The organism is Kitasatospora cheerisanensis KCTC 2395, assembly GCF_000696185.1.
Taxonomy (GTDB): domain Bacteria; phylum Actinomycetota; class Actinomycetes; order Streptomycetales; family Streptomycetaceae; genus Kitasatospora; species Kitasatospora cheerisanensis.
In genome coordinates, this window is the sequence record NZ_KK853997.1 from 1971320 (window position 1) to 2202005 (window position 230686).

Here is a 230686-nt window from a genome sequence, read left to right on the forward strand (position 1 = left end):
GTTTCCTCCAGCTCGTCGGCCACGGCGTCACCCCCGCCGAGACGGCCGACCTCACCTCCGCGATGCGCGCCTTCTTCGCCCTCCCCGAGGCCGACCGACTGTCCGTCAGCAACCTCAACTCCCCGCACTTCCGCGGCTACACGCGCACCGGCGACGAGCGCACCGGCGGCAGCCGCGACTGGCGCGACCAGCTGGACATCGGGACCGAGCTCCCGCCGCACGTGCCCGCGCCCGGCGAGCCCGCCTACTGGTGGCTGGAGGGCCCGAACCAGTGGCCCGCCGCCCTGCCCGAGCTGCGCACCGCCGCCCTGCACTGGATAGCCCGGCTCGACGGGGTCGCCCACCGGCTGCTGCACGAACTGCTGGCCTCGATCGGCGCCCGCCCGGACTTCTACGACGACGTCTTCGCCCCGCACCCGCACCTGCGCCTCAAGCTGGTCCGCTACCCCGGCACCGCCCCGGACGGCGCGGCCCAGGGCGTCGGCACGCACAAGGACTACGGCTTCATCACCCTGCTCCTCCAGGACACCGTCGGCGGCCTCCAGGTCGAGCGCCCCGACGGCACCTTCCTGGACGTCCCCCCGATGGAGGGCGCCTTCGTGGTCAACCTCGGCGAACTCCTCGAAGTCGCCACCGACGGCTACCTGAAGGCCACCAGCCACCGCGTGGTCTCCCCCGCCGGCGCCCGCGAGCGCTTCTCCGTCCCGTTCTTCTACAACCCCCGCCTCGACGCCCACATCACCCCGCTCGACTTCCCGCACGCCCATCACGCCCCCGGCGCCACCCAGGACCCGGCCAATCCCCTGCACGCCGACTTCGGCTTCAACGAACTCAAGGGCTACACCCGCGCCCACCCCGAGGTCACCCAGCGCCACCACGCGGACCTGCTCCCGCTGGCCTGACCGGGCCGCCGCTCCCCGCCCGCCGCCCGCCGGCGGGCGGGCCCGTGGACCCTCGGGCGCGGCCGGTGTCACACTGCTGGTGTCACAGTGGTGCTGGTGCGGAGGCTGGGGTGCGATGGGTGGCGGGGAGCCGCGGTTCACGGTGGACGAGCTGGCCGCCCGGGCGGGGGTGACGGTCCGGACGCTGCGGTTCTACGGGGCGAAGGGGCTGTTGCCGCCGCCGGAGCTGGGGCCGCGGCGGGTCGGGCGGTACGGGGCCGAGCACCTGGGGCGGCTGGAGCTGATCGAGGAGTTGCAGCGGCAGGGGCTGACGCTGGCCGCGATCGAGCGCTACCTCGCACAACTTCCGTCGGACATCGGCGAGTTGGACCTGGCCATCCACCGGGCGCTGGTCGCCTCGTGGACGCCGGAGTCGGCCGAGGAGGCGTCCCGGGCGCAGCTGGAGCGGCGCACCGGCCGGGAGCTGTCGGACGCGGACGTGGACCGGCTGGCGGCGATGGGCGCGCTGCACCGCACCGCCGATCCGGACGTGTTCAAGGTGGAGCCGGGCCTGCTGCCGCTGGGGGTGCGGGTGCTGGACGTGCCGATCCCCCTGGAGACGCTGGTGGCGGCGCGGGCGGTGGTGCGCCTGCACAGCCAGGCGACGGCGCACGACCTGCACCGGCTGTTCCGGGACACCGTCTGGCGGCCGTACCGGGAGAGCGGCCCGGAGCCCGAGGAGCTGGAGCGGATGCGGGAGTTGACGGACCGGATCCAGCCGATGGTGGTGCAGGCGCTGGTGACGGCGTTCCAGCGTTCGCTGGCCGAGGAGCTGGCCCGCCCGGCGGAGCGGGCGGGCCAGGACGAGGCAGGTCAGTCGCGGTAGCGGCCGCCGCTCTCGGCGAGGGCGACCAGCGAGGCCGGCGGGGTGAAGCGCTCGCCGTACGCGGCGGCGAGTTCGCGGGCCCGGGCGGTGAAGCCGGCCGGGCCGCCGGGGTAGCCGTTGATGTACTGCAGGACGCCGCCGGTCCAGGCGGGGAAGCCGATGCCGAGGATGGAGCCGATGTTGGCGTCGGCGACCGAGGTGAGCACGTTCTCGTCCAGGCAGCGGACCGAGTCGATGGCCTCGGAGAACAGCATCCGCTCCTTCATGTCCTCGAACGGGATCTCCGCGCCCTCCCGCACGAAGTGCTCGCGCAGGCCGGGCCACAGCCGGGTGCGCTTCCCGTCGGCGTACTCGTAGAAGCCGGCGCCGCCGCTGCGGCCGGGGCGCTGGAACTCGTCGAGCATCCGGTCCATGACGATCTCGCCGGGGTGCTCGGTCCAGCTGCCGCCGGCCTCCTCGACGGCGCGGCGGGACTCGTTGCGGATCTTGCGCGGCAGGGTGAGGGTGAGCTCGTCCAGCAGCGACAGCACCTTCGCGGGGTAGCCGGCCTGGGCGGCGGCCTGCTCGACGGAGGACGGGTCGAGGCCCTCGCCGATCATCGCGACGCCCTCGTTGAGGAACTGGCCGATGACGCGGGAGGTGAAGAAGCCGCGGGAGTCGTTGACCACGATCGGGGTCTTGCGGATCTGCCGGACCAGGTCGAAGGCGCGGCCGAGCGCCTCGTCGCCGGTCTCCGGGCCGCGGATGATCTCCACCAGCGGCATCTTGTCGACGGGCGAGAAGAAGTGCAGGCCGATGAAGTCGGCGGGGCGGTCCACGCCCTCGGCGAGCAGGCCGATGGGGAGGGTGGAGGTGTTGGAGCAGAGCAGCGCGTCGGGGGCGACCACGTGCTGGATCTCCTGGAACACCTTGTGCTTGAGCTCGGGGTTCTCGAAGACCGCCTCGATGACGGTGTCGCAGCCCGCCAGGTCGGCCGGGTCGGCGGTGGGGGTGATCCGGGCGAGGAAGGCGTCCCGCTCCTCGGCGGTCTTCCGGCCGCGCGCCACCTGCTTGTCCAGCAGGCCCGCGCTGTACGCCTTTCCGCGCTCGGCGGCCTCCGGCGTGACGTCCTTGAGCAGCACCGTCAGGCCGGCCTGCGCGCACGCGTACGCGATGCCCGCGCCCATCATGCCGGCGCCCAGCACCGCGACCTTCGAGGCCTTCCACGCGGGCACCGAACTCGGGCGGGAGGCACCGGAGTTGACGGCCTGCATGTCGAAGAAGAAGGCCTGGATCATGTTCTTGGAGGTGGCGCCGCAGGCCAGCTCGGTGAAGTACCGGGCCTCGATGGCGAACGCGGTGTCCACGTCGACCTGGGTGCTCTCCACGGCCGCCGCCAGGATGTTGCGCGGCGCCGGGTAGGGCGCGCCGTTCAGCTGCTTGCGCAGGTTGGCGGGGAAGGCCGGCAGGTTGGCGGCGAGCGCGGGGGTGGCGGGGGTGCCGCCGGGGATCTTGTAGCCCTTGGCGTCCCAGGGCTGCGCGCTGACCGGGTGGGCGGCGATGAACGCGCGCGCCTTGTCGAGCATCTCCTCGGGGGTGGCGGCGAGTTCGTGCACCAGGCCGGTCTCCACGGCCTGCGCGGGACGGTACTGCCGGCCCTGCAGCAGGACCTTCAGCAGGGCGTCGGCGATGCCGAGCATCCGCACGGTGCGGACCACGCCGCCGCCGCCGGGCAGCAGGCCGAGGGTGACCTCGGGCAGGCCGATCTTGCTGCCGGGGGCGTCCAGCGCGATCCGGTGGTGGCAGGCGAGGGCGATCTCCAGGCCGCCGCCGAGCGCGGCGCCGTTGATCGCGGCGACCACCGGCTTGCCGAGGGTCTCCAGCTTGCGCAGCGCCCGCTTGATCCGCATCGAGTTGGCGAACACCTGCTCGGCGTCGTCCGGCCCGACCGAGGACAGCAGCTTGAGGTCGCCGCCCGCGAAGAAGGTCTTCTTCGCGGAGGTGATGACGACGCCGGTCAGCTCCGCGGTGCCGGCCAGCCGGTCGACGGTGGCTTCGAGCGCGTCGGTGAACGCGGCGTTCATGGTGTTGGCGGACTGGGCGGGGTCGTCGAGGACGAGGGTGACCACGCCGTCCTGGTCCTGCTCCCAGCGGATGGGGCTCACGTCAGTCATGGTGTCGGATTCCTCGGGTGCGTGGGTTGACGGGTGGTCAGATGCGCTCGATGACGGTGGCGATGCCCATGCCGCCGCCCACGCAGAGGGTGGCCAGGCCGTAGCGCTGGTCGCGGCGCTCCAGTTCGTCGATCAGGGTGCCGATCAGCATCGCGCCGGTCGCGCCGAGCGGGTGGCCGAGCGCGATCGCGCCGCCGTTGACGTTCACCTGGTCGTGGCGGAAGCCGAGTTCGCGCATGAAGCGGAGCGCGACGGCGGCGAACGCCTCGTTGATCTCGACCAGGTCGATGTCGGCGGCGGTCAGGCCGGCCTTGGCGAGCGCCTTGCGGGTGGCGGGGGCCGGGCCGGTGAGCATGATGGTGGGCTCGGAGCCGGAGACCGCGGCGGAGACGATCCGGGCCCGCGGGGTGAGGCCGTAGCGCTCGCCGACCTCCTTCGAGCCGATCGCGACCAGTGCCGCGCCGTCCACGATGCCGGAGGAGTTGCCGGCGTGGTGCACGTGGTCGATGGACTCCACCCAGTGGTACTTCTGCAGCGCGACGGCGTCGAAGCCGCCGAGGTCGCCGATGTCCGCGAAGGACGGCTTGAGGCCCGCCAGCGACTCGACGCTGGTGCCGGGGCGGATGAACTCGTCGCGGCCGAGCACCACCAGGCCGTTGCGGTCGAGCACCGGCACCACCGAGCGGTCGAACAGGCCGTCGGCCTGCGCCTTCGCGGCGCGGGCCTGCGACTCGGCGGCGAACGCGTCCACGTCGGTGCGGGACAGGCCCTCGATGGTGGCGATCAGGTCGGCGCCGATGCCCTGCGGGATGAAGCCGGTCTCGTACGCGGTCATCGGGTCGGCGAACCAGGCGCCGCCGTCGGAGCCCATCCGCACCCGGGACATCGACTCGACGCCGCCGGCCAGGATCAGGTCCTCCCAGCCCGAACGGACCTTCGCCGCGGCCAGGTTGACGGCCTCCAGGCCGGACGCGCAGAAGCGGTTCTCCTGCACGCCGGCGACGGTGTCGGGCAGACCGGCGGCGATCGCCGCGACCCGGGCGATGTCGGAGCCCTGGTCGCCGATCGGGCTGACCACGCCGAGCACGATGTCGTCGATCGCGGCCGGGTCCAGGGTCGGGAACCGGCGGCGCAGTTCGTGGATCAGGCCGACCACCAGGTCGATCGGCTTGGTGCCGTGCAGGGAGCCGGTCTGCTTGCCGCGTCCGCGCGGGGTGCGGATCGCGTCGTAGACGTACGCTTCGGTGGTCACGGTGTGAGTGCCTTTCAGACGTGTCGGTCGGCTCGGACGGATCGGTCAGCCGAGCAGGGAGCGGCCGATGATCTCTTTCATGATCTCGGTGGTGCCGCCGTAGATGGTCTGGACGCGCCCGTCGGTGAACGCCCGGGCGACCGCGCTGTCGCTCATGTAGCCGGAGCCGCCGTGCAGTTGCAGGCAGCGGTCGGCGGCGCGCTTCTGCAGTTCGGTGGCCCACCACTTGGCCATCGAGGCGTCCACCGGCGTCAGGTTGTAGCGGTTGTGCTCCAGCACGCAGCGGTCCACGAAGGTCCGGGTGACGGCGCACTCGGTGGCGAGTTCGGCGATCTCGAAGCGCACGTGCTGGAGCTTGGCCAGCGGGCGGCCGAACGCGGTCCGCTGCTTCACGTACGCGGTGGTCTCCTCCAGCAGGTACTCGGCGCCGGCGATCGCCGCGACCGCGATCGCCAGCCGCTCCTGCGCGAGGTTGCGCATCAGGTACAGGAAGCCCTGGTTCTCCTCGCCGAGCAGGTTCGCCTTCGGCACCCGGACGTCCTGGAAGAACAACTCGGCGGTGTCCTGGGCCTTCTGGCCGATCTTGTCGAGGTTGCGGCCGCGTTCGAAACCGGTCGTGCCGCGCTCCACCACCAGCAGGCTCAGCCCGTGCGCGCCGCCCTCCGCGGTGGTCTTCGCCACCACCACGACCAGGTCGGCCAGGATGCCGTTGGAGATGAAGGTCTTCGCGCCGTTCAGCACGTAGTGGTCGCCCGCGTCCACCGCGGTGGTGCGGATCGCCTGCAGGTCGGAGCCGGTGTCGGGCTCGGTCATCGCGATCGCGCCGATCAGCTCGCCGGAGCAGAACCCGGGCAGCCAGCGCTGCTTCTGCTCCTCGTTCGCCAGCCCCGTCAGGTACGGGCCGATGATGTCGTTGTGCAGGCCGATCGCCAGGCCGCTGGCGCCGACCCGGGTGAACTCCTCGGCCAGCACCGCGGCGAACCGGAAGTCGGTGCTGCCCCCGCCGCCGTACTGCTCGTCCACGGCGATGCCGAGCAGCCCCGCCTTTCCGGCGGCCAGCCAGGCGGAGCGGTCGACGATGCCCTGCTGCTCCCAGCGGGCGTGGTGCGGGATGACCTCCTTGGCGAGGAAGGCCCGGACGGTCTCCCGGAAGTCCTCGTGTTCCTCGGTGTAGAGCTCGCGCTGCACGGGCTGTCCCCTTCAGGAGGCTTGCGGGTCGAGTGTCGGAACGGCCCAGTCGCGGGCCACCTCGGCGGTGTGCTCGCCGGCCGGGCGGGCGCGGTGCGCAGCGCCGCCGGGGTCGCGGAGAACCGCGGCGCGACGCCGGGCTGCAGGGTGCCGTGCTGCTCGGTGTAGCTGCCGCGGGCCGCCAGGTGCGGGTGCGCGGCGGCCTGACGCATCGTCAGGACCGGTGCCACGCAGGCGTCGTGGCCCTCGAAGTGCGCGGTCCACTCGGCCTGGGTGCGGGTGGCGAAGCGCTCGGCGATCCGCTCGCGCAGCTCGGGCCAGCGGGCCAGGTCGTACTGGGCGGGGGCGTCCTCGCCCAGCTCCAGCAGGCGGGTGAACTCGGCGTAGAACTGCGGCTCCAGCGGGCCGACGGCCATCCACTTCCGGTCGGCGGTGGCGAAGGTGCCGTACCAGGGCGCGCCGCCGTCCAGCAGGTTGACGCCCCGTCGGTCCTGCCACAGGCCGGCGCCCAGCAGGCCCCACAGCATGGTCGACAGGTGCGCGGCGCCGTCCACGATGGCGGCGTCGACGACCTGGCCCCGGCCGGTGGCCCGGGCGTGGTGCAGGGCGGCCAGCAGGCCGACCGCCAGGTAGAGCGAGCCGCCGGCGTAGTCGCCGAGCAGGTTGGCGGGGATCCCCGGCGGGCCGTCCGGGTCGCCGGTCAGGCCGAGCACACCGGCGGTCGCCAGATAGGTGATGTCGTGGCCCGCGCGGTCGGCCAGCGGCCCGGACTGGCCCCAGCCGGTCATCCGGCCGTACACCAGCGCGGGGTTGCGGGCCAGGCACTGCTCCGGGCCGACGCCCAGCCGCTCGGCGACGCCCGGCCGGTAGCCCTCGATCAGCAGGTCGGCGCGGGCGGCCAGGTCGAGCACCAGCCCGGGGCCTTCCGGGGCCTTCAGGTCGACGACGACCGAGCGCTTGTTGCGGTTGGTGAGGTCCTGTTCCGGGGCCGGCCCGAGCGCCTGCCCGCCGGGGCGGTCCACCCGCACCACGTCCGCCCCCAGGTCGGCGAGCAGCATCGCGGCGAACGGGCCGGGCCCGATGCCCGCCAGTTCCAGGACTCGCACGCCCGCGAGTGGCCCGGCGGTCCGGTCGGGGGGTGTTGCGGGGGTCATCGGCGACCGCCTCCCAGGTTTGACAGTGAAGCTGTCACAGTGGCGATGATAGGGATGCGACTCGCCGGTAACAAGAGCCCGCCGCCCGGTCCGCGGCCCCGGTGCCCGATCATGGAACCGCGCCCGACCGACCGGAGGAGCCTCGCCGTGCCCGACCGCGACACCACCGTCCTCGCCGACCCCGTCGCCGCCTCCCTGAGCGGCCCGCACGCCCACCTCGCCCGCCGGCACGGCCGCGCCGCGAGCTACCTGGCGGAGGTCGCGAGCTTCTCCACCGTCACCGCCCACCCCGAACCCGGCGCCTGGGACGACCTGGTCGAACTCCTCGGCGTCGACGCCTTCGCCGACCTGTTCAGCTGCCCCGCCCTGCCGCCCGCCCACTGGGTGCCCGAATTCACCCTGGACGGCCACCAGTTCGTCCACACCGGCCGCACCCCCGCGCTCCCCCGCACCGCCGCCGAGGTCGTCGAACTCGGACCCGCGGACGTCCCCGAGATGCTCGACCTGGTCGAACGCACCCGCCCCGGGCCGTTCCGCCCCCGCACCCGCGAACTCGGCACCTACCTCGGCATCCGCGAGAACGGCGCGCTCGTCGCCATGGCCGGCGAACGCCTCCGGCCGCCCGGCTGGACCGAGATCAGCGCCGTCTGCACCGCCCCCGAGGCCCGCGGCCGCGGCCACGCCGCCACCCTGGTCACCACCCTCGTCCACCACATCACCGCCCGCCACGACCACCCTTCCTCCACACCGCCGCCGCCAACGCCCCGGCCATCGCCCTCTACGAACGCCTCGGCTTCACCCACCACGCCGACGTCACCTTCCGCGGCTACCGCACGCCCTGAACGCCGAGACCGCCGCGGAAGTGGCGCACGTCACACCCCGGTCGGCGGGATTCTCTGCCGGTCCGGGCCGCTCCGGAGCCCGGAGGACAGGACCTTCTTGTCGGACACGCGGACGTGAGGAATGAATCGTGAGTGCAGAGGGAGCGGTGCGGCGGTGTCCCGGGCTGCTGATCGGGCCGGCCGCGGTGCGGGCGTGGGACTCCCGGGCGCCTCGCTGCGGGAGCCGCAGCCCGGTCCGGCCGAGGCAGTTGGGCGTCCTGAACGTCATCGGCGCAGCCGAGCCCCTGGTGGTGAGCGATCTGGCTGCCCTCGCGAAGGTGTCCCTCAGGGGACTCCTGTTCCGCGCGAAGCACGACGTCCGGCTCGCCGCGGCGTACAGCATCATCGGGCAGATCTTCCTGGCCGTCGCCCAGTCCTTCGACCGGATCGACCGGCGCCCCGCGGTCGACCGCCGGGCTCTCGCGGCCGTGCTCGCCGCACGCAACGCGGCGATCGAGGGCGACGCCGCGGGTGTGGACGCGTTCAGCCGCGACTGGCTCGGCCTGTCCGATCCCGCGCGCTGGCGCGAGGCGGTGGAGAACGCGCTGCTCGGCGACTGGGTCCTCCAGCTCGGCCGGGCCGCCTGGACGACGCCGGCCTGTTGCAGCTGTTGCACCGTCACACCGCCGCCGAGCACCGACATCTCCGGCCGCTCTGGGAACGGCGGTGCCGGGGCGCCGGTCCGTGCTGCTGAGCCGGCCCGTCGGCCGGGACCTGCTCGTCGGGGACCTGCTGGCCGAGCGGCGCGGCCCGGAGGACGAGGTCCTCGCCCGCGAGTTGACGGACTCCCGACTGGCCGCGGTGCTCCGCGGGCTGACCCGGGACGAGGCCGAGCTCGCCCTGGCCTGGGCGGCCGACCCGACGGCGAGCTGGTCCCGGGCCGCCGCCCTGCTCGGGCATCCGGACCCGGCCGCCTTCGGCGAGCGGGTCCGCCGCAAGGCGAAGCGGCTCGGCGCCCGCCACACCGCCCGGGCCGCGGCGGCCCGGGCGTCCAGCTAGGGCCGGCTCAGTCCTGCCCCCGCCAGTGGCGGAGTTCGAGGGCGGCGGCCACTTCGAGCGGGTTCTCGGTGAGGGGGCGGGGCAGCACGGCGTCGGCCTGGGCGAGGCGGCGCAGCAGGGTGTTGCGGTGGGTGAAGAGGCGGGCCGCGGCGCGGGTGGCGTTGCACTGTTCGGCGAGGTAGGCGCGGACGGCCTCGGCGGGCGGGCCGTCGAGCGGGCCGAGGACGCGGCGGACGAAGCGGTCGGCGCCTTCGAGGTCCTGGGTGAGCAGGGCGACGAGTTCGACCTCGTCGTGGGAGGCGAGGCGCTGGACGGAGGCGAGGCGGGCGAGCATCCGCTGGGTGGTGAGGGCGTCGAGGTGGCTGCGGCGGAAGCCGTTGACGCCGGCGGCGGTGGGGCCGAGGGCGATGCGGACCGCGGGCAGGCGGTCGAGTCCGGCGCGCAGCGCGGCGGGGTCGGGGCGGGCGGCGGTCCAGAGCCATCGGGTCGCCGCGCTGGCGGTGACGTCGAGGATCGGCGGCCGGCCCGCGGCGGACGCCAGCAGGTCGGCGGCGCGGTCGAGTTGGGCGAAGTCGGAGTCGAGGTCGTCGACCCACAGGACGGCCGCGGTGTGGCTCCCGGCGAGGGGGTAGCCGAGCCGGGCCTCGGCCCGGGCCCGGGCGATCGGGGCGCCGTCGAGCAGCAGGGCGACGGCCTGCATCCGGTCGGCGTGGTTGGAGCCGGTGAGCGCGGCGCGTTCGGCCCGGAGGTCGGCGGACATCGCGGCGACGCAGCCGTCCACGAACGCGGAGATGGAGCGCAGCGAGACGTCGAGCAGGTCGCGGAGCTCCTCGGGGTCGGTGGTGAGGGAGCAGGCGATCCTGGTCCAGAGCCGGCCGGCCACGCTCTCGCCGGCCCGGTAGGAGTCGAGGGCGGGTTCGTCCAGGCCGCGGCGGACGATGTCGCGGGCCATCAGCCGCTGTTCGTCGCCTTCGGGGGCGGGGACGGGCACGCCGGGGGCGGTGGCGTTGGCGGCGGCCCAGCGCAGCAGGTTGGCGCGGTTGACGCGGCGCAGGCCGGCCGAGAGGACGGGGTCGTCGGCGATCGGCCGCCGGGTCTCGCCGGCGAGGGTGGCGGCGTCGAGTTCGGCGAGCCACTCGGGCTGCGGGTTGAGGGCGATCTCGGCGCCGCGGCGGATCAGTTCGAGGATCCTGGGCGGTGGCGGCGGCATGCCCGTCACCGTACTGGTGCGGGGTGCACCGTGGAAGGGCCAGGACAGTGCACTCTGCCCCTGGTCAACTGCCGTACGCTTTGCCGACGATGTGGGGGTCTCGTCCGCCCCCCGCCAGGGAGTCGCCATGTCCACCGCTGCCGCACTGCGCAAAGACCGGTCCGGGTCGCCCGTCGAGCACCTGGACGTGCTGATCGTCGGGGCCGGGATCTCCGGGATCGGCGCGGGCCGCTACCTGTCGGCCGAGCTGCCGGGCCGGAGTTTCGCGATCCTGGAGGCCCGGGGCGATCTCGGCGGCACCTGGGACCTGTTCCGCTATCCGGGCATCCGCTCGGACTCGGACCTGCACACCTTCGGCTACGCGTTCAAGCCGTGGCGGGAGAAGGAGTCGATCGCGGACGCCCCGCAGATCCTGTCGTACCTGCGGGAGACCGTCCGGGAGAACGGCCTCCAGGACCGGATCCGCTACCACCACCGGGTGCTGGACGCGTCCTGGTCGACGGCCGAGGCCCGCTGGACGGTCCGGGTCGAACGCGCCGACACCGGCGAGCAGGTGACGCTGACCTGCGACTGGCTGTTCTGCGCGATGGGCTACTACCGGTACGACCGGGGCTTCACCCCGGAGTTCGAGGGGCTGGAGCGCTACACCGGCACGGTCGTCCACCCGCAGCACTGGCCGGAGGACCTGGACCACGCGGGCAAGCGCGTCCTGGTGATCGGCAGCGGCGCGACCGCGGTCACCCTGGTGCCCGCACTGGCGGGCACGGCCCGGCAGGTGACGATGCTTCAGCGGACACCGACGTACATCATGCCGGTGCCGCGCCGCGACCCGGTCGCCAACCTGCTGCGCCGGCTGTTCGGCGACGAGCGCGGCTACGCGCTGGCCCGGCGAAAGAACATCGCCCAGCAGTACGCGGTGTGGTCGTTCTGCCAGCGGCACCCGAAGGCGGCCCGGCGGATCATCCGCTGGGTGAACGCCCGTCAGCTGCCCAAGGGCTACCCGGTGGACGAGCACTTCTGCCCGCCGTACGACCCGTGGGACCAGCGGCTGTGCGCCGTCCCCGACGGCGACCTGTTCAAGGCGATCCGCGGCGGCCGGGCGGCCGTGGTGACCGACCGGATCCGCACCTTCACCGAGCGCGGGGTGCTGCTGGAGTCCGGGCGGGAGCTGGAGGCGGACGTGGTGGTCACCGCGACCGGGCTGAACGTGCAGGCGTTCGGCGGAATCCCGATGAGCGTGGACGGCGAGCCGGTGCGGCTGTCCGACACCGTCGCGTTCAAGGGCATGATGCTCTCCGGCGTGCCCAACTTCGCGTACGCGATCGGCTACACCAACTCCTCGTGGACGCTGAAGGTCGGCCTGCTGTGCGAGCACTTCTGCCGCCTGCTGGCCCACATGGAGCGGCACGGGCACCGGGTCTGCCGCCCGGAGGTCGCCGACCCGGCGATGCCCACCCGGCCGTTCCTGGACTTCGCGGCCGGCTACATCCGGCGCGCCGTCGACGGGCTGCCCCGGCAGGGCGACCGGGCTCCGTGGCTGACCTCGACCAGCTACCGCGACGACAGCCGGATGCTCGGCGCCGGCCGGGTCACCGACCCGGAGCTGCACTTCTCCTGACCGCCCCGCCCCGGCCGGGGCCCCGGCCGCCGCCCCTTGCCCCCGGCCGGGGCGGGCGGACGCTGGGAGGACAGCGCACCGGCCGCCCGTCGCCGGTGCGACGGGAAGGTGACACGCCATGCAGAACCACTGGATCGTCGACCTGACCTTCGAAGAGGACGAGTCCCGCACCACCTGCACCGCCGCGCTGAGCGGCTTCAGCGCGCCCGGAGCCCAGGGCACCGGCATGGCCCGGCGCAATCCGTCGGACGAGGCCGACGCCGCCATCGGCGAGGAACTGGCCGCCGCCCGCGCCTGCCACGACCTCGCTCATCAGCTCGTCGGACGCGCCAATACGGGCATCGAGAGCCACACCCACAACCCGTCGCACATCCCGCTCTGAGGGCCGTCCGACGCCTTCCGCCCCGCGCCGAACTCCCGCGCGGGGCGCGCCCGTCCAGCGGCCGGTGATCTTTTCCGACGGTCGAACCGGCAGGTAGAGTGCGGCGACCAGTCGTGCCCACGGGGGGCACCAGCGAGACGAACACCGGTGACCGCATGACCGTCTGGACCCGGCCCGCCCTGTGGTGGCGCTGCGCCATCGCCCTCTCCGCGTTCCTGGGGATCTTCCTCAGCAACAGCTCGCTGGTGTACTTCACGCTCCAGAGCAACGTGCTGGTGCTCGGCTACTTCCTCGGCGCGGTCTACTGGATGGTCAAGCGGGGCACCGTGGACGGGCCCGCGCCGCGGCTGCGCGGGGCCGCCGTCCTGTACATCACCATCACCGGCATCGTCGCGCACGTGCTGCTCAACCACGGCGAGAACCCGCTGCCCGGCCTGTTCTCCGGCCCGGACCGGCTCCAGCACTGGTCGAGCTTCTTCCTGCACTACACCACCCCGCTGATGGTGCTCGCCGACTGGCTGCTGCTCTCCCCGCGCAACGCGTCCCGCTGGCGCGACCTGCCGCTCTGGCTCTCCTACCCGCTGGGCTACGCCTTCCTGACCGAGGCCCGCGCCATCGCCTTCCCGGGCTTCCCGCTGCGCTACCCGTACTTCTTCCTCGACCCCACCGAGAAGGGCTACGGCTGGGTCGGGCTGCAGATGGTGCAGCTCACCGTCGAGTTCGTGGTGCTGGCGGCGCTCGTCGTCGGCCTCGACCGCCTCGGCACCAGGCTCCGCCGCACCCCGGCGGTGGCGCAGCAGGTCTGACGGGCCGTCAGCGGGTGGAGCCCATGGTGCGGGAGACCCGGGCGGCGGTGGCGGCGACCACCGGGCCCAGTTCGCGGGCCCGGGCGGCGGTGATGCGCGAGGTGAGGGCGCTGGTGGAGATCGCGCCGATCACCGTGTTGTTGTGGTCGAAGACCGGTGCGGCGATGCAGCGGACCTCGGGTTCGTTCTCCCGGTCGTCGACGGCGTAGCCGCGGGTGCGGATCCGGGTGAGCTCGGTGCCCAGCGCCGCGGCCGAGGTGAGGGTGCGCGGGGTGATGGCGGGGAGGCCGTGGGCGACCACGGTGGCGAAGGCCTCCTCGGGCATCCAGGCGAGCATCGCCTTGCCGACGGCGGTGCAGTACATCGGGGCGCGGCTGCCGATCCGGGAGGCCATCCGGACGGCGGTCTCGTTCTCGACCTTGTCGACGTAGACCACGTACGGGGCGTCCGGCACGCACAGGTGCACGGTGCCGCCGACCTCGCGCATCAACTGGTGGGCCTCCTCGGAGGCGGCGGTGCGCAGGTCGAGGGTGGCCAGGTAGGCCTGGCCGAGCTGGAGCGCGCCGGGGCCGAGCCGGTAGTGGCCGGTGTCGCGGTCGCGGGCGAGCAGCTGGGCGTCGACCAGCGGCGCGGCGAGCCGCAGCACGGTGGACTTCGACATGCCGAGGCCCTCGGCCAGCGCGGTGAGGCTGAGGTCGGGGCCGGCCGCGGCGTGGTCGCGGACGTGTTCGAGCACGGCCAGGGCGCGGCGCAGCGACGCGGACTGGTTGCGTTCCGGCCGTTCGGCGGGCCGGCCGTCGGTGGACGCGGCGGTGCTGGTCATGGGGTGTGACGCTACGGCGAGTCCGGGCGTCGTGCCACTTCCGCAGCACATCGTTTTGCAGTGCACAACTTTCGCGTTCTGCTCTTGTCGGCGTGCCCGGCGGCTTTCTAACGTCCCGCTCACACCGATCCCCCACTGCATGTCCCGGTTTCCTCCGGTTCGTGCAGGCGTGTCCCGCTTTTCGGCGAGGAGATGAGTTGAGCATGAAGAAGCTGGCCCGTGGTGCCGCCCTTGCCGTGCTGGCCGGCACCGTGGCGACGGCCTGTGCGCCGGGTACCGCCAAGACCGCCTCGTCGGAGGACAAGCAGACCGGCACCGTGAAGGTGTGGCTGTACGACGAGGCGAACCGGGCGCCGAAGGAGCAGGTGGTGGCGCAGGCCGTCGCCGACTTCAAGGCCAAGCACGCGGGCGTGGACGTGCAGGTGTCGTACATCCCGACCGACGCCGGCCCGCGCGCGGAGAAGATGAAGGGCGCGTTCAACGACCCGTCCTCCGCGCCGGACGTGGTGGAGTTCGGCAACACCGACCTGTTCGGCTACACCGCCTCGGGCGGCCTCGCCGACATCACCTCCGACCTGGCGAACTGGGAGGAGGGCAAGGACCTGCCGCAGGACCTGAAGGACACCGCGGTGGTGGACGGCAAGACCTACGGCCTGCCCTGGTGGCTGGGCGTGCGCGCGCTGTACTACCGCACCGACGTGTTCGCCGAGCTGGGCCTGTCCGCCCCGACCAGCTACGCGGAGCTGAAGTCGGCGGCGGAGAAGGTCCGTTCGGCGCACGGCGACATGCTGGGCATCGCGGTGGGCGGCAAGTACACCTTCGGTGCGCTGCCGTTCGTCTGGGCCAACGGCGGCGACCTGGCCGCGCAGAACGGCTCGGCGTACACCGCGGCGATCGACTCGGAGCAGGCGCAGGCCGGTGTGAAGGCGTACACCGACCTGTTCTCGGACGGTATCTGCCCGGCCCAGCAGTGCGCGGACCTGACCGGCGGCAAGACCGTGGAGTCGTTCGCGGCGGGCAAGGCCGGCATGGCGATCCTGCCGAACTCCTCGCGCAGCGCGGTGGAGGCGGGCGCCGCGAAGGACAAGTACGCGATCGTGCCGCTGCCGGGCGCCTCGGCGGGCCGGATCGCGCCGGCCTTCTCCGGCGGCAACGACCTGGGCGTCATGAAGTCCACCCAGCACCGCAGCCTGGCGGTCGACTTCATCAAGGAACTCGCTTCCAAGAAGAACCAGTTGGCGCTGTTCGACGCGATGGGCAACCTGCCGACGCTGTCCTCGGCGCGGGCCGAGGTGGTGCAGAAGCAGCCGTGGCTGAAGCCGTTCACCGACACCATCGCGGCGGGCACCAAGTTCGTCCCGAAGGACGCCGCCTGGGCGAAGATCGACGCCCAGGCCGTGGTGCCGACGATGCTGCAGAAGGTCATCACCGGCAAGGCCGACGTGGCGGCCGCGACCAAGGAGGCGGCGGCCGCGATGAACTCCTCGTTCAGCGCCAAGTAGCCGTCGGCCCGTAGAGAAGAAGCGGAAGTTGTCGATGCCTGCCACGACCGTCACCGCCCGGGCGGACCGCGGGGACTCCTCCCCGGTCCGCCCGGCGGGCGGCGTGCCCGCGAAGGGCCGCCGCCGCTCCGGGCCGCTCGCCCGGATCCCCGTCCCGCTGTGGCTGCTGCTGCCGGCCGCGCTGGTGCTGATCCCGCTGTTCGGCTATCCGCTGTACCAGCTGGGCCTGCTGTCGGTGCTGAAGTTCGGCCAGCCGCAGGCCTCCGGCGGGGTGCCGACCGAGTTCGTCGGGCTGTCCAACTACACCGACGTGCTGGGGGATTCGCAGTTCTGGTCGGTGCTCGGCCAGACCCTGGCGTTCGCCGCGTTCTGCGTCGTGGCCACCCTGGTGGTGGGCGCGGTGTGCGCGGTGCTGCTGACCCGGGTCGGCAAGTGGCCGCGGCTGCTGCTGATGTTCGGCGCGCTGGGCGCCTGGGCGGCGCCGGCGATGACCGGCTCCACCGTGTGGATGTTCCTGCTGGACACCAACTCGGGCCTGGTCAACGAGATCCTCGGCACCCAGGGCCACAACTGGATGTACGACAAGTGGTCGGCGTTCGCGATGGTCGCCGTGGTCGTGGTCTGGCACAGCTTCCCGTTCGTGATGATCACCCTGTACGCGGGCATCCAGGCCATCCCGGACTCCGTCCTGGAGGCGGCCCGCCTGGACGGCGCCGGCACCGCGACGATCTTCCGCAAGGTCATGCTGCCGATGCTGCGGCCGCTGCTGGTGATCGTGGTGATCCAGTCGATCATCTGGGACTTCAAGGTCTTCACCCAGATCTACGTGATGACCGGGGGCGGCGGCATCGCCGGCCAGAACCTGGTCCTCAACGTGTACGCGTACCAGAAGGCCTTCGTCGCGGAGAACTACAGCCTCGGTGCGGCGATCGGCGTCCTGATGACGCTGATCCTGCTGGCCGTCACCGCCGTGTACATCCGCAGCCTGCGCCGCTCCGGGGAGGAACTGTGAAGCGCGACAACCGCGTCCTGAGGCAGGGCGCGAACGTGACGGCGATCGTGCTCGCCCTGCTGACGGTCTTCCCGCTGTACTGGATGGTGCTGTCCGCGCTGAAGCCGAAGGGCGAGATCACCGCCGCGCACCCGCGGCCGTGGACCTTCGCCCCGACGCTGGAGAACTTCCGCAACGCGCTGGGGGTTTCGGGCTTCGGCCGGTACTTCCTGAACAGCCTGCTGGTGGCCGGCGTCGTGGTGGTGGTCTCGGCCGCGATCGCCTTCCTGGCGGCGGTGGCGCTGTCCCGGTTCAGGTTCCGGTTCCGCACCACGATCCTGATCATGTTCCTGGTCGCCCAGATGGTCCCGGTCGAGGCGCTCACCATCCCGCTGTTCTTCCTGGTCCGCGACATCGGCACGGTCGCCCCCGGCTTCGGCCTCTCCTCGCTGGGCGCGCTGATGCTGGTCAACCTGGCGTTCTCGCTGCCCTTCGCGGTGTGGATGCTGCGCGGCTTCGTCGCCGCCGTGCCGGAGTCGCTGGAGGAGGCCGCCCGGATCGACGGCGCGAGCCGCTTCACCATCCTGTGGCGGATCCTGTTCCCGCTGGTCGCCCCCGGCCTCGCGGCGACCAGCGTGTTCTCCTTCATCACCGCCTGGAACGACTTCGTGTTCGCCAAGACGCTGATCCTGGACACCGACCACCAGACGCTCCCGGCCGCCCTGATGGTGTTCTTCAAGCCGGACGAGAACGACTGGGGCGGCATCATGGCCGCCTCCACCCTGATGACCGTCCCCGTCCTGATCTTCTTCGTCCTGGTCCAGCGGCACATGGTGTCCGGCCTCGGCGGCGCCGTGAAGGACTGACCGCTACTCTTCCCGGGCCCACGCGGCGAACGCCTCGTGGAAGCCCGGGAAGGTCTTGCGCACGCACCCCGGGTCGTCGAAGGTGATGCCCGGGGTCCGGAGCCCCGTGACGGCGAAGGACATGACGATCCGGTGGTCGCCGTGGGTGGCGATCTCCGCCGCCTTCGGCGCCCCCGGCCGGATCTCGATCCAGTCCCGCCCCGTCCGCACGTCGACACCGAGGCGCCGCAGGTTCTCCGCGCAGGCGTCCAGCCGGTCGCACTCCTTGACCCGGGTGTTGTACACGTCCTCGATCCGCACCGGGCCCGAGGCGAACGGCGCGATCGCGGCCAGGGTCGGCATGGTGTCGGAGATGTCCCGCATGTTGACGGTCCCTCCGGTCAGCGTCCCGCCGGTCACCGTGGTGGCGTCCGCCGTCACCTCCACCTCCGCGCCGAGCTCCGCCAGCACCTCGACGAACCGCAGGTCGCCCTGCAGCGCGTCGCCGCCCAGCCCGGGGACGGTCACCTGACGGCCCGTCACCGCCGCCGCCGCGAAGAAGTACGAGGCCGTCGACGCGTCCGGCTCGACCGGGTACCTGGTCGCCGTGTAGCCGCCGGCCGGCACCACGAACACGTCGCCCTGCCGCTCCACCTCGACGCCGAAGCTGCGCATCATCGCGAGCGTGATCTCCACGTACGGGGCGGAGACCAGGTCCGTCACCCTGATCCGCAGCCCGGTCCCGGTCAGCGGGCCGAGCAGCAGCAGCGCCGTCAGGTACTGCGAGGACAGCCCGGCGTCGAGCGTCACCTCACCGCCCTTCACGCCGTCGGTCCGCACGCTCAGCGGGTGGTGGCCCTCCTCCCCGTGGCACTCCACCTCGACGCCCAGCTCCCGCAGCGCCGCGGTCAGCGGCCCGAGCGGCCGCCGCCGCATCTGCGCCGAGGCGTCGAAGTGGAACGTCCCCCGGCCCGCCGCGACCAGCGCCGGCAGGAACCGCGCCGTGGTCGCCCCGTCCCGGCAGAACACCCGCGCCCCGTCCGTCGCCGGGCCCTGCGGCCGCCCGCCGATCCGCCACTGCCCGTCCCCGCGCGCCACCTCGTACCCCAGCGCGAGCAGCCCCTCGGCGAACCCCTCGGTGTCGTCCGACACCAGCGGCCGCACCAGCTCCGTCACCCCCTCCGCGGCCGCCGCCAGGAACAGCGCACGCGCAGTGACCGACTTCGAACCGGGAATCTCGACGACACTCACGGAGCCACTCCCACCGAAACGACAACGGAACCACCCCCGATCCTGCCCTGCCGAACTCGCCCGCGCGGAAGCCGTCTTACGCCTCGGACACCGAACCCACGACGGACCGCGGACCCGCGGTGTCGTCCTTCCACCGGCAGACCGGGCGGACGGCGTACGTGCGCGGCCACCCGGTCCTCGACGTCGAGGGCCGGATGGCCGCAGCAGGGGCAGGGCGGCGGGTGTCCGTCCGCGCGGTGGGCAGCTATGCCGTACGGGCGATCTCCTCGCGGGTGACCGGGTGGGCGAAGGGGAGGCCCTGGGTGTAGCGGGCGAGTTCGTCGGCGGCGGCGGCGGCCATCCGGTGGAGCTCGCCGCCGAGGGAGCCGGCGATGTGCGGGGTGAGCAGGACGTTGGGGAGGTCGTAGAGCGGCGAGTCGGCGGGGAGCGTCTCGGGGACGGTGACGTCGAGGACGGCATCGATGCGGCCGGAGACGAGTTCGGCGGTGAGGGCGTCCTGGTCGATCAGGGAGCCGCGGGAGGTGTTGATCAGGGTCGCGCCGTCCGGCATCAGGGCGAGCCGGCGGGCGTCCACCAGGTGCCTGGTCTCCGGGAGTTCGGGGGCGTGCACGCTCAACACGTCGGAGCGGGTGCAGAGTTCGTCCATGGAGACCAGCTCGGCGCCCAGCTCGGCGGCCTGGGCCTCCGTCACGTACGGGTCGTGCAGCAGGAGTTCGAACTCGTAGGGCGCGAGCAGTTCGAGGACGCGGCGGCCGATCCGGGAGGCGCCGACGATGCCGACGGTGCGCCGGTAGTTGCCGGTGGCGGCGTACGCGGCCTGCCAGTCGTGCTGGGCCCGCCGGGTGCGGTAGTCCGCGGCCAGCCGGAGCACCGGCTTGTTGCTGAACAGCACGGCGGCGACGGTGAATTCGGCGACCGGCAGGGCGTTGGCCCAGGCGGCGGAGGTGATGCCGAGGCCGCGGTCCCAGCAGGCCTCGGTGACGTGGTGCTTGACCGAGCCGGCCGCGTGCAGCACGGCGCGCAGGTGGGGCGCGGCGGCCAGCACGGAGTCGGTGAGCGGCGGGCAGCCCCAGCTGCTGATGATCACCTCGGCGGACGCGAGGGCGGCCGCGCCTTCCGGGGAGGAGAAGTCGTCGACGATCAACTCCGGGTCGAGGTCGGCGAGTTCGACCAGCCGGGCCATGGTGTCGGGAGAGATCAGCCGGGCGGCGAGGTCGCGGTGCATGGCGAGCAGGGCGCGCGGACGGATCCGGACAGCGGCGTCGGCGGGCGGTGCCTCGGCGGGCGCGGAGTTGGGCATGACGGGGCTCCCCAGAAGGCGCAGTGGAAAAGGAGGGGGTTACTTGACGCTGCCGGCGGTCAGTCCGGCCTTCCAGTGGCGCTGGAGCAGCACGAAGGCGATGACCAGCGGCAGGATGGCGAGCAGCGAGCCGGTGACCACCAGCGGGTAGTACTCGGGGAAGGCGTGGGTCTGGGCGTTCCAGGAGTACAGGCCGAGGCTGACCGGGAAGAGCCGGTTGTCGGAGAGCATGACCAGCGGCAGGAAGAAGTTGTTCCAGATCGCGGTGAACTGGAACAGGAAGATGGTGACGAAACCGGGCATGACCATCTTCAGGCCGATCGACCAGAAGGTCCGCAGCTCGCCCGCGCCGTCCATCCGGGCGGCCTCCAGGGTCTCGCCGGGCACGTAGCCGGCGCAGAACACCCGGGCCAGGTACACCCCGAACGGGTTGACCAGCGAGGGCAGCAGCACTGCCCAGTAGGTGTTGACGATGTGCAGCTGGGAGGCCAGCAGGTACATCGGCAGGGCAAGCGCGGTGGTGGGGACCAGCACGCCGAGCAGCACCACGCCGAACAGCTTCTCCTTGCCGGGGAAGCCGTAGACGTGGAACGCGTAGCCGGCGCAGACGCAGATCAGCGCGCACAGCAGGGCCCCGATCCCGGCGTACAGCAGGGAGTTGAGGTACCAGCGGAAGTAGATGCCGTCGCCGGTGGTGGCCAGGTCGTGCAGGTTCTGGCCGAGGTGGAAGTTGCCGGCGCCCAGCGAGCGGCCGCCGATCAGGTCGGCGGTGTTCTTCGCGGAGGCGGTGAGCAGCCAGCCGAGCGGCAGCAGGGTGTACAGCGTGGCGAGGACCAGCGCGCCGTTGACGGCGGTCTTGGACATCGTCCACGGGCGGCGGCGCGGCTTCCCGGCGGCGGCGACGTCGGCGTCGGGGCGCACGGGGGTGAGGGTGCTCATCGGGCGGTCTCCGTCCGCTTCTGGGTGCGCTTCTCGTCACGGTCGCGGGTGAAGCGGGTGACCACGAAGGACAGCGCGGCGGCGACCAGGGCGAGGAGCACCGAGGACGCGGCGGCCAGGCCGTAGTCGTTGCGTTCGAACGCGGCGGAGTAGGCGTACATGTTGGGGGTCCAGGTGGAGACCACGCCGGGGGCGACGTCGTGCAGGATCACCGGTTCGGTGAACAGCTGGAGGGAGCCGATGACGGTGAACAGGCCGACCATCACCACGGAGGCGCGGATCAGCGGGATCTTCACGCCGAACGCGGTGCGCAGCGGTCCGGCGCCGTCGACCACGGCGGCTTCCAGCACCTCGCGCGGGATGGCCTGCAGCGCGGCGTAGAAGATCACCATGTTGTAGCCGGTCCACTCCCAGACCGCGATGTTGACGATCGCGGGCAGCGGGTGGCCGAGCACGTCGACCTGGGTGCCGGCCGAGTTGAGCGCGTCGATCACCGGGCTGATGCCGGGGGTGTACAGGTAGGTCCACACCAGGGCGGCGATGATGCCGGGGACGGCGTGCGGCAGGAACAGCGCGAGCTGGAAGAACCGCTTGGCGCGGGCCAGCGCGGAGTCCAGCAGCAGCGCGACGGCCAGCGACAGGCCGAGCATCAGCGGGATGTACAGCAGGCAGTACTGGGCGGTGTTCCAGAAGCCGTCGCGGAAGGCCGCGTCGCCGAGGGCCCGGGTGTAGTTGCCGAGGCCGGTGAACACCTGGGTGGTGGTGCCGCCGAAGCCGAGGCCGGAGCGGCGCTCGCTGAACAGGCTGAGGTAGACGGCGTAGCCGATCGGGATCAGCGTGCAGGCGGTGAACAGCACCAGGAACGGGGCGAGCAGGACGGCCGGGGCGCCGAGCGGTCCCCGGCGCTTCCGGGTGCCCCGGGCGGCGGGGGTGCCGCCGCCCGGGACGGTGGTGCTGCCGGTCATCAGCCGGCCACCTTCAGACCGCGGTTCTTCAGCTCGGCGAGGGTGGCCTGCTGCGCGGCGTCGACGGCGGCCGGGACGGTGCCGCCCTGGCCGAGCTTGCCGAAGGCGTCCTTCATCGCACTGTTGGTGCTGCCCATGGTCGGGCCCCAGGACCAGTTCGGCTTGATGGCCTTGGCGGCGTCCTGGTAGATCGCGTAGATGTCCTGGCCGCCGTAGAAGTCGGTCTTGAACGCGGCCTTGGCGACCGGCACCAGCTCCGGGTCGGCGGGGTAGGCGGAGGAGCTGCCGGAGGCGATGCGGGCCTGGATGCCCTCGGGGGTGGTGGTCGCCCAGGTGGCGAACTCGACCGCGGCCTTGGCCTTCTTGCTGTCCTTGGAGACGGCGAAGGTGGTGCCGCCGAGCATGCCGGAGGCGGGCTGGCCGTCCCAGCTCGGCATCGGGGCGACGGCCCACTTGCCGTTGGCGGCCGGGTCGGTGCCGAGGGTGGACTTCAGCACGCCGCCGCCCCACGCGGCGCCGAGGTACGCGGCGGTCTCGCCCTTCTGCAGCGAGGCGGTCCACTGCTGGCTGAACGAGGGCTGGACGCGGATCAGGTCGTCGGCGATCAGGCCCTGCCAGTAGTCGGCGACCTTCTTGGTGTCGGCGCCGGCCATGTCGACCTTCCAGCTGTCGCCGCTGGTGCCGTACCACTTGGCGCCGGCCTGCCAGGCCATCGCCTCGAAGGTGCTCGGGTCGTCCGGGAAGAAGGTGGCGATGCGGGTGTTGGCGTCGGCGGCCTTCAGCTTGGCGGCGGCGTCCTTGAACTCGTCCCAGGTCTTGGGGACGGCCACGCCGGCTTTCTCGAACAGGTCCTTGCGGTAGTACAGGGCCTGCGGGGAGGCGTCCAGCGGGAGGGCCCAGGTGGCGCCGCCCAGCGTGGTCAGCTCCATCGACTGCGGCAGGTACTTGCCCTTGAGGTCGGCGGGGACCAGCTTGCTGATGTCCTGCACCGCGCCCTGGCTGACGAAGTCCGGCAGCTGCGGGTACTCGACGTTGAACACGTCGGGGGCGTTGCCGGCCTTCACCGCGTTGGAGATCTTGGCGTAGCCGCCGGCGTTGCCGGACGGGATCTCCTCGAAGGTGACCTGGATGTTCGGGTGGGAGGCGTTGAAGGCCTGCACCACGTCCTTGGTGCCCTTGGCCCAGCCCCAGAAGGTGATGGAGACCGGCTTGCCGTCGCTGCCCGCGTCGGCGCCCGAGGCCGACTTGTCGCCGTCGCTGCCGCACGCGGCGAGCAGGGTCACGCCCAGGACGGTGGCGGTGGCGGCGGCGGCGAGACGGAGGGCTCTGCGGCGGTGGAGAGCGGGAGAGGACATGGCACGGCTCCTGTGGGGGTCCTTGAAACGCCGGGTAGGTACCCGATCGCCCGATTTGAGCAGGTCGGGCCGGGTTGACCGCTATCTTGGGACGGCCCCCGATCAGACGTCAAGGGATCGGGATCAAATGATCCACAGTGATCAGTCACATGTGGCCCGATGAACGGCGTTCACCTTGTGTTTTCGGGGTTTTCGCAGAGGTCACAATCGGATCAAGGCGATCATTCGATCAGTGATCCTTGACGGGGCGATCACCTCTTCCTAGGGTCGGCCGGGTATCCCGCGCCCACCCCGCGCCCACAGGAACCGAGGCCCCCATGCCGCACCCGCTCCCCCTCCCGCCGGAGGACCGCGCGCTCAGCCCGCACACCGGTTGGACCAGGGCCCACTGGGAGGCCGCCGCCGACCGGCTGCTCGCGGCCGTCCGCCCGTACGCCGGACCGGCCGACGCCCTGATCAACCTGCCCGGCACCCGCCCCAGCTGGTCCGGCCGCCGCTCGGACGGCCTGGAGGGCTACGCCCGCACCTTCCTGCTCGCCGCGATCCGGGTGGCCGGCGCGGACGGCGACGACCCCACCGGCCTGCTGGAGCGCTACGCCGCGGGCCTCGACGCCGGCACCCGCACCCCCACCGCCGAGCGCGACCTCGCCGACGGCGACCTCACCTCCTGGGGCGCCGTCACCGACCGCGGCCAGCCCATGGTGGAGGCCGCCTCGGTCGCCATCGGCCTGCGCCTGACCCGCCGCTGGCTCTGGGACCGCCTCGACCCCGCCGTCCAGGAACGCGCCGGCGCCTGGCTCGCCCAGGCCCTGCACCGGCAGCCGGTCGACAACAACTGGTGGCTGTTCCCGTTCACCGTCGGCGGCTTCCTCGCCGAGGTCGGCATCGACACCGGGGCCGCGAACGCCGCGATCGACCGCGGCCTGGAGCGCATCGACCGCTGGTACCTGGGCGACGGCTGGTACACCGACGGCCGCCCGCGCGCCATCGACCACTACAACGGCTGGGCGCTGCACCTGTACCCCGCCCTGCACGCCCACCTGGCCGCCGACCCGGCGCTCACCGCCCGCTACGGCGGGCGCCTGCACGCCTACCTGGCCGACTACTCCCGGCTGTTCGACCGCACCGGCGCCCCCGTCCACCAGGGCCGCTCGCTCAGCTACCGGTTCGCCTCCGCCGCCCCGCTGTGGGCCGGCGCGCTGCTCGGCACCACCCCGCTCGCCCCGGGCACCACCCGCCGGCTGGCCTCCGGCGCGCTGCGCTACTTCCTCGACCGCGGCGCCGTCGACGAGCACGGCCTGCTCACCCTCGGCTGGCACGGCCCGTACCCGCCGATCGTCCAGCCGTACTCCGGCCCCGCCTCCCCGTACTGGGCGTCCGGCGGCTTCCTCGGCCTGCTGCTGCCGCCCGACCACCCGGTGTGGACCGACCCCGAGACGCCCTCCCCCGCCGAGACCGCCGACGCCGTCACCCCGCTGCCCGCCCCCGGCTGGCTGGTCCAGTCCACCGCCGCGGACGGCCTGGTCCGGCTGCACAACCACGGCAGCGACGACCAGCCCGCGGACGGGCCGGTCGCCGACAACCCGCTGTACTCCCGCCTCGCCCACTCCACCCGGACCGGCCCGAACACCGCCGCCGGCGACAACCACTTCGCCCTGCTGCTCGACGGCGAGCCCACCGAGCGCGGCCCCATCACCCCGCGCGGCGCGGGCCGGGCCGGCGCCGCCGCCTGGGCCGCGTCCTCGCACCGCCCGCGGCACGCCGGGGCCGAACTGCCGGGCGTCACCGTCACCTCGCTGACCGTCGTCCACGGCGCCGACGAGGTCCGGGTGCACCGGGTGCACGGCGCGGCGCCCGGCACCGCCGTCCGCGAGGGCGGCTGGGCCGTCACCGGCTCCGCGCCCGCCACCGCCGTGGCCGGTGCGCACGCCCGCGTCACCGGCGACGACGGCCTGCACACCGAACTCCGCGCCCTGCACGGCTGGTCCGCCGCCACCGCCGTGCCCGCGCCCGGCGGCACCGCGTTCGGCCCGCCGCCGCCGTCCCCCACCTGCACGGCGCCGTCGCCGGGCCCGTAGCCGTGCTGGCCACCGCTGCCCGCCTCACCGCGAGCCCCCACCCGCTCCCCCCGCTCGCCGACCTGGCCGTCGCCCTCACCGCGCACGAGGTCGCCATCACCTGGCCGGACGCCACCACCAGCCGGCTCGCCCTCCCGTCCGCCCCCTGACGACCACTCACCGCCCTTTCCCGGCACTCCCGTTGGGGCGCCGGGGACGCCCCACCCCGAGGACCGCCATGCCGTTCGCCTTCTCCACCCTCGGCCTGCCCGGGCAGCCCCTGGACGCCGTCCTCGCCCTCGCCGCCGAACACGGCTGGCAGGGCCTCGAACTCCGCGCCGCCCCCGGCGAACCCGTCCACACCGGCCTGAGCTCCGCCGAACGGCGCGCCGCCGCACGGCAGTTCGCGTCCGCCGCGGTCACCCCGCTGACCGTCGCCTCGTACGTCGGCATCGCCGAGCCCGGCCCGGACGCCCCCGTCCGCGCCGAGCTGCTCGCGCACCTGCACCTGGCCGCCGACCTCGGCGCCCCGTACGTCCGGGTCTTCCCGCGCGGCGGCGACGACCCGGCCGAGGGCGCCCAGACCGCCGCCCGGCGGCTGCGCGAACTCGCCGGCACCGCGGCCGACCTGGGCGTCACCGTGCTGGTCGAGACGCACGACTCGCACCGCTCCGGCGCCGCCCTCGCGGCACTGCTCGCCGAGGCCCCGCACCCGGCCGTCGGCGCGCTCTGGGACGTCCTGCACACCTGGCTGGCCGGCGAGACCCCGGCCGACTCCCACCGGCTGCTCGCCCGCGCCTCGGCTACGTCCAGGTCAAGGACGTCGCCTCCGCCGAGGACCTCACCCCGCTCCCGCTCGGCGCGGGCGTCCTGCCCCTCCCCGCCTGCCTCGGCCTGCTCCCCGCCGGCACCTGGATCTCCTGGGAGTACGAGGCGCCCTGGCACCCCGCCGCCGCCCCCCTCGCTCCCCGCCTCGCGGCCGGCCGGGCCTACCTGACTACAGTGACCGGATGTTCGAAGGAAAGCTGGTAAGGCTGCGTGCGCTGCGCTCCGAGGACGCGCAGCACCACCTGCGGTGGCGCAACGACCCGGAGGTGGTCCGCTGGGCCACGGCCGGGGACCCGGGCTTCGGCCCGGTCACGGCGGAGGCGGTCGCGCTCGGGTTCGACACCATGCTGCGGCTGAACCCGCGGGAGTCGGCCGTGCTCACGGTCGAGGACCTGGCGGGCGGCCAGGTGATCGGCATGGTCGACTACCGCGACCTCGACCCGTACGCGGGCGCGGCCACGCTCGGAGTGACCATCGGGGAGCGGGAGTTCTGGGGCCGCGGCCACGGCAGCGAGGCGGTCCGGCTGCTCGTCGACCACCTGTTCGGCGCGTACGGCCTGCTGCGGCTGGAGCTGGACACCTGGAGCGGGAACGAGCGCGCCGTGCGGGCGTTCACCCGGCTGGGCTTCCGCGAGGAGGGCCGCCGCCGCAAGGCCGTGCTGCTGGACGGGAAGCGCTACGACAGCGTGCTGTTCGGGATGCTCCGCGAGGAGTGGCCGAGCCGCGGATGACGGCGCGGCCCGGACGGCCGCCGCGGACCGTCCGGGCCCGCGGCTCAGCCCTGGTGCGGGACGGGCCGGCCGGTGACGGCGTCGACGAACACGGCCGTGCCCTTCGCCCCGCCCGGCGCGACCAGCCCGACCGACCAGCACGGCCGCCACTGGCCGTCGACCTTCTTCGCCAGGAGGAGCGCGGTGTCCGCGCGGGAGCCCGGCACGTTGGCGGCGGCCTGCTGCTTCGCCGCGTCCTCGGTGACGGTGGGGTGCGGCAGCCGGGGGTCGGCGTCCCGGCGGGCGACGGAGGCCGTGACCCGGCCGGCGGCGGAGACGGTGACGTCCAGGCCCATCGGCATCAGGACGTGGTCGGCGTTGTAGCGCCGGTAGCTGACCAGGTAGCCGCCGTCGGCGGGGGTCAGGGTGGGGCTGGCGGCGGTCGTGACCTCGGGGAACCAGGCGGCGGCGAAGTCGGCGCCGGCCTTCAGGAGCTGATCCTGCGTCAGGGACTCCGCGCCCGCCGGGGCGTCGGCCGCGGTGCTGCTGAGGAGGCGCCCGCCGGGCCACTCGAGCCGGAAGCTGCCGCGCCCGGTGGTGGCGTCGAGCACCGGCCGGGCCGGGTCCTCGGGGTCGGTGGTCTCCCGGAGGGTCTCCAGCAGGGTCCCGGGGCCGAAGAGCTGGGCGGCCACGCGCTGCGGCACCTGGGCGTCGCCGAACCCGGCGCCCGGGCCCGCGCCGAAGCCCGCCGGGTCGTGGTGCAGCGGCACGTACAGCAGGACCACCGCCGTGACGGCCGCGAAGCCGGTGCCGGCCGTGGTCAGGGAGTACAGGGCGTCCCGGCGGCCGGACAGCGGGCGGTGACGGCGGCTCAGCTGCCACAGCACGGCGGCGGCCGTGCCGAGGGCCGCGCCGAGGACGTTGTCGAGCAGGTCCGCGCCGTCGCAGGAGCGCCCGGTGCCCAGCAGGGTCTGGCAGATCTCGGTCGCCGCGGAGAGCACCACGCCGCCGGCCAGCACGGTCAGCGGGCGCCGCAGCGCCAGCACGCCGAAGAAGGCCACCGGCACGTACATGGCGAGGTTCAGCAGGCCCTGCTGGGTGGTGGCGGTGGCCCACACCCCGGAGCCGATCGAGCAGGTCGCCTTCCCCCACGAGCCGGTGCTGGTCGGCGTCAGGGTCGCCGCGGCCTCCCCCGCCACCGAGACGGCGAACAGCACCGTGGCGAGCACCGGCCGGCCCCTGCGGCGGGCCAGCCACAACGCCGCCCCGCCCAGGATCAGGCCGAGCACGGCGAAGGTCGGGAACAGGGCGGGAGCGGCGGAGAGCGAGGCTTCGATCACCGGTCTTCCGGTTGCGGTCGGGAACGGCCGGAGACGGCCACTGACCCCCGAGAGCCTTCCGCATACCGTCGATCCGAACAAACGCTCCAGGTGAACCGGCGTGCGGCGGGCGGGAATTGAGCGGCCATCAGGTCGGCGTGCGCCCTAGGATCCCCGGATGACCAACGCTCCGCTCCACCTCACCGTCCTGGGCAGCGCCACGCCCTACCCGAGCGTCGACAACCCCTGCTCCGGCTACCTGGTGGCGGGCGGCGGCGCCCGGATCTGGGTGGACGCCGGCAGCGGGACGCTCGGGCCCCTGCAACGGCACGTCCGGCTGGACGAGCTCGATGCGATCTGGATCTCGCACCTGCACGCCGACCACAGCGCGGACCTGCTCACCGCGTACTACGGCCTGCTGTACGCGGACCTCCGCCCGGCCGCCCCGATCCCGCTGTTCGGCCCGCCCGGCACCGCGGACCGGCTGGCCGGCTTCCTCACCAACTCCGGCACCCGCAGCCCGGTCGAATCCGCCTTCGCCGTCACCGAGCTGACGGACGGCCACCGGACGGCCGTCGGCGGACTCGAACTGACCGCCCGCGCGGTCGCGCACGACATCCCGGCCTTCGCGCTCCGGGTGGCGGCCGGCGGCGCCTCGCTGGTGTACTCGGGCGACACCGCCCCCTGTCCGGCCCTCACCGAACTCGCCGCGGACTGCACCGCGCTGCTCTGCGAGGCGGAGAGCTCCCGGCCGCCGGCCGACGGCCCCCAGGTCCACCACACCCCCGAGGACGCGGGCGCCACCGCGACGGCCGCCGGGGCCGGGCGCCTGATCCTCACCCACGTCGGCCGCTCCCTGACGCCCCGCCAGGCCCTCGCGCGCGCCGCGACCCGCTACCCCGGCCCGGTCGAGTACGCCGCCCCGGGGGCCGGCTTCCCGATCGGCTAGCCGATCTCCGCCAGGTCCTCCGCCAGGTCGGCCAGGGTGAGTTCGGGGTTGAGGGCGGCCACCAGCCTGTCCGTCAGCGGCTCGCCGGCGAAGACGGCGCGGACGGCGGCCAGGTCGACCTCGGCCTCCAGGTAGTCCTCGGCGTGCGCGTGGTACGCCTCCGGCCGGCGGTCCGTCAGCAGGGCGAACAGGCCGTCCGCGCCGTCCGGGTCGGGGCCGGCGGGGAAGTCGATGCCGCCGTGCCGCCAGACGGTGTCGGCGTGCTCGCGCCACAGGCAGGCCGTCACCGCGGGGACGTCGTCCTCGTCGCCGAACGCCGGCTCGGCGACCTGCGCGGCGAACGCCGCCGGCACCTCGTCGAGCACGCCGGGCCACACCCGGCGGTCCTCGTCGCCGTACGGGCTCAGCGGCGACTCGTGCGCGAAGCCTCGGACGTACGCCCCGGCGCGGGTGAACACGATCGCGTACTCGTCGCCCGAGCCGTCCCGCATCGAGGCCAGGTGCTCGCCCGCCTCGGTGTTCCACCGGGAGTCGTAGCAGAAGTACCGGTCCGACCGGTCGGGCAGCAGGATCGCCTCCAGGACGGCCAGCGTCCGGCAGTGGCGTTGGAGTTCGGCGATCCCGGGCAGCCCGGCGGCCACGTGCTCGACAGTCATGCGGGGCATTCAAGCAGCCCGCCCGGACAGCCGGGCCGGGGCGTCAGGCCGTGCCGTCGCCGCCGCAGGAGGTGCGGACCTTCAGGGTGGGGAGCAGCTCGACGTGGTGGGCGGGGAGCGCGGATCCGCCGTCGAGCCGGCGCAGCAGGATCTCCAGCGCGGTGGCGCCGACGGCCTTCTTGGGCGGGGCGACGGCGGTGAGCGGGGGCGCGGCGAGGGCGGCGAACACGTCGTCGTAGGAGATCAGGGCGACGTCCTCGGGGACGCGCAGGCCGCGGGTGCGCAGCAGCGGCGGGAGCTGGATGGCGTCCTGGTCGTTGTGGACCAGGACGGCGCGGACGCCCTGGGCGGTGGCTTCGGCGATCTGCTGGGCGACCCAGTCGGGATCGGAGCCGGTGAGCGGGGCGCCGGGGCGGTGCATGTCGATGGCGGGGCGGGCGTCCAGGCCGAGCAGCGGGGCGGCCTCGGCGTAGCCGGTGCGGACCTGGTGGGCCGTCCAGGTGTCGGCGCGGGCGGCGAGCAGGACGCTGCGGTGGCCGAGTTCGGCGAGGTGGCGCAGGGCGAGCAGGACGCCGTGGCGGTGGTCGGAGCCGACGGCGTCGAGTTCGGCGGCCCGGCTGCCGGGGTCGGCCTTGCGCTCCACCAGGACGGCGGGGACGGGGAGTTCGGCCAGCCAGTGGTGGTCGCCGGGGTGGTGCGGCGGGTCTCCGGGCTGCCAGTTGGGGGTGAGCAGCAGGCCGTCGACGCCGGACTCCAGCAGGCGGTCGACCTGGGCGCGGTCGTCGCGGGCCTCGTAGGCGGCGATGCCGAGGACCAGGCGGGCGCCGGCGGTGGCGGCGGCGGCGCGGGCGCCGGCGATCACCTCGTCGAAGTAGCCGCCGACGGTGGGCACCAGCATGCCGATGACCCGGTCGTGGCGGCCGGGCGGGCGTTCGGGCCGCTGTCGGGGAGGGCCACCGAGCCGTGCGAGCGGGCGAGTTCGCCGGCGTCGGCGAGGGCGGCGACGTCCCGGCGGACGGTGACCGCGGGGATGCCGAGGCGGGTGGCCAGGTCGACCACCCGGACGGTGCCGAGGTCGCGCACGACCTGCAGGATCCGCGCCCGGCGTTCGTCTGCCGTGACGGTCATGGCGTCCCCTCCTGGTTAGGGCCGCGGGCCCGGTCGGGCCGCGGTGGCAGCGGGGGTCGTGGAACGACTCCCCCACCGATCACTTTTTATCATTCGATCGCCATTCGATCGAAAGGTCTGAAGTTATTGACTCGATCACATGGTCAACCTACGGTGCCGAATCGGGCGCCCCATCCCACCCTCCATTCTCGGGAGTCCGCACGATGCTCCTGCACCGTCCCCTTCGGCGTGCCCTGCCGCTGGCACTGGCCGCCGCCACCCTCCTGACCCCCGCGCTCCCGGCGACCGCGGCGAGTGCCGCCCCCGCCGGCACCGCCTGGTACCTGGACTGCTCGGCCGCCGCCGACGGCTCGGGCAGCCAGGGCAGCCCCTGGAACAGCCTCGCCTCCGCCAATGCGCACCTCTTCCTGCCCGGTGACCAGTTGCTGCTCAAGCGCGGCGCGACCTGCACCGGAACCCTGCAGCCGCAGGGCTCCGGAACGGCCGGCGCGCCGATCGTCCTGGCGGGCTACGGTACCGGCACCGCCCGCCCGGTGGTCGCCGGCGACCCGGCGAGCAGCCAGAACGCGGCCGTCCACCTCTACAACGTGGAGCAGTGGGAGATCCGCGACCTGGAGATCACCTTCCGGGACACCGCCGCCGCCAAGCGGGAGCGCAGCGGCCTGCTGGTGGAGATCGCCGACCTGCCGAGCGGCGTCGGCACCCACTACCTGGTCGACGACGTGTACGTGCACGACGTGAACGGCGACGCCACCAAGTGGTCCAACGGCATCCAGTTCCGGGTCTCCGGCACCACCACCCCGACCAACTTCGACGACGTGGTGGTGCAGAACTCGCAGATCGCGCACGTCGACCGCGAGGGCCTGACGAACCGTTCGACCTGGATGTGCCGGCCGAGCTACGGCACCGGCGACGGCTGCGGGAGCACCAACAACTGGCGGGCCAACACCCGGCTGGTGTTCCGCGGCAACACGATCCAGGACACCGGCGGCGACGGCATCGTGGTGCGGGCCGCCGACCACGCGCTGGTCGAGCACAACACCGCCTTCGACCTGGCGATGCGCCCGATGGGCTCGAACGCCGGGATCTGGACCATCAATTCGGACTGGACGACGATCCAGTACAACGAGGTGCACCACGTGCGCCGGCTGTCCGACAACAACGACGGCATGGCCTTCGACTCGGACTACGGCAACACCGGGGCGCTGTTCCAGTACAACTACAGCCACGACAACCAGGGCGGCTTCATGCTGTTCTGCGGCGCCTGCGGGGCGGGTTCCTCGTCCACCGGGACGGTGGTGCGGAACAACCTGAGCCGGGCCGACCAGAGCCGCTGGCTGTTCGCGGTCGGCGAGAAGAACGCCCGGATGTACAACAACACCGTGTACCTGCCGGCCGGTTCGACCACCCCGATCGTCCAGCAGGGCTCCGGCACCTCGACCACCGCGATGAGCGGCAACCTGTTCTACAACCTGGGCAGCGGCGGCTACACCGGCTTCGGCAGCAGCGTCTACAAGCCCGGCGACTTCAGCTGGGACGCCAACGCCTTCTACGGCGCCCACCCGGCGAACGAGCCGGCCGACGCCCGGAAGGTGACCGCCGACCCGCAGCTCGCCAACCCGGGCGGCGCCGACCCTGCCGACTACCGGCTCGGCGCGGCCTCCCCGGCCCGGGCCGCGGGCGCCGTCGTCCCGGCCAACGGCGGACGGGACTACTTCGGCGCCGCGGTGCCGCAGGTGTGCCGCCCCGACATCGGCTTCCAGCAGGCGAGCGCCTTTGACGACGCGGCCTGCAGCGCGCCCGACCCCGTCCGCAACGGCGGCTTCGAGGCCGGGACGCTCGCCCCGTGGACGTACTACGGCGGCGTGCAGCTGGACACCGCGAACCCGCACGGCGGCACCGCCTCCGTCCGGGTCGGGCCGGCCCAGGCCGCTGCCGAGCAGGTGGTCTCCCTGCAGCCCAACACCGCGTACCGGCTGACCGGTTGGGGCCGGGTGTCGGCGGCCGGCACCGAACTGTCGCTGGGCGTCAAGGAGTACGACACGGCCGGCTCCAGCAACCGGGCGGCGTTCACCGCGACCGGCTGGAGCCAGGGCACCGCCGTCTTCACCACCGGGCCGACCGCCACCACCGCGCGCATCTACTGCTACGCGCGCAGCGGCAGCGGCTACGGCTGGTGCGACGACGTGACGGTGACCAAGGCCTGACCGGCCGTCGACGGCCGGGCGGGGGCGGGTTCAGCGCGGATCCACCGGGTGGAGCTCACCCCCGTCCCACTCCAGCCAGCGGGTGATGCCGATCTCCCGCAGGAACGGGTAGTCGTGGCTGGCGACGATCAGCGCGCCCCGGTAGCCCGCGAGGGCCTGGGTGAGCTGGCGGACGCTGGCCAGGTCCAGGTTGTTGGTCGGCTCGTCGAGCAGCAGCAGCTGCGGCGGCGGGTCGGCCAGCAGCAGGGCCGCCAGCGTGGCCCGGAAGCGCTCGCCGCCGGACAGCGTGCCGGCCGGCTGGTCGGCCTTGGCCCCGCGGAACAGGAACCGGGCGAGCCGGGCCCGCACCTCGTTGTCGGTGGCGGCCGGGGCGTACGCCCTGACGTTCCGGAAGACGGTGGCCCCGTCGTCCAGCAGGTCGAGGCGCTGCGGCAGGTGGCGCATCGGCACCGGCGTGGTGATCATGCCCTCGGCGGGGGCGAGTTCGCCCGCGACGGTGCGCAGCAGCGTGGTCTTGCCGGAGCCGTTGCGGCCGATCAGCGCGACCCGCTCGGGGCCGCGCAGCTCCAGGTCGACCGCGCCGCCGTGGGCCAGGCGGAGCTTTTCGAGCATCAGCACGGTGCGGCCGGCGGGGACGGCGGTGCGGGGCAGGTCGATGCGGATCTCCGCGTCGTCCCGCACCGCCTCCTCGGCGGCGGCGAGGCGCTCCTTGGCCTCGTTGAGGCGTTCGGTGTGCATGCCGCGCAGGCGGCCGGCGGTCTCCTCGCCCTTGGCCTGCAGCTTGTCGGCCAGCGCCTTGGGGTCGTTGCGCCGCACCGAGCGGGCCTTGCCGTACGCGGCGGACTTGGCGAGCCGCTGGGTGGCCTCCACCAGGTCGCGCTTCTGCCGCTTCACGTCGGCCTCGGCGTTGCGGACCGTCCGCTCGGCGCTCTCCTGCTCGGCCGCCAGCGTCTCCTGGTAGGCGCTGAAGTTGCCGCCGTACCAGGTGACTTCGCCGTCCCGCAGGTCGGCGATCTGGTCGACCCTGTCCAGCAGCTCGCGGTCGTGGCTGACCAGCAGCAGCACGCCGGGGAAGCCGGACACCGCGTCGTACAGCCGGGCCCGGGCCTGGGCGTCCAGGTTGTTGGTGGGCTCGTCGAGCAGCAGGACGTCGGGGCGGCGCAGCAGCAGGGCGGCGAGGTGCAGCAGGACGGCCTGGCCGCCGGAGAGTTCGCCGGTGGTGCGGTCGAGGTCCAGCCCGGTGAGGCCGAGGCGGTCGAGGGTGGCGCGGGCGCGCTCCTCGACGTCCCAGTCGTCGCCGACGGCGGTGAAGTGCCGCTCGTCGACGTCCCCCGACTCGATGGCGTGCAGGGCTTCGCGCCGGGCGCGGATGCCGAGCGTCTCGTCCACCCGCCGGCCTGCGACGACCGTCAGGTCCTGTGGCAGGTAGGCGAGTTCGCCGGAGATCCGGACGGTGCCGGAGGCCGGGGCGAGCTCGCCGGCGATCAGCCGCAGCAGGGTGGACTTGCCGGCGCCGTTCAGGCCGACCAGCCCGGTGCGGCCGGGGCCGACCGCGAGGTGGAAACCGCTCAGCACGGAACGGCCGTCGGGCCATTCGAAGCCGAGGTCGGTGCAGAGGATCGAGGTGGTGGGTTGCGCCATGGAGGGCCTCCGTCAGTTGCCGTGGGAAAGGGGACAACACGGGGAGACACCGGGGACGCGGGGACGAGAAGGGCCGTCACGGGACCGGAAAGGGAACCCGCACGGGAGCCGCTGGTCGCTGCCCTGCCGAGGTCGCACTCGCGCCCGCACGCCGAAGTACCCGGAATCGACACGGGTGTGTGGCGCAGCGCGGTGTCTCATGACCTCAGACAAACAACGGCGTTCTCCAGACGGGCGGGAATGTGACGCCTCCGAGCGTACGGACCCCCCGCACCCGGGTGCAACGGAATTAAGTCCCGTGTCCCAGTCCCCCGCCGTCCCGTCCCCCGCCGACCCCGCCCGTCGCCGTCCCCGCCCGCCACTGTCGGCGGCCCCCGCTGTCGGCGGCCTCCGGCATGCTGCGGCCCATGGACGAGGACGAGTTCTGGCACCTGCTGGAGGCCTGCCGCCCGCCGGGCGCGGACCCCGACGCCGAGGGGCTGGCGGCCGCCCTGGAGGAACGCCTCGCGGCCGGCCCGGTCGCCGCGGTGGCGGCGTTCGCCGAGCGGCTGTCGACCGCGCTGTTCCGGCTGGACCGCCGCGAGCTGGGCGGGGAACTGTCCGGCGACGCGTTCCTGTACACCCGGGCCGCCGTGGTCGCCGCCGGCCGGCCGGCGTACCTGGCGGTGCTGGCCGATCCGGCCCGGTTCGCGCCGTACGCCGAGGAGTTCGTGTGGGCGGAGCCGCTGCTGTACGTGCCGGACCGGGCGTACCGGCGGCTGACCGGCGAGGAGTGGGGCCGCGGCACCGTGCACGGCTACGAGTCGTTCTCCGATGCCGAGGGCTGGGGGCGGCAGGCCGGGGGCACTTCGGGCGCCGTCTAAAATCGACCCATCATGACTGCCACTCTCGTCGTCAAGGACCTCGCCGCCGGCCACGGTGAGCGCACGCTGTTCTCCGGGCTGGACCTGGTCGTCGCCCCGGGGACGTGATCGGGCTGGTCGGGGTGAACGGCGCGGGGAAGTCCACGCTGCTCCGGCTGCTGGCCGGGCTGGACGCGCCGGAGGGCGGCAGCCTCCGGCTGAGCCCGCCGACCGCGAACGTCGGCCACCTGCCGCAGGAGCCGGAGCGCCGGGAGGGCGAGTCGGTGCGCGACTTCCTGGCCCGCCGGACCGGGGTGGCGGCGGCGCAGGCCGCGCTGGACGAGGCGACCGAGGGCCTGGTGGAGGGCCGGCCGGGCGCGGACGACGCGTACGCGGCGAGCCTGGACCGCTGGCTGGACCTGGGCGGCGCGGACCTGGAGGAGCGGGCCGAGGAGGTCGCCGGCCAGCTGGGTCTGAAGGTGTCGCTGGACCTGCCGATGACGGCGCTGTCCGGCGGCCAGGCGGCCCGAGCGGGCCTGGCCTCGCTGCTGCTGTCGCGCTACGACGTGTTCCTGCTGGACGAGCCGACCAACGACCTGGACCTGGACGGCCTGGAGCGCCTGGAGTCCTTCGTCAAGGGTCTGCGCGCGGGCACCGTGCTGATCAGCCACGACCGCGAGTTCCTGGCCCGGACGGTGACCAGGGTGCTCGAACTGGACCTGCACCAGAACCAGGTGAACCTGTACGGCGGCGGCTACGACGCGTACCTGGAGGAGCGGGCGATCTCCCGCCGGCACGCCCGCGAGCAGTACGAGGAGTACGCGGACACCCGGGCGGGGCTGGAGGCGCGCGCCCAGATGCAGCGCAACTGGCTGGAGCACGGCGTCCGCAACGCCCGGCGCAAGGGCGGCGACAACGACAAGAAGGCCCGCGCGCAGCGCGCCGAGTCCACCGAGAAGCAGGCCGCGAAGGCCCGCCAGACGCAGCGGATGATCGAGCGGCTGGACGTGGTGGAGGAGCCCCGCAAGGAGTGGGAGCTGCGGATGGAGATCGCCGCCGCGCCGCGTTCCGGCTCGGTGGTGGCGACGCTCCGTCAGGCCGCCGTGCGGCGCGGGGAGTTCGCGTTCGGGCCGGTGGACCTGCAGATCGACTGGGCGGACCGGGTGGCGATCACCGGCGCGAACGGCGCGGGCAAGTCGACGCTGCTGGCGGCGCTGCTGGGCCGGCTGGAGCTGGACTCGGGCAGCGCGGTGCTCGGTTCGGGCGTGCAGATCGGCGAGGTGGAGCAGGCCCGCGGGCACCTGTTCTCCGGCGACGCGGAGCGTCCGCTGCTGGAGGCGTTCTCGGCCGCCGTGCCGGACCTGAACCCGGAGGACGTGCGCACCCTGCTGGCCAAGTTCGGCCTGAAGGCGGTGCACGTGCTGCGCCCGGCCGCGACGCTGTCGCCGGGCGAGCGGACCAGGGCGGCGCTGGCGCTGCTGCAGGCCCGCGGGGTGAACCTGCTGGTGCTGGACGAGCCGACCAACCACCTGGACCTGCCGGCGATCGAGCAGTTGGAGTCTGCGCTGGCCTCCTACACCGGCACCCTGCTGCTGGTCACGCACGACCGGCGGATGCTGGACACGGTGCAGGTGAACCGGCGGCTGGTGGTGGCGGACGGCAAGGTCCGCGAGGCCTGACGGCAAGTTTCGGCACAATCGGCGTCTTCCACCGGGACCTCGCCATGTGCTGTGCTGTCGCCCATGGTTGACAGTGCATCCACCACCGAGGCGCCGTCCTTCCCGACGGTGCCGCTGCGTCCGATGAGCGTGCCCGCCCGGCTGGCGGCGGAACGCTGCCGGGATTTCCACGAGGTGATGGCGCAGCGCCGCACCGTCCGGGACTACTCGACGCGTCCGCTGCCCGAGGGCGTGCTGGAGTGGGCGGTCCGCACGGCGGCGACCGCGCCGAGCGGGGCGCACGTGCAGCCGTGGCGGTTCGTGGTGGTGACCGATCCGGAGCGCAAGCGGGCGCTGCGGGAGGCCGCCGAGGCGGAGGAGCGGGAGTTCTACGCGCACCGGGCGTCCGAGGAGTGGCTGACGGCGCTGGCGCCGATCGGCACCGACTGGCGCAAGCCGTTCCTGGAGGACGCGCCCGCGGTGATCGTGGTGTTCGAGGTGCACAAGGGCCCGAACTCGCCGCGCCCGTACTACACGAAGGAGAGCGTCGGGATCGCCGTCGGCCTGCTGCTGGCCTCGCTGCACCAGGCGGGCCTGGCCACCCTGACGCACACCCCGAGCCCGATGCGCTTCCTGAACGAGGTCTGCGACCGCCCGCAGGAGGAGCGCGCCGCGTACGTGATCCCGGTGGGGTACCCGGCGGACGACGCCCGGGTGCCGGACCTGGAGCGCAAGGCGCTGGACGAGGTGATGGTGCGGCTCTGAGGGCCCGTGCCCGGGGCCGTGCACCGGCGTGCGCGACCCCGCCCCGGCCCGGGCGGTGAACGTGCCGTGAGGGTACGGAATATCCGCTGGTGGGAGCGGTCGCGGATGGCCCATACTCCCGATCATGAGTCACTCCACCGACGCTCCTGACAACACCGTGCGCCCGCTGACCACGGGCCGTCCGCCCGAGCTGCTGCCGCTCGGCGGCGGCGCCCACCTGCGCCGCCGCCGGGTCGCCGACGCGGCCGGGCTGAACGCCGCGGTGCTCGCCAACCTCGACCACCTGCGTCCGTGGATGCCGTGGGCCGCCAACGCGCCGACGCTGCCGGAGAGCGAGGAGCTCTCGGTGCGCGGCGAGCAGGTCTGGGACGAGGGCACCGACTTCATGTACCTGCTCGGGCTGGACGCCGAACCGGCGCTGGTGATCGGCGGGTTCGGCCTGCACGGCCGGCTCGGCCCGGGCGCCCTGGAGATCGGCTACTGGGTGCACCGCGAGCACACCGGCCGCGGCCTGGCCACCGCCGCCGCCCGCGCCCTCACCGGCGCGGCGCTCGCCCTGCCGGGCATCACGCGGGCGGAGATCCACTGCGACGAGTCGAACGGCGCGAGCGCCGCCGTGCCGCGCAAGCTCGGATACACGCTGGACCGGATCGACGCGGCGACGCCGACCGCCCCGGCGGAGACCGGCCGCAAGATGATCTGGGTGACCGGGGCCTGACGGAGGCCCGACTGCGCGAACGGGGACGGCCGGCGGCCGTCCCCGTTCGCGTCTCCCGGCCGGTTCAGCGTCCGGCGAGACGTTCGACCAGCGCCTGCCAGCTGTCCGCGAGCAGCGTGCCGAGGTCGCCGTTCCGGCACTGCCCGGCGGCCTGTTCCGCGGTGGGCGGGTCCATCGCCAGGAAGAGCAGCGGCGGGCCCTCCAGGGCGCTGGTGAGCTGGAAGGCCAGGGTGTCCAGGTCGTTCAGGCCGAGGTCGGCGCGGCCGAGCAGCATCCGCAGGTGGGGCTGGGTGAACACTGGCCCGCCGGACGGGACGGCGCCCTTGCGTTCGATGGCGGCGCGCGCGATGTCGTGCCGGGCCAGCAGGAAGCGGGTCCGTTCGCGGCCGTAGGCGATCAGCCGGTCGACCGGGTCGGCGCCGGGGCCGAGCGGCGGCGGGCCGGACATCACCCGGTCCTGGAAGCACTGCTCCTCGGCGTCGAGCAGGGCGCGGAAGATGCCGGCCCGGGTGCCGAAGCGCCGGAAGACGGTGCCCTTGCCCAGGCCGGCGCGCTCGGCGAGCCCGTCCATGGTGACTTTCTCGGTGCCGAGTTCGGCGATCATCGCGCGGGCCGTGCACAGCAGGGCCTCGCGGTTGCGGGCCGCGTCCGCGCGCTCGACCGGTGGCTTGCCGAAGGGGACGTCCATGGCTGCCAATTTACCTTCCGAGCAAAACGGGGTAAAGTCCGGTTCGTCGAAGCGGGGTAAAGTCCGCTTCGGTCGGGCGCGGTGCCCGCACCGGGCCGCACCCGGCCGCGCCGTACCCCGCCACGCCCGTCCCCCGACCGCCGGTCCCCGGCGGGCAAGGAATCCGAGGAGACCTGCCATGCACCTGTTCCGCCTGGACGCCAGCATCGTGCCCGCCGCTTCGACCAGCTCCGAACTGGCCGACACCGCCCACGCCGAGTGGACCGCCGCCCACCCCGAGGGCACCGTCACCCGCCGCCACCTGGGCACCGACCCGCTGCCGGGCGACGCCTGGGCGCCCGCCGTGCTGGCCGGCTTCACCCCCGAGGACCAGCGCACCGAGGAGCAGCGCACCGCCGTCGCGCTCGGCGCCGAACTCGCCGAGGAGCTGCGCGCCGCGGACGCCGCGATCATCGCCGTGCCGCTGTACAACTGGGGCGTCTCGCAGCACTTCAAGACCTGGGTCGACCTGGTGATCGCCGGCGCCGGCCCGACCGCCCAGCTGCTCGAGGGCAAGCCGACCGTGCTGGTCACCTCGACCGGCGGCGGCTTCGCCCCCGGCACCCCGCGCGAGGGCTGGGACCACTCCACCCCGTACCTGGAGCGCGTCCTGCGCGACGTCTGGGGCGCCGACCTCACCGTCGTCCGCCGCGAGCTGACCCTCGCCGCCGTCAACCCGGCGATGGAGGGCCTGCGCGGCCTGGCCGCCGAGTACCACACCCAGGCCCTGGACGCCGCCCGCGACGCCGGCAAGAACCTGGTCCGCGCCTGACGCTCCGACAGCGGCCGGCCGCTGGGCGGGGTTTCCCGTCCGGCGCCCGGCCGCTGTCGACTCCCCGCGCGGGCACGGCCCTCGGGCCGCCCCGCAGCCGCGGCCCGGCGGCGGCCGGTGAGAATGGTCCGCATGCACCCGCTCGACGCCGCCCCGCTGCTGGCCGCCATGGACCCGCTCCCCCACCGGGAGCGCACCGCGCTGTTCGTCCGCGCCGTGCGCGGCGCCGCGCCCGCCGACGCCGACCGGCTGATCGGCGAACTCGCCGCCGGCGACCGGTACTCCCGCCGGCTGGCCGCCCTCGCCGCCGAACTGGCCGGCCGCGCCGACCTGCTCGGCCGCTGGCTCACCGACCCGGACGCGGAGGTGCGCGGCCGGGCGATCCGCGCGGTGCGCACCCTGCCGGTGCCGGACGAGGCGGTGCTCGCCGCGTACGCGCACGGCTCGTCCGTGGTCCGGCACGGGCTGCGCCGCCGGCTGGCGCACGCCCGCCGCGAGGAGCTCGCCGCCCGGCTGCTGCCGCTGGCCCGGGACCGCTGGGGCGCCGCCGAGGCCGCGGCGCTGCTGCCGTTCTGCCCGCCTGCCACGGTGGCCGCCGAACTGCCCGGCCTGGCCGTCGCGGTGGGCTCCTGGTCCCGGCTGGCGAAGCGTCACCCCGACCTGGTCCTCGACCACCTGGAACGCGAACTCGACGGCGGACCGGACCGCTGGACGGAGCTGACCCGCCCGCTGCTGGCCGCCCTGCCGCTGCGCCCGGCCCGCGCCCTCGACCTGCTGGAACGCCACCGCCCGACCCGGCTCGACCCCGCCCTGGCCGCCGCGTTCGGCCCGCTCGTCCGGGTCGACGCCGAACGCGCCACCGCGCTGCTCGCCGACCCCGGACGCGAACCGGACTCCCGGGAGCGCCTGCCGAGCCGCACCGCGCTGCTCCGCATCGCCCGCGCCGACCCGCCGTCGCTGCCCGCGCTCGGCCGCCGCTGGCTCGACCGCCCCGACCGGTTCGCCGCCCTGCTGCGCACCCTCCCGCCGCGCCGCCGGCCCGCGTTCCTGGACGCCGCGACCGGCGGACTGCCGCTCCCCGCCGACCGGTTGACCGAACCCGTGCTGCGGCTGCTCCCCCGCGAGCGCCGTTGGTCCGAGACCCGCCGGCTGCGCGCCGCCGAACTCGCCCGCGGCCTGCCCGAGCACGCCGTCCAGTACCTGACCCCGCTGCTGCCGCCCGACGAGGCGTGGGACGCCCTGCTGCCCGCCACCCGGCGGCCGGACCCGGGCGAGCGCGCCACGGCCTGGCACCGCCTGTCCGCCGTTGCCGCCGCCGACCCCCGGCCCGAGGCGCCCGCCCGGCTGCTGGCCGAACTCCGGCGGACCCGCAACGAGCAGGACCCGGTCCGGCAGGGCGCCCTGCGGGCCCTCGCCGCCTTCCCCGCCCGCCGCTTCGCGGACGCCCACGCCGAGGCCCTCACCGACCTCGCCGCCGAGGCGCTCGCCGCCCGCGACTGCTCCCCCGGCACCCGGCACGCGCTGTCCCTGCTCGCCGTCGGCGTGCTCGCCGCCCACCCCGCCGGCGAACGCCCCGACCTGCTCGCCTTCTCGCTCGCCGTGCTGGAGGAACTCACCTCCCGCACCGGCGGCCTGACGCTCCCTCCGCTGGCCGGCCGGCTCCGCCGCGGCCAGGAGCGGCAGGTGCTCGACGCGCTGCGCCCCGCCCTCGACCGCGAGGAGCGGCACCTGCTGCTGTTCGCCCTGGTCCGGGCGCTCGGCCCGCGCGCCGAACTGCTCCCGGAGCTCGACGACCGGCTGCACCGCGCCCTCGGCACCGAACGCGACCGGGAGTTCACCGAGGCGCTGTGCCTGTGGCTCGCACCGCGCCGGGGCCGCGCCGCGAAGATCCTGACGGCCCTCCGGCTCGACCCGTCGGCGGCCTTCTTCGACCCGGTCCGGCACCACCTGGCCACCACCCGCACCGACCTGCTCGACTCCACGCTGCTCGCCGAACGCCCGCCGACCGGACGGTTCCTGCGCCCCGGCGAGCGCCGCCCGCTGCCGCCCGCCCGGCACGCCGGCCGCTGGGCGCCCCGCCAGGTGGCGCGCGCCGCCGAGCTGCTCGACGCGGTCGCCTCCGACCCCGGCCGCACCCGCGACGACCGGACCCTCGCCGTCCGGGAGGCCGCCCACCTGCCGGGGCACGGCACCCGGCTGGCGCACCGTCACCTCGCCGACCCGGACGTGCTGGTCGCCGAGTCCGCGCTCGCCGCGCTGCCCTGGACGGACGATCCGGCGGCCGCGCTGCCGCTGCTGCTGGAACACGTCGGCGACGACCGGGCCCGGGTCGCGCTGTACGCCGCCGGCCGCGCCGCCCGGCACGCCGACCCGGCCCGGCTGGCCGCGCTGCTCGCCGAACCCGCCACCCGGACGTCCGGCGCCAAGGTCACCGCCCGCAAGGAGGCCGTCCGGCTCGCCGCCCGCTTCCTGCCCGTCGACGAGGCCGCCGGCCTGGTCGCCGCCGCCTTCCACGCCCCCGGCCAGCACCCGGACGTCCGGGCCGCCGCGGCCGCCCGGTGCGCCGAACTGCTGGACGCCGCCCCGCCCGGACGCTGCTCGCCGAGGCCGCCGCCGATCCGCAGCCGCAGGTCCGGCAGGCCGTCGCCGCCGCGCCGCCGCACCTGCTGGCGGCCCGTCACCGTCCGTACTACGCGCGGCTGGTGGCCGGGATCGCGGTCCGCACCGGCTCGGCGGAGGACCTGGCGGCGGCCCGGACCGCGATCACCGCCCTGCCGCAGTGGGCCCGGTACGTGCCGGGCGCGGCCGAGGTGCTGCCCGGGCTGGTCACCGACCTCGACCGGCGCGGCACCTGGCTGACCGCCGCCATGGCGCTGCGCACGCTCGCCGTCTCCCGGGTGCCGCACCCGGCCGGCGGCACCGCCGAGGGCAGCCTCAACCACCGCGCCCTGGCCGGGCTGCTGGCCGCCGCGTCCGAGTCCCCGGCGGGCCGCGATCTGCCCGCCCGGCAGCGCATCGGCTCCCTCACCGACCACCCCCGGCAGCCGCTGGGCCGGCCCGCACTGCTCGCCCAGGCCGAGCAACTGCGCGGCCACGACGAGCTGTTGACGCTCCGTGCGACCCTGCTGGCGCGGGCCGCCGACCCGGCCAAGCCGGAGTTCGGCGACGACCTGGCCCGCCTCGCCGAGGCCCTCGCCGACCGCCCCCTGCTGGCCGCCCGGCTCGCCAGGCCGCTCGCCAGGACCGTCGCCGGCACCCGCCCCCTCCCGCCCGACGCCGAGGCCCCGGCCGCCGCCTGCCTCCGCACCCTCGCCGCCGAAGGCGGCCCCGTCACCGGTCTGCTGGCCGCCGCACTCACCGCCCGCCTGGGCGCCCGCAGCGCCTGGTCCGGCGACTGGCCCGCCGTCCTGGCCGCGCTCCGCGCCCACCCCGACCCCGAGGTCCGGGCGGCAGCCCACGAGACAGTGACGGTGCTGGAATGACGGGTGTGCGGGACAAACCGCGCACAGATCACCCTTCCCCCACGATTCCATCATCCCGGGTGATCACGGCACAGGCGGAACGCTCAGCATATTCCGGGCTTTTCCCGAAAGGCCGTCGGGAACCGGCCACGCATGGCCGGTTCCCGTTCGGTAGAAAATAATCCTTGACATGACTACGGCAGAAAATCATGCTTATGCCCGGGCCATGATCAGGTAATCGGTCCCGGGCCCCGGCGCCAGCCGGGCCGTTCGTTTCCCCCCGAAAGGACAAGCATGAAGAACTTCATCCGTCGCCGGGCCGGCGTGATCGGCGCCGCGCTGCTCGCTGCCACCGCGATGACGGCGATACCCGCCCACGCCGAGGGCAGCTGGAGCTCCTACATCTCGAACTGGAACTCCGGCAACGAGTCGCGCCGCTGGACCGACAACCACACCGACAGCACGAGCACCCAGGTCGACTTCTCCAGCTGCACCATCCACGCCGGCGACACCAAGATCCGCCTCGAACTGGACCGCGACATCTCCTACTGGCCGGACGCCACCTACGGGATGCGGGACAACTACTGCGGCAACAGCAACTGGGGCGAGATGTCCGACAAGGGCAGCTTCTACTTCATCGACTACCACGACGGCGGGATCGACGTCGGCAGCGTCTACACGTCATACTGACGTTCAATTGCCCGGTCGGCACCGGAATTCCCCCGGTGCCGACCGGGCGAACAATTCGCCCCGAAAACGGAATGCCATGCCGATCAATATTTCGAACTGCTCGTTCAGCTATCGCCGCGGGCTGCCGGTCCTCCAGCAGTTAAGCATTTCATTCGAACCCGGCGCCACCGTGCTGCTCGGGCCCAACGGCGCCGGAAAGTCGACGCTGATGGGAATCGCTGCCACGGCGCTGAAACCGAAGACCGGTGAAATTGGACTGGGCACCGTCACCGCCGTCGGCCGGTCGGCGGTCCGGGAGTACCGCCGCAGGGTCGGCTGGCTGCCGCAGCAGGTCCGGCCGGTGGCAGGGCTGCGGGTGCGCGAGCAGGTCGCGTACGGCGGCTGGTTGAAGGGCATGAGCCGCGGCGCCGCGTGGGACGCCTCGGCCGGCGCCCTCGCGAAGGTCCGGATGAGCCAGCTCGCCGACCGGCGCAGCGCCGAACTCTCCGGCGGCCAGCTCCGCCGTCTCGGCATCGCCCAGGCGCTGGTGCACGACGCCGAGGTGGTGCTCCTCGACGAGCCCACTGCCGGCCTCGACCCGTCCCAGCGCTCGGCCTTCCGCAAGCTGCTCGCCGAACTCCAGGACGCCGTGAGCTTCATCGTGTCAACCCATCAGACCGAGGACCTGGCCGCGAGCTACCGCAGCGTCGTCGTCCTCGACCAGGGGCGGGTCAGGTACCAGGGCTCCATCGGCGAGTTCCTCGGCCGGGTGCCCGCCGGGGTGTCCGAGGAACGCCGGGCCGAGGCCGCGTACTCCGAGCTCGTCGTCGAGGAGGCGTGATGCGCTGGTCCACCCTGCTCCGCACCTCGATCGCCCTCCGGGTCGCCCCGGCCCTGCTGATCTGGGTGCTGGCGTACGTCGGCAACGTCAACGCCTGGGTGGTGGAGGGCTACTGGGCGTCCGTCACCGGCCAGAGCTCGTTCCTCCTCGGGTTCACCGCCCCGGCCTGCGCCGCGTGCGCCGCCTGGGAGGGCGCCCGGGTGAAGGCTTCCCGGGTGCTGGACGGAGCCCCCGTCAGGTCGGCGGCGGCGGTGGCCGGTTGGCGGATGCTGCCGGTCCTGGTGATGGGTCTGCTCGCCGTGCTGCTGCCGCTCGCCGTGCTGGCGCCGGAGGCCGCCGGGTCGCCCGGTGGCCCGACGCTGTCGATCCTGGGTGTCGAACTGCTCGTCGTGGCGGCCCACACGGCGCTCGGCTACGCCGCCGGCCAGACGATGTCGGCGCTGCTGGCCGTGCCGCTGGTCACCGTGGGGAGCTTCGTGTGGATGGCCTACCCGGCCTCGCTGAACACCTTCTGGGTCCGGCAGTTGAACGGCCACAACCTCTCCGGGTGCTGTGCGCTCGACCAGCAGGTCTCCTACCGGGCGCTGGCCGCGGCCGGCCTGGTCGCCGTCGGCATGGTCGCCGGCGCCCTGCTGTGGCTCGCCGGGCGGACCCGGCTGCTGCGGGCGGGCGCCGCCCTGGTGGTCGCTTCCGCGCTGGCCGCCGGGTCGGCCGCCGCCGTGCCGCTCGGGTACCGGGCGTCGGTGGCCCGGGACCGGAGCCTGCTGCGGTGCGACTCCGGGCAGCCGCAGGTGTGCCTGTGGCCGGAGCAGCGCGGGGCCGCGGGCGACGTCCGGGCCTGGGCGGACCAGGCGCACAGCCGGCTCGCCGCGGCCGGCGTGCCGGACTCCGGCCCGCTGATGCTGCTCACCGCGCGCCCGACCCGGGGCGAGGTGGTCGACGCTGTCGCCCGTTCCGCCGTCACCCCCACCGCCCCGGAGTGCGCCCGCACCGGTGTGTGGCCGGGTGCCCGGGCCGTCGGACCGGTCAGGGCCTGGCTGACGATCAGCGCGGGCGGGGCTCTCCAGGACCTGAACGGGAAGCTCCGGCCGGACGACGCCCAGTTGGTCCGGCAGCTCGTCGCGGCCCCGGCCGACGCCCAACTGGCCTGGTACCGGGCCAACTCGGCCGCCATGGCGTCGTGCGACCGGGTGCCCGAACTGGACCCGGGCCGCTACCTGGCCGACGCCCCGGGGCGGGGGTAGCCGTGCTCTGGTGGATGCGCGTGCGGGTACTGCCCGCGGTGCTGGCCGGCACGGTGCTGTCCGTGCTGGCCGGCTCGCAGGCCCGATCGATCGTGGTGCCGGTCCCGATCGTGGTGGGCGGGATCTCCTTCCCGCTGCCGATGGCGTTCCTGCTGCCGCTGCTGCCGGTCTGCCTGTTCCTGTACGGCTGGGGGCGGGCCGACGCGGTCGGCGAGCGGACGGCGGTGCGCCGGGTCGCGCTGCTGGACGCGGCCGCGGTGCTGGGGGCGACGGGGCTGGCCGCGGCGGTCGGGTTCCACTCGGCGACCGGCGTGATGGTGGCGCGGGACTTCGCCGGGTACCTGGGCCTGGCGCTGGTCGTCCGCTGGTGCGCGGGGGTGCTCGCGGCGGGCCTGGCGGTGTCCGTCTTCCCATTCGTCTGCGCCTCGTTGGGGGTCCGGCACGGCGTCCCGCGGGTGTGGGCGTGGCCGTTCCTGCCGGCCGGATCGGTGCCGGCCGCGCTGGAGGTGCTGGTCCTGCTGACGGTGGGCGTCCTGCTGCTGTGGCGCGGCCCGCTGGAGCGGTCGCGGCAGGCGGATCTCGCGGCGGGGTGACCGGCTCCCGTCGGCGGGAGGCGGCCGGGAGGCGACCGGCGGGTGGCCCCCCGGTGGGGTGAATTGCCGTGCGGCCACCGGAGGGTGACGTTCCGTCCGATGTGTTGACCGTCCGGGTCCGGTTCCGCGCGGGGCGGACTACGATCGATCGATGACGGACACGACGCGCAGAGCAGACGACAGAGCCGCGGTCGCGGCCAGGTTCCCGGCCCTCCACGCGCCGCAGCGCTGGGAGTGGGGCGGCATAGACGCCCAGTTCACCACCGAGCTGCCGCCGGACGAACTGGTCACCAACATCCACCTGGTGGGGTTCACCGAGGGCCGGGTGGTCCTCTGCCGCGACGTGCGCGGCCACTGGTTCCTGCCCGGCGGCACCCGGGAGGCCGCCGAGAGCATCGAGTCCTGCCTGGCCCGCGAGTTGCGCGAGGAGGCCGGCGCCCGGCTGATCGGCCCGCCGACCTGGATCGGCCACCACCTCGCGGTCTCCGACGGCCCCGTCCCGTACCGGCCCTGGCAGCCGCACCCGGTCAAGGCGTGGCTGTGGGGCTGGGCCGAGGTGCTCGTCGACTCCCTGCCCACCAACCCGGCCGACGGCGAGCAGGTCCTCGAAGTCCGGCTCACCACCCCCGAGGAGGCGCGGTCGCTGCTGGCCCGCCACCGCGAGCCCTGGTGGCCCGAACTCGTCGCACTGGCCGCGGAGTCCCGCAGCGGCGGCTGACGGCGGACGGCCGGCCCGCGCAGGGACCGGCCGTCGGGAGCAGGAGTGCTACTTGCCGAGGCCGGCGCGGCGGAGGGCGTCGGCCATGGCGGAGTTGGCGGGGGCGGGCGGGGTGCGGTCGGCCTGGCGGCGGTCCTGCCGCGGGGGCGGCTGTCGCGGCGGCCGCCGCCCTCGCGGGGCCGGCGGCGGCGGGCCGGGTCTCGTCGTCGAGCCGCAGGGTGAGGCCGATGCGCTTGCGCTGGACGTCGACGGCGGTGACCTTGGCGCGGACGATGTCGCCGGGCTTGACCACCTCGCGCGGGTCCTTGACGAAGTTCTTGGACAGCGCGGAGACGTGCACCAGGCCGTCCTGGTGGACGCCGATGTCGACGAAGGCGCCGAACGCGGCGACGTTGGTGACCACGCCCTCCAGGACCATGCCGACCTCCAGGTCGGAGATCTTCTCGACGCCGTCCTTGAAGGTGGCGGTCTGGAAGGCGGGCCGCGGGTCGCGGCCGGGCTTGTCGAGCTCGCCGAGGATGTCGGTGACGGTCGGCACGCCGAAGGTGTCGTCGGCGAAGTCGCCGGGCCGCAGCGAGCGCAGCACCGCGCCGTTGCCGATCAGGGCGCGGAGCTCGCCGCCGGTGGAGGCGAGGATGCGGCGGACCACGGGGTACGCCTCGGGGTGGACGGCGGAGGCGTCCAGCGGGTCGTCGCCGTCCGGGATGCGCAGGAAGCCCGCGCACTGCTCGAAGGCCTTCGGGCCGAGCCGCGCGACGTCCTTCAGCGCGCGCCGGGTCCGGAACGGACCGTTCGCGTCGCGGTGCGCGACGATGTTGTCGGCGAGCGTGCCGGTGATGCCGGAGACCCGGGTGAGCAGCGGCGCGGAGGCGGTGTTGACGTCGACGCCGACGGCGTTGACGCAGTCCTCGACCACGGCGTCCAGCGAGCGGGAGAGCTTGAGTTCGCTCAGGTCGTGCTGGTACTGGCCGACGCCGATCGACTTGGGGTCGATCTTGACGAGTTCGGCCAGCGGGTCCTGGAGGCGGCGGGCGATGGAGACCGCGCCGCGGATGGAGACGTCCAGCCCGGGCAGTTCCTGGGCGGCGAACGCGGACGCGGAGTACACGGACGCGCCGGCCTCGCTGACCATCACCTTGGTGAGCCCGAGCTCGGGGTGACGCTTGATCAGGTCGGCGGCGAGCCGGTCGGTCTCCCGGGAGGCGGTGCCGTTGCCGATCGCGACCAGGTCGACCCGGTACTGGGCGGCGAGCCGGGCCAGGGTGGCGAGCGCGGCGTCCCACTTGTTGGCGGGCTGGTGCGGGTAGATCGTCTCGTGCGCGACGACCTTGCCGGTGGCGTCGACCACGGCGACCTTGACGCCGGTGCGGAAGCCCGGGTCGAGGCCCATGGTGGCGCGGGTGCCGGCGGGGGCGGCGAGCAGCAGGTCGCGCAGGTTGGCGGCGAAGACCCGCACCGCCTCGTCCTCGGCCTCGGCGCGCAGCCGGGTCCGCAGGTCGATGCCGAGCCGGACCAGGATGCGGGTGCGCCAGGCCCAGCGGACGGTGTCGGTGAGCCACTTGTCGGCGGGGCGGCCGCGGTCGGCGATGCCGAAGCGGGCGGAGATCCGCTGCTCGTAGTCGCTCGCGCCGGGCAGGTCGGCCTCCTCGGCGCCGTCGTACGGGGAGAGTTCGAGGTCGAGGACCTCTTCCTTCTCGCCGCGCAGCATCGCCAGGATCCGGTGCGAGGGCAGCTTGGTGTAGGGCTCGGCGAAGTCGAAGTAGTCGGCGAACTTGGCGCCGTCCTGCTCCTTGCCGTCGCGGACCTTGGCGACCAGCCGGCCGCGGGTCCACATCCGTTCGCGCAGCGAGCCGACCAGGTCGGCGTCCTCGCCGAAGCGCTCGACCAGGATGGCGCGGGCGCCGTCCAGTGCGGCGGGCGCGTCGGCGACCTGCTCGTTCAGGAAGGTCGCGGCGAGCGCGGCCGGGTCCTGGGACGGGTCGGCGAGCAGCGTGTCGGCCAGCGGTTCGAGGCCGGCCTCGCGGGCGATCTGCGCCTTGGTGCGCCGCTTGGGCTTGTACGGGAGGTAGATGTCCTCCAGCCGGGCCTTGGAGTCGGCGGCGAGGATCTGCGCGCGCAGCGCGTCGTCCAGCTTGCCCTGGGAGTCGATGGACTCCAGCACGGCGGTGCGGCGCTCCTCCAGCTCGCGCAGGTAGCGCAGCCGCTCCTCCAGGGTGCGCAGCTGGGTGTCGTCGAGGGCGCCGGTGGCTTCCTTGCGGTAGCGCGCGATGAAGGGGACGGTCGCTCCTCCGTCGAGCAGGCCGACGGCGGCCTGCACCTGGTTCTCGCGGACGCCCAGTTCCTCGGCGATCTTGCGTTCGACGGGCATGGTCACGATGCCGGTCACCCTTTCTGACGGTTGCGCGTGGTCGCCCGTGCATTCTGGCAGGTCCGACCGACGGAATCCGGCGGGCCGGGTGGCGGAGGGCCGCGTGGCGCGTTCCGGGGACGTGCGGGGACACGCACCGGCGCCGGACCAGGGACGCCCTATTTGTCTGATATGAGATGGATCCGATGATCGCCCGACCGTACTGGAGGACACGGTGGTGCAGGCCCCCGACCGGCCGATCCGCTGGACCCGCCCCGTGACCTGGCCCCGCGAGGTCCTCGCGCTGGCCGCGTACTGGCTCTCCAGCCGGATGCTGATGGTCGGACTGGTCCGCTCCGGCAAGACCGAGCCCGCCATCGAGGTGCACCGGCTGTACCACGGCTGGGCCGAGGTGCTCCGCACCGGCAGCTTCCCGGTGGACGACGTCAGCTGGCAGTACCCGCCGGGCGCGGCGCTGCCGATGCTCGCACCCACCGCGGTGCCGTTCCTGACGTACCTTCAGGCCTTCGTCGGACTGATGGTGCTCACCGACGCACTGGCCCAGTTCGGGCTGCTGCGGGCCTCGGCGGGCCGGCCCGGCCGGTCCACCTCGGGGGCGTGGCTGTGGGCGCTCGCCCTGCCGCTGCTGCTCGGACTGCCGTACGCCCGCTACGACGTGGCGGTCACCGCGCTGGCGATGGCCTCGCTGCTGCTGACGGCCGCCCGGCCCCGGACGGCCGGGGCGCTGGCGGGCATCGGCGCCCTGCTCAAGGTGTGGCCGGCGCTGACCGTGCTCGGCACGCCGCGCGGCCGCACCACCCGGCAGGTCTGGACGTCCGGCGCGGCCGCCGCGCTCGCCCTGCTGCTGGTGCTGGCCGCGGCCTTCGACCACGTCCTGGACTTCCTGCCGGCCCAGCGCGCCCGCGGCGTGGAGATCGAGTCGCTGGCCGGCTCGGGCTTCCAGCTGGCCCGGCTGTTCGGCTGGCCCGGCCGGGTCGAACAGCGCTACGGCTCGGTCGAGTTCCTCGGCCCGTACGTCCACCGGGCCTCGCAGCTGTCCCTGCTGCTGACCGCGGCCGCGTTCGCCTGGCTGCTGCTGTGGCGGCTGCGGGCCCGCCGCTGGAGCGCCGCCACCCCGTACGACGCGGCGCTCAGCGCGGTGCTGCTGTTCACGGTGACCAGCCGGGTGATCTCCCCGCAGTACCTGGTCTGGCTGATCGGCCTGGCCGCGGTGTCGCTCTCCGTCCGGGGCACCAGCCAGCGGCCGGTGGCGCTGCTGCTGATCCCGGTGGTGGGGCTGACCACCGTCGACTACCCGCTGTTCTTCGACGCGGCGCAGCTCGGCGGCTGGCGGCCGACCGCGGTGATCGTGGCCCGCAACGGGCTGCTGCTGGCGGCGGCGCTGTGGTCGGCGGGGCGGCTGTGGCGGGCCACCGTGCCGTCCGCCGCCGGCCGCCGGGCCGAGGCCGCGCCGGCCGGTCCGCGGCCGGGGCACCGGCCGGACGCCGACCCGGTCCGCTCGGCCTGAGCCGCCGCCGGCCGTACACTCGCCGCCATGGCCGACACCGTGCTGGACCGGCTCGCCGCCGGGAACTACCTGCTGATCACCAGTTACCGGAAGGACGGCAGCGCCGTGCCGACGCCGGTGTGGGTGGTCCGCGACGGCGACGCCCTCGGGGCGTGGACCGTCACCGACTCGTGGAAGGTGAAGCGGATCCGGCGGCGCGCCGACGTCCTGGTCGGGCCGTGCGACGTGCGCGGCAACCCGACCGGCGAGGCCGTCCCGGCGACCGCGTCGGTCGCCGACCCGGCCACCACCGAGCGCTACCGGCGGCTGATCGCCCGCAAGTACCGGCTGATCGGCCGGCTGACCCTGCTCGGCAGCCGGCTGCGCCGCGGCCGGGAGGGCACGGTCGGCCTCACCATCCGCCGGCCGAGCCCTCCTGACGCTCCGTCAGGCTTGGTACGGCAGCAGCTCGGGGCGCTTCGCGGGGCGCCCGTCGCCGGAGGAGCGGCCGCGCAGCCGCCGGCCGATCCACGGGCCGACGTGGGTGCCCAGCCAGCGGGCGTCCTCGCGGAGCTTGCGGCCGCGGGTGCGGGTGTCGGGTTCGGCGAGGGGCGCCCGCCAGTCCTCCTCGGACGGGCGGCCGAGCGCCTCCAGGACGGCCAGCGCGACCCGGCGGTGGCCCTCCGGCGACAGGTGGAGCCGGTCCTCGGCCCACAGCCGGCGGTCGTCGAAGGCGGGCGCCGAGAACAGGTCGACCAGCACCACCTGCCCGGGGTGCTCCCGCACCGTCCGCTCGACGAAGGCCTTCATCCGCAGGATCGCGGGGAGCAGCCGGGCGCTGCCGGCCATCCGCCGGGTCGGGTCGGTGGAGGTGAACAGCACCACGGTGCGGCCCTCGGCGACCAGCGCGGCCGCGCACTCGCCGAGCCGCCGCTCCACCTCGGCCACGTCGCAGCCGGGGCGGAGCACGTCGTTCAGGCCGCCGGCCAGCGTGACCAGGTCGGCGTCGGTCGCCGCGGCCAGGTCGACCTGCTCCGCGCGGATCTGGCCGATCAGCTTGCCCCGGACGGCGAGGTTCGCGTACCGGAATCCGTCCTGCTCCGCGGCGAGCACGTCCGCGACGCGGTCCGCCCAGCCGCGGTACTCGCCGCCGGGCAGCAGGTCGTCGCACATGCCCTCGGTGAACGAGTCGCCCACCGCCACCATCGCCCGGTACTTCCGCACGCCGCCTCCAGGGTTGTCCACCCGCCCAACCCTACCCAGGCGTAACCGGCGGGTTCAGCCGGTCCCGGTGCGTGGCCGGGGGACCACCTCCACGGCCTCCGGGCCGTTGACGACCAGCGACGGGAGGCGGGCTGGCCGCTGCCCCGGTGCGGCCAGCGAGAGCTCGGGGAGCCGCTCGAACAGGGTGCTGAGCGCGACCTCGGCCTCCAGCCGGGCCAGCGGTGCGCCGACACAGAAGTGCGGGCCGTGGCCGAACGCCAGGTGGCCCTTGTCCGCGCGGCCGGGGTCGAACTCGTCCGGGCGGTCCGGGTGTTCCCCGGGGTCGCGGCCGGCGGCGGCGAAGCCGACCACGATCGGGTCGCCCTTCGCGATCCGCACGCCCTCGCCGAGGTCGATGTCCTCCAGCGCGTACCGCAGCGGGACGTACATCACGGGGCCCTCCAGCCGGAGGGTCTCCTCGATCACGTCCGTCCAGTCGATCGCGCCGGCCCGCAGCCGGGCGAGCTGCTCGGGGTGGGTGAGCATCTCCAGCGCGGCACTGGCGATCAGGTTGACGGCGGTCTCGAAGCCGGCGGCGATCATGGTGAACAGCGTGCCGACCAACTCGTGCTCCGCCAGCGGCTGTTCGCCGGAGCGGTCGGAGAGCAGCAGGTCGGTGGTCAGGTCGGCACCCGGGTGGGCCCGCTTGTGGGCGGCCAACTCGCCGAGGCGCTCGTAGAGTTCGGTCTGCGCGGCGAGCGCGTCCGGCTCGGGCAGCGAGGAGTCCAGCACCCGGTCGATCAGCGCGCCGAGCGCCTCCCGCAGGTGGTCCGGCACGCCGAACAGGTCGCAGATCACCGTCATGGTCAGCGGCCTCGCCAGGGCCGAGCGCAGGTCCGCGCGTTCGCCCGGTGCGAGCGCGCCGAGCGCCGCCACCAGCCGGTCGGCGGTCGCCTGCACCTGGGGGCGCATCGGCTTCACCCGGCGCGGCAGGAAGCTCGGGGCGATCCGGCCGCGGGCGGCGCGGTGCTCCTCGCCGTACCGGTTGACCAGGCTGTCCTGGAACGCCACCGAGCCCAGCACCCAGCCGTCCGGCACCTCTCCGATGCCCGGCCAGTGCCGGCGGAAGTCCCGGGACACCCGCGGGTCGGTGGTCAGCGCCTGGATCACGCTGTGCCTGGTCACCGCCCAGGCCCGGATCCGCCCGGGCAGCTCGACCAGCACCGCCGGCCCCGCTCCCGCAGCGCGGCGGCCTCCGCGTGCACCGCGGCCGCGGTGGGGTCGAGGAACGGGCAGGCGGGCGCGGCAGGGTCGGACACGGCGTGCTCCCCTCACGAAGGTCCTGGCTGCCCCATATGCTGCGCCCCCCGCGCGGCGTCCGGTAGCCTCCCCGCGCCTTTGGCCTGATTCCACTCCTCGGTCCGTCAACTCCCGTTCCAACAGGGCGCGTTGGCCCCACCAGTCGCCCGGGTCAGTGCGAGGTGAGGGCGACCGCGGCCTCGGCGGTGTGCAGTTGGAAGGTGAGCGACTCCTGCAGGTACAGGTGCACGGTGGCGTCGTCGTGCGAGAGGTAGCCGATGGACAGGTCCTCGCCGAGGTGCAGCTCGAAGTCGCCGCCGCGCGCGGAGAGCAGCACCGCGCCCTCGACGGCGGGCGCCCAGATGATCTCGCCGTCGAGCAGCCGGGCCAGGTGGTTGTGGACCGGGTAGCCGTGGTCGGAGGTCTCGTTGACGGCGGTGTGGGTGTCGGCGCCGAGCAGCAGCGAGTAGGGGCCGCCGACGCCGGCCAGGCGCAGCGCGGTGAGGGCCCGGCTGACGGCGTTGGGGTAGTCGCGGACGTCCTCGGGGAGGGCGACCGGGTGGTTGCTGGAGCCGTCCCGGATGCCGGTGATGCCGGCGGCGGCGTAGCCGTCGAAGATGGCCCGGTCCTCGGCGAGGGCGATGGTGCGGGCGGCGTCCTTGACCGGGTCCCAGTCGGAGTCCTTGGAGCCGCGTTCGACGTCGTCCACGGCGGCCCGGGTGACGGTGAACGGGACGCGGAGCTCGACCAGCGGCTGGCACTCCCGGGCCCGGGCCCGGATGCCGTTGCCGGGGGCGGCGATGTCGGCGAGGTGGCCGGTGCCGACCGCGGCGAGTTCCGGGCCGTCGGGGCCGAGCAGGTCGACGACCCGGCGGCCGGCCAGGTGCAGGGTGAAGGTGCGCCGGGCCTCTTCCTCGATCTCGGCCCAGGCGGCGGCGGAGACGGGCGCCAGTTCGCGGTGCAGGTTGTTCACGGTGCGGTACTCCTCTTCAGGCTGCCGATGCGGAGACTGCCGTCCCGGGCCGGCGGGGGTGCGGGCGGGCCGGCGGCTGCGATGCCGACGCCGCGTCATGTCCGGCGCGGGCGGCGGCGGTGCCGGGCGCGGGCGGCGGGTCGCCCAGGAAGTCCGCGCTGGGGACGTGGAAGAAGGTGCCGGTGACGGCGGTGGAGAAGTCCAGCAGCCGGTCGTGGGCGGCGGGCCCGCGGCCGAGGAACATGTTGCGCAGCATCTCCTCGGTCACCCACGGGTCGCGGGCGTAGCCGATGAAGTAGGTGCCGCACTCGCCGCCCTCGGTGAACGAGCCGAACGGCATGTTGAGCCGCCAGATGTCGCGGTCCTCGCCGTCCGGGCCGGTGACGGTGTTCAGCGCGACGTGCGAGTCGGCGGGCTTGGCGGCGTCGTCCAGTTCGATGTTGTCGATCTTGGTGCGGCCGATCACGAGCTCCTGCCGCTCGGTGCTCAGCGCGTTCCACTCGTCCATGTCGTGCAGGTACTTCTGCACGATGACGTAGGAGCCGCCGGCGAAGGCCGGGTCCTCGTCGCCGATCAGCACCGCCTCGGCGGCCTCCGGCCCGACCGGGTTCTCGGTGCCGTCGACGAAGCCGATCAGGTCGCGGCAGTCGAAGTACCGGAAGCCGTGGGTCTCGTCGACCACGCTGACGGCGGGGCCGAGCCGGCCGGTGATCTTCGTGGTGAGCTCGAAGCACAGGTCCATGCGCTCGGCGCGGACGTGCAGCAGCAGGTCGCCGGGGGTGGCGGGGGCGAGGTGCCGGGGGCCGGCCAGCTCCTGGAACGGGTGCAGCTGGGCGGGGCGGGGGCCGGCGAACAGGCGGTCCCAGGCGTCCGATCCGATGCCGACCACCAGGGCCAGCCCGTCGTGCGGGGCGCGGCTGCTCACCGAGCGGGTCAGCCCGCCGAGGTCGGGCAGCAGGTCGCGGACGGCCTGCTCGCCACCCTCCTCCAGGGCGAGCACCAGGAACACGGCGGCCCCGGTCAGATCGGCGAGGACCGGTTGGGGCTGCGGCATGGAGAGGACTCCCAGGGGCTGCCGGGACGTTCGGACGCCCGCCGACCATACCCGGCAAAAGGTTCGAGACTCCGCCATAGCGCCCGAATCGGGCGTGTCCCCGGCCTGCTCAGCGGGGCTGCCGCTCCCGGCGGTCCTGCCGCAGCCGCTCCAGCTCCTCGGTCATCCGGGTCAGGAACCGCACCACGGTGGCGACTTCCTCGGCCCGGAACTCGGACCGCACCCGGTCGGTGCAGTGCGCGACCGGCGTGAACCAGTCGAACGCCAGCCGGGCCGCGTCCGGGTGGTAGTGCACGTGCACCTGCCGCCGGTCGGCGGCGTCCCGGGTGCGGTGGACGTGCCCGGCGCGCTCCAGCCGGTCCAGCACGGCCGTCACCGCGCCGGAGGTGAGGCCGAGTTCGGCCCGCAGCCCGCCCGGGGTGATGCCCGGCGGGTCGGTGGCCCGCAGCACCGCCAGCAGCGCCTGCACGTCGGTGGCGTGCAGGCCCTGCGCGGCCGCGAAGTCGTGCCCGAGCAGGTTCATCTCGGACGCCAGCCCCTGCAGCAGCCGTCCGAACTCCCGGTCGCCGTCCCGCTGCGCCACCACCGTGCGCTCCTCACTCCGTGTCCTCCGGCCCGTCCGGACGACCCTAGCGCCACCGGCACGCCGTCGAGATCTCTCAATCATTGAGATATCCTCCCGCCCATGCCGACCTCACCGCGCCGTACCCGGTTCCTGCTCCCGCTCGCCCTGCTGCTGGTCTGGCTGGCGCTCGGCGGCGCGTTCGGCGCGTTCGCCGGGCGCCTCGGCGAGGTGTCCACCAATGACGGGGCGTCATTCCTGCCGCGCAGCGCGGAATCCACCCGGGTGACCGAACTGGAGCGGGCCTTCCGCACCGGGAGCACGCTGCCCGTGGTGCTGGTCTGGGAGGCGCAGGACGGGCCGGTCGACGACCGGCTGCGGGCCGAGGCCGGCCGCGCCCTGGCCGCCGCCGCCGCGGTGCCCGGCACCACCGGGCAGGCCTCGCCGCTGCTGCCCGCCGCGGACGGGCGCGCCCTGGAGGCAGTGGTGCAGCTGCGCGCCGACCTCGGCCCGGACACCAAGGTCGCGGTCCGGGAGATCCGCGAACGGGCCCGGGTGGCGGGCGCGACCAGCGGAGTGGCCGGGCCGGCGGCCGTCCAGGCCGACCTGTCCGGGGCGTTCGCCGGCATCGACGGCCTGCTGCTGGGCGTGGCGCTCGGCGTGGTGCTGCTGATCCTGCTGCTGGTGTACCGGGCCGTGCTGCTGCCGCTGCTGGTGATCGCCGGCGCGGTGTTCGCCCTCGCGGTGGCCTGCGCGGTCGTCTACGCGCTGGCCCGGCACGGCGTGGTCCGGGTGGACGGGCAGGTGCAGGGCCTGCTGTCGATCCTGGTGATCGGCGCGGCCACCGACTACGGCCTGCTGGTGTCCGCCCGCTTCCGGGAGGAACTGGCCGCCGGCCGCGACCGGTTCGACGCCGCCCGCACCGCGCTGCGCCGCTCCGCGGAGCCGGTCGCCGCCTCCGGCCTGACGGTCGGGCTGGGCCTGCTGGTGCTGCTGCTCTCGGACCTGACGAACAATCGGGCGCTCGGCCCGGTCGGCGCGATCGGCATCGCCTGCGCCGTCCTCGCCGCGCTGACCTTCCTCCCGGCGGCGCTGGCGCTGTCCGGCCGGGCCGCGTTCTGGCCGGCCCGGCCCACCGCCGCGGGCGGCTCCGGCCGGCTGTGGCAGCGGGTCGCCGACCTGGTGGCGCGTCGCCCGCGCGCGCTGTGGGTGGGCTCGGTCGCGGTGCTGGCGGCGCTCGCCGCGTGCTCCCCGCTGCTGGACGCCCGCGGCGTGCCGCAGTCCGAACTCTTCACCACCGCCCAGCCGTCGGTGGCCGCGCAGCGCCTGCTGTCGGCGCACTTCCCGGGCGGTTCGGGCAACCCGGCGGTGATCGTCGCGGACGCGGGCCGGGCCGAGGAGGTGGCCGCGGCGGCGGCCCGGGTGCCCGGCGTGGCCTCGGTGCGCCCGTACACCGGCGGCGCGCCGTCCGACCCGCCGGTGGTCGCGGACGGGCGGATCCGGCTGGACGCGACGCTCGCCGACCCGGCCGACAGCGACCCGGCGCTGGCCGCGGTCGGCCGGCTGCGGACGGCGGTGCACGCCGTGGACGGGGCGCACGCCCTGGTCGGCGGGTACTCGGCGCAGCAGGCCGACATCCGGCTGACGGCCCGTCACGACCGGGCGCTGATCATGCCGGTGGTGCTGCTGTGCATCCTGGCGGTGCTGGTGCTGCTGCTGCGCTCGGTGCTGGCGCCGGTGCTGCTGGCGGCGACGGTGGCGCTGTCCTACCTGGCGACGCTGGGCGTCTCGGCGCTGGTGTTCCCGCACGTGTTCGGCTTCTCGGCGACCGATCCCTCGGTGCCGCTGTACGGGTTCGTGTTCCTGGTGGCGCTGGGCGTGGACTACAACATCTTCCTGATGACCCGGGTCCGCGAGGAGAGCGCCCGGCTCGGCACCCGGGCGGGCGTGCTGCGGGGGCTGACCGCGACCGGCGGGGTGATCACCTCGGCGGGCGTGGTCCTCGCCGCGACCTTCGCCGCCCTCGGCGTGATCCCGCTGGCGTTCCTGGCCCAGATCGCCTTCATCGTGGCGTTCGGCGTGCTCCTCGACACCCTGCTGGTCCGCTCCCTGCTGGTGCCCGCGCTGGTCCACGACCTCGGCGGCCGGGTCTGGTGGCCGGCCCGCCGGGCGGACTGACGCCGGGTCAGCCGAACGCGGCGACCACGGCGGCGGTCGCCGCCAGCAGGGCGAGCAGGGCGCCGTGGACGGCGAGATGGAAGCACCGGCCGCGGCCGGTGAACCGCAGCCAGTGCCGGCCCGGCTCCTCGGCCGGCTCGCCGGCCAGCGCCCCGAGGACCGCGCCGGACAGCAGCACGCCCAGCAGGACGCCGAGCAGCAGCCCCGCCGGGCTCTGCTCCCCCGCGGAGTCGGCGCCGAGGACGAGGGCGTCCGCGGCGAGCAGCAGGAACAGCGACAGCGCGACCAGCAGGGCGGGCCGCCGGTTCACCGGGCGCCGGTCCCAGAGCGGCCGCAGGGTGCCGCCCACCGGGAGGAGCACCAGGAACACCAGGCCGGACGGGAACGCGCCGTCGCCGGCCAGCGCCAGGACGCCCCAGGCCGACAGCAGCACCGCCAGCCCCAGGCCCGCGCCGAGCGCGGCCCCGAGCAGTCCGGCGACCGCGCGCGACCGGTCGCTCCGCTCCATGCTCCCCCCAACTGCCGCTGAACTACTGGGCGTTGAGTACCGCGATACCCGATTCCCCGTCCTCGAACCGGGCGAACAGCTCGTCCAGCGAGCCGACCGGCCCGAGGTGGTCGATCAGCAGGACGGCCTGCTTCCCGCCGTCCTGCTCGGCGGGTTCGAAGTCGGTGACCAGCTCGCGGCGCAGCAGCGTCACCCACCCCTCCTCGCCCTCCGCCGCCGACCGCGGCGCTTCGGCCCCCTCCTCGTCGAGCACGGACCGCGGCGCGACCAGCGTGACGGCCAGCCGGTCGCCGGTGCGGCTGTAGCGGGCCGCGAGGTCGAAGGGCAGCAGGTAGAACACGCCCTCCTCCCCCTCGTGGCCGCGGTCCAGCAGCCGGCAGGCCAGCCGTTCGCCCGGGTCGGCGGACCCGGTGTCCACCGAGAGCAGCACCCCGATGTCCTCCGGCCCGAACGGCGGCACGGCGGTGATCCACATGCGCGAGGAGTCGTCCATGGCGGCCAGCCAAGCACACGCCCCGGACAGCACGGGCGGGGTCCGCGAGGTCAGGCCTGCCAGGGCCGCAGGACGTCGGCCCGGTCGGCGGGCGCGCCGGCGGCGGTCAGGCCGTAGGGCCGCCGGTCCGGGCCGTGGTGGGGCGGGCCGTCGGCCCGGGCGACCCGGCGCAGGCCCTCCCACGCTCCGCAGTCGCCGCCGTCGACCGCGTGGCCGTAGGCCCGTTGCGCGCCGACCCGGTCCCCGTCCTGCTCGTGGAGCCGGCCGAGGGCCGCCCAGGCGTCGGCGTCGCCGAGTTCCGTGCCGTGCCGGTAGGCGCGGGCGGCGGCTTCGGGGTCCTGGTGTTCGCGGACCCGCCCGAGCGCGGTCCAGGCGCCGTCGCCGCCGGCGGCGACGGCCTCGCGGACGGCCAGTTCGGCGGCCTCGCGGTCGCCGGCGCGTTCGCGGATCCGGGAGAGCGCGGCCCAGCCCTCCGGGTCGCCGTGCGCGGCGGCCCGGGTCGCCGCGAGGTCCGCGCCGGTGCGGTCGCCCGCGCTCTCGCGGAGCCGGGCGAGCGCGGTCCACGCTTCCGGGTCCCCGGCCCGGGCGGCCCGGCCGGCCGCGTGGTCGGCGGCCGTGCGGTCCCCGGCGTGTTCCCGCAGGCGGGCGAGTTCCGACCAGGCGTAGGCGTCGCCCAGGCGGGCGGCCCGGTCGGCCGCGTCGTCGGCTCCGGCGGGGTCGCCCGCCGTCTCGCGGAGCCGGGCGACCTGGGCCCAGGCGAGGGCGGTGCCGAGGGCGGCGGCCCGGCGGTGGGCGGCCTCGGCACCGGCGGGATCGCCGGCGCCCTCGCGGAGCCGGGCCAGCGCGGTCCAGCCTTCGGCGGTCCCGGCCTGCCCGGCGCGTTCGGCGGCGGCCTCGGCGGCGGCGCGGTCGCCGGCTTCCCAGTGGCAGCGGACCAGGTCCGCCCCGGTGGTGACGGCGCCGACGACGGCGGCCTCCAGGCAGGTGAGTTCGGCGTCCGCCAGGTCTCCGTTGTTCCGGTGGACCCGGGACAGCCCGGTCCAGGCCCAGGCGTCGCCGCCCCAGGCGGCCTCCTGGTAGGCGCGGGCCGCACCCTCGTGGTCCGCGGCGTGTTCTCGGAGCCGGGCGAGCGCCGTCCAGGCCTGCGGGTGGCCGAGGAGGAGCGCGCGCGACGCCAACTCCTCGGCCCCGTCCGGGTCCTGACGCTCTTCGTGGAGGCGTACCAGGGTGGCCCAGGCCAGTGGTTCGCCGTGCTCGGCCGCCACCGCGTAGGCCCGTTCGGCGGCGGCCCGGTCGCCGGCCGCCTCGGTGGCGGTGGCGAGCAGCATCCAGGCGCGCGGGTCGTCGGCCGCGGCCCGTTCCGCGCCGGCCCGGTCGCCGAGTTCCGCCAGCAGTGCGGTGGCGGCGGCCCGGGCGGCCCGGCTGCCCTCGTCGGCGGACCGCCGGTACAGGTGCAGGGCGTGGCCGTAGCGGCGGCGGGCGCGGGCCGCGGCGGCGACCGCGTCGAGGTCGTCGGTGGTGCGGGTGTGGTGGGCGACGGCGTCCCACAGCGTCGCGGGCGGGCAGAGGTGGCCGCGGCGGCGCCGGAGGTGCCGGGCGAGGTAGTCGGTGACCCGGTAGCCGTCCGCCGCGCCGAGACCGGGTGTCTCACGGACGGCGGCGAGGGCGGCGAGTCCGCGGTGGCCGTGCTCGTCGGAGGGCCGGCAGAGCGCCTCGACGGCGGCGATCAGCCAGCCGTCGGCGGTGACCCGGGCGGTGTCCGGCAGGTAGCCGCCGACCGCTTCGGCGAGCAGGTCCGGCGGGAGCGGTCCGGCGTGGCCGATCCGGCGGGCGTCGGCGGCGGCGCTGATGAGGGCGTGTTCGATCTCGGTGAAGAAGTGGCCGGGGCCCTGTTCGTAGCGGCGGACCAGGACCGGGCCGCCGGTGAGGTGCTGCAGGACCCGGCCGTCCGCGGCCGCGGCGCGCAGGGCCGCGGCCAGGCGCGGGTCGCGGGTGGCCTTCTCGGCGAGTTCGGGCAGGTGTCCGGCCATGCTGTCGGGGACGTCCAGCTCGGTGAGCCAGGTGTTCAGCAGGGCCCTGGCGCGGGGGTGCCGGTCGCCGGCCGGGCCGGGCCGGTCGGTGAGCCGCCGCAGCTGGTCGGTACGGATGGTGCCGATCACCACGACCGGGGCGGCCCGGTCCAGCAGGGCAGCCAGCACGGTGGCGACGTCCTCGCCGGTCCCGCCGTCGAGGTAGCGGGCCAGGTCGTCGAGCCAGAGCACCGTGCGGGCCGGGACGGCGCCGGCGGCGACCAGGGCCAGCAGCTCCTCCGGGCCCCGGGCGGGGTTCAGCAGCGGCCAGTCGGGGAGGACCTGCTCGATCGCCCGGAACGCGGCCCTGGTCCGCCCGGAGCCCGGGGCCCCGGCCAGCACGGCGAGGAGGGACCGCCGCCTGCCTCCCCCGGCGGCCTGCCGCAGCTGGTCGCACAACTCCCGGTCGTGGGCGCGCTCGACGTACTCGGTGTGGGTGCCGCGGTCGCTGCCGTCGGCCGCGGGCGCCGGCCGCACGCCGAGCGCGGACGGTTCCCACTGCCGGAGGGTGCGCGGCCGGGCCGGCCGGTGGGCGCTCGCCTCGGCCCAGCGGGCGCGGACGGCCTCCTGCGCCTCCTCCGGCGGCCGGCCGGCCCGGACGGCGAGCACGGCCGCGACGGACACCGCGTCGTCCCGGCCCGGCAGGGTGTCGCCGCGGAGGATCCGGGCGACGGTGTCCTTGCCCGGGGCGCCGGGCAGGTCGTCACGCTCGCCGACCGCGGCGGCGATCCCCGCCAGGGTGGGCGCGCCCGCGTCCAGGTACAGCCGGTACAGGTACTCCTTGAACTCCCGCAGCGGCCCCGGCGGCAGCTGCGGCGGCGGCACCTGCCGGGCTTTCGCCGCCGTGCCGCGGTTCTCGTCGCTTCCCATCGCACGCTCCCCCGTCCCGCCCCGCTCCGGTCGCGGCCCCGTCGCACCTCGTCGCACGGGCGCGGCCACCCGGGTCGCGGGCTCCATTGTGAACCTGGCCGGGGGTGAACCCGGCACCGATCAGAACTTCACCCCGGAGGTCGAAGTGCCCGTCCTGCCCGTTCCTTTGACCGGCCGTCTGTTCGACGCGGCCCACGCCATCACCGTGGTCGCGCTGCTGACGCCGCCGCTGCTGCTGGCCGCCGTGGCCAGCCTCCCGGCGCTGCTCGTGCTGCCGTTCCTCCCCGGCGGGGACCTGCGCGCCGAGCGGCTGATGCGCCAACTCATGCTCTGGACGACCAGGTTGCTGGACTCGGGCCGCCGCACCGGCGGCCCGGCGTAGGATCCCCGCAGGTGCCGTGGACGGAGAGGAACACGTGGAGACCATCACCGCTTCCTGGGGCGGCCTCGCCGTGTCGCACGAGCACGTCTCCGCCACGACGACCGTGCTGACCGTCGTCGGTGAGGCCGACGTCTACACCAGCCCGACCCTGCGCGTGGCCCTGGTCAACGTGATCGAGCAGGGCCACGTGCAGCTCGTCGTCGACCTGACGGACTGCGAGAGCATGGACAGCACCGGACTCGGGGTGCTGGTGGGCGCGTTGAAGCGGACCCGGGCGCTGGGCGGCACGCTGGTCTGCGTCAAGGGCGAGCCGTCGCTGATGAAGATGTTCCGCATCACGGGGCTGACCAGGGTCTTCGCGTTCCACGACTCGGTCGCGCAGGCGGAGGCGAGCCTGCCCCTGCGGGCGGCGGGCATCGACGTCGCCTCGACGCCCGGCCCGGCCGCGGCCGTCCGGCCGGTCGACGGCCCGTCAGCGCCCCAACACCCGGAATTCTGCCCCGGGTTGGAGCTGTCCGAGGAGGAGCCGGCGGAGCAGGACGGCCACAGCGCCCTGCTCGCCGTCTCCGGCTGCCTCTGCCGGAACACCGCGGCGGGCCTGCGCGAGCGGATCCGCGACCTCGCCGAGCGGGGCTCCACCCGGCTCCTCGTCGACCTGAACGGCCTCGGGCACCTCGACGGCCCCGGGCTGGGCGTGCTGGTCGGCGGGCTCAAGCTGCTGCGGAGCAAGGACGGCACGCTCGCCCTGGCGGTGGCCGAGCCGCGCATCCTGAAGGTGCTCCGCCTCACCGGGCTGGTGAAGATCTTCGACATCCACGGCGCGGCCCCCGAGGCGCCCCGGCCACCGGCCCGGGCGGCCTAGGGCCCTCTCTTTCGGATCTTGCCGGGCGCACGCCGGCACAGCGGTACCCCCGTCCGCCCGGGCCGCCCGTGGTGCCCGGGACAAGGTCGGTGCGCCCACTCGCGTTGCACCGTGTCCGTGGAGCGGCTCAGGAGTTGACGGCGTACCAGTGACCGCGGACGGCGTCGGTGGGGCGGGGTTCGCCGAGTTCGGGGGCGCCCCAGTGGGCGAGGGCCTCGATGACGGGGCGCAGCTCGGTGCCGCGGGCGGTGAGTTCGTAGACGGTGGCGTTGGCGGGGCGTTCCAGGCGGCGGCGTTCGACCAGTCCCTCGGCCTCCAGCTGCTTGAGGCGGGTGGCGAGGATGTCGGTGGAGACGCCGGGCAGGTCGGCGTGCAGGTCGGTGTAGCGGCGCGGTCCGCCGAGGAGTTCACGGACGATCAGGAGACTCCAGCGTTCTCCGACCGCGTCCAGGGCGCGGGCGACGGCGCAGTACTGGTCGTAGCTTCGGCGTGGCATGACGTCAGCATAGCCAAGAGGTTGGACTTTCCAAGTCCTCACTTGGTAGAACGAAGCAAGCCGGCCGCAGGGGCTCGGTGACGGGTCGGGAGGCCGCTGATGGAGTTTCGCCAGTCCAGCAAGCTGAAGGACGTGTGCTACGAGATCCGTGGCCCGGTCGTCGACACCGCCAACGCCCTGGAGGAGGCCGGCCACAGCGTGCTGCGCCTGAACACCGGCAACCCGGCGCCGTTCGGCTTCGAGGCGCCCGAGGAGATCGTCCAGGACATCGTCCGCAACCTCACCAACGCGCACGGCTACAGCGACTCCCGCGGCATCCTGCCGGCCCGCCGCGCCGTGGTGCAGTACTACCAGCAGCGCGGCGTCCCGAACGTCGGCGTGGACGACGTGTACCTCGGCAACGGCGTGTCCGAGCTGATCCAGATGAGCGTGCAGGCGCTGGTCGACGACGGCGACGAGGTGCTCGTCCCGATGCCGGACTACCCGCTGTGGACGGCCGTGGTGACCTTCGCCGGCGGCAAGGCGGTGCACTACCTGTGCGACGAGGAGTCCGACTGGTTCCCCGACCTGGACGACATCGCCGCCAAGATCACCGACCGCACCAAGGCGATCGTGGTGATCAACCCGAACAACCCGACCGGCGCGGTCTACCCGAAGGAGCTCCTCGAAGGCCTGCTCGACCTGGCGCGCCGTCACGACCTGCTGGTCTTCGCCGACGAGATCTACGACAAGATCCTCTACGACGGCGTCGAGCACCACTGCCTGGCCGCGCTCGCCGACGACGTCCTCACCCTGACCTTCAACGGCCTCTCCAAGGCCTACCGGGTGGCCGGCTTCCGCAGCGGCTGGCTGGTGGTCTCCGGCCCCAAGCAGCACGCGAAGGACTACCTGGAGGGCCTCACCATGCTGGCCGGCATGCGGCTGTGCCCCAACGTGCCCGCCCAGTACGCCGTGCAGGCCGCGCTCGGCGGCCGGCAGTCCATCAACGACCTGGTACTGCCGAACGGCCGCCTCACCGAGCAGCGCGACGTCACCTGGCGCGCCCTCAACGAGATCCCCGGCGTCTCCTGCGTCAAGCCGCGCGGCGCGCTGTACGCCTTCGCCAAACTCGACCCGGCCGTGCACCGGATCGTCGACGACGAGCGCTTCGTCCTCGACCTGCTGCTCCGCGAGAAGATCCACATCGTCCAGGGCACCGGCTTCAACTGGCCGCGCCCGGACCACTTCCGCTTCGTCACGCTGCCCCGCGCGGACGACCTGGAGACCGCGATCAACCGGATCGGGCGCTTCCTCGCCACCTACCGCCAGTAGCCGCCGCCCGCCCGCCGCCCGGGCGGCGGGCACCCCGGCCGGACTGCTCCCGCCGTCCAGCGCGGGCAGCAGCTTCTCGGCGAGCCGGACCGGCGCCCGGCGGTCCACCGGGCCGCCGTCCTCGCGCCGGATCGCCAACTCGACGCAGCCGCCGGTGCCGTCCGCGTTCCGGGCGATCGAGAGGATCTCGGTCCGGCCGCCCGGGCCGCCGCCCGAGGTGGCCCGGCCGGTGGAGTCGAAGCCGATCCAGGTCGTCGGCTCCGAGTGGCCCGCGGCCGGTGACGCCAGCGCGAACGATCCATCGGGCCAAGGGAATCGGAACTGCCGGGTCTCCGATCGATAACGAGTCCGTCACTCGAACTACACCGCACGCACACACTCGGAAGGATGGCGTCCCGTCCCGCCGACTCCGCCCGAGAAGAGCCGCCTTGTCCCTCTCCCTCCGCCTGCGCCGCGCCTCCGCGGCCGGCGCACTGCTGGCCGCCGCGCTGTTCGCCACCGCCTGCGAGCCCGCCGACCCCACGCCGGTCGCCCCCTCCTCGCCCGCCGCCGTCGCCTCCAGCAGCGCCCCTCCCCCAGCGCCTCCCCCTCGCCGTCCCCCTCGCCGAGCCCGACGCCCAGCCCCACCCCCACCCCGACGCCGACCCCGACTCCCGAGCCGCCGACCACGCACGCCCCGGAGCCCGCCCGACCACCGCCCGGCCCGCGCCGAGGACCACCACCGCGGAGCCCCGGCGGAGCCCACCCACGAGGCGGCGGGCTGCCACCCGCTGTCGAACGCGGGCAACTGCTACAAGGCGGGCCAGTTCTGCCGCGCGTCGGACCACGGCGTGTCGGGCACGGACGCCTCGGGACGGACCATCCGGTGCGAGGACAAGAACGGCTGGCGCTGGGTGGCCGGCTGACGACCCGTCGGCCCCACGCGAATCGACTACCCTCCGTAGCAGGAACGTTGGCGGTGCGGGCGTCCGAGGCCCCACAATGCGGGCCATGCGCCTCAAGGACGTCCGCACCTTCACCCACCGTCAACTCCAGGGCCACACCGACCGGTTCCGGACCAGCCGGGCCGGCGAGCCGTTCGCCATGGCCGTCCGGCCGGTGCTGGAGGAGGCCGAGGAGCTGGCCGCCGAGGTGGCCGCCCGCACCGCCGATCCGCTCACCCGGGCCGCCGTGTACGTCTGCGTGCTGCTCGAATGCGGTTGGCAGCGCGAGCAGTTGGCCGCCCTCGGCTTCGACGGGCAACTGCTGGACGCCGGTGACGCCGCCCGCCGCCACATCAGCCGGATGCGCGGCTTCCCGCCCCGGGCCGTCCGGCGGGCCACCCTGATCCGGGAGTGCCGCGAGTTCCGCTTCGGCGACGAGCCGAACATCTTCAAGTGGACCGAGGAACTGGCGAAGGAGGCCGCGGGCCGGCCGAACTTCGGCACCGCCGCCACCGTCCGGCGGCTGCTGGACGACCTGGCGTCCGAGGACGTGGCCGTGTTCTGGTACGCCTTCACCGCCCTCACCACCCTCCGCGTCACCGAGGCGATCGAACCGCTGCTGGCCGCCCGGGACCGGCTGAGGCGCCAGGAGGGCCTGCTGGAGGAGCTGGCCGAGGAGGCCGAGTGGGCGGCCGTCTCGCTGATGACGCCCGCTCACCTGCCGCTCGCCCTGCAGGTGTTCACCGGCCCCGGGGTCGAGCTGCTGAGCGGGTGGGTGGCCGACTACCTCCGGCCCTTCGACCACCCCGCCGCCCGCGCCGCGCTCGAACGCCACGACGCGGCCGTCGAGCGGGCCGACCGCCGGACGCTGGGCGCCTACGCCGCGGACATCCCGATACCCGACGGGCGGGACGGCTTCGTCCGCTGGCTGATCGACCGGGTCGCCCGCAACCCGTACCAGGGCGACTTCATCACCGCCCTCGGCACCTACGGCGATGCCTCCGCACTGCCCGTGCTGACCGCCACCCTGGGCCACGAGCACGGGGCGATGCAGGCCCGCGCGGACCGGGCGATCGGCGCGATCGGCGGACGGGCCGCCCGCCGGGAGGCCGTCCTCACCGTGCTGCGCGACCCGGACGCCGCGCACCGGCGGGCCGCGTACGCCGCCGGGCGGCTCGGACTCGCCGAGGCCGTCCCGGAGTTGATCGCGATCCTGCGCGGCGGGGCCCAGGAGGCCTGGCCCGCCGCCGTCGCCGCGCTCACCCGGCTGGGCGCCTCCGAGGCCGTGCCGGCGATCCTCGGCCTGCCGCGGCCCGTCGTCGGCCCCTCCGTCCGCGGCGGGCGGCACGACCTCCGGCTGCACGCCCTGCGGCGGCTCGGCCCCGGCTCGGCCGAGGAGCTGTCCCAGGTCGAGGACCTGGCGCTCGCCGCGATCCGCTGGAGCGTCCTGAACGTCCGTGGCGGCGGCGGTACCGCCCTGCGCGACCTCGCCACGGACGTGCTGGCCCGCTGCGACTCCCCGCGCGCCACCGAACTGGTGGTCCAGACCCTGCTGCACGGCACCGTCCGGCCCGCGCTGGTCCGCCCGCTCGCCGAGCGCGGCGACCCCGCGCTGGTCGAGGTGATGATCCACCTGGTCGACACCGCGGCCGACCGGACGGTCCGCCGGCTCGCCACCGACGGCATCCTGCGCGCCGCGCACCACCCGGCGGCCGACCTCGACCGGCTCGACAAGCAGCTGGCCTGGCTGCGGGACGCCACCACCCGCGCCTGGCTCGAACCCCGCCTCCCGGAGCGGCCCGGCCGGCTGGAGCGCCTGGCGGCGGCCACCCGCGCGCACCCGCCGCGGGTCCGCGCACAGGCCGTCAAGTCGCTGGCGCTGCTCGGCAGTCCGGAGGCGCTGGAGCTGGTCGCCGGACTCCGCGAGGACCCGAACCGGCACGTCCGGGCCTGCGTCGAAGGGGCACTGCTTCAGCCCCCGGGCGGCCTCAGCGGCGCGGCCCGTACATGATCACGCCGACGCCGGCCAGGCAGATCAGCGCGCCCGTCACGTCCCACCGGGTGGGGCGGAAGCCGTCCATCACGACGCCCCACAGCAGCGAGCCCGCGACGAACACGCCGCCGTACGCGGCCAGCACCCGGCCGAAGTTCGCGTCCGGCTGGAGCGCGGCCGTGAAGCCGTACAGGCCGAGCGCCAGCACGCCGAGGCCGGCCAGCCACCACGGGCGGGACTCGCGGACGGACTGCCAGACCAGCCAGCAGCCGCCGATCTCCAGCAGGGCGGCGACGGCGAACAACAGGATCGAACGGGCGGTGCTCACCGCCCCACCCTAGGCGCTCACCGCCCCTCCACCGGACCGCGGCGCCGCACCCCGGACGGCGGCGCCCCGGGCCCGACAGCACCGGGTCCGGGGCGCCGACCGCGGCCTCAGTGGCCGTGCTCGCTGCGGCCCGCGCGGCGGGTGATCGAGTAGTGGTCGATCCGGGTGCCGTCCTCGGCGAGCGCGGTGACCTTCATGGTGCTGGTCGCGCCGCGGTGCGCCGGGGTGACGTCCACCTTGATGAAGGAGTAGCCGGTGTAGCGGACCCGCGACCACTGCACGGTCTCCGCGACCTTCACGCTGCCCTTGTCGAAGTGGTAGGTGACCACCTCGTCCTGGTGGTTCTCGTGGCCCTCGTAGGTGTCGGGCGCGTCGAAGGAGTACAGGCTGCGGCCCGCCGCACCGGCGGTCACGTACACCACGCCGTCCTTGGACGGGTCGATGCTGGCGCCGGCCGGCACCGCCTTGCTGACCTTGTTGCCGAGGATCGCGTCGGTGCGCTCGTACACGTGGTTGTGGCCGTTGATGACCAGGTCCACCCGGTACTTCTCGAACAGCGGCACCCAGGCGTCCCGCACGCCGCCGTCGGAGGCGTGCTGGTGGGTGGTGGAGAAGGCGCAGTGGTGGAAGAAGACCACCACGAAGTCGATCGCCTCGTCCGCGCGCAGCTCGCGCAGCTTGCGCTCCAGCCACTCGGTCTGCCGGCCCGCGGTGATGCCCAGGTTGGCCGGGATCTCGTAGGACACGTCGTTGGCGTCCAGCGAGACGACGCCCACGTTGCCGTAGGTGAAGGAGTAGACGCCGGGCGCCTTGCGCGGGTCCGGGCCGTTGGTCGGCAGGGTGAAGCGGGCGTCGTCGCCGCCGTACCCGTTGTGCGAGTACCAGGCCTCCATGTCGTGGTTGCCGTAGGAGACCATCCACGGGACCTTCGCCGCCACCGTCTCGGTCTGCGCCAGGAACGCGTCCCAGGTCAGCGCGTTGAACGCGACCTTGTCGCTGTCCAGGCCCTGGCCCATCGGGTCGGCGTAGCAGATGTCGCCGGCGTGCAGGTGGAACACCGGCTGCTGGGCCAGGATGACGTGGTCGTTGCCGGCCGCGTGCGTGGAGACGCCCTGGTCGCCGAAGGCGGTGAAGGTGAACGGCTCGAACGGCCGGTTGTGCCTGCCGTTGCGGGACGGCGCGGTGGTGAAGGTCTGCAGGGTGGAGATCGCCTGCTGCGAGGCCGGGTCGAAGCCGTCGTGGCCGACGCCGTAGTAGTAGGTGGTGCCGGGCTGAAGGTGGTTCAGCTCCACGTGCAGGTAGTACTGGTCGACCGGGGTGCCGGTCGGGGTCAGCGCGGGGGTGTGCAGCGCCCGGACCTCGGCCTCGATCTTGTGGCTGAGCTCCCACGGGTGGCGGCCGAAGCGCAGGAAGGGCTTCTTCACCGGGGCCGGCACCTGCCAGGACACCCGCATCTGGGTGTCGGCCTCGGCGCCGAACTGCAGGTGGCGGCCGACCGGGGCGACCAGCGAGCCGGTCACCGCGTCCGTCGGGCTGCCCTTCGGCGCGGCCGGGTCGGCGAACGCCGTGCCGGAGCCCAGCGCCCCGCCGACGGCCAGCGCGCCGACCGTCACCGCGCTGGAGCGCAGCAGGGTGCGGCGGGAGAGCTTGCTGCGCAGGTACTCGTGCTGCTCCGCCATGTTCATGCGGGCGGCCAGCTGGGCGGGCACGCCCATGTTGGGGATATCCATGCGCGGGAGACTGTCAGCGGCCGATGGCCGCCGACCGGATGCCCGGTGAACGAGCGTCATCGCGTCGGTCTGGGCGAGCACATGATCCGACCATGGGATGGTAAAGCCGCCGACGCGGGAGGCCGGGCGGCCCGATCATGACGCGCCGTCAGCCGTCGCCGCTGGTCACAGCCGCTCCCCGGGCACCGCGAGGAACGCCTCCCGCAGCCGCGCCACCCCCGCCGCGTCCGCCGCCCGGACGTCGAACGACCGGCCGTCCACCGCCGTGACCGTCCGCACGCCGGTGGTCGCATTGGTCGCGAACACGGCGTCCACGCCCGCCAGTTCCGGGCCCACCCGGTCCTCGCCGCCGCCGCAGGCCGCGCGCACCAGGGTCATCGCGGTGCCCCTCAGGTACTCCCCCCGCGGCCACACCGGCTCGCCGCCGCGCAGGAACCCGACGTTCCAGGTCGCGCCCTCGGTCAGGCCGCCGTCCCCGTCCACGAACAGCGCGTCGTCGAAGCCGGCCCGCTGCGCGAGCCGCCGCTGCCGGAGCACCCCGAACAGCGCCACGCTCTTCACCTGCGGCAGCTCCCGCCGGTGCCGCGCCGTCCGCACCCGCAGCGGCCCCGCGGGGCCGGCGCCCGCCGGACGGGCCGTCACCAGCACCCGCGGCTCGGCCGGGCCGCCGATGCTCCCCAGGTCGATCGCCGGGTCGAACAGCGTCACCCGCAGCACGGCCGCGCCCCGCGCCGGGGCCATCCGCCGGGCGAAGTCCCGCACCCGGTCCCGGTCCGGCCGCACCCCGAACAGCACCTCGCAGTCCCGCTCCAGCCGCTCCAGGTGCAGCCCCAGCCCGCGCACCCGGCCGTCCTCCACCACCATCGTGGTGAAGTGCCCGTAATTGGTCAGCGCCAGGGCCTGCCACTCCCCGTCCGTCACCGCCCGCCCGTCCAGCTCCGCCACCACGACTCCTTCGTTCACACCCCCATTCTCCGTGGTCGCACCCGTCCCACCCGCACCACCTGCCCCACGGGTCGCGGAAATCCCGGTGCGGGGCGCGCGCGGCCGCGGATAGGTTCGCGGCATGACCGAACCCGAGACCCAGCGCCGTCCCGTCCCCTTCGACGACGGCGGCGAACTCGACACCGCCCTGGCCTTCCTGTCCTTCGCCCGGGAGTGCGTGCTGAAGAAGACCGACGGGCTGACGGAGGAACAGCTGCGCCGCGTCCTGGTCGACACCGGCACCAACCTGCTCGGCCTGGTCCAGCACCTGACCGCCGCCGAACGCTACTGGTTCGGCCACCACGTGGCGGGCCGCGAGGAGGACGCGGACGTCGACTTCGACATGGCCGTCCCGTCCGACGTCACCGCCGAGCAGGTCCTCGCCGCCTACCGCGCCGCGATCACCGCCAGCGACGCCGCCCTCCGCACCTCCCCCGACCTCTCCCGCCCCGTCGCCGTCCCCGTCCGCGACCAGCCGCTCTCCGTCCGCTGGGTGGTCGCCCACATGACCAGCGAGACCGCCCGCCACGCCGGCCACGCCGACATCCTCCGCGAACAGATCGACGGCGCCACCGGCCGCTGACGGCCCGTCAGGGCTACGCCGTGGCTTCCGCGGCTGCGCGGCCGGCGGTGCGGCCGGTGAAGAGGCAGCCGCCGAGGAAGGTGCCTTCGAGGGAGCGGTAGCCGTGGATGCCGCCGCCGCCGAAGCCGGCGGCTTCGCCGGCGGCGTAGAGGCCGTCGAGGACGGTGCCGTCGGGGCGGAGGGCGCGGGCGTGGAGGTCGGTGTGGAGGCCGCCGAGGGACTTGCGGGTGAGGATGTGCAGCCGGACGGCTATCAGGGGTCCGGCCGCCGGGTCGAGCAGGCGGTGCGGGGTGGCGGTGCGGATCAGCTTGTCGCCGAGGTAGCGCCGGGCCCCGTGGATCGCGGTGACCTGGAGGTCCTTGCCGAAGGGGTTGGCGATCTCCCGGTCCCGGGCCTCCATCTCGCGGCGCAGCGCCGCCACGTCGATCGCGGGCGCGCCGTTCTGACGCTCGTTCATGCCGCGGACGAGTTCCTCGACGGTGGAGGCGACCACGAAGTCCGCGCCGTGCCGCTTGAAGGCTTCGACGGGCCCGGGGGCGCCGGGCAGCGCCCGGCCGAGGACCTGGCGGACCGAACGCCCCGTCAGGTCGGGGTTCTGCTCGGAGCCGGAGAGTGCGAACTCCTTCTCGATGATCTTCTGGGTGAGCACGAACCAAGTGTGCTGGTGCCCGGTGCGCATGATGTGGTCGAGGGTGCCGAGGGTGTCGAAGCCGGGGAACAGCGGGACGGGGAGCCGGGCTCCGGTGGCGTCGAGCCAGAGCGAGGACGGGCCGGGCAGGATGCGGATGCCGTGCCGGGCCCAGACCGGGTTCCAGTTCTCGATGCCCTCGGTGTAGTGCCACATCCGGTCGCCGTTGACGAGTCCGGCTCCGGCGGCGGAGGCGACGTCCAGCATCAGGCCGTCGACGTGCGCGGGGACGCCGGAGAGCATCCGGGCGGGCGGGGTGCCGAGCCGTTCGGGCCAGGCGGCGCGGACCTTCTCGTGGTTGCCGCCGATGCCGCCGGAGGCGACGATCACGGCCTGGGCGCGGAGTTCGAAGTGCCCGGCGACCTCGCGGGAGCTGGGCTCGCCGCGCGGCACGGCGGACGGCGCGAGGACCTCGCCGGTGACGGTGTCGATCGAACCGCCGCTCGCGGCCAGCCCGGTGACGCGGTGTCGGAAGCGGAGGGTGACCCGGCCGGCCCGGACGGCGTCGCGGACCCGGCGGGCGAAGGGTTCGACCAGGCCGGGCCCGGTGCCCCAGGTGATGTGGAAGCGCGGGACGGAGTTGCCGGGCCCGGTGGCGAGCAGTCCGCCGCGTTCGGCCCAGCCGACCACGGGGAACAGCCGGACGCCCATGCCGCGCAGCCAGGCCCGCTTCTCGCCGGCCGCGAAGTCGACGTACGCCTCGGCCCAGCGGCGCGCCCAGGCGTCCTCGTCGCGGTCGAAGCCGGCGGTGCCGAGCCAGTCCTGCCAGGCGAGTTCGCGGGAGTCGCGGATCCGCATCCGGCGCTGCTCGGGCGAGTCGACCAGGAAGAGCCCGCCGAAGGACCAGTGCGCCTGGCCGCCGAGCGACCCGGCGGGTTCTTGGTCGAGCAGGACGACGCGCCGTCCGGCGTCGGCGAGTTCGGCGGTGGCGGCCAGGCCCGCGAGGCCGGCTCCGATCACGATGACGTCGGCGTCGAGGGCCATCAAGGGTCCTTCCGGGGGCGCAGGTTCGAGCCCCGATCCTGCGGCCAACGGGCCACCGGGTCAACCCATCGGTAACAACGGGAGCCCCCGCCCCGCCCGGAGGCGGAACGGGGGCTCACCGGGAAGGCGGCCGTCACGGCTTGACGCGGACCACCTGCGGGTCGTGGTCGGAGGCCTGCGCGGCGAACTCGCTGTTGATGTGCACCACGTCGTAGCGGACGTGCTGCTGCTTGAACGCGGGGCTGACCAGGATGTGGTCGAGCACCTGCGAGTTGCCCTGGTAGACGTACGAGTAGCGCTCGCTCTCGGGCAGTTCGTTCACCAGGTCGCGGAGCACGCCGTCCTTGGTGAGGGTCTGCAGCGCGGGCGAGAACTGGTAGTCGTTGAAGTCGCCGAGCGAGACGACGCGGGCGCCCGGGTCGGCGGCGAGCAGCTTGGCCACGAAGGCCTGCTCGACGGCGGCCTGCTTGCCGCGCTGCACCTCGGAGCTGCGGGTCGGGGCCTGGAAGCGGCTGTCGATGCCCTGGTCGCCGCCCTTGCTGTTGAAGTGGTTGGCGATCACGAAGACCGGCTTGTTGTGGAAGCTGAACTGGCCGATCAGCGGCTTGCGGCTGGTGTTCCAGGCCTCGTCCGCCGGGGCGATCCGGCCGGGCGAGGCGGTCAGCGAGGTGCGCTTGCCGGTGCCGGTGACGTCGACGGCGGTGGTGGAGTCGCCGCCGGGGATGTCGGTGAAGGACACCCGGTCGGGGTTGAACAGGAAGACCTGGCGGATGTTGCCGCCGGGCTCGCCGCCGTCCTTGCCGTCCACCGGGTCGACGGAGCGCCAGTCGTAGGCGGGGCCGCCGGCGGCCTTGATCGCGTCGATGAAGGTCCGGACGGTGACCGAGGCGTCCACGGTGCCGTCGTTGACGGCGCCGTTGTTGTCCTGGATCTCCTCCAGGGCGATGATGTCGGGCGAGCGCAGGTTGGTGACCACGGCCTGGGCGAGCTCGGCGAACTTGGCGGGGCCGTCGCTCGGGTCGAGGTTCTCCACGTTGTAGGTGGCGATGGAGAGTTCGCTGGGCAGCGCCCGGTCGGCGACCTCGCGCTGGAGGCCGTTGTCCTTGACCGCGCCGACGGTGTTCGCGGCGATGGTGTAGCCGCCGAACTGGTTGTAGTCGAGCGGGCCGGCGGTCGAACCGGTCAGCTCGTCGCCGACGTTGGCGACCGGGAACGGCTGCTGGGTCAGCGGCGGCAGCGACTGGATCATGATCCGGCCGGTGTTCGGCTTGTCGTAGCCGAGGTAGACGACGCCGCCGCGGCCGGTCCGCGGGTCGGCCGAACTGGCGTCCACCCACAGCTCGTTGTACTTGTCGGTGGCCTGCACCACGGGCACGTCGCGGACCTCGACGTTCATGCCCTCCAGCGACTCGTACAGGTCGAGGGCGTACGCCGACGGGTTCAGCGGCAGGTTGTCGATCGAGCCGCCGGCGTTGTCCGGCGCGTACGCGGCGGGGATGTTGGCGGCGTCCAGCACCACGGCGGCGGGGACGGCGTTGTCCGAGGACAGCACGGTGGTCTTCGGACCGGTCAGCTCGGTGACCGACTGGGAGCCGCCCGAGCTGTTCGGGTAGTACTCGCTGACCTTGGCGGTGACCAGCACCGAGTCGCCGACCTTGACGGTCGGGGCGGCGGAGCCGGTGTAGACGAACACGGCCTCGCTGGTGGCCGGGTTGGCGTCCGGGTTCGGGTCCTGGATCCAGAAGCCCTTGGTGCCGTAGCCGCGCACGCCGGTGACGATGCCGGGCACGTTGGTGACGGTCTTGGTGTTCAGCGGCGAGATCCGGGTGGTGCCCTGGATGTCGTGGATGCGCACGTCGCCGGGGACGGGCGGGGTGGTGCCGCCGTCGCCGCCGCCGGGGGTGCCGCCGCCGGTGCCCGCGCCCTTGGAGTTGACCGGGGTCGGGTCGCCGGCGGTGAAGTCCTTGGCGTTGTCGTCGGTGTCGGCGAGCGAGGAACCGCGCGCCACCGAGGCGGTGTTGGAGGCGCCGGCGGCCGGGCCGCTGCCCTCGCGGACCACGGCGGAGCCGAAGCCGAGCAGGTCGACGATCCGCGGGTCGGCGGCGCAGTCGGCGGCGGTCTTGCAGCTCAGCGCGGCGGTGCCGTTGACCAGCGCGACGGTGCCGGAGGTGGCGGACAGCGCGAGGCTGCCGCTGGCGTCGGCGGCCGGGAGGTCCGCGGTGCCGCCGGCACCCGGGGCCTCGGCGACCAGGTAGCGGCCGCCGGCCGGGATCGAGCCGGTCAGCGGGGTGACGCCCCACTGGCTGGAGGCGCTGGGGCTGCCGGGCAGGTACTGCACGCTGTAGCCGGACAGGCCGAAGGCGGCGCCGGTCGGGTTGCCGAGCTCGATGAAGTCGTTCTTCAGCGTGGCACCGGAGTTGCCGCCGCCGCCGTACACCTCGGCGATCACCGCTCCGGTGGACGGCGCGGCGAACGCGCCCGGCAGCGGGACGAGGACCAGGGACGCGGCGACCGCGGCCGGCGCGGTGACGCGCAGCAGGGTGCGGCGGGAGCGGCGGGCGGGGGTGGGGCTGGGCACCGTTGCGGGGCTCCTTCGTGGCAGGACCATGGCCCGGTCGCCGTCGTGGGGCGCCGGGTGGCGTTGAGGGTTCGTCAGAAGGCTGGCTGCCAGGGCCGCTCCGGTCCACCGGACGGGCCCTGGATGGCTACTCGCGTAGATCCAGCCAGAAAGATACGCGCGTAGAGAATGACCCGACAAGGGCCTTGACATGAACTTCTGGCCACCGGGCCGGAACTTCCCACCGCCGAACCGCCGCGAACAAGCCACCGAACCGCCCCGGGTGCGCGAGAAGGGGCACCCGGCGGGTGCCCCTTCGGTGCTGACGCGGCGTCGGTCAGGCCTGCTCGCGCAGCCCCGCCGACCACTTCTGCTCGACCTTGCCGAACTTCCAGAAGGCCATCGCCCCGGCCCAGGTGACCACGAACAGGCCGACGATCACGTAGCCGACCAGGTTGAGGTCGAGCGAGCCGATCCAGCCGATCGGGCCGGAGGTGATGTCCAGCTTCTCGGCCAGCAGGCCGACCAGCTCGATCACGCCGATCACCAGCGCGACCAGCACCGACAGACCGGTGACGGTGAGGTTGTAGTAGATCTTGCGGACCGGCTTGGAGAACGCCCACTCGTAGGCGAAGTTCATGAACGAGCCGTCGATGGTGTCCAGCAGGCTCATGCCGGCCGCGAACAGGATCGGCAGCACCAGCAGCGCGTACCAGGGCAGCGAGAACGCGGCCGCGCCGCCGGCCAGCACCAGCAGCGACACCTCGGTGGCGGTGTCGAAGCCGAGGCCGAACAGCAGGCCCACCGGGTACATGTGCCACGGCTTGGTGACCGCCCGGGTGACCCGGCCCAGGATCCGGTTCAGGAAGCCGCGCTTGTCCAACTGCCGCTCCAGCTCGGCCTCGTCGAAGTCGCCCTGGCGCATCCGCCGGAACACCTTCAGGATGCCGTTGAAGGCGCCCAGGTTGATCAGGCCGATCAGCACCAGGAAGGTGCCGGAGACCGAGACTCCGATCAGGCCGGTGGCCGTGTGCAGGGCGGAGTCGTCGGACTCCACCTGCCCGGCCAGCGAGCGGATGCCGAAGGCCAGCAGGGCGCACAGGCCGAAGACGATCGACGAGTGGCCGAGCGAGAACCAGAAGCCCACCGAGAGCGGGCGCTTGCCCTGGCCCATCAGCTTGCGGGTGGTGTTGTCGATGGCCGCGATGTGGTCGGCGTCGAAGGCGTGCCGCATGCCGAGGGTGTACGCCGTCAGGCCCATGCCGGCGCCGAACACCTGGCCGCCGACGTCGTAGTGCTCGGGGGCGATGACCGCCAGCAGGGTGAACCACCCGACCACGTGCAGGGCGAGGACGAACGCGGCCATTCCGGCCAGCCGGATCCACTCCTCGCGGGTGAGCCGGTCGCGCAGACGGCTGGGCGCTGGCATGGGAGGTCCTTCCGAGAGGGTGGTGAGCCGGATCATCCTTCCGTCGAAATGGCTGCAATTGCAAGTCATGTGCAACTGAGAACCGGGGGCGCACCACCCGCGGACGTGCCTTTTCCGCCACCCTCCGCCGGATTCCGACCCAACCCGGTTGTTCGGAAAGGTTCCTGACGGTTCGTGGGCCGAAATCCTTGACCCGGAGGATTGGTCCAGTCCAATCTAGGTGACGCGCTCACCCCAAGCGCGCAGGCTCCCACCTGGGCCCGTCGGGCCGCCGCACCTACCGGACAACCCCACTACTCCGGAGGTTCCTCCATGCTTGAACGGGCCACGCCCGCACCCGGGTCGACGCGCCGGGCCCCCTCCCGGCGGCGCGCCGGCGCCCTCGTGGTGGCCACCGCCATGACGGTCGGCTCCACCGCGCTCGCGCTCTCCCTCGGCAGCGCCTCGGCGGCCACCGTCAACCTGCTCGCCAACGGCGACTTCGAGGCCGGCTCGCTGAGCGGCTGGACCTGCACCAACGGCTCGGTGGTCGGCACCCCCGTGCACGGCGGGTCCTTCGCCCTGAACGGCAACGCCACCGCCGCCGACACCGGCCAGTGCCAGCAGACCGTGACCGTCCAGCCGAACACCAAGTACACGCTCTCCGGCTTCCTCAAGGGCAGCTACGTGTACCTGGGCGCCACCGGCACCGGCGTCAACGCCTCCACCTGGACGCCCGGCGCGTCCAACTGGACCCAGCTGAGCACCACCTTCACCACCGGCGCGAGCACCACCTCGGTGACGGTCTTCACCCACGGCTGGTACGGCACCGGCGCGTACCAGGCGGACGACCTCAGCCTGACCGGCCCCGGCACCGGCGGCTCGCCGAGCCCGTCGACCTCCGCCAGCGCCTCCGCGAGCGCCAGCGCCAGCGCCTCGGCGTCGGCCAGCCCCTCGCAGAGCGCCTCGCCCAGCGCCTCCGCCTCCAGCTCGCCGTCCCCGTCCGCGAGTTCCAGCTCCGGCACCGGCAACGGCCCCGGCGGCGACGGCAAGATCACCGTCCCGGGCGGCGTGACCGTCACCCGCACCACCGCCAACGCCGTGGTGCTGAAGTGGAACGCCTCGACCGACTCCACCGACAACTACGTCGGCTACAAGGTCTGGTCGAAGGGCCAGCTGGTCGGCACCTCGATGGGCACCTCCGTGGCGATCTCCTCGCTGCTGCCGAACACCTCGTACACCTTCACCGTGCAGGCGTACGACAAGGCCGGCCACGCCTCCCAGCAGTCCGCCGCGGTGACCACCTCCACCGCCGCGGCGCCGGCCGCCAAGCCGCTCAAGTCCGCCTACTTCGACCAGTGGTCGGTGTACGACGCCGCCTACTACCCGAAGAACGTCGACACCTCGGGCGCGGCCGCCAAGCTCGACGTCATCTCCTACGCGTTCGAGAACATCCACCCGACCAACCTCAACTGCTTCGAGGCGGTCAAGGCCTCCGACGCCAGCCACGAGGACAACCCGAACGCGGGCGACGGCGCGGCCGACGCGTACGCCGACTACCAGATGGACTTCTCGGGCGCGATCTCCGTGGACGGCTCCGCGGACGACTGGCAGCAGCCGCTGAAGGGCAACTTCAACCAGCTGCGCCAGCTCAAGGCGAAGAACCCGAACCTGCGGGTCACCCTGTCGCTCGGCGGCTGGACCTACTCCAAGTACTTCTCCGACGCGGCGGCCACCGACGCCTCGCGCAAGAAGCTGGTCTCCTCCTGCATCGACATGTTCCTCAAGGGCAACCTGCCGACCGGCGTCGCCGGTGACGCCTCCGGCGGCGCCGCCACCGGAGCGGGCATCTTCGACGGCATCGACATCGACTGGGAGTACCCGGGCTCGGCCGGCGGCCACACCGGCAACCACTACTCCGCCGCCGACAAGCAGAACTTCACCGCGCTGCTCGCCGAGTTCCGCAGCCAGCTGGACAGCTACGGCGCGAGCGTCGGCAAGAAGTTCCTGCTGACCGCGGCGCTGCCGTCCGGCCAGGACAAGATCCAGTACATCGAGACCGACAAGATCGGCGCGTACCTGGACTACGCCGACATCATGACCTACGACATGCACGGCTCCTGGGACGCCACCGGCCCGACCAACCTCCAGGACCCGCTGCACGACAGCCCGAACGACCCCACCACGCCGATCACCCCCGGCACCGCCAAGTACAACGTGGACACCACGCTGGCGGCCTACACCACCGGCCTGCCCGAGTACGGCATCGCCGGCGGCTTCCCCACCAACAAGATCATCCTCGGCATCCCGTTCTACTTCCGCGGCTGGACGGGCGTGGCGGCCGGCAACAACTACGGCCTCTACCAGAAGGCCACCGGCGCCACCCCGGCCAAGCCCGGCAGCCAGGAGGCCGGCCTCGCCAGCTGGCGCGAGCTCACCCTCACCGCCCAGAACACCCACTGGGACCCGATCACCGAGTCCACCTGGGTCTACGACGGCACCAACTTCTGGACCGGTGACGACCCGAGGGCCATCCAGGCCCGCGCGGCCTACGCCAAGTCCAAGGGCCTCGGCGGCATGTTCGCCTTCGCCCTGGAGAACGACGACGACTCCGCCACCCTGCTGAACACCATCTCCAGCAGCCTGGGCTGACCCCTCGTCACATCCTGAAACGGACGGCCCGCCGCATCTTCCCCATGGGTGCGGCGGGCCGTCACCACGTCGGGCCCCGCCCGACGGGTCCCGGCGGAGCGGGGAGTTGGCGTGCCCTTGGGCCGGGCTTGGCAAACCCGGGAGGGTGCTGGGAGGCGGCTGTGAGGTTGATGAATCCGTACCTTACGATCATCGGGTGCCGAGCCTGACCGGAGTCCCGATCCAGATCATCGCCAGCGTGCTGGCCGTCGCCGCCTTCGCGGCCACCATGTGGCTGTGGCCCCGGCTGGGCGGGCGGAACTGGCGGGCGTGGCTCGGGCGGCTGGGCGCGTTCTTCGGGACGCAGATCGCGGTGCTGGTCGCGATGGGCCTGGTCGCCAACTCCTACTTCGGCTTCTACTCGACCTGGAGCGACCTGCTCGGCCTGGACGGCAGCCCCGGCACGGTGGTCGACCACCAGCCGGGCGGCAAGGCCGTCTCGGTGACCGGCGAGCAGAAGATGTACTCCTCGCAGGGCTCCGCGCAGGACCGCTCCGGCACCATCCAGAAGGTCGAGATCCACGGCGAGCGGTCCGGCCTGACCGGCACCCCCGCGTACGTGTACCTGCCGCCGCAGTACTTCCAGCCGGCCTACGCGGGCACCAGGTTCCCGATGCTGCTGGCGCTGTCGGGCTACCCGGGGACGCCGGAGAAGCTGATCTCGCTGCTCCAGTACCCGGCGTCGACGCTGAACGCGATCGAGGCCAAGCAGCTGCCGCCGACGGTGCTGGTGATGATGCGCCCCACCCTGGTCGGCAACCGCGACACCGAGTGCATGGACGTCCCCGGCGGGCCCCAGGCGGAGACCTTCTTCACCGAGGACCTGCCGAAGGCGATGTCCGCCAGCTACCGGGTCGACGACCGGCCCGAGGCCCGCGCGGTGATCGGCGACTCCACCGGCGGCTACTGCGCCGTCAAGTTCGCGGTGCGCAAGCCCGATTCGTACCGCTCGGCGATCGCGCTCTCCGGCTACTACGAGGTCCACAACGACCCGACCACCGGCGACCTGTTCGGCGGCAGCGCCGAGGTCAAGCAGGACAACGACCTGCTGTGGCGGCTGCGGAACAAGCCCGCGCCGCCGGTCTCGCTGCTGCTGGCCACCAGCAACAACGAGGAGAACTACCCGGCGACCCAGCAGATGGTCGCCGCGTTCAAGGAGCCGACCAAGCTCTCCACCATCACCCTGGAGAGCGGCGGCCACAACTTCCACACCTGGACCCGGGAGATCCCGCCGGCGCTGACCTGGCTCGGCAGCCGCCTCGCCCAGCCGCAGCCGGCGCCCGCCGGCTGACGAACCGTCAGCCGTGCGGGTGAGGGCGAGGAGAACACAGCCCGCTCATAGTCGGGTCTCATCGTGTTCTCAGGGTCGCCGATCAGCGTGTTCCCATGACCACGTCCAGTTCCGTTCCTCCGACCAGCGAGCCGTGGCCCGACGCCGCGAAATACCCGCCGCCGGCGGTCCCGGCCGACGCCTCCGCGTCCGGCCCGACCGACTGGCCCGCGCCGCCGCCCGCCGAGGCCGGGCGCGAGCGGCCCGCTGAGACGCTGTTCCCGCCCGTCGCGCTGCCGCCCGTCGGCCCCAAGGGCCCGGCCACCTGGGCCGGCCGGCTGCGCACCCTGCCCGGCCGCACCTGGCGCGGGCGCGAGGACGACCCGCGCTGGGTCCGGCCGGCGTTCCTCGGCCTGCTGCTGGCCACCGCCGTCCTCTACTTCTGGAACCTGACCGCCTCCGGCTGGGCCAACGCCTTCTACTCGGCGGCCGTGCAGGCGGGCAGCGTCAGCTGGAAGGCGATGTTCTTCGGGTCCTCGGACGCGGCGAACTTCATCACCGTCGACAAGCCGCCGCTCTCGCTGTGGCCGATGGCGCTCTCCGCCCGGCTCCTCGGCCTGAGCTCGTTCAGCGTGCTCGCCCCGCAGGTGCTGATGGGCGTCGGCACCGTCGCCGCCGTGTACGCCACGGTGCGCCGCCGGTTCTCCGCGCTCGGCGGCCTGGTCGCGGGCGCGGCGCTGGCGCTGACCCCGGTCGCGGCGCTGATGTTCCGCTTCAACAACCCGGACGCGCTGCTGGTGCTGCTGCTCACGCTCGCCGCGTACGGCACCGTCCGGGCCACCGAGACGGCCTCCACCCGCTGGCTGGTGTTCGTCGGCGTGATGTTCGGCCTGGCGTTCCTCACCAAGACCCTGCAGGCGTTCCTCGTGCTGCCCGCCTTCGCCCTGGTGTACCTGTTCACCGCGCCCACCGGCTGGGGCCGCCGCTGGCTCCAACTGCTGTACGGCACCCTGGCGATGGTGGTGGCCGGCGGCTGGTGGGTGGCGGTCGTCGAGCTGATGCCGGCCTCCGCCCGCCCGTACATCGGCGGCTCGCAGGACAACTCCTTCCTCTCGCTGACCTTCGGCTACAACGGCTTCGGCCGGATCACCGGCAACGAGACCGGCAGCGTCGGCGGCGGCGGTCGCGCCGGCGGCGGGGGCAACCCGATGAACGGCGGCGGCAGGTGGGGCTCCACCGGCCTCACCCGGCTGTTCGACGGCGACATCGGCGGGCAGATCGCCTGGCTGATGCCCGCCGCGCTGATCCTGCTGGTGTTCGGCCTCTGGGCCACCCGCCGCCACGCCCGCACCGACTCGGCCCGGATCGCCTTCCAGGTCTGGGGCGGCTGGCTGCTGTGCACCGCGCTGACCTTCAGCTTCATGTCCGGCATCTTCCACCAGTACTACACGGTGGCCCTGGTCCCGGCGGTCGCCGCCCTGGTCGGCATGGGCGCGGACGGCCTGTGGAAGGCCCGCCACCGCCTGCCGTACGCGGCGGTGCTCGCCGTGACGGTCGCCGTCACCGCCTGGTGGGCGTTCCGACTCCTGGGCCGCAGCGCCGAGTTCGTGCCCTGGCTGCGCTGGGCGGTGCTGGTCGGCGGTCTGCTCGCCGCCGTCGCCCTGCTCGCCGCGGGCCGGCTCACCGGCCCGGTCGGCGGCCGGGTCGCCGCCGTCGCGGGCCTCACCGCACTGGCGGCGGGCCTGGCCGGACCGGCCGCGTACGCCGTCGACACCGTCTCCACCGGCCACAGCGGCTCCATCGTCACCGCCGGACCGCAGGTGCAGGGCGGCGGCTTCGGGCCCGGCGGCGGTCGCGGCGGCAAGGTGCGCGGCAACTTCCCCGGCTTCCCGGGCTTCCCCGGCGGAGGCCAGAACGGCCGGGCCGGTCAGGACGGCCAGAACGGCGGCGCCGGGAACGGCTTCCCGGGCGGCGCGCTCCCCGGCGGCAGCCTGCCGGGCGGCCGGACGGGTGGCCAGGACGGCGGCCAGGCCGGTGCGTTCCCCGGCTTCCCGGGCGGCACCGACGAGGGCCGCGCCGGGCGCGGCGGCATGGGCGGCGGCATGGGCGGCCTGCTGGACGGCGCGAAGGTCCCGGCCGAGGTGGCGGAGCTGCTGAAGCAGGACGCCCGGAAGTACACCTGGGTGGCCGCGGCGGTCGGCTCGCAGAACCAGGCCAGCTACCAACTCGCCAGCGGCGAACCGGTGATGGCGCTGGGCGGCTTCAACGGCAGCGACCCCTCGCTCTCGCTGGACGGCTTCAAGAAGCTGGTCGCCGAGGGCAGGGTGCACTGGTTCATCGGCGGTGGCGGCATGGGCGGCGGGATGGGCGGCTCCAGCTTCTCGTCCGAGATCGCCTCCTGGGTGGAGTCCACCTACACCGCGAAGACGGTGGGCAGCACCACGATGTACGACCTGACGGCGGCCCCGAAGAACGGCTGACCGTCCCCCGCGCGCCCGAGGCCGTTCGGCTCCCCGCCCCCAGGGGGAGCACCGGACGGCCTCGGGTCCTTCACGGACGCGGCACCGGACGCGGCACCCGACGGACCGTCAGCCGCCGCACAGCGACAGCATGGTCTTCTTGTCGGCGGGCGTCACCGGCAGCTGGTACTTCAGCGAGACCTGCGCCCAGCGGATCGCGTAGGAGCAGTGCACCTCGGCGTTGGAGGGCAGCCAGGTGGCCGGGCCGGAGTCGCCCTTGGAGGCGTTCTGCGAGCCGTCCGCGGGGATCAGGTTCAGCGGGTCGTTGGCGATCTGCACCCGCTTCGCCTTGTCCCACTGCGAGGCGCCCTGCTGCCAGTCGTAGGACAGCGGCATCACGTGGTCGATCTGGATCTTCGACGCCTGCTGCTTGGTCCAGTCCACGGACTTGCCGGTGTACGGGTCCCAGATCGTCATGCCGGTGACCACGCAGGTGGAGCCGTCCTTGTGCTCCACCTTCTGTCCGTCCCGGGCCAGCATGTCGTCCCGGGTGGCGCAGCTGTTGTGGCCCATCGGGATGCCGTCCACGTTGTCCGTCCAGGCCGGGCCGAACTGGTCCCGGTCGTAGCCGGTCTTCGGGCCGGCGTCGGCGGTCTTCACCTTGGCGATCAGCTCGCGGCCGGCCTTGCGGTCCGCCTCGCTGGTGACGGGCGCCAGGCCGGGCTTGGTGCCGTCGGGGTTCTGCAGCGGGCTGACGCCGCGGTTGGCCGGCTGGGGCTTGGCGTGGTCGCCGCCCGAGGTCTTGTCGGCGCCGGTGCACCCGGCGAGTGCGAGCGATCCGAGCAACAGGGCGGCGACTACGGCGGTACGGCGGGATCGCACGGCATTCCTCTGCGAGTGGGCGACGTCTGACGGCGCACCAGAAGACCAGCCGGTCAAAGGCGGGTCAAGGCGACCACGCCGCAGCATGACACACCTCACATTCCGGGCAAACCCCGGCCGGTACGAACCACCTGCCGGGCCCGGTCGCCGCGGCGGCGGGGCAGACTGACGGCATGACAGAACTGCGGGTGCCGGCCCTGGTGCTGGCCGCGGGGGGCGGGTCCAGGCTGGGCGGGCGGCCGAAGGCACTGCTGCGGTACCGGGGCCGGCCGCTGCTGGAGCACGCGCTGGGGGTGGCCCGGGAGGGCGGGTGCGACGGGGCGGTGGCGGTGCTCGGCGCGGCGGCGGCGGCGGAGGTCCGGGAGCGTGCCGACACCGGTGACTGCCTGCTGGTCGACAATCCGGAGTGGCGCACGGGGCTGTCCTCCTCCCTGCGGGCCGGGCTGGCCGCGCTGCCGGCGGGGGCGAGCGCCGTACTGGTGCTGCTGGTGGACACCCCCGGCGTGACGGCGGAGGCGGTGCGCAGACTGCTGGCCGTGCACGCCGGGCGCACGGATCTGGCGGCGTGCGCCTATGCCGGCCGCCGGGCGCACCCGGTGCTGATCGGCAGCGCGCACTTCCCCGAGCTGCTGGCCACCGCCACCGGCGACGCGGGCGCCCGGGCCCTGCTGGCGAAGCACCCGGTCACCCTGGTCGACTGCACGGGTGCGGCCGTCCCGGACGATCTGGACACCCCGGCGGACCTGGCCCGCTGGGGCATCGCCTGACGCACCGTCACCTCGGGGGCGCACACGGCCTCCGACACCTTTTCCCCACCTCAACTGCGGTGGAGGATTACCTCATTCCGCACCGGGCCGGGGCCCGATCGGCGAGGATGGACGCAACGCTGCCAGCCCGACCGGAACGGACGGTGACCGCACATGCCGCTGCCCGAGGACGCCGCCGACCCGGCCCCGTTCTCGCCCGGTTCGCCCTCGGGGCCAGCGATCTGCGCTGCCCGGCGTGCCGACGCGAGCACCGCTACGAGCCGCCGAGCCTGCCCTGCCCGTGCGGGGCGCAGCTGCGGGTGCCGCTGCTGCGCGGCGGGGTGCCGGTGCAGGTGCGGTTCCGCTCCTGGGAGGACTCCTGGGTGAGCATGCGCTGCCCGCACTGCGGGCGCAGCGACCAGTGGCCGCAGCCGGAGTTCACCTGCGACTGCGGGGCGACGGTGCGGATGCCGGTGGACCGTGCGCCGAAGCTGCAGAGCGCGGGCCCGCGGGCGGCCCGCCCGGCGGAGGCGGCCCGCCCGTACACCACGGCGGTGCCGCCGCCGGAGCCGCCGGCGTCGGGTTCGGGCCCGGCCCGGGCGCTGCGTCCGCCGTTCCGTCCGCAGCCGGTGCGCACCCCGCAGGACGCGGTGCTGACGGCGGCCCGCTACCTGCAGTGGCTGGGCTTCGACGACCTGGAGCTGACGGCCGGTCAGGAGCGGGACTCGACCACCCTGCTGGGCGGCCGGATGGTGGCCCGGGTGGACACCTGGACCGAGCCGGCCGACGTGAAGGCGGTCGAGTGCCTGTGGCTGGAGACGCTGCACAGTGAGCAGGTCGCGGCCGCGATGTTCACCGTCTCGGGGTACTCCCGGCAGGCCACGGTCCGCGGCGAACAGCTGCTGGTGGCGCTGTTCACGCTGGACTCGGCGGGCATCCCGCAGCCCTCGAACGGGGCCGCGGAGGCCCTGATGGAGACCGGCTGGACGTCCTGACGCTGCGTCACCCCGCCGTCACCCGGAGGCCGGGGTTCCGGATTTCCTCGCGCTCGTGATCTGGTGCACAAGCTCCTACGCGTGTTGAATTGCCGCCACGACGCGGGCTCCTGGGGGTTGGGGGGAGTCCGCGGGTCGCTGCATGGCGCGCACAAGGAGGTGGCGTTGTCGGTGCACGGGACTGCCCTGGGGGGCATGGCGGACGTCGTCTGGCGGCTTCGGTCGCGGGGCTGCTGGCAGGAGGCGGCGGACCTGCTCCGCCCGCAGGCCGGCCGGGACCCGACGGCGGCGCTGCAACGGGCCGAACTGCTGATCGAGCAGTGCCTGTTCACCGCGGACCACTGGGAGCGCGCGGAGGACGCCCTGCGCCAGGCGGAAGCCTCGGTCGCCGGCAGCGAGCACCGCGCCGCGGCCTCCTGCGCGCGCGGCTACCTGGCGTACGTGGCCAGCGTGCTGGGCCGCCGGGACCGGCTGGACGAGGCGCAGGCCGCGCTGGGCCGCACCTCGGCGCTGCTGCCGCCGAAGGCGCCGGGCCGGCCGCTGCTGGACTTCCGGCGCGGGCTGGTCGCGGAGAACCTGCTGCACGATCCGGCGGCGGCGCACAGCGCGTACACCCGGGCGCACGAGGGCGCCAAGGAGCGCGGCGACGACCTGCTGCGCTCCTCGACCTGGTGCCACCTGGCGGGCCTGGCCGGCGCGGCGGGCGACCTGGAACGCGCCCGGGACGGCTTCCGGGCGGCACTGGAGCTGCGCGAGCGACTGGGGTTCACGGTGGGAGTGGCGCCGGCCCTGGCCGCCCTCGCGGAGGTGTCGGAACCGGCCGAGGCGGAGCGGCTGCGCGCGGAGGCGACCCGGCTGGTGCAGGCGCTGGGCGGGGCCCCGGTGTGGCTGGCGCGGCGACTGGGACACCTCCCGGAGCAGGCTGCGGCCCCGGACGGCGGCACGGTGCGGGACCTGCGGCACGGCATCAGCTAAGGTGAGCCTTACCTGTCCGGGCGGAGCAGCGGCCCGGACAGGTCCACCGCGCCGTGCCCGGGCCCCGCTCCCGGGGTACCACCCAGGGAGCCCGCGTGACCGCGCACCAGGTCGAGCAGTGCCCCCCGCCCGCCACCACCGACTCCCGCCCCTGCCGGGCGAGTTGGCAGCGGCTGACCGAGGTCTTCGCGGACCTCCGGATCCACCCCGCTGCCCCCCGCACCGGCCCCGGCTGGACCACCGCCGCGGCCCTCGCCGCCGACCCGGCCGCGCTCGACGCGATGATCGCCTTCGACGAGCGCCTCGGCCTCGACCTGTACGGCGCCCCCGCCCGCCCGGACGTCACCGCCGGCTTCAGCCTGCACCGCTACGCCTGGCCCGTCGCGCTGGCCTTCACCCTGCCCTGGTTCCTGGAGCGCCGCGTCCCGGTGCTGCCGGTCGACCGGCTCTCGATCAGCCGCGCCACCGGCGAACTGACGGCCCGTCCGACCGCCTTCCACTGCCTGCCGGACGACCCGGCGGCCGACCGTCCGGACGCCCTGGTCGTCCCCGACCGCCCGGCGCTCGACTCCGCCCTGCGCGCCGCGCTCGCCGAGCATCTCGCGCCGGTGCTCGACGCCTTCCGCCCCCGCGTGCGTCGCGGCCCGCGCACCCTCTGGGCGCTCGCCACCGACGACGTGGTGGACGGCCTCTGGTACCTCGCCACCCTGCTCGGCGAGGAGCCCCGGGCGGTGGCCGACCTGACCGCCCTGCTGCCGGGCGACGCCTCGTCCGCCCCGTTCGTGGGGGTGCCGGGCTTCCGCGAGGAGGGCGGCACCCGGACCAGGACCAGGGTCAGCTGCTGCCTCTTCTACACGGTCCGGCCGACCGAGATCTGCTTCAGCTGCCCCCGCAGCAAATAGATCTGACTATCTTTTGATTTTCTGTCGGAATTCCCCCCTGACGGTGTATTGGTCCCGTTCCGGTCATCCCGCCCGAATTTCTCCGCCATGATGGTTCCCCCATCAAGATGCGGAAAGCGAGGCTGGATCAGGTCATGAGACTGTCGGACATACCGCTTGGCTGGGTCGTCGCCGGCGCGGCCGCATGCGTCGCCGCCGTCGCCCTGCTGGCCGTCGCCCGCAGCCGCTCGGCGGCGGCCGCCAACACCGCCGGCACGGACTCCTGGGAACGCGCCGAGGAGCGCCGCCGCCGCACCGAGTCCCTCTACGGAGGCGCCTCCTACCTGCTGCTCTTCTGCTGCGCCGCGGTCGCCGCCGCGCTCTCCTTCCACGGGCTGGTCGGCTTCGGCATCCAGAACCTCGGCCTCTCCGGCGGCTGGGAGTACCTCGTCCCGTTCGGCCTGGACGGGGCCGCGATGTTCTGCTCCGTCCTCGCCGTCCGCGAGGCCAGCCACGGCGACGCCGCACTCGGCTCCCGCCTGCTGGTCTGGCTGTTCGCCGCGGCCTCCGCCTGGTTCAACTGGGTGCACGCGCCCCGCGGTTTCGGCCACGACGGCGCGCCGCAGTTCTTCGCCGGAATGTCGCTCTCGGCCGCGGTGCTGTTCGACCGCGCACTGAAGCAGACCCGGGTCGCCGCCCTGCGCGAGCAGGGCCTGGTGCCCCGTCCGCTGCCGCAGATCCGCGTGGTCCGCTGGCTGCGCGCCCCGCGGGAGACCTACGCCGCGTGGTCGCTGATGCTGCTCGAAGGCGTCCGCACGCTGGACGAGGCCGTCGAGGAGGTCCGCGACGACAAGCGCACGGCGGCGGAGAACCGGGAGCGCCGCCGGATGGCCTCCCGCCGGGAGCGCGCCGAGATCAGGGCCATCGGCCGCCAGCCCGGCAGCAGTTGGCGCACCCGGCACACCCGCCAACTCGAACCTGCCCCCGCGACCTCCGCCCCGACGGAGCCCGCCATAGCCCCCGCCGGCCTCCCCGCCACCCCGCCCACCGCAGCATCGACCTGACCGCGGAGGAGGACACCGCCCCCCTCCCCCGGCTCGCCTCGCTCGAACAGAAGCTCAAGGACCTGGAGCAGCAGTTCGGGTGACCCCACCGGGGGTTCGGGCAACGGCACGGGGCCCGGAAACGGCGGAACGCAGAGCGCCCGTCGACCGGCGGCGGACTCGCCCCGCCGTCTCCCGGGCCCCCGGCAGTGCGGCTAGCTGGTCAGCTCGAACCACATCCGCTTGCCCGAGCCGCGGGGCTCCACGCCCCAGGCGTCGGCGAGCGCCTCGACCAGCATCAGGCCGCGGCCGGAGGACGCCTGTTCGCCGGGGGTGCGGCGGGTGGGCCAGAGGTCGGACTCGTCCTCGACCTCGACGCGCAGGCGGGCCCGCCCGTTGTCCTGGTAGAGCCGGGCGGTGAACATCGCGTCCCGGTCGGTGTGCCGGATCGCGTTGGTGACCAGCTCCGAGGACAACAGCTCGGCGGTGTCGATGAGTTCGGGCACCCCCCAGCGGCGCAGCGCGTCGCGGAGTTCGGCGCGGAGCTCGGAGATCCGGGCCAGGTCGGCCTGCCCGATCCGGCGGCGGAGCTGCTGGGCGGCGCGTCCGCCCGCAGGCCCGTCCCAGCGCAGCAGCAGGAGGGCGATGTCGTCCTCGCGTTCGCTGGTGTCGGCGGCCTGGGAGGCGATCCGGTCGGCGAGTTCCTCCAGCGGTTCGCGCGGGGACTCGCCGATCGCGGGCAGCGGCGCGGAGACGGTCTCGCAGAGGCGGGCGAATCCGGTGTCGAGGTCCATGTCCCGGGCTTCGACCAGGCCGTCGGTGCAGAGCACGACGGTCTCGCCGGGGTCGAGGCTGAACCGGGTGACCCGGTACTCCTCGTCGGGGGCGACGCCGAGCGGCAGCCCGCCGGCCACCGGGACGGAGTGCGCGGTGCCGTCGGCGCGGCGCACCACCGGGTCGAGGTGGCCGGCCCGGACGGCGTAGACCACGCCGTAGTCGACGTTGACCTCGGCGTAGGTGCAGGTCGCGAAGTGGTCGGTGTCGAGGTCCGCGAGGAAGCGCGAGGCGCGGGCCATCACGGCGGCGGGCGGGTGGCCCTCGGCCGCGTAGGCGCGCAGCGCGATCCGGAGCTGGCCCATGATGCCGGCGGCGTGCACGTCGTGGCCCTGGACGTCACCGATCACCAGTCCGACGTGGCCGCCGGGCAGCGGGACGACGTCGTACCAGTCGCCGCCGATCTGCAGGCCGGAGCCGGCCGCGAGGTAGCGGACGGCGGTGGTCACGCCGGGGACGGCGGGGACGGTGCGGGGCAGCATGACGCGCTGGAGGCCGGCGGCGAGCTCGTGCTCGGCGTCGTGCAGGCGGGCCCGGGCGAGCGACTGGGCGACCAGGCCGCCGAGGGTGGAGAGCAGGGTGCGCTCGTCGGGGTCGAGTTCGCGGGCGTCGTCGAAGGAGACCACGCAGACGCCGGTGGGGCGGCCGCTGGCGACCAGCGGGAGGAACGCCCAGGAGGAGCGTCCGCTGTTCTCGGCCCAGTCCCAGGCGTCGGGGTAGCGCTCGCGGTACTCCTCGCGGCTGGAGACGAAGATCGGGGCGCGCTGCCTGATCGCCTCGGCGGCGGGGTGGCTCGGCGAGAGCGGGATCCGGTCGAACTGGTCGCTGAGCGCGCTGCGGTAGCCGCTGGAGCCGAGCAGGGCGATCCGGCCGGCTTCCAGGGAGGCGAGGGCGAGGCCGTCGGGGCCGAGGCCGGGCAGCGGCAGTTCGGTGAAGACCCGGGCGACGTCGCGGACGGTGACGGCCTCGGAGAGGGCGCGGGCGGCTTCCTTGATGAACCGGGAGCGTTCCTCGCGCAGCACGGCGAGCTCGTCGGCGCGTTCGCGCTTGTGGAGTTCGACGGTGGCGTCCCAGACGAAGCCGACCATCCGGGAGGGGCGGCCGAAGGCGTCGGCGAGGACCCGGCCGCGGAAGCGCACGGCGTGCAGTTCGCCGTTGGGGAAGACGGTGCGGTAGTAGGCGCCGCACTGGCCGAGTTCGGCGACGGCGCGTTCCACCCGGCGGCGCACCACGGGGGCGTCCTCGGGGTGGAGCAGGGCGAGGAAGGAGCCGGAGGTGCGGTCGAAGGACTGGCCGGTGAGTCCGAGGATGGCGCAGGCACGCCGGTCGCCGACCAGGATGTCGCGCCGGATGTCCCAGTCGTAGGAGCCGATGCCGTTGGCGGCCATCGCCGGTTCGAGCCACTCGGGGGTGGAGTCCCCGGTGCGGGTGGGCAGGCCGCGCGCGGTGGTCGGCACGGCGCGGCCGGCGGCGGTGCGCAGCGGGTTCGCGGGGGTGCCGTTCCTGGTGGCCTGGGCGGGCGGGGTTCGGCGGGCGGGCCCAGGCGCCTCGGGCTCGGTGGCCATGCTTCTCCTGCCGGTGCCTTGCCTGGCGGCCACTGGTATCCGTATCCCCTGCTGGGCCGGCCGGACCGCGATGGTTTGCGTGTGCCTACTGGCACACATTCTCACTAGCCTCTCGTATGTTCGGCAAGGCGGCAATGCCGGTGACCCGGACGGTACTGATCGCACACGATCCCGCTTGGCATATTCACCCGTTCGGCCCCGTGGGCCGGCCGGTGCGGAATTCGTCCCGCCGGTTCGGGGCGGGGCGGCTCAGAGCACCGACAGCTCGAACCAGGTGACTTTTCCGTCCCCGCGCAGCTGCACGCCCCAGTCGTCGGCGAGCGCCTCCACCAGCAGCAGTCCGCGCCCGGAGGTGGCGCTCTCGCTGGGCGGACGGCGGCCGGGCAGCCGGCTGGTGCGGTCGTGCACCTCGACCCGCAGGCGCTGCTCGGCGGTGAGCACCGCGTCGAATTCGGCGCCCTTGCCGGTGTGCACCAGCGCGTTGGTGACGAGTTCGGAGGTCAGCAGTTCGGCGGTGTCGGCGAGCTCGGGGACGCCCCAGTGGTCGAGTGCGGCGCGCAGCCGGCGCCGGATGGTGCGGACGGCGGGCAGGTCCGCCGCTTCCAGGGAGGCATGCAGCCGGCGATGCAGGGCACACTCCGGCTGGTGCACCGGGGCGGGGCTCTGCGCGTGCGGCTGCGGCTGTGGCTGTAGCTGCGACTGTGGCTGTAGCTGTGATTGCGGCTGCGGCTTCGCCGGTGGGTGCGGCTGGAGGTGCGCCGGGCCCTGCTGGTCGGTCTGCTCCCGGCGCGAGGCCGAGCGCTGCCGCGGGAATCTTGCCTGACCGTCCATCAACTTCGTAAGCCCCCGCCCTCGTTCCGGACGGCCGCCCCGGTCCCCCACCGGCCCTGCGGCCACTTCTGGTCATCCTCATGCCCACTCGGCGGCGTTTGCAACAGTGATCCGCCCCTACGCCCGTGGTGAACGGTGCGCAAGGGCGTGCGCGGGCACGCGGGCGAGCCGGGGCGCGCCCGCCCGGTGAGGCTGCGCAGAGGGCTTTTCCCCGCGGGTGGCGTGCATTCGTCGACGGCGCGTCGGCTCGCCGGCGGTGCGATCCTCGCACGATCCGATCACCGGGCCGGAACGGCGTGCACGAATTCCGCGCACGGTCCCCCCGGTTCCCCCACTCTCCTTCCGTGCGCCTGCGGGGCGTCCCGGCCCTGCGGCCGGACGCTGGACACGGCGGGCGGGCGCGGGTTCAATGGGGCCCACGTTTGAACGTCGTTCTAAACTTCTCCGACACGCTCCACCGACCACCCTCTGTCCCCCCTCGACGAGCGAGGCACCGTGCGACTGACCCCCACCGAACGGGACCGGCTGCTGATCTTCACCGCGGCCGAGCTGGCCCGCGCCCGACGGGCGCGCGGCGTGAGACTGAACGTGCCGGAGGCGACGGCCCTGATCGCCGACACCGTCTGCGAGGCCGCCCGCGACGGCCGGCGCCTCGCCGAGGCGATCGAGGCCGGCCGCTCCGTGCTGACCGCCGCCGACGTGCTGCCCGGCGTGCCGGACGTGGTGACGGTGGTGCAGGTGGAGGCGGTGTTCGAGGACGGGACGCGCCTCGCCGTGGTCAACGACCCGTTCCACGGCGCGGGTTCGCTGGGCGACGGGGCGCCGGGCGCGGCACTGCCGGGCTCCGGCGCGGGCTACGACCCGGTCGAGGAGGAGCTCCTGCTGCCGGTGCACAACACCGCCTCGGTGCCGATCTCGGTGACCTCGCACTTCCACTTCTTCGAGTCCAACCCGCGACTGGCCTTCGACCGGGCCGCCGCCTACGGGATGCACCTGGCGGTGCCGGCCGGCTCCTCGGTGCGCTTCGACCCGGGCGCCACCGTCGAGGTGGGCCTGGTGTCGATCGGCGGCGAGCGGGTCGCGATCGGCTTCGCCGGCCTGGTGGACGGGCCGCTGGACGCGCCGGGCGCGAAGGACGCTGCGCTGGCCAAGGCCCGGGCGACCGGCTACCTCACCGAGTTCGACGACACCGAGCCCACCCAGTGACCGCCACTCACCGCCGCCGCAGGAAGGACCACGAAGCATGAGCGAGCGAAGCGAGTTCATCATCAAGAGGTGCGTGTGCGCGAAGCGCCCGCCGAGCGCAGGCGAGGTGGGCGCATGAGTGCCATCTCTCCGCACGACTACATCTCGGTGCACGGCCCGCGGGCCGGCGACCGGGTCCGGCTCGGCGACTCCGGGCTGATCGTCCGGGTCGAGTCCGACTCGCAGGCCCCGGGCGACGAGTTCCTCGCCGGGTTCGGCAAGACCGCCCGGGACGGGCTGCACCTGAAGCCGGCCGCGGTCCGCGAGACCTGCGACGTGGTGATCTCCAACGTGCTGGTGATCGACGCGGTGCAGGGCATCCGGAAGACCTCGATCGGCATCCGGGCGGGCCGGATCTCGGCGATCGGCCGGGCCGGCAACCCGGACACCCTGGACGGCGTCGAGGTGGTGGTCGGCACCGGCACCACGATCGTCTCCGGCGAGGGCCTGATCGCCACCGCGGGCGCCATCGACACCCACGTCCACCTGCTGTCGCCGCGGATCATGGAGGCCTCGCTCGCCTCCGGCGTGACCACCATCATCGGCCAGGAGTTCGGCCCGGTCTGGGGCGTCGGCGTCAACTCCCCGTGGGCGCTGCGGCACGCGTTCAACGCCTTCGACGCCTGGCCGGTCAACATCGGCTTCCTGGGCCGCGGTTCGTCCTCCGACGCCGCCCCGCTGGTGGAGGCGCTGGCGGAGGGCGGCGCCTCCGGCTTCAAGGTGCACGAGGACATGGGCGCGCACACCCGGGCGCTGGACACCGCGCTCCGGGTCGCCGAGGAGTACGACGTCCAGGTGGCGCTGCACACCGACGGGTTGAACGAGTGCCTGTCGGTGGAGGACACCCTCGCAGTGCTGGAGGGGCGCACCATCCACGCCTTCCACATCGAGGGCTGCGGCGGCGGCCACGTGCCGAACGTGCTGAAGATGGCCGGCGTGCCGAACGTGATCGGCTCCTCCACCAACCCGACCCTGCCGTTCGGCCGGGACGCGCTGGGCGAGCACTACGACATGATCGTCTCCGCGCACGACCTCAAGCCCGACCTGCCGGGCGACGCCGCGATGGCCCGCGACCGGATCCGGGCCGGCACCATGGGCGCCGAGGACGTGCTGCACGACCTCGGGGTCATCGGCATCACCTCCTCCGACGCCCAGGGCATGGGCCGGGCCGGCGAGACGGTGCGCCGCACCTTCGCGATGGCCGGCAAGATGAAGGCCGAACTCGGCCCGCTCGACGGCACCGGCTCCTACGGCACCGCCGAGGGCGGCGACGACAACGAGCGGGTGCTCCGCTACATCGCCAAACTGACCGTCAACCCGGCCATCGCGCACGGCCTTTCGCACGAGGTCGGCTCGATCGAGGTCGACAAGCTGGCCGACATCGTGCTGTGGCGGCCGGACCACTTCGGCGCCAAGCCGCAGCTCGTCCTGAAGGCCGGATTCCCCGCGTACGGCGTGGTCGGCGACCCGAACGCCTCCACCGACCGGTGCGAACCCCTGGTGCTGGGGCCGCAGTTCGGCGCGCACGGCGCCACCGCCGCGGACATCTCGGTGGCGTTCGTCGCCCAAGCCGCAGCCGAAGCCTCCTACTTGGACGTCGCGGGCGACCAACTGCCCACCCGGCGACGGCGCGTGGGGGTGCGCGGCACCCGCGGCATCGGCCCGCGCTCGATGCTGCGCAACGGCCGGCTCGGTCACGTCGACGTCTCCGCGACCGGCCTGGTCTCGCTGGACGGCGAGCCACTGCGCTCCGCGCCCGCCGACTCGGTCTCCCTCAGTCGCCTGTACTTCCTGTGAACCCCCCTCACTCCCTTAGGACTTGCACCCCATGACCTCCCCCACCCCCGCCTCGCTCGGCTTCCGGATGCCCGCCGAGTGGCACCCGCACGAGCGCACCTGGATGGCCTTCCCCACCCCGAACCCGACCTTCGACGGCGCGGAGCAGCTGGACGCCGCCCGCCGCGCCTGGGCCGAGGTCGCCAACACGATCGTCCGCCACGAGCCGGTCACCCTGGTCGTCAACACCGGCGAGACCGAGGCCGCCCGCGGCTACGTCTCCCCCGAGGTGGAGATCGTCGAGCGCCCGCTGGACGACGCCTGGATGCGTGACATCGGCCCGTCCTTCCTGATCGACGGCTCCGGCGGACTGGCCGCCGCGGACTGGGTGTTCAACGGCTGGGGCGCGCAGTCCTGGGCCCGCTGGGACAACGACCAGCACATCGCCGAGCACGTCACCGAACTGGCCGGCGTCCGGCGCTTCGCCTCCCGACTGATCAACGAGGGCGGCGGCATCCACGTCGACGGCGAGGGCACCGTCCTGGTCACCGACACCGTCCAGCTCGGCGAGGGCCGCAACGCCGACTGGACCCGCGAGCAGGTCGAGGCCGAGCTGCACGCCCACCTCGGCACCACCAAGGCGATCTGGCTGCCGCGCGGACTCACCCGCGACTACGACGAGTTCGGCACCCGCGGCCACATCGACATCGTCGCCGCGTTCGTCCGCCCCGGCACCGTCGTGGTCCACTCCCAGCCCGACCCGGCCCACCCCGACCACGCGGTCTGCCAGGGGCTCGCCGAGATCCTCCGCGCCGCCACCGACGCCCAGGGCCGCCGGCTGGAGGTCGTCGAACTCCCCGCCCCCACCGTCCTGTTCGACGAGGACGGCGAGCCCGTCGACTACTCCTACATCAACCACTACGTCGCCAACGGCGTCGTCGTGCTGTGCGCCTTCGACGACCCGCGCGACCAGGAGGCCAAGGCGATCCTGGAGAAGGCCTACCCCGGCCGCACCGTCGAACTGGTCGACGCCCGCGAGATCTTCGCCAACGGCGGCGGCATCCACTGCATCACCCAGCAGCAGCCGAAGGCCTGACGCACCGACGGCCGCAGGCCGGAACCTCCTTCGAGGTTCCGGCCCGCGGCCGTCTTCACACCCGGGTGTCGGTCAGTGGCGGCGCCCGGAGCGGCGGTACATCAGCACGCTGAGCAGCATCCCGCCGAGGGTGAGCAGCCCGGCCACCGCGGCCAGCAGCCCGTTCGGCACGTCGCTGCCGGTGTGCGGCAACGACCCACCGCCATGGCTACGACCGGGCGACGGCGCCGGGGTGGACTCCCCGCCCGACGGCATCGACGACGGGCTCGGCTCCGGCGGCGTGCTGGTGGACGACGAGGGGCTCGGCGACGGCGACGGGGACTGCGACTCGGACGGCGACGGCGACGGGCACGGGCTGTGCGTCGGGCTCGGCGTCGGCGTGGGAGTCGGCGACGGGCTCGGCGACGGACACGGGCACGGGCAGTGCGTCGGGCTCGGGCTCGGCGTCGGCGACGGGCTCGGCTTGTGCGTCGGGCTCGGCGTCGGACACGGGCTCGGGCTCGGGCTCGGGCTCGGCGACGGAGAAGGTGTGGGCGACGGCGACGGAGTCGGGCTCGGGCTCGGCGACGGCGTGGGGCTCGGAGACGGGCTCAGCGACGGCGACGGGCTCGGAGACGGGCTCGGAGACGGGCTCGGAGACGGGCTGGGCGACGGGCTCGGAGACGGGCTCGGAGACGGCGACGGCGACGGGCTGGGCGACGGCGACGGTGTCGGCTCCGGCGGGAGGATGCCCATGTCCAGGTCGAGGTCGTGTCGGCCACCCGTCAGTTCGACGGTCTGGGTGAGGCCGGTGGTCGGGTCCGCGTCGGAGTCGCGGGCCGGGTCGGTGCCCGCGTGCTGGGCGGTGACGGTGGTGTCCTTGGGGAGGGTCGTCAGGTCGAAGTGGACCTGGTAGACCCCGTCGGGCAGGTTGTCGAACAGGTAATGCCCGTTGGCGTCGGTGACGGTGGTGAGCGGGTTGCCGTTCAGGTCGCGGATCGGCTGGCCCGCGCCGTCCAGCAGCGACACGTGCACGCCGGGGACGCCGGGCTCACCGGGCTGCTGGACGCCGTCGCGGTTGGTGTCCTCCCAGACGAAGTCGCCGAGCGCGTTGTTCGACGGGGCGGTCCGCTCGACGGCCACGCCGACCTTCGCGGGCTCGGCGGGCAGCAGTTGACGGCCCGTCGAGTCGGTGGCGGTGTAGGCGAAGGAGTTCCAGGCGTACTCCGCGTCGGGCGCGTTGAACGGGGCGACCATCGGCCACTCGAGGGTGAAGGAGTCGCCGGGGGCCAGCGTGCCGGGGCGGGCGATCCGGAACCAAGCGACGACGCCGGGGCCGGGGAAGGCGGTGGTCCACACCGCGTTCGGGTCGCAGCCGGGGTCGGAGGCGGGCGGGACGAGGGCGTCCACGCAGGGGTGCTTGGTGGTGGTGTACTCGATGGTGACGGTCGGGTCGGAGCTGACGATCGGGCTGCTCAGCGACGGCGCCCAGGTGCTGCCGCGCGGGGCGTCGGCGGTCAGGACGTACGTGTCGCCGGGGGTGGGCAGCTTGTCGTAGGCGAGGAACTCGGTGACCGGGTCCGGCGAGTCGTTGCGGACGGTCATCCGGTAGGACAGCCGGCCGCCGGGGGTGGTGGCGCCCATCGGGCCGTAGCCGGCGTCCAGGTCGCCCCGGACCTCCTTGTAGGAGCGCAGCACGCTCGGCACCTGCACCTCGACCTGCGAGGTGGCGTGGCACATGGTCTCGGTGCGGTCGCCGTTGCCGTTCAGGTCGAGCGCGTCGGCGACGCCGTGGCTGGTGCCGTTGTAGTAGCAGGTGACGGGCTGGGTCGGCTGGTCGGCGGTGACGAACACCTGGTTGGTGAGCGTCCCGGCCCGGACGCTGGCGGCGACCTGGACGTCGAACTGGACCCGGTAGGCCAGCGCGTCGTTCAGGTAGGTCATGTCGGGCGCGCCGGCCGGCCAGGTCATCTTGACGATCTGCTGGCCGTCCGGACCGGGCGTGACCTGCACGGACTCGGGGAGCCTGGCGTCGGGGTAGCCGGGGGTGGTGCGCAGCGAGCCGTCCACGTAGACGAGTCCGGCGGGCAGCACGTCGTACAGCACCAGCGGCCGGTCCAGCGCCCGCCCGGTGCGGTTGTACGGGACCACCTCGAAGGTGGCCCGGCCGCCCGCGGTGGTGACGGCGCCGGCGACGGTGGTCTTGGCCGCGCCGAGGTTGGTGGCGGGGGTGACGGCGGTCTCGGCGCAGCCGGTGGCGTGCGCGGTGGTGGTGCCGTCGGTGGCGGTGTTGTCGACGCAGTTGGTGAGCAACTCCGGTGCGGGGCGGCCGTCGTGGCCGGGGGTGACGACCTGGGTGACGACCTGGACGCCGCCGCCCGGCGACCAGCCGGTGGGCAGCGGGCCGTCCCAGGTGAGGCGCAGCCCGTCGAGCCAGCGGCCGGCGGGCAGGCCGAGCACGTCGTTGGCCGGGTCGCCGGCGCCCTCGGCGAAGCTGATCCGGCGGTTGCCGGAGCCGTCGAACGGGGTGCCGGGGGTGAAGGTCAGCCAGGTCGGGTCGCCGTTCAGCCGGTACTGGAAGGTGAGGACGATGCCGGGCGGGTTCCACGCGTCGAGCTGGATGGTCTGCGGGAACAGCCAGTTGTAGAGGCCGTCGGTGGTGCCGGTGCCCGGGTCGGTCATGGTGAGCGAGGTGGCGGGCGCCGAGGTGTTGGTGGCGAACAGGCTGAAGCTGTTCAGGTCGCCGGAGACGCTGGTGTCGCCCCAGGACTTGGCGGCGGTGACCTGCACGCCGGTGGCGGGCTCCTGGAAGACGCCGGTGGTGGCCTGGGCGGTGGACAGCTCGCGCTCCGGCTCCGCGCCGAGCGGGTCGCCGAGCAGGTCGACGGAGTTGGTGGAGGTGGTGCCGGACGGGAACTCCGGCTCCGGGTAGTTCACCACCAGCACGCCGGGGATCCGGCAGCCGGCGTGGCCGTTGCCGGCCAGGAACGCACCGATGTCGTAGCCCCAGGTGTTCGGGCCGGGCGCGACCTGGCTCCAGCCGGGCGAGCGCGCCGTGTCGACCACCGCGCCGGGCGGCAGGGTGTCGAGCAGGCGGCTGGTGTTCAGGTCGACGTTCGGGCCCTCGGTGGAGCAGGCGCTGAACTGGTAGGTGACGGTCCGTCCGTCCGCGCTGGACGTCTGCACGCCCTTGGTGACCTGGTACACCGGCTGGACGTGCGCGGTGGTGCTGGCGGAGGCGCTCTGCGGGGTCTCCCCGTCGACCGTCAGCTGGGCCGCGTTGAGCGCCGAAGTGGCATCCGGGGTGGTCCAGTTGGGGAAGCGCATGACCACGCTGACGGCTGCCGTGGTGCCCGGGCTGAGGTTGAGCAGCTTGATGTCGAGGTCGCCGCCCATGGTGCCGGGTGCGGGGACGGTGGAGCCTGCCACGTCGACCGTGGTGGGGTCGGGCGTCCAGCCGACGAACTCCATCGCGGCGGGCAGCGTGTCGGCGATGTGCCCGTTCACGCACTCGGTGACCGAGCAGGTGTACTGCAGGGTGAAGGTGACGTTCTCCCCCGGCGCGGCGGTGGGCTTGTCGACGGACTTGGTGAACGAGATCGCGGCGTGCGCGGGTGGGGCCAGCAGGGCGCCGCCGAGCAGCGAGCCGAGCAGCAGGGCCAGGACGGAGGTGATCCGTCCGGCTCGGAGGGGAGTACGCATACCGAGCAGTTCATCCGACCGCGCAGGCACGCGCGGGGGTGGCGCGACCCGCGCCGACGCGCTTTCACCCGTTCGGCGGATGGCCGATCCGACCAATCGGTTGACTGCCCGTCACCGACGCCGTCACTGACCTGCCGTCACCGACCGTCCGTCCGGTCGTCGGTGAACACCGGCGGACGATCTCCGATATCCGGCCTCCACGCCCGGACCGGCGGTTAGCATGCCCGTGCAGGCGTCAGGGGGACGCCCGCCCAGCACCTTGGGGGATCCACGCATGCGCATCCGCGCGAAGGGGCTCGCTGCCCTGTTCCTCGGCTCTCTGCTCGCCGTCGGCGCCACCGCCGCACCGCAGGCCGGCGCCACCACCACCGCGCCGACCACCGCGACCCGCGGCCTGGAGATCGGCGTCCCGGCCTACGTCTACCCGAACCAGCAGATGCTGCTCGACGTCCAGGCCGCGCAGCCCGCGGCGTCGATCGTCATCCTCAACCCGAACAACGGCGACAACCCGTTCGACGCCTCCTGGCAGGCCCGGGCCGACGCGCTGCGCGCCCGCACCACCGCCACCGGCGAGCACACCAGGGTGCTCGGCTACGTGCACACCGAACGCGGCAAGCGCGACAAGGCCGCCGTGCTCGCCTCGGTCCGCAACTACCTGGTCACCGGCGACGGCAAGCTGCACGTCGACGGCATCTTCTTCGACACCACCAGCCGCGAGTGCGGCGACAACAACGCCGAGCGCGACTACTACCTCGACCTGCGCCAGCAGGTCCAGGCGATCGTCCACTCCATCGACCCGGCCGCGCAGGAACTGGTGGTGAACAACCCGGGCACCGCCGTCCAGGACTGCTTCCTGGAGCCCGGCAAGCGCACCGCCGACACCTTCGTCACCTTCGAGGGCACCTACGCCGCCTACACCGCCTCCTACCTGGGCGGCAACGTGTTCAACCTGACCGCCGGCTACTACCCCGGCACCGCGTTCGACCCGAACGGCACCTCCTACTGGCACCTGGTCCACGCCGTCCCGGACGCCGCCGCCATGCACATCGTCCTGGACACCGCGTTCACCCGCGGCGCCGGGTACGCGTACGCCACCGACGACGTCCTCGACAACCCGTGGGACGCCACCCCCGCCTGGGGCTTCGGCGCGGAGACCTCCTACGCCGCCACCATCGGCTGACCACCCGTCAGGCATCCGTCCGGGCCCGCCCCGCCGCCGCGGAGGGGCGGGCTCGGCGCTGACGGGGTGTCATGGAGCCATGACACCCGAAACGCTGGACGAGCTCACCGACGAACTGCTGCGCCTCGCCCCCGGACTGGACCGCGAACAGGCCGCCGCCGTCCTCCGCAGGGCCTACCGGGCCGGCCTCGACGACGGCCGGCACGAGACCGCCGAAGGGCGCGAACACAGCGGCTGGTGACCCCCGGCCACGCCCCCGCGCCACCCGGTGCGGGAGACTGGACCCCGGACAGCCAGCAACGAGGAGAGCGGATGGCCCCGCCACGCACCCGCCGCCCGGCCCGCCCTCGGGAAGAGGTGTACGCGGCCGCCCGCGCCGCCATCGCCGAACACGGCCTCGCCCGCCTCACCATGGCCGGCCTCGGCCAGCAGCTCGGCATGAGCGCCGGCCACCTGCTCTACTACTTCGGCAGCAAGGACCAGCTGCTGCTGGAGACCCTCCGCTGGAGCGAGACCCAGCTCGGCGAACGCCGCACCCGCGAACTCGCCCGCCGCGAACTCCCCGTCCTCGAACGGCTCGCCCGCTACCTCGACCTCTACCTCCCCGAGGGCCCCGGCGACCCCCGCTGGATCCTCTGGATCGAGGTCTGGAGCCGCTCTCCCGGCACTGCCGAGCTCCGCCAGGGCCAGCTCGACATCGAGACCCCCTGGCAGGACGACCTCACCGCGCTCATCACCGAGGGCCTCGACACCGGCGTCCTCACGCCCGTCGCCGGTGCCCCGCCGCCGACCGCGCCACCCAACTCCGCGCCCTGCTGGACGGCTTGGCCGTCCCGCTCGCCATCGGCCTCCCCGCCACCAGCCGCGCGGCGGCCGCCGCGCACGCCGCCTCGGCCGCCCACGCCCTGCTCGGCGCCGTGCCGGAAGCCTGACGCCTGACGTGTGACGGGTGACGGGTGACGGGTGACGGGTGGCTTTGGTGCCTGACGGTGCGTCACTCGGTCCAGACGGCGGCCGCGGTGCGGTCGTCGGCGTAGCCCTTGGCGCGGACCTGGATCTGGCGGAGGAAGTCGACCGTGCCCGGCGGGTGCGGGTGGGCCCAGTGGCTGGACAGGAAGTGGGCGACGGCCGGCTCCTCCGCGATCGGATCGGCCAGGCCCGGGGTGCACAGCAGCAGGATGTCGCCGGAGGTGGCCGGGACCAGGCGGAACCGGAACGGGCGCGGCGCGGGCAGCGCGGCCGGCGGCAGCGGCGGCTGCCCGTCCGGGTGGTGGAGCAACCGGGCCGCGTAGGCGTCGATCCAGTGGCCGGAACGCAGCAGGTACAGGCCGCCCGGCCCGGTGCCGAACGCGACCCGGTGGGTGGCCGCCGGGTCGGTCGACATCAGCAGGCAGTGCAGCGAGGCGGTCTCCTCCGGCACCGGCGCCGCGTCCGGCGCGGGCTCCGCGCCGCCCTCGGCCCGCAGCCGGGCCGCCGCCTGGAGGGCGATCCGCTGCAACCCGTACCGCAGCCGGTCCCGGGCCCCGGCCCGCAGGTCGGCGGCGAGCTCCGCCCGGCTGCGGCCGATCGCCGCGGCCAACTGCCGGGCAGCGTCCGCCGCCGCCGCGCCGCCCCACTCGGCGTCGGCCCGCCGCGCCGGGCCCGCGAGCACCGTCAGCACCAGCCCGTCCTCGGCCTCCCCGAACCGGACGGTGAGCAGCGCGTCGCGCCGCGGCTCGCCCCGGTAGCGGGCGGAGTCCCCGCGGATCGACACGGCACGCAGCGTGGTCGCCGCGAACTGGGCGCCGTCGATGGCGGTGTCCGGCACCACCGCCGCCAGCCCGGCCGGGTCGGACACCGGCAGCGCGGTCGGCTCGGCCGCGTACGTGGGCGGCCGCTCCCCGACGTGCGGCACCGCCGGCGCGTCCGGCTCCCGCCAGGGCGCTCCGCGCTCGGACGGCGGGGCGACGGCGGTGTCCTGCACCGGCGCGTCCGCGGCCGTGGGTTCGGGCGCGGGGGCGGGCTCCGGCTCCGGCTCCGGCTCCGGCTCCGGCTCCGGCTCCGGCTCCGGCTGGGCAACGGCAGGGGTCTTGGTGAGGTTCGGCGGCTCGGACGGCGTCCGGGCGGCCGGGCCGGCCGGCTCGTCCTCGGTGGGCCGGAGTTCGGGCCAGGCGGCCTCGGCCCAGCTGCGCGGGGGCGGTACGAGGTGCGGCGCTTCGGTCTCCGGGGCCGGCGCGGCCTCCGCCGCGGGGGCGGGCTGCGGGCTTGCGCCGCGGGAGCGGGGCCGCGGGAGCGGGTTGCGGGGCGTCCTCGACCGAGCCGCGTTGCGGGGCGACGAGTCCGGCGGCGGTGGTGAACCAGTCGTCCACGGAGCTGGTGTCGGCGGTGGCGTCGGGAGTGTCGGGGAGGGTGTCGGCGGGGCCCGCGTAGACGGTGTGCCACCAGGCGTCGTCGGGTCGGGTCGGCCTGGGTGCGCCCTGCTCGTTCAACTGACGGCTCCTGATCCGTGGGGGTGCCGGACGTCACGCCATTCTTCCCAAGGACCGAGGACGCTGTCCGGGAATCGGAACATCGCACGGACGGGCGGGGAGGGGTTCCGGCCATTGCCGCCCCGAGTCGGCCACCAGCGGGGCTCGTGGGCGCTTCGATGAGCTGTTCGGACGGAAAATCGGAGCCCAAGGGGGGCATCGCTTCACCCGATCGGCTGATTAATATGTGCGCATGACCGCGCCAGGACTTCGCACTCGACCCCGGGAAGGGACCGCGTACGCGGTGCTCCGCCCCGTGGCGGTGCTGTGGTCCCTGCTGCTGGCCGCTCTGCTGGCGCTGCTGCCGTGCGCGGCGAACGCCGCCACCACGAGCACCCCGCCGGCCGGGCCCGTGACGTCCGTACAGGCGGTGCCGGCCGTCCCGGCGGCCGACGCCGTCGCGGACCGCCCCGGCGCCCCGGCCGCGCACCAGCACGCCCGGGCGGCGGACGGCACCGGCCTGCGCATCCTGTGCACCGCCGACGGGCCGTCCAGGATCCCCGGTCACGGCTGCTCCAGCCACTCCTTCTGCGGCCCGGAGTCGCAGTTGCCGAACGCGCCCCCGCAACCCGGCGCGGTCGTCCTGCCGCAGTTGGTTGCCCCTTCCGCCTCGCCCGCCGTCCCGGCGCACGAGGTCCGGACGGGGCCGCACCACGCGCCCGATCTGCACGTACTCCAGGTTCACCGGTCCTGAGCGGAACCCACCGCCGGCCCGTACCCCGCGCGCGGGGCGGTCGGCGGCTCCGCTGCCCCAACCTCACCGCAGACCGCCGTGCACACCACGGCGGGGACAAGGAAGACAACCATGGGTTCCGCCTCCAAGCAGTCCGACCAGAGGCCCACCGGCAAGCAGCCCAAGCCGGGCAGCAAGGCCGCCCAGCAGGCCGACCGCCGGGCCCGGATCGCCGAACTGCGCGCCGCCGAGCAGCGCCGTGAGCGCCGCAACAAGCTCCTCACCATCGGCGTCTCCAGCGTCCTGGTCCTCGCCATGATCGGCGGCGGCACCTGGCTCGCCCTCGACGCCAAGCACAAGAAGGACCAGAAGGCCGCCGCGGCGAAGGCGCCGATCGAGGGCGTCAAGACCTGGGACAACCTGTCCCGCACCCACGTGCAGACCGACGTCAAGTACCCGCAGACCCCGCCGGTCGGCGGCGACCACAACCCGGTCTGGGCGACCTGCATGGGCAACGTCTACGACCAGCCGATCAAGAACGAGAACGCCGTCCACTCCCTGGAGCACGGCGCGGTCTGGGTCACCTACAACGGCAAGGCCACGCCCGACGACATCAAGACGCTGAGCGACAAGGTCAAGGCCACGCAGTACAGCATGATGAGCCCCTACCCCGACGAGGAGGGCACCATCACGCTGTCCGCCTGGGGCACCCAGCTGGTGGTCGACTCGGCGAAGGACCCGCGGGTCGAGCAGTTCTTCACCCACTTCGTGCAGGGCCCGCAGACCCAGGAGCCGGGCGCCTCCTGCAGCTCGGGCGCGATGTGACCGGCGTGACCGGCGACGGCGACGGCGGGCGGACGGCGGAGCAGACCGGCGGCCGGAGCCGCCGGGCGCTCTGGTGGCCGGCCGCGCTCGCCGCCGTGGTCGCGCTCGGCCTCGGGGCGCCCGCGCTGGTCTCCAGCAGCACCCCGGCCGCCGGGAGCTCCGCCTCCGCGCCGAGCACCGACTCGCCAGAGGCCGGGTTCGCCCGCGACATGGCCGCCCACCACCAGCAGGCGATCGACATGTCCTTCATCGTCCGCGACCGCACCCAGGACCAGGCGGTCCGCACGCTGGCCTTCGACATCATCAACACGCAGGCGAACCAGCGCGGCATGCTGATGGGCTTCCTCGACCAGTGGGGCCTCACCCAGGCCAGCCCCGCCAAGCCGATGGCGTGGATGGGCCACACCTACGAGGCCCACGACGGCTCGCTGATGCCCGGCATGGCCACCAACACCGACCTGGAGAAGCTCCGCACCCTCAACGGCCGGGACGCGGAGGTCTTCTACCTCCAGCTCATGCTCGCCCACCACAAGGGCGGCATGGACATGGCCCAGGCCTATGTGGACGCGGCGAAGAACGACGTCGAGAAGCGGCTCGCCCAGACCATGGTCAACGGCCAGAAGGCCGAGATCGACCTGATCACCGACATGCTCACCGAACGCGGCGCCAAGCCCGCCTCCTGAGCCCGTCACCCCCAGGGGCGCCCCCGGAACCACCGGGCGGCGCCCCTTCCGCTTCCCCGGCATCCCACCGAACAGCCGGACGCCATCCGTCCGTTGACGGCACACCAAGGAAGACGACCAGCCTGCGCCCCCAACGGGCGACCGGCACGCCACGACGGACGCGTGAACCAACAGCCGTACGGAAAGGACCCGTTGACCGCACGCCGACGACAACGCCCGGCCGCCGCCTCACGCCACCGCGACATCCCGTGCGCCGGTTGAGCGAACAAGCTTGCGGCGTCCGGCAGTTGCCAACACCCCGACAAGGACGACCGGCCCCACCCTCTCTGGCCGCACACCAGCCCCAGGCAGCCCCCTGGGGCACCTACACCCGCCCACTGCCCCGGCACCCGGGCGGAGAAGCCACGGGACGGAAGCCCCGACGACGCGCCCGCCGACCGAACACCCCCACGGCGCGCAGCCGTTGACGCCACACCGCCGACGAGAACCCGCCAACGCCCCGGACCACGCACCGCACAACCCCGAGCACCGAACCCACCCCAGCCACCGGACGCCCTTATGGAGTCCAGCCGTTGACGACACGCCGCCGATGGCGACCGGCGGGCAGGGCCGTCCGCAGACACCTCAGCACCGTCCCGTCGCTGCGCCCCGTTGACGGGGCGTCAGCGTGCGGACAGGCGGGCTGCCAGGAGGGCGATCGCCGCGAGGAGGAGCAGGACCACCCGGCTGCCGAGGGCCGGGCCGGCGAGGTGGACGGCCAGGACGGGGAGGGCGGTGCCGAGGGCCGTGCCGAGGCTGCGGACCATGTTGACCAGGCCGCCGCCGACGGCCGAGCTCTGGGCGGGTATGGCGCGCATGACCAGTGCGTTGTTGGCGGGCAGCAGCAGCCCGAGCCCGTAGCCGGCGACCAGGAGTGGCGCGACCGCCGCGCCGGGCCCGGCCGCGGGCAGGACGGCGAGCAGCAGCAGCCCGCCGGCGGCGGCCGTCGCGCCGACCCGGCAACGCACCGCGTCGCTCCAGCCGCGCGGCAGCAGCCCGCCGCCGACCGTGGCGGCCAGCGCGAACGCCGCGGGCAGCGCGGTGATCACCACACCGGCGGTGGCGGCGGACACGCCGCGGTCGGACAGCACGACCGGCTCCAGCACCAGCGGGCAGAACAGCAGCAGGTAGCCGATCAGCGCCACCACCAGCCCGGCCCGGATGCCCGGGGTGTTCATCAGCCCCGGCGGAATCAGCGGCCGGTCGGCGCGCCGCTCCTGCCGGACCAGCGCGGCGGCCGTCCCGGCGGCGAGCAGCGCCAGCACGGCCACCGCCCAGCCGGGCAGCGGCAGTCCGGACGCGGCGGACAGCGCCAGCAGCAGCGCCGTGGACGAGGCGGCGAGCAGCAGCAGTCCGGCCAGGTCGAACCGTCCGCCGTCGGTCCGGCGGGGTGCACGGCGGCCGTCGGGGAAGGTGCGCGGGAGCAGGAACCAGCCGGCCAGGATGCCGAGCGCGCCGATCGGGACGTTGATCCAGAACGCCCAGCGCCAGGAGGCGTGGGTGACCAGCAGCCCGCCGAGGGTGGGGCCGAGGGCCAGGCCGAGGGCCTGGGCGGCCGCCTGGATGCCGAGTGCGGTGCGCATCGCCCGCTCCGGCACGCCGCGGGCGACCAGGGCCACGCTGTTGGCCTGCATCATCGCGCCGCCGACCGCCTGCACGGCCCGGCAGGCGACCAGCACGGTCAGGCTGCCGGCGAGCCCGGCGCCGAGCGAGGCCGCCGCGAACACCGCGAAGCCGCCGAGGTACATGGTCTTGCGGCCGACCAGGTCGGACAGCCGTCCGACGGGGGCGAGCAGCGCGACCAGCACCAGCAGGTACGACAGCGACACCCATGCGACGGCGGCGAAGCCCGCGTCGAAGCGGCGTTCCAGCGCGGGGAACACCAGTGAGGTGATGCTCGCGGTCAGTTGGCCGAGGAACGCGCCCAGGCAGACGGTGCCGACGGCCAGCCAGTGCGCGTGCGGCCAGCGGGCGACGGCGCGCGGACGCGGGCGCTCGGCGCGCCGCAGGGCGTCCTGCACGGTGTCGAGCAGCCGGGTGGCGGCAACGGGTTCGGCCATGAACCGAATATATCTGCCACCGAGATAATCGTACAAGGAGTGTTTCCGGGCCCGAGGCATCTGCCCGCCCCGAGCGTTCCCCCGGCCGCCCATCCGCCGGCCGACCGCCCAGGCCGCCGACCGGCCCGCCGTCCGACCGAGAAGTCGTCCGTGCTGGTCAACGGCCGGACAACGGGCGGCACCGACAGCGGCTGGCGATACGCTGTCCGCCATGTCCTCGCAGCACCGGCCCGCGCCCGGCCCCGACGCACCGGACACCGACGCGCTCGCCGGGGCCCAGCAGCTCACCGACGTGATCACCCGGCTGCGCCGTGCCCTGCGCAGCTCCATCCGCTCGGAGTTCCCCTGGGAGGCGCTGCCGATGGCCCAGGTGGAGCTGCTCCAGACCCTCGCCGTCGCCCCGATGCGGGTCGGTGAACTCGCGGCCCGGCAGCGCCTCGCGCCGAACACCGTCAGCGGCCTGATCTCCAAGCTGCTGGACGCCGGGCTGGTCGACCGGCAGCCCGACCCCGGCGACCGCCGCACCGCCCGGATCGCCCTCACCGAGGCCGGCCACCAGCAACTGCGCGACTGGCAGAGCGCCCACGAACGCCGCCTGGCCGGCGCCCTGGCGAGCCTCACCCCCACCGACCGGGCCGCCGTCATGGACGCCCTCCCCGGCCTCGACCGCCTCGCCCACTCCCTCGCCGGCACCGACCCGGCACGCTGAGCACCCCGTCCCGGCAGACCGACCCGGCGGTCCGTCCCAGCAGGCCGTCCCGGCGCGCTGAGCACCCCGTCCCGGAACCCCGCCCGCGGCCCCGCCCGACAACGCCCGGCGCCCGCCCGGCCCCGCCCACGGCGATGTCCGATTCCCGCCAGTCGGGGGTCCGGCGATGGCGCAGACTGGATGGCGTGATCGACGACGAGACCAGGTACCGAGCCGTGCACAGCCGGGACGCCCGCTTCGACGGGGTGTTCTTCACGGCCGTCCGCACCACCGGCATCTACTGCCGTCCGAGCTGCCCGGCCACCACCCCCAAGCGCACCAACTGCAGCTTCTACCCGACCGCGGCCGCCGCGCAGGGCGCCGGCTACCGGGCCTGCCGCCGCTGCCGGCCCGACTCGGTACCGGGCTCGCCCGAGTGGAACCACCGCGCCGACCTGGTCGGCCGGGCGGTCCGGCTGATCGGTGACGGCGTGGTCGACCGCGAAGGCGTCGCGGGGCTCGCCGACCGGCTCGGCTACAGTGCCCGCCAGCTCCAGCGGCAGCTGACCGCCGAGCTCGGCGCCGGCCCGCTCGCGCTGGCCCGCGCGCAGCGCGCGCAGACCGCCCGACTGCTCCTGCAGACCACCGAACTCCCGGTCACCGACGTGGCGTTCGCGGCCGGCTTCGCCTCGGTGCGGCAGTTCAACGACACCATCCGCGAGGTCTACGACCGCACCCCGAGCACGCTGCGCACCGAGCACGGCGGCCACCGCCGCGCCCCCGCCGCGGCCGGCCGGCTCGGGCTGCGGCTGGCCTACCGGGGCGCCATCGACACCGAGCACCTGCTGGACTTCCTCGCGCTGCGCGCCGTCCCCGGCGTCGAGGAGGTGGTCCCGGGGCACCGGCCCGGGACCCGCACGTACCGGCGGACCCTGGCCCTGCCGTTCGGGCACGGCGTCGCCGAGGTCGACGGGCTCGCCCCGGGCGACCGTCCGACCCGCGGCTGGCTGGACTGCCGGCTCACCCTCACCGACCTGCGCGACCTCACCACGGCGGTGCACCGGCTGCGCGCCCTGTTCGACCTGGACGCCGACCCGGACGCGGTGGACGACCGGCTGGCCGCCGATCCGCTGCTCGCCCCGCGCGCCGCGGCCCGGCCCGGGCTGCGCTCCCCGGGCCACGTCGACCCGCACGAGCTCGCCGTCCGGGCCGTCCTCGGCCAGCAGGTCACGGTGGCCGCCGCCCGCACCCTGGCCGGCCGGCTCGCCGAGCGGTACGGCACCCCGCTGCCCGCCGCCGACGGCGGTTTGCGGCTGCTGTTCCCGACCGCGGGCGCGCTCGCGGCCGCCGACCCCGAGCACCTGGCGATGCCGCAGTCGCGCCGCCGGGCGCTGCTCGGCCTGTGCGCGGCGCTCGCCGAGGGCGCCGTCCGGCTCGACCCGGGCGTGGACCGCGAGCAGGCCGCCGCCGGACTGCTCGCCCTCCCCGGCATCGGCCCGTGGACGGTCGGCTACCTGCGGATGCGCGCCCTCGCCGACCCGGACGTCTTCCTGCCCACCGACATCGGCGTCCGCGACGGCCTGCGCGCCCTCGGCGAGAACGGCGACCCGCGCTCCGCCGCCGACCGCTCCGCCGCGTGGGCGCCCTGGCGCTCCTACGCCCTGCACCACCTGTGGTCCGCCGCCGCGGCCCACCACACCTCCCTCCGCACCCGCGACACCCGCAAGGAACCGGCATGACCACCGTCTTCACCACCATGGACAGCCCGCTCGGCACCCTGCTGCTCAGCGGAACCGTCGACGACCGGCACGGCTTCGCCCTGACCGCCGTCACCGCCCCCCGGCAGAAGTACGCGCTCACCGAGCCCGCCGCCGACTGGCAGCCCGACCCGGAGGCGCTCGCGCCCGCCGTCGGGCAGCTCACCGAGTACTTCGCCGGCGAGCGCACCGCGTTCGACCTGCCGCTCGCCCCGGTCGGCACCGAGTTCCGCCGCCGGATCTGGGAGACCCTCGACGACATCCCGTACGGCGCCACCCTCACCTACGGCCAACTCACCGACGCCGCGGGCCAGTCCCCGCGCGCGGTCCGCGCCGTCGGTGGCGCCGTCGGCGCCAACCCCCTCCTGATCATCCGCCCCTGCCACCGCGTCATGGGCGCCAACGGCAGCCTCACCGGCTTCGCCGCCGGCATCGACGCCAAGCGCTGGCTCCTCGCCCACGAGAACGGCCGCGCCGCGGACCAGCTGTTCTGACGGGCCGTCACTCCGAAGGAAGCTCCTCCAGCCGCCGGGCGAGCCGGGTGATGTCGGGGGCGGCGACGCTGCGGTACAGCTCGTACGAGGCAGTGAACCGCTCCCGAGACAGCTCCAAGTCGCCCTGGGTCAAGGCCAGTTCGCCAAGCCATTCGATACTGCGGGCCTGCCAGTGCGGCGCGCCCACCGCGACGAACCCGGCCCGGGCGCCCTCCAGGTCGGCCCCGGCCTGCCCGTACCGCCCGGCCATCAGATACGCCCGCCCCCGGATCGCCTGTGCCCGGAATACCTCGTACTGGTCACCGACGGCCGTGAAGTCCTCGATGGCTGTGGATAGTTGCCGCACGGCCTCGGCCTCGTTCGCGGCATCCGTCGCGACCTCGCCGAGGCCGACCCGGAGCAGACCGACGCCCCGCCGGTAGCCGATCGCCTCCCACAACACCAGCGCCTCCTCGAAACGGGCACGCGCGGAGTCGAGCTCGCCGAGGTCGCGGTGCGCGTGTCCGAGCCCGATCAGGGCCTGCCCCTTGCCCTTCCGGTCGCCGATCTCCTCGGCCACCACCAGCGCCTGCGCGAACCAGTCTGCGGACTCCTGGATCCGGCCGGCGTTGCGCCGCCCCTGCCCGAGGGAGGTCAGCATCCGCTGCTCGGCGATCCGTTCCCCGACTTTGCGGGCAGCGGCCAGCCCCAAGGTATTGGACTCCAGTTGCATCGCATGCGGCCGAAGGCGGACGAACATCGGCTGCATCGCGTCCGCCAGCTGCCAGGTCAGCGCGTACTGGCGGCGTCGGGCCGCGTCCCGGAGCACGGCCATGAGCTGGTCGCGTTCCCGGTCGAACCAGTCGAGCGCCGCCGTCTCCTCGGTGAACCCCGGTACATGCAGCGGAGGTTGACGGTAGTCCCGAGCCATCCGGCGGTGACTGGGCATGATCAGCGCCTCGGCCTCGGTGGTCGCGGCCAGATAGTGATCACCGACCCGTCGCACGGCGGCCTCGCACTGTTCGGGCGGATCCTCGGCCTGCCCACGCTCCCTGGCGTGCAGCCGGACCAGGTCGTGGAACCGGTAGCGGCCGTCGCCCCGCTCCTCCAGCAGGTGCGCGCCGGCGAGCAGGTCGAGCATGGCATCGGCGTCGGCCAAGGAGAGTTCTGCTGCGGCACCGGCCGACTCCGGCGTGAACTCCGTCACCGGGAGCTGCCCGAGCACTCGGTACAGCCGGCCCGCCACCTGGTCCAGCACCCGGTACGAGGCGTCCAGCGCACCGCGCACCGCGGTCTCCCCGTTCAACCGCAACGCCGCCAGCCGGTCGACTTCCCGGCGCAGTGCCTCGGCGGTCGCCGCGAGCGGCTGGCGGGGGCGCGACGCCATCCGTGCGGCGGCCACGCAGATCGCCAGCGGCAGTCCGGCGCAGCGGCTCACCACCTGTTCCACTGCGGACAGTTCGGCGGCGACCCGGTCCGCTCCGATCCGCTGGATCAACAACTCGGTGGCCACGTCCCGGTCGATCAGACCGACCGGGAAGACTCCGGCGCCGTCCATGGACAGCCCGTCCAGCCTGGTGCGGCTGGTCACCACCGTGACGGAGCCCTCGGCCCCAGGCAGCAACGCGCGGACCTGGGCGGCGGTGGCGGCACTGTCCAACAGGATGCCGACCCGGCGGCTCGCCGTGGCGGAGCGCCAGAGTGCGGCCGCCTCGTGCAGTTCGGCCGGCACCTGGGCCAGGCCCAGCGCCCGCAGGAACGCGCCCAGCACCTCAACCGGATCGGTCGGGCCACCAGGAGCATGACTGCGCAGGTCGGCATAGAACAGCCCGTCCGGGAACTCATCCGCCCGACGGCGCAGCCAACTGCCTGCCAGTGCGCTCTTCCCGACCCCGGCCGGCCCGGTCAGCAGCAGGCAGCGCCCGCCCGGTGGCGGGGGCGCATTCAACTCCCGGTCGAGCGCGTCCAGTTCCGCCTCGCGCCCAAGGAGTCGCACAGGGGCGGGTGGAAGCTGGTGCGGCACTGGAAGCAGCGCCGGAGCGTGCGAATGAATGTGTACGCCCCCTTGAACGTCGCCCGCCTGAAACGCGACGCCCTCGATCCGGGCTTGGCCGGCGACGGAATTGTGATGGCCTTTCACGTGCTCGTTCCTCCACTGGGTCGATCGATACGGCCGTGCCCGGGGTGGTGCGACAACGCCTCTCGCCCCTCCACCGGGAGCCGGACACCCGACGAACCGTCGCGGGACGCCCACGCCGGCCGCCGCATCCCCCCGCTTCGCCGAGTCGTCCGGCGCCGGACTGTTTCGACGCAGGTGGCGCCGGTCGGGGCGGACGGACCAACCGTCGACACCGCCCTCCGGGCGGGGGCGGCAGCTATACCAGACGAGTGCGACAGCGGCCGGAGCAATAGGGGAAAACTGGCGAAGTGAAACTCAGAGGTGCTATAGCAGCATGCCCCCACCCGTGCCATGCTCACCTCCTGCGCGTCCGAGGAACCGGCGACAGGAGGCACCCAGGTGTATCTGCACTTGTTGGGAGCAATCGAACTGACGGCAAGCGGAAGGCCGTTGTCGATCAGTTCGTGGAAGGTCCGAATCCTGCTGGCCGCCCTGGCCGTGGATCTGGAACGTCCGATCTCCCCCGCCGTCCTCGCCGAACGCCTCTGGGACGGAGAGCCCCCGCCAAGTGCCATCGGCACCCTGCAGGTCTACGTCTCCCGACTGCGGACGGCACTCCGCCACGCCGCCGAACTCGACACCGAATCCGGCGAGCGCCCGGTCGAGATCGTCTCCCGCCCCGGCACCTACGCCCTCCGCGCCGAACCCGACCAGATCGACTGGCACGCCTATCGCCGTCGGGCCCGCCAAGCCCGCCGTTTCGTCGAAGCGGGCGACGACCGGCGGGCCCTCGACGCCCTCGACGATGCCGACGACTTCTGGCAGGGCGACCCTCTTGCCGGCCTGCCTGGCGAGTGGGCCCAGCAGACCCGCAAGGTCATGCAGGACCAGTGGCTCGCCGCCCAGTTGACCCGCACCGAAATCGAATTGCGCCTCGGCCGGTACGCCGACCTCGTCCCCACCCTGGCCGAACTCGCCGACAAGAACCCGTGGAACGAGAAGGTCGCCACCCATCTGATGACGTCCCTCTACGGCAGCGGCCGCATTGCCGAGGCCCTCGCTGTCTACCGGCACATCCGTCATCGACTCGACCACGACCTCGGTACCAGACCCGGCGAACGCCTCAGGACCCTCAACGATCTCATCCTCAACGGCGCCAACATCACCACCCTTGTCCCCCGCCCGGCCGCACCTCCTGTCGCCCTCGCTGGGCCGACCGCTCCCCCTGCCCAGCGCCAGAGGGCCCGGCAGCGGCCCCAGGGCCTGCTGGCCGTCCCCGAACTGTCCGGCCGAGAGTCCGAGTTGGCGCTTATCACCGCCGCTGCCCGGGGCGAGCGGGCGGGCCGGAGCGACGATCTCGGTGCCGCGGAGCAAGGCCGGCCTGTGGTCTCCATCAGCGGCCTGCCCGGAAGCGGAAAAACTGCTCTTGCCACCTCCGCAGCCGATCGCCTGCAGGGCCACTTCCCGGACGGCGTTCATGTGCTTCGACTCGGCACCTACTCGGGCGCCCAGCACGACCCCAGCCCCGAGGCCGCAGCCACCGCGCTGCTGCGGCAGTTCGGCGTCCCGGCCGCCCGGATCCCCGTAGAACGCGAGGAACTCCTCGGCCAGTGCCACGAGTTGCTCACCCAGCGGCAGGCCCTGATACTCCTCGACGACGCCGCGGGGCCCGGTCAGATCGGGCCGCTGCTTCCGTCCAGACCCACCTCGTTCGTCCTGGTGACCAGCCGTCACCGGATGGCGGCGCTCCCGTCCGTCGTCACCATCCCGCTTGACGCGCTGTCCCCGGCCGCGTCCGCCGAGATGTTCGTCCGCCTGGCCGGCTCCGACCGGACCGCCGACGCCGACCGACTCGCCGAGATCACCCGCTTGTGCGCCCACCATCCCTTGGCCCTCCACCTCGCCGCCGGACGCTTCCGCTTCCGCTCCTCCTGGACCCTTGCCCACCTCGCGGACCGCCTCACCCGCAACGGCCTTCTGGACGAGCTCGGAGACGGCCCCGACAGTCTTTGCGGCGCATTGGCCATGTCCTACCACGATTTGTCAGAACAGCATCAGATGGCGTTCCGCCGGCTGAGCCTGCACCCCGGCCCCGACTTCGGCCTGCACACTGCCGCGGCACTGATCGGCTGCCCGATCGACCGCGCGGAGCGGCTGATCGAGGATCTGCTGTCCGCGAGCCTGTTGGCGGAGCACTCGCCGGAGCGGTTCAGCTACCACTCGCTCGTTCGAGCCTATGCGAGCGCCCAGGTGCGGCAGACGGAGTCCCCCGAGGACTGTCGAGCGGCCGTACGACGGTCTGTCAGCTATCTGTGCCGTACGGCGAATTGGGCGGACCGAAAGATCCATTCCGATCGCTATCGCATGGAGCTCGCGCTGTTCGGTGACGAGTTCGCCGTGGATGAACCGCCCGTCGGTGTCGAACCGGCGGACGAGGTGGGGGCGAAGCGCTGGGTGGACGCCGAGATCGAAACGTTGACAGCCCTTCAAAGAGACTTGTCCACCTCGGGAGACGGCGAGACAGCTGCTGTTCTCGCCCACGTCGTCAAAGAGCACGTGGAGTCTCGGCAGCTGTGGCGAGAGGCGATCGACATACATCGCTCGGCCGCCGAGCACTGGCGGGAATCAGGTGCCGACCTCCCCGAGCTGCACGCACAACTCGCGCTTGCCACTGCCGAGTTACAGGTCTCTCGGTATCCGTCGGCCGAGCACGCCGCGAAGCGCGCACTGGACCTCGCCCGGGCAGCCGACGACCGCCGAGGCACCGCCACCGCACTGGGACGCCTGGGCGAGCTGCGCTGGCACCAGGACGACCTGCACGGAGCCCTGCGACTACTGGGCAAGGCGCTCGACATCCTGCGCGAACTCGGCGACGCCTCGGCAGTGGCTCGCGCCGTCGGCAACCTCGGCATGGTTCAGAGCCAGCTGGGGGATCCGCGAAGCGCGATCGACAGCCTGCACGAGGCACTGTCGTTCTTCCGCGGCATCGACGAGCATTCGACAGCCTTGAAGATCACCAACAACATCGGCGGACTTTATCTGGAGATCGGCGACAATTCCGCCGCCAGGCAGGCCTTCGAGGAGGTTCTGAGCAAGGGCAGGGGGCTGATCGGTGAAATGGATCTGGCAATCTCGCAATCGAACCTCGCCAGCCTCTTCGAGATTCCGAAGGAAACCGATCGGGCAGTCGCTCTGGCTTCCTCTGCCATCAACATCTTCCGCCGGTCCGGCGCCCTTCGCCATCAGGCCATCGCGATGAATGTCATGGGTCGAATCCTGCTCGACTCCGGGAATCCGGATTCAGCCCTCGAACTGCACTCGGAGGCATACCGGATCGCCCGTTCCGTCGGGGCCCCGCGCGAGGAGGCGGACGCCCTCAGTGGTCTGGACCAGGCACAACGGCTACTGCCGAACCGCCAGCACGGCACCGGCACAGTCCAGTACAGCCCTCCCACCCCCGACGGATTCGACGACCGCCCGCGCGGCGAAACAGCGACCGAACGGACCCTGGACCGCTATCGCGAACTGCTCCGCCCCGAGAGCCGCGCAACACCCGATGGATCTTGACTATTATCATTCAAACGTCTCCGTCACGGCTTCGCTAAATTACTCGCCAGTCACTTGGGGAGGGGACCCAACCTCCTGGGTCCAATGAAGCAGAATGGCGAGGTTGGCACCGAACCTTGTATGGTCGTCGCGCAAGTGATCGACTGCCCTCAGGAAGAGCTGACCGTTAGTGCCAGAATCTCCAATGCGCGACGGCTTCAACGCGCACCGTGCTGCGCCTGCCTCGTTCGTGAACCACCGCACCCTCTCGCCCCTGGGCTCCATACCGGGGACACCTGGCCGCAGCGAGCCGGGCACCTGCGCCTGGATCGGGATCTGGCTTTTCGGCTTGCCGTTCTAGCCGGACGTCAGCCGCAAGCTGTTGGTACCACCCGAGCCGCGTCCCGGGCGACCCCGGGACGCGGCTCTCGCGTTCCTCTCATCTGCTCCGTGCTACCGGAGGATCACAGCGCCCGCAGCGAGCAGTGCGTGGACCAGCGATCCGGCCACCACCGTCGCGTCCGGCGCTCCATTCGGTGCCGCGTCCGCCAGGCGGATCGTCGATGCGCCGCCGCGGAAGTGCACGTGCACCGACCCGTCCGCGCCCAGTACCGCGAGCACCGCGCAGCCGGGATGGCGCCGCCACAACTCCTCCGCCGTCTCCGGAGTCCCGCCGTACAGCACGTCCGCCAGATGCCGAACCCGGGCCGGTTCGTCGATCCGGGCCGCCACGTGCCGGTCGTACCTGGGCCCGCTCCCCGGCGGACCGGGCAAGCGGACCGTCACCTTCACTGCCATCTGGCGCCTCCTGCGAGCGGGGCGGGCAGCGGAAGCGGCGGCTCGGTGGGCGGGTACGCCGGCTCGCCCAGGTTCAGCACCCGGTAGAGCAGGCGGCGGATCCGCGGCAGGAACTCTCCCGGCTCCGAGGAGATCCGGGCGCCGATCTCCGCGTACGCCTCCGACCGGTACCTCGCGTCGGCGTAGGCAAGCTGGCAGGCCAGCGGGCGGGCCGGGTCCAACGCCGGGGCGGTCATCGCCAGTTGCACACCCGGTGAGCGCGGGTTGACGTCCCGGTGCGGGAACCGGGCGAGCAGGATGCGGGCCCGGGTGAGCGTCGCGTACAGCGTGACGGAACCGTGGTCACCGATCACGTAGTCGGCGGCCACCAGCATCGGCCGCCAGTCCACCTCCTGCGTCACCAGCGAAACCGACCCCCCGGAGACCCCGTCCACCCACCGGCGTACCTGCCAACGGCCGTGCCCCGCTGACACGTTGGGGTGAAGGACCAGCGCGGAGCGGAACCGACCTGCGGGCAGTTCGCGCACCAGTCGCGGCAGGAACGCGTCCAACCGTCCGAACACCGAGTTCGGCCCCCAGGTCGAGCAGAGCAGAACCAACTGTTCCCCGTCCGCCAGCCCGAGTGCCGCCCGGTACTCCGCTCGCCGGGGCAGCGCTGCCGTGATCCGGTCGTGGTCGCCGTCGCCGACCACCTCCGCCACCGGCAGCACCTCCGGACAGCTCCGCTCCAACTCCGTCAGGTCGTCCCGGTGCGCCAGCGCGTACGCCGCCGCATTCGGCCGGCCCTCCCACAGCAGGTAGTCCCGGCCCAGGCCGGCCACCTCCCGCTCGTGCTGCACCGTGCCGGCGCCGCCCTGGTCGCGGACGCCGCTGACCGAACCCACCGGTGGCAGTGCGCGGGTCAACTGCAGGTGTCCGGCTCCGTGCGGCAGCCGCACCAGCGGGCCGCGCAACTGCTCGATGCCGCGCGAACCGGCCGCCAGGATCAGGTCGAACTCGGTCCGAACGGCCTCCTCCCACGGCACCACCGTGCCGCCGAGCCGCATCAGGAACGCGGCCGCCCCGTCGTTGAACGCGTGCGGCGCGACGGTGAAGACCACCTGCACGCGCAGATCCGATCCCAGCAGCTCACAGAGTTCGAGCAGCCGTCGGCCGTACACCTCGGTGTGCACCACTGCGAGCGCCCGCTTGCAGCCGGGCATAGTCGCCCATGCCACGAGGCATCCCCCCTCTGTCCTTCCCGGCCTCCCACCGGACGGCGGTGCCCCGTGCACCACCGCAAAGCAGAGATGTCCGCACGCGGTGGCGGGACGACTGGAGAACCCTTGCGGATCCTTGCGGAACCCTTGCATCAAACTTCCGTGCCTTCTAGGGGAGTTGATGGCATCTCGGCGGTGCGGGAAATTCGGTGGCGGCCGATGCGGGTTGGTACTAGCGTGGCGTGCGCCGATGGAGGGCACCCCAGGGCGGGGTGCGCGAGGCGTGTCGCCGAAAGAGGAGGTGAGGACCGTGAGGCCTGTCCTTGCAGGTGTTGTTTCCCGCGTTCAGAAGTCCACCGAGTCCTGTCCCCACTGGCTCGCGGCCGCCCTCGAACCGGTGTCGCCCATACGCTGACACCAGGCCGGCCGGGGCCACCCGTTCCCTCGAAGGGTCCACCCCGTGCTTTCCACCATCACTGCCCACCCGCTCGCCGGCCTCGGCTGGGACGAGGACCGGGCAGCCGCCTTCCACCCCCTCGCCGAGACCGGCCTGCTCGCCGGGCGGATCACCCGCATCGACCGCGGCCGCTGCGACGTGCTGGTCGTCGACCCCGAGACCGGCGAACCCACCACGCTGCGCGCCGACACCCGCTCGGTCACCGGCGCCGACACCGTCAACAACCCGTGCACCGGGGACTGGGTGGCCGTCGACCCGGCCGCCCGGCCGGTGCCCGTCGTCACCACCGTCCTGCCCCGCACCACCGCGATCATCCGCAAGGGCGCCCACAAGCGCTCCGAAGGTCAGGTGCTGGCCGCCAACATCGACACCGTCCTGATCGCTGTCTCGCTCGCCGCGGAACCCGACCTGGGCAGGGTCGAGCGCCTGCTCGCCCTCGCCTGGGAATCCGGGGCCGAACCGCTGATCGTCCTCACCAAGTCCGACCTGGTGCACGACGGCGAATTCGTCCGGGCGGACGTCGAAGCGGTCGCACCCGGGGTCACCGTGCTGACGGTCAGCGCCGAGACCGGGGACGGCATGGACGCCCTGCGCGCCCTCGCCACCGGCACCTGCGCGCTGATCGGCCAGTCCGGCGCGGGCAAGTCCACGCTCACCAACGCCCTCGCCGGGACGGACGCCATGACGGTCCAACAGGTCCGCACCGTCGACGAGAAGGGCCGGCACACCACGACCACCCGGGAGCTCCTCCCGCTGCCCGCAGGCGGCGCCGTCATCGACACCCCCGGCCTGCGCGGCGTCGGCCTCTTCGGTGGCGAGGGCATCGAACTCGCCTTCGCCGACATCGATGCGATCGCCGCGGACTGCCGCTACGACGACTGCTCGCACCGCACCGAACCCGCCTGCGCCGTCCGCGCCGCCCTCGCCGACGGCACCCTGCCCGAGCGCCGCTGGGAGTCCTTCCTCAAGCTCCAGCGCGAGAACGACTGGATCGCCTCCCGCACCGACGCCCGCCTCCGCGCCGAACGCGCCCGCCACCACAAGTCCCGCACCAAGGCGGCCCGCAAGGCGTACCGGGTCTGAACCGACTAACCGCCCGCACAACCCGGGGCGCGCCTCGGCCACTGACGGAGCTACTTGCGTCCGCGCCGCACCTTTCCGAAGCGCCGCCGCAGGTCGTCGTGCGGCAGGAATCCGGCCCACCGTTCGGGGTACTCGCTGGGCGGGGCCTCGTCGTCGTCCTCGTCGAACAGTTCCTCGTCGTGGCCGTCGGCGAGGCCGAACTGGCGGGTGCGTTCGGCGCGTTCGGCGGCCCGCCGGGCGGCGGCCTCGCGGCCGCGCTGGACGGCGGCGTCCTCGCTGAGGCGCTCGACCTCGGCGCGGGCGTCGGCGGTCTCGACGGCGGGCCAGCGGCGGTCTATGGCGGCGTTCATCGCGGCGCCGATCAGGACGGCCAGCGCCACCACGAAGATCCACAGCAGCACGGCGACGGGGGCGGCGAGCTGCCCGTACACGGAGTGGCCCTCGACGGAGCTGATCAGGTAGAGCCGCAGGGCGACGCTGCACACCACCAGGACCAGCAGGGCGACCAGCGCGCCGGGGATGTCCTCGCGCCAGGGCGTGCTGACCGGAACGGCGACGTGGTAGAGGGTGGTGAGGAAGACGATCAGCAGCAGGATCGCGGCCGGCCAGTACAGCGAGCTGATCACGCCGGCCCAGCTCTGGAAGGTGTTGATCAGCAGTCCGGGCCCGGTGACCAGCAGCGGCAGCACCAGGGAGCCGATGACCAGCGCGCCGAGGTAGAGGCCGAGCGACATCAGCCGGGTCTTGACCAGGCCGCGTTTGCCGTCGAGGCCGTACATGACGGTGATGGTGTCGATGAAGATGTAGAGCGCGCGGGAGCCGGACCAGAGCGAGAGCAGGAAGCCGATCGAGATCAGGTCCGGCCGGGCGCTGCCGAAGACGTCGTCGAGCAGCGGTTGGACGATCTGGTCGATGGAGCTCGGTGAGAGCACCGTCCCGGATGCCGAGACGATGTCCGCCTTGAGCCGCACGATGGTGCCGGCGCCGAGGATGTCGTCGAGGTAGCCGAGGGTGCCGGCCAGGCAGAGCAGCAGCGGCGGGATGGAGAGCAGCGTGAAGAACGCCGCCTCCGCCGCGAGGCCGGTGACGCGGTACTCGACGCAGGTGTTGGTGGTGTCCTTCACCAGCGCCCAGAGGGTCCGGTACCAGGTGGTTCGCTTCGCGGCGCGGCGGCGGCCGCCGCGGCGGCGGGCGGGCCGGTCGACGGCCGGTCCGGTCCCGCCGGGTGGATGCGGAGTACTCCCTGCTGCTTGCACGCCCCTACGGTATCGGCCCGCACTCCTGGACCGATGCGCCGCCGCCGGGAACTGACGGGCCGCAATGCGCGGAGCGGCCCGGCATCGCCGAGTGTCCCGAGATGCGGAACACCAAGGTCCAGGATTCGGACGTTAGTGGACCGCGAGTCGCTCGCCGTGCGAATCTCTTGCCATGTCTAGCGCCGGAACCACCCTAGTTGGCCGACTCCACGTCGACCTCCTTCGCGTGTCCAGCGCCATCTGTCCGGTGACCTGAGCCCCACTCGCACGCCGCCACCGCACCGGCGCCCTGCTCGCCCATCCCCGCCGTCGCGGATGCGCGCACCACCGACCCCGGCCCAGCGTCACCCTCCCGCCGCCTGCTGATCTCCGCAGGTGGGAGCGGGGGCGTGCCCGGGAACCGTCTGCACCCTCGCACCTGCCAAGCCGCTCAAAGGACTGACACCATGGCCCGCACTCCCGAAACGGTCGAGCCTCAGGCCGGCGCCGCCCCCGCGGCCCGCCCGCCGCCCGCAAGGTGACCCGCCACCGCGGCGAGGGCCAGTGGGCGATGGGGCACTTCACCCCGCTGAACGCCAACGAGCAGATGAAGAAGGACGACGACGGTCTCAATGTGCGGACACGCATTGAGACGATCTACTCCAAGGGCGGCTTCCAGTCGATCGACCCGGCGGACCTGCGCGGCCGGATGCGCTGGTGGGGCCTGTACACCCAGCGCCGCCAGGGCATCGACGGCGGCCGCACCGCGATCCTGGAGCCGCACGAGCTCGAGGACGAGTACTTCATGCTCCGGGTGCGCATCGACGGCGGGCAGCTGACGACCGCTCAACTGCGCGCCATCGGCGAGGCGTCCGAGCAGTACGCGCGCGGCACCGCCGATGTGACGGACCGCCAGAACGTGCAGTTCCACTGGGTGCGGATCGAGGACGTCCCGGCGATCTGGGAGAAGCTGGAGTCGGTCGGCCTGTCCACCACCGAGGCCTGCGGCGACTGCCCGCGCGTGGTGATCGGCTCGCCGGTGGCGGGCATCGCCGCCGACGAGATCATCGACGGCAGCTGGGCGATCGAGGAGATCAACCGCCGGTACATCGGCAAGCCGGAGTTCTCCAACCTGCCGCGCAAGTTCAAGACCGCGGTCTCCGGCTCGCCGCTGCTGGACGTGGTCCACGAGATCAACGACATCGCGTTCGTCGGCGTGGTCCACCCCGAGCACGGCCCGGGCTTCGACCTGTGGGTCGGCGGCGGCCTGTCCACCAACCCGAAGCTCGGCGTCCGGCTGGGCGCCTGGGTGCCGCTGGAGGACGTCCCCGAGGTGTGGGCCGGCGTGGTCGGCATCTTCCGCGACTACGGCTACCGCCGCCTGCGCAACCGGGCCCGGTTGAAGTTCCTGGTCGCCGACTGGGGCGTGGCCAAGTTCCGCCAGGTGCTCCAGGACGAGTACCTGAAGCGGGAGCTGACGGACGGTCCGGGCCCGGAGCAGCCGGCCGGGCGCTGGCGCGACCACGTGGGCGTGCACCCGCAGAACGACGGCCGGTTCTACGTCGGCTTCGCGCCGAAGGTCGGCCGGCTGAACGGCAAGCTGATCCAGCAGATCGCCGACCTGGCCGCCGAGCACGGCTCGGGCCGGCTGGCGACCACCGTCGAGCAGAAGCTGATCGTGCTGGACGTCGAGCAGGACCGGGTCGACTCGCTGGTGGCCGGCCTGGAGGCGCTGGACCTGCGGGTCACGCCGTCCACCTTCCGCCGCGGCACGCTGGCCTGCACCGGCATCGAGTACTGCAAGCTCGCGATCGTCGACACCAAGGACCGCGGCCGTACCCTGATCGACGAACTGGAGCGCCGCCTGCCGGAGTTCGACGAGCCGCTGAGCATCAACATCAACGGCTGCCCGAACGCCTGCGCCCGGATCCAGACCGCCGACATCGGCCTGAAGGGCCAGCTGGTCACCGACGCGAACGGGCAGCAGGTCGAGGGCTTCCAGATCCACCTGGGCGGCTCGCTCGGCTTCGAGAACGCCGCGTTCGGCCGCAAGATCCGCGGCCTGAAGGTCACCAGCGCCGAACTGCCCGACTACGTCGAGCGCCTGCTGCTCCGCTACCAGGCGGACCGTCAGGACGGCGAGCGCTTCGCCCAGTGGGCGGTGCGGGCCACCGAGGAGCAGCTGTCGTGAGTGAGCGCGCTGCACCGTTCTACTGCCCGTACTGCGGGGACGAGGACCTGCGGCCGTCCGAGGGCGGCCACGGCGCCTGGGAGTGCCGGGCCTGCCGCCGGGGCTTCCGGTTGAAGTTCCTCGGCCTGTTGTCGACGACCGACGGGGGGACCGGACATGACGACCGCGACTGACTACGAGGCGGCCGCGCTCAAGGCCGGCCGGGAGCTGGAGGAGGCGTCCGCGCAGGAGATCCTGCGGTGGGCGGCCGACACCTTCGGCAAGCGGTTCTGCGTGACCTCCTCGATGGAGGACGCGGTGGTCGCGCACCTGGCGTCGACCGTGCTGCCCGGCGTGGACGTGGTGTTCCTGGACACCGGCTACCACTTCCCGGAGACCATCGGCACCCGGGACGCGGTCGCCGCGACCATGCCGGTCAACGTGATCACGCTGACCCCGAGGCTGAGCGTCGCCGAGCAGGACGCCGAGTACGGGCCGCGGCTGCACGACCGCGACCCGGACCTGTGCTGCTCGCTGCGCAAGGTCGAGCCGCTGAACCGCGGCCTGGGCGGCTACGACGCCTGGGCGACGGGGCTGCGCCGCGACGAGTCGCCGTCCCGGGCGAACACCCCCGTGGTGGCGTGGGACGCCAAGCGCCGCAAGGTGAAGCTCGCCCCGATCGCCCGCTGGACGCAGGCCGACGTGGACGCCTACGTGCAGGCCAACGGGGTGCTGCTGAACCCGCTGCTGTGGGAGGGCTACACCTCGGTCGGCTGCTCGCCGCTGTCCTGCACCGCCAAGCCCGGCGAGGGCGAGGCGGGCCGGGCCGGCCGCTGGGCGGGCTCCGGCAAGACCGAGTGCGGCATCCACCTCTGAGCCGCCACCACCTGAACCACCGTCACCGAACGTCAGGAGTAACCACCGTGACCACCGCCGACACTCCGGCAGCGGCCCGTGAGCGGGGCGCCACCGTGTGGCTGACCGGGCTGCCCAGCGCCGGAAAGACCACGTTGGCGTTCGCGCTGGCCGAGCGGCTGCGCGCCGAGGGCCACCGGGTCGAGGTGCTGGACGGTGACGAGATCCGCGAGTTCCTCTCCAAGGGCCTCGGGTTCTCCCGCGAGGACCGGCACACCAACGTCACCCGGATCGGCTTCGTCGCCGAGAAGCTCGCCGCGAACGGCGTCAAGGTGCTCGCCCCGGTGATCGCCCCGTTCGCCGACTCCCGCGCCGCGGTGCGCGAGCGGCACGCCGCCAACGGCACCGAGTTCCTGGAGATCCACGTCGCCACCCCGGTCGAGCTCTGCTCGGAGCGGGACGTCAAGGGCCTGTACGCCAAGCAGGCGGCCGGCGAGATCTCCGGCCTGACCGGCGTCGACGACCCGTACGAGGCCCCGGAGAAGCCGGAGTTGCGGCTGCAGACGCAGGGCCGGTCGGTGGCCGAGTCGGCCGGCGAACTGCACGCCTTCCTGACCGAGAGGGGCTTGGCATGACCGTCACCACCCAGCGCCTGGACCGGGCCGCGGACAGCCCGTACGCGCTCTCGCACCTGGACGCCCTGGAGGCGGAGTCGGTGCACATCTTCCGCGAGGTGGCGGGCGAGTTCGAGCGGCCGGTGATCCTGTTCTCCGGCGGCAAGGACTCCATCGTGATGCTGCACCTGGCGCTGAAGGCGTTCGCGCCCGCGCCGGTGCCGTTCGCCCTGCTGCACGTGGACACCGGGCACAACTTCCCCGAGGTCATCGAGTACCGCGACCGCACCGTGGCGCAGCACAACCTGCGCCTGCACGTCGCCTCCGTCCAGGAGTTCATCGACCGCGGCGTGCTGCGCGAGCGGCCCGACGGCACCCGCAACCCGCTGCAGACCGTGCCGCTGCTGGACGCCATCGAGTCCGAGAAGTTCGACGCGGTGTTCGGCGGCGGCCGCCGCGACGAGGAGAAGGCCCGCGCCAAGGAGCGGGTGTTCTCGCTGCGCGACGAGTTCGGCGCCTGGGACCCGCGCCGGCAGCGCCCCGAGCTGTGGTCGCTGTACAACGGCCGGCACGCGGTCGGCGAGCACGTCCGGGTGTTCCCGCTGTCCAACTGGACCGAGCTGGACGTCTGGCAGTACATCGAGCGGGAGAAGATCGAGCTCCCGGAGATCTACTACGCCCACCGCCGCGACGTGTTCAAGCGCGACGGCATGTGGCTGACCGCCGGCGAGTGGGGCGGCCCGAAGGACACCGAGACGGTCGAGAACCGCCTGGTGCGCTACCGCACGGTCGGCGACATGTCCTGCACCGGCGCGGTCGACTCCGACGCCGACACCATCGAGGCCGTGATCGCCGAGATCGCCGCCAGCCGCCTCACCGAGCGCGGCGCGACGCGGGCCGACGACAAGCTGTCCGAGGCCGCCATGGAAGACCGCAAGCGCGAGGGGTACTTCTAGAGATGAGCACCACCCAAGAGGCCACCGCCACCTCGCTGTTGCGCTTCGCCACCGCCGGCAGCGTCGACGACGGCAAGTCCACCCTGGTGGGCCGGCTGCTGCACGACTCCAAGTCGGTGCTGGCCGACCAGCTGGAGGCCGTCGAGCACGCCTCCCGCCGCCGCGGCCAGGACGCGCCCGACCTGGCGCTGCTCACCGACGGCCTGCGCGCCGAGCGCGAGCAGGGCATCACCATCGACGTGGCGTACCGCTACTTCGCCACCGCCCGCCGCCGGTTCATCCTCGCCGACACCCCCGGCCACGTGCAGTACACCCGCAACATGGTGACCGGCGCGTCCACCGCCGAGCTCGCCGTGGTGCTGGTCGACGCCCGCAACGGCGTGGTCGAGCAGACCCGCCGGCACGCCGCGGTCGCCGCCCTGCTGCGCGTCCCGCACGTGGTCCTCGCCGTCAACAAGATGGACCTGGTCGACTACGCGGAGCCGGTGTTCGCCGCGATCGCCGAGGAGTTCACGGCGTACGCCGCCTCGCTGGGCGTCGAGGACGTGGTGGCGGTGCCGATCTCGGCCCTCGCCGGGGACAACGTGGTCGAGCCGTCCCGGCACATGGACTGGTACGGCGGCCCGACGCTGCTGGAGCACCTGGAGACCGTCCCGGTCGGCTCCGACCCGAGCGCCGAGCCGGCCCGCTTCCCGGTGCAGTACGTGATCCGGCCGCAGAGCGAGGAGTTCCACGACTACCGGGGCTACGCCGGGCAGTTGGCCTCCGGCGTGCTGCGGGTCGGCGACCCGGTGACGGTGCTGCCCTCCGGGCAGACCAGCACCGTCGCGGCGATCGACGCGCTCGGCGTCGCCACCGAACTCGCCTGGGCGCCGCAGTCGGTGACGGTCCGGCTGGCCGACGACATCGACGTCTCCCGCGGCGACCTGATCGCGGCCGGCGCAACCGCCGTGGCGAGCAAGGACATCGAGGCGACGGTCTGCCACCTGAGCGAGCGCCCGCTGCACGTCGGCGCGAAGGTGCTGCTCAAGCACACCACCCGCACCGTGCGCGCGCTGGTCAAGGAGATCGGCTACCGGATCGACATCGACACGCTCGAACAGCGCTCCGGCGCCGAGGGGTTGAACGTCAACGACATCGGCCACCTGGTGCTGCGCACCGCCGAGCCGCTGGCCCTCGACCCGTACCGCGACAACCGCCGGACCGGCTCGTTCATCCTGATCGACCCGGCCGACGGCACCACCCTCACCGCCGGCATGGCGGGCGAGGCCTTCGACACCGTCAGCACCACCGACGCTTCCATTGAGGAGGACTGGGTCTGATGCCCAGCGAGGCGTTCTCGGGCATGGACAAGGAAGGCGGCCGCATCGGCAGCGGCGTCCTCGGCAGCGGCCAGGGCGGCCTGACGCGATGTGGGGGCGGACAGGGGCACTGAGCCCCTGTCACCGGGCCCATCCCGCCGATCCTGTCCACAGCAGGCCCGGCGGGCGGCCCGGCCCACCTCAGGCACGTTTCCTTCCTTCTCTTCGAACGGGACACCTCTCATGGCACCCATCGCCCTGCCCACCCATACCCGCACCAGCCCCGCCGCCGGCCGGATCAGACGGACCGCCGTCGCGGCCGTCGCCGTCCTCACCGCGGCCGGCCTGCTGTCCGCCTGCTCCTACGGCTCCAAGAGCGACGACAAGTCCTCGGCCGCCCCGGCCGCGTCCGGCGCGAAGCTGTCCGCCGACACCGTGAAGATCGGCTACTTCGCCAACCTGACCCACGGCACCGCCCTGGTCGGCCTCAAGCAGGGCATCCTCCAGCAGGAGCTCGGCGGCACGAAGATCAAGACCCAGGTGTTCAACGCGGGCCCCGCCGAGATCGAGGCGCTGAACGCCGGCTCGATCGACATCGGCTGGATCGGCCCCTCCCCCGCGATCAACGGCTTCACCCAGTCCGGCGGCAAGTCCCTGAAGATCGTGGGCGGTTCGGCCTCCGGCGGGGTCAAGCTGGTGGTCAACCCGGCGAAGATCGGCTCCGTCGACGACCTCAAGGGCAAGCGGATCGCCACCCCGCAGCTCGGCAACACCCAGGACGTCGCCCTGCTCAACTACCTGGCGGGCAAGGGCTGGAAGGTCGACGCGAACACCGGCGACGGCGACGTCAAGGTGATCCGCAGCGACAACAAGGTCACCCCCGACGCCTACAAGTCCGGCTCCATCGACGGCGCGTGGGTCCCCGAGCCGACCGCCTCCAAGCTGGTCAGCCTGGGCGCGAAGGTCCTGCTCAACGAGAAGGACGTCTGGCCGGACAAGAAGTTCGTCATCACCAACATCATCGTGTCGCAGAAGTTCCTCACCGAACACCCCGACGTGGTCGAGGCGGTGCTGCGCGGCTCGGTGAAGACCAACGCCTGGATCAAGGCCAACTCCGCGCAGGCCAAGGCCGTCGCCAACGAGCAGATCAAGGCCGACGCCGGCAACGCCCTGGACGCCGCGATCCTCGACCCGGCCTGGCAGGACATCGACTTCATCGACGACCCGCTGGCCAACACCCTGCAGGCCGAGGCCGACCACGCCGTCACCGCGGGCCTGCTCAAGAAGCCCAACCTGGCCGGGATCTACGACCTGACCCCGCTCAACAAGGTGCTCACCGCGGCGGGACAGCCGACCGTCTCCGACGCCGGTCTCGGCGCCAAGTAGCCCTCACCGGTAGCCCCTTCAGGCCCCGGGTTCCGCCTCGCGCCCGCCCGTCCGATGCCCACTCACCGGGCGGACGCGGGGCGGACCCCGGACACCGATCCCCGCCCTGCCCGGACCACACCCGCAGGAGGTGCCCGTGACCACGGCACTGACCACCTCGCCCGACGCCCCCGGCGCGGGCCACCCGGACGGCGACTTCGCCGTCCGGCTCTCGCACGTGCACAAGACCTTCGGCCGCCCCGGCACCGCCGCACCGGTCCTCGACGACATCAGCCTGACCGTCGCCCCCGGCGAGTTCGTCACCCTGCTCGGCGCCTCCGGCTGCGGCAAGTCCACCCTGCTCAACCTGGTCGCCGGCCTCGACCGGCCCACCTCCGGCACCATCGACGTCCCCGGCGGCCGCCCCGCCCTGATGTTCCAGGACCACGCGCTCTTCCCCTGGCTCACCGCCGGCAAGAACATCGAACTCGCCCTCCGGCTGGCCGGCGTGGCGAAGGCCGAGCGCCAGGCCGAGGCCGAGCGCCTGCTCGAACTGGTCCGCCTCGGCGGCTCCTACAAGAAGCGCGTCCACGAGCTCTCCGGCGGCATGCGCCAGCGCGTCGCCCTCGCCCGCTCCCTCGCCCAGGGCTCCCAGGTCCTGCTGATGGACGAGCCGTTCGCCGCCCTCGACGCCATCACCCGGGACGTCCTGCACAACGAGATCACCCGCATCTGGGCCGAACGGCGGCTCGCCGTCCTGTTCGTCACCCACAACGTCCGCGAAGCCGTCCGCCTCGCCGAGCGCGTCGTCCTGCTCTCCTCCCGCCCCGGCCGGATCGCCCGCGAGTGGCGCATTGACCTGCCGCAGCCGCGACGCATCGAATCCGCCGGCGTCGCGGATCTGTCCATCGAGATCACCGAAGAACTGCGTGGGGAGATCCGCCGCCATGTCCAGCACTGACACCCTCCGCACCTCCGCGGACGACGCGGCGGGAGTCGAGGCGGGCCTCGACGCACTCGAAACCGTCCCGCTCCAGCGCACCCCGGTCACCGTGGTCCTGCGCCGCAAGGTGCTGCCGCCCGTCCTCGGCGTGGTCGTCGTCCTGGCCGTCTGGCAGCTCGCCTACAGCCTCGAACTCACCACCCCCGACAAGCTCCCCAGCCCCGCCGACGTCTGGGACTCCCTCACCGAACTCTGGTACGCCGGAACGCTGTTCTCCATCATCTGGACCAGCGTCTGGCGCGGCCTGTCCGGCTTCCTGCTCTCCGTCCTGATCGGCACCCCCATCGGCCTGCTGGTCGCCCAGGTCAAGCCGGTCCGCGCCGCGCTCGGACCCGTCCTCTCCGGCCTCCAGTCCCTCCCCTCGGTCGCCTGGGTCCCCGCGGCCGTCATCTGGCTCGGCATCAACAACTCCGCGATGTACGCCGTCATCCTCCTCGGCGCCGTCCCCTCCATCGCCAACGGCCTCATCGCCGGCGTCGACCAGGTCCCCCCGGTCTTCCTCCGCGCCGGCCAGACCCTCGGCGCGACCGGCCTCCGCGGCGCCCGCCACATCCTGCTGCCCGCCGCACTCCCCGGCTACCTCGCCGGCCTCAAGCAGGGCTGGGCCTTCTCCTGGCGCTCCCTGATGGCCGCCGAACTCATCGCCTCCTCACCCGACCTCGGCCTCGGCCTCGGCCGCTACCTGGAGAACCAGCGCGAGTTCACCAACATGTCCGGCGTCCTCCTCGGCATCCTCCTCATCCTCACCGTCGGCGTCGCCATCGACCTCCTCTTCTTCTCCCCCCTCGAACGCCACGTCCTCCGCTCCCGCGGCCTCCTCGTCACCACCCGCTGACCCTCATGACCCACCGCACCACACCCCGCCAGAACCCCGCGCCCCACCAGGGGCGCGGGGAACTGCGCGCAGCGGAAGACACCTCGCCGCAGCCGCACACCACGCCCACCCACCACCCGCACCCCGCGGGCGGAAACCGGCCCCGCCCGCTCCTCCTCCTCGCGCACGGCTCCCGCGACCCCCGCCACGCCGCCACCGTCGAGGCCCTCGCCGACGCGATCCGCGCGCTGCGCCCCGAACTCCCGGTCTCCACCGCCTACCTGGACCACTGCGCACCCCGCATCGCCCAGGTCGCCCCGCGCCTCGCCGACGCGATCGCCGTCCCGCTGCTCCTCAACCGCGCCTTCCACGCGAAGCACGACATCCCGGCCGCCCTCCGCGCCGCAGGCTCGCAGGTGCCCGTCGCAGACGTTCTCGGCCCGTCCCCCCTGCTCCTCGACGCCCTGGACCGCCGTCTCGCCGAGTCCGGCCTCGACGTCGCCGACCCGGACGTCCGCGCCCGCACGGGCATCGTGCTGGCCGCCGCCGGTTCCTCCGACCCGGCCGCCAACGCCACCACCCGCGCCGTCGCGGCCACGTGGCGGCGCACCCGGGGCTGGGCCGCCGTCACCACGGCCTACGCGGCCACCACCCCCACCGTCACCGACGCGCTCGCGACGCTCCGCAGCGACCCGGCCGTCCGCCGCACCGCCGTCGCCCCGTACCTCCTCGCCCCGGGCCTCCTCCCGGACCGCATCGCCGCCGCCTCGACGACGGCCGACCACCTCGCCCCGGTCCTCGGCGCCGCCCCCGAACTCGCCCGCCTCGTCCTCACCCGCCACACCGAGGCCGCAGCAGCCACCCGCACCGCCCGCACCGCCTGACGCGCCATCAGGGACCGAAAACCCGGAGCCGGGCCGCGCCCGCCCACGGCACACTTCACCCATGCCCGATGCAACCGCCGCCGCCGTCCACGAGCACGTCCGCGCCTTCAACGCCCGCGACCTCGACGCGCTGATGCGCGGCTTCACCGAGGACGCGGTCTGGATCACCGGAACGACCACCGTCCGCGGCCACGCAGCCCTGACCGAGCTGTTCGCCGGCGCCATGGCCGAGCTGCTCCCCACCCTGACGGTCCAGAGCCTCCTGGCCGGCACCGACCGCGCCGCCTGCCAACTCGTCGAGACCCTGACCGTCGCGGGCGAACAGCGGATCTGCTCCATCGCGGGCTTCTACGAACTGCGCGACGGCCGCATCGCCTCCGCCAAGATCTACCGCGAGGGCAGCGCCGACGTCTGACGCCCGCTCCGTCCGACGGCGGGGCCTCAGAACGCCCCGAACGCCGCCGTGAGTTCGTCCGCGGCGGAGGGCAGCGGGGTGGTGACGGCGACCCAGGAGCCGTCGCGGAAGTGCAGGTCGAGGCGGCCGCGCTGGGTGACGCCCTTCGCGTTGCGTCGCGCGGCGGCGATCTCGTGGCGCGGGAGTTCGAGCTGCAGGGCGTGCTGTTCGGTGAGCTGCCAGAGCTTGGCGCGGTCGGCGAGCAGCAGCAGGCGGTGGTCGGTGAGGGCGAGCAGCGCGCTGCCGTTCGCGCCGTCCTCGTGCAGGCGGACGACGAGGCGGCCGGCGGTGGTGTGCCAGTCGCCGGCCATGCCCCTGCCGTGCCAGACCGAGTCCGGCACGGCGTCCATCATCCGGTTCTCGACCGCGCCGACCGCCGCCGACACCGGGTTGACCACCGCGTACGCGCGCCGCAGCAGGCTGAACGGCTTGGCCAGCTTCTGCTCCAGCTCGCCGGGCTGACGCGGGGTCAGCAGCTCCTCCGGCGGGCGCGGGATGCCGGGCGCCAGCGAGATCGGTGCGGCGGCCCGCAACTGCTCGCCGGCGGCGAGGAAGGGCGTGGCGAACTGGCGGTCCCGGTCGAGCACGGTGGTCCTCCTCGGTCTGGGCGGAAGCGGGGAACGGGCGGGGCCTACCCGAAGGCGTCCTGGAAGCGCTGCCGGCGCTCCTCGGGGCTGAGGGCGGGGGCCTCGGCGGGCTGGGCGATGCCGGTCTTCTCCCGCAGGCCGGTGCTGGGCCCGCGGTTGCCGCTGATCCGGTCGTCGGCCTCGTCGGCGATGATCCCGGCGCCGCTCTGGGTGATCTGCTGGAGCGCCTCGCCGGCGGGGTTGCCGGTCAGGCCGATGCCGTGCAGTCCGGCCTTGCCGATCATCTTGGTGCCCGTCTTGGCGAGGTACGCCTCGACGTCGATCGGCTTGTTCCAGGTCCAGGGCTTCTTCGGGTTGAGGTGCGGGCGCTTGGAGACCGCCTTGAGCGCCTTCATCGCGTCGGCGATCTTCTTCAGCGCGCTGGCGAGCTTGCGCACCAGGTTGGCTATTCGGGCGCTGGCGATGGCACCCTCGGCGGCGGCCGCGGCGGCTTCGGCGGCCAGCGAGATGCCGGCGGTGATCACGCTGAAGGCGAGCGAGGCGGCGAGCGTGATGATCGCCCACTCGATCAGTTCGCGGATCACCGTCTCGACCAGGTCCTGCGCCATCCGGGCCTCGGCGGCGGCCTCGTCGAGGAGTTCGGCGGTGCCCGCCATGTCCTCCGCCTCGGCCTCCAACGCCTGTTCGTACTCTTCGAGTTCGCGCTGGAACGCCTCGGACGCCGCGCCCTGCCACTCGCCGGCCAGCGCGGCCCGGTCGCGGCGCTGGTCGGCGACCAGCTCGCGCAGCTGCTCGGCCTGCTGCTGCCACAGCCGGGCGGCGGCCTCCAGGCCCTCCGGATCGCCGGTGACGAACTCCAGCGGCTCGGCGAGCGGCTCGACGACGGGACGCATGATCTCGTCGATCACGCTGCCCAGCGGGCTCATCCAGTCGTTGATCTTCGTGTAGGCGTCGACCGCGCCCGCAATCGGCCCGCTCATCCGCCCAGCCCTCCGGCGATCGCCTGCATCTGCTGCTGGTTGGCCTCGTCGACGCGCTCGTACGCGCCGGCCATGCCGTCGGCGTACTCGGCGATCCGGTCCATGGTGTCGGCGGCCGAGCCGGTGTTCTCGATCGCGGCCTCGGAGCGTTCCACGTAGTCGCGGCCGGTCTCGTCGGACTCCGGGAGCTTCCCGAAGGCGGTCGGCGACAGCTGGTCTCCGCCGAGTGCGGCGCGGATCGCCCGCAGCCGCTCGGCCCGTTCGGCACTGGTGCGGGCGAACCGGCGCAGCGCGTCCGGATCGACCGTGAACTCCCCCGCCATTTCGGCGTACCTCTTCCCCGTTGCCAGGGCCTGCGGCCTGGACGACGGCATAGGCGTCGCCATGCGCAGACCATGAATTGGCAAAGAAGCTAACACGGCACCACCCCCAAGAGGTACCCCGGTACTCCGTGCTGACGGCCCGTCGGCGAGCCCGCCCGGCTGCCGACCGCCGAGCCGCCCCCTGACGACCCGACCGCAGTGCCGCTCCCCGGCGGTCAGTCGGCGAGCCGCTCCCGCGCCCATGGATCCGCGCAGCGGCCGGCGGCCGCCCGACGCGCCGTCAGGAAGCGTTCCGCGAGCGGCCCGTCGACGGCCTCCGCCCACCGCCACGCCCCGACCGCGCACCCCTGCCGCAGCGGATCGCCGCCCTCCACGGCCGCCACCAGCTCCTCCTGAAGCCGCCGGCGGCCACCGACCACCAGCAGCACCTGCGCGAGCCAGCGCGGCGAGGACGGGTCGTCGTCGGCCAGCAGCGCCGCCAGCACCAGCGGGTACGCCCGGTGCGCCGCCGCCCGGTCCGCCTCCAGCCGGCGGTACGCGGCCTGCCGCTTGTGGCCGATCCGGTGGTACTGCGGGTAGCCGGGGGCGCGCTCGGCGAGCCGGGCGACCCGGTCGTCCTGCGGCACCTCGACGACCGTGCCCAGCGCCGCCAGCAGGGCGTCCAGTGCCGCCTCCTGGGCGTCCAGCCGTGCCTGCTGCTCCATCGACCGCCTCCTCACCCCGCCTAGATACTTGCAGGCGCGGGAATTTGCACATTTCGATTACGCTTGTGGGGAGTGAACAACCCATTTCGAAGGGAGCGCGGCCGATGACCCGCCCGGACCATGGCCTGGCGCACGGCTGGTGCGCCCTGACCTCCCTGCACGGCCGGATCGAGGCCCACGTCGAACGCGCCCTGCAGGCCGAACACGAGCTCAGCGTCCGCGAGTTCGCCGTTCTCGACGTCCTCTCCGACCAGCACGACGGCGACGGCGGCCACTTCCGGATGAACCAGCTCGCCGACGCGATCGTGCTCAGCCAGAGCGCCACCACCCGCCTGGTCACCCGCCTGGAGGACCGCGGCCTGCTCTCCCGCTACCTCTGCCCCACCGACCGCCGCGGCATCTACACCAACGTCACCCCGGCGGGCCTCGCCCTGCTCGCCGACGCCCGCCCCACCCACGACCGCGCCCTCGCCGAAGCCCTCACCGCGGCCGAGTCCCGCCCGGAACTGGCCCCACTGGTGGCGACGGTCCGCCGGATGGGCGGCTGAGAAGCGGAAGGGACCCGCCCGCCGGGCCGTGCCGCCGGGCCGTCACCCGCACCTGTGCACGACCCACCGGACGGGCCCGCCGAGCATCCGACCGACGATCAGTCGGTCTTGCGCCGCTGCCGCCCCGTGCCGTAGTTCGAGCCGCTCTTCGAGCCGGAGCCCGGCTTCGCCCGCCCGGACGCCTTCCCGATGAACCCGGCCGCCATCTGCGAGTTCCCGCCACCGGGGCGCTGCTTGGGCCGGGGCCGGCGCGGGTTGCCGCTCATGTCGACGTCCTTGGGCAGCCCGCCGCCGGAACGCTTGGACGGGCGGCGCCGCGCCTCGCCGTCCACGGGCTTCGCCCCGCTGCGCCCGCGGCCGCGGCCGCCGTCCGCAGCGGGTTCCGCGAGGGCCGTCGCGGCGGCGACCGCCGGGGCGGGGAGCACGACCGCCACGCCGGACGGCGTCCGCGCGCCGGTGATGCGCTTCAGCTCGCCGTCCTCGGGGCGGACCTTGGTGATGGTGGGCCGGATGCCGGCGATGGTCATCAGGCGGTTGACCTCGCGGCGCTGCTCGGGCAGCACCAGGGTGACCACGGTGCCGGACTCGCCGGCCCGCGCGGTGCGGCCGCCGCGGTGCAGGTAGTCCTTGTGGTCGATCGGCGGGTCGACGTTGACGACCAGGTCGAGGCCGTCGATGTGGATGCCGCGGGCGGCGACGTTGGTGGCGATCAGCGCGGTGACCTGGCCGTCGCGGAACTGGTCGAGGACCCGGTTGCGCTGCGGCTGCGACTTGCCGCCGTGCAGCGCGGCGGCGACCACGCCGTGGGCGCGCAACTGCTTGGCGAGGCGGTCCGCGCCGTGCTTGGTGTGCACGAACATGATCACCCGGCCCTCGCGGGCGGCGATCCGGGCGGTGGTCTCGGCCTTGTCGGCGGGGTCGAGCTGGAGCAGGTGGTGGTCCATGGTGGTGACCGCGCCGGCCGACGGGTCCACCGAATGGGTGACCGGGTCGCTGAGGAAGCGGTTGACCAGCCGGTCCACGTTGCGGTCCAGGGTGGCGGAGAACAGCATCCGCTGCCCGCCCTCGGCGACCTGCTCCAGCAGCTTGACGACCTGCGGCAGGAAGCCCATGTCGGCCATCTGGTCGGCCTCGTCGAGGACGGTGATCGCCACGTCGTCCAGGCGGACGTCGCCGCGCTGGATCAGGTCGTCCAGCCGGCCGGGGGTGGCCACCAGCACCTCGGTGCCGCGGCGGACCTGGTTGGACTGCCGGGTGATCGACATGCCGCCGACCACGGTGGTGATCCGCAGGCCGAGCACGCCGGCGTAGGGGGCGAGCGCCTCGGTGACCTGCTGGGCGAGTTCGCGGGTGGGCACCAGCACCAGGGCCAGCGGGTGGCGGGCGACGGCGCGCTTGCCGGCGGTGCGCACCAGCAGCGGCAGGCCGAACGCCAGGGTCTTGCCGGAGCCGGTGCGGCCGCGGCCGAGGACGTCGCGTCCGGCCAGCGCGTCCGGCAGCGTCGCGGCCTGGATCGGGAACGGCTCGGTGACGCCCTGCGCCGCCAGTTCCTTCATCAGCCCGGACGGCAGGTTCAGTTCGGCGAAGCTCGCGGCCGGCGGGCGGGACGGGGTGCCCTGCACGGGCGTGAAGTCCTCGGCGGGCGCGGCGGCGGCAGCGGCGCCCCGGCGCGGACGGCGCGGGCGCTCGGTGCGGGCCTGCTCGGCGCCGCGCGGCGAACCGCCGCGCGGGGCGCCGCCACGGCCCTCGGCGCTCCGGGGCGCGCCGGTGCGCGGCTTCCGGGTGCGGGGCTGGTCACCGCGCGAAGCGGACGGGCCGGACTGCGGACGGGACTGCTCGGGCATGCGTGTTCCTCTTCCTGAGGCCGTCGGCCGGCGCGCGGGGTGCGCGGCGGCGGGGAGTCGGCCGTCGGGAGGGAACAGGCAGGCAGAGGCCGCCCCGGCCGTCGGGCGGCATGCACGAGGGCCCGTACCCTGTGGAGGTACGGGCCCTCGCCTGCGACAAATGAGTCGGCGTCAGCCGGGACTCAGATGGTGCGGATGTTCTCCGCCTGCGGGCCCTTCTGGCCCTGGGTCACGTCGAACTCGACCTTCTGGCCCTCGATGAGCTCACGGAAGCCCTGGGACTGGATGTTCGAGTAGTGGGCGAAGACGTCGGCGCCGCCGCCGTCCTGCTCGATGAAGCCGTAGCCCTTTTCGCTGTTGAACCACTTCACGGTGCCGGTAGCCATAACCGTCTCCACTTTCACTGGGGCGTTGGGACACACACCTCGTGCGCCCCACGTAGCCGCGATCCCCATCCGGAGACTAAACACCGGACAAAACAAATGCGCCTGTCGGTTGATACCAGCAGGCGCACACACACGTTCATGGGAACCAATACTGCAACTGCTTCGACAATAGCACGGCCACCCTCGTCAACGGCGGCAAAAGTTCCGCTGGTCACACCGCGTTTCGGGCCGACGCCGAGGGGGCATGCGGTCCGGTTGGACCGCATGCCCCCTCACTCAGGGCGTTCGGGCACTACCCGTGCGTGGCCGTTCAGGCCCGGCCGGCGGGCTGCGGCTCGCGCTCGCCGAGGGCCTCGGGGCCGTGGTCGGGCATCGCGCCGTGACCGGGCCACCAGGCCTTCTTGCCGAGCAGCGCGGTGATCGCCGGGGTGAAGAACATCGCCATCACGAAGGCCGCCAGCACGATGCCGATGGCCAGCGCGAAGCCCAGCTCGGCGAACAGCACGTTGCCCGCCAGCATGAAGGTCGCGAACGAGGCCGCCAGGATGAAGCCGGCCGCGGCGACGGTCGGACCGGCGTGCCGGACCGCTTCCCTGGCCGCCTCGCGCGGGTTGCGGCCCTCGCGGGCCTCCTCGCGGAGCCGGGCGATGATCAGGATGTTGTAGTCGGTGCCGATCGCCACCACGAACAGGTAGATGAAGATCGGCAGCATGAACATCAGACCGGGCTCGGTGCCGATCTTGAGGAAGGCCACCGTGGTGGCGCCCAGGGTCGCGGCGAAGCCGAGGCCGACCGAGGCCATCAGGTACCAGGGGGCAACCACGCTGCGCAGCTGGAGGCCCAGGATCAGCAGGATCAGCACGCCTGCCACCGGGAAGACCAGCTTGTAGTCGTGGGTCATCGCCAGGTTGATGTCCTTGTACACCGACGAGGTGCCGCCGACCAGGACCTCGGTGCCGGCCGGCGCGGCCGCGTGGCCGGCCGTGCGCAGCTCGGTGACGGTGTCGATCGCCGCGTTGCTGGCCGCGGCGTCCTTGAGCGTCACGGTGAAGTCGGCGGTGGTGCCGTCCTCGCTGAGCTTGTGCTCGGCCTGGACGGTGGCGACGCCGGGCACCTGGCCGATCCTGGTGCCGAAGCCGTCGAGCTTGGCGGCGTCGAGCTTGGCGCCGTCCTTGCTGGTGACGAAGACGTGCGTGGGGTCGGCGGCGCCGGCCGAGAAGCCCTTGGTCAGGGCGTCCATGACGACCATGGACTCCTTGTCCTTCGGCATCATGCTCTTCGCCATGTCGAAGGTGCCGGTGTAGCCGAGGCCGGCCAGCGAGAGGATCACCAGCAGGCCGCCGGAGACCAGCGCGATGATGCCGGGGCGGCGGCCGACGACGTTGCCGAGCTTGTGGAAGCGGGCGCCGGCGGGCTCCTGCATCCACTTGCGGCCGGGCCAGAAGGTGGCCTTGGCCGGGATGACGGAGAGCAGCGCCGGGGTCAGGGTGAGCGAGGCCAGCGCGGTGACGATGACGGAGATCGCCAGCGCCGGGCCGAGCGAGGTGAACATGCCGAGCTCGGAGAGCAGCAGCACCGCGAAGGCGACGGTGACCGCGCCGGCGGCCGAGGCGATCGCCTCGCCGACCCGGCCGACGCCGTTGGCGACGGCGGCCTTGCGGTCGTCGCCGGCCCGGAGCCGCTCGCGGTAGCGGAACATCAGGAACAGGAAGTAGTCGGTGCCGACGCCGAGGATGACGACGATGTCGATCGCCGAGGCGATCGGCGAGGACTTCAGGTCGAAGATGTCGGTGACGAAGGCGATCAGGCCGCTGGCGGCGATCATCGGGAACAGCGACAGCAGCACCGGCAGCCAGCCGACCAGGATGCCGCGGAAGATCACGCCGACGATGACCACGATCAGCACGATGGTGGCGAGCATGGTGATCGCGTCGGTGGCGCTGGAGGACTCCTTCTGGTCCTGCGCCATCGCGGCCTGGCCGCCGACCTGGAACTTCAGCGCGGTGCCCTTGGCGAGCTCTTTGCCCTCGTCGCGCAGGTCCTTGGCGGCCTTCGGGTACTCGTCGGTCTGCATCTTGGTCTTGTCGATGGAGACCATGCCCATCGCGTAGTGACCGTCCTGCGAGATGGTCTTCCCCGGCATCGGGGGGATCACCTGCTCGACCAGGGGTATGTGCTTGTCGGTCAGGCCCTTGGTGATCCTGGCCATGTCGGCCTGGTCGGCGTCGGTCAGCGCGCCGCCGTCCGTGCGCTCGAACATCAGGATGGCGCCGGGGGTGAACTCGGCCGGGAACTTGTCCTGCTGGACCACCGAGGCCCGGATGGACTCGTAGTGCTTCGGCAGGAACTCTGACTCGTCGGTCGAGGCGCTCAGCTTCGGGGCGCCGGCGACCAGCGCGATGGATCCGATGACCCAGGCGATGATCACCCACCACGCCCGCTTGACGACGAAGTGTCCAAGTCGGTGGAACATGCTCGAAATGCCTCCTGGGCATGGTTCACCGCAGCCGGGGGACGGGGACCGGGCAACGGCTGGACCGGCGCGCGGAACCCTCAACAGGGCCTAGCCGGTCGGCAGGTAAGGACTAGCGGGCATCCTACGGGACCTTGCTTGCCGACCGGCAAGTGGGTTTCGTCTGCGCCCCCTAGGGGCGGCCACGGAGCCTGCCCCCGGTACATCGTCGCCCGGCGGCAACCCTTCCCACCTCGTGCCCGGGGTGGAGACCGCTCCCCCTCAGGGTGGATTCCGGGCCGCCCTCAAGGAGGAGGGCCCGACCCCGCAGGTAGGGATAACCCCCTACTCCACCCTGGGGGAAGGTCCAGGGAGAAGTCGGTGACTAGCCGGATGGTTCGTCAGAACCCCAGCTCATAGCGTCTGTTCTGCCGCCGGAAGCAGCGCCGCGGCCCACCGACCGGGGCGGCCCCGCACCGCCCGACACCCCTGGGGGACACGTACCGTGAAGCAAGGAATCGCCGCCACCATGGGCGCCTGGAGCGCCCGGCACAGAAAGACCGCGGTCTTCGGCTGGCTGCTCTTCGTCGTCCTCGCCGCCTACCTCGGCGGCGTGCACGGCTCGACCAAGGTCACCGACTCCGAGTCGATGCCGGGCCAGGTCGCCCGGGCCGCCAAGATCCTGGACGACGCGGGCATCAAGTCCCCGGCCGGCGAGACCGTCCTGGTGCAGAGCGGCGCGCTGGCGGCCGACGACGCCTCGTTCAAGGCCGTCGTCGAGCAGGTCTCCGCGGCGGTGCGGGGCACCGGCAAGGTCGGCGAGCTGCACAGCCCGTACGACACCGGGGCGATATCCGCCGACCGGCACTCCGCCCTGCTGCAGTTCACGCTCGCCGGAGAGGACCGCGAGAAGGCCGTCGAGAACGTGCCCGCGGTGATGGACGCGGTGGCCGCCGTGCAGAAGCAGCACCCCGAGCTGCTGGTCGAGGAGTTCGGCGAGGCCAGCGCCGGCAAGTGGTTCAACGACCAGTTCACCGACGACTTCGCCCGCGCCGAGTGGACGGCCGTGCCGCTCGCCCTCGGCATCCTGCTGGTCGCGTTCGGCGCGCTGGTCGCCGCGGTGCTGCCGGTGGTGCTGGCGATCACCGCCTTCGTGGCCGCCTCCGGCCTGGTCGCGCTCTCCTCCGGCATGCTGCACACCAGCAACGACGCCTCCTCGGTGATGCTGCTGGTCGGCCTCGCGGTCGGCGTCGACTACTGCCTGTTCTACCTGCGCCGCGAGCGCGAGGAGCGCGCCGCCGGGCACGACGCCGAGACCGCGCTGCGGATCGCCGCCGCCACCAGCGGGCGCGCCGTGCTGGTCTCCGGCATCACCGTGGTGGTCGCCATGGCCGGCATGTTCCTCACCGGCATCGCCACCTTCAAGGCGATGTCTTTCGCCACCATCCTGGTCGTGATCACCGCCGTACTGGGTTCGCTGACGGTGCTGCCCGCGCTGCTCTCGATGCTCGGAGACCGGGTGGAGAAGGGCAGGGTCCCGTTCCTGCACCGCCTGCGCCGCGGCGCCGGCGAGGGCAGCCGGTTCTGGAACGCGGTGCTCACCCCGGTGCTGCGCCGCCCGCTGGCCGCCGCCGTGCTGGCCACCGCCGCCCTGCTGGCGATCGCCTCGCCGACGCTCACCATGCACACCGCCAACCTGACCTTCCAGCAGCAACTGCCCAAGGGCAACGCCCTGGTGGCCACCTCGCAGCGGATCCAGGACGCCTTCCCCGGCAGCCCCTCCCCCGCCACCGTCGTGGTCAAGGCACGGGACATCTCCTCCCCCGAGATGACGCAGGCCCTGGCCGACCTCCAGTCCCGGGCCCTCGCCACCGGCAGGATGCACGGCCCCACCTCGCTGACGGTGCACGCCGAGCAGAACGTCGCCACGGTCGACATCCCGCTCTACGGCAGCGGCAACGACACCGCCTCCGCCGAGGCCCTGAAGGCGCTGCGCGAGCAGGTGGTGCCCGCCACGGTCGGCAAGGTCCCCGGCACCGAGGCCCCGGTCACCGGCAGCACCGCCGGCTCGGTCGACTTCAACCGGCAGATGTCGGACTCGATGCTCCCGGTCTTCGGCTTCGTCGTCGTCTTCGCCTTCCTGCTGATGCTCTGCTCGTTCCGCTCGGTGTCGATCGCCGTCACCGCCGTGCTGCTCAACCTGCTCTCCGTCGGCGCCGCCTACGGCGTGCTGACGCTGGTCTTCCAGCACGGCGTCGGCGCCTCGCTGATCGGCACCGCGGGCGTCGGGGCGGTGGAGAGCTGGATACCGCTGTTCCTGTTCGTGATCCTCTTCGGCCTGTCGATGGACTACCACGTGTTCGTGGTCTCCCGGATCAAGGAGGCGTACGACCGGGGCCTGCCCACCCGCGCGGCCGTCGCCCACGGCATCCGCAGCACCGCCGGCGTGGTCACCAGCGCCGCCGTGATCATGGTCGGGGTGTTCGCGGTCTTCGGGACGCTGTCCATGCAGGTGATGAAGCAGATGGGCGTCGGCCTGGCCGTCGCCGTCCTGATCGACGCCACGGTGATCCGGGCCGTGCTGCTCCCCGCCGCGATGTCCCTGCTCGGCGACCGGAACTGGTACCTGCCGCGCTGGCTGCACTGGCTGCCCCGGCTGGAGGGCGAGGCGCCCGTCCCCGCCCCGGCCGGCACCGGCGCCCACCGCGGCCGCGGGGAGCACGAACTGGTGGGCTGACCCGGTCCCCCGGGCCGGGCCCGGGTTCGCCGACAATGAGCAGGTGATTTTCGACGAATCGGGGGCCCGTGCCCTCCTCCAGCAGGCGTGCGCCCCGGCCGGTCTCGACCCGGCCGGGGCCGCGCTCATTTCGCTCGGCCAGAACGCCGTCTTCGACCTCCCGGAGCTCGGCCTGGTCGCCAAGGTCGGCCGCACGCCCGGCTCGGCCGACCGCGCCGCCCGCGAACTCGCGCTGGCCGGCTGGCTGGACGGGGCGGGCGTGCCGGTGGTCCGCCCCGCCGACACCGCGGTGCACCTGGCGCAGCAGCACCCGGTCACCCTGTGGCACCGGCTGGCGCCCGCCGTGCGCCCGGCCCGGCCCGCGGACCTGGCGCCGCTGCTGCGCGTCCTGCACGCGCTGCCGGCCGAGCCGGCCCCGCCGGTGGCGCTCGGCCGCCGCGACCTGCTGGCCCCGGTGGACAGTTGGCTGGCCGCTGCGGAGGGTCACATCGATCCGGCGGACGTCGCCTTCCTCCGTGACCGGAAAGAGACCTTTGTCACCGCAATTTCCGAATTGACCCCTTTTCTCCCCTCCGGTCCGATCCACGGCGACGCGCTGCCCCGCAACGTGCACATCGGTCCGGACGGTCCGGTGCTGCTCGACCTGGAGTACATGGCCTCGGACCTGCGCGAGCACGACCTAGTGGTGCTGGCGCTCAGTCAGGACCGGTACGGCGTACCGGCGGAGGAGGTCGCGGCGTTCAACGCGGCCTACGGCTGGGACGTCCGCGAGTGGCCGGGCTTCGCGGTGCTGCGCGGCGCGCGGGAGACCGCGAGCGCGGCGTGGGTGGCCCAGCAGTCGCCCGGAAACCCGTCCGCCGCGGCCGAGTTCCGTCGCCGCGTCGACTCGCTGCGTGACGGCGAGGCGGCAGTACGCTGGTTCGCGTTCTGACCGCTTCCGTTCGGTGCCCGCCCTGTGGCGCAGCGCACACCCGGACGGAACCACCTCGTTCGTACCTGGCGTCGTATCCGACCAGACGCCCCGTCCTCAGGCGGCCGGTACGACGTCAGGAGTCGCTCCATGGTGAAGTCCCGCATATCCGCCCGTCGTCGTTCTCTTCTTCTCGGTGCCTCCGCACTGCTCGCCCCGGCCCTGCTGGTGGCGTGCGGTGCGCACGGCACTCCCACCGCGGCGGGGGACGCCGCGCAGCACTCGGCCTCGCCGAGCGCGAGCACGACGCCGAGCGCGAGCGGGACCTCCTCGGTGGCGGCCCGGCCGACGCCCGGCCAGGGCGCCACCGAGTCCTCGCCGTTCACCACGCCGAGCCAGGACCCGACGACGCCGACCCGGACGCCCTCGCCGTCCGCGCCGCGCACCACCCCGTCCGCCACGGCCGACCCGGCCACCCCCGCGCCGGGCGCCTCGCAGCCGTCCGGCGGCCAGCAGGGGCACGCCCCGGCCGGCAACGTGCTGCGGCACACCGCCTCGGGCGGCAAGACCGTGGCGCTGACCTTCGACGACGGCCCGGGCCCGGCCACCGGCCAGGTGCTGGACCTGCTGGCGAAGTACGACGCCAAGGCGACGTTCTGCGAGATCGGCGACAACGCGAAGGCCCACCCGGCGGCCGTGCAGCGGATCCTCGCCGAGGGCCACCGCCTGTGCGACCACACCGTGGACCACCCGCAGCCGATGCACACCCAGTCGCACCAGCAGCAGGTCGCGGAGATCGGCGACGCCAAGGCGATGATCGACAAGGCCGCCGGCGGCGACGCCCGGATGAGCTGGTGGCGCGCCCCGGGCGGCGACTTCACCGCGGAGAACGAGAAGATCGGCGCCGACCTGGGCATGAAGTCCCTCGGCTGGACGGTGGACCCGCGCGACTGGTCCCGCCCCGGCGTGCAGTCGATCGTCTCCAACGTGCAGCAGAACCTGCGCCCGGGCGGCGTGGTGCTGATGCACGACGGCGGCGGCGACCGCAGCCAGACCGTGGCGGCGCTCAAGCAGCTGCTGCCGTGGCTGGTCGCACAGGGCTACACTTTCGACTTCCCGCAGTCCTGACCGGCCGCCGTACCGGGCGTCCTGACAGATCGTCAGGACTCTCCCCGGCCCCAGGAGTCCTGTGCCCGCGTCCGTGTACCGCATCACCCCGTACGACCCCGCCGCCCCCGAGGAGGAGGCCTTCCTGCGGGCGGCCGCCGCGTTCGCCGAGGAGTGCGGCGTCGACCGGCTGACGATCCGTCGCCCCTCGGCGCGCCTGCTCGGTCCCGACCGGGACGGGATGCGCCTGGACGCCCTGTTCCCGGGCCTGCGCGGCTACCACGACGGCGCGCAGGCCCCGCTGGGGACGGCGCTGGAGCTGGTGCGGATGATGCTCCGCGGCGACGAGGGCCGGTGCCTGCTGGAGTCCGGCGACGCGTTCTTCGTGCACATCGGCCCCGACCGGGACGTGTACATCGGCGCCGACCGCCCGTGCGGGCGCGCCGTCGCGTTCGCCCGGCAGCTCGGCCTGTTCCCGGAGCCGGTGCCGGAGTCGCCGCACTCCGCGGAGCCCGGGGAGCCGGGCGGCCCGCAGCGGCCCGCCGACGAGGAGTTCTGGGCGCGGCTGCGGTGGCTGGTCTCGACGGGGCGGGCGGGCCTCCTGGAGGAGGAGTACGTCCGGAACCTGTCCCGCCGGCACCGCCTGACGCCCGAGACGGTCGACGCGGTGCGCGCCGGTCTCGCCCCGCGCGCCCTGCTGACGCTCTGGCCGCCGCTGCCCGCGGACCGGGACGAGGACGCGAGCGACAGCACGGCGGGGTCCGCCGCGGGCGCGCGGGCCGCCGCCCTGCCGGTCGGGACGGACGAGTACCGGCCGCTGCTCAGCGGGGTGCTGGTCGACGAGGACGGCGTGCTGCGGGCCGGCTGGCGCACCCCCTGGACGCCCTGCGACGAGACCTGGGCGTTCCTGGCCGCGCTGCGGCCCGGGCAGACCGTCTCCGGCACGGTCACCGGGTTCGCCGACACCGTGGCCTTCGTGGACGTCGACGGCTTCCCCGCGCGGATCCGTCAACCGGAGCTGTCCTGGCCGCCGTTCCCCGACCCGGCGGAGCTGGTGGGCCGGGAGGTCACCGCCCAGGTGCTCCAGGTCGACCTGGTCCGCGAGGAGCTGTACCTGTCGCTGCGGGCCCTGCAGCAGAACCCCTTGGAGCAGCTGACCGGCCGGGTCGGCCGGGTGGTGCCCGGCGTGGTGACGAAGGTGCTGCCGTTCGGCCTCTTCGTCCGGATCGAGGACGGGCCGGGCGGCCTCCAAGGGCTGGTGCCGGCCGCCGAGTTGGCCGGGGAGGAGCACCGGGTCGGCGATCCGCTGGCCGTGCAGCTCCTGGAGGTGGACCTGACCCGGCAGCGGTTCCTGCTGTCCCGCCGCCGGGCGCTCGCCGCCGGGGCCCGCTGACCGGCCGTCAGCAGGCGCTCAGGACGCCGCCTTGAGCGGCCAGCGCGGGTCGACGGTGGCGGCCGGGTCCTTGCGGCGCAGCCAGGCCTGCAGGTCGGTGGCCCAGGTGCGGTACCAGTCGATCTGCCGCCGGTGGAGTTCGTCCAGCGGCAGGTCGCCGGCCTGGTCGGGGTAGCGGTGGCCGAGGGCGACGGCGACCCGGACGGCGGCCAGCGCGTCGCTGCCGGCCTCGTGGGCGTCGTGGAGTTCGACGCCGTACACCTCGCAGACCCGCTGCAGGGTGCGGGAGCCCTTGCGGTACTTGTCGAGCGCGCGGTCGACGACCATGGCGTCGACCACCGGGGTGACCGGGCCGCCGAGGCGGTCGGCGAGGGTGGGGCGGCCGTGGCGGCGGAGTTCGGCGTCGAGCAGCGACAGGTCGTAGGGCGCGTTGAAGGCGACCACGGGCCGGCCGGCGGCGAGCCGCTGGTGCAGGGCGCGGGCGATCTCCTCGATCGCCTCGGCGGCGGGGCGGCCGTTGCTCCGGGCCTCGGCGTCGGTGATGCCGTGGATGGCGGTGGCCTCGGCGGGTATCGGGACGCCGGGGTCGATCAGCCAGTTGGTGGCGGCTTCGACGCGGCCGCCGAGGGTGTCGACCACGGCGGCGGTGACGATCCGGGACTCCTCCGGGTCGGTGCCGGTGGTCTCCAGGTCGAAACCGGTGAGCTGCCCCTTCCACCAGGTCATGGGGTGTGTCCTTCCGTCAGCACTGCCAAGACGCGGACCATCATCGCCTGCCGCTGTGACAGCGCCGTCGGCGCGTCCCGCCCGCCGGGCGGGAGTCCCCAGGTCAGGACACCGCGCGGGAGTCCCCCCAGAGGTCCTCGAACTCCTCCCGGTAGACCTCCAGCAGGCCGGGTTCGGTGCCGCCGGCCTCCTGTCCGGCGCCGCCGCGCAGCACCAGGGCGGGCGATTCGATGCCGCGGGCCCTGCGCAGGTAGGGCTGGACGACGCCGAGGTCGCTGGAGCGGCGGCGGCCGCCGGCGCCGGTGGTGCGCTGGCCCTCGACCAGGTAGGCGGTGAACCGGGGCAGTTCGTCGAACACCCGGATCTCGAAGCTGCCGGGGTCGCGCAGCCGGGCCCTGACCCGCCGCACGTGCATGATGTTCATCTCCACCGAGCGGCCCAACTCGCCGCGCCCGAGGCCGAGTTCGCGTTCGCGGCGGCGGACGGCGCTGCTCGCGGGGTTGAGGAACAGCAGCCGGACCCGGCAGCCGTCGGCGGCGAGCCGGACCAGCCGCTTGCCGGTGTAGTTCTGGCAGAGCATGCCGAGGCCGATGCCGACCGCGTCGAGCCGGCGGGCGCCGTCGAGCAGGTCCTCGACGGGCAGGTCGCGCTGCAGCCGGACCCGGTCGGGGTGGACGGCGACCACGTCGGCGAAGCGGCCGGCCACCAGCGCCTCGACCACGTCGGCGGGCACGCCGCCGTGGGTGCCGTCGAGCAGGGCGAGCAGCCGGGCGGCGGCCCGCTCGGTCTGGTCGAGGACGGTCTGCGTCAGGGCCCGGTTGCGGGAGACCACGTGCCGGGCGACCTCCAGTTCGTCCAGGGCGAGTTCGATCTCCCGGCGGTCCACCAGGTGCGGTTCGAACAGCGGCCAGTGCTGGACCATCAGTTCCCGCAGTTGCGGCAGGGTGAGGAAGACCAGCGGGTCGTCGTCGACCGGGTCGAGCAGGTAGCCCTTGCGGCGGGAGACCTCGCGGACGGCGGCGGCCCGGTGCACCCACTCCTCGCCGACCGGCCCGGCGGCGGCGGTGACCCACTCCTCGCCGTGCGCGGGCGCGTAGACGGGGCGCAGCACCTCGTCGACGAGGGCCCGCATCCGCTGCTCGACCAGGTTGAGCCAGACGTAGGCGCGGCCGGCCAGCCGGACCCGGCGGTAGGCGTCGTCCCACTGCTCGGCGGCCCAGGCGGGCGGCATGCCTTCGGCGGGGCCGCCCTGCGGGGGCAGCGGTCCGCGTCCGCCTCCGGTGCGGACGACCAGCGTCGGGCCTCGCTGCTGCCGGCCCGCGGGTCGTGTCCGTCGCCGCCGGCGGGGTACCCCATCCGCTACCTCACCTCTCGCCCGCCGCCCACCGGCTGACGGGCCGTCCGCTGACTCGGTCCTCCATGACGGCCCTGGTCCCTCGCCGCACGGGCCCGGGGTTCTCGAGGTCCGGACGATCAAGGGTATCGCCCCCCGCGGCCGTCACACAGCCCTCTTGACAGCATGCGGGGCGGCGTCCGACGGACCGTCACCACCCGGTCGCGGCCGGCTGTCCGGCCCGACACCGGGGGCACCCGTCCGGGCGAACAACGGACGAATGGACGCGGAGTTCGGCCGACCTGCGGGGAGGATGCGAGTGTGCCGTGCGTCGTGCCCGTCGCGCCACCGACGCCCGCACGTGCTCGGGCGCTCCACCGGGTGGCAACCCGTGGGAGCGCCGTTTCGCGTCTGGCAGTGGGAAGTTGAGGACACATGCAGGTCTGGCCGGGGCAGCCCTACCCGCTCGGCGCCACCTATGACGGCGCGGGCACGAACTTCGCGGTGTTCTCGGAGAGCGCGGACCGGATCGAGCTCTGCCTGATCGCCGAGGACGGCTCGGAGACGGCGGTGGAGCTGCGCGAGACGGACGCGTTCGTGCGGCACGCGTACCTGCCGGGCGTCCAGCCGGGCCAGCGGTACGGCTTCCGGGTGCACGGCCCGTACCAGCCGGGGCTGGGGCTGCGGCACAACGCGTCGAAGCTGCTGCTGGACCCGTACGCGAAGGCGATGGGCGGGCACATCGACTGGGACGAGTCGGTGTACGGCTACCACTTCGGCGCGCCGGAGCGCCGCAACGACCTGGACTCGGCGCCGCACACCATGCACTCGGTGGTGATCAACCCGTACTTCGACTGGGGCACCGACCGGCCGCCGCGCACCGACTACCACCGCACGGTGGTGTACGAGGCGCACGTGAAGGGCCTGACCAGGCTGCACCCGGGCATCCCGGAGGAGATCCGCGGCACCTACGCGGGCCTGGCGCACCCGGCGGTGATCGAGCACCTGGCGAAGCTGGGCGTGACCGCGATCGAGCTGATGCCGGTGCACCAGTTCGTCCGCGACCACCGGCTGCGGGACCTGGGCCTGTCCAACTACTGGGGCTACAACACCATCGGCTTCTTCGCGCCGCACTCCTCGTACTCCTCGACGGGGGACGGCGGGCAGCAGGTGCAGGAGTTCAAGTCGATGGTGAAGGCGCTGCACGCGGCCGGCATCGAGGTGATCCTCGACGTGGTCTACAACCACACCGCGGAGGGCAACCACCTCGGGCCGACGCTGTCCTTCCGCGGCCTGGACAACGCCTCGTACTACCGGCTGGCGAAGGACCGGCGGTTCTACGAGGACACCACCGGCACCGGCAACTCGCTGCTGATGCGCTCCCCGCACGTGCTCCAGATGATCATGGATTCGCTGCGGTACTGGGTCACCGAGATGCACGTGGACGGCTTCCGCTTCGACCTGGCGGCGACGCTGGCCCGGCAGTTCCACGAGGTGGAGCGGCTGTCCTCGTTCTTCGACCTGGTGCAGCAGGACCCGGTGGTCTCGCAGGCCAAGCTGATCGCCGAGCCGTGGGACCTCGGCGAGGGCGGCTACCAGGTCGGCAACTTCCCGCCGCTGTGGACGGAGTGGAACGGCAAGTACCGGGACACCGTCCGCGACTTCTGGCGCGGCGAGCCCGCCACCCTGGCCGAGTTCGGCTCCCGGCTGACCGGCTCCTCCGACCTGTACCAGGACGACGGCCGCCGCCCGATCGCCTCCATCAACTTCGTCACCTGCCACGACGGCTTCACGCTGCGCGACCTGGTCTCGTACAACGACAAGCACAACGAGGCCAACCGGGAGGACAACCGCGACGGCGAGTCCTTCAACCGCTCCTGGAACTGCGGCGCGGAGGGCGACACCACCGACCCGGCGGTGCTCGACCTGAGGGCCCGTCAGCAGCGCAACTTCATCGCCACCCTGATGCTCTCCCAGGGCGTGCCGATGCTCTCCCACGGCGACGAACTGGGCCGCACCCAGCGCGGCAACAACAACGCCTACTGCCAGGACTCCGACCTGACCTGGCTGGCCTGGCCGAGCCCCGGCGGCGAGCAGGCGGACAGCCGGCTGCTGGAGTTCACCCAGGGCATGATCTGGCTGCGCCGCGACCACCCGGTGTTCCGCCGCCGCCGCTTCTTCCACGGCCGCCCGGTCTCCGGCACCCACGACGCGCTGACCGACATCGCCTGGTTCACCCCCGGCGGCGAGGAGATGACCAAGAAGGACTGGTCGACCTCGTACGCGAAGTCGCTGACGGTGTTCCTGAACGGCAACGCCATCTCCGAGCCGGACCGGCGCGGCGGCAAGATCGTCGACGACTCCTTCCTGCTGATGTTCAACGCCCACTCGGAGCCGATCACCTTCACCGTCCCGGCCGGGCACGGCGAGGCCTGGCAGGTCGTCGTCGACACCTCGCTGCCCACCCTGCCCGCCCCCGGCACCGGGCCCCGCGCCAAGGCCGGCGACACCCTGCGGCTGCTGGACCGGTCCCTGATGGTCCTTCAGCGACCGGCGTAGAGACGCCCGTTCGGGGCAATGGGCGGTAGTGCTCCGGCGGCCCGGGTAGGGATCGGGTATGACGTCAGCCGCCGCACGCCCCTCGACGGCCCGCTACCCGACCGCCACCTACCGGCTCCAGCTCCAGCCGGAGTTCACCCTGCACGACGCCCGCCGGGCGGTGCCGTACCTGGCGGCGCTCGGCGTCTCCCACCTGCACCTGTCGCCGCTGCTGGCGGCCGTGCCCGGCTCCACGCACGGCTACGACACGGTCGACCACGGCCGGGTCGCCGAACAGCTCGGCGGAGAGGGCGCGCTGCGCGAACTCGCCGCCGAGGCGCGGCGGCACGGCCTCGGCCTGATCGCCGACGTGGTGCCCAACCACATGGCGCTGCCCGTCCCCGAGCAGCTGAACCGGCCGCTGTGGCAGGTGCTGGCGAACGGCCCCGACGACCCGTTCGCGGCCTGGTTCGACATCGACTGGACGGCCCAGCCCGGCCCGGTCGACGCCCCGGACCGCGGCCGGCTGCTGCTGCCGCTGCTCGGCGACCGGCTCGGCGCCGAACTCGGCCGGCTGACCGTCGACGGCGAGGTGCTGCGCTACCACGAGCACGCCTTCCCGCTGCGCCCCGGCACCGCGCACCTGCCGCTCCCGGAGCTGCTGGACCGCCAGTGGTACCGGCTGGCCTGGTGGAAGCTCGCCGACGAGCAGATCAACTACCGGCGGTTCTTCACCGTCAACGAGCTGATCGCGGTCCGGATGGAAGTCCCCGAGGTGTTCGAGGCGACGCACGCGGTGCTGCTGCGGCTGCACCGCGAGGGCGTCCTGGACGGCTTCCGGATCGACCACCCGGACGGCCTCGTCGACCCGCGCGGCTACCTGCGGCGCCTCGCCGAGGCCACCGGCGGCGCGTACACCGTGGTGGAGAAGATCCTCACCGGCGACGAGCGGCTCCCCGCCGACTGGCCCTGTGCGGGCACCACCGGCTACGACGCGCTGCGCCGCATCGACGGGGTGCTGACGGACCATCGGGGCGCCGAGCAGCTGGCCGCCGCCTACCGCCGCGACGTCGCCGACCCGGCGGACGCCGCGGCCTCCGCACTGATCGGCCGCGCCGAGATGGTCGCCCCCGACGGCGAGCTGGCCGCCGAGACCGACCGGCTGGTGCGGCTGGTCGAGCGGATCTGCGCGGACGGCCCCGAGCTGGCCGACCACTCGCCGCTGGCGGTGCGCCGGGCCCTGGAGGGCCTGCTGACGGAGTATCCGGTGTACCGGCCGTACGTGGTGCCCGGCGAGCCCGCACCGCCGGCCGCCGTCGAGGCGCTCGCCCCGCCGGAGGGCGCCTCGGACACCGAGCGGCTGGTGCGCGGCCTGGCGCTCGGCGCGCTGGGCCGCTCGCCCGCGAAGGACGAGTTCTGCCACCGCTTCGCCCAGACCGCCTCGGCGGTGGCCGCGAAGGGCGTGGAGGACACCGCGTTCTACCGGTTCAACGCCCTGCTGTCGCTGAACGAGGTCGGCGGCCTGCCGGAGCGCCCCGGCGTGCCGGTGGCGGACTTCCACCGCTGGTGCGAGCAGCAGGAGCGGGACTGGCCGCACGCCCTGACGGCGCTGTCCACGCACGACACCAAGCGCAGCGCGGACGCCCGGGCCCGGCTCGCCGTGCTGGCCGAGCTGCCGGAGGCGTGGGCCGCGGAGTGCGCGGCGTGGACGGTGGCGGCCGGCCCGTGCCCGGACCGGCCGTCCGCCTGGCTGCTGTGGCAGACCCTGCTGGCGGCGTGGCCGCTGTCCGAGGAGCGGCTGCTCGGCGTGGTGCTGAAGTCGGTCCGGGAGGCGAAGCGCCGCACCTCGTGGACGGAGCAGGACGAGCCGTTCGAGCAGCGGCTCGCCCAGTACGTGCGGGGCGCGCTGGCCAACCCCGGCCTGTGCCCGCGGATCGAGGGCTTCGTCGGCCTGCTGGCGCCGTTCGCCCGGGTCAACTCGCTGTCGGCGGCGCTGCTGCACCTGCTGGTGCCGGGCGTGCCGGACGTCTTCCAGGGCGGCGAGGAGCCGCTGTACACGCTGGTCGACCCGGACAACCGGGCGCCGGTGGACCTGGACGCGCTGGCGGTGCGGCTGACCGACGCCGCCGCGCCGCGCCCCGGCGACCTGGCCCGGGAGAAGCTGCACCTGACCACCACCGCCCTGCACCTGCGCCGCTCCGGCGCGCTCGGCGCCCACCGGCCGCTGTCCGGGTCCGGCCCGGCCGCCGAGCACCTGGTGGCCTTCGCCCGCGGCGAGCGGGTGCTCGTCGCGGCGACCCGCCTGCCGTACGGGCTGCACCGGGCGGGCGGCTGGCGGGACACCGTGCTGGAGCTGCCGCCGGGCCGCTGGACGGACCGGCTGGCGGGCCGGCACTTCCTCGGCGGGCCGGTCGAACTCTCGTATCTGTTCCAGCAGTTGCCGGTGGCGCTGCTGGTGGAGGGGGAATGATGCGGTACCGGGTGTGGGCGCCGGAGGCCCGGGTGGTCGAGGTGGAGGTCGGGGCGATCCCGTACCTGCTGGAGCGCGACCCGGCCCGCCCGGGCTGGTGGCACGGCGACGGACCGGACGGCGACTACGGCTTCCGCATCGACGGCCGCCCGGCGCTGCCCGATCCGCGCTCCCCCCGGCAGCCGTCCGGCCCGGACGGGCCGAGCCGCCCCGTCGACCACGCCGCGTTCCGCTGGTCGGAGACCGCCTGGCGGGGCCGCCCGCTGCCGGGCGCGGTGGTGTACGAGCTGCACGTGGGCACCTTCACCGCCGGCGGCACCTTCGACGCGGCCGCCGAGCGGCTCGACCACCTGGCCGAACTCGGCGTCGACTTCGTCGAGTTGATGCCGGTCTGCCCGTTCCCCGGCCGGCACGGCTGGGGCTACGACGGGGTCGCGCCGTGGGCGGTGCACGAGCCCTACGGCGGCCCCGACGGGCTGAAGCGCTTCGTCGACGCGGCGCACCTGCGCGGCCTCGGCGTGATCCTCGACGTGGTGCACAACCACCTCGGCCCGTCCGGCAACTACCTGCCCGCCTTCGGCCCGTACTTCACCGACCGGCACCACACGCCGTGGGGCGCCGCCGTCAACCTGGACGCGCCGGGCTCGGACGAGGTGCGGGCGTACCTGATCGGCAGCGCGCTGGCCTGGCTGCGCGACTACCGGATCGACGGGCTGCGCCTGGACGCGGTGCACGCCCTGGCGGACGACCGGGCGCTGCCGTTCCTGGAGGAACTCGCCGCCGAGGTCGACACCTTGGCCGAGGCGACCGGCCGGCCGCTGTTCCTGGTCGCCGAGTCCGACCTGAACGACCCGCGCACCACCACGCCCCGCCCGGCCGGCGGCCTGGGCCTGGCCGCGCAGTGGAGCGACGACTTCCACCACGCCCTGCACACCCTGCTGACCGGCGAACGGCAGGGCTACTACGCGGACTTCGCCGCCGACCCGTGGGCGGCGCTCGCCAAGACCCTGACCCGCGGCTTCTTCCACGACGGCAGCTGGTCCTCGTTCCGGGGCCGCTCGCACGGCCGCCCGTTCCCCACCGCGTACGGGCACCGGCTGCTGGGCTACGCGCAGACCCACGACCAGATCGGCAACCGGGCCACCGGCGACCGGCTCTCCGCCGCGCTGCCGCCCGGCCGGCTCGCCGCCGCCGCCGCGCTGGTCCTCACCTCGCCGTTCACGCCGATGCTGTTCATGGGCGAGGAGTGGGGCGCGGCCACCCCGTGGCAGTACTTCACCGACCACACCGATCCGCAGCTCGCCGAGGCCGTCCGGCAGGGCCGCCGCCGGGAGTTCGCCGAGCACGGCTGGCGCGCCGAGGACGTCCCCGACCCGCAGGACCCGGCCACGGTGCGGGCCTCCACCCTGGACTGGTCCGAGCCCGGCCGCGCCCCGCACGCCGAACTCCTCGCCTGGTACCGCTCGTTGATCCGGCTGCGGCGCGCCGCGCCGGAGCTGGCGGACGGCGACCTGGCGGCGGTGCGGGTGCGCCACGACGCGGCGGCGGGCTGGCTGGCCGTGCACCGGGGCCGCTACCGGGTGCTCGTCCGGCTCGGCGGCGAACGGCGGGCCGCCGTCCCGCTGGAGGGCGAACTCGCCGCCCTGGAAGCCGCGTTCGGCGACGTGCAGGCCGGCCCGAACGGTGCGGTGCTGCTCGGGCCGGACTCGGTGGCGGTGCTGCGGACCGCCTGAGTCACCACAGGAACGAGGCGATCCGGCCGTGCAGGTGGGCCGCGTCCAAGCCGTACGCCGCCAGGTGCTCCGGCAGCGACCCGTAGTGCCGGTGCTCGGCCACCGGCACACCCAACCCGAGGACGCGGTGCGGCAGTTGCTCCAGCGCCCGGTGCGCCTCGCGCTCCGAGGTACCGGCCAGGTACGGCTCGACCAGCACCACGTCGCCCCGCTCGCCGACCGCCGCCCGCAGGCCCGCCGCGTCGAACGGCCGCACCGTGGCCGCGTACAGCACCGTCACGTCGAGCGTCTCGGTGGCCTCCAGCACCGCGTCCAGCATCGGGCCGACCGCCAGCACCACGCCGCGGCCGCCCTCACGGACCGTCAGGAACCGGCCGGGGACGACCGGCCGGGCCTCCCGGTTCTGCTGCACGGACAGCCGCACGTACTGCAGGCTGTCGCCGGCCGCGACGGCGTGCCGCAGCAGCAGGTCGGCCTCGGCGGGGTGGCCGGGGACGTGCACGTGCCAGCCGGGGAGGGTGTCCAGCAGCGCGACGTCGCCGGGCGCCATGTGGGTGCGGCCGCCGGCCGGCCAGTCGTAGGAGCCGGCCGCGCTCACCAGCACCGCGCCGACGCCCTGGTGGACCAGGTCCAGCTTCACCTGCTCGAAGGGCCGCTCGATCAGGAAGCTGGCGAAGGTGTGCGCGATCGGCCGCATCCCGGTCAGCGCCAGGCCGCCGGCCGCGCCGATCAGCAACTGCTCGCGGATACCGACGTTCACCACCCGGTCCGGGTGGGCGCGGGCCGCCTCGGCGAACTGCGCGGCGCCGATGTCGGCGAGCACCACGGCGGTGCGCGGGTCCTGGTCGAGCAGTTCGGCGGTGGTCAGCGCGAACTGGTCGCGCATCGTCAACTCTTCGGTGGTCATGGCGCGTTGTCTCCGCTCTCGGCCGTTCGCTCGGCCTCGGCACGTCGGGGTCGGTACGTCGGGGGTCGGTGCTCGGGTATCGCGGCCCGGTTCCCGGGGCTCAGCTCCCGGGGCTCAGCTCTCGGGCTCAGTTCTTGGGTTCGACGCGGGCCACCACCACGTGCGGGCGGCCCGGGTGCGGGGCGGTGAACGCCCGGTACAGCTCCTCGTGGTCGCGGCCGTCCACGGTCGCCGTCGACCAGCCCTCGCCGGCGAACCGGGCCGCGATGCCGCCGTTCCAGCCGTGCGTGGCCGAGGAGTTGTCGATCACCACGGCGTGCAGCCGCTCCAGCCCGTACGCGCCGGCGAAGGCCACCGCCTCGTGGTTGCTGCCCTCGTCGAACTCGGCGTCGCCGATCAGCACCCACACCGCCGAGGAGTCCAGGCCCTGCGCCCGCAGCCCCAGCGCCGTGCCGACCGCCAGCGGCAGCCCGTGGCCGAGCGACCCGGAGCCGATCTCCGCGCCGGGCACCAGCAGCCGGTCCGGGTGGTGGCCGAGCGGCGAGTCGTACGCGCCGAAGCTCGACAGCAGCTCCACCGGGAAGAAGCCCTTCGCGGCCAGCACCGCGTAGTACGCCATCGGGCCGTGGCCCTTGGACAGCAGGAAGCGGTCCCGGTCCTGCGCGTCCACCGTGTCCGGGCCGACGTTCAGCACCCGGTCGTACAGCACCCACAGGGCGTCCAGGGTGGAGGTGGCGGCCGGGGTGTGCTTCTCGTCGCCGGTCATCAGCGAGATCAGGTGCGGCAGGTCGTCCCGGCCCGGGGCGGGGGCGCTGCCGAGGGTGCTCGTTGCGTCGCTCGTCATGGCCACGAGCATCCAACTTCAAGCCCGCTTCAAGTCAAGCACCGGCCGGCGGTAGGCTCCGGGGGCATGACGCCCTCCCGGCACGACCGCCTCACCATCGGCCAACTCGCCGAGCGCAGCGGCCTCGCCACCTCCGCGCTGCGCTACTACGAGAGCCTCGGCCTGATCCACTCCGAGCGCACCACCGGAAACCAGCGCCGCTACGCCCGGTCCACGCTGCGCCGGATCGCCTTCGTCCGGGCCGCCCAGCAGGTCGGCCTCTCCCTCGACGAGGTCCGCACCGCCCTCGCCCGGCTCCCCGAGGACCGCGCCCCCACCCCCCGCGACTGGCACACCGTGGCCGGCGCCTGGCAGCACCGCATCGACCGGCAGATCGCCGAACTCCAGCAGATGAAAGCCAAGTTGACGGGATGCATCGGCTGCGGCTGCCTGTCCCTGAGCCGCTGCGCGCTGTACAACGCCGACGACCGCGCCGCCGCCGCCGGACCGGGCGCCCGCTACCTGCTCACCCGCGACCCGGACGACGGCCCGGAGCCCGCTGTCGGACCCGAGGGATAGCCTTGGCCCCGCTCCCGGGCGACCGGTTTCGGCCATCCGTCGTCGAACCGGTTTCCCGGCCGTCTATGCTGCCCCCGAAAGCGCGTTCCACCGACGGGGGGCCGGACATGACCGATCATCAGGAGATCTCGCTCGACTGGATGTCCGGCGACCAGAGTCCGCCGCCGTCCGCCGAGCTGCGCCCGGAAGTGCCGCACCCGGCACGGATGTACGACTACTACATCGGCGGCAAGGACAACTTCCCCGCCGACCGGGCCGCCGCCGAGCAGGTGCTGGCGCTCAGCCCGCTGGTGCGGATCAGCGCGCTCGCCAACCGCGCCTTCCTGCAGCGCGCCGTGCGCACCCTCGCCGAACAGGGCGTCCGGCAGTTCCTCGACATCGGCACCGGCATCCCCTCGGCGGGCAACACCCACGAGATAGCCCAGTCCGTGGCGCCCTCGTCCCGGGTCGCCTACCTGGACAACGACCCGATCGTGCTGGTGCACGGCCGGGCCCTGCTGTCCGGCGCCCGCCCGGGCAGCGTCAGCGTCCTGCAGGCCGACCTGCGCGACCCGAAGGCGATCCTCGCCGACCCCGCCGTCCGCGAACTGCTCGACCTGGACCGGCCGGTGGCCCTGCTGCTGTTCGCGATCCTGCACTTCATCGACGACGCCGACGACCCGTACGCGATCGTCCGCACCCTGGTCGACGCGCTGCCCTCCGGCAGCTACCTGGCGCTCTCGCACGCCACCGCCGACTTCGTCGACCCGAACGAGGCCGGCAAGGGCCCCGCCGTGTACCGCGCCGCGACCGCGCAGCTCACCATGCGCACCCGCGAGCAGGTGCTGCGCTTCTTCGACGGCCTGGAACTGCTCGACCCCGGCCTGGTCACCGCCCCGCTGTGGCGGCCCGACCAGGCCCCGCAGGACACCGACGGCGAGGTCGCCATCTGGTCCGGCGTCGCCCGCAAGCCCTGACGCCGCCCGCGGCGCCGCCCGGCGGCGGTGCGATCATGGGGCTCCCCTCACCGACGGAGCCGCCGCCATGACCGCACTGCCGCCGCCCCTGGTCGACCCCTCCTGGCTGGCCGAGCGCCTCGCCGACCCCGACCTGGTCGTCCTGGACGCGAGCGTCGGCGCGCACCGCCACGCCGCCCACCGCATCCCCGGCGCCCGCCCGTTCGACCTCGACGGCGCGCTGTCCGACCAGGCCTCCGACCTGCCGCACACCATGCCCTCGGCCGCCGACTTCCAGCGCGAACTGCGCGCCCTCGGCGTCAACGACCGCTCCACCGTGGTCGTCTACGACGGCGCCGGCATCTACTCGGCCCCCCGCGCCTGGTGGATGCTGCGCGCCATGGGCTTCGACCGCGCCGCCGTCCTGGACGGCGGACTCCCCGCCTGGCAGGCCGCCGGACACCCCGTCACCACCGAGCAACTCCCCTGCTCCCCGGGCGACTTCACCGCCCGCCCGCGCCCCGGCCTGCTCGTCGACCGGAGCGCCGTGGCCGCCGCCCTCGCCGACCCCGACACTGCCGTCCTGGACGCCCGCTCCCACGAGCGCTTCACCGGCGCCGCCCCCGAACCCCGCCCCCACCTGCGCCGCGGCCACCTCCCGGCTCCACCAGCCTCCCCTTCACCGAGCTCCTCACCCCCGACGGCCGCTACCTCCCCTCCCCGACCTCCACGCCCGCCTCGCCGCCGCCACCGCCTCCCGCCCCCGCCTCGTCACCACCTGCGGCTCCGGCGTCACCGCCTGCATCCTCGCCTTCGCCGCCCACCTCACCACCCACCCCACCCCCACCGTCTACGACGGCTCCTGGTCCGACTGGGGCCGCCCCGACGCCGACCTCCCGTTCGCCACGGGCACCTGACGGCCTGCCAAAGGCCCCGAGCAGGACACGCTCGGGGCCGACGGCCTCACTCTCCCGCTGACCCCTGCTGGGGCGGATTCCCGGCGGGCGGCATCGAGGCGAACAGCGGGGAGGTCCCGCTGCGGTCCGTCGCCGGACCGAACCAGTCGGGCTCGGCGTCGTCGGCCGGCCCGGCAACGTATTCGGGTCCGGCAACGTACACGGGCCTGGCGGTGTAGACCGGCCCGGCAGCGTCGGCGGGAGAGTCCTCGGACTCTGCCCGCACCGCTTGCTCGGTGGCACGCTCGACTCGGTGGAGCCACACCCTCCCCTCGTCGCTGTCGGGCCTGACACCCAGGTTGCTCATCAGGTCCGCCATCTGCCGCGCGGCCGATCCCTTGCCGTCGGGCTCCGCAGCGGGCGGCGGCACGTGCCCCAGAAGGTCGAGGAGCTCCTCCTCCTGGTCCGGGAGCTGGTCCTCCCCGTCGGGCCCGGCGTCGAACTGCGGCTCCTGCCTCAGCTGCTCGGCGACCTCCTCGTCCAACTCCGGGTCCGCCAGCGGGTCCCCGTCCTCACCGGGCCGGTGGTCGACGTAACGGCGGAAGACCTCCGGCACCTCGGTGTCATTGGCAGCCGCAGCCAGTTCGGCCAGCGGACCGATCAGACTGACTGCCCCCTCGATGTCCTCCTCGTGGCGGGACAGCCACCACACCACCGCCGAACCGGTCGACTTCAGGACCTCGCCACCGACGTAGGCGCACCGACTGCGTTCGTACTGCCGCTGATGCTCCCACGCCTCCTCGGCCTTCCGCAGCATGGCCAGCTTCTCCAGCCTGGCCCGATCCTCCTCCGAAACGCTGACCGTCACGGCCACGGCCATCACGGCCACCATGCCCGAACTGTCGTGCACCTGGGCACCCAGGGCCCCGTTGAGCCGGTAGGCCGCCAGGTCGGCCTGGGCCGGATGCTCGCCCACAGCGATCTGCCGGGCGCGACTCACGACCGTATCGACGGCCACGGCCGCCATGGCGGCGTGCGCCGACGTGTGGAACGACCGGGACGGCCGCCACCGAACGGTGGCCGAGAAGCGGAACTCGTAGTCCGGTACACAACTCGGCAGGAGCAGGTTCTCCAACCTGGTTTCGTGGAACGGCGGTTCGGCCGGTGGTTCGGGCTGCGGCCGGATGTGCTCAATCGGCGGTTGTGCGGCCGGCGGTTCCTGCGGCGTCCTGACTACCAGGAACAGGCCCGCCAAGGCCATCGCTGTGATGCTCACCAGGGCCCAGAGCCAGATCGGCCAGTGCAGACTCCATCCGACCACGACCGGCAGCAGGCCTCCGACGGCCACGGCGAGGAACGCTTGAACCATGTTGCGGTGCCTCACGAGGCCTCCCAGGAATACGTGGGTTGGTTGTCGTTGCAGAGGTTCTCGTCCATGCCCTGGGCACGGTCGATCGAGCGCCAGAAGCGCGCGGCGACGGCCAGCCGGGAAGCGTCGGACAACGGCGGGCCGCCCAGTCCGGTCCGCTGCCACGCCAGGGCCGTCAGGTACAACTGATTGAGAAGCCCGGTCCGGCGACCGGCCGCCTGCGTCATCACGCCCGGAGCACGCTCCCAAGCGGGGTCCACCGCAGCGGCCGCCAGCCAGCTACACACCACCGGCTCCCAACCGGCCCGGTCGAGACCGGCCAGAACGCTGCGCCAGACCGGTACCAACTCGGGGGCGGTCGGCTCGATCCGCAGGTGTGAGGGGTCGAGCAGGGCGATCAGGAGCCGATACCCGAACTTCGGCTCCGACCGGCCGCCGGAGAAGATCCTCTCGAACAGATGCCGGAACAGGCGCCGGTCGCTCCGGGCCAGTTCGAGCACCGCATAGGTCGCGGCCCCGACGTGGTGCCGGCTGGACAGGTGGTACAGGCGGGTCAGCGCCAGATCGGGATGGGTCGCAGCCAGCACATGGCGGCAGACATCGGTCAGCGTCTCGGCCAGTCGTGGCGTCAACTGACCTAGGGCGGCGCGCTGGTAGATCTGCTTCCGGGTCGTGGCACCGTACTTCTCGTGCTCCAGCCCTTGCGCGATCAACAGCGCGGCCTCGGCCGACAGCGCTCCGTCGGCGCCGGAGGTCCATCGCTCGGCGAGCTCCCAGAGGTCGTCGGGGCGCCCGACCGCCAACACCTGCTCGGCGAAGCGCGTCACCAACTCCCGGCGCTCCGCCAGCCCGAGACCCGGCAGGTGGACCGCATCGGCCATCCACTCCACCAAGTGGTCACGCAGGCCTGGAAAGTAGGTCCAGAAGTGCGTTCGCACGGCACCGCTGTAGGCCAGCCGGTCGAAGTCGAGCCGCCCGCCCTGGCTTCGCGTCATCTGCAGGGCGCGGAGCCGCATGAGCAGATCCGGGCCGACCAGGGCCGACTGACTCTCGACCGGGTGGCGAGCCTGTCGGATCAGTCCTTCGGCTGCCGCAACGACCGCGTCCATCGGGGCACCGTCGAGCATCGCCCCCGCCAACAGCAGGGCACGGTCCCGGCCCTCGGTCAGACCGTCGACCTGCTGTGCGACCTCGTCCGCCCAGTTGGTGACCGCCGGCACCGCCGCCGTGCACCAGTCCGCGAAGGCGGTTCCGTGCCGACGGCTCGCCCTGGCTTCGCCGATGGTTCGGGCCAGCCGTGCAATGTCCCGCATGGGCGCGCTCGCCAGCAGGTCCTTGAGCTCCGGACGTTCCAGGTCCTCCGATCCGAACGGAAGCCCGTCCGAACGCAGGTGCCGCGCCAACACGGCGCTCCCTCGGGGCCGTTCGATCCTGACCAGGTAGGGCTGGAGCTCCGGGGCGAGCCTGCGTTCGAGCATCGGGGAGAGGATCACCACCAGCCTGGCGCCGGTGCGCTCCGTCGCGGAACGGTAGACACCGAGCCGTTCCCACGCGCCCCGGACATCCTCCATCGCCAGCGCCGACAGGTCGAGAAGCAACCGATCGTCGGGCCCGACGTCCAGTCGGTCGTCGTCCCCGCGTTCGAGTGAGAGCTCCTCGAAGTTTCCCTCGTCGCCGTCCAGTTCGTGCAGGAGCACAGTCGCGGCGGCGCGCCGGCCGACCCCCGCCTCACCGGTCAGCAGAACGGTGACTCCCGGTTTGGCCAGGCGATCGGATGCCTGACCGAGGTTGCGCGGCCGCACGAACCGCTGGCTGAGCCAGCGCCGGTCGTCCGCTGCGATCCGCAGCCGCTCGGCCCTTGAACGCAGGAACTCCCCTGCATGGAAATGAACGTTCTGATCGCCGGGACCGTTGTTGATCGGCCCCTGGGCATCAATGATCCGGATACTGTCCGGCGTACTCACCTGTCCCGGCCGCCCTCACGCCCGGACACTCCACCGAACTGCTGCCGGGAATCCCTGACATCACCGCCGTCGAGGTACTGGACTCCCATGCCGTCACCACTGAACTGCGGCCCGCTGTTCAGATTGCCGCTGCCGGTGTGGATCGGCCCGCGCGGCGAGTTGATCACCGTGCCGGACAGGTCTCCGCCGACGGCGCCGACTCCGTCCCGCATCCGCAGTCGGCCGACGCGCTCCCGCCCGTCCTTGGCCGGGCGCCCCTCGGGCTCCTTGCGCCGGGAGTCGAGCTTGGCCAGCGCGGGCACCAACTCCGCCAGATCGTCACCGATCCGAGCGAGGTCCGCATACGAGTTCCGCATGTCCAGTCGGCGGTAGTGGCAGTCAGCGAGCTCGGCGAGCTCGGTCGGCAGCTGGCTCGCGTCGAAGCGCGGCGAGTCGGCCAGGATCGGAATCACCACGGCACCGCTCTCGAACGCCTCAATGATCTCCCGGCGCGTCCAGTCGGCCGGGTCCTCGATTGCGGGCTGCTCTCCCGGCTTTCGCGGTTCGAACCAGTGGCGGCCGATCACCGCGAGCAGCACGTGGCAGCGACGCACTGCAGTGATCAGCTGCTGGGGGAAGCGGCTGCCGGGCGCGATCGACTTGCTCGCGCGGAACACCTGATCGGTGCCGAACCTGCCGGACAGCTCGTGCTCCAGCAGCGCGGCGACCGCATCGCCGTCTCCCGTACGGTAGTTGACGAACACGATGGACAAGCTGAACAGTCCCTTCTAGGACGGATGGACGGGTTGATGCACCGGGCCGCCGCTCAGGGACGGTCGGTGGAGAGCACTTCGAGCAGGGCCGGCTGCAACTCCCGCACGGCCCGGTGGGCTCGGAACCGGCCCAGTTCGCGGTCGAGCCGCCGCACGTCGGCCGCGACGGTCGCGGACCGCACCTCACCGGCAATGCCGACGAGTTCACCCGCGACGGCGCAGGACCGCTCGACCTCGCCGGCCGCCGCATGGGCCAGCGCCTGTCGAAGGCCGTAGCGGGTGCGGGTGCGCAAGGCGTGGGCCGGAATGCGCGCGCACTCGCGGTCCAGGACCTCAGCCGCCTCTTTCGGACGCCCCAGGTCGTACAGGCACCAGCCGGTGACCATCGCCGCAGGATCCGGGAGGTTGCTGGTGCCGATGACCGGGCCCGACGCCTCGTCACGGGTGGCGTACGCCAGGAACTCGTGCGCCTGGTCGAGGCTCCGCATGCAGCGCAGGTGGTCCCCGCCCAGGGCATGTCCCTGCGCCTCCCGCTGCGCCGCGAGGCCCCTGATGCGGTACGGCAGCCTGCGGTTCTCGGCCGCGGCACCGGCCAGTGCGACCGTCTGGGCCGCGTCGCCGTCGTAGAAGGTCACGAGTGCCCTGCGCACCAGCGCGTACGACGCGAGGTGCAGGTCGCCGGCTTCCTCCGCGAGGTCCACCGCCTCGGCGGTGTGTTCGATCGCGGCTCGGGCGTCTCCGGCCTCCTGCGCCATCCACCCCGTGAACTCCGCGAAACGGGAGGCCAGCAGGAGCAGTTCGGACCTGGTCCGTCCGCCGGTGGACGCCGCGATGCGCGCAGTGGTCCGCCCCTGTTCAATCAGCAGCGGGAGCAGGACGGCGGGGTCGACGCACTGTCCGAGCCGCCGCGCGCGGTCGTACTCCTCCCGCAGGAGCGCGGTCGGCGTGAACTCGACCGGCGCGGTCGTGCCCGTACCGGTCCGGCGGCCGGCGCCCCGTCCGGGCGCGGACAGTGCCAGCAGGGAGAATGCGCCGGCGGTCATCAGCTCACGTCGCCCGGTGCCCGCCTGCCGACCGCTCTCGACCAGGTCCTCGATCAGGCCGCTCAGCCTTCCCTCGGCGTCAAGGGCCGCGTCGCACCGGCGGGCGAGGTCGATCGAGGCCGCCCGCTCACCCCGTTCGACCTTGCTGAGGTAGCCCTTGCTGTAGGTCAGGCGCCTGGCCAGGCCTTCGAGCGAGAGCCCCCGCTCCTCACGCAGGCGGCGCAGTTCGGCACCGAACGAAAGCGTCATGGACATGCCACATACTCCTCCGGGAACGTCCCGCTCGTCGCAGAAGGCGGGGAACCAGGGGCGTTCCGTCCGGCCCCTCGGAGAAGAAGTCTGGCACGCCATGCATACGCACCGTGGCGTTCTGTAAGGGTTTCCTGTCGCCAACCGTGCTACCCCGGTAGCTGCTCCCGCGGCGAGGTCCGGTACAGGCGGCTGGGCCACCACATGCGGTGGCGGAGGTCCGCGGTGAGGGCGGTGACCAGGACGGAGCGGACCACGAGGGTGTCGAGCAGGACGCCGAGGGCGACGGCGAAGCCGATCTCGGCGAAGGCGACGACGGGCAGCGTGCCGAGGACCGCGAAGGTCGCGGCGAGGATCAGGCCGGCGGAGGTGATGACGCCGCCGGTGGCGGCGAGGCCGGCGACGGCGCCGCGACGGGTGCCGAGGTGGGCGGACTCCTCCCGGACCCGGGTCATCAGGAAGATGTTGTAGTCGATGCCGAGCGCGACCAGGAACACGAACACGAACAGCGGGAACGCCTGGTCCTGGGCCTCGAAGTGGAAGACGTGCGCGAAGAAGAACGCGCTGATCCCGAGCGCCGCCGCGTACGACAGCACCACGGTGGCGATCAGCACCAGCGGCGCGACGACGGCCCGCAGCAGCGCGGCGAGGATCAGCAGGACCACGCCCAGCACCAGCGGAATGATCGTCCGGTTGTCGTGCGTCGCAGCCCGCCCGGCGTCCAGCAGCACCGCGCTGGAGCCGCCGACCTTCGCGTCCGCGCCGGGCACGGCGTGCACCGCCTCGCGGACCCGGTCGACGGTGGCCCGGGCCGCGGCGCTGTCGGGCGCGTCGGTGAGCGTCGCGGGGAACAGCGCCTCGCCGCCGCGCACCTCGGCGGGCCCGATCCCGGCGATGCCGGGGGTGGCCGCGACGGCCTGCCGGACGGCGTCCAGGGGCGGCCCGGCGTTGCCGACCACCGTCAGCGGGGCGCCCGTCCCGCCGGGGAAGTGCGCGGCCAGCACCTGCTGGCCGGTGACGGAGTCGGGGGTGCCGGTGAACGTCCCGGCGGTGCTCAGGCCGGTCGCGTTCAGCGACACCAGCCCGGCGGTGCAGGCGGCCAGCGCCAGCGCGGTGCCGATCCACACCTTGCGCGGCCGGTGGGCGATCCAGGCGCCGGTCCGCGCCCACCGCCCGGTGCGGGTCGGCTCGGGCGTGCCGAAGGCGGGCCGCACCGGCCAGAACACCCAGCGTCCGCAGGCCACCAGCAGCGCGGGCAGCAGGGTGAGCATCGCCACCAGGGCGACGGCCACGCCGATCGCGCAGACCGGGCCGAGGCCGCGGGTGGAGTTCATGTCGGCGATCAGCAGGCACAGCATCGACGCGGCGACGGTCGCCGAACTCGCCAGGATCGCCGGCCCGGCCCGGTGCAGGGCGGCGGCCATCGCCTCGTGCCGGTCCTCGTGGCGGCGCAGCTCCTCCCGGTAGCGGGCGGTCAGCAGCAGCGCGTAGTCGGTGCCCGCGCCGAGCACCAGCACGATCAGGATGCCCGCGCTCTGCCCGTTGACGGTCAGTCCGGCGTGCGCCGCGAACAGGTAGATCACACCCTCGGCGACCGTCAGCGCGGCGCCGGCGGACAGCAGCGGCAGCAGCCACAGCACCGGGCTGCGGTAGGTGAGCAGCAGCAGCACGATCACCACGGTGACGGTCGCGTACAGCAGCGTGCCGTCGATGCCCGCGAACGCCTTCGCCTGGTCGGCGCCGATCCCGGCGGGCCCGGTGACGTGGGTGACCAGCCCGGGCTGCGCGCCGGCGGAGGCGGTGGCGCGCAGGCTGTCCACGGCGGGCCCGAGGTTGTTCCACCCGGTGGTGCCGACCTGCACGGGCACCACGGTCTGCAGCGCCTGCCCGTCCGCGGAGGCGACCGGCCCGACCACCGGCGCGACCACGTGCGGGGCGCCGGCGAACGCCTCGGCGTCGCGGACGGCCTTGGCGTGGTCCTCGACGGTGATGCCGCCCGCCCGCTGGTAGACCACGACGGCGTCGGCGGTGTCCACCGGCCGGAACCGGCGCTGCGCCTCCAGCACCTGCGTGGACTCGGCGTTCGCGGGCAGCCAGCTGGACGCCTGGTTGTCCTCGGCGCCCATCAGCTTCCCCGCCAGCGGCGCGGCGAACAGCAGCACCACCAGCCAGAGCGCCAGGACCACCCACTTGCGGCGCCGCCCGCACGGCAGCGCCGCCCACCTGTTGCCGGAACTCATCGTGACCGGCCCCCAGCTCAGGACCCCGGGCGGGCCGACCGCCGCACCCTCGTCGTTCCAGCATCCCGCCGGCCCCGGTCCCCCGCGCGGCGGCAACCGGGTCGCGCGCCGAACCCGGCGGTGCTCCGGCGAACAGGCCGGCCCGGCGCTGCTCCGGCGGCGAGGCAGACCGCTCCGGCAAGGGGTCAGGCCCGGCGCTGCTCCAGCTGCTGCCACAGTTCGCGGACCCGGGCGGTGAGCTGCTCCAGGTCGCCGCTGTTGTCGAGGACGAGGTCGGCGACGGCGAGCCGGTCCTCGCGGGTGGCCTGGGCGGCCATCCGGGCCCTGGCCTCGTCCTCGGGCATGCCGCGCAGCTCGGTCAGCCGGCGCAGGCGTTCGGCGTCGGGGACGTCGATGACCACGACCAGGTCGTACAGCGGGGCGAGTCCGTTCTCGGCGAGCAGCGGGACGTCGTGGACGACGATCGCGTCCTGCCCGGCGGCGGCCTCCAGTTCGGCGGAGCGGGCCCGGACCAGCGGGTGCACGATCGCGTTCAGTGCGGCCAGCCGGGCCGGGTCGCCGAACACGATCCGGCCGAGCGCGGGCCGGTCGAGCGAGCCGTCGGGCAGCAGCACCCCGGCGCCGAACTCGGCTGCCACCGCGGCCAGTCCGGGCGTCCCGGGGGCGACCACCTCACGGGCGATCAGGTCCGAGTCCACGATCACCGCGCCCAGCGCGGCCAGTTGGCGGGAGACCTCGCTCTTGCCCGCGCCGATGCCGCCCGTCAGTCCGATCCTCAGCATGCCGTCAGGTTACCGGCCCGTACCGGGGCGCTCGGCGGGGCCCGCCCCGGAGCGGACCCGGAGCGAACGCCGGACGAACTCCGCGGGAACTCTCGGACCCTCCACCCAAGGGCCGTCCGAAAAAAGTTGTCCATACAGCTCTACGCGCCGCCCGGGGCCGCTAGGGTGCCGAACACCTGCATCGAACACCCTCCGCACCCTCGAACGATCGGAGCACCATCCGTGTCCAGCAACTGGCCCGCCGGCCCGCGCCGGGTCCTGGTCGTCGGCATCGACGGCGTCCGCCTCGACCTGCTGCCCGACCTGCACACCCCGCACCTGGACGCGGTCGCCGCCGCCGGTTTCCTCGGCCGCGTCGAGGTCGACGACGCCACCCCGACCATGTCCGGCCCGTGCTGGGCGACCATCGTCACCGGCGTCGGCGTCGCCAAGCACGGCGTGCTCGGCAACCACTTCGGCGGCCACCGCCTCGACGTCTTCCCGGACTTCACCACCCGCCTGGCCAAGCAGCACCGCCGCCGCACCTTCGCGGCCGGCGGCTGGGAGCCGCTGTTCCTGGCCCGCGACGGCGGCCCGCTGTTCAACGCCCCGGCCGCCTGGCGTACATCGCGCCGCTGGAGGACACCCCGGAGGCCTGGGAGGTCTGCGACGAGCGGGTCACCGCCGAGGCCGAGTACGTGCTCGCCCGCTCCGACGACGACCCGCAGGCCTCCTTCGTCTACCTCGGCGCGGTCGACGAGACGGCGCACTTCCGCGGCTGCGGCGAGGACTACCGCCGCTCGGTCGAGGCCGCCGACGTCCGCCTCGGCCGCCTGCTGGGCGCGCTGCGCGAGCGCTCCACGTACGCCGCCGAGGAGTGGACGGTCATCGTGGTCACCGACCACGGGCACGTGGACGCCGGCGGCCACGGCGGGCGCAGCGAACTGGAGCGCACCGCGTGGATCGCCGCCTCCGGCCCCGGCATCGCCCCGGCGCCCCGGTCGGCCCGCTGCACCACACCGACGTCGCCGCGCACGTGTACGCGGCCCTGGAGATCGCCCCCGACCCGCACTGGACGCTCGACGGCCGCCCGTTCACGGCCGCCGTGCCCGCCGTCTGACGGCCGGTCACCCCGACCGGCCGTCAGCCCCGCGCCGCCGCCCGGCGACCGGCCCTCCCGGCGACCGGCCCTCCCGGCGGGCCGTCAGACCAGCTCGACCGACTCGCCGGCGGTGAGCATCCGGTACTCCACGCCGCCGGTGCCGGGCCCTGCGGGCCGAGCAGCCGCCCGTGGACAGCCTGCCCGGCCTCGCTGAGCGTCGCCTCGTGGATCGCCACCGCCTGCCGGGGGCGGGCGTCGCGCAGGTAGTCGACCAGCTCGGCCACCCGCAGCCACGGCGCGCCGAGCGGCAGCAGCAGGGTATCGACGGTGTCCGGCGGGACGGTCAGCGCGTCGCCCGGATGGAACACCCGGCCGCCGAGCAGGAACCCGATGTTGTGGATCCGCTCGATGTCCGGGTGGATCTCCGCGTGCCACTCGCCGTGCACCGTCACCGGCAGCCCGTCCAGGTCGAACGCGTCGCCGTCCCCGACCACCGTGACCCGCGCCCCGATGCCGTCCAACTGCCGGGCCACCGACCGGTTGGTGTACACCCGCAGGCCCGGGTTCGCCTCCACGGCGGCCCGCACCTGCGGTTCGGTGAAGTGGTCCATGTGCTCGTGGGTGATCAGCAGGGCGCTCACGTCCCGCACCACCTCGGGGCCGGTGAACATGCCGGGATCGATCAGCACCGCCCCCTCCGCGTGCTCGATCCGGACGCAGGCATGGCCGAACTTCGTCAGTCGCATGCGCCCAAGCCTAGGACGCGGGCACCAGTGCCGGGGCTCTGCCGCGCGCGGTGCGGGCACCGCGGGCGGGGTGAGCGGCGGCAGGTCGACGTGCTCGCTGAGGCCGATGATCCGGTGCAGGCGGCGCAGCGGGCCGGGCGCCCACCAGTTGAGCCGGCCGAACAGCGACATGGTGGCGGGCACCAGCAGGGTCCGGACCAGGGTCGCGTCGACCGCGACCGCCACGGCCAGCGCAACGCCCATCTGCTTGACCATCAGCATCTGCCCGGCGGCGAACCCGGCGAACACGATCACCATCAGCAGGCCGGCCGAGGTGATGATCCGCCCGCTGCGCTGCAGTCCCAGCTCCACCGACCGCAGGCAGCCGTGGCCCTGGTCGTGCAGCTCCTTGATCCGGGAGAGCAGGAACACCTCGTAGTCCATCGACAGGCCGAACGCGAAGGCGAACACCAGCACCGGGATGATCGTCTCCAGGCCGCCGGTGGGCGTGAAGCCGAGCAGCCCGCTGAAGTAGCCGTGCTGGAACACCAGGGTCAGCGCGCCCAGCGAGGCGCCCAGCGACAGCACGTTCATCAGCAGCGCCTTGACCGGCAGCACCACCGACCCGGTCATCATGAACAGCAGCACCAGCGTCCCGGCCGCGACCAGGCCCAGCGCCCACGGCCCGCGCGAGCCGATCTCGTGCTGGAAGTCGACCAGTGACGCGGCGTCGCCCGTCACGTACGTGTTCAGCCCGCCGCGGTGCTCGCGCAGCTCGCCGACCACCCGCTTGGCCTCCGCGCCCTGCGGGTCGCCCTTCACCAGCACGTCCACGGTCTGCACCCCGTCCGAGACGGGCGTCACGGCGCGCACCCCGGACACGCCCGGCAGGGCGGCGACCACCGTGTCCGCGTAGCGCTGCGCCTGCTGGGCGGTGCCCTCGACGACCACCTGCACGGGGGCCGGGGCCTGCTGCGGGAAACGTTCCTGCACGGCCTCGGCGACCTGCCGGGACGAGAAGCTCTTCGGCAGCACGTCGGCGCCCGAGTTCCGGAAGTGCGAGCCCAGGAACGGCGCGCCCGCCGCGAGCAGCAGCGCCACGCACGCCAGCATCACCGGCACCGCCCGCCGCTGCACCCGGCGCACCGTCCGGGAGAAGAAGCCCTCGTCCGGGACGGGCGAGGTCGGCGCCTTGATCCGGCGGCCCATGAAGCCCAGCAGCGCCGGCACCAGCGTCAGCGCCGCCGCGACCGCGATCACCACCACGCTCACGCCCGCCACCGCGACCGCCCGGAACACCGGACTGGTGAACACGAACAGGCCGCTCAGCGCCACCGCGACGGTCAAGCCCGAGAACGCGACCGTCCGGCCGGCCGTCGCCGCCGTCCGCTCCACCGCCTGCGCGATCGTCGCGCCGTGGCCGCGTTCCTCCCGGAACCGGTTCACCATCAGCAGCGCGTAGTCGATCGACAGGCCCAGGCCCAGCACCGTCGCGATCGGCAGCACGGACGTGTCGATGTCCATGATCCGGCTGAAACCGAACATCGCCAGCAGCGCCCCGCCCACCGAGGCCACCGCCCCGATGCCCGGCAGCCCCGCCGCGGCCAGCCCGCCGAACACCAGCACCATCACGATCAGGGTGAGCGGCAGCGTCACGATCTCCCCGAACCGGGTGTCCTTCGCGGTCTGGTCCTTCACCTCCTGCTGGAGCACCAGGTCACCGCCCACCACGGTGTGCGCCCCGTCGGCGGTGATCTGCTCCAGCCGGTCCGTCACCGCGCTCAGTTGCTTGGCCGACGACCCGTCCGCCATCCGCACGCTCACCAGCGACGCCTTGCCGTCGTCCGCGGTCAGCTGCCCGCCGGTCGAGTACGTGTCCGCCACCGAGAGCACGCCCGGCAGCTTCGCCAGCTCCGAACTCGCCTGCTGGACGGCCGCCTTCACGCCTTCGGCGCCCACCGCCGGCCCGTCCACCACCGCCGTCACGGTGCCCTGCACCGGATCCGCGGCCTGGACGACGGACGTGCCGCGCGCCGACTCCGACCCCCCGTTGCCGGTCCCCGCCACCGACCCCTCGAACACCCGCCCGCCGATCAGCACCCCCACCGCGAGCACGACCGCCCAGAACCCCAGCACCCAGCGACGGTGCCGAAAACACACCCGCCCGAGCGCGGCCAACCGACCTCGAACCTGGAGAACCTGGACCTCTGCTGCTGCGGTGGAGCGAGAGCTTCGCATGCGGGGCGCCTTTCGGACAACTGCCCCAAAGGTATGCGCGACTCCGCAAACGTCCTATAGCCGGACGATGAGCCTCATCTCACAATTCCCTTCACATAAACGCCACTTAAGCTCCCCCACTCCCACTCCCACTCACCCACCCGCCCCCTGCCACCGCAGCACACCCTCCCCTCGCGGGTGGCCAGGCCGGCAGATGGGCGCAAAACCTCAGCCGCGCGCAGCGCACCCCCCCTTGGCGGGTGCCCGGGCGCAAAAAGCAGGAACCCCCCGCCCAGGGAATGCCTGGGCAGGGGGTTCCTGTGTGCGTCAGCTATTCAGCAGCCGAAGCGCAGAGCTTCAGCTCTGGCCGCCGGCCAGCTTCTCGCGGAGCGCGGCCAGGGCCTCGTCCGAGGCGAGCGCGCCGGAGCCCTCGTCGCTGCTGGAGGAGTACGAGCCGCCACCGGAAACCGGGGCCTCCTCGCCGGCCTCGGCGGCAGCAGCCGCGTCCGCCTCGCGGGACTTGATGACCTGGGCCTGGTGCTGCTCGAAGCGGGCCTGGGCCTCGGCGTACTGCCGCTCCCACTCCTCGCGCTGCTTCTCGAAGCCGGGCAGCCAGTCGTTCGCCTCGGGGTCGAAGCCCTCCGGGTAGATGTAGTTGCCCTGGTCGTCGTACGAGGCAGCCATGCCGTACAGGGTCGGGTCGAACTCGACCGACGCCGGGTCGGCACCGAGGGACTCGTTGGCCTGCTTCAGCGAGAGGCTGATGCGACGACGCTCGAGGTCGATGTCGATGACCTTGACGAAGATCTCGTCGCCGACCTGGACGACCTGCTCCGGGATCTCGACGTGGCGCTCGGCCAGCTCGGAGATGTGGACCAGGCCCTCGATGCCCTCGTCCACGCGGACGAACGCACCGAACGGAACCAGCTTGGTGACCTTACCCGGCACGACCTGCGAGATCTGGTGCGTACGGGCGAACTGCTGCCACGGGTCCTCCTGGGTCGCCTTCAGCGACAGGGAGACGCGCTCGCGGTCCATGTCCACGTCGAGAACCTCGACGGTGACCTCCTGGCCGACCTCGACAACCTCGTTCGGGTGGTCGATGTGCTTCCAGGACAGCTCGGAGACGTGCACCAGACCGTCGACGCCGCCGAGGTCCACGAACGCACCGAAGTTGACGATCGAGGAGACGACGCCGGAGCGGACCTGGCCCTTCTGCAGGGTGGTGAGGAAGGTCTGGCGGACCTCGCTCTGGGTCTGCTCGAGCCAGGCACGGCGGGACAGGACCACGTTGTTGCGGTTCTTGTCCAGCTCGATGATCTTCGCCTCGAGCTCCTTGCCCACGTAGGGCTGGAGGTCGCGGACGCGACGCATCTCGACCAGCGAGGCCGGGAGGAAGCCGCGGAGGCCGATGTCGAGGATGAGACCACCCTTGACGACCTCGATGACGGTACCGGTGACGATGCCGTCCTCTTCCTTGATCTTCTCGATCGTGCCCCAGGCGCGCTCGTACTGGGCGCGCTTCTTGGACAGGATCAGGCGACCCTCCTTGTCCTCCTTCTGGAGAACCAGGGCCTCGATGTTGTCGCCGACGGCAACAACCTCGTGGGGGTCGACGTCGTGCTTGATCGAGAGCTCACGGGACGGGATGACACCCTCGGTCTTGTAACCGATGTCGAGGAGCACCTCGTCACGGTCGACCTTCACGATGACGCCCTCAACGATGTCGCCGTCGTTGAAGTACTTGATGGTCTCGTCGATCGCGGCGAGGAACGCGTCCGCGTCGCCGATGTCGTTGACCGCAACCTGCGGGGTGGTGCTGACAGAGGTGTCGGTGGGGCTCGTCATTAGGAAAAGGGCTCCGGTACGGACATGAAGTCGTAGTAATGCCACGCGGAGGGCCCTGATCGCTCCCACCGAAAGCCGTACAGGCCAGAAAACGGCCATCGAAACGATTCCAGCGATCGGAATCCCGATGTCCGTCTGACGACCGTGGGGTCTTCGACAGATGCGAGCGCGACCTGCTCCGTCCGAGGCGCGCAGGCCCGCAGCGCAACTTGTAGCATACGGGGACACCCGGGCACGGTCAACGCCGAAGTCGGCGAGACCGGTAGAGGCCGGGACGGATCAGGCCATATCCTCCGAAGGCGCACCTCGCGGCGGCTCGAACACCGGCCCTACCCCGGATGCCACGGCCCGACCCGGTTCCGTACGGGAGTACGGGACCGGCTCCGCGGCAGCGGCGCTTCCGCATTCGACAGCCTACGTGACGGATTCCATGACCCACTCCACCACCCCCGGTCCCGACGAGCCCCGCGACTACGACCCGGCCGGGTACGACGTCCCGAGCGCCTACCACAGCGACGCCGACGAGGACGACGACGGCGACGAGGCACTGCGGCGGGAGGCAGGCGAGCAGGAGTCCAGCCGGGCCAGCCGGCACTGGTGGGACCGGAACGCCGACGACTACCAGGACGAGCACGGCCAGTTCCTCGGCGACGACCGGTTCACCTGGTGCCCGGAGGGCGTGGACGAGGCCGAGGTGCGGCTGCTCGGCGACCCGGCGGCGCTGAGGGGCGCGGACGTGCTGGAGGTCGGCTCGGGTGCCGCCCAGTGCTCGCGCTGGCTGGCGGCGCAGGGCGCCCGGCCGGTGGCGCTGGACATCTCGTACCGGCAGCTGCAGCACTCGCGGCGGATCGACCTGGGCCGCGGCCTGGAGCCGGTCGCGGTGGTGCAGGCGGACGGCGCGGTGCTGCCGTTCGCGGACGGCTCCTTCGACCACGCCTGCTCGGCGTACGGCGCGGTGCCGTTCAGCGCGGACACCGCGCGGCTGATGAGCGAGGTGCACCGGGTGCTGCGGCCGGGCGGCCGGTGGGTGTTCTCGGTCACCCACCCGATCCGCTGGGCGTTCCCGGACGAGCCCGGCGAGGAGGGCCTGACGGCGTCCTCCTCGTACTTCGACCGCACCCCGTACGTCGAGCAGGACGAGCAGGGCGTGGCGACCTACGTCGAGCACCACCGGACGCTGGGCGACCGGGTGCGGGAGCTGGTCGGGGCCGGGTTCACGCTGCTCGACCTGATCGAGCCGGAGTGGCCCGAGCACCTGGAGCAGGAGTGGGGCGGCTGGAGCCCGCTGCGCGGCCGGCACATCCCCGGGACGGCGATCTTCGTCGCCCGCCGGGACGGCTGACGGTGCGCACCGGGGGGCTCGAACTGCCGGTCCGCACCGCGCTGGGCCCGCTCGCGGCGGCGCTGGAGGAGCACGGCACGGCCGTGCTGTCGGCGCCGCCCGGCACCGGCAAGACCACCCTGGTGCCGCTCGCCCTGGCCGGGCTGCTGGACCCTTCGCCGGCCCCGGCCCGCCGCGCCGGGTGCTGGTCGCCGAGCCGCGCCGGCTGGCGGTGCGGGCGGCGGCCCGGCGGATGGCCTGGATGCTGGACGAGCCGGTCGGCGGCACGGTCGGCTTCACGGTGCGCGGCGAGCGCCGGGTCGGCCCGGACACCCGGGTCGAGGTGGTCACCACCGGCGTGCTGCTGCAGCGCCTGCAGCGCGACCCCGAGCTGCCGGGCGTGGACACGGTGGTCCTCGACGAGTGCCACGAGCGGCACCTGGACGCGGACACCGCGCTGGCCTTCCTGCTGGACGTCCGGGCCGCGCTCCGCCCCGAGCTGCGGCTGCTGCTGGCCTCGGCCACCGCCGACACCGACGCCTGGGCCGAACTGCTGGGCGGCGCGCCGGTGGTGGCCGCCGAGGGCGTCTCGCACCCGGTCGAGGCGGTGTGGGCGCCGCCGCCGGTGGCGGTCCGGCCGCCGCACGGGACGCGGGTCGACCCGGCGCTGCTGGAGCACGTCGCGGCGACGGTCCGCCGGGCGCTCGCCGAACGGGACGGCGACGTGCTGTGCTTCCTGCCCGGCGTCGGCGAGATCGCCCGGGTGGCCGGGCAGTTGGACGGCGTCGAGGTGCTGCAGCTGCACGGGCAGGCGCCGCAGGCCGTGCAGGACGCGGCGCTGACGGCGGGCCGGCGGCGGCGGGTGGTGCTGAGCACCTCGGTCGCCGAGTCCTCGCTGACGGTGCCGGGCGTGCGGGTGGTGGTCGACTCCGGGCTGACCCGGGAGCCGCGCACCGACCACGCCCGCGGCCTGTCCGGGCTGGTCACCGTCCGCACCTCGCTGGCCGCGGCCCGGCAGCGCGCCGGCCGGGCCGGGCGCGAGGCCCCCGGCACCGTGTACCGGTGCTGGGCGCAGGCGGAGGACGCCCGCGCCGCCCGCTTCCCGACCCCCGAGATCGCGCTCGCCGACCTGACCTCCTTCGCCCTCCAGGCCGCCTGCTGGGGCGACCCGGACGCCGCCGGCCTGACCCTGCCCGACCCGCCGCCCGCCGGGGCGCTGGCCGCCGCCCGCGCCACCCTGCGCGCGCTGGACGCGGTGGACGCCGACGGCCGCCCCACCGGGCGCGGCCGGGCGATCGCCCGCACCGGCCTGCACCCCCGGCTGGCCCGCGCGCTGCTCGACGGCGCCGCCGCGGTCGGCCCGCGGCGCGCCGCCGAACTCGTCGCGCTGCTCTCCGAGGAGCCGCCGCGCGCCCTCGGCGACGACCTCGCGCAGATCTGGCGCACCGTCAGGCAGGGCAGCGACCCGTACGCGCGCCGCTGGAAGGAGGAGGTGCGCCGGCTGGAGCGCGCCGTGGAGCAGCCGGGCGGCGGCGGGCTGCCGGACGCGGCCGCCGCCGGGCTGGTGGTCGGGCTGGCGTACCCGGAGCGGATCGCCCGGGCGCGGGACGGCGGGGACGGCGCGTACCTGATGGCGTCCGGGACGGCGGCCCGACTGCAGGGCGGGTCGCGGCTGCCGGCCGGCGGGTGGCTGGCGATCGCGGTGGCCGACCGGCCCGCCGGGTCGCCGTCGGCGCGGGTGCTGCGGGCGGTCGCGGTCGACGAGGCGACGGCCCGGCGGGCGGCCGCGCCGCTGCTGGACGGGCGGGAGGAGGTCGGCTGGTCGGCCCGGCAGCGGGAGGTGACGGCCCGTCGGGTGGAGACCCTCGGCGCGATCGAGCTGGCTGCGGCGCCGCTGGCCGCGCCGGATCCGGTGCTGGTGCGCGAGGCGCTGCTGACCGGCCTCGAACGGGAGGGCGTCTCGGCGCTGTTGAGCTGGCCGCCGGCCGCGGCGGGGCTGCGCGAGCGGCTGGCGTTCCTGCACCGCACCCTCGGCGGGGTGTGGCCGGACGTCGGCGACGCGGCGTTGCTGGCGGCCGCCGAGGAGTGGCTGGAGCCGGAGCTCTCCCGGGCCCGCCGCCGGGCCGACCTGGAACGGATCGACACCGCGGCCGCGTTGCAGCGGCTGCTGCCCTGGGCGGGCGGGCAGGCGGGCCGGCTGGAGGAGCTGGCCCCCGAGCGGATCACGGTGCCGAGCGGCAGCCGGATCCGGGTCGACTACTCCGGCGACCGGCCGGTCCTCGCCGTGAAGCTCCAGGAGCTGTTCGGCTGGGACGCAGCCCCGGCGCTCGCCGACGGCCGCGCCCCGCTCACCGTCCACCTGCTGTCCCCCGCCGGCCGGCCGGCCGCCGTCACCGGCGACCTGGCCGCGTTCTGGCGCGAGGGCTACCGCGCCGTCCGCGCCGACCTGCGCGGCCGCTACCCCCGCCACCCCTGGCCGGAGGATCCGACCACGGCGGAGCCCACCCGCCGCGCGAATCCGCGCAAGTGACGCCGCGTCGGCTCAGCGGCGCCGGGTCGGGGTGGGCGTCCGGGTGATCCGCCTCGGCGTGCTGCGGTCGGTGTCGGGGTGCGTCGCCGCCGGGGTGGTCCGCGGCGTGGCGGGAGCGGTGGTGGTCCTCGTCTCCTCGGCGGTCCGGGTCGGCGACGGGGTGGGCGAGACCTCGGCGGACGGCGACCAGGTGGACGTGGGCGCGGCGCCCGGCACCGCCGGGTTCGCGGGGGCGACCTGACGGGGCACCGGCTGCCGGGCGGGGGCCGGTCGGCCGCGCAGGCCGTGCCCCCGGCCGCCAGCGCGGCTGCCGCCAGCACGATCGCCGCTCTCGTTCTCCCGCCCCGTGGCACCGTCATCGTTCCGCTCCCCCTCGCACGTCGAACCGGCGTGCGGAGCCTACTGGTCGCCGAGGCCCGGCCACTCGTCGGCGAGGGCCGCCATGTCGATGTCGTCGATCCACCGGTCGTCGTACCGGAGGACCTGCCGGCGGACGCCCTCGACCTTGAACCCGGCCTTCTCGTAGGCGCGTTGGCCGCGGCCGTTGAAGGCGTAGACGCCCAGCGAGACCCGGTTCAGGCCGATGGCGCGGAGGGCGTGGTCGGTGGCCATCCGGACGGCCTCGGTGCCGAAGCCGCGGTCGCGGCCGTCGGGGCCGATGCAGATGCGCAGGTTGCAGGAGCGGTTGGGCTCGTCCCACTCGTTCAGGACGACCTCGCCGACGCCGCGGCCGGTGGCCTTGTCGACGATGATCAGGTCGAGCCGGTCGGTCTGCTCGTTGCGGGTGGAGTACCAGTCGACGACGCGCTTCTCCATCGCCTCGTCCCACTCGGGCGCGACCGGCGTGTACACGGGCGAGGTGTACCGGAGCACGTCCGGGTCCTGGAGCATGACCCGCAGCCACGGCAGGTCCTCCTCCGGCTTGACGGGGCGGAGGACGATCCGCTCCCCCTCCAGGGTCGGCTTGTCGGCGAACGTGGCGGTGGCAGCGGCGGGTTGGTCGGTCATCCGGCCAGTCTCCGAGCCCCGGGCGGACGCCTGCAAACGATTTTGCGGACGCCGCCCGGGGGCGCGGAGGGCTCAGTGCGCGGAGGGCTCAGTGCGCGGCGGCCTCCCAGTCGGCGCCGACGCCGACCGAGACGTCGAGCGGGGCGCGCAGCGGGTAGGCGCCGGCCATCTGCTCGCGGACCAGGGCCTCGACCTGCTCGCGCTCGCCGGGGGCGACTTCGAGGACGATTTCGTCGTGGACCTGGAGCAGCATCCGGCTGCCGAGGCCGGCCGCGCGGAGGGCCTCGTCGACCCGCAGCATGGCGATCTTGACGATGTCGGCGGCGGAGCCCTGGATGGGGGCGTTGAGGGCCATCCGCTCGGCCATCTCGCGGCGCTGCCGGTTGTCGCTGGTGAGGTCGGGCAGGTAGCGGCGGCGGCCGAGCAGCGTCTCGGTGTAGCCGACGGCACGGGCCTCCTCGACCACGTTGTGCAGGTAGTCGCGGACGCCGCCGAAGCGCTCGAAGTAGGTGTCCATCAGGCCCTGGGCCTCGGCGGGCTTGATGCCGAGCTGCTGGGACAGGCCGTACGCGGACAGGCCGTAGGCGAGGCCGTACGACATGGCCTTGATCTTGCGGCGCATCTCGGCGTCGACCGCGTCGGGGGCGACCGAGAAGACCTGGGAGGCGACGGTGGTGTGCAGGTCCTCGCCGGAGGCGAAGGCCTCGATGAGGGCGGCGTCCTCGGACAAGTGCGCCATGATGCGCAGTTCGATCTGCGAGTAGTCGGCGGTGAGCAGCGTCTCGTAGCCCTCGCCGACCACGAAGGCGCGGCGGATGGCGCGGCCCTCCTCGGTGCGGACCGGGATGTTCTGCAGGTTCGGGTCCTGCGAGGAGAGGCGGCCGGTGGCGGCGACCATCTGGTTGAAGGTGGTGTGGATGCGGCCCTGCGGGGAGACCGTCTTGAGCAGGCCCTCGACGGTGGTGCGCAGCTTGGCCTGGTCGCGGTGGCGGAGCAGGATGACCGGCAGTTCGTTGTCGGTCTGGGTGGCGAGCCAGGTGAGGGCGTCGGCGTCGGTGGTGTAACCGGTCTTGATCTTCTTGGTCTTGGGCAGGCCGAGGTCGCCGAACAGGACCTCCTGGAGCTGCTTGGGCGAGCCGAGGTTGAACTCGCGGCCGGCGGCGGCGTGCGCCTCCTCGACGCAGCGCTGGATCTCGGCGGCGAACTGCGCCTCCAGGCCCTGCAGCCAGGCGCGGTCGGCGGCGATGCCGTAGCGCTCCATGCGGGCGAGGAGTTCGGCGATCGGCAGTTCCATGTCGTGGAAGAGCTGCACGGCGCCGACCTCGGCGAGCCGGGTGTCGAAGAGTTCGGCGAGGTCGTGGACGGCGCGGGCCTCGGTCATCAGGGCCTGGGCGCCGGCGCTGGGGTCGGGCTCGTCGGCGTCGAAGCTGAGCTGGCCGGTCTCGGCCTGGGCGGCGGGGGCGAGCGAGCGGGCCAGGTACTCCTCGGCGAGGACGTCGAGGGTGAAGGCGCGGCGGCCGGGCTTCTCCAGGTAGGCGGCGAGGGCGGTGTCGGCGGTGACGCCGGCGAACTGCCAGCCCTGCTCGGCGAAGGCGCGCATGACCTGCTTGGCGATGTGCAGGGCCTTGGGGCGCTTGGGGTCGGCGAGCCAGGCGGTGAACGCCCGGTCGTCGTCCTCCTCCAGGGCGGCGGGGTCGAACCAGGCGGCGGCGGTGCCGGTGGCGAGCGCGACCTGCTTGACCTGGCCGGCGCCGAGGGCCCACTCGTAGTCGGCGGCGAGGGCGGTGCGGGCGCCGTCGGCGGTGTGCTCCTCCAGCCAGGCGGTGAGCGCGCCGGGGACGGTCAGCAGGTCGCCCTCGACGGCGGGGCCGGTGGGGATCTCGGCGGCGGCGGTCTCGGCGCCGGCCGGGTCGATGCCCTGCACCCGGTCGCGGAAGTTGGGGTTGCGGAACTCCAACGCCTCCATGATCCGGGCGATTTCCTCCCGGTCGAACGGTGCGCGCTCCAACTGGGGGACGGTGAGCGGGAGTTCGACGTCCCGGACGAGCTCGGTGAGGATCCGGTTGCGCTTGACGGAGTCCAGGTGCTCGCGGAGCTTCTCGCCGATCTTGCCCTTGACCTCGTCGGCCCGGTTCACCAACTCCTCGAAGGAGCCGAACTGGTTGACCCACTTGGCGGCGGTCTTCTCGCCGACGCCGGGGATGCCGGGCAGGTTGTCGGACGGGTCGCCGCGCAGCGCCGCGAGGTCCGGGTACTGGTCGGGGCGGACGCCGTACTTCTCGGCGACCTTCTCGGGGGTGTAGCGGGTGAGCTCGGAGACGCCCTTGGTCGGGTAGAGCACGGTGACGTGCTCGTTGACCAGTTGGAGGGAGTCCCGGTCGCCGGTGACGATGAGCACCTCGTAGCCCTCGGCGACGGCCGCGGTGGCGAGGGTGGCGATGATGTCGTCGGCCTCGAAGTTCTCGGCGGTGAGCCGCGGGATCCGCATGGCGTCGAGGAGTTCGCCGATCAGCGGGATCTGGCTGCGGAACTCGTCGGGGGTCTTGGCGCGGTTGGCCTTGTACTCGGGGAACTCGGTGGCGCGGAAGGTCTGCCGGGAGAGGTCGAAGGCGACCGCGAGGTGGGTGGGCGCTTCGTCCCGGACGGTGTTGACCAGCATCGAGGTGAAGCCGTAGACCGCGTTGGTGTGCTGGCCGGTGGTGGTGGAGAAGTTCTCCACCGGCAGGGCGAAGAAGGCCCGGTAGGCCATCGAATGCCCGTCGAGGAGCATCAGCCGGGGCCGTTCGGCCGCGCTCTTACCTGCACCCTGTGTCGCCACGTCACGTCCCGTTCCTGCCGGATTGCACTGCCTCCCCGATCCTAGGGCCCGGGGACGACATCTCCCGGCGCGGCGCGGGCCTCCTCCCTACTGGCGGGTAGACAGTCGTACGATCGACCCGCCCAACGAAGTGAACCCCGAACAGGAGCACCATGACCGACTCGGCGCCCGTACTGAACGTGCCCCAGGACGTGCTGGACCACTTCGCGAAGCTGGGGGTGAGCCCGTCGACCTTCTCGGGCGGGCACCTGGGCGAGAAGCTGGGCATCACCATCGTGGAGGCCTCCCCGGACCGGGTGGTGGGCACCATGCCGGTGGAGGGCAACCAGCAGCCGTACGGGCTGCTGCACGGCGGGGCGTCGGCCGCGCTGGCGGAGACCCTGGGGTCGATCGGCGCGATGCTGCACGCCGGCCCGGGCCGCTACGCGGTCGGCGTGGACCTGAACGCCACTCACCACCGTTCGGCCACTTCGGGCCTGGTGACGGGCGTGGCGACGGCGGTGTTCAAGGGCCGTACCGCGGCGACCTACGAGATCGCCGTGACGGACGACACCGGCCGCCGGATCACCAGCTGCCGGCTGACCTGCATGCTGCGCGACCTGTAACGGCGAACACCCCCAACTCCCCGCGCGCCCCCTGGGTTTGGCCGCGCCCCGGCAGGGGCAGTCTCGGCTGGACGAGGGGGCGCCGCCATGTCCGCAGAGCGCGAACGGCCGGGCGAGCCAGGGGAGTTCCTCGGCCCGGTGGAGCCGGGCGAGGGCACCTGGACGAAGCTCAGGCTGTACGCCGAGGAGCCGCCGCGACTGCTGAGTGGGCGCCAGAAAGCGCTGGCAGTCGCGGCGTTGCTGGCGTTGGCACTGTTCCTGACGGCCCGTCACGCGATCGAGCGCACCGAGGCCGCGGCCAACTCGCCGCCCTCGCAGCCCGTCCAGCCCTTCCCCTCGCAGTCCACCCGGTTCGCGTACGGCGGCCCGCTGCCGGTCGGGCAGGACTCGTTCGCGCTGTCGCTGACGGTGTACAACAACGGCCCGGGGCCGGTGGACGTGCTGGGGGTGAGCCAGGGGTACCGCGGCCTGTCGGTGGTGGTGGCGGGCTGGCTGCCGCAGACGGTGCCGGCGGGGCGGACGATCTCGTTACGGGTGGGCCTGAAGGTGACGGACTGCTCGGCGGCCCGGCGGACGCCGGGCTGCCCTTTCTCGATGTAACGCTGCGTAACACGCGCGCCATGGAGACGGCGAGCCAGATTCTGGGCGACTCGTATGCCCGCGACCTTTCGGCGGCACTGCATTCGACCTGCGACATTCCCGATAATCGGACACCTGCGACCAGCCCGACATCGTCGGACAAACCTGTCCGATAAGCGGAGTTGCCAAGCGTGACCAGGGAGTTGGGAACCTCAACCATCCACTCTTCGGGACGGAGCCCGGAATTCCGGGCTCCACCTGGGGTTTTCGACCATGTACTGAGATCAACTTCCAGCGTGGTCATAACAAGAGAATCACAGCCTGACCTCCCCCTCTGCCCGAGCCGCCGCGCCCGGTCTAGAGTCACGCCCAGTCACCGGCTGTCCGATTTTCGGGCTCGGTCGACGCGTTCCGGCACCGCCAGCCCTGTGCGCGTGTCTTCCGTCCAGAAGGAGACCCCCAGTCGTGCGAAAGAGCTCACTGCTTGTCGTGACCATTGCAGTTACCGGAGCGCTCACCCTCTCGGCCTGTGGCTCGCGCGGCGCCAAGTCCGGCTCGGACAACGCGGGCGGCGGCACCACCAAGGTGGTCATCGGCGTGGACGCCCCGCTCAGCGGCAAGCTGTCCGCGCTGGGCCTCGGCATCAAGAACTCCGCGGACCTCGCCGCCAAGAAGGCCAACAAGGACAAGCTCGTCCCCGGCGTCACCTTCTCCGTGGAGGCCAAGGACGACCAGGCCAACCCGACCTCCGGCAAGCAGAACGCCACCGCCCTGGTCGACATGAAGGACGTCGTCGGCGTGGTCGGCCCGCTGAACTCCAGCGTCTCGCAGACCATGCAGAAGGTCTTCAACGACGGCAAGCTGACCCAGGTCTCCCCCGCCAACACCAGCCCCGAGCTGTCCCTCGGCCCGGACTGGGGCAGCAGCAAGTTCACCCGCCAGTACGCCACCTACTTCCGCACCGCCACCACCGACGTGGTGCAGGGCAAGTTCGCCGCCCAGTACCTGTTCAACGAGGCGAAGAAGACCAAGGTCTACGTCATCGACGACAAGAAGACCTACGGCGCGGGCCTGGCGGCCATCTTCCAGGACGAGTTCAAGAAGCTCGGCGGCACCGTGGTCGGCACCGACCACATCAACCCCGACGACAAGGACTTCTCCGCGGTCGCCACCAAGGTCGCCTCCTCCGGCGCCGACTCGGTGTACTACGGCGGCGAGTACCCGGAGGGCGGCCCGCTCACCGACCAGATCAAGAAGGCCGGCGCGAAGGTCCCGCTGTTCGGCGGCGACGGCATCTACGACCCCGAGTTCATCAAGCTCTCCAACAACAACAGCGAGGGCGACCTGGCCACCTCGGTCGGCGCCCCGGTGGACGAGCTGGACTCCGCCAAGACCTTCATCTCCGACTACAAGGCCGAGGGCTACAAGGAGCCGTACGCGGCCTACGGCGGCTACTCGTACGACGCCGCCTGGTCGATCATCGAGGCCGTCAAGGCCGCGGTGGAGCACAACGGCGGCAAGGTGCCCTCGGACCTCCGCGCCAAGGTGCTGGAGGAGATGGGCAAGGTGAAGTTCGCCGGCGTCACCGGCCAGGTCTCCTTCGACCAGTACGGCGACACCACCAACAAGCAGCTCACGGTCTACAGCGTCAAGGGCCCCGAGTGGAAGGCCGTCAAGAGCGGTACCTACACCGGCTGATCTCTCCCTGCACCAGCCGATGTCCGGCGGGGGGCGCCACGAGTGCCCCCCGCCTCCTCATACCCCCTATCCACGGAGGCCCGCGGTGCACGAACTGCCGCAAAACCTGGCCAACGGACTGATGCTCGGCCTGATGTACGGCCTGATCGCCATCGGGTACACGATGGTCTACGGCATCGTCCAGCTCATCAACTTCGCCCACGGCGAGATCTTCATGATCGGCGGCTTCGGGGCACTGACCGCCTACGCGGCCCTGCCGCACGGCACTTCCCTGTGGCTGGCACTGCCGGTCATGATCCTGGGCGGCGTGATCGCCTCCGTGCTCACCGCCACCGCGGCGGAACGGTTCGCCTACCGGCCGCTGCGCAACGCGCCCCGGCTGGCCCCGCTGATCACCGCGATCGGCCTGTCCATCGCGCTGCAGCAGGTGGTCTGGGCGTTCTACCCGGGCGCCAAGAAGGCCATCTCCTTCCCGCAGTTCGAGGGCGACACCGTCAGCCTCGGCCTGTTCCACCTGCAGCGCAACGACCTGTTCCTGCTGGCCGCCGCTCCGCTGTGCATGCTGATCCTGGCGTCGTTCGTGCGCTTCACCCGCACCGGCCGGGCCATGCAGGCAACCGCCCAGGACCCGGACACCGCGAAGCTGATGGGCATCAACACCGACCGGATCATCGTGGTCGCCTTCGCGCTGGGCGCGGCCTTCGCCGCCGTCGCGGCCGTGGCGCACGGCCTGAGGTACGGTCAGGTCGACTTCATGATGGGCTTCCTGGCCGGTCTGAAGGCCTTCACCGCCGCCGTCCTCGGCGGCATCGGCAACATCTACGGCGCGATGCTCGGCGGGCTGGTCCTCGGCGTCGCCGAATCGCTGGCCACCGCGTACATCCAGAACGTCCCCGGCATGCACCAGCTCGGCGGCGGCGCCTGGGCCAACGTGTGGGCGTTCGTCCTGCTGATCGTCGTGCTGCTGGTGAGGCCCCAGGGCCTGCTCGGCGAGCGCGTCGCGGATCGGGCGTGAGCACCATGACGACTGCCTCCCACGAGACGACTCCCGTCCTGCGGCTGCCCGCCGTCGCGGCCTTCGCCGCGACGCTGGCCGGCGGCGTGCTGGCCGCCGCCTCCGCGGCGATGTCCTGGACCTGGACCGACGAGTTCCCCGGCGACCTCACCTACTACGGCTCCCCGGCCGGCCTGCAGTGGCTGGCGCTGGCCGGCGGCCTGCTGACCGCGCTGCTGGCGCTGGGCGCCCGCGGCGTGAAGGGCCTGCGCTGGCTGAGCCCGTCCGGCGGCAACAACGGCGTGCTGTTCGCCGCCCTCGGCACCCTCGCGGTGTGCTGGTACTCGGTGGCCGCGATCGCCGTCGAGCTCGACGGCCTGGTCAACCTCGACCCGGGCGGCTGGGTCGCCGCGGTCGGCTCGCTGCTCGCCGTCGTCGGCGCGCTCGGCCTGCCGCTGGACCGCCGACGCACCGTCAAGCAGCCCCCCGTGGCCTGGTGGTGGTACCTGGTGGCGGCCGTCGCGGCGGTGCTGCGGGTCGGCCTCGGCCAGGGCTGGGCGCTGAACGCGGTGCCGCCCGGCATCCGGCCGATCTTCACCGAGAACCTGTGGTTCTTCGTCGCGGTGCCGGTCGCGGTCCTCGGCTTCCGGCTCTGGCTGCTGCTGGACGCCTGGCTGCGGATCGGCCGGATCGAGCGGCCGCTGCCGGCCGCCCGCGCGCTGCCGTCCTGGGCGGAGATCCTGGTGATCACCGCGGTGTTCGCGCTCGGCCTGGGCGTGGTCGAGTTCGGCATCTCCACCGAGTACGGCGAGCTGTTCATCGCCTTCCTGCTGCTGACCGTCTTCGCCACCGCGGCGCTGCTGGCCAGCGGCGCGATCGCCCGGCTGCGCGAGCTGACGACCCGTCACCGCTCGGTGACCACCGGCGCGGCGTTCGCCGCCGCGGGCGCGTTCCCGTTCACCCAGAGCAGCGAGACCTACGTGCTGATCGGGGCGAACATCCTGATCTTCGCCACGGTGGCACTCGGCCTGAACGTGGTGGTCGGCCTGGCCGGCCTGCTGGACCTCGGCTACGTGGCCTTCCTCGGCGTCGGCGCGTACGCCGCGGCGCTGGTCTCCGGCTCGCCGTTCTCGGTGTTCCGCGGCGTGCACCTGCCGTTCCCGGTCGCGGTGCTGATCGGCGCGCTGGCCGCGCTGGTGTTCGGCGTGGTGATCGGCGCCCCGACGCTGCGGCTGCGCGGCGACTACCTGGCGATCGTCACGCTCGGCTTCGGTGAGATCTTCCGGATCGCCATGAACAACCTGGACGGCCGCTCCGGCCCGAGCCTGACCAACGGCCCGAACGGCATCGCCGCGATCCCGGACGTCAACCTGTTCGGCTTCGACTTCGGCCAGCCGCACGAGTTCCTCGGGCTGCAGCTCGGCAAGTTCGGCAACTACCTGCTGCTGATGCTGGTGGCCACCGCGATCGTCGTGGTGGTGTTCGGCCGAGTCGCCAACTCCCGGATCGGCCGCGCCTGGGTGGCGATCCGCGAGGACGAGACGGCGGCCGAGGCGATGGGCATCAACGGCTTCCGGGTGAAGCTGATCGCCTTCGCGCTGGGCGCCACGCTGGCCGGCCTGGCCGGCGCGGTGCAGGCGCACGTGGCCGGCGCGGTCTCGCCCGACCAGTACCTGTTCGCCGGGCCGGTCCCGCCGAACTCGGCGTTCCTGCTGGCCGCGGTGATCCTCGGCGGCATGGGCACCATCAGCGGCCCGCTGGTCGGTGCGGCCCTGCTGTTCCTGATCCCGGCGAAGCTGCAGTTCCTGCAGTCCTACCAGCTGCTGGCGTTCGGCGTGGCGCTGATCCTGCTGATGCGCTTCCGCCCGGAGGGCCTGATCGCCAACCGCCGGCAGCAGCTGGAGTTCCACGAGGCCGAGCTGCCCGCGCAGGGCGCCTCGCCCGACGACGCACTCACCAAGGCAGGGGCGTGACCGCCATGACCACCGACACCGCCCCCGTCGGCGGGGCGTCCGCGCCGCTCGCCGAACCCGTGCTGGAAGCCTCCGGCGTGGTGATGCGCTTCGGCGGCCTGACCGCCGTCAACAAGGTCGACCTGACCGTCCGTCAGGGCGAGATCGTCGGTCTGATCGGCCCGAACGGCGCCGGCAAGACCACCTTCTTCAACTGCCTGACCGGGCTGTACGTCCCGACCGAGGGCACCGTCACGTACAAGGGCCGGGTGCTGCCGCCCAGGCCGCACCTGGTCACCGAGGCCGGCATCGCCCGGACCTTCCAGAACATCCGGCTGTTCTCCAACATGACGGTGCTGGAGAACGTCCTGGTCGGACGGCACACCCGCACCAAGGAGGGCCTGTTCTCGGCGATCCTGCGCGGGCCGTCCTACCGGCGCGCGGAGCAGGAGAGCCGCGACCGGGCGATGGAGCTGCTGGAGTTCTGCGGCCTGGCCGCGAAGGCCGAGCACCTGGCCCGCAACCTGCCCTACGGCGAGCAGCGCAAGCTGGAGATCGCCCGGGCGCTGGCCTCCGAGCCGGGCCTGCTGCTGCTCGACGAGCCGACCGCGGGCATGAACCCGCAGGAGACCCGGGCCGCCGAGGAGCTGGTGTTCGCGATCCGGGACCTCGGGATCGCGATCCTGGTGATCGAGCACGACATGAAGTTCATCTTCAACCTGTGCGACCGCACCGCGGTGCTGGTGCAGGGACAGAAGATCGTCGAGGGCGACCGGGAGACCGTCCAGAACGACGAGCGGGTCGTCACGGCCTACCTGGGCGCCCCGCTCGAAGGAACCACCGCAACGGAGGCCGACCAGTGACCGCTCTGCTAGAGGTCGAGGACCTCCGCGTCGCCTACGGCAAGATCGAGGCCGTCAAGGGCATCAGCTTCACCGTCGAACAGGGCGAGGTCACCACCCTGATCGGCACCAACGGCGCGGGCAAGACCACCACCCTGCGCACGCTGTCCGGCCTGCTCCGGCCGATCGCGGGCCGGATCGTGTTCGAGGGCGAGCCGATCGACACGGTGCCCGCGCACCGGATCGTCGCGCTGGGCCTGGCCCACTCCCCCGAGGGCCGGCACATCTTCCCGCGGATGACCATCGAGGAGAACCTGCTGCTGGGCGCGTTCCTGCGGCGCGACCAGGCGGGCATCGCGGAGGACGTGGAGCGGGCCTGCACGCTGTTCCCGATCCTCGCCGAGCGCCGCAAGCAGGCGGCCGGCACGCTGTCCGGCGGCGAGCAGCAGATGCTGGCGATGGGCCGGGCGCTGATGTCCCGCCCGAAGCTGCTGATGCTGGACGAGCCCTCGATGGGCCTGTCGCCGCTGATGATGCAGAAGATCATGGCGACCATCGTGGAGCTGCGCGCCGCCGGCACCACCATCCTGCTGGTCGAGCAGAACGCGCAGGCCGCGCTCTCGCTCTCGGACCGGGCGTACGTGATGACCACCGGCGAGATCACCCTCTCCGGCACCGGCGAGGAGCTGCTGCGCGACGACACCGTGCGCCGCGCCTACCTCGGCGAGGACTGACCCGCGGTCCGCACGTGCGAGTGCCCCGCCTCCCGGTCCGGGAGGCGGGGCACTCGCACGTCGGCGACGGGCCGTCAGCCCTCGGCGGCCTCGGCCTTCTTGCGGTCCTGGGCGGCGCCCTCCTCGATCACGGCCTCGGCGACGGCGGCCATGGTCATCCGGCGGTCCATCGAGGTCTTCTGGATCCAGCGGAACGCGGCGGGCTCGTTCAGCCCGAACTTGGTCTGCAGCACGCTCTTCGCGCGGTCGACCAGCTTGCGGGTCTCCAGGCGCTGCGAGAGGTCCGCGATCTCCTGTTCGAGGGTGCGCATCTCGGTGTACCGGGAGACGGCCATCTCGATCGCCGGCACCAGGTCGCTCTTGCTGAACGGCTTGACGATGTAGGCCATCGCCCCGGCGTCGCGGGCCCGGTCGACCAGCTCGCGCTGGGAGAAGGCGGTGAGCATCAGCACCGGGGCGAGGTGCTGCTCGTGGATCCGCTCGGCGGCGGAGAGGCCGTCCAGGACCGGCATCTTGACGTCCAGGATCGCCAGGTCGGGCTTGAGCTCCTCGACCAGTCGCAGGGCCGTCGCGCCGTCACCGGCCTCACCGACGACGGTGTAGCCCTCCTCCTCCAGCATCTCCTTGAGATCGAGGCGGATCAGTGCCTCGTCCTCGGCGATGACGATTCGGGTGATCTGGGGCGAGTCGGTGTCAAGCGGCTGGGGCTGCTCGTCGGGGGTGCTCACGGGGCTCCTCGGTCCGGCGGGGTGCTGCATGCACGAGCCTACCCAGACACGGTATGTTTGGTTCACCACGGTGGGGGGTTTGACCTTCGAACCGCTGGGCCCCGATAGCCCAATCGGCAGAGGCAACGGTCTCAAACACCGTCCGGTGTGGGTTCGAATCCCACTCGGGGCACTTTCTCTTCGATTCCAAGGTCACCGGCCTTGGGTGCGCGCCGCCGCGGTGACGATCACCACGGCGGCGCCGCTGTTTCCGGGGGCGGCTCAGGACAGCGGGCCGCTGCCGGCCAGGCCGCTCGCGGTCAGCTCGACCGCGCCCGCGGGGTTCGGGGCGTCGGTGACCGAGAAGGTGTAGTCGCCGTCGGTGGCGCCGCCGAACACGAACCAGGCCGCCTGGTCCTGGCGCAGCGGCCGGTCCGGGTAGATCGCCTCGATCGGGGCGGCGGTCGGGCCGACCTCCTGGCCGTTCGGCAGCTTCAGCCGCAGCGCGGTGCCGTCCACCGCCATGCCGGCCGGGCCGACGGCGCCCTTCAGGTCGAACACCACCAGCACCGCGCGCTGCCCCGGCCTGAGCGTGGTGATGCCGTTGCCGTCGCCGAAGTCGGCGCGCAGCTGGGCCGACTTGAGGTCCAGGGTGAGCCGGCCCGAGGTGAGGCTCGTGCCGGAGAGCTTCAGGTCGACGGGCTTCAGGCTGACCGCGGCCCGGCCGCCCTGCCCGAGCGGGACGACGCCCTGCGCGGTGCCGGCCCCGCCGAGCACCAGGGAGGCGCCGTCGAAGGTGAAGGGGTGGCCCTGGTCCGCGTAGCCGCGGAAGGTGATCGGCAGCGGGTTGCTCGCGCCGGGGACGGGCGGCACGGCGTTGCCCGGGTCGCCGGCGGTGGGGGTGCCGGCGAGGTCGACGGCCAGCTCGGGCCAGTTGTGGATCGCGGTGGCGGTGAAGGTGTTGGTGACGGTGGTGTCCAGCGCGAGCGTGTACTCGCCGCCCTGGCCGGGCGTGAAGGTGGCGCTCTTCACGTCGAACCGGAGACCGCCCCACCAGGCGCTGCGGCCGATCTGCACGGTCTTCGCGGCCTGCGCCCGCCGCTCGCGGCCGGGGCGGCCGGGGCGCCGCTGCCGGCCGGGGTGGCGCCGGGTGCGGCGACGGTGGGCCTGTCGTCCTGGCAGGCGGTGGCGCCGGCGGCGATCAGGACGGCGGCGGCGAGCGCGGCGGCGGCTCTGACGGAACGTCCGGACGGTTGTGCGGGGCTGCTGTTCACGGGGGTTCCCTCCCTCGGCGCCGCCGCGGGTGCGGGGCGCGTCGCCCGGGTGGTACCCGGGCCCGGCGGCGGCGATCCCGGCCGTGACAGGGCCGGGACCGAACCGCGCCGGGATGGTGAAATCCCCATCCCGACAAGGAAGTTGACGAACGGTCGCAGGTGCCGGTCTCAGGACGCCAGGTGCAGCCCGGCGGGCAGTCCGGCCCGGTGGGCGAGGGCCGCGGCCTCACCGCGGGAGGCGACGCCGAGCTTGGCCAGGATGTTGGCGACGTGGAACTTCACGGTGGATTCGCTGATGTGCAGCGCGGCGGCGATGTCCCGGTTGCGGCGGCCCCGGGCGAGCTGGTCCAGCACCTCCCGCTCACGCGGCTGCAGCCCGTCCAGCGGGTCGCCGGCGGCCGCGGGCTCGGGCAGCGCGAGCGGCAGGTCGACGGTGACGGTGGTGCCCCAGCCGGGGACGGCCTCGACGGTGCTGCGCCCGCCGAGCGCGGCGATCCGCTCGGCGGTGCGGTGCACGCCCAGCGCGTCGGCGGCGAGCGCGCCGAGGCCGTCGCCGCGCACCACGGCGCGCAGTCGGGCGTCCGCGGTGAACTGCCAGCCGACGTGCAGCCGGGTGGGCTTCTCCTGGTCGAGCATCACCAGCACGGCGGCCCGGACGGCGTCCCGGGCGGTGTGCGCCAGGTCGGCGGGGACGGAGCGGGCGGCCTCGGCCGGGGGCGCGACGTCGAGGCGGACCCGGGTGTGGCGCAGCAGCGGGCGCAGGTCGCGGGCGAGGCGGGCGAACGCGGCGTCGGCGGGCTCCTCGCTGAGGGTGCGGTCCAGGTCGGCGGAGCGGCGCACGTCGAGCAGGGCGGTGACGGCGAGTTCGGTGGCGGCGCGGCGGGCGGCGGCGTCGTCCAGGTCGGCGGAGCGCAGCGGGGCGAGGATGGCGGTCAGCGCGGCGCTGTGGGCGCCACCGGACTTGGCGATCGCCCAGGCGCGGGCGTTGGCGGAGATCCGGGAGGCGACGGCCTGGGCGGGCGCGGCGTCGGTGGAGCGGTGCTCGGAGTGGGCGACCACCAGGTCCCACAGCTGCTGGAGGATCTCCGGGGCGCCGGCGGCGAGCGGTGCGGCGTCCGGCCGGACCAGCACCAGGACGGCGCCCTTGCCGCCGCCCGGGGTGGTGGTGACCACCACCACCGGCCGTTCCTCGCCCGCGAGTTCGGCCGTTCCCTGCCAGGGCCGGCCGGGGCCGGCCTCGGCCAGGGCGCGTTCGCCGAGCCGGGAGAGCAGCAGGCTGCCGAAGGCGTCGGCGAACTCGGGCGGCCCGACCACGTTCGCCGGGGAGTACGCGCAGACGCCGCTGAGCTGGGCGGCGGCCAGGTGCGGGACCAGCGGGTCGAGCACCTCGGAGAGCCGCGGCAGCAGGCCGGGCCGGGGTTCGCGCAGCACCTCGACGGCGCGTGCCAGGGCATCCTGCGGGCTGCCCCAGGGGGCGGTCTCGTCCATACCCGCCAGCCTAGTTGGACCCACTCGGGCGAGCCCTGGCTTTTCGGCCAGGTCGAACCGTCCGAAAGGCGGGCCGGGCGGCGGCTGCGCCGGGCACAGGATGGAGAACGTCGAAGCGCAGAACTCCCCTCGAACTCAAGGACGTTGCGATGACCAAGGCGATTGCCTTCAACCAGTACGGCGGCCCGGACGTGCTGGGCCCGATCGACCTCGACCTGCCCGAGCCCGGCCCGCGCCAGGTGCGGGTCGCGGTCCGCGCGGTGGGCGTCAACCCGCTGGACCACAAGGTGCGCAGCGGCGTGATGCAGGACTTCTTCCCGCTGGTGTTCCCGGCGGTGCCCGGCTACGAGGTGGCGGGCACCGTGGAGGCGGTCGGCGCGGAGGTGTCCGGCTTCGCGCCGGGCGACGCCGTGTTCGGCGCGGTGATGGGCGGCGGCTACGCCGAACACGCCCTGGTGGACGTCGAGTTGCTGGCCCACAAGCCGGCCGGGCTGAGCTGGGAGGAGGCCGCGGCGATCCCGACGGCGGCGGAGACCGCGGAGCGGGCGCTCGGCCTGCTCGGGGTGCGGCCGGGCGAGACGCTGCTGGTGCACGGTGCGGCGGGCGGGGTCGGCACGCTGCTGCTGCAGTTCGCCCGGGCGCGCGGGATCACCGTGGTCGGCACCGCGAGCGAGGGCAACCACGCGTACCTGCGGGAGCTGGGCGCGATCCCGGTGACGTACGGGGAGGGCCTGGCGGAGCGGGTGCGGGCGGCGGCCCCGGGCGGGGTGGACCGGGCGCTGGACGCCGCCGGGAAGGGCGAGGAGCTGGCGGTGTCGGTCGAACTGACCGGCAGCGCCGACCGGGTGCTGACCATCACCTCGCCGGTGGCGGGCGCGGAGCACGGGGTCCGCTTCACCGGCGGCTCGGAGGTCGAGCACTACCACCAGCGGGCGTTCGCGGCGGCGCTGGCGCTGCACGCGGACGGCTCGCTGGTGCTGCCGCTGCACCGGGTGCTGCCGCTGGCCGAGGCCGCCGAGGCGCACCGGATCAGCGAGCACGGGCACCTGCGCGGCAAGGTCGTCCTGACGGTGTGACAGCTGCCGGAGGGGGCCGCCCCGTCGGTGGGGAGGGGCGGCCCCGGGCGGTCAGTTGTCCAGTTCGCCGACGTGGTGGACGCGCACCAGGTTGGTGGAGCCTGCCAGGCCGGGCGGGGAGCCGGCGGTGATCACCACGATGTCGCCGCGCTTGCAGCGGCCCAGGCTCAGCAGTTGGGCGTCGACCTGGGCGACCATCTCGTCGGTGGTGGTGACGAACGGGCCGAGGAAGGTCTCCACGCCCCAGCTGAGCGCCAGCCGGCTGCGCACCGCGGGCTCGTAGGTGAACGCCAGCACCGGGATCGGCGAGCGGTAGCGGGTGAGCCGCTGCGCGGTGTCGCCGCTCTGGGTGAAGGCGATCAGGTACTTGGCGTGCAGGAAGTCTCCGATCTCGGCGGCGGCCCGGGCGACCGCGCCGCCCTGGGTGCGGGGCTTGTTCCCCTCGGTGAGCGGCGGCAGCCCGGCGGCCAGGATCTCCTCCTCGGCGGCGGCGACGATCCGGCTCATGGTCTTGACCGTCTCGACCGGGTACTTGCCGACCGAGGTCTCGCCGGACAGCATCACCGCGTCGGTGCCGTCGAACACGGCGTTGGCGACGTCGGACGCCTCGGCGCGGGTCGGCCGGGAGGCGTTGATCATCGAGTCCAGCATCTGGGTGGCGACGATCACCGGCTTGGCGTTGCGGCGGGCCAGCTTGACGGCCCGCTTCTGCACCAACGGCACGTCCTCCAGCGGGAGTTCGACGCCCAGGTCGCCTCGGGCGACCATCAGGCCGTCGAAGGCGTCCACGATGGAGTCGAGGTTGTCGACCGCCTGCGGCTTCTCGATCTTGGCGATGACCGGGATCCGGCGGCCCTCCTCGGCCATGATCCGGTGCACCTCCTCGACGTCCTTGCCGCTGCGCACGAACGACAGCGCGACGAGGTCGGCGCCGGTCCGCAGCGCCCAGCGCAGGTCTTCGACGTCCTTGTCGGAGAGCGCGGGCACGGAGACGGCGACTCCGGGCAGGTTGAGGCCCTTGTGGTCGGAGACCAGGCCTCCTTCGATGACGATGCAGTGGACCCGGGGGCCCTCGACGTGGGTGACCTCCAGGCAGACCCGGCCGTCGTCGACCAGGATCCGCTCGCCGCGCGACACGTCGGCGGCGAGGCCCGGGTAGGTGGTGCCGCAGATGTCCCGGTCGCCGGGGACGTCGTCGGTGGTGATGGTGAACTCGTCGCCGCGTTCCAGCAGGACGGGTCCGTCGGCGAAGGTGCCCAGCCGGATCTTCGGGCCCTGGAGGTCGGCGAGCACCCCGACGCTGCGGCCTGTCTCGTCCGAGGCCTTGCGGACCCGGTGGTAACGATCCTCGTGCTCCGCGTGGGAGCCGTGGCTGAGGTTCAGTCGGGCGATGTCCATACCGGCGTCGACCAGGGCTTTGATCTGGTCGTACGAGTCCGTGGCAGGCCCGAGGGTACAAACGATTTTTGCTCGGCGCATACCTCAGAAGCGTAGGCATTACCCAGCCGTAACAGAGCGCTTCCGGCCAGTCCTCCCATGGCAGTTGGCGAAAGATTTGATGAACGGACCGACACACTCGGAGCGATGCGGTACGGGGTGAGCTGGGCGGCTTCCGGTTGACGCACGGGTGTGCGGGCGGCCGGGGCGGCGTCACGGGAGAGTTGCCCAGATCTCACCTGTTGGACAGCTCCCGGGGCTGGTACCGGAGCCGAGAAGAGGGCAGACTGCCACACGCGTTTTTCTACGCGCGTCACGGCAGGTGGCGGGGTGTCAGCTGCCCTGCCGCCGCGCCCCCCTGACGGCCCGCACCGCCCGACTTGGAGTCTTGATGTCCCTGAACCGCCGTGACTTCGTCACCCGCTCCGCCGCCACCGCGGCCGGGGCCGCCCTGGCCGGCGGCCTGACCGCCGCCACGGCCACCCCCGCCGCCGCGGCGGACCAGAACCAGGACGAGTCCCGCGGCCGGGGTCCCGTCCCGTTCAAGGCGAGCTTCACCGTCATGGGCACCACCGACCTGCACGGCCACGTCTTCAACTGGGAGTACTTCACCGACTCCGAGTACGACGACAAGGCCCACAACGACGTCGGCCTGGCCAAGATCTCCACCCTGGTCGAGCAGGTCCGACAGGAGAAGGGCCGCGGCCGCACCCTGCTCATCGACGCCGGCGACACCATCCAGGGCACCCAGCTGTCCTACTACTACGCCCGGGTCGAGCCGATCACCGGCACGAAGGCCCCGCGCCACCCGATGGCTGCCGCGATGAACGCCATCGGCTACGACGCCGCCGCGCTCGGCAACCACGAGTTCAACTACGGCATCCCGCTGCTGCGCGCCTACCAGGAGCAGCTGGACTTCCCGCTGCTCGGCGCCAACGCGCTGAACGCCAAGAACGAGAAGCCGGCCTTCCCGCCGTACGTGATCCGCGAGCTGCACCTCGGCCACGGCCGTCCGATCCGGGTCGGCATCCTCGGCCTGACCAACCCGGGCATCGCCATCTGGGACAAGGCCAACGTCCAGGGCCGGCTGACCTTCCCGGGCATCCCCGAGGTCGCCGCCAAGTGGGTGCCGAAGCTGCGCGCCGCCGGCGCCGACGTGGTCGTGGTCTCCGCGCACACCGGCGCCGACGACCCGTCCTCCTGGGGCGACCAGCTGCCGTACGCGGAGAACGCGGGCGTCACCATGGCCGCCACCGTGCCCGGCATCGACGCGGTGCTGATCGGCCACGCCCACAAGGAGATCGCCCAGCGCGACGTGGTCAACACCGTGACCGGCAAGACCGTCGTGCTGTCCGAGCCGCTGTGCTGGGGCGAGCGCCTGACCTGCTTCGACTTCGAGGTCGAGTTCGCCCGCGGCCAGTGGACCGTCACCGGCGTCACCTCGCGCCTGCTGAACTCCAACACGGTCGCCGAGGACCCGAAGATCGTCAAGCTGGTCGACGCCCAGCACAAGAAGGTCGTCGCGTACGTCAACCAGGTCATCGGCACCTGCAAGGAGAGCCTCTCCATCGCCGAGTCCCGGTTCAAGGACACCCCGATCATCGACCTGATCGGCCGGATCCAGGCCGACGCGGTGCGCGACGCGCTGGCCGGCGGCCAGTACGCGAGCCTGCCGGTGCTGGCCCAGGCCGCGCCGTTCAACCGCACCGCGGTCATCCCGGCCGGCGAGGTCAAGCTGCGCGACGCGGCCGGCCTGTACATCTACGAGAACACCCTGGAGGCCCGGATCCTGACGGGCGCCCAGATCAAGGACTACCTGGAGTACTCCGCCAAGTACTACGCCCAGGTCGCCCCGGGCGCGCCGATCAACCTGGACACCCTGACCAACCAGGCCAACAACACCCCCGACTACAACTACGACTCGATCTACGGCGTCAGCTACGACATCGACATCGCGCAGCCGGTCGGCAGCCGCATCGTCAACCTGTCGTACCAGGGCAAGCCGGTCGACCCGGCCGCGCAGTTCGTGCTCGCCGTCAACAACTACCGTGCCAACGGCGGCGGCAACTTCCCGCACGTCGCCAAGGCGCAGCAGGTGTGGGCGAACTCCGACGAGATCCGCAACACCATGATCGCCTGGGTGAAGGCCAAGGGCGTCATCGACCCGGCCGACTTCTACGGCCAGGCCGGCTGGCGCCTGGTCCGGGCCGGCGTGCCGGTCTTCTAACTCGCTGCCGTTCGGGGGCCGTTCGGACCGTGTCCGGGCGGCCCCGCCGCGTTCCGGGGAACCGCTCTGCCCGCCGGCCCGTCCAACCCCCGCCCGGTACACGTGAGTTGAGGGGGACGACGGAGATGCGCGGACGAATCGCGGTGGCGGCGGTGGCGGCGGCCCTGCTGCTGGGCGGGTGCGCGGGCACCTCGGCCCCGCCGAGCTCGGCAGTCGCACCGAGCCTCGTCACGGCCGGGCCGGAGGTCCGCCCCGCCACCGGCGACGCCGCCCGGAAGGCCGCCGAGGTGGCGGCCGGCTGGCCCGGCTCGGTCGCCCAACAGGCGTGGGAGCACGGCTACTTCCCGATCGTGGACACCACCGAGTGGCTGCCCCCGGACGCGTTCCACAGCGGGGAGGACAAGGCCGCGTACCTGTCCGGCCACCTCGACCTGAAGGCGACCCTGCCGGTCCCGGTCTCCGACACCTCCGAGGTGCGGTTCGCGGACGGCTCCCGGCTGGTGCTGCCGCAGCGCTCCGCGAAGTCGGTGTTCGAGGAGCTGACCCTCCCCGACCGGCCCTGCTCCGGCCACTGCGAGGCCCGCCTGACCGTCACCGAGGTCCGCCCCGGCACCACCACCGTGGCCACCTCCCGCGGCCGGGCCGACATCGCGGTCTGGGAGTTCACCGTGGCCGGCTACGACCGGCCGTTCCGCTACCCGGCCGTCCGCTCCCAGGACCCGTACCGGCCCGCACCCGGCGCCGGGCCGCCGGCGCCACCACGCTGAGCTCGGTCTCCGCGGACGGCCTGGTGCTCACCGCCGGTGTGCCGCGAGGCAGTTGCGAGGACGTCCGGCCCGGCGAGGTCTACGAGACCGACCTGGCCGTCGTGCTGATCGGCCGCACCGAGGCGCGCCGCCTCCCGGCCGGCCAGGCCTGCGACCTCGCCCTGCGCGTCACCCCGGTCGAGTTCCGCCTCGCCCGCCCGCTCGGCGCCCGGGTCGTCCTCGGCCTCGACGACGGCCGCCCGCAGACCCTGCCCGCCGACCGCTGACACCCGCCGCAACCGAACGGCCGGGACGCGCGTCCGACCTCACACAGGTCGGGGAATCAGGGGGACGGTCTCATGTCCGGACGCGGAGGTACGCCGCGCGGCTGCGCGGTGGTCGCGTACGTGGTGCTCGCGGGGCTCCTCGGGCTGGCGTTCTGCTTCTGGCTGACCGTCCGGCCCGAGCCGCAGCCCGACGTCGAGAAGGCCGCCCGCTCGGCCGCCGCCCGGGCGGCCGACCGCGAGGTGACCATCCGGTCGGACCGTCAACTCGACCAGCTGAAAGCCGCGTTGCCCTGGGCCGACTACCTCGGGACGACCGTCGCGGACGTCTGCACCACGTCCACCGTCACCCACATGGGCTTCGCCCGGCAGCGCTGGAACCCGGTGACCTGCACCCGGACCAGCACCGCCTACCTGGCCTTCGACGGCGACTTCCGCCAGCACCTCGCCCTGCTCGACACCGCCGTCGCCGCCGCGGGCTGGAAGACCGACGACCGGCTCCCGCTCCGCACCTCCGAACCCCCGGGCCTGGTCGCCGCCCTCGACCACGCCCACCAGCCGCCCGGCGACGCGACCGAGGCACAGCTCGCCGAGGCGGCCGCCCGACCGAACGAGGCCCGGGTCCGGTACACCCTGCCGGCCGCCCCGCCTACACCCCGCCGCCCGGCGCGGACCTCGCACCGCGCGGCCCCACCGCAACCGTCGAGGCGGCCCAGGCCCCGCGCCTGCCCACCCTCGACGACGGCACGGCCGCCCACGACCTGACACTCAAGTACCCCACGGTCAGAACGAGTTGGTTCGTCGACTGGCAGCCGTACAGCCCCACCGACCTGGCCGCCGCCTACCCCGCGCACAGCGCCGTCCTCGCCGTCTCGCTCCGGTTCCCCTACAACCCCGCGCAGTAGCCTGGCCGCATGCTGACCGACCGCCTGCTGCTGCGCCCCTGGGAACCCGCCGACCGCGACCGCGCCTTCTCCCTCTACTCCCAGTGGGAGGTGGCTCGTTGGCTCGGCCGCGAGCCGCGTGCGCTCACCGACCCCGCCGAGGCCGAGGAGCTGATCGCCCGCTTCCGCTCCCGCTGCACCCCGGACGGCCGGTACGGCGTCTGGGCCGCCGAGATCCGCGAGACCGGCGTGATCGCCGGGACCGTCCTGCTGATCCCGATCCCGGACGGCGACGGCGAGATCGAGATCGGCTGGCACTTCCACCCGGACAGCTGGGGCCACGGCTACGCCACCGAGGCCGCCGCCGCCGTCCGGGATCGCGCCCTCGCCGCCGGGCTGCCCGAACTCCACGCCGTCGTCCGCCCCGGCAACACCCGTTCCCTCGCCCTCTGCCACCGCCTCGGCATGACCCCCCTGGGCCGCACCGACCGCTGGTACGGCACCGAGCTGGAGGTCTTCCGGCAGGGCTGACAGACGGCCCCGCCGCCCGGGGTGCGGGTGGCGGGGCCTCGTGGGGGTGCGGGGTCAGAACGGGAAGCGGGAGCGGCCGTGCTGGATGGAGATCCACTTGACGGTGGTGAAGGCGTCCACGCTGGTGTCGCCGTTCAGGCGGCCGAGGCCGGAGTTCTTCTGGCCGCCGAACGGCACGATGGGCTCGTCCGCGATGGTGCCGTCGTTGACGTGGATCATGCCGGTGTCGATGCGCTGGGCGAACCTGACGCCGCGTTCGATGTCGGCGGTGTGGACGGCGCCGGAGAGACCGAAGGGGGTGTCGTTGGCGATCCGGACGGCCTCGTCCTCGCCGTCGAAGGGGATCAGCAGGGCGACCGGGCCGAACACCTCGCGGTGCAGGATCGGCGCGTCGGCCGGGATGTCGGTGAGGACGGTCGGCTTGACCAGGGTGCCGACGGTCGCGCCGTGCAGCAGCGGGCGGGCGCCGCCGGCGATCGCCTGGTCGACCTCGGCGGTGATCGCCTCGGCCTGTGCGGAGTTGATGAGCGGTCCGATCTGGGTGGCCGGGTCGGACGGGTCGCCGGCCCGCAGCGAGGCGACCTTCGCGGTGAACTTCTCGCTGAACTCGGCGAACAGGCTGCGGTCGACCAGGATCCGGTTGGCGGCCATGCAGATCTGGCCCTGGTGGGTGTAGCGGCTGGCGACGGCGGCGTCCACCGCGTAGTCGAGGTCGGCGTCGTCGAGCACCACCAGGGCGCTGTTGCCGCCGAGTTCGAGCACGGTCCGCTTGAGGTGGCTGGCGGCGACGGTGGCGACGTGCCGGCCGACGCTGTCGGAGCCGGTGAAGGCGATGACCTTCGGCACCGGGTGCTCGATGAACGCGTCGCCGATCTCGGCGATGTCGGTGAGCACCACGTTCAGCAGGCCGGCGGGCAGCCCGGCCTCCTCGAAGATCTTGGCGATCAGGGTGCCGCCGGCCACCGGCGCGTCCTGGTGCGGCTTGAGGACGACCGCGTTGCCGAGCGCGAGCGCGGGCGCGACGGCCTTCAGCGACAGGAAGACGGGCGCGTTGAACGGGCTGATCACGCCGACCACGCCGACCGGCAGCCGGTAGAGGCGGTTCTCCTTGCCGGGCACGGGCGAGGCCAGGATCCGGCCCTCGGCGCGCAGCGCCACCGCCATCGCCTCGCGGAGCATGTCCTTGACCAGGGCGAGTTCGAACGCGGACTTGCCGAGGGTGCCGCCGAGTTCGACGGTCATCACCTCGAGGATCTCGGCCTCGCGGGCCTCGACCACCTGCAGCGCCCGCTCGAACACCTCTCGGCGCTGGTAGGGGCTGGCGGCGGCCCAGCCGGGCTGGGCCCGCTCGGCGGCGCGGTAGGCCTGGTCGATCTCCTCGGCGGTGGCCACCGTGAACGAGGCCAGCTTCTCCCCGCTGTACGGGTCGAGGTCCACGATGTCCCAGGAGCCGGTGCCCGGCCGCCACCGGCCGTCGATGTACTGCTGGGCGAGTTCCGCGATCAAGGACATCTGATCCCTCTCGGTGGTGATCACCTGCTGACGGATCATCATCTTAATTGCGGGCTAGCCCTCTTGGAGGATCTCCGCCAGAAGCGACCTGGTCTCCTCCTCGGACAGCGCCGCCGCCGACACCCGGTCCAGCGCGGCCGTGTACTCGGCGACCTCGCTCGGCTTGTCCAGGTACAGCGCGGTGGTGAACTGCTCCACGTACACCACGTCCGCCAGGTCCGGCTCGGGGAAGGACAGCACGGTGAACGCCCCGCTGTCCGCCGCCAGCGCGCCCATGCCCAGCGGCAGCACCCGCAGCCCGATGGTCTCCCGCAGCGACAGCTCGGCCAGCCGCGCCAGCTGACCGCGCATCACCTCCGGCCCGCCGCACGGCCGGCGCAGCGCCGTCTCGTCGACGATCAGGTCCAGCCGGGCGGTGGTGTCGGGCGCGAGGTAGCGCTCCTGGCGGCGCAGCCGGACGGCCGCCCGGCGGGCGATCTCCTCCTCGGGCACGCCCGGGCTGCCGGCCCGCATCACCGCGTGCACGTACTCCGGGGTCTGCAGCAGCCCGGGCACGAACTGCACCTCGTAGCTGCGCACCAGGTTCGCCGCGTCCTCCAGGTTGAGGTACGTCTGGAACCAGCCGGGGATGACGTCCCCGTAGCCGTGCCACCAGGCCGGGGCGTTGGTCTCGCCGACCAGCCCGAGCAGCGCGGCGCGGGACTGCTCGTCCTCCACGCCGTACAGCGTCAACAGGTCCGCCACGTCACGCTGCTTGAAGCCGACCCGGCCGAGTTCCATCCGGCTGATCTTCGACTCCGAGGCGCGGATCGAGTAGCCCGCGTCCTCCCTGGTCACGCCGCGGGCCTCGCGCAGCCGGCGCAACTGGGCGCCCAACTGGATGCGACGAGCGGTCGCACCGCTGCCCGTCTGCAGGCCCGTCATGCAAACCTCCGCCCCGAACCAACAGTTGGACCCCGTGGGATGCAGTCTGCCACTGCGCGACGACACTCCGCGAGGGCCTTCCGGCATTTGGCCAAGCCGTTGCACAGTTGTGTGTTTCACACCCGGTCAGGAGAGCGCCGGCAGCACCCCGGCGAGATCGGTCCGCGAGCTCACCCCGAGCTTCGGATACGCCTTGTACAGGTGGTGGCCGACGGTGCGGGCGCTCAGGAACAGCTGCGCCGCGATGTCCCGGTTGGACAGGCCCTGCGCGGCCAGCCGGACGATCTGCGACTCCTGCGGGGTCAGGCCCGCCACCGCGCCTGCCGGGCCGCGCGCGGCGGGCGCGCCGGCGGCGTCCAGCTCCAGCCGGGCCCGCTCCGCCCAGGGCAGCGCGCCCAGCTGACGCAGCGTCCGCTCGGCCGCCCGCAGCGGCACCCGGGCCTCCGCCTTCCGCCGGCCCCGGCGCAGCCACTCGCCGTACAGCAGTTCGGTGCGGGCCTGCTCCCACGGGCGCGGCTGCTCGGCGTGCCGGGCCAGCGCCGACAGGTAGAACTGCTCCGCCAGCTCGTCGGGGGCGAGCAGCGCGTGGCAGCGGTCGACCAGCGCCCGCGCCCACGGCCGGCCGCTGCGCCGCGCCCAGTGCTCGAACCGGTCCAGCGGCCCGGCGACCTCCTCGGCCCGGCGCAGCCGCACCGCGGCCTCCACCAGGTCCGGCACCGAACGGGTCGCCGAGATGTGGAAGTTCTGCCCGCCGCCGGCCAGCGCCGCCAGCTGCCCGAACGCGTCCTCGGCCCGGCCCGCGCCCAACTCCAGCACGCCGAGCGCCCACTGCGCCCACGGCAGCCCGGCGGCGCCCCGGGCCCGTGCCAGGCCCGCGTGCTCGCGGCACCGGGCGTCCGCGCCGCGCGCCGCCGCCGCGTAGGCCAGGAAGCCGTGCAACTGGCCGGTCCACTGCGGCTGCCCGCAGTCCTCGGCGAGCCGCAGCGCCTCCCCGGCGTGCTCCTCGGCGGCGCCCGGGCGCCCCTCGAACAGCTCGGCCTCGGCGAGGAAGAACAGCAGGGTCGGCAGCGTGCCGAACGCGCCGCCCTCGCGGGCCTCCCGGACCAGCCGGCCCGCCAGCTCGCGGACCTCCTCGTCCCGGCCCGGCGCCAGCGCGGCGCCGCACGCCAGCGCCAGGTCCACCGGCGCGGCCGCCCCGGCGGCCCGGGCCGCCCGCTCGGTCTCCGCCAGCGTCGGCCCGTCCGGCGCCTCGCCGAGCGCCGCGTCCAGGTAGGCCGCCACCGGCCGCAGCGGATCGCCCGCCGGGAGCGCGAGCGCGCCGAGCGCGGCCAGCGTGCCGCGCACCGCCTCCGCGTCCAGGTACCAGGCCGCGTGCACGGCCTGCACCAGCACCCGGGCCGCGGGGCCGGGGGCGAGCTCCGCGACCAGGCCGGCCGCCTCCGTCAGCCTGCCGTGCGCGGAGCGGTGCTCGCCGCGCCAGAACTCCGCGACGCCCCGGGCGAACAGCAGGTGCGCCCGGGTCACCGGGTCCAGGCCGGGGCCGTCCGCGGCGGCGGCCAGCGCCTCGGCCCGGCCGACCTCGCCCGCCTCCAGCGCCGCTTCGACGGCCTCCACCGTCAACTCCCGTGCCCGCACCGGGTCCGGGCTCAGCCGGGCGGCCCGCTCGTAGGCCGCCGACGCCCCGGTGTGCCCGCCCCGGGACGCCGCCCCGGCGGCCGCCGACGCCAGCTCCTCCGCCACCGCCGCGTCCCGGCCGGTCGCCGCCAGCGCCAGGTGCCAGGCCCGCCGCAGCGGCTCCCGCTCCCCGTACGCCCGGGCCAGCCCGGCGTGCGCGGCCAGCCGGTCCACCAGCGGCGCCCGGTCCACCAGCACGGACCGCAGCAGCGGATGCCGGAACGTCAACCGGTTGCCCGCCAAGTCGACGCGCACCAGGCCCTGTTGCTCGGCCGGCGCGAGGTCCGCGACGGTCAGGCCGCACTCCCCCGCCGCCCGCAGCAGCACCTCCAGCGAGCCGGACTCCTCCAACGCGGCCAGCAGCAGCCACCGTTGGGCCCCGCCGGGCAGCCGGCTCACCTGCCCGTGGTACGTCAGCCGCAGCCGGCCCGCCGGTGGCAGCCCGCCCGCCGGGCCGCCCGCCGACAGCTCCACCAGCGCCAGCGGGTTGCCCTGAGCTGCCGTCAGCACCGGCTCGCTGTGGGCGAGTTCGGGCGCGACGGCGGCCAGCAGCTCGGCCGCGGCCTCCTCCGTCAGCGGCTCCACCCGCAGCTCCGGCAGTCCGGGCAGCTCCGGCCCGTCCGTCCGGGTCGCCAGCAGCAGCACCACCGGCTCCGCGCCCAGCCGGCGGGCCGCCACCTGGAGGGCCTCGGCGGACTCCCGGTCCACCCACTGCACGTCGTCCACCAGGCACAGCACCGGCCCCTGCTCGGCGAGGTCCCCGAGCAGCGTCAGCACCGCCAGCCCCACCAGCAGCCGGTCCCCCGCCGGGCCGTCCGCCAGCCCCAACACCCGCTCCAGCGCCGCCCGTTGCGGCCCCGGCAGGCCCGCGACGCCGTTCAGCACGGGCGCCAGCAGCTGGCTGAGCGCCGCGTACGGCAGCCGGGCCTCCGACTCCACGCCCGTCGCCCGCAGCACCCGGCCGGGAGCGCCCTCGGCCGCCGCGGCCAACAGCGCGCTCTTCCCGACCCCCGGCTCCCCACGCAGCACCAGCACCCCGGCCCGCCCCACGCCCGCCTCCGCCAGCAGCCGGCCGACGACCGCCTGCTCCGCCCCCCGCCCGTACAGCAGCATGCCCAGCAGCCTACCTACCCGGGCGGCCCGGCCCTACCTATGCACGACCGATTCGCCGTCCGCGCGTTCTCCGTAACTTCTTGTCCTGCAAGGAAGACCACCCGGAAGACCACCGAGGACGGAGCACACCATGGACCTGCAGAACCTCGCCGAGCGCTACCTCGCCGCCTGGAACGAGACCGACCCGGCCGCCCGCCGTAAGCTCGTCGAGGACGCCTGGGCCGCCGACGGCACCTACACCGACCCGCTGGTCGAGACCCGCGGCCACGACCAGTTCGACGCCACCCTCGCCGCCGTCCAGGCCCAGTTCGCCGGCCTGGTCTTCCGCCTCGGCGGCCCCGTCGACGCCCACCACAACGTCGCCCGCTTCACCTGGGAGCTCGCCCCCGAAGGCGCGGCGGAGGCGATCGTCATCGGCTTCGACGTCCTCACCGCGACGGAGGACGGCCGGATCGCCTCGGTGATCGGCTTCCTGGACAAGGTCCCGAGCGCCTAGGGCACCCCCCGCACCCCCCGGCAGAAACAACGACGCCTGCCCTAGACCTGGTCGGGGAAAGGGGCAGGCGTCGACCGGATCCCGGCGGCTCTGGCGGGTCGGTGTTTGTCGGCCGTACCCCCCGCGAGGGGGGCTGGCGTTTGTGGGGTGGTCAGACCACCAGGGGACGGTCGGTCGGCTTGATCGGGGCGGGGAGCGGAGTCTTGCCACTCAGGTACGTGTCGACCGCCGCGGCGGCCGAACGGCCCTCCGCGATCGCCCAGACGATCAGCGACTGACCGCGACCGGCGTCACCGCAAACGTACACCCCGGGGACGTTGGTGCCGAACTTGCCGTCCCGGGCGACGTTTCCGCGCGGGTCCAGCTCGACGCCCAACTGCTCGACCAGGCCGTTCTTGACGTCCGTGCCGGTGAAGCCCATGGCCAGCGTGACCAGTTGGGCGGGGATGACCCGCTCGCTGCCCGGCACCGGCTCGAACTTGCCGTCCTTGAAGGCGACTTCGACGAGGTGCAGTTCCTGCACGTTCCCGTCCTCGTCCCCGGCGAAGTGGGTGGTGGAGACGGAGTAGACCCGCTCGCCGCCCTCCTCGTGGGCCGAGGTGACCTTGTACGTCATCGGCATGGTCGGCCAGGGCTGGCCGGCCGGCCGGGCCTCGGACGGCCGCGGCATGATCTCCAACTGGGTGACGGACGCCGCGCCCTGACGGTGCGCCGTGCCGACGCAGTCGGCGCCGGTGTCGCCGCCGCCGATGACCACGACGTGCTTGCCCCGGGCCGAGATCGGGGAGTCGACGTAGTCGCCCTCCTGGACCTTGTTGGCCAGCGGCAGGTACTCCATCGCCTGGTGGATGCCGTTCAACTCCCGCCCGGGGACGGGCAGGTCGCGCGCGGTGGTGGCGCCGGCGGCGATCACCACGGCGTCGAAGCGCGAGCGCAGGTCCTGCCCGGTGAGGTCGACGCCGACCTCGACGCCGGTGCGGAACCGGGTGCCCTCCGCGCGCATCTGCTCGATGCGGCGGTTGATGTGGCGCTTCTCCATCTTGAACTCGGGGATGCCGTAACGGAGCAGCCCGCCGATCCGGTCGGCCCGCTCGTACACGACGACGGTGTGCCCGGCCCGGGTGAGCTGCTGGGCGGCGGCCAGGCCGGACGGGCCGGAGCCCACCACGGCGACGGTCTTGCCGGACAGCCGCTCCGGGACCTGCGGGGTGACCCCGCCGCGGTCCCAGGCCTTGTCGATGATGGTGACCTCGACGTTCTTGATGGTCACCGCGTCCTGGTTGATGCCGAGCACGCACGCCGACTCGCACGGAGCCGGGCACAGGCGGCCGGTGAACTCCGGGAAGTTGTTGGTGGCGTGCAGCCGCTCGATCGCGCCGGTCCAGTCGTCCCGGTAGGCGAGGTCGTTCCACTCGGGGATCAGGTTCCCGAGCGGGCAGCCGTTGTGGCAGAACGGGATGCCGCAGTCCATGCAGCGCCCGGCCTGCTTGCCGATGATCGGAAGGAGGCTGCGCTCGACGTAGACCTCGTTCCAGTCGCGCAGTCGCACGTCCACCGGACGGCGCTCCGCCAGCTGCTTGGGCGTGGTCAGGAAGCCCTTGGGGTCAGCCACGTGCCGCCTCCATCATCTTCGCGGTGGTGTCGGCCTCGGAGAGGCCATCGCGCTCAGCGGCGTCCTTGGCGGCGAGCACTGCCTTGTAGTCGGTCGGCATGATCGTGGAGAAGCGGGAGACCCCGCTGCCCCAGTCGGCCAGGAGCTCGGCGGCGACGGTGGAGCCGGTCTCCTCGTAGTGCTGCTGCACGGTCTCGCGCAGCCACTCGCGGTCGGCGGCGTCGGGGGCCTCGATGCCCACCATGCCGCTGTTGACGTTGGCGGGCCGCAGGTCGAGCACGTAGGCGATGCCGCCGGACATGCCCGCCGCCAGGTTGCGCCCGGTCTCGCCGAGGATCACCACGCGTCCTCCGGTCATGTACTCCAGGCCGTGGTCGCCCACGCCCTCCACCACCAGGGTGGCACCGGAGTTGCGGACCGCGAAACGCTCGCCGGCCTTGCCGCGCAGGTGGATCCGGCCCGCGGTGGCGCCGTAGCCGATGGTGTTGCCGGCGATCACGTGCTGCTGCGCGTCGGCGCCGATCGCGGCGGCCTCGCGGGCCGGGCGGACCACGACGACGCCGCCGGACAGGCCCTTGCCGACGTAGTCGTTGGCGTCGCCCTCCAGGCGCAGCGTCACGCCCTTGGGGAGGAAGGCGCCGAAGGACTGGCCGGCCGAGCCGGTGAAGGTGACGTCGATGGTGCCCTCGGGCAGGCCCTCGCCGCGGTACCGCTTGGTCACTTGGTGGCCGAGCATGGTGCCGACGGTGCGGTTGACGTTGCGGATCGGCAGCTGGATGCGGACCGCGTCGCCGCGCTCCAGGGCGTCCTCGGCCAGCTCGATCAGCTGGTTGTCGAGCGCCTTGTCGAGTGCGTGGTCCTGCTCGGTGGTGCGGTGCAGGGCCGCGCCCTCGGGCAGCTCGGGCACGTGGAACAGCGGGGCCAGGTCGAGCCCGGAGGCCTTCCAGTGGTCGATCGCGGACTGCGCGTCGATGTGCTCGGCGTGGCCGACGGCCTCCTCGATCGAGCGGAAGCCCAGCTCGGCGAGGATCTCGCGGACCTCTTCGGCGATGAACTCGAAGAAGTTGACCACGAATTCGGGCTTGCCGGTGAAGCGCTCGCGGAGCACCGGGTTCTGCGTGGCGACGCCGACCGGGCAGGTGTCGAGGTGACAGACCCGCATCATGATGCAGCCGGAGACCACCAGCGGGGCGGTGGCGAAGCCGAACTCCTCGGCGCCCAGCAGGGCGGCGATGACGACGTCGCGGCCGGTCTTCAGCTGGCCGTCGGTCTGCACCACGATGCGGTCGCGCAGGCCGTTGAGCAGCAGGGTCTGCTGGGTCTCGGCGAGGCCGAGCTCCCAGGGGCCGCCCGCATGCTTGAGCGAGGTCAGCGGGGAGGCGCCGGTGCCGCCGTCGTGGCCGGAGATCAGCACCACGTCCGCGTGCGCCTTCGAGACGCCCGCCGCGACCGTGCCGACGCCGACCTCGGAGACCAGCTTCACGTGGATGCGGGCGTCCGGGTTGGCGTTCTTCAGGTCGTGGATCAGCTGGGCGAGGTCCTCGATGGAGTAGATGTCGTGGTGCGGCGGCGGGGAGATCAGGCCGACGCCCGGGGTGGAGTGCCGGGTCTTCGCCACCCACGGGTAGACCTTGTGGCCGGGCAGTTGGCCGCCCTCGCCGGGCTTGGCGCCCTGGGCCATCTTGATCTGGATGTCGTCGGCGTTGACCAGGTACTCGGAGGTGACGCCGAACCGGCCGGAGGCGACCTGCTTGATCGCCGAGCGGCGCTCGGGGTCGTACAGGCGCTCCGGGTCCTCGCCACCCTCGCCGGTGTTGGACTTGCCGCCGAGGCGGTTCATCGCGATGGCGAGGGTCTCGTGCGCCTCCATCGAGATGGAGCCGTAGGACATCGCGCCGGTGGAGAACCGCTTGACGATCTCGGAGACCGGCTCGACCTCGTCGATCGGGATCGGGGTCCGGCCGAGCGCGTCGAGCCGGAACAGGCCGCGCAGCGTCATCAGCCGCTCGGACTGGGCGTTCACCCGGCCCGTGTACTGCTTGAAGATGTCGTAGCGCTTGCTGCGGGTGGAGTGCTGGAGGCGGAACACCGTCTCCGGGTCGAACAGGTGCGGCTCGCCCTCGCGGCGCCACTGGTACTCGCCGCCGATCTCCAGCGCGCGGTGCGCGGCGGAGATGCCGGACGCCGGGTACGCCTTGGCGTGCCGGGCGGCGGTCTCCTTGGCGATCTGGTCCAGGCCGATGCCGCCGAGCTTGGTGGTGGTGCCCGCGAAGTAGGCGTCCACCAACTCCTGGGACAGGCCGATGGCCTCGAAGACCTGCGCGCCGCGGTAGGAGGCGACGGTGGAGATGCCCATCTTGGACATCACCTTCAGCACGCCCTTGCCGAGCGCGTAGATCAGGTTCCGGATCGCCTTCTCGGGCTCGATGCCCTGGACGAACACACCCTGGGCGACGAGGTCCTCGACCGACTCCATGGCCAGGTACGGGTTGACCGCGCCGGCGCCGTAGCCGACCAGCAGCGCGACGTGGTGCACCTCGCGGACGTCGCCGGCCTCGACCAGCAGCGACACCTGGGTGCGCTGCTTGGTGCGGATCAGGTGGTGGTGGATCGCCGAGGTGAGCAGCAGCGACGGGATCGGCGCGTGCTCGGCGTCCGAGTGCCGGTCGGAGAGGACGACGATGCGGGCGCCGTCGGCGATCGCGGCGTCGGCCTCGGCGGCGATCTCGGCGAGCCGGGCGGCGAGGCCCTCGCCGCCGGCCGCGACCTTGTACAGGCCGGAGAGCGTGACGGCCTTCAGGCCGGGCTGGTCGCCGTCCGCGTTGATGTGGATCAGCTTGGCCAGCTCGTCGTTGTCGATCACCGGGAAGGTGATGCCGACGGAGCGGCAGTGCGCCGGGGAGGCGTCCAGCAGGTTGCCCTCGGGGCCGAGGTTGCTGTGCAGCGAGGTGACCAGCTCTTCGCGGATGGCGTCCAGCGGCGGGTTGGTGACCTGGGCGAACAGCTGGGTGAAGTAGTCGAACAGCAGGCGCGGCTTCTCGCTGAGCGCGGCGATCGGCGAGTCGGTGCCCATCGAGCCGAGCGCCTCGGCGCCGGTCTTCGCCATCGGGGCGAGGATGACCCGCAGCTCCTCCTCGGTGTAGCCGAAGGTCTGCTGACGGCGCGTCACCGAGGCGTGGGTGTGGGCGATGTGCTCGCGCTCGGGGAGCTTGGCGAGCTGGATCTGCCCGGCGGCCACCCACTCCTCGTAGGGGTTCTCGGCGGCGAGGGCGGACTTGATCTCCTCGTCCTCGACGATCCGGTGCTCGGCGGTGTCGATCAGGAACATCCGGCCGGGCTGCAGGCGGCCCTTCTTGGCGACCTTCTCCTGCTCGATGTCGAGCACGCCGACCTCGGAGGAGAGCACGACCAGGCCGTCCTCGGTGATCCAGTACCGGGCGGGGCGCAGGCCGTTGCGGTCCAGGACGGCGCCGATCCGGGTGCCGTCGGTGAAGGTGACGCAGGCCGGGCCGTCCCAGGGCTCCATCAGGTTGGAGTGGTACTGGTAGAAGGCGCGGCGGGCCGGGTCCATGGTGGCGTGGTTCTCCCACGCCTCCGGGATCATCATCAGCACCGCGTGCGGCAGCGAGCGGCCGCCGAGGTGCAGCAGCTCCAGCACCTCGTCGAAGGACGCCGAGTCGGAGTGGTCCGGGGTGCAGACCGGGAAGATCCGGCTCAGGTCGCCGGGGATCAGGTCGGTGGCGAGCTGGGACTCCCGGGCGGTCATCCAGTTGCGGTTGCCCTTGACCGTGTTGATCTCGCCGTTGTGCGCGACGAAGCGGTACGGGTGGGCGAGCGGCCAGCTCGGGAAGGTGTTGGTGGAGAACCGGGAGTGCACCAGGCCGATCGCGGAGGCGTAGAGCCGGTCCGACAGGTCGGGGAAGAACGGCTCCAGCTGACCGGTCGTCAGCATGCCCTTGTAGACCAGGGTCCGGGCGGACAGCGAGGGGAAGTACACCCCGGCCTCGCGCTCGGCGCGCTTGCGCACCACGAAGGCGACCCGGTCCAGCTCGATGCCGGACCGCTCGCCGTGGCCCAGGAACAGCTGGCGGAAGCGCGGCATCACGGAGCGGGCGGTGGCGCCCAGCAGCTCCGGGGCGGTGGGGACGTCGCGCCAGCCGAGGACGGTCAGCCCCTCCTCGGCGGCGATCGCGCCGATCCGGGCGACGGCGGCGGCGTCCGCCTCGTCGTCCTCCGGGAGGAAGGCGATGCCGACCGCGTAGGAGCCGGCGGCGGGGAGCTCGAAGTCGACGTTGGCACGCAGGAACGCGTCCGGGACCTGGGTCAGGATGCCGGCGCCGTCGCCGGAGTCGGGCTCGGCGCCGGTGGCGCCGCGGTGCTCCAGGTTGCGCAGCACGGTCAGCGCCTGCTCGACGATCCTGTGGTCGGCGATGCCGGTCAGCGTGGCCACGAAGCCGACGCCGCAGGCGTCGTGCTCGTTGCGCGGGTCGTACAGACCCTGGGCCTGGGGACGCGCGTCCGGAACGAGGGCGTAGGGGCCGCCGGCGGCCTGGTCGTCCTCGTGGCCGGAGTGCATGGATGCAGACAGCATCGGCTCTCCCGTCGTCGTGATCAGTTGCTTGATGCAAAGGGACGACGTTGGCCCTGATGCGATTTGTCGGTGCAGGTTACATGATGCCGGTGATCCCGGGAAGTGGAATTCTGCGTCCATATCGCGGACACAACCGCAGGTCACGGGGCGAATGGAGGGTAGGCGCAGCGTCGCGCGTCCAGTCCAGTGTGCCCGGTGCCCGGGGGGCCGAAACAGGGGCGAAACGCCCTTGGAACGATCCCCGCCGGGGGTCGGCCTGGGATTCCCCGACCCGGAGGCCGACTGCGGTTGGGATTGTGCGGGTCGGCGACCGGATGATGAGACCAGGGCAAGGCGGCGACCCGTGCCCATGTGTGGAACATCACGCGCTGCAACGCATAGTCATGCAGAGTTCTGGGTGTTCGTACAGGCCCGTCCGGGTGGCCGGTCAGCCGATCGCCCCGCCGATCAGCCGGCCCAGCAGGAAGGTGACGGCCGCCGCCGCGCCGCCCAGCGCCAGCTGGCGCACGCCGCTGAACCACCAGCTGCGCGCGGTCACCCGGGCCACCACGGCACCGCAGCCGAACAGGCCGAGCACCGCCAGCAGCGCGGCCGGCCACAGCGCGGTCGCGCCGAGCAGGTAGGGCAGCACCGGCAGCAGCGCGCCGAGCGCGAAGCAGCCGAACGAGGAGACCGCGGCGACCAGCGGCGAGGGCAGGTCGTCCGGGTCGACGCCGAGCTCCTCGCGGGCGTGCACCGCCAGCGCGGTGTTCGGGTCGGCGGACAGCTGCCGGGCCACCTCGTGGGCCAGCTCCGGTTCCACGCCGCGCTCCACGTACAGCTGGGCCAGTTCGGCCAGTTCGCCGCGCGGGTTGCGCTTGAGCTCGATCCGCTCGGCCTCCAGCTCGGCCTCCACCAGCTCGCGCTGGGAGGCCACCGAGGTGTACTCGCCGGCCGCCATCGAGAACGCGCCGGCCGCCAGCCCGGCCAGGCCGGTCAGCACCACGGTGCTCGGCGTGGCCGCGCCGCCGACCACGCCGGTCATCAGCGCGAAGTTGGACACCAGGCCGTCCATCGCCCCGAAGACGGCGGGGCGCAGCCAGCCGCCGTTGACGTCCCGGTGGTGGCCGTCGGCGGGTATCCGGGGCTGCGGGCTGTCGGTCTGCGGGTCGGCGGTGACGGTGCTCATGCTGGCGGCTCCCCTTCCGGGCACGGCGGACGACCCCCTGCGCCGGATCCCGGGCGGGCTGCTCGTGCCTCTCGAACGTAGCCGTTTGACCTGCGACTTTCCAGCAAAGTAAGCCTGCCCAAAGGCAGTTGGGGCCGCCCCCGCCGGCCGTGGCGGGAGCGGCCCCAACGGGACCGACGGGTGTGCTCAGGAGGACTTCTCGGAGTCCTTGGCGTCCTCGACGGCCGCCGCGTCCTTCGGCGCCTTGGCCGACGCGTCCTTCGGCGCACCGCCCGCAGGGGCGTCCTTCGGGGCGTCGCCGGCGGGGCCTCCGCCGCCGCGGCCGCCTCGGCGCGCTCGCGGGTGGCCTGCGGGTCGATCTCGTCCGGGTCCTCGCGGCCGGGGCGCAGCCGGGCCGAGAGCACCAGGTAGACCACGGCGCCGATGAAGACGGCGATCGCCACCCAGTCGTTCAGCCGCAGGCCGAAGAAGCGGTGCGCCTCGTCGATGCGCAGCCACTCGGTCCAGAACCGGCCGACCGTGTAGGCGGCGACGTAGAGCGCGAAGGCGCGGCCGTGGCCGAGGGTGAAGCGCTTGTCGGCCCAGATCACCAGGAGTGCGACCAGCACGCACCAGATCGACTCGTACAGGAAGGTCGGGTGGTAGATCCCGCTGACGACCTCGCCGTTCGGCAGGGTCTTGTCGATCTTCAGGCCCCAGGGCAGGGTGGTCGGCCGGCCGTACAGCTCCTGGTTGAACCAGTTGCCCCAGCGGCCGCAGGCCTGGGCGAGGGCGATGCCGGGGGCGAGCGCGTCGGCCCAGGCGGGCAGCGGGACGCCGCGGCGGCGGGCGCCGATCCAGGCGCCGACCGCGCCGAACGCGATGGCGCCCCAGATGCCGAGGCCGCCCTCCCAGATCTTCAGCGCGTCGAGCGGGTGCTTGCCCTCGCCGAAGTACAGCTGGTTGTCGGTGATGACGTGGTAGAGCCGGCCGCCGACCAGGCCGAACGGCACCGCCCAGACCGCGATGTCGCCGACGGTGTGGCGGCCGCCGCCGCGGGCGACCCAGCGCCGGCTGCCGAGCCACACGGCCACGACGACACCGATGATGATGCAGAACGCGTAGGCGCGCAGCGGGATGGGTCCCAGGTGGAGGACGCCCCGCGACGGGCTCGGAATGTATGCGAGATCCATGGCACCCTCGACGCTACCGTGTCCCGCCCGTCGCACCGGCACCGGAGCGGGTCACGGAAGCGTCACTCCTCCCGGCGGGTCAGGGCGAGGGCGGGTTGTTGGTCTCGGCCGCGGTCGAGGTCGGCGCCGGGCTCTGCCCGTGCGAGCCGGGGGTGCCCAGCTGCTTGCCCTGGTTGGCCTCGTCGACCCACTTCACCAGGTTCTCCGGGCTGATCTGCTCGTCGCCCTTCTTCGGGTAGATCGGCGTGCCGTTGAGCAGCACCGTCGGCGTCGACTTGAAGCTCGACTTGTCGAAGTCCTGCTGCACGGCGGAGACCCAGCCGGCGAAGGTGTTGGAGTTGACGCAGGACTGGAACTCGGCGTTGTCCAGGCCCGGCACCTGCTTGCCGAGGTCGATCAGGGCCTGCTTGTTGCCGAAGGTGTCGGCGGTCTCGTCGGGCTGGTTGCGGTACAGCACGTCGTGGAAGTCCCGGAAGTGCCCGGCGTTCTGCGCGCAGCCGAGGGCGTTGGCGCCGTACTTGGAGCCGCTGCCGCCCAGCGAGCGGTCGATGAACGAGACGATGTGGTAGTTGACGAAGACCTTGCCGGCGTCCTCCAGCTGGTCGACGGTCGGCGAGAAGGTGCGCTCGAAGATGCCGCAGGCCGGGCAGCGCGGGTCCTCGTACACGGTGAGGGTGGACGGGGCGTCGGGGGCGCCGACCGGGATGATCAGGTTCTTGTCGCCGATGGTGCCGGCGGGGGCGGCGGTCGGGGTCTCCGGCTTGGAGCGCTGGTTCTGCACCACCACGCCGACCACCACGGCGGCGGCGATCACCGCGAGCACCGCGCCGCCGACCACCAGTTTCTTGTTCCGCCTCGACCGGGCCTCCTGCTCGGCCCGTTCCTCCAGCATCCGCTCACGGGCGCTGCGCTTGCCTTCTCGGTTCTTGTCGCTCATGAGGTGCTCTGCCATGGTCGGGGTCGGTTCTCTCTTCACTACGGGGGTGGGCGGCCCGGCGGGGCCGCGTCAGGCGGCCAGCCAGGCGTCCGCCGAGAGCTTGGTGCGGGGGCGGTAGATCAGCCACGCCGACATCAGCAGGAACCCGGTGTCGCGGAGGATCTCCTGCAGGTAGGTGGTCTGCGACTCGTCGACCGTGCCGCCGCCGCCGAAGCAGCCGCAGTCGATCGAGATGCCGCGGGCCCACGCGGAGGAGATGCCGGCGATGAACACCAGCAGCAGCGCCGCGGAGATCACCGCGACCACCCGGGTGCCCAGGCCGAGCACCAGCAGGACGGCCAGCGCCAGTTCGAGGAACGGCAGCCCCCAGCCGACCGGCTTCACCAGCGACTCCGGCAGGATCTCGTAGGCCCGGACGGCCTGCGCCGCCTCGGCCGGGTCGGAGACCTTCGCCAAGCCCGCCCAGCCCCACACCACGGCCAGGCCCAGTCGCACCGCCAGCCCGAACCACTCGGCCGCCGGACCGTCCACCGCCCGGCGAAACCCGCTCACCCGGCCGTGTTCGGCCTGCTGACTGGCCATCAGTTCCCCCTCGGGCGCGTGCCACCGTTTTCTGCCTGATGAACCGTAGGGGATGCCGGGCGGTTCCTCCACATTGGCGAGTTAAGCCGTTTGAGCGACACTATGCGGTCATACGTCCGATTTCTCGAATCATCGTCCCGGCTCGTTGCAGGCCGTCCCCGACTGCTGGCACACCACCGCCTGCTCGGCGCCCCGCCGGGCCAACTCCCGTTCCACGCCTCCGCTTCCGACCAGCGCCGCGGCCAGCGCCAGGCCGGCCGCCAGTGCCCGCAGCAGCACCGCCCTCTGGACCCGGGCCATCCGTACGTCCTTTCGCCGACGAACCGTCAGGGGGTTCAACGTCCGGGGCCGCGGCGGGAACACCGACCGGCCCGAACAGTTCACCCGATCAGGTGGTACCCGGAAACGCCGGAGGGCCGCCCGGGGAACAGGAGTTCCCCGGGCGGCCCTCCGCCCCGCGGGTGCTACGTGCGGCGCACGCCCGCGGCCAGGTCGGCGGCCAGCTCCCGGACGGCGGCCACGCCGGCGTCCTGGTCGGCGGCGTCCAGCAGGCGCTTGACGAACGCGGAGCCGACGATCACGCCGTCCGCGAAGGCGGCGACCTCGGCGGCCTGGTCGGCGTTGGAGACGCCCAGGCCGACGCAGACCGGCAGCGGGGTGGTGGCCCGGGTGCGGGCCACCAGGTCCTCGGCCAGGTTGCCGACGGCGGCGCGGGTGCCGGTGACGCCCATCACGGCGGCGGCGTAGACGAAGCCGGAGCCGGCCGCGGTGACCTCGGCCAGCCGGGCGTCCTGGGAGGACGGGGCGACCACGAACACGGTGTCCAGCCCGTGCTCCGCGGCGGCCTTGCGCCACTCCGCGGACTCCTCGACCGGCAGGTCCGGCAGGATGCAGCCCGCTCCCCCGGCCGCGGCCAGGTCGGCGGCGAACCGGGCGACGCCGTAGCGGTCGACCGGGTTCCAGTACGTCATCACCAGGACCGGGACGGCCGGGTGGGCGGCCGCGACCTCGGCGACGGTGCGCAGCACGTCCTTGATCTTCACGCCGCCGCGCAGCGCGATGTCGTCGGCGGTCTGGATGACCGCGCCGTCCAGCACCGGGTCGGAGTGCGGCAGGCCGACCTCGACGGCGTCGCAGCCGCCCTCGATCAGCGCGTTGATCGCGGCGATGCCGCCGTCGACGGTCGGGAAGCCGGCCGGCAGGTAGCCGATCAGGGCCGCGCGGCCCTCGTCCTTGGCGGCGGCGAGGGCGGTGGTGAGCTTGGTGTCGGCCATGGTCAGTTGGTCCCCTCGGCGTCGTCGTAGAGGCCGAAGTACTCGGCGGCGGTGTGCATGTCCTTGTCGCCGCGGCCGGAGAGCGAGACCAGGACGGTCGCCTCCGGGCCCAGCTCGCGGCCGAGTTCGAGCGCGCCGGCCAGCGCGTGCGCGGACTCGATGGCCGGGATGATGCCCTCGGTGCGGGACAGCAGCCGCAGCGCCTCCATCGCGGCGCGGTCGGTGACCGGGCGGTACTCGGCCCGGCCGGTGTCCTTCAGCCAGGCGTGCTCGGGGCCGACGCCGGGGTAGTCCAGGCCGGCCGAGATCGAGTGCGACTCGATGGTCTGGCCGTCCTCGTCCTGCAGCACGTAGGTGCGGGAGCCGTGCAGCACGCCCGGGTCGCCCTTGGTCAGGGTGGCGGCGTGCTTCGGGGTGTCGGCGCCGTCGCCGGCCGCCTCGCAGCCGATCAGGCGCACGCCGGCGTCCGGGATGAACTCGTGGAAGATGCCCATCGCGTTGGAGCCGCCGCCGACGCAGGCGACCACCGCGTCGGGCAGCCGCCCGGTGCGGTCCAGCACCTGCTGCCGGGCCTCGATGCCGATGACGCGGTGGAAGTCGCGCACCATCATCGGGAACGGGTGCGGGCCGGCCACGGTGCCGAACAGGTAGTGGGTGGAGTCGACGTTGGCGACCCAGTCGCGGAACGCCTCGTTGATGGCGTCCTTCAGGGTGCGGCTGCCGGACTTCACCGGGATCACCTCGGCGCCCAGCATGCGCATCCGGGCGACGTTCAGGGCCTGCCGCTGGGTGTCGACCTCGCCCATGTAGATGGTGCAGTCGAAGCCGAACAGGGCGCAGGCGGTGGCGGTGGCCACGCCGTGCTGGCCGGCGCCGGTCTCGGCGATGATCCGGGTCTTGCCCATCCGGCGGGTCAGCAGGGCCTGCCCCAGCACGTTGTTGATCTTGTGCGAGCCGGTGTGGTTCAGGTCCTCGCGCTTGAGCAGGACCCGCGCCCCGCCGGCCTCGGCGGAGAACCGGTGGACGTCGGTCAGCGGGCTGGGCCGGCCGGTGTAGTCCTTCAGCAAGGTGTCGAGTTCGGCGGCGAAGGCCGGGTCGGCCTTGGCCTTCTCGTACTCCTCGGCGACCTGCTCGACGGCGGCGACCAGCGCCTCCGGGATGAAGCGGCCGCCGTAGGCGCCGAAGTAGCCGCGATTGTCCGGGACCTGGGTACCCGGAAGGTGGAGCTCGGACATGACTCGTCCTCGAAGTGGGAGTTGACGGCGTGAAAGGTGGAACGGGCGGCGGGTGCTCAGCCGCGGGTTCCGCGCCATCGGCGTCCGGGGACCTGTCCGGGCTCGCAGCCGATCACGTACCGCACCCGCCGCCCCAGCGCCCGGCGTGCGGGCGCGCGGCAGCCGCGCGGGCGGCAGCCGGGGGCGAGGCGGGTGGCGATCGACATGGCGGCGGGTCAGCCCCGTCCGTTGTTGCGCAGCGCCGGGTGGGCGCCGGCGGCGACCAGGTCGGCGACCGCGGTGCGCGGGTCGCGGCCGGTCACCAGGGACTCGCCGACCAGCACCGCGTCGGCGCCCTGGTTGGCGTAGGTGATCAGGTCGTGCGGGCCGCGGACCCCGGACTCGGCGACCTTGACGATGTGCGCCGGGATGGCGTCCACCACGTTGCCGAAGGTGTTCCGGTCGACCTCGAGGGTCTTCAGGTTGCGGGCGTTGACGCCGATGATCTTCGCGCCGGCGTCCACCGCACGGGCGATCTCCTCCTCGTCGTGCACCTCGACCAGCGGGGTCAGCCCGATCGACTCGGCCCGCTCGATGAGCGAGACCAGGGCCGGCTGCTCCAGCGCGGCGACGATCAGCAGCGCCAGGTCCGCGCCGTGCGCGCGGGCCTCCCACAGCTGGTAGGCGGTGACGATGAAGTCCTTGCGGAGGATCGGGGTGGCGACCGCGGCGCGCACCGCGTCGAGGTCGGCCAGCGAGCCGCCGAAGCGGCGCTGCTCGGTGAGCACGCTGATCGCGGCGGCCCCGCCCGCCGCGTAGTCGACCGCCAGCGCGGCCGGGTCGGCGATCGCCGCGAGCGCGCCCTTGGACGGGCTGGAGCGCTTGACCTCGCAGATCACCCGGACGCCGTCGCCGCGCAGGGCGGCCACGCCGTCCTTCGCCTCGGGCGCCTTCGCCGCGAGCTCCTTGAGCTCGTCCAGGGAGGTCCGGGCCTGTCGCTCGGCAAGGTCCTGCCGGACCCCGTCGATGATCTCGTCGAGCACAGTCACGCGTGCGCCCCCATCGTGTTTCGCTGGTGAGGCCGGGGTCGCAGGTGCACAGCCCCGGCCATTCGATGGTATCGGGCCCGGGGGGCGCACTCCGCATCCGACCGGCGCGCGTCTCGATCGGCGGACCGCCGGGGGCCCGTTCACACCGCCGGCGGGGCCAGCCCGAACCCGCCCGGGAGGTTGCGCAGCACCGAGAACAGCGCCAGCGCCAGCAGCAGGACGACGGTCTGCCGGGCGGTCAGCCGGACCCCGGCGGGGCGGCCGCGCACCGCCCGGACCGTCCAGCGCACCCACAGCGCGAGCGCGGTCAGCACCAGCAGCGTGACCATCAGGTTGTCGTGCGCCGCGGTCAGCAGGTCGCCCCTGCTCAGCGCGTGCACGGAGCGCAGGCCGCCGCAGCCCGGGCAGAACCAGCCGGTCGCCTCCAGCACCGGGCAGACCGGGTAGTGGCCTGGCGTGTTCGGGTCGACGGCCGCGACGAAGGCGGTGGGCATCGCCACCGCGAGCAGCGCCGCCAGCGGGCGGACCAGGCGCCGCGGCACGGAGCCGGCGACGGGTTCGGGGGCGGCGGGAGCGTTCACGGGCACGATTCTGCCCCGGTCGCTCCGGGAAATGCCGCAGGCCCCGGAAACGCCGAACGGCGGGCGCGCCGCCCGCCGTCCGTACCGGTCGTCGCCCGGGTCAGGCCGCGGTGACCGCGGCCCGCTCCTCGGAGTGCGCCGGGGCGAAGTTCTTGCTGGGCTGCTTGCCCATGCCTGCCATCGACATCGCCTTGCCGACGACGCCGCCGATCAGGACGACGGCGAGGCCCGCGATGGTCAGCACGACGTTCGGCATGATCATGGCCACGCCGGCCACGCAGAAACCGACGAACGAAATGACCACGCCGGTCCACGCGGCGGGAGTGTGGCCGTGCGCTGCTGAAGCCATCTTGATGGTGCTCCTTGTATCTCCGGGGCCCCGGTCGGGCGGTCCTGGGCGACCCTCGACGGGTTGTCGCTGTCCATTGTGCCGGGCCGAACACGGCGTTCCCAAGCGGGGGCGTCCGTGGTCCCGCGCACACTCAGCCGGTGGGGTCCTCGCCGCGGTCCAGCGCCTTCCAGAGGTCGGCGGGGCTGTGGCCGGCCGAGCCGGCCCGGCGGCGGGCGGTCGGGGCGTCGTAGCGGGAGCCCATGGCGGGCCAGTTCCGGCCGAAGCGGACGGTCAGCGCGCCCGCCGCGAGCAGCAGCAGTCCGCCCGCCAGCGCCACCCACGGCCAGCCGGTCCGGGTGATCTCCTCGGCGTGGCCGCTGGCCAGCCCGAGCTGCCCGGCGGCGACGGCGTTCAGGGTGGCGGTGTCGGCGCGGCCCAGCAGTGCCCCGGCCACCGTGCCGACGCCCGCCAGCACGGTCAGCAGGCCGACCAGCAGCCGGGCCCGGCCGCGCACCGCGAACACCGCGACGGCGGCGGCCAGCGAGGCCAGCGCCATGCCGGTCGGCAGGCCGGTCAGCCGGCCGCCGGTGGCGTGCACGGCGATCCGGCCGCCGGCGGTGCCGGGCGCCACCCCCTCCGCCCAGGTGCGGCCGACGGCGGTCAGCACCAGCACGGCGCCGAGCGCGGTCAGCAGCAGCATCAGCGCGAGGGTGCCGCGGGACGTGGGGGCAGCGGGGGTCTCACTCACCCGTCCAGTGTCCCCGACCGTACGGAGCCGGCCGCCACCGCCCCTGGGAAGGCCGGTCAGCGCAGCGTGTTGGCGGCGGCGACGGCCCGCAGCACCGCGGTCGCCTTGTTGCGGCACTCGGTGTCCTCGGCGTGCGGGTCGGAGTCGGCGACCACGCCCGCGCCGGCCTGGACGTACGCCTTGCCGTCGCGGACCACCGCGGTGCGGATGGCGATCGCGGTGTCCGAGTCGCCGGCGAAGTCCAGGTAGCCGACGCAGCCGCCGTACAGGCCGCGGCGGGTGGGCTCCAGCTCCTCGATGATCTGCATGGCGCGGGGCTTGGGCGCGCCGGACAGCGTGCCGGCCGGGAAGCAGGCGGTGAGCACGTCGAGCGCGCTGCGGCCCTCGGCGACCTTGCCGGTGACGGTGGAGACGATGTGCATGACGTGGCTGTAGCGCTCGATCGTCATGAACTCCACCACCTCGACGGAGCCGGGCGAGCAGACCCGGCCCAGGTCGTTGCGGCCCAGGTCGACCAGCATCAGGTGCTCGGCCCGCTCCTTGGGGTCGGCGAGCAGTTCGGCGGCCAGCTCGGCGTCCTCGGTGGGCGTCGCGCCGCGGTGCCGGGTGCCGGCGATCGGGTGCACCATGGCCTCGCCGCCGGCCACCTTGACCAGCGCCTCCGGGCTGGAGCCGACCACGTCGAAGCCGCCCTCCGCGCCGCCGTCCGGGCCGGGGAAGCGGAACAGGTACATGTACGGGCTGGGGTTGGTGGTGCGCAGCACCCGGTAGACGTCCAGCGCCGAGGCCTCGCAGGGGGCCTCGAAGCGCTGCGAGGGGACGACCTGGAAGGCCTCGCCGGCCCGGATCCGCTCCTTCACCACCTCGACCGCCTTGCGGTACGGCTCGCCGCCGAACGGCGAGTGCGCGTCCACCTCGGTCGGCGTCCAGGTCGCCAGGCCGGGGTCGACCGGACGGCGCAGGTCGGCCTCCATGGCGTCCAGCCGGGCCACCGCGTCGGCGTGCGCCTCGTCCACGCCGGTCGCCAGGTCGTTGTGGTTGACGGCGTTGGCGATCAGCAGCACGGTGCCGTCGGCGTGGTCGAGCACCGCCAGGTCGGTGGCCAGCAGCAGGGTCAGCTCGGGGAGCTTCAGGTCGTCCGGGGTGAGGTTCGGGAGCTTCTCCAGGCGGCGGACGATGTCGTAGCCGAGGTAGCCGACCAGGCCGCCGGTGAGCGGCGGCAGGCCGTCGTCGGGGTGCCGGGGGGTGTGCAGGGCGGCCAGCGTGGCGCGCAGCACCTCCAGCGGGTCGCCGGAGGTGGGGATGCCGACCGGCGGCTCGCCCAGCCAGCGCGCGTCGCCGTCCTGACCGACCGTCAGGACCGCGCCGGAGCGGACTCCGACGAACGAGTACCGGGCCCAGCTGCGGCCCTGCTCGGCGGACTCCAGCAAGAAGGTGCCGGGCCGCTCCCCGGCCAGGCTGCGGTACACGCCGATCGGAGTGAGGCCGTCCGCGAGGAGCCGGCGGGTGACGGGAATGACCCGGGTGTCTGCGGCGAGCGTGCGGAAAGCCTCAAGTTCCATGGGGCACCGATCGATTGTGAGGACGGACTGGTCGGGAGAAGGCTAGCGGGAGAGCGGCAGGACGTCGGCGTCGAAGCAGGTCCGGTCGCCGGTGTGGCAGGCCGCGCCGACCTGGTCGACCTTGACCAGCAGGGTGTCGCCGTCGCAGTCCAGCGCGACGTGCTTGACGTGCTGGACGTGGCCGGAGGTGTCGCCCTTCACCCAGTACTCGTTGCGGCTGCGGCTCCAGTAGGTGCAGCGGCCGGTGGTCAGGGTGCGGTGCAGCGCCTCGTCGTCCATCCAGCCGAGCATCAGCACCTCGCCGGTGTCGAACTGCTGGGCGACGGCGGGCAGCAGGCCGTCCGGGGTGCGCTTGAGGCGGGCGGCGATCGCCGGGTCCAGGGCGGTGCTGCCGGGGGCGGCGGGGTTGGTCGACATGCCGTCCATTCTCGCAGGCCGCGCGCCCGCCCCCGGCGGCCGCGTTCGGCATCCGGACGGCGGCCTACCGCCCCGGGCCGCCGGACCGGCCGGTAGTTTGACCCCCGACGAAAACCGAAGTGCTTTGCTCGATGGGGGATTTGCCGGGTGTCTCAGTACCAGTCGCAGCCATTGCCGACCACCGCGTTCGGTCACCACCTGCTCCAGCGGACGGCGGGCGAGCACCTGCACCCCGGCGAGCCGATGATCGGCGCCTGGGCGATGAAGCTGGACCGGCTGGCGCCGCTGTGGTGGGACCGGGACACCGTCCGCGCCGCGAGCCGCGCCCCGCTGGCCTGGACGTACAACTTCTTCGCCGCGCTCTGGCGCGGCTTCTGGACGTACTTCCTGCCGCGCTGGTTCGTGGCGCTGTTCGTGCCGGACCTGCACCTGCGCCGCCCGTACGGCCTGTCGCTGACCCGGCGCGCCTACCGGGCGCTGCGCCGGCCGCTGCACGGCGGGTCGCTGAGCGGCGGACCGGGCTCCGCCGCGTGGCGGTTCTGGCGGGCGGTGCGGACCACGCCCGGCGAGAAGCTGCTGGCCGACCACGACCTGTTCACGGTGCTGCTGACGGACCGCCGGCTGCTGGTGCTCAGCCGCTGGACCGGGTCGCAGTACCACGAGCACTACCGGGCCGTCCCGCTGTTCGAACTGCCGCAGGGCAGCTGGTGGCTGCGCCCGGACACCCCGAACGACGTCTGGGCCGCCCGGCAGGACCTGCTGTTCGCGGACGGCTCCTGGATCGCCCTGGACTTCCAGGACGCGAACGAGCGGGAGGCGTTCCGCGCCGCGGTGGCGGGGCGCTGACCGGAGGCCGGCCGGGCCCCGCCGCCGCGGGGCCGGTCAGCCGAACGCGGTGGCGATCTTCGACTCGTCCACCCGGTACGGGGCCGGGTCGTGGGCCAGGCCCACGTCGTGCAGGAACTCCTGCTTCATCGCTTCCTTGTTGGTGTCCCCGGTCAGGCCCTCCTTGGCGACCGCCCAGGCGGACTGCCCGGCGGCCTTGAAGCCGCCCTTCACGGTGCCGTCGCCGCGCTGCAGGTTGTCGTCGCCGTCGATGCCCAGCGCCCGGTCGAAGCCCTGCTGCACCTGGTCGGTGATCTTCCCGTCCGCGAACTTGGCCGCCTTCGCCGCGAAGCTGTCGCCCTCCTCCAGCGCCCGCAGGCCCTCGACGGCGTTCTTCACGTTCTTGACCTCGGTCAGCGCCTTGCGCGCGGTCTGGATGTTGCGCACCGCCTTCACGGCGCTGCCCAGCTCCTTGAGCGCCTTCAGCAGCTCCTCCAGCTTCTGCGCGAGCTCGGTGGACACCTTCGCCACCCGGGCCACGTAGACGGCGATCTCCGCCTCGGTGAGCAGCGCGTCCGCGATCAGGCCGACGCCCGCGGTGACCACCGCGATCACCGCCTCGGCGGCCAGCGACACGATCAGCGCCTCGATCGCCTCGCTGATGATCTGGATCACCATGCCCTCGGCCATCGCGCACTCCTGCGCCGCCGAGTTGATGATCTGCGCGGTCTGCAGCATGCCCTGCGCGGTCTGGTCGAGCGCGTCCGCGACCTCGCCCATGTGGCTGCCGAACGCGTCGCTGGCGCTGCCCACCCACTCCTGGGACAGCGGCACCGCGCCGCTGCGCACCTCGGCCGCGACCGACTGCACGGCGTGTGCCTGCGCCTGCCACTCCTCGGAGGCCGCGTTCAGCTCCGCCAGGTTGCCGGTGACCTTCTCCAGCATGTCGAGCAGGCCGGACTGCTCCAGCGCCCACTCGACCGCCTCGTCGAGCATCCCGCCGAGGCCGTCCCGCTCGGGGTGCTCGGCCGGGTCGAGGGCCTCCATCGCCCGCTCGATCTGGGCGTGCGCCCAGGCGTAGGCGTCGCTGCCGCCGTCCATCGGCATCAGGCCCGGCTGCATCACGCCCGCGCCGATCATGCCGGTGCCGGTGCCGCCCCAGCCGCCGCCCTCGGCGCCGACCTGTCCGGCCGCCGCGCCGCGGCCCGGCCGAGCGCGCCGCCGAGGCCGCCGGTCCCGCCCTCGCCGCCGAGGCCGCCGCCCGGTTCGGTGGACGGCGCGGCGCCGCCGCCCGGCTCCGGGTGCTCCGGGTCGGACGGGCCGAACAGCTGGTCGCCCAGCCATTCGCCGGCGCGTCCGCTGACGCCGTCGACCACGTTCGAGCCGGCGTCCTTCAGTTTGCCGCGGAACCAGCCCTCCCTGGGGTCGGCCGGCGCGTCCCCGCCGTCGGCCGGGTCGTCGCCGCCGGGCGGGCGGTCCGGCTGCTGCTGGGTCGGGTGCGCGGGCTGCGCGGGGTGCGCCGGCCGGTCCGGCTGCTGCACGGGCTGCGCCGGCTGCACCGGGTGCGCGGGCTGCGGCGCCGGGTGGGCGGGCTGCGCGGGGTGGGACGGCTGTGCCGGGTGCGAGCCGGACTGGCCGTGGCCGCTGCTGGTCGAGCCGTGCGAGTGCCCGGAGGAGCGTGCCATCACCGACCACCGCCCATCGTGCGGCTCAGCTGCTCCTCGTGGTCGGTGTAGTTCCGCGAGACGCTCGCCAGTCCCTCGGAGGTGCCGTTGACGGCGTGTCCGAGGTCGCCGAGGTTCTCCCGGCTGGCCCCCGCGTGGTCCTGGTAGGCCGACGCCAGGTGCTGGGCGTTCGGCAGGTGTCCGAAGGCATCGGACGAGATGGTGATCGCGGCGGTGGCCGACGCGATCCTGCTCAGCTGTTCGGACTGCTCGGCGAGCAGTGACGCATACCGGTCGAGTGCACCGGTTTCCACCCGAAACCCGCTGTCCCCCATGGCAGTTGCCCTTCTTCGGCGACCGTTCAATTAGGCCGGTCATCCTACTGATCAACACGCAAAGGCTTCGCAAACAGATGTCCGGGAAGGACTGACGCGGCAACCCACCGGCCGTCAGAATGGCGGAGGAACCAGGGGGTTGGGATGAGCGGACGACAGAAGACGGTCCTGGCGGCACTGTTGGCGGTCCTGCTGGCCGCCCTCGCCGCCGTCCTGCTGTGGCCGGACCCGCCCCGCCGGGCGGCGGCCCCGCCACCCCCGCACAGCGCCTCCCCGTCCCCTTCACCGAGTCCGACCAAGACGGTTCCGTACCCGTACTTCACGCCGGGGACGTGCTTCCAGGTGCCGCGGCTGAGCAACGTCCACGAGCCCACCGCCGTCCCGTGCGACCAGCCGCACGACGCCGAGGCGATCGCCAACGCGGACCTGCCGGACGGCCTGGCCGACCTGCCGGCGATCTTCCGCACCATGACCGAGCTGTGCAAGGCGCCGACCGCGCAGGCGCTCCAGCTGCGCCCCGACGGGCCGCGGCACGGCACCTCGGTCGGCCTGCCGCTGGAGTTCTACCGGCAGGGCCTGCGCGGGATCACCTGCGCGCTGACCTTCAAGGCGTGACCGCTGCGTAGGCTGGGCGGCATGTCGAGCCTTGCGCAGGGCGAGCGCGCCCGTCTGTCCGGATTGCTGTCGACGGCCGGCCCGGAGGGGCCGACCCTGTGTGCGGGGTGGCTGACCAGGGACCTGGCCGCCCACCTGGTGGTGCGGGAGGGCCGGCCGGACGCGGCGGCGGGCATCCGGGTCCGGCCGCTCGCGGGCTGGACGCGGCGGGTGCAGGACCGGACGGCGGCCCGCCCGTACGGGGCGCTGGTGAAGTCCTTCCGCTCGGGGCCGCCGGCCTTCTCACCGTTCAACCTGCCGGGCGTGGACGAGGCGGCGAACCTGGTCGAGTACTTCGTGCACGCGGAGGACGTCCGCCGCGCCGTCCCGTTCGAACCGGAGCCGCTCGCACCCGAGTTGGCGGAGGCGCTGTGGAAGCGGGTGCCGGTGGTGGCCCGGTTCGGCGACGCGAGCTCGCCGGTGTCGCTGCGGCTGGTGCGCCCGGACGGCCGGGAGCTGACGGTCCGTCGCAAGGGCCGCCCGGTGGTGACGGTGACCGGGGAGCCGGGCGAGCTGGTGCTGTTCCTGTACGGGCGCGGGGCGCGGGCCGCGGTGGCGGTGGACGGCGACCCGGCGGCGGTCGCCGAACTGGCCGGGGTGCTGGCGCTGCCGGAGGACTGACGGCGCGTCGGCCCGCGCCGCCCGGCCGGAGGTGCCAGCCTGGCGGTGGCCCGCACCCCCGTCCCCCTGGAGCGCCCATGGTCAGCACCGACTTCCGGATCGGCTCGCCGAACTGGATCGACCTCGGAAGCCCGGACCTCGCCGAGTCCGAGCTGTTCTACGGCTCGGTGTTCGGCTGGACCTTCGAGTCCGCCGGCCCGGACGCGAACGGCTACGGCTTCTTCCGCTCCAAGGGCCGCACGGTGGCGGCGGCCGGCCCGCTGACCGAGGCGGAGGCGCTGCCCGCCTGGACGGTGTACTTCCGCACGGCGGACGCCGACAGCACGGCGGCGGCGGTCGAACGCTCCGGCGGCACGGTCCGCGTCCCGCCGTCCGCGGTGATGGCGGAGGGCCGGTTCGCCCAGTTCACCGACCCGGCGGGCGGCGAGTTCGCGGTCTGGCAGGGCGGCCGGACGCCCGGCCTGGAGGCCGTCGGGGAGACCGACGCGCTGTGCTGGGCGGAGCTGCACACCCCGGACGCGGCGGGCGCGCTCCGCTTCTACCAAGGCCTGTTCGACTGGCGGGCGCGGGACGGCGGCGTGCCGGGCGTGGAGTACACGGTGCTGTCCACCGCCGAGGGCGCGGACCTCGTCGGGTCCTCGTTCGGCGGGGTGGCGGGCGTCCACCCGCGGGTGAACGTCGGCTGGCTGGTGCACTTCGCGGTGGCGGACGCGCTGCTGACCACCGATCAGGTCCGCAAGGCCGGCGGCTCGCTGCTGGTGCCGCCGGAGCGGGTGCCGACGGTGGGGCGGATCGCGGTGCTGGCGGACCCGTTCGGCGCCCAGTTCGCGATCCTGGAGCCGGAGCCCCGCCGGTAGGTGCCGGCGGGGCTCCGGCCGGGGCTCAGCGGACGGGGTGCCCGGTGGCCCGGAGCTCGTCCTTGACCTGGCCGATCGTCAGGTCGCCGAAGTGGAAGACGCTGGCGGCGAGCACCGCGTCCGCGCCGGCGTCGACCGCGGGCGCGAAGTCGGCGAGCTTGCCGGCGCCGCCGGAGGCGATCACCGGCACCGAGACGGCCTTGCGGGCGGCCCGGATCATCTCCAGGTCGTAGCCGTCCTTGGTGCCGTCGGCGTCCATCGAGTTCAGCAGGATCTCGCCGGCGCCGAGCTCGGCGGCCCGCAGCGTCCACTCGATCGCGTCCAGCCCGGTGCCGCGGCGGCCGCCGTGGGTGGTGACCTCGAAACCGGAGGCGGTCTCGGTGCCCTCGGGGCAGCGGCGGGCGTCGACCGACAGCACCAGCACCTGGCGGCCGAAGCGCTGCGCGATCTCCCGGATCAGCTCGGGGCGGGCGATCGCCGCGGTGTTGACGCCGACCTTGTCGGCGCCGGCCCGCAGCAGCTTGTCGACGTCCTCGACGGTGCGCACGCCGCCGCCGACGGTCAGCGGGATGAACACCTGCTCGGCGGTGCGGCGCACCACGTCGTAGGTGGTCTCCCGGGAGCCGGACGAGGCGGTGATGTCGAGGAAGGTCAACTCGTCGGCGCCCTGGGCGTCGTAGAGCTTGGCGAGATCGACCGGGTCGCCGGCGTCGCGCAGGTTCTGGAAGTTGACGCCCTTGACGACGCGGCCGGCGTCCACGTCCAGACAGGGGATGACGCGTACTGCGAGTGTCACGGCTGCTTGCTGCCTTCCAAAGTGCGGGCCGGGCCGGGCCGGTGGGCCTCCAGCTCGACCTCGACCATCATCCGGGAGTCGGTCAGGCCCTGGACCACCACCATGGTGGTGACCGGGCGGACCGAGTCGAAGAGTTCCTTGTGGGCGCGGCCGACCTCGTCGCAGTCCCGGACGTGGGTGAGGTACATCCGGGTGCGGACCACGTCGGCGGCGCCGAGTCCGTAGTGGTCGAGCGCGCCGAGGGCCGTCTTGAAGGCGGCCAGCGTCTGCTCGTACGGGCCGCCCTCGACGGAGGCGGCCGGGTCGTCGAAGGCGGTGCAGCCCGAGACCAGGACGAAGTCCCCGGCTGCCACCGCCCGGGAGAATCCGTAGGCCTCCTCGGAGGGGGAACCTGCGGAGTGGCGGGCGACGGCGGCCGGGGTTTCGTCGGTCATCGGGACACAGCCTCCAGGGCCTCTTCGAGGGTGAACTTCTGCTCGTAGAGGGCCTTGCCGACGATCGATCCCTCGACGCCCTCCGGCACCAGGGTGGCGATCGCGCGCAGGTCGTCCAGCGACGACACGCCGCCGGAGGCCACCACCGGGCGGTCGGTGGCGGCGCAGACGTCGCGCAGCAGCTGCAGGTTGGGGCCGGTCAGGGTGCCGTCGCGGTTGACGTCGGTGACCACGTAGCGGGCGCAGCCCTCGGAGTCCAGGCGGGCCAGGACGTCGAACAGCTGGCCGCCGTCGCGGGTCCAGCCGCGGCCGCGCAGGGTGGTGCCGACCACGTCCAGGCCGACGGCGATCTTGTCACCGTGCTCGGCGATCACCTTGGCGACCCACTCGGGGCTCTCCAGCGCGGCGGTGCCGAGGTTGACCCGGGTGCAGCCAGTGGCGAGCGCGGCGGCCAGCGACTCGTCGTCGCGGATGCCGCCGGACAGCTCGACCTTGATGTCGAGCCGGCCGGTGACCTCGCGGAGCAGGTCGCGGTTGCTTCCGGTGCCGAACGCGGCGTCCAGGTCGACCAGGTGCAGCCACTCGGCGCCGGCGTTCTGCCAGGCCAGGGCGGCGGCGAGCGGCTCGCCGAAGGAGGTCTCGGTGCCGGAGGCGCCCTTGACCAGGCGGACGGCCTGCCCGTCGCGGACGTCGACGGCGGGCAGCAGTTCGAGGCGGTTGGTCATGTTCTGATGGGCTCTCAGTCTTCGGAGGGGCGTCAGAGGGTGTCGACCCAGTTGGTCAGCAGGGCGGCGCCGGCGTCGCCGGACTTCTCGGGGTGGAACTGAGTGGCCCACAGCGGGCCGTTCTCCACCGCGGCGACGAACGGCTGCCCGTGGGTCGCCCAGGTCACCTTGGGGGCGCGGATCTTCTCCGAGTGGGTCTCCAGCACCCAGTGCCGCACGCCGTAGGAGTGCACGAAGTAGAACCGGGTGTCGGCGTCCAGGCCGGCGAACATCCGGGTGCCCTCGGGGGCGTCCACGGTGTTCCAGCCCATGTGCGGGACGACCGGCGCGTCCAGCGGCTCGACCACGCCGGGCCACTCGTCGCAGCCCGCGGACTCGACGCCGTGCTCGACGCCCTTCTCGAACAGGATCTGCATGCCGACGCAGATGCCCAGCACCGGGCGGCCGCCGGCCAGCCGGCGGCCGATCACCTGCTCGCCGCGGACCGCCTTCAGGCCGCGCATGCACGCCTCGAAGGCGCCGACGCCGGGCACCAGCAGGCCGTCCGCGTCCAGCGCCTGCTGGAAGTTCGAGGTGACGGTGACGTCGGCGCCGGTCCGCTCCAGGGCGCGCTGCGCGGAGCGCAGGTTGCCGGAGCCGTAGTCCAGCACCACCACGTTCTTGCTCATGTCGCGGAACTCCTAGAAGCGCAGGATGCCTGCGGCCAGGCACATGGCCGAGGCGAAGGCGAGGACGAGGATCACGCTCTTCGGCTTGTCCTGCTTCCAGAACGACCAGACGCCGGTGGCGAAGAAGATGCCGAGGAAGATCAGTACCGTCGCCATCAGAGGGCGCCCTTGGTGGAGGGCAGGATGCCTTCGGCGCGCGGGTCCCGCTCGGAGGCGTAGCGCAGCGCCCGGGCGAGCGCCTTGAACTGGCACTCCACGATGTGGTGGGCGTTGCGGCCGTACGGCACGTGCACGTGCAGGGCGACCTGCGCCTGCGCCACGAAGGACTCCAGGATGTGCCGGGTCATCGT

188 protein-coding genes, 1 tRNA gene and 12 pseudogenes (2 of these 201 cut by a window edge) are annotated in these 230686 nt (G+C 73.6%); 106 read left to right on the forward strand and 95 right to left on the reverse strand.

Annotated features, from left to right (window positions below; all coding sequences use genetic code 11):
* A protein-coding gene (locus KCH_RS08935; RefSeq protein ID WP_035861062.1) for an isopenicillin N synthase family dioxygenase crosses the window boundary here: on the forward strand, positions 1–902 show its 3' portion. Its footprint begins 115 nt before the window's first position; 902 of the gene's 1017 nt are visible here — the last part of the coding sequence; its start codon lies beyond the left edge, outside the window; its stop codon occupies positions 900–902.
* Between the two features lie 115 nt (positions 903–1017).
* Positions 1018–1767 carry a MerR family transcriptional regulator gene (locus tag KCH_RS08940; protein ID WP_035861065.1) on the forward strand — a complete coding sequence of 250 codons (750 nt, stop codon included), beginning with the start codon at positions 1018–1020 and terminating at the stop codon, positions 1765–1767.
* Here KCH_RS08940 and KCH_RS08945 read toward each other — a convergent pair.
* The 4 genes and pseudogenes from KCH_RS08945 to KCH_RS08960 form a co-directional block, all read right to left on the reverse strand.
* Positions 1755–3920 (reverse strand): 3-hydroxyacyl-CoA dehydrogenase NAD-binding domain-containing protein, encoded by a 2166-nt coding sequence (locus KCH_RS08945; RefSeq protein WP_035861068.1) that lies wholly within the window; start codon positions 3918–3920, stop codon positions 1755–1757. The two genes, KCH_RS08940 and KCH_RS08945, sit on opposite strands and share 13 nt — an antisense overlap.
* Before the next feature lie 37 nt (positions 3921–3957).
* The gene (locus KCH_RS08950; protein ID WP_035861071.1) at positions 3958–5172 is read right to left on the reverse strand and encodes an acetyl-CoA C-acetyltransferase; all 1215 of its coding nucleotides are present in this window, start codon (positions 5170–5172) and stop codon (positions 3958–3960) included.
* A 45-nt stretch (positions 5173–5217) separates the two neighbouring features.
* The gene (locus KCH_RS08955; RefSeq protein WP_035861074.1) at positions 5218–6360 is read right to left on the reverse strand and encodes an acyl-CoA dehydrogenase family protein; all 1143 of its coding nucleotides are present in this window, start codon (positions 6358–6360) and stop codon (positions 5218–5220) included.
* A gap of 12 nt (positions 6361–6372) precedes the next feature.
* Positions 6373–7514 (reverse strand): annotated as a pseudogene (locus tag KCH_RS08960) (CaiB/BaiF CoA transferase family protein).
* Positions 7515–7625: 111 nt separating this feature from the next.
* On the opposite strand from KCH_RS08960, the pseudogene KCH_RS08965 reads away from it, so the two are divergent.
* Positions 7626–8356 (forward strand): annotated as a pseudogene (locus tag KCH_RS08965) (GNAT family N-acetyltransferase).
* A gap of 723 nt (positions 8357–9079) precedes the next feature.
* A complete protein-coding gene (locus KCH_RS08970; protein ID WP_157031958.1) occupies positions 9080–9394 on the forward strand; it encodes a hypothetical protein in 315 nt (104 codons plus the stop codon).
* 7 nt (positions 9395–9401) lie between these two features.
* Here KCH_RS08970 and KCH_RS08975 read toward each other — a convergent pair whose 3' ends face one another.
* Positions 9402–10604 carry a PucR family transcriptional regulator gene (locus tag KCH_RS08975; RefSeq protein ID WP_035861080.1) on the reverse strand — a complete coding sequence of 401 codons (1203 nt, stop codon included), beginning with the start codon at positions 10602–10604 and terminating at the stop codon, positions 9402–9404.
* A 127-nt stretch (positions 10605–10731) separates the two neighbouring features.
* Between KCH_RS08975 and KCH_RS08980 the strand changes: the two genes are divergently transcribed.
* The 3 genes from KCH_RS08980 to KCH_RS08990 all read left to right on the forward strand — a co-directional run bounded on the left by KCH_RS08980 (position 10732) and on the right by KCH_RS08990 (position 13410).
* Positions 10732–12222, forward strand: a complete 1491-nt coding sequence (locus KCH_RS08980) for a flavin-containing monooxygenase (protein ID WP_035861082.1) — start codon at positions 10732–10734, stop codon at positions 12220–12222.
* A 118-nt stretch (positions 12223–12340) separates the two neighbouring features.
* Positions 12341–12604, forward strand: coding sequence for a DUF1876 domain-containing protein (locus KCH_RS08985; RefSeq protein WP_035861095.1), 264 nt, complete (start codon positions 12341–12343; stop codon positions 12602–12604).
* A 155-nt stretch (positions 12605–12759) separates the two neighbouring features.
* Positions 12760–13410, forward strand: a complete 651-nt coding sequence (locus KCH_RS08990; RefSeq protein ID WP_035861098.1) for a Pr6Pr family membrane protein — start codon at positions 12760–12762, stop codon at positions 13408–13410.
* 7 nt (positions 13411–13417) lie between these two features.
* Here the strand turns inward: KCH_RS08990 and KCH_RS08995 are convergent, their stop codons facing one another.
* A complete protein-coding gene (locus KCH_RS08995) occupies positions 13418–14233 on the reverse strand; it encodes an IclR family transcriptional regulator (RefSeq protein ID WP_051652906.1) in 816 nt (271 codons plus the stop codon).
* Between the two features lie 203 nt (positions 14234–14436).
* Between KCH_RS08995 and KCH_RS09000 the strand changes: the two genes are divergently transcribed.
* The 3 genes from KCH_RS09000 to KCH_RS09010 are packed head-to-tail and all read left to right on the forward strand — an operon-like array spanning position 14437 to position 17592.
* Complete coding sequence (locus tag KCH_RS09000; protein WP_035861101.1) at positions 14437–15735, forward strand: extracellular solute-binding protein; 1299 nt, start codon at positions 14437–14439, stop codon at positions 15733–15735.
* 34 nt (positions 15736–15769) lie between these two features.
* On the forward strand, positions 15770–16747 hold the full coding sequence (locus KCH_RS09005) for a carbohydrate ABC transporter permease (RefSeq protein ID WP_035861107.1): 978 nt from the start codon (positions 15770–15772) through the stop codon (positions 16745–16747).
* On the forward strand, positions 16744–17592 hold the full coding sequence (locus KCH_RS09010; RefSeq protein ID WP_035861110.1) for a carbohydrate ABC transporter permease: 849 nt from the start codon (positions 16744–16746) through the stop codon (positions 17590–17592). The genes KCH_RS09005 and KCH_RS09010 overlap by 4 nt, the downstream gene beginning before the upstream one ends.
* Positions 17593–17595: 3 nt before the next feature.
* Here the strand turns inward: KCH_RS09010 and aroA are convergent, their stop codons facing one another.
* The 5 genes from aroA to KCH_RS09035 form a co-directional block, all read right to left on the reverse strand.
* The gene (gene aroA, locus KCH_RS09015; RefSeq protein ID WP_035861114.1) at positions 17596–18822 is read right to left on the reverse strand and encodes a 3-phosphoshikimate 1-carboxyvinyltransferase; all 1227 of its coding nucleotides are present in this window, start codon (positions 18820–18822) and stop codon (positions 17596–17598) included.
* A gap of 244 nt (positions 18823–19066) precedes the next feature.
* Positions 19067–20122 (reverse strand): hydroxyacid dehydrogenase, encoded by a 1056-nt coding sequence (locus KCH_RS09020; protein ID WP_208865937.1) that lies wholly within the window; start codon positions 20120–20122, stop codon positions 19067–19069.
* Between the two features lie 39 nt (positions 20123–20161).
* Positions 20162–21061, reverse strand: coding sequence for a carbohydrate ABC transporter permease (locus KCH_RS09025; RefSeq protein ID WP_035861117.1), 900 nt, complete (start codon positions 21059–21061; stop codon positions 20162–20164).
* Complete coding sequence (locus KCH_RS09030; RefSeq protein ID WP_084223391.1) at positions 21058–22026, reverse strand: carbohydrate ABC transporter permease; 969 nt, start codon at positions 22024–22026, stop codon at positions 21058–21060. The genes KCH_RS09025 and KCH_RS09030 overlap by 4 nt, the downstream gene beginning before the upstream one ends.
* Complete coding sequence (locus KCH_RS09035) at positions 22026–23381, reverse strand: ABC transporter substrate-binding protein (protein WP_035861119.1); 1356 nt, start codon at positions 23379–23381, stop codon at positions 22026–22028. The genes KCH_RS09030 and KCH_RS09035 overlap by 1 nt, the downstream gene beginning before the upstream one ends.
* Positions 23382–23698: 317 nt before the next feature.
* Between KCH_RS09035 and KCH_RS09040 the strand changes: the two genes are divergently transcribed.
* From KCH_RS09040 to KCH_RS09050, 4 genes and pseudogenes are all read left to right on the forward strand, one after another.
* Positions 23699–25459 (forward strand): DUF2264 domain-containing protein, encoded by a 1761-nt coding sequence (locus tag KCH_RS09040; protein ID WP_063750133.1) that lies wholly within the window; start codon positions 23699–23701, stop codon positions 25457–25459.
* Between the two features lie 2 nt (positions 25460–25461).
* Entirely contained in the window at positions 25462–25608 is a 147-nt protein-coding gene (locus KCH_RS41125; RefSeq protein WP_157031959.1) for a hypothetical protein, read from the forward strand.
* A gap of 68 nt (positions 25609–25676) precedes the next feature.
* Positions 25677–26470 (forward strand): annotated as a pseudogene (locus KCH_RS09045) (sugar phosphate isomerase/epimerase family protein).
* The gene (locus KCH_RS09050) at positions 26449–26997 is read left to right on the forward strand and encodes a GNAT family N-acetyltransferase (protein ID WP_035861122.1); all 549 of its coding nucleotides are present in this window, start codon (positions 26449–26451) and stop codon (positions 26995–26997) included. The pseudogene KCH_RS09045 and the gene KCH_RS09050 overlap by 22 nt, the downstream one beginning before the upstream one ends.
* A 44-nt stretch (positions 26998–27041) precedes the next feature.
* Here KCH_RS09050 and KCH_RS45940 read toward each other — a convergent pair whose 3' ends face one another.
* Complete coding sequence (locus tag KCH_RS45940; protein WP_035861124.1) at positions 27042–28316, reverse strand: VanZ family protein; 1275 nt, start codon at positions 28314–28316, stop codon at positions 27042–27044.
* A 157-nt stretch (positions 28317–28473) separates the two neighbouring features.
* On the opposite strand from KCH_RS45940, the gene KCH_RS09060 reads away from it, so the two are divergent.
* The gene (locus tag KCH_RS09060) at positions 28474–29244 is read left to right on the forward strand and encodes an MBL fold metallo-hydrolase (RefSeq protein ID WP_035861127.1); all 771 of its coding nucleotides are present in this window, start codon (positions 28474–28476) and stop codon (positions 29242–29244) included.
* Here KCH_RS09060 and KCH_RS09065 read toward each other — a convergent pair.
* From KCH_RS09065 to KCH_RS46555, 3 genes are read right to left on the reverse strand one after another with little or no spacing between them, the layout of a single operon-like run.
* Positions 29241–29900 (reverse strand): hypothetical protein, encoded by a 660-nt coding sequence (locus KCH_RS09065; RefSeq protein ID WP_035861129.1) that lies wholly within the window; start codon positions 29898–29900, stop codon positions 29241–29243. The genes KCH_RS09060 and KCH_RS09065 overlap by 4 nt on opposite strands.
* A gap of 43 nt (positions 29901–29943) precedes the next feature.
* Entirely contained in the window at positions 29944–30798 is an 855-nt protein-coding gene (locus KCH_RS09070) for a LacI family DNA-binding transcriptional regulator (RefSeq protein WP_035861132.1), read from the reverse strand.
* Complete coding sequence (locus tag KCH_RS46555) at positions 30759–31028, reverse strand: DeoR family transcriptional regulator (protein WP_035861134.1); 270 nt, start codon at positions 31026–31028, stop codon at positions 30759–30761. The genes KCH_RS09070 and KCH_RS46555 overlap by 40 nt, the downstream gene beginning before the upstream one ends.
* A gap of 203 nt (positions 31029–31231) precedes the next feature.
* On the opposite strand from KCH_RS46555, the gene KCH_RS09080 reads away from it, so the two are divergent.
* Positions 31232–33235 (forward strand): carbohydrate binding domain-containing protein, encoded by a 2004-nt coding sequence (locus KCH_RS09080; RefSeq protein ID WP_035861136.1) that lies wholly within the window; start codon positions 31232–31234, stop codon positions 33233–33235.
* A 30-nt stretch (positions 33236–33265) separates the two neighbouring features.
* Here KCH_RS09080 and KCH_RS09085 read toward each other — a convergent pair whose 3' ends face one another.
* The gene (locus KCH_RS09085) at positions 33266–34876 is read right to left on the reverse strand and encodes an ABC-F family ATP-binding cassette domain-containing protein (protein ID WP_035861138.1); all 1611 of its coding nucleotides are present in this window, start codon (positions 34874–34876) and stop codon (positions 33266–33268) included.
* Between the two features lie 407 nt (positions 34877–35283).
* On the opposite strand from KCH_RS09085, the gene KCH_RS09090 reads away from it, so the two are divergent.
* From KCH_RS09090 to KCH_RS09105, 4 genes and pseudogenes are all read left to right on the forward strand, one after another.
* Positions 35284–35739 carry a DUF4240 domain-containing protein gene (locus tag KCH_RS09090; RefSeq protein WP_051653907.1) on the forward strand — a complete coding sequence of 152 codons (456 nt, stop codon included), beginning with the start codon at positions 35284–35286 and terminating at the stop codon, positions 35737–35739.
* 12 nt (positions 35740–35751) lie between these two features.
* Positions 35752–37397, forward strand: a pseudogene (locus KCH_RS09095) (ABC-F family ATP-binding cassette domain-containing protein).
* Positions 37398–37460: 63 nt separating this feature from the next.
* A complete protein-coding gene (locus KCH_RS09100) occupies positions 37461–38141 on the forward strand; it encodes a nitroreductase family protein (protein WP_035861140.1) in 681 nt (226 codons plus the stop codon).
* Between the two features lie 124 nt (positions 38142–38265).
* Positions 38266–38859, forward strand: a complete 594-nt coding sequence (locus KCH_RS09105; protein ID WP_063750134.1) for a GNAT family N-acetyltransferase — start codon at positions 38266–38268, stop codon at positions 38857–38859.
* 64 nt (positions 38860–38923) lie between these two features.
* Here KCH_RS09105 and KCH_RS09110 read toward each other — a convergent pair whose 3' ends face one another.
* The gene (locus KCH_RS09110) at positions 38924–39547 is read right to left on the reverse strand and encodes a TetR/AcrR family transcriptional regulator (RefSeq protein ID WP_035861141.1); all 624 of its coding nucleotides are present in this window, start codon (positions 39545–39547) and stop codon (positions 38924–38926) included.
* A gap of 178 nt (positions 39548–39725) precedes the next feature.
* Here KCH_RS09110 and KCH_RS09115 point away from each other — a divergent pair, with 178 nt between their 5' ends.
* The 7 genes from KCH_RS09115 (at position 39726) to KCH_RS09145 (ending at position 47884) form a co-directional block, all read left to right on the forward strand.
* Positions 39726–40358, forward strand: a complete 633-nt coding sequence (locus KCH_RS09115) for an FMN-dependent NADH-azoreductase (protein WP_035861142.1) — start codon at positions 39726–39728, stop codon at positions 40356–40358.
* 132 nt (positions 40359–40490) lie between these two features.
* Complete coding sequence (locus tag KCH_RS45945) at positions 40491–43217, forward strand: hypothetical protein (RefSeq protein ID WP_157031960.1); 2727 nt, start codon at positions 40491–40493, stop codon at positions 43215–43217.
* Positions 43218–44113: 896 nt separating this feature from the next.
* On the forward strand, positions 44114–44509 hold the full coding sequence (locus KCH_RS09125; protein WP_035861143.1) for a hypothetical protein: 396 nt from the start codon (positions 44114–44116) through the stop codon (positions 44507–44509).
* Positions 44510–44585: 76 nt separating this feature from the next.
* Positions 44586–45329: an ATP-binding cassette domain-containing protein gene (locus KCH_RS09130; RefSeq protein ID WP_035861145.1), complete on the forward strand. Its 744-nt coding sequence runs from the start codon at positions 44586–44588 to the stop codon at positions 45327–45329.
* Positions 45329–46573, forward strand: coding sequence for a DUF7224 domain-containing protein (locus KCH_RS09135; RefSeq protein ID WP_035861147.1), 1245 nt, complete (start codon positions 45329–45331; stop codon positions 46571–46573). Before KCH_RS09130 ends, KCH_RS09135 begins: the two co-directional genes overlap by 1 nt.
* A gap of 14 nt (positions 46574–46587) precedes the next feature.
* Complete coding sequence (locus KCH_RS09140) at positions 46588–47166, forward strand: hypothetical protein (RefSeq protein ID WP_157031961.1); 579 nt, start codon at positions 46588–46590, stop codon at positions 47164–47166.
* 151 nt (positions 47167–47317) lie between these two features.
* The gene (locus tag KCH_RS09145) at positions 47318–47884 is read left to right on the forward strand and encodes an NUDIX domain-containing protein (protein ID WP_051652908.1); all 567 of its coding nucleotides are present in this window, start codon (positions 47318–47320) and stop codon (positions 47882–47884) included.
* A gap of 48 nt (positions 47885–47932) precedes the next feature.
* Here the strand turns inward: KCH_RS09145 and KCH_RS09150 are convergent.
* Positions 47933–50252 (reverse strand): annotated as a pseudogene (locus KCH_RS09150) (Tex family protein).
* 214 nt (positions 50253–50466) lie between these two features.
* Here KCH_RS09150 and KCH_RS09155 point away from each other — a divergent pair.
* Both KCH_RS09155 and KCH_RS39380 read left to right on the forward strand, forming a co-directional pair.
* Positions 50467–51759 carry a glycosyltransferase family 87 protein gene (locus KCH_RS09155; RefSeq protein WP_051652909.1) on the forward strand — a complete coding sequence of 431 codons (1293 nt, stop codon included), beginning with the start codon at positions 50467–50469 and terminating at the stop codon, positions 51757–51759.
* Positions 51760–51786: 27 nt separating this feature from the next.
* Positions 51787–52158, forward strand: a pseudogene (locus tag KCH_RS39380) (PPOX class F420-dependent oxidoreductase); the annotation flags it as partial.
* Between the two features lie 27 nt (positions 52159–52185).
* Here KCH_RS39380 and KCH_RS09165 read toward each other — a convergent pair.
* From KCH_RS09165 to KCH_RS09185, 5 genes and pseudogenes are all read right to left on the reverse strand, one after another.
* On the reverse strand, positions 52186–52944 hold the full coding sequence (locus KCH_RS09165) for an SGNH/GDSL hydrolase family protein (protein ID WP_035871244.1): 759 nt from the start codon (positions 52942–52944) through the stop codon (positions 52186–52188).
* Positions 52945–53016: 72 nt separating this feature from the next.
* Positions 53017–54165 (reverse strand): cytochrome P450 family protein, encoded by a 1149-nt coding sequence (locus KCH_RS09170; protein WP_244305250.1) that lies wholly within the window; start codon positions 54163–54165, stop codon positions 53017–53019.
* Positions 54166–54412: 247 nt separating this feature from the next.
* Positions 54413–55213, reverse strand: a complete 801-nt coding sequence (locus KCH_RS09175; RefSeq protein ID WP_035861155.1) for a family 1 encapsulin nanocompartment shell protein — start codon at positions 55211–55213, stop codon at positions 54413–54415.
* A pseudogene (locus tag KCH_RS09180) lies at positions 55210–56267 on the reverse strand (Dyp-type peroxidase). The gene KCH_RS09175 and the pseudogene KCH_RS09180 overlap by 4 nt, the downstream one beginning before the upstream one ends.
* Positions 56268–56376: 109 nt before the next feature.
* Positions 56377–56853, reverse strand: coding sequence for a MarR family winged helix-turn-helix transcriptional regulator (locus KCH_RS09185; RefSeq protein ID WP_035861158.1), 477 nt, complete (start codon positions 56851–56853; stop codon positions 56377–56379).
* Between the two features lie 99 nt (positions 56854–56952).
* Between KCH_RS09185 and KCH_RS09190 the strand changes: the two genes are divergently transcribed.
* Complete coding sequence (locus KCH_RS09190) at positions 56953–59007, forward strand: MMPL family transporter (RefSeq protein ID WP_035861163.1); 2055 nt, start codon at positions 56953–56955, stop codon at positions 59005–59007.
* Between the two features lie 7 nt (positions 59008–59014).
* Here KCH_RS09190 and KCH_RS09195 read toward each other — a convergent pair whose 3' ends face one another.
* From KCH_RS09195 to KCH_RS09205, 3 genes are read right to left on the reverse strand one after another with little or no spacing between them, the layout of a single operon-like run.
* A complete protein-coding gene (locus KCH_RS09195; RefSeq protein WP_035861165.1) occupies positions 59015–59515 on the reverse strand; it encodes a hypothetical protein in 501 nt (166 codons plus the stop codon).
* Positions 59516–59537: 22 nt separating this feature from the next.
* Positions 59538–60008 (reverse strand): hypothetical protein, encoded by a 471-nt coding sequence (locus tag KCH_RS09200; RefSeq protein WP_051652910.1) that lies wholly within the window; start codon positions 60006–60008, stop codon positions 59538–59540.
* Positions 60009–60058: 50 nt separating this feature from the next.
* Positions 60059–62947 carry a hypothetical protein gene (locus tag KCH_RS09205; RefSeq protein ID WP_051652911.1) on the reverse strand — a complete coding sequence of 963 codons (2889 nt, stop codon included), beginning with the start codon at positions 62945–62947 and terminating at the stop codon, positions 60059–60061.
* A gap of 88 nt (positions 62948–63035) precedes the next feature.
* Between KCH_RS09205 and KCH_RS09210 the strand changes: the two genes are divergently transcribed.
* The 3 genes and pseudogenes from KCH_RS09210 (at position 63036) to KCH_RS44245 (ending at position 64191) form a co-directional block, all read left to right on the forward strand.
* Entirely contained in the window at positions 63036–63329 is a 294-nt protein-coding gene (locus KCH_RS09210) for a hypothetical protein (protein WP_035861168.1), read from the forward strand.
* Positions 63330–63399: 70 nt separating this feature from the next.
* Positions 63400–63723: pseudogene (locus tag KCH_RS44240) on the forward strand (STAS domain-containing protein); the annotation flags it as partial.
* Positions 63724–63834: 111 nt separating this feature from the next.
* Positions 63835–64191 (forward strand): STAS domain-containing protein, encoded by a 357-nt coding sequence (locus KCH_RS44245; RefSeq protein WP_035871270.1) that lies wholly within the window; start codon positions 63835–63837, stop codon positions 64189–64191.
* Between the two features lie 136 nt (positions 64192–64327).
* Here KCH_RS44245 and KCH_RS09225 read toward each other — a convergent pair.
* A pseudogene (locus tag KCH_RS09225) lies at positions 64328–64687 on the reverse strand (winged helix-turn-helix transcriptional regulator); the annotation flags it as partial.
* Between the two features lie 99 nt (positions 64688–64786).
* Between KCH_RS09225 and KCH_RS09230 the strand changes: the two are divergent.
* The 3 genes from KCH_RS09230 to KCH_RS09235 all read left to right on the forward strand — a co-directional run bounded on the left by KCH_RS09230 (position 64787) and on the right by KCH_RS09235 (position 68932).
* On the forward strand, positions 64787–65998 hold the full coding sequence (locus KCH_RS09230) for a pyridoxal phosphate-dependent aminotransferase (RefSeq protein WP_035861172.1): 1212 nt from the start codon (positions 64787–64789) through the stop codon (positions 65996–65998).
* Positions 65999–66426: 428 nt separating this feature from the next.
* On the forward strand, positions 66427–66903 hold the full coding sequence (locus KCH_RS41135) for a hypothetical protein (protein WP_157031962.1): 477 nt from the start codon (positions 66427–66429) through the stop codon (positions 66901–66903).
* An 85-nt stretch (positions 66904–66988) separates the two neighbouring features.
* On the forward strand, positions 66989–68932 hold the full coding sequence (locus KCH_RS09235; RefSeq protein WP_157031963.1) for a HEAT repeat domain-containing protein: 1944 nt from the start codon (positions 66989–66991) through the stop codon (positions 68930–68932).
* Here the strand turns inward: KCH_RS09235 and KCH_RS09240 are convergent.
* The 3 genes from KCH_RS09240 to KCH_RS09250 form a co-directional block, all read right to left on the reverse strand.
* Positions 68910–69242, reverse strand: a complete 333-nt coding sequence (locus KCH_RS09240; protein WP_035861178.1) for a YnfA family protein — start codon at positions 69240–69242, stop codon at positions 68910–68912. The two genes, KCH_RS09235 and KCH_RS09240, sit on opposite strands and share 23 nt — an antisense overlap.
* Positions 69243–69349: 107 nt before the next feature.
* Positions 69350–70972: a purple acid phosphatase family protein gene (locus KCH_RS09245; protein ID WP_035861181.1), complete on the reverse strand. Its 1623-nt coding sequence runs from the start codon at positions 70970–70972 to the stop codon at positions 69350–69352.
* A 165-nt stretch (positions 70973–71137) separates the two neighbouring features.
* Positions 71138–71917, reverse strand: coding sequence for an aminotransferase class IV (locus tag KCH_RS09250; protein ID WP_051652912.1), 780 nt, complete (start codon positions 71915–71917; stop codon positions 71138–71140).
* Positions 71918–72038: 121 nt separating this feature from the next.
* Here KCH_RS09250 and KCH_RS09255 point away from each other — a divergent pair, with 121 nt between their 5' ends.
* A complete protein-coding gene (locus KCH_RS09255) occupies positions 72039–72539 on the forward strand; it encodes a DinB family protein (RefSeq protein ID WP_035861184.1) in 501 nt (166 codons plus the stop codon).
* A gap of 13 nt (positions 72540–72552) precedes the next feature.
* Here the strand turns inward: KCH_RS09255 and KCH_RS09260 are convergent, their stop codons facing one another.
* From KCH_RS09260 to nicT, 3 genes are all read right to left on the reverse strand, one after another.
* The gene (locus KCH_RS09260) at positions 72553–74211 is read right to left on the reverse strand and encodes an FAD-binding dehydrogenase (RefSeq protein ID WP_035861188.1); all 1659 of its coding nucleotides are present in this window, start codon (positions 74209–74211) and stop codon (positions 72553–72555) included.
* 133 nt (positions 74212–74344) lie between these two features.
* A complete protein-coding gene (locus tag KCH_RS09265; protein WP_425268750.1) occupies positions 74345–76789 on the reverse strand; it encodes an endonuclease/exonuclease/phosphatase family protein in 2445 nt (814 codons plus the stop codon).
* A gap of 316 nt (positions 76790–77105) precedes the next feature.
* The gene (gene nicT, locus KCH_RS09270; RefSeq protein ID WP_035861191.1) at positions 77106–78197 is read right to left on the reverse strand and encodes a Nickel transporter NicT; all 1092 of its coding nucleotides are present in this window, start codon (positions 78195–78197) and stop codon (positions 77106–77108) included.
* Positions 78198–78509: 312 nt separating this feature from the next.
* On the opposite strand from nicT, the gene KCH_RS09275 reads away from it, so the two are divergent.
* From KCH_RS09275 to KCH_RS09285, 3 genes are all read left to right on the forward strand, one after another.
* Positions 78510–80828, forward strand: coding sequence for a glycosyl hydrolase family 18 protein (locus tag KCH_RS09275; RefSeq protein ID WP_051652913.1), 2319 nt, complete (start codon positions 78510–78512; stop codon positions 80826–80828).
* Positions 80829–81024: 196 nt separating this feature from the next.
* Positions 81025–82158 (forward strand): alpha/beta hydrolase, encoded by a 1134-nt coding sequence (locus KCH_RS09280; protein ID WP_035861193.1) that lies wholly within the window; start codon positions 81025–81027, stop codon positions 82156–82158.
* A 95-nt stretch (positions 82159–82253) separates the two neighbouring features.
* On the forward strand, positions 82254–84617 hold the full coding sequence (locus KCH_RS09285; protein WP_035861196.1) for an ArnT family glycosyltransferase: 2364 nt from the start codon (positions 82254–82256) through the stop codon (positions 84615–84617).
* Positions 84618–84725: 108 nt separating this feature from the next.
* Here KCH_RS09285 and KCH_RS09290 read toward each other — a convergent pair whose 3' ends face one another.
* A complete protein-coding gene (locus tag KCH_RS09290) occupies positions 84726–85478 on the reverse strand; it encodes an HNH endonuclease family protein (RefSeq protein ID WP_035861198.1) in 753 nt (250 codons plus the stop codon).
* A 173-nt stretch (positions 85479–85651) separates the two neighbouring features.
* Here KCH_RS09290 and KCH_RS09295 point away from each other — a divergent pair, with 173 nt between their 5' ends.
* The 5 genes and pseudogenes from KCH_RS09295 to KCH_RS09315 all read left to right on the forward strand — a co-directional run bounded on the left by KCH_RS09295 (position 85652) and on the right by KCH_RS09315 (position 90222).
* Complete coding sequence (locus KCH_RS09295) at positions 85652–86245, forward strand: nucleotidyltransferase family protein (protein ID WP_035861215.1); 594 nt, start codon at positions 85652–85654, stop codon at positions 86243–86245.
* A 143-nt stretch (positions 86246–86388) separates the two neighbouring features.
* The gene (locus tag KCH_RS09300; protein WP_244305252.1) at positions 86389–87219 is read left to right on the forward strand and encodes a hypothetical protein; all 831 of its coding nucleotides are present in this window, start codon (positions 86389–86391) and stop codon (positions 87217–87219) included.
* Between the two features lie 195 nt (positions 87220–87414).
* Positions 87415–88194, forward strand: coding sequence for a tetratricopeptide repeat protein (locus tag KCH_RS09305; protein WP_051652914.1), 780 nt, complete (start codon positions 87415–87417; stop codon positions 88192–88194).
* A 95-nt stretch (positions 88195–88289) separates the two neighbouring features.
* A complete protein-coding gene (locus KCH_RS09310; RefSeq protein ID WP_035861216.1) occupies positions 88290–89096 on the forward strand; it encodes a (2Fe-2S)-binding protein in 807 nt (268 codons plus the stop codon).
* A 134-nt stretch (positions 89097–89230) separates the two neighbouring features.
* Positions 89231–90222 (forward strand): annotated as a pseudogene (locus KCH_RS09315) (DUF2637 domain-containing protein).
* Positions 90223–90333: 111 nt separating this feature from the next.
* Here the strand turns inward: KCH_RS09315 and KCH_RS09320 are convergent.
* Together KCH_RS09320 and KCH_RS39390 are read right to left on the reverse strand one after the other, a co-directional pair.
* On the reverse strand, positions 90334–92517 hold the full coding sequence (locus KCH_RS09320) for a SpoIIE family protein phosphatase (protein WP_167574018.1): 2184 nt from the start codon (positions 92515–92517) through the stop codon (positions 90334–90336).
* A gap of 249 nt (positions 92518–92766) precedes the next feature.
* Positions 92767–93168 (reverse strand): ATP-binding protein, encoded by a 402-nt coding sequence (locus tag KCH_RS39390; RefSeq protein WP_244305254.1) that lies wholly within the window; start codon positions 93166–93168, stop codon positions 92767–92769.
* Between the two features lie 675 nt (positions 93169–93843).
* On the opposite strand from KCH_RS39390, the gene ureA reads away from it, so the two are divergent.
* The 3 genes from ureA (at position 93844) to KCH_RS09340 (ending at position 97465) form a co-directional block, all read left to right on the forward strand.
* Entirely contained in the window at positions 93844–94554 is a 711-nt protein-coding gene (gene ureA / locus KCH_RS09330; protein WP_035861220.1) for an urease subunit gamma, read from the forward strand.
* Positions 94555–94668: 114 nt separating this feature from the next.
* On the forward strand, positions 94669–96390 hold the full coding sequence (locus KCH_RS09335; protein ID WP_035861222.1) for an urease subunit alpha: 1722 nt from the start codon (positions 94669–94671) through the stop codon (positions 96388–96390).
* 31 nt (positions 96391–96421) lie between these two features.
* Positions 96422–97465, forward strand: a complete 1044-nt coding sequence (locus KCH_RS09340) for an agmatine deiminase family protein (RefSeq protein ID WP_035861224.1) — start codon at positions 96422–96424, stop codon at positions 97463–97465.
* A 72-nt stretch (positions 97466–97537) separates the two neighbouring features.
* Here the strand turns inward: KCH_RS09340 and KCH_RS45950 are convergent, their stop codons facing one another.
* A complete protein-coding gene (locus KCH_RS45950) occupies positions 97538–101146 on the reverse strand; it encodes an SdrD B-like domain-containing protein (protein ID WP_035861227.1) in 3609 nt (1202 codons plus the stop codon).
* Between the two features lie 274 nt (positions 101147–101420).
* Between KCH_RS45950 and KCH_RS09350 the strand changes: the two genes are divergently transcribed.
* The 3 genes from KCH_RS09350 (at position 101421) to KCH_RS09355 (ending at position 103265) form a co-directional block, all read left to right on the forward strand.
* Positions 101421–102326, forward strand: a complete 906-nt coding sequence (locus tag KCH_RS09350) for a spherulation-specific family 4 protein (protein WP_035861230.1) — start codon at positions 101421–101423, stop codon at positions 102324–102326.
* A gap of 79 nt (positions 102327–102405) precedes the next feature.
* Positions 102406–102567, forward strand: coding sequence for a hypothetical protein (locus tag KCH_RS41140; RefSeq protein ID WP_157031965.1), 162 nt, complete (start codon positions 102406–102408; stop codon positions 102565–102567).
* Between the two features lie 71 nt (positions 102568–102638).
* Positions 102639–103265: a TetR/AcrR family transcriptional regulator gene (locus KCH_RS09355; RefSeq protein WP_244305255.1), complete on the forward strand. Its 627-nt coding sequence runs from the start codon at positions 102639–102641 to the stop codon at positions 103263–103265.
* A 55-nt stretch (positions 103266–103320) separates the two neighbouring features.
* Here KCH_RS09355 and KCH_RS41145 read toward each other — a convergent pair whose 3' ends face one another.
* Positions 103321–104289: a protein phosphatase 2C domain-containing protein gene (locus KCH_RS41145; protein WP_051652915.1), complete on the reverse strand. Its 969-nt coding sequence runs from the start codon at positions 104287–104289 to the stop codon at positions 103321–103323.
* Between the two features lie 788 nt (positions 104290–105077).
* Here KCH_RS41145 and KCH_RS09365 point away from each other — a divergent pair.
* From KCH_RS09365 to KCH_RS09375, 3 genes are all read left to right on the forward strand, one after another.
* Positions 105078–105527 (forward strand): hypothetical protein, encoded by a 450-nt coding sequence (locus tag KCH_RS09365; RefSeq protein ID WP_035861233.1) that lies wholly within the window; start codon positions 105078–105080, stop codon positions 105525–105527.
* A gap of 111 nt (positions 105528–105638) precedes the next feature.
* A complete protein-coding gene (locus KCH_RS09370; protein WP_084223407.1) occupies positions 105639–106331 on the forward strand; it encodes a DUF3105 domain-containing protein in 693 nt (230 codons plus the stop codon).
* 5 nt (positions 106332–106336) lie between these two features.
* Positions 106337–107014, forward strand: a complete 678-nt coding sequence (locus KCH_RS09375) for a DUF305 domain-containing protein (RefSeq protein ID WP_084224177.1) — start codon at positions 106337–106339, stop codon at positions 107012–107014.
* Positions 107015–107676: 662 nt separating this feature from the next.
* Here KCH_RS09375 and KCH_RS09380 read toward each other — a convergent pair.
* The gene (locus KCH_RS09380) at positions 107677–109113 is read right to left on the reverse strand and encodes an MFS transporter (RefSeq protein ID WP_051652916.1); all 1437 of its coding nucleotides are present in this window, start codon (positions 109111–109113) and stop codon (positions 107677–107679) included.
* A 211-nt stretch (positions 109114–109324) separates the two neighbouring features.
* On the opposite strand from KCH_RS09380, the gene KCH_RS09385 reads away from it, so the two are divergent.
* The 3 genes from KCH_RS09385 (at position 109325) to KCH_RS09395 (ending at position 112052) form a co-directional block, all read left to right on the forward strand.
* On the forward strand, positions 109325–109822 hold the full coding sequence (locus KCH_RS09385; protein ID WP_035861236.1) for a MarR family winged helix-turn-helix transcriptional regulator: 498 nt from the start codon (positions 109325–109327) through the stop codon (positions 109820–109822).
* 185 nt (positions 109823–110007) lie between these two features.
* Positions 110008–111540, forward strand: a complete 1533-nt coding sequence (locus KCH_RS09390; protein ID WP_167574020.1) for a DNA-3-methyladenine glycosylase 2 family protein — start codon at positions 110008–110010, stop codon at positions 111538–111540.
* On the forward strand, positions 111537–112052 hold the full coding sequence (locus KCH_RS09395) for a methylated-DNA--[protein]-cysteine S-methyltransferase (RefSeq protein ID WP_035861244.1): 516 nt from the start codon (positions 111537–111539) through the stop codon (positions 112050–112052). Before KCH_RS09390 ends, KCH_RS09395 begins: the two co-directional genes overlap by 4 nt.
* Before the next feature lie 7 nt (positions 112053–112059).
* Here KCH_RS09395 and KCH_RS09400 read toward each other — a convergent pair whose 3' ends face one another.
* A complete protein-coding gene (locus tag KCH_RS09400; protein ID WP_157031966.1) occupies positions 112060–114171 on the reverse strand; it encodes an ATP-binding protein in 2112 nt (703 codons plus the stop codon).
* A 378-nt stretch (positions 114172–114549) separates the two neighbouring features.
* Between KCH_RS09400 and KCH_RS09405 the strand changes: the two genes are divergently transcribed.
* Positions 114550–117717: an AfsR/SARP family transcriptional regulator gene (locus tag KCH_RS09405; protein WP_035861247.1), complete on the forward strand. Its 3168-nt coding sequence runs from the start codon at positions 114550–114552 to the stop codon at positions 117715–117717.
* A 432-nt stretch (positions 117718–118149) separates the two neighbouring features.
* Here the strand turns inward: KCH_RS09405 and KCH_RS09410 are convergent, their stop codons facing one another.
* Positions 118150–118428 (reverse strand): hypothetical protein, encoded by a 279-nt coding sequence (locus KCH_RS09410; protein ID WP_157031967.1) that lies wholly within the window; start codon positions 118426–118428, stop codon positions 118150–118152.
* A gap of 56 nt (positions 118429–118484) precedes the next feature.
* A complete protein-coding gene (locus KCH_RS09415) occupies positions 118485–119711 on the reverse strand; it encodes a hypothetical protein (RefSeq protein ID WP_244305256.1) in 1227 nt (408 codons plus the stop codon).
* A 442-nt stretch (positions 119712–120153) separates the two neighbouring features.
* Between KCH_RS09415 and rsgA the strand changes: the two genes are divergently transcribed.
* On the forward strand, positions 120154–121233 hold the full coding sequence (gene rsgA, locus KCH_RS09420; RefSeq protein WP_035861256.1) for a ribosome small subunit-dependent GTPase A: 1080 nt from the start codon (positions 120154–120156) through the stop codon (positions 121231–121233).
* A gap of 50 nt (positions 121234–121283) precedes the next feature.
* Here rsgA and KCH_RS09425 read toward each other — a convergent pair whose 3' ends face one another.
* On the reverse strand, positions 121284–122489 hold the full coding sequence (locus tag KCH_RS09425; RefSeq protein WP_035861258.1) for a YihY/virulence factor BrkB family protein: 1206 nt from the start codon (positions 122487–122489) through the stop codon (positions 121284–121286).
* 172 nt (positions 122490–122661) lie between these two features.
* On the opposite strand from KCH_RS09425, the gene KCH_RS46560 reads away from it, so the two are divergent.
* The 12 genes from KCH_RS46560 (at position 122662) to KCH_RS09480 (ending at position 132845) form a co-directional block, all read left to right on the forward strand.
* On the forward strand, positions 122662–122745 hold the full coding sequence (locus KCH_RS46560) for a putative leader peptide (protein ID WP_318264789.1): 84 nt from the start codon (positions 122662–122664) through the stop codon (positions 122743–122745).
* A 294-nt stretch (positions 122746–123039) separates the two neighbouring features.
* Entirely contained in the window at positions 123040–124659 is a 1620-nt protein-coding gene (locus KCH_RS09430; RefSeq protein WP_084223413.1) for a nitrite/sulfite reductase, read from the forward strand.
* The gene (locus KCH_RS42415; RefSeq protein ID WP_167574022.1) at positions 124656–124832 is read left to right on the forward strand and encodes a hypothetical protein; all 177 of its coding nucleotides are present in this window, start codon (positions 124656–124658) and stop codon (positions 124830–124832) included. The genes KCH_RS09430 and KCH_RS42415 overlap by 4 nt, the downstream gene beginning before the upstream one ends.
* The gene (locus KCH_RS09435; RefSeq protein ID WP_035861263.1) at positions 124816–125514 is read left to right on the forward strand and encodes a phosphoadenylyl-sulfate reductase; all 699 of its coding nucleotides are present in this window, start codon (positions 124816–124818) and stop codon (positions 125512–125514) included. The genes KCH_RS42415 and KCH_RS09435 overlap by 17 nt, the downstream gene beginning before the upstream one ends.
* A gap of 47 nt (positions 125515–125561) precedes the next feature.
* A complete protein-coding gene (cysC, locus tag KCH_RS09440; protein WP_035861265.1) occupies positions 125562–126128 on the forward strand; it encodes an adenylyl-sulfate kinase in 567 nt (188 codons plus the stop codon).
* Positions 126125–127063, forward strand: a complete 939-nt coding sequence (gene cysD / locus KCH_RS09445) for a sulfate adenylyltransferase subunit CysD (protein WP_035861266.1) — start codon at positions 126125–126127, stop codon at positions 127061–127063. The genes cysC and cysD overlap by 4 nt, the downstream gene beginning before the upstream one ends.
* 2 nt (positions 127064–127065) lie before the next feature.
* Complete coding sequence (locus KCH_RS09450) at positions 127066–128385, forward strand: sulfate adenylyltransferase subunit 1 (protein WP_035861269.1); 1320 nt, start codon at positions 127066–127068, stop codon at positions 128383–128385.
* Positions 128386–128607: 222 nt separating this feature from the next.
* The gene (locus KCH_RS09460; protein WP_051652918.1) at positions 128608–129750 is read left to right on the forward strand and encodes an aliphatic sulfonate ABC transporter substrate-binding protein; all 1143 of its coding nucleotides are present in this window, start codon (positions 128608–128610) and stop codon (positions 129748–129750) included.
* A 136-nt stretch (positions 129751–129886) separates the two neighbouring features.
* The gene (locus KCH_RS09465; protein WP_035861277.1) at positions 129887–130690 is read left to right on the forward strand and encodes an ABC transporter ATP-binding protein; all 804 of its coding nucleotides are present in this window, start codon (positions 129887–129889) and stop codon (positions 130688–130690) included.
* Positions 130677–131567, forward strand: coding sequence for an ABC transporter permease (locus tag KCH_RS09470; RefSeq protein WP_035861280.1), 891 nt, complete (start codon positions 130677–130679; stop codon positions 131565–131567). The genes KCH_RS09465 and KCH_RS09470 overlap by 14 nt, the downstream gene beginning before the upstream one ends.
* A 5-nt stretch (positions 131568–131572) precedes the next feature.
* Positions 131573–132430 (forward strand): sirohydrochlorin chelatase, encoded by an 858-nt coding sequence (locus KCH_RS09475; protein ID WP_084223415.1) that lies wholly within the window; start codon positions 131573–131575, stop codon positions 132428–132430.
* A gap of 61 nt (positions 132431–132491) precedes the next feature.
* Positions 132492–132845: a nuclear transport factor 2 family protein gene (locus KCH_RS09480; protein ID WP_035861296.1), complete on the forward strand. Its 354-nt coding sequence runs from the start codon at positions 132492–132494 to the stop codon at positions 132843–132845.
* Between the two features lie 26 nt (positions 132846–132871).
* On the opposite strand, the gene KCH_RS09485 is transcribed toward KCH_RS09480, so the two are convergent.
* The 4 genes from KCH_RS09485 to KCH_RS09500 all read right to left on the reverse strand — a co-directional run bounded on the left by KCH_RS09485 (position 132872) and on the right by KCH_RS09500 (position 135478).
* The gene (locus KCH_RS09485) at positions 132872–133471 is read right to left on the reverse strand and encodes a hypothetical protein (protein ID WP_035861299.1); all 600 of its coding nucleotides are present in this window, start codon (positions 133469–133471) and stop codon (positions 132872–132874) included.
* A gap of 44 nt (positions 133472–133515) precedes the next feature.
* Positions 133516–134451: a WXG100 family type VII secretion target gene (locus KCH_RS09490; RefSeq protein ID WP_051652919.1), complete on the reverse strand. Its 936-nt coding sequence runs from the start codon at positions 134449–134451 to the stop codon at positions 133516–133518.
* Positions 134448–134774, reverse strand: coding sequence for a type VII secretion target (locus KCH_RS42420; RefSeq protein WP_035861302.1), 327 nt, complete (start codon positions 134772–134774; stop codon positions 134448–134450). The genes KCH_RS09490 and KCH_RS42420 overlap by 4 nt, the downstream gene beginning before the upstream one ends.
* Positions 134775–134989: 215 nt before the next feature.
* The gene (locus KCH_RS09500; protein ID WP_035861304.1) at positions 134990–135478 is read right to left on the reverse strand and encodes a hypothetical protein; all 489 of its coding nucleotides are present in this window, start codon (positions 135476–135478) and stop codon (positions 134990–134992) included.
* Between the two features lie 104 nt (positions 135479–135582).
* On the opposite strand from KCH_RS09500, the gene KCH_RS09505 reads away from it, so the two are divergent.
* The gene (locus tag KCH_RS09505) at positions 135583–136026 is read left to right on the forward strand and encodes a MarR family winged helix-turn-helix transcriptional regulator (RefSeq protein WP_035861306.1); all 444 of its coding nucleotides are present in this window, start codon (positions 135583–135585) and stop codon (positions 136024–136026) included.
* A gap of 98 nt (positions 136027–136124) precedes the next feature.
* Here the strand turns inward: KCH_RS09505 and KCH_RS09510 are convergent, their stop codons facing one another.
* From KCH_RS09510 to KCH_RS09520, 3 genes are all read right to left on the reverse strand, one after another.
* On the reverse strand, positions 136125–137870 hold the full coding sequence (locus KCH_RS09510) for a DEAD/DEAH box helicase (RefSeq protein ID WP_035861309.1): 1746 nt from the start codon (positions 137868–137870) through the stop codon (positions 136125–136127).
* A gap of 182 nt (positions 137871–138052) precedes the next feature.
* Entirely contained in the window at positions 138053–138256 is a 204-nt protein-coding gene (locus tag KCH_RS09515; protein ID WP_035861312.1) for a cold-shock protein, read from the reverse strand.
* A gap of 310 nt (positions 138257–138566) precedes the next feature.
* Positions 138567–140729, reverse strand: a complete 2163-nt coding sequence (locus KCH_RS09520) for an MMPL family transporter (protein ID WP_035861315.1) — start codon at positions 140727–140729, stop codon at positions 138567–138569.
* A 508-nt stretch (positions 140730–141237) separates the two neighbouring features.
* Here KCH_RS09520 and KCH_RS09525 point away from each other — a divergent pair.
* The 4 genes from KCH_RS09525 to KCH_RS09540 all read left to right on the forward strand — a co-directional run bounded on the left by KCH_RS09525 (position 141238) and on the right by KCH_RS09540 (position 146855).
* Positions 141238–143445 carry an MMPL family transporter gene (locus KCH_RS09525; RefSeq protein WP_051652920.1) on the forward strand — a complete coding sequence of 736 codons (2208 nt, stop codon included), beginning with the start codon at positions 141238–141240 and terminating at the stop codon, positions 143443–143445.
* A gap of 43 nt (positions 143446–143488) precedes the next feature.
* Entirely contained in the window at positions 143489–144376 is an 888-nt protein-coding gene (locus tag KCH_RS09530; protein WP_035861330.1) for a phosphotransferase enzyme family protein, read from the forward strand.
* A gap of 129 nt (positions 144377–144505) precedes the next feature.
* Positions 144506–145483, forward strand: a complete 978-nt coding sequence (locus KCH_RS38595; RefSeq protein ID WP_035861333.1) for a polysaccharide deacetylase family protein — start codon at positions 144506–144508, stop codon at positions 145481–145483.
* 61 nt (positions 145484–145544) lie between these two features.
* On the forward strand, positions 145545–146855 hold the full coding sequence (locus tag KCH_RS09540) for a S1 RNA-binding domain-containing protein (RefSeq protein ID WP_051652921.1): 1311 nt from the start codon (positions 145545–145547) through the stop codon (positions 146853–146855).
* Between the two features lie 18 nt (positions 146856–146873).
* On the opposite strand, the gene KCH_RS09545 is transcribed toward KCH_RS09540, so the two are convergent.
* Positions 146874–147581, reverse strand: a complete 708-nt coding sequence (locus KCH_RS09545) for an exonuclease domain-containing protein (RefSeq protein ID WP_035861338.1) — start codon at positions 147579–147581, stop codon at positions 146874–146876.
* 103 nt (positions 147582–147684) lie between these two features.
* The gene (locus KCH_RS09550) at positions 147685–148812 is read right to left on the reverse strand and encodes an SAV2148 family HEPN domain-containing protein (RefSeq protein WP_035861341.1); all 1128 of its coding nucleotides are present in this window, start codon (positions 148810–148812) and stop codon (positions 147685–147687) included.
* A 537-nt stretch (positions 148813–149349) separates the two neighbouring features.
* On the opposite strand from KCH_RS09550, the gene glgX reads away from it, so the two are divergent.
* From glgX to treZ, 3 genes are read left to right on the forward strand one after another with little or no spacing between them, the layout of a single operon-like run.
* A complete protein-coding gene (gene glgX / locus KCH_RS09555; protein WP_035861345.1) occupies positions 149350–151473 on the forward strand; it encodes a glycogen debranching protein GlgX in 2124 nt (707 codons plus the stop codon).
* A 58-nt stretch (positions 151474–151531) separates the two neighbouring features.
* A complete protein-coding gene (treY, locus tag KCH_RS09560) occupies positions 151532–153922 on the forward strand; it encodes a malto-oligosyltrehalose synthase (protein ID WP_035861349.1) in 2391 nt (796 codons plus the stop codon).
* Entirely contained in the window at positions 153922–155655 is a 1734-nt protein-coding gene (gene treZ, locus KCH_RS09565) for a malto-oligosyltrehalose trehalohydrolase (protein ID WP_035861352.1), read from the forward strand. Before treY ends, treZ begins: the two co-directional genes overlap by 1 nt.
* Position 155656: 1 nt before the next feature.
* Here treZ and KCH_RS09570 read toward each other — a convergent pair whose 3' ends face one another.
* Positions 155657–156562 carry a transketolase family protein gene (locus KCH_RS09570; RefSeq protein WP_035861355.1) on the reverse strand — a complete coding sequence of 302 codons (906 nt, stop codon included), beginning with the start codon at positions 156560–156562 and terminating at the stop codon, positions 155657–155659.
* Positions 156563–156689: 127 nt separating this feature from the next.
* Positions 156690–157406 carry a thiamine pyrophosphate-dependent enzyme gene (locus KCH_RS09575; protein WP_035871357.1) on the reverse strand — a complete coding sequence of 239 codons (717 nt, stop codon included), beginning with the start codon at positions 157404–157406 and terminating at the stop codon, positions 156690–156692.
* A 66-nt stretch (positions 157407–157472) separates the two neighbouring features.
* On the opposite strand from KCH_RS09575, the gene soxR reads away from it, so the two are divergent.
* From soxR to KCH_RS45955, 3 genes are all read left to right on the forward strand, one after another.
* Complete coding sequence (gene soxR, locus KCH_RS09580; protein ID WP_035861361.1) at positions 157473–157964, forward strand: redox-sensitive transcriptional activator SoxR; 492 nt, start codon at positions 157473–157475, stop codon at positions 157962–157964.
* Between the two features lie 107 nt (positions 157965–158071).
* Entirely contained in the window at positions 158072–158920 is an 849-nt protein-coding gene (locus tag KCH_RS09585; RefSeq protein WP_035861374.1) for an SAM-dependent methyltransferase, read from the forward strand.
* A gap of 67 nt (positions 158921–158987) precedes the next feature.
* The gene (locus tag KCH_RS45955) at positions 158988–160034 is read left to right on the forward strand and encodes a sulfurtransferase (protein ID WP_341865365.1); all 1047 of its coding nucleotides are present in this window, start codon (positions 158988–158990) and stop codon (positions 160032–160034) included.
* Positions 160035–161175: 1141 nt separating this feature from the next.
* Here the strand turns inward: KCH_RS45955 and KCH_RS09605 are convergent.
* The 5 genes from KCH_RS09605 to coaE all read right to left on the reverse strand — a co-directional run bounded on the left by KCH_RS09605 (position 161176) and on the right by coaE (position 168194).
* Complete coding sequence (locus tag KCH_RS09605) at positions 161176–163128, reverse strand: hypothetical protein (protein ID WP_051652923.1); 1953 nt, start codon at positions 163126–163128, stop codon at positions 161176–161178.
* Complete coding sequence (locus KCH_RS09610) at positions 163125–163871, reverse strand: toll/interleukin-1 receptor domain-containing protein (RefSeq protein ID WP_244305258.1); 747 nt, start codon at positions 163869–163871, stop codon at positions 163125–163127. Before KCH_RS09610 ends, KCH_RS09605 begins: the two co-directional genes overlap by 4 nt.
* Positions 163872–163933: 62 nt before the next feature.
* Positions 163934–165274 (reverse strand): helix-turn-helix domain-containing protein, encoded by a 1341-nt coding sequence (locus tag KCH_RS09615; RefSeq protein ID WP_341865366.1) that lies wholly within the window; start codon positions 165272–165274, stop codon positions 163934–163936.
* A gap of 47 nt (positions 165275–165321) precedes the next feature.
* Positions 165322–167412 carry an MMPL family transporter gene (locus KCH_RS09620; RefSeq protein WP_035861389.1) on the reverse strand — a complete coding sequence of 697 codons (2091 nt, stop codon included), beginning with the start codon at positions 167410–167412 and terminating at the stop codon, positions 165322–165324.
* Positions 167413–167597: 185 nt separating this feature from the next.
* A complete protein-coding gene (gene coaE, locus KCH_RS09625; protein ID WP_035861392.1) occupies positions 167598–168194 on the reverse strand; it encodes a dephospho-CoA kinase in 597 nt (198 codons plus the stop codon).
* Positions 168195–168416: 222 nt separating this feature from the next.
* Here coaE and KCH_RS47135 point away from each other — a divergent pair.
* Both KCH_RS47135 and KCH_RS46565 read left to right on the forward strand, forming a co-directional pair.
* Positions 168417–169033, forward strand: a pseudogene (locus KCH_RS47135) (alkaline phosphatase family protein); the annotation flags it as partial.
* Positions 169034–169131: 98 nt separating this feature from the next.
* The gene (locus KCH_RS46565) at positions 169132–169293 is read left to right on the forward strand and encodes a hypothetical protein (RefSeq protein ID WP_341865367.1); all 162 of its coding nucleotides are present in this window, start codon (positions 169132–169134) and stop codon (positions 169291–169293) included.
* Between the two features lie 23 nt (positions 169294–169316).
* Here the strand turns inward: KCH_RS46565 and KCH_RS09635 are convergent, their stop codons facing one another.
* A complete protein-coding gene (locus KCH_RS09635; RefSeq protein WP_051652925.1) occupies positions 169317–172136 on the reverse strand; it encodes an MMPL family transporter in 2820 nt (939 codons plus the stop codon).
* Between the two features lie 438 nt (positions 172137–172574).
* Positions 172575–174065 (reverse strand): 30S ribosomal protein S1, encoded by a 1491-nt coding sequence (gene rpsA, locus KCH_RS09640; protein WP_035861395.1) that lies wholly within the window; start codon positions 174063–174065, stop codon positions 172575–172577.
* Between the two features lie 418 nt (positions 174066–174483).
* Here rpsA and KCH_RS09645 point away from each other — a divergent pair, with 418 nt between their 5' ends.
* From KCH_RS09645 to KCH_RS09655, 3 genes and pseudogenes are all read left to right on the forward strand, one after another.
* On the forward strand, positions 174484–175407 hold the full coding sequence (locus KCH_RS09645) for a class I SAM-dependent methyltransferase (protein ID WP_244305260.1): 924 nt from the start codon (positions 174484–174486) through the stop codon (positions 175405–175407).
* Between the two features lie 2 nt (positions 175408–175409).
* A pseudogene (gene hrpB, locus KCH_RS09650) lies at positions 175410–177916 on the forward strand (ATP-dependent helicase HrpB).
* A gap of 43 nt (positions 177917–177959) precedes the next feature.
* Complete coding sequence (locus KCH_RS09655; protein ID WP_157031970.1) at positions 177960–178157, forward strand: hypothetical protein; 198 nt, start codon at positions 177960–177962, stop codon at positions 178155–178157.
* 158 nt (positions 178158–178315) lie between these two features.
* Here KCH_RS09655 and KCH_RS09660 read toward each other — a convergent pair whose 3' ends face one another.
* Both KCH_RS09660 and polA read right to left on the reverse strand, forming a co-directional pair.
* On the reverse strand, positions 178316–178924 hold the full coding sequence (locus tag KCH_RS09660; RefSeq protein ID WP_035861401.1) for a GNAT family N-acetyltransferase: 609 nt from the start codon (positions 178922–178924) through the stop codon (positions 178316–178318).
* Positions 178925–179012: 88 nt separating this feature from the next.
* Positions 179013–181694 (reverse strand): DNA polymerase I, encoded by a 2682-nt coding sequence (gene polA / locus KCH_RS09665; protein ID WP_425268891.1) that lies wholly within the window; start codon positions 181692–181694, stop codon positions 179013–179015.
* 200 nt (positions 181695–181894) lie between these two features.
* Here polA and KCH_RS09670 point away from each other — a divergent pair, with 200 nt between their 5' ends.
* The 7 genes from KCH_RS09670 to KCH_RS09700 all read left to right on the forward strand — a co-directional run bounded on the left by KCH_RS09670 (position 181895) and on the right by KCH_RS09700 (position 189146).
* Entirely contained in the window at positions 181895–182347 is a 453-nt protein-coding gene (locus tag KCH_RS09670) for a PaaI family thioesterase (protein WP_035861407.1), read from the forward strand.
* 87 nt (positions 182348–182434) lie between these two features.
* A complete protein-coding gene (locus KCH_RS37115; RefSeq protein WP_051652926.1) occupies positions 182435–182947 on the forward strand; it encodes a hypothetical protein in 513 nt (170 codons plus the stop codon).
* A gap of 444 nt (positions 182948–183391) precedes the next feature.
* Entirely contained in the window at positions 183392–184624 is a 1233-nt protein-coding gene (locus tag KCH_RS09680) for a branched-chain amino acid ABC transporter substrate-binding protein (protein WP_035861410.1), read from the forward strand.
* An 85-nt stretch (positions 184625–184709) separates the two neighbouring features.
* Complete coding sequence (locus tag KCH_RS09685) at positions 184710–185639, forward strand: branched-chain amino acid ABC transporter permease (protein ID WP_035861413.1); 930 nt, start codon at positions 184710–184712, stop codon at positions 185637–185639.
* 5 nt (positions 185640–185644) lie between these two features.
* Positions 185645–187591: a branched-chain amino acid ABC transporter permease gene (locus KCH_RS09690; RefSeq protein WP_051653916.1), complete on the forward strand. Its 1947-nt coding sequence runs from the start codon at positions 185645–185647 to the stop codon at positions 187589–187591.
* Between the two features lie 5 nt (positions 187592–187596).
* Positions 187597–188433, forward strand: a complete 837-nt coding sequence (locus tag KCH_RS09695) for an ABC transporter ATP-binding protein (RefSeq protein ID WP_157031971.1) — start codon at positions 187597–187599, stop codon at positions 188431–188433.
* Positions 188430–189146, forward strand: coding sequence for an ABC transporter ATP-binding protein (locus KCH_RS09700; protein WP_035861418.1), 717 nt, complete (start codon positions 188430–188432; stop codon positions 189144–189146). The genes KCH_RS09695 and KCH_RS09700 overlap by 4 nt, the downstream gene beginning before the upstream one ends.
* Before the next feature lie 74 nt (positions 189147–189220).
* On the opposite strand, the gene KCH_RS09705 is transcribed toward KCH_RS09700, so the two are convergent.
* Positions 189221–189904 carry an ANTAR domain-containing response regulator gene (locus tag KCH_RS09705; RefSeq protein WP_051652928.1) on the reverse strand — a complete coding sequence of 228 codons (684 nt, stop codon included), beginning with the start codon at positions 189902–189904 and terminating at the stop codon, positions 189221–189223.
* Between the two features lie 68 nt (positions 189905–189972).
* Here KCH_RS09705 and KCH_RS09710 point away from each other — a divergent pair.
* Positions 189973–190046 (forward strand) — tRNA-Leu (locus KCH_RS09710).
* A gap of 89 nt (positions 190047–190135) precedes the next feature.
* On the opposite strand, the gene KCH_RS09715 is transcribed toward KCH_RS09710, so the two are convergent.
* Positions 190136–190930 (reverse strand): hypothetical protein, encoded by a 795-nt coding sequence (locus tag KCH_RS09715; RefSeq protein WP_035861425.1) that lies wholly within the window; start codon positions 190928–190930, stop codon positions 190136–190138.
* A gap of 365 nt (positions 190931–191295) precedes the next feature.
* Complete coding sequence (locus tag KCH_RS45960) at positions 191296–192615, reverse strand: helix-turn-helix transcriptional regulator (protein ID WP_035861431.1); 1320 nt, start codon at positions 192613–192615, stop codon at positions 191296–191298.
* A gap of 149 nt (positions 192616–192764) precedes the next feature.
* On the opposite strand from KCH_RS45960, the gene KCH_RS09730 reads away from it, so the two are divergent.
* Entirely contained in the window at positions 192765–193691 is a 927-nt protein-coding gene (locus KCH_RS09730; protein WP_035861434.1) for an NADP-dependent oxidoreductase, read from the forward strand.
* 51 nt (positions 193692–193742) lie between these two features.
* Here the strand turns inward: KCH_RS09730 and pyk are convergent, their stop codons facing one another.
* The gene (pyk, locus tag KCH_RS09735) at positions 193743–195170 is read right to left on the reverse strand and encodes a pyruvate kinase (RefSeq protein ID WP_035861438.1); all 1428 of its coding nucleotides are present in this window, start codon (positions 195168–195170) and stop codon (positions 193743–193745) included.
* Between the two features lie 349 nt (positions 195171–195519).
* On the opposite strand from pyk, the gene KCH_RS09740 reads away from it, so the two are divergent.
* The 5 genes from KCH_RS09740 to KCH_RS09760 all read left to right on the forward strand — a co-directional run bounded on the left by KCH_RS09740 (position 195520) and on the right by KCH_RS09760 (position 199800).
* Complete coding sequence (locus KCH_RS09740; RefSeq protein ID WP_035861454.1) at positions 195520–197355, forward strand: bifunctional metallophosphatase/5'-nucleotidase; 1836 nt, start codon at positions 195520–195522, stop codon at positions 197353–197355.
* Between the two features lie 125 nt (positions 197356–197480).
* On the forward strand, positions 197481–198122 hold the full coding sequence (locus KCH_RS09745) for a hypothetical protein (protein ID WP_157031972.1): 642 nt from the start codon (positions 197481–197483) through the stop codon (positions 198120–198122).
* A 23-nt stretch (positions 198123–198145) separates the two neighbouring features.
* Entirely contained in the window at positions 198146–198388 is a 243-nt protein-coding gene (locus KCH_RS09750; RefSeq protein ID WP_035861461.1) for a hypothetical protein, read from the forward strand.
* Between the two features lie 72 nt (positions 198389–198460).
* On the forward strand, positions 198461–199150 hold the full coding sequence (locus KCH_RS09755) for a hypothetical protein (RefSeq protein WP_157031973.1): 690 nt from the start codon (positions 198461–198463) through the stop codon (positions 199148–199150).
* A 149-nt stretch (positions 199151–199299) separates the two neighbouring features.
* Complete coding sequence (locus KCH_RS09760; protein WP_035861467.1) at positions 199300–199800, forward strand: GNAT family N-acetyltransferase; 501 nt, start codon at positions 199300–199302, stop codon at positions 199798–199800.
* A 54-nt stretch (positions 199801–199854) separates the two neighbouring features.
* On the opposite strand, the gene KCH_RS09765 is transcribed toward KCH_RS09760, so the two are convergent.
* The 3 genes from KCH_RS09765 to KCH_RS09775 all read right to left on the reverse strand — a co-directional run bounded on the left by KCH_RS09765 (position 199855) and on the right by KCH_RS09775 (position 205023).
* Positions 199855–201312 (reverse strand): aldehyde dehydrogenase family protein, encoded by a 1458-nt coding sequence (locus KCH_RS09765; protein ID WP_035871382.1) that lies wholly within the window; start codon positions 201310–201312, stop codon positions 199855–199857.
* A gap of 54 nt (positions 201313–201366) precedes the next feature.
* Positions 201367–202236, reverse strand: coding sequence for a helix-turn-helix domain-containing protein (locus KCH_RS09770; protein ID WP_035861469.1), 870 nt, complete (start codon positions 202234–202236; stop codon positions 201367–201369).
* A gap of 126 nt (positions 202237–202362) precedes the next feature.
* Complete coding sequence (locus KCH_RS09775; RefSeq protein ID WP_035861473.1) at positions 202363–205023, reverse strand: AAA family ATPase; 2661 nt, start codon at positions 205021–205023, stop codon at positions 202363–202365.
* A gap of 130 nt (positions 205024–205153) precedes the next feature.
* Here KCH_RS09775 and KCH_RS09780 point away from each other — a divergent pair, with 130 nt between their 5' ends.
* Positions 205154–205519, forward strand: coding sequence for a nuclear transport factor 2 family protein (locus KCH_RS09780; protein WP_035861476.1), 366 nt, complete (start codon positions 205154–205156; stop codon positions 205517–205519).
* Between the two features lie 151 nt (positions 205520–205670).
* On the opposite strand, the gene KCH_RS09785 is transcribed toward KCH_RS09780, so the two are convergent.
* The 16 genes from KCH_RS09785 to hisI form a co-directional block, all read right to left on the reverse strand.
* Entirely contained in the window at positions 205671–207131 is a 1461-nt protein-coding gene (locus tag KCH_RS09785; RefSeq protein WP_035861479.1) for a glutamate synthase subunit beta, read from the reverse strand.
* The gene (gene gltB, locus KCH_RS09790) at positions 207124–211707 is read right to left on the reverse strand and encodes a glutamate synthase large subunit (protein ID WP_157032398.1); all 4584 of its coding nucleotides are present in this window, start codon (positions 211705–211707) and stop codon (positions 207124–207126) included. The genes KCH_RS09785 and gltB overlap by 8 nt, the downstream gene beginning before the upstream one ends.
* Before the next feature lie 442 nt (positions 211708–212149).
* Positions 212150–212890, reverse strand: coding sequence for a VIT1/CCC1 transporter family protein (locus tag KCH_RS09795; protein ID WP_035861496.1), 741 nt, complete (start codon positions 212888–212890; stop codon positions 212150–212152).
* Positions 212887–214062, reverse strand: a complete 1176-nt coding sequence (lgt, locus tag KCH_RS09800; protein WP_425268751.1) for a prolipoprotein diacylglyceryl transferase — start codon at positions 214060–214062, stop codon at positions 212887–212889. The genes KCH_RS09795 and lgt overlap by 4 nt, the downstream gene beginning before the upstream one ends.
* 79 nt (positions 214063–214141) lie before the next feature.
* Entirely contained in the window at positions 214142–215014 is an 873-nt protein-coding gene (locus tag KCH_RS09805; protein WP_341865368.1) for a DsbA family protein, read from the reverse strand.
* Positions 215015–215068: 54 nt separating this feature from the next.
* Positions 215069–215581, reverse strand: a complete 513-nt coding sequence (locus tag KCH_RS09810) for a MauE/DoxX family redox-associated membrane protein (protein ID WP_084223421.1) — start codon at positions 215579–215581, stop codon at positions 215069–215071.
* A 129-nt stretch (positions 215582–215710) separates the two neighbouring features.
* On the reverse strand, positions 215711–215881 hold the full coding sequence (locus KCH_RS41160; protein WP_157031975.1) for a hypothetical protein: 171 nt from the start codon (positions 215879–215881) through the stop codon (positions 215711–215713).
* Positions 215882–216045: 164 nt separating this feature from the next.
* On the reverse strand, positions 216046–216855 hold the full coding sequence (gene trpA / locus KCH_RS09815) for a tryptophan synthase subunit alpha (protein WP_035861502.1): 810 nt from the start codon (positions 216853–216855) through the stop codon (positions 216046–216048).
* Positions 216856–216857: 2 nt separating this feature from the next.
* Entirely contained in the window at positions 216858–218090 is a 1233-nt protein-coding gene (trpB, locus tag KCH_RS09820; protein ID WP_035861506.1) for a tryptophan synthase subunit beta, read from the reverse strand.
* 56 nt (positions 218091–218146) lie between these two features.
* A complete protein-coding gene (gene trpM / locus KCH_RS47140; protein ID WP_198544994.1) occupies positions 218147–218296 on the reverse strand; it encodes a tryptophan biosynthesis modulator TrpM in 150 nt (49 codons plus the stop codon).
* 9 nt (positions 218297–218305) lie between these two features.
* Complete coding sequence (gene trpC, locus KCH_RS09825; RefSeq protein ID WP_035861509.1) at positions 218306–219118, reverse strand: indole-3-glycerol phosphate synthase TrpC; 813 nt, start codon at positions 219116–219118, stop codon at positions 218306–218308.
* 140 nt (positions 219119–219258) lie between these two features.
* On the reverse strand, positions 219259–219699 hold the full coding sequence (locus tag KCH_RS09830) for a DUF2752 domain-containing protein (protein ID WP_035871388.1): 441 nt from the start codon (positions 219697–219699) through the stop codon (positions 219259–219261).
* 100 nt (positions 219700–219799) lie between these two features.
* Positions 219800–220048: an HGxxPAAW family protein gene (locus KCH_RS09835; RefSeq protein WP_035861513.1), complete on the reverse strand. Its 249-nt coding sequence runs from the start codon at positions 220046–220048 to the stop codon at positions 219800–219802.
* Between the two features lie 133 nt (positions 220049–220181).
* Entirely contained in the window at positions 220182–220778 is a 597-nt protein-coding gene (locus tag KCH_RS09840) for a TIGR02234 family membrane protein (protein WP_035861517.1), read from the reverse strand.
* 56 nt (positions 220779–220834) lie between these two features.
* Positions 220835–222340: an anthranilate synthase component I gene (locus tag KCH_RS09845; protein WP_035861519.1), complete on the reverse strand. Its 1506-nt coding sequence runs from the start codon at positions 222338–222340 to the stop codon at positions 220835–220837.
* Positions 222341–222382: 42 nt separating this feature from the next.
* The gene (gene hisI / locus KCH_RS09850; protein WP_035861522.1) at positions 222383–222757 is read right to left on the reverse strand and encodes a phosphoribosyl-AMP cyclohydrolase; all 375 of its coding nucleotides are present in this window, start codon (positions 222755–222757) and stop codon (positions 222383–222385) included.
* A 147-nt stretch (positions 222758–222904) separates the two neighbouring features.
* On the opposite strand from hisI, the gene KCH_RS09855 reads away from it, so the two are divergent.
* Positions 222905–223603 carry a hypothetical protein gene (locus tag KCH_RS09855; RefSeq protein WP_157031976.1) on the forward strand — a complete coding sequence of 233 codons (699 nt, stop codon included), beginning with the start codon at positions 222905–222907 and terminating at the stop codon, positions 223601–223603.
* Between the two features lie 36 nt (positions 223604–223639).
* On the opposite strand, the gene KCH_RS09860 is transcribed toward KCH_RS09855, so the two are convergent.
* Genes KCH_RS09860 through KCH_RS09870 form a run of 3 tightly spaced genes read right to left on the reverse strand, consistent with a single transcriptional unit; the run spans position 223640 to position 225560 of the window.
* Positions 223640–224722 (reverse strand): WXG100 family type VII secretion target, encoded by a 1083-nt coding sequence (locus tag KCH_RS09860; protein ID WP_035861528.1) that lies wholly within the window; start codon positions 224720–224722, stop codon positions 223640–223642.
* A complete protein-coding gene (locus KCH_RS09865) occupies positions 224719–225267 on the reverse strand; it encodes a hypothetical protein (protein WP_035861531.1) in 549 nt (182 codons plus the stop codon). The genes KCH_RS09860 and KCH_RS09865 overlap by 4 nt, the downstream gene beginning before the upstream one ends.
* Complete coding sequence (locus tag KCH_RS09870) at positions 225267–225560, reverse strand: hypothetical protein (protein ID WP_035861533.1); 294 nt, start codon at positions 225558–225560, stop codon at positions 225267–225269. The genes KCH_RS09865 and KCH_RS09870 overlap by 1 nt, the downstream gene beginning before the upstream one ends.
* Positions 225561–225725: 165 nt before the next feature.
* Between KCH_RS09870 and KCH_RS09875 the strand changes: the two genes are divergently transcribed.
* The 3 genes from KCH_RS09875 (at position 225726) to KCH_RS09885 (ending at position 227713) form a co-directional block, all read left to right on the forward strand.
* Positions 225726–226196: a septum formation family protein gene (locus tag KCH_RS09875; RefSeq protein ID WP_035861535.1), complete on the forward strand. Its 471-nt coding sequence runs from the start codon at positions 225726–225728 to the stop codon at positions 226194–226196.
* Positions 226197–226217: 21 nt separating this feature from the next.
* On the forward strand, positions 226218–226856 hold the full coding sequence (locus tag KCH_RS09880) for a TIGR03085 family metal-binding protein (RefSeq protein ID WP_035861538.1): 639 nt from the start codon (positions 226218–226220) through the stop codon (positions 226854–226856).
* A gap of 77 nt (positions 226857–226933) precedes the next feature.
* On the forward strand, positions 226934–227713 hold the full coding sequence (locus KCH_RS09885; RefSeq protein ID WP_035861541.1) for a VOC family protein: 780 nt from the start codon (positions 226934–226936) through the stop codon (positions 227711–227713).
* 25 nt (positions 227714–227738) lie between these two features.
* Here the strand turns inward: KCH_RS09885 and hisF are convergent, their stop codons facing one another.
* The 6 genes in view from hisF to hisB are tightly spaced (at most 32 nt apart) and all read right to left on the reverse strand, a layout consistent with a single transcriptional unit that may run on beyond the window.
* Positions 227739–228509: an imidazole glycerol phosphate synthase subunit HisF gene (hisF, locus tag KCH_RS09890; protein ID WP_035861543.1), complete on the reverse strand. Its 771-nt coding sequence runs from the start codon at positions 228507–228509 to the stop codon at positions 227739–227741.
* Positions 228506–228943, reverse strand: coding sequence for a RidA family protein (locus tag KCH_RS09895; RefSeq protein ID WP_035861546.1), 438 nt, complete (start codon positions 228941–228943; stop codon positions 228506–228508). Before KCH_RS09895 ends, hisF begins: the two co-directional genes overlap by 4 nt.
* Entirely contained in the window at positions 228940–229668 is a 729-nt protein-coding gene (priA, locus tag KCH_RS09900) for a bifunctional 1-(5-phosphoribosyl)-5-((5-phosphoribosylamino)methylideneamino)imidazole-4-carboxamide isomerase/phosphoribosylanthranilate isomerase PriA (RefSeq protein WP_035861549.1), read from the reverse strand. The genes KCH_RS09895 and priA overlap by 4 nt, the downstream gene beginning before the upstream one ends.
* Positions 229669–229700: 32 nt before the next feature.
* Entirely contained in the window at positions 229701–230336 is a 636-nt protein-coding gene (hisH, locus tag KCH_RS09905) for an imidazole glycerol phosphate synthase subunit HisH (RefSeq protein ID WP_035861553.1), read from the reverse strand.
* 12 nt (positions 230337–230348) lie between these two features.
* Complete coding sequence (locus KCH_RS42425; protein WP_035861557.1) at positions 230349–230492, reverse strand: hypothetical protein; 144 nt, start codon at positions 230490–230492, stop codon at positions 230349–230351.
* A protein-coding gene (gene hisB, locus KCH_RS09915; protein ID WP_035861560.1) for an imidazoleglycerol-phosphate dehydratase HisB crosses the window boundary here: on the reverse strand, positions 230492–230686 show its 3' end. 399 nt of this gene lie beyond the right edge of the window; the window shows 195 of its 594 coding nt (coding positions 400–594); the start codon falls outside the window, past its right edge; it ends in the stop codon at positions 230492–230494. The genes KCH_RS42425 and hisB overlap by 1 nt, the downstream gene beginning before the upstream one ends.

Excerpts from the sequence above, each read along its gene's own strand:
- KCH_RS46555 (WP_035861134.1), bottom strand. The coding sequence starts at position 31,028 with ATGACCGTCACGGCAGACGAACGCCGGGCGCGGATCCTGCAGGTCGTG.
- KCH_RS09140 (WP_157031961.1), top strand. The coding sequence starts at position 46,588 with ATGCGCGTGCGGGTACTGCCCGCGGTGCTGGCCGGCACGGTGCTGTCC.
- KCH_RS46560 (WP_318264789.1), top strand. The coding sequence starts at position 122,662 with ATGTCTAGCGCCGGAACCACCCTAGTTGGCCGACTCCACGTCGACCTC.
- KCH_RS09255 (WP_035861184.1), top strand. The coding sequence starts at position 72,039 with ATGACCGAACCCGAGACCCAGCGCCGTCCCGTCCCCTTCGACGACGGC.
- KCH_RS09470 (WP_035861280.1), top strand. The coding sequence starts at position 130,677 with ATGTCCAGCACTGACACCCTCCGCACCTCCGCGGACGACGCGGCGGGA.
- trpB (WP_035861506.1), bottom strand. The coding sequence starts at position 218,090 with ATGTCCGAGCTCCACCTTCCGGGTACCCAGGTCCCGGACAATCGCGGC.
- KCH_RS08945 (WP_035861068.1), bottom strand. The coding sequence starts at position 3,920 with ATGACTGACGTGAGCCCCATCCGCTGGGAGCAGGACCAGGACGGCGTG.
- KCH_RS09795 (WP_035861496.1), bottom strand. The coding sequence starts at position 212,890 with ATGAGCACCGTCACCGCCGACCCGCAGACCGACAGCCCGCAGCCCCGG.
- polA (WP_425268891.1), bottom strand. The coding sequence starts at position 181,694 with ATGCTCCTCGACGGGCATTCGATGGCCTACCGGGCCTTCTTCGCCCTG.
- KCH_RS42425 (WP_035861557.1), bottom strand. The coding sequence starts at position 230,492 with ATGGCGACGGTACTGATCTTCCTCGGCATCTTCTTCGCCACCGGCGTC.
- priA (WP_035861549.1), bottom strand. The coding sequence starts at position 229,668 with ATGACCAACCGCCTCGAACTGCTGCCCGCCGTCGACGTCCGCGACGGG.
- KCH_RS09835 (WP_035861513.1), bottom strand. The coding sequence starts at position 220,048 with ATGGCTTCAGCAGCGCACGGCCACACTCCCGCCGCGTGGACCGGCGTG.
- KCH_RS09260 (WP_035861188.1), bottom strand. The coding sequence starts at position 74,211 with ATGGCCCTCGACGCCGACGTCATCGTGATCGGAGCCGGCCTCGCGGGC.
- KCH_RS42420 (WP_035861302.1), bottom strand. The coding sequence starts at position 134,774 with ATGGCGGGGGAGTTCACGGTCGATCCGGACGCGCTGCGCCGGTTCGCC.
- rpsA (WP_035861395.1), bottom strand. The coding sequence starts at position 174,065 with ATGACGAGCCCCACCGACACCTCTGTCAGCACCACCCCGCAGGTTGCG.
- KCH_RS09860 (WP_035861528.1), bottom strand. The coding sequence starts at position 224,722 with ATGATCGGCGCGGGCGTGATGCAGCCGGGCCTGATGCCGATGGACGGC.
- KCH_RS09005 (WP_035861107.1), top strand. The coding sequence starts at position 15,770 with ATGCCTGCCACGACCGTCACCGCCCGGGCGGACCGCGGGGACTCCTCC.
- KCH_RS08975 (WP_035861080.1), bottom strand. The coding sequence starts at position 10,604 with ATGCCGCCGCCACCGCCCAGGATCCTCGAACTGATCCGCCGCGGCGCC.
- KCH_RS09105 (WP_063750134.1), top strand. The coding sequence starts at position 38,266 with ATGAGTCACTCCACCGACGCTCCTGACAACACCGTGCGCCCGCTGACC.
- KCH_RS09135 (WP_035861147.1), top strand. The coding sequence starts at position 45,329 with ATGCGCTGGTCCACCCTGCTCCGCACCTCGATCGCCCTCCGGGTCGCC.
- KCH_RS09885 (WP_035861541.1), top strand. The coding sequence starts at position 226,934 with ATGGTCAGCACCGACTTCCGGATCGGCTCGCCGAACTGGATCGACCTC.
- KCH_RS09035 (WP_035861119.1), bottom strand. The coding sequence starts at position 23,381 with ATGTCCTCTCCCGCTCTCCACCGCCGCAGAGCCCTCCGTCTCGCCGCC.
- KCH_RS37115 (WP_051652926.1), top strand. The coding sequence starts at position 182,435 with ATGTCCGCAGAGCGCGAACGGCCGGGCGAGCCAGGGGAGTTCCTCGGC.
- KCH_RS09430 (WP_084223413.1), top strand. The coding sequence starts at position 123,040 with ATGGGGCACTTCACCCCGCTGAACGCCAACGAGCAGATGAAGAAGGAC.
- KCH_RS09305 (WP_051652914.1), top strand. The coding sequence starts at position 87,415 with ATGGCGGACGTCGTCTGGCGGCTTCGGTCGCGGGGCTGCTGGCAGGAG.
- KCH_RS09100 (WP_035861140.1), top strand. The coding sequence starts at position 37,461 with ATGGTTGACAGTGCATCCACCACCGAGGCGCCGTCCTTCCCGACGGTG.
- KCH_RS45950 (WP_035861227.1), bottom strand. The coding sequence starts at position 101,146 with ATGCGTACTCCCCTCCGAGCCGGACGGATCACCTCCGTCCTGGCCCTG.
- hisI (WP_035861522.1), bottom strand. The coding sequence starts at position 222,757 with ATGTCGACCAACCCCGCCGCCCCCGGCAGCACCGCCCTGGACCCGGCG.
- KCH_RS09550 (WP_035861341.1), bottom strand. The coding sequence starts at position 148,812 with ATGCCGCCCGCCTGGGCCGCCGAGCAGTGGGACGACGCCTACCGCCGG.
- KCH_RS09025 (WP_035861117.1), bottom strand. The coding sequence starts at position 21,061 with ATGAGCACCCTCACCCCCGTGCGCCCCGACGCCGACGTCGCCGCCGCC.
- KCH_RS09395 (WP_035861244.1), top strand. The coding sequence starts at position 111,537 with ATGACCACCGTCTTCACCACCATGGACAGCCCGCTCGGCACCCTGCTG.
- KCH_RS09845 (WP_035861519.1), bottom strand. The coding sequence starts at position 222,340 with ATGGAACTTGAGGCTTTCCGCACGCTCGCCGCAGACACCCGGGTCATT.
- glgX (WP_035861345.1), top strand. The coding sequence starts at position 149,350 with ATGCAGGTCTGGCCGGGGCAGCCCTACCCGCTCGGCGCCACCTATGAC.
- KCH_RS09475 (WP_084223415.1), top strand. The coding sequence starts at position 131,573 with ATGACCCACCGCACCACACCCCGCCAGAACCCCGCGCCCCACCAGGGG.
- KCH_RS09480 (WP_035861296.1), top strand. The coding sequence starts at position 132,492 with ATGCCCGATGCAACCGCCGCCGCCGTCCACGAGCACGTCCGCGCCTTC.
- KCH_RS09585 (WP_035861374.1), top strand. The coding sequence starts at position 158,072 with ATGACCGATCATCAGGAGATCTCGCTCGACTGGATGTCCGGCGACCAG.
- KCH_RS45955 (WP_341865365.1), top strand. The coding sequence starts at position 158,988 with ATGACCGCACTGCCGCCGCCCCTGGTCGACCCCTCCTGGCTGGCCGAG.
- KCH_RS09510 (WP_035861309.1), bottom strand. The coding sequence starts at position 137,870 with ATGCCCGAGCAGTCCCGTCCGCAGTCCGGCCCGTCCGCTTCGCGCGGT.
- KCH_RS45945 (WP_157031960.1), top strand. The coding sequence starts at position 40,491 with ATGCACCCGCTCGACGCCGCCCCGCTGCTGGCCGCCATGGACCCGCTC.
- KCH_RS09880 (WP_035861538.1), top strand. The coding sequence starts at position 226,218 with ATGTCGAGCCTTGCGCAGGGCGAGCGCGCCCGTCTGTCCGGATTGCTG.
- KCH_RS09130 (WP_035861145.1), top strand. The coding sequence starts at position 44,586 with ATGCCGATCAATATTTCGAACTGCTCGTTCAGCTATCGCCGCGGGCTG.
- KCH_RS09705 (WP_051652928.1), bottom strand. The coding sequence starts at position 189,904 with ATGCAGCACCCCGCCGGACCGAGGAGCCCCGTGAGCACCCCCGACGAG.
- KCH_RS09385 (WP_035861236.1), top strand. The coding sequence starts at position 109,325 with ATGTCCTCGCAGCACCGGCCCGCGCCCGGCCCCGACGCACCGGACACC.
- KCH_RS09070 (WP_035861132.1), bottom strand. The coding sequence starts at position 30,798 with ATGCTGGTGCCCACCGTCGGCGGCTACTTCGACGAGGTGATCGCCGGC.
- KCH_RS09195 (WP_035861165.1), bottom strand. The coding sequence starts at position 59,515 with ATGGAGCGGAGCGACCGGTCGCGCGCGGTCGCCGGACTGCTCGGGGCC.
- cysD (WP_035861266.1), top strand. The coding sequence starts at position 126,125 with ATGACCGTCACCACCCAGCGCCTGGACCGGGCCGCGGACAGCCCGTAC.
- KCH_RS09275 (WP_051652913.1), top strand. The coding sequence starts at position 78,510 with ATGCTTGAACGGGCCACGCCCGCACCCGGGTCGACGCGCCGGGCCCCC.
- KCH_RS09490 (WP_051652919.1), bottom strand. The coding sequence starts at position 134,451 with ATGAGCGGGCCGATTGCGGGCGCGGTCGACGCCTACACGAAGATCAAC.
- KCH_RS09770 (WP_035861469.1), bottom strand. The coding sequence starts at position 202,236 with ATGACGGGCCTGCAGACGGGCAGCGGTGCGACCGCTCGTCGCATCCAG.
- KCH_RS09460 (WP_051652918.1), top strand. The coding sequence starts at position 128,608 with ATGGCACCCATCGCCCTGCCCACCCATACCCGCACCAGCCCCGCCGCC.
- KCH_RS09020 (WP_208865937.1), bottom strand. The coding sequence starts at position 20,122 with ATGCCCAACTCCGCGCCCGCCGAGGCACCGCCCGCCGACGCCGCTGTC.
- KCH_RS45960 (WP_035861431.1), bottom strand. The coding sequence starts at position 192,615 with ATGGACGAGACCGCCCCCTGGGGCAGCCCGCAGGATGCCCTGGCACGC.
- KCH_RS09515 (WP_035861312.1), bottom strand. The coding sequence starts at position 138,256 with ATGGCTACCGGCACCGTGAAGTGGTTCAACAGCGAAAAGGGCTACGGC.
- lgt (WP_425268751.1), bottom strand. The coding sequence starts at position 214,062 with ATGGATCTCGCATACATTCCGAGCCCGTCGCGGGGCGTCCTCCACCTG.
- KCH_RS09085 (WP_035861138.1), bottom strand. The coding sequence starts at position 34,876 with ATGGCGCAACCCACCACCTCGATCCTCTGCACCGACCTCGGCTTCGAA.
- coaE (WP_035861392.1), bottom strand. The coding sequence starts at position 168,194 with ATGCTGAGGATCGGACTGACGGGCGGCATCGGCGCGGGCAAGAGCGAG.
- KCH_RS09040 (WP_063750133.1), top strand. The coding sequence starts at position 23,699 with ATGCCGCACCCGCTCCCCCTCCCGCCGGAGGACCGCGCGCTCAGCCCG.
- gltB (WP_157032398.1), bottom strand. The coding sequence starts at position 211,707 with ATGCACTCCGGCCACGAGGACGACCAGGCCGCCGGCGGCCCCTACGCC.
- KCH_RS08990 (WP_035861098.1), top strand. The coding sequence starts at position 12,760 with ATGACCGTCTGGACCCGGCCCGCCCTGTGGTGGCGCTGCGCCATCGCC.
- KCH_RS09050 (WP_035861122.1), top strand. The coding sequence starts at position 26,449 with ATGTTCGAAGGAAAGCTGGTAAGGCTGCGTGCGCTGCGCTCCGAGGAC.
- KCH_RS09435 (WP_035861263.1), top strand. The coding sequence starts at position 124,816 with ATGACGACCGCGACTGACTACGAGGCGGCCGCGCTCAAGGCCGGCCGG.
- KCH_RS08940 (WP_035861065.1), top strand. The coding sequence starts at position 1,018 with ATGGGTGGCGGGGAGCCGCGGTTCACGGTGGACGAGCTGGCCGCCCGG.
- KCH_RS09740 (WP_035861454.1), top strand. The coding sequence starts at position 195,520 with ATGTCCCTGAACCGCCGTGACTTCGTCACCCGCTCCGCCGCCACCGCG.
- nicT (WP_035861191.1), bottom strand. The coding sequence starts at position 78,197 with ATGCCAGCGCCCAGCCGTCTGCGCGACCGGCTCACCCGCGAGGAGTGG.
- KCH_RS09690 (WP_051653916.1), top strand. The coding sequence starts at position 185,645 with ATGACGACTGCCTCCCACGAGACGACTCCCGTCCTGCGGCTGCCCGCC.
- KCH_RS09060 (WP_035861127.1), top strand. The coding sequence starts at position 28,474 with ATGACCAACGCTCCGCTCCACCTCACCGTCCTGGGCAGCGCCACGCCC.
- KCH_RS08995 (WP_051652906.1), bottom strand. The coding sequence starts at position 14,233 with ATGACCAGCACCGCCGCGTCCACCGACGGCCGGCCCGCCGAACGGCCG.
- KCH_RS09145 (WP_051652908.1), top strand. The coding sequence starts at position 47,318 with ATGACGGACACGACGCGCAGAGCAGACGACAGAGCCGCGGTCGCGGCC.
- KCH_RS09570 (WP_035861355.1), bottom strand. The coding sequence starts at position 156,562 with ATGACCACCGAAGAGTTGACGATGCGCGACCAGTTCGCGCTGACCACC.
- trpM (WP_198544994.1), bottom strand. The coding sequence starts at position 218,296 with ATGTCGATCGCCACCCGCCTCGCCCCCGGCTGCCGCCCGCGCGGCTGC.
- KCH_RS09335 (WP_035861222.1), top strand. The coding sequence starts at position 94,669 with ATGAGTGCCATCTCTCCGCACGACTACATCTCGGTGCACGGCCCGCGG.
- KCH_RS09190 (WP_035861163.1), top strand. The coding sequence starts at position 56,953 with ATGCCGACCTCACCGCGCCGTACCCGGTTCCTGCTCCCGCTCGCCCTG.
- KCH_RS09205 (WP_051652911.1), bottom strand. The coding sequence starts at position 62,947 with ATGGGAAGCGACGAGAACCGCGGCACGGCGGCGAAAGCCCGGCAGGTG.
- KCH_RS08985 (WP_035861095.1), top strand. The coding sequence starts at position 12,341 with ATGCAGAACCACTGGATCGTCGACCTGACCTTCGAAGAGGACGAGTCC.
- KCH_RS09765 (WP_035871382.1), bottom strand. The coding sequence starts at position 201,312 with ATGTCCTTGATCGCGGAACTCGCCCAGCAGTACATCGACGGCCGGTGG.
- KCH_RS09865 (WP_035861531.1), bottom strand. The coding sequence starts at position 225,267 with ATGGCACGCTCCTCCGGGCACTCGCACGGCTCGACCAGCAGCGGCCAC.
- KCH_RS09285 (WP_035861196.1), top strand. The coding sequence starts at position 82,254 with ATGACCACGTCCAGTTCCGTTCCTCCGACCAGCGAGCCGTGGCCCGAC.
- KCH_RS09245 (WP_035861181.1), bottom strand. The coding sequence starts at position 70,972 with ATGGATATCCCCAACATGGGCGTGCCCGCCCAGCTGGCCGCCCGCATG.
- KCH_RS09505 (WP_035861306.1), top strand. The coding sequence starts at position 135,583 with ATGACCCGCCCGGACCATGGCCTGGCGCACGGCTGGTGCGCCCTGACC.
- KCH_RS09165 (WP_035871244.1), bottom strand. The coding sequence starts at position 52,944 with ATGGTGGCGGTGGGCGACTCGTTCACCGAGGGCATGTGCGACGACCTG.
- KCH_RS09370 (WP_084223407.1), top strand. The coding sequence starts at position 105,639 with ATGGGTTCCGCCTCCAAGCAGTCCGACCAGAGGCCCACCGGCAAGCAG.
- KCH_RS09450 (WP_035861269.1), top strand. The coding sequence starts at position 127,066 with ATGAGCACCACCCAAGAGGCCACCGCCACCTCGCTGTTGCGCTTCGCC.
- KCH_RS09775 (WP_035861473.1), bottom strand. The coding sequence starts at position 205,023 with ATGCTGCTGTACGGGCGGGGGGCGGAGCAGGCGGTCGTCGGCCGGCTG.
- KCH_RS09065 (WP_035861129.1), bottom strand. The coding sequence starts at position 29,900 with ATGACTGTCGAGCACGTGGCCGCCGGGCTGCCCGGGATCGCCGAACTC.
- KCH_RS09620 (WP_035861389.1), bottom strand. The coding sequence starts at position 167,412 with ATGAGTTCCGGCAACAGGTGGGCGGCGCTGCCGTGCGGGCGGCGCCGC.
- KCH_RS09615 (WP_341865366.1), bottom strand. The coding sequence starts at position 165,274 with ATGGCGTGCCAGACTTCTTCTCCGAGGGGCCGGACGGAACGCCCCTGG.
- pyk (WP_035861438.1), bottom strand. The coding sequence starts at position 195,170 with ATGCGCCGAGCAAAAATCGTTTGTACCCTCGGGCCTGCCACGGACTCG.
- KCH_RS09080 (WP_035861136.1), top strand. The coding sequence starts at position 31,232 with ATGCTCCTGCACCGTCCCCTTCGGCGTGCCCTGCCGCTGGCACTGGCC.
- KCH_RS09730 (WP_035861434.1), top strand. The coding sequence starts at position 192,765 with ATGACCAAGGCGATTGCCTTCAACCAGTACGGCGGCCCGGACGTGCTG.
- KCH_RS09670 (WP_035861407.1), top strand. The coding sequence starts at position 181,895 with ATGACCGACTCGGCGCCCGTACTGAACGTGCCCCAGGACGTGCTGGAC.
- KCH_RS09875 (WP_035861535.1), top strand. The coding sequence starts at position 225,726 with ATGAGCGGACGACAGAAGACGGTCCTGGCGGCACTGTTGGCGGTCCTG.
- KCH_RS09545 (WP_035861338.1), bottom strand. The coding sequence starts at position 147,581 with ATGACCTGGTGGAAGGGGCAGCTCACCGGTTTCGACCTGGAGACCACC.
- KCH_RS09755 (WP_157031973.1), top strand. The coding sequence starts at position 198,461 with ATGTCCGGACGCGGAGGTACGCCGCGCGGCTGCGCGGTGGTCGCGTAC.
- KCH_RS09295 (WP_035861215.1), top strand. The coding sequence starts at position 85,652 with ATGACAGAACTGCGGGTGCCGGCCCTGGTGCTGGCCGCGGGGGGCGGG.
- treY (WP_035861349.1), top strand. The coding sequence starts at position 151,532 with ATGACGTCAGCCGCCGCACGCCCCTCGACGGCCCGCTACCCGACCGCC.
- KCH_RS09000 (WP_035861101.1), top strand. The coding sequence starts at position 14,437 with ATGAAGAAGCTGGCCCGTGGTGCCGCCCTTGCCGTGCTGGCCGGCACC.
- KCH_RS09780 (WP_035861476.1), top strand. The coding sequence starts at position 205,154 with ATGGACCTGCAGAACCTCGCCGAGCGCTACCTCGCCGCCTGGAACGAG.
- KCH_RS09660 (WP_035861401.1), bottom strand. The coding sequence starts at position 178,924 with ATGACCGACCAACCCGCCGCTGCCACCGCCACGTTCGCCGACAAGCCG.
- KCH_RS09575 (WP_035871357.1), bottom strand. The coding sequence starts at position 157,406 with ATGACGAGCGACGCAACGAGCACCCTCGGCAGCGCCCCCGCCCCGGGC.
- KCH_RS09355 (WP_244305255.1), top strand. The coding sequence starts at position 102,639 with ATGGCCCCGCCACGCACCCGCCGCCCGGCCCGCCCTCGGGAAGAGGTG.
- trpA (WP_035861502.1), bottom strand. The coding sequence starts at position 216,855 with ATGGCCGACACCAAGCTCACCACCGCCCTCGCCGCCGCCAAGGACGAG.
- KCH_RS09115 (WP_035861142.1), top strand. The coding sequence starts at position 39,726 with ATGCACCTGTTCCGCCTGGACGCCAGCATCGTGCCCGCCGCTTCGACC.
- KCH_RS09125 (WP_035861143.1), top strand. The coding sequence starts at position 44,114 with ATGAAGAACTTCATCCGTCGCCGGGCCGGCGTGATCGGCGCCGCGCTG.
- KCH_RS09030 (WP_084223391.1), bottom strand. The coding sequence starts at position 22,026 with ATGACCGGCAGCACCACCGTCCCGGGCGGCGGCACCCCCGCCGCCCGG.
- KCH_RS38595 (WP_035861333.1), top strand. The coding sequence starts at position 144,506 with ATGGTGAAGTCCCGCATATCCGCCCGTCGTCGTTCTCTTCTTCTCGGT.
- KCH_RS09110 (WP_035861141.1), bottom strand. The coding sequence starts at position 39,547 with ATGGACGTCCCCTTCGGCAAGCCACCGGTCGAGCGCGCGGACGCGGCC.
- KCH_RS09230 (WP_035861172.1), top strand. The coding sequence starts at position 64,787 with ATGGAGTTTCGCCAGTCCAGCAAGCTGAAGGACGTGTGCTACGAGATC.
- KCH_RS09235 (WP_157031963.1), top strand. The coding sequence starts at position 66,989 with ATGCGCCTCAAGGACGTCCGCACCTTCACCCACCGTCAACTCCAGGGC.
- KCH_RS09805 (WP_341865368.1), bottom strand. The coding sequence starts at position 215,014 with ATGGCAGAGCACCTCATGAGCGACAAGAACCGAGAAGGCAAGCGCAGC.
- KCH_RS09760 (WP_035861467.1), top strand. The coding sequence starts at position 199,300 with ATGCTGACCGACCGCCTGCTGCTGCGCCCCTGGGAACCCGCCGACCGC.
- KCH_RS41160 (WP_157031975.1), bottom strand. The coding sequence starts at position 215,881 with ATGGCCCGGGTCCAGAGGGCGGTGCTGCTGCGGGCACTGGCGGCCGGC.
- KCH_RS09500 (WP_035861304.1), bottom strand. The coding sequence starts at position 135,478 with ATGGAGCAGCAGGCACGGCTGGACGCCCAGGAGGCGGCACTGGACGCC.
- KCH_RS09695 (WP_157031971.1), top strand. The coding sequence starts at position 187,597 with ATGACCACCGACACCGCCCCCGTCGGCGGGGCGTCCGCGCCGCTCGCC.
- KCH_RS09350 (WP_035861230.1), top strand. The coding sequence starts at position 101,421 with ATGCGCATCCGCGCGAAGGGGCTCGCTGCCCTGTTCCTCGGCTCTCTG.
- KCH_RS09320 (WP_167574018.1), bottom strand. The coding sequence starts at position 92,517 with ATGGCCACCGAGCCCGAGGCGCCTGGGCCCGCCCGCCGAACCCCGCCC.
- KCH_RS09380 (WP_051652916.1), bottom strand. The coding sequence starts at position 109,113 with ATGGCCGAACCCGTTGCCGCCACCCGGCTGCTCGACACCGTGCAGGAC.
- KCH_RS41140 (WP_157031965.1), top strand. The coding sequence starts at position 102,406 with ATGACACCCGAAACGCTGGACGAGCTCACCGACGAACTGCTGCGCCTC.
- soxR (WP_035861361.1), top strand. The coding sequence starts at position 157,473 with ATGACGCCCTCCCGGCACGACCGCCTCACCATCGGCCAACTCGCCGAG.
- treZ (WP_035861352.1), top strand. The coding sequence starts at position 153,922 with ATGCGGTACCGGGTGTGGGCGCCGGAGGCCCGGGTGGTCGAGGTGGAG.
- KCH_RS09745 (WP_157031972.1), top strand. The coding sequence starts at position 197,481 with ATGCGCGGACGAATCGCGGTGGCGGCGGTGGCGGCGGCCCTGCTGCTG.
- KCH_RS09520 (WP_035861315.1), bottom strand. The coding sequence starts at position 140,729 with ATGTTCCACCGACTTGGACACTTCGTCGTCAAGCGGGCGTGGTGGGTG.
- KCH_RS09525 (WP_051652920.1), top strand. The coding sequence starts at position 141,238 with ATGGGCGCCTGGAGCGCCCGGCACAGAAAGACCGCGGTCTTCGGCTGG.
- KCH_RS09090 (WP_051653907.1), top strand. The coding sequence starts at position 35,284 with ATGGACGAGGACGAGTTCTGGCACCTGCTGGAGGCCTGCCGCCCGCCG.
- KCH_RS09200 (WP_051652910.1), bottom strand. The coding sequence starts at position 60,008 with ATGGACGACTCCTCGCGCATGTGGATCACCGCCGTGCCGCCGTTCGGG.
- KCH_RS09340 (WP_035861224.1), top strand. The coding sequence starts at position 96,422 with ATGACCTCCCCCACCCCCGCCTCGCTCGGCTTCCGGATGCCCGCCGAG.
- KCH_RS09810 (WP_084223421.1), bottom strand. The coding sequence starts at position 215,581 with ATGGCCAGTCAGCAGGCCGAACACGGCCGGGTGAGCGGGTTTCGCCGG.
- hisH (WP_035861553.1), bottom strand. The coding sequence starts at position 230,336 with ATGAGCAAGAACGTGGTGGTGCTGGACTACGGCTCCGGCAACCTGCGC.
- KCH_RS09895 (WP_035861546.1), bottom strand. The coding sequence starts at position 228,943 with ATGACCGACGAAACCCCGGCCGCCGTCGCCCGCCACTCCGCAGGTTCC.
- KCH_RS08980 (WP_035861082.1), top strand. The coding sequence starts at position 10,732 with ATGTCCACCGCTGCCGCACTGCGCAAAGACCGGTCCGGGTCGCCCGTC.